Source organism: Staphylococcus argenteus, assembly GCF_000236925.1.
GTDB lineage: Bacteria > Bacillota > Bacilli > Staphylococcales > Staphylococcaceae > Staphylococcus > Staphylococcus argenteus.
In genome coordinates this window covers 807400-1038085 of sequence record NC_016941.1, presented here as the reverse complement: position 1 = coordinate 1038085, position 230686 = coordinate 807400, and the positions used below count along the sequence as shown (strand labels likewise).

General features: G+C 31.7%; 218 protein-coding genes, 2 tRNA genes, 1 other RNA gene, 3 pseudogenes and 3 riboswitches (2 of these 227 running past the window's edge). Of the genes and pseudogenes, 69 read left to right on the top strand and 155 right to left on the bottom strand.

Features of this window, described 5'->3' with window-relative positions; all coding sequences use genetic code 11:
• Together SAMSHR1132_RS04860 and auxA are read right to left on the bottom strand one after the other, a co-directional pair.
• Window positions 1–1012 carry the 5' portion of a class I SAM-dependent rRNA methyltransferase gene (locus SAMSHR1132_RS04860; RefSeq protein WP_000762014.1) on the bottom strand. 161 nt of this gene lie to the left of the window's left edge, so only the first 1012 of its 1173 coding nucleotides appear in the window; its start codon is at window positions 1010–1012; its stop codon lies off the left edge, out of view.
• 396 nt (window positions 1013–1408) lie between these two features.
• Window positions 1409–2704: a lipoteichoic acid stability factor AuxA gene (auxA, locus tag SAMSHR1132_RS04855; protein ID WP_000009065.1), complete on the bottom strand. Its 1296-nt coding sequence runs from the start codon at window positions 2702–2704 to the stop codon at window positions 1409–1411.
• Window positions 2705–2856: 152 nt separating this feature from the next.
• On the opposite strand from auxA, the gene graF reads away from it, so the two are divergent.
• The 4 genes from graF to SAMSHR1132_RS04835 all read left to right on the top strand — a co-directional run bounded on the left by graF (window position 2857) and on the right by SAMSHR1132_RS04835 (window position 6391).
• On the top strand, window positions 2857–2991 hold the full coding sequence (gene graF, locus SAMSHR1132_RS04850; protein WP_001262610.1) for a glycopeptide resistance-associated protein GraF: 135 nt from the start codon (window positions 2857–2859) through the stop codon (window positions 2989–2991).
• A gap of 433 nt (window positions 2992–3424) precedes the next feature.
• Window positions 3425–3525, top strand: a riboswitch (TPP riboswitch).
• A 76-nt stretch (window positions 3526–3601) separates the two neighbouring features.
• Window positions 3602–4177, top strand: coding sequence for an ECF transporter S component (locus SAMSHR1132_RS04845; RefSeq protein WP_000033479.1), 576 nt, complete (start codon window positions 3602–3604; stop codon window positions 4175–4177).
• Window positions 4178–4191: 14 nt separating this feature from the next.
• The gene (locus tag SAMSHR1132_RS04840) at window positions 4192–5592 is read left to right on the top strand and encodes an ABC transporter ATP-binding protein (protein ID WP_000921964.1); all 1401 of its coding nucleotides are present in this window, start codon (window positions 4192–4194) and stop codon (window positions 5590–5592) included.
• Window positions 5585–6391: an energy-coupling factor transporter transmembrane component T family protein gene (locus SAMSHR1132_RS04835; protein ID WP_000273244.1), complete on the top strand. Its 807-nt coding sequence runs from the start codon at window positions 5585–5587 to the stop codon at window positions 6389–6391. Before SAMSHR1132_RS04840 ends, SAMSHR1132_RS04835 begins: the two co-directional genes overlap by 8 nt.
• Before the next feature lie 221 nt (window positions 6392–6612).
• Here the strand turns inward: SAMSHR1132_RS04835 and purD are convergent, their stop codons facing one another.
• The 11 genes from purD to purE are packed head-to-tail and all read right to left on the bottom strand — an operon-like array spanning window position 6613 to window position 17836.
• Window positions 6613–7851, bottom strand: a complete 1239-nt coding sequence (gene purD / locus SAMSHR1132_RS04830; protein ID WP_001101898.1) for a phosphoribosylamine--glycine ligase — start codon at window positions 7849–7851, stop codon at window positions 6613–6615.
• A gap of 22 nt (window positions 7852–7873) precedes the next feature.
• Window positions 7874–9352: a bifunctional phosphoribosylaminoimidazolecarboxamide formyltransferase/IMP cyclohydrolase gene (purH, locus tag SAMSHR1132_RS04825; protein WP_000709270.1), complete on the bottom strand. Its 1479-nt coding sequence runs from the start codon at window positions 9350–9352 to the stop codon at window positions 7874–7876.
• Between the two features lie 14 nt (window positions 9353–9366).
• Window positions 9367–9933, bottom strand: a complete 567-nt coding sequence (purN, locus tag SAMSHR1132_RS04820; protein WP_000238661.1) for a phosphoribosylglycinamide formyltransferase — start codon at window positions 9931–9933, stop codon at window positions 9367–9369.
• Between the two features lie 2 nt (window positions 9934–9935).
• Window positions 9936–10964, bottom strand: a complete 1029-nt coding sequence (gene purM / locus SAMSHR1132_RS04815) for a phosphoribosylformylglycinamidine cyclo-ligase (protein ID WP_000030804.1) — start codon at window positions 10962–10964, stop codon at window positions 9936–9938.
• Window positions 10957–12441, bottom strand: a complete 1485-nt coding sequence (gene purF, locus SAMSHR1132_RS04810) for an amidophosphoribosyltransferase (RefSeq protein ID WP_000483724.1) — start codon at window positions 12439–12441, stop codon at window positions 10957–10959. Before purF ends, purM begins: the two co-directional genes overlap by 8 nt.
• Window positions 12420–14609, bottom strand: coding sequence for a phosphoribosylformylglycinamidine synthase subunit PurL (gene purL, locus SAMSHR1132_RS04805; protein ID WP_000032756.1), 2190 nt, complete (start codon window positions 14607–14609; stop codon window positions 12420–12422). The genes purF and purL overlap by 22 nt, the downstream gene beginning before the upstream one ends.
• Window positions 14602–15273 (bottom strand): phosphoribosylformylglycinamidine synthase I, encoded by a 672-nt coding sequence (purQ, locus tag SAMSHR1132_RS04800; RefSeq protein ID WP_000666811.1) that lies wholly within the window; start codon window positions 15271–15273, stop codon window positions 14602–14604. The genes purL and purQ overlap by 8 nt, the downstream gene beginning before the upstream one ends.
• Before the next feature lies 1 nt (window position 15274).
• Entirely contained in the window at window positions 15275–15535 is a 261-nt protein-coding gene (gene purS / locus SAMSHR1132_RS04795) for a phosphoribosylformylglycinamidine synthase subunit PurS (protein ID WP_000848349.1), read from the bottom strand.
• Entirely contained in the window at window positions 15535–16239 is a 705-nt protein-coding gene (gene purC, locus SAMSHR1132_RS04790; RefSeq protein ID WP_000174040.1) for a phosphoribosylaminoimidazolesuccinocarboxamide synthase, read from the bottom strand. The genes purS and purC overlap by 1 nt, the downstream gene beginning before the upstream one ends.
• Before the next feature lie 3 nt (window positions 16240–16242).
• Window positions 16243–17367, bottom strand: coding sequence for a 5-(carboxyamino)imidazole ribonucleotide synthase (purK, locus tag SAMSHR1132_RS04785; RefSeq protein ID WP_000576983.1), 1125 nt, complete (start codon window positions 17365–17367; stop codon window positions 16243–16245).
• The gene (gene purE / locus SAMSHR1132_RS04780) at window positions 17354–17836 is read right to left on the bottom strand and encodes a 5-(carboxyamino)imidazole ribonucleotide mutase (protein ID WP_000861575.1); all 483 of its coding nucleotides are present in this window, start codon (window positions 17834–17836) and stop codon (window positions 17354–17356) included. The genes purK and purE overlap by 14 nt, the downstream gene beginning before the upstream one ends.
• A 199-nt stretch (window positions 17837–18035) precedes the next feature.
• Between purE and folD the strand changes: the two genes are divergently transcribed.
• From folD to qoxD, 6 genes are all read left to right on the top strand, one after another.
• Complete coding sequence (gene folD / locus SAMSHR1132_RS04775; RefSeq protein WP_000225839.1) at window positions 18036–18896, top strand: bifunctional methylenetetrahydrofolate dehydrogenase/methenyltetrahydrofolate cyclohydrolase FolD; 861 nt, start codon at window positions 18036–18038, stop codon at window positions 18894–18896.
• 402 nt (window positions 18897–19298) lie between these two features.
• Window positions 19299–19616: a DUF5011 domain-containing protein gene (locus SAMSHR1132_RS04770; protein WP_001037833.1), complete on the top strand. Its 318-nt coding sequence runs from the start codon at window positions 19299–19301 to the stop codon at window positions 19614–19616.
• Between the two features lie 609 nt (window positions 19617–20225).
• Window positions 20226–21326, top strand: a complete 1101-nt coding sequence (qoxA, locus tag SAMSHR1132_RS04765; RefSeq protein WP_000032832.1) for a cytochrome aa3 quinol oxidase subunit II — start codon at window positions 20226–20228, stop codon at window positions 21324–21326.
• Window positions 21326–23314: a cytochrome aa3 quinol oxidase subunit I gene (gene qoxB / locus SAMSHR1132_RS04760; protein ID WP_001010769.1), complete on the top strand. Its 1989-nt coding sequence runs from the start codon at window positions 21326–21328 to the stop codon at window positions 23312–23314. The genes qoxA and qoxB overlap by 1 nt, the downstream gene beginning before the upstream one ends.
• Window positions 23304–23909, top strand: coding sequence for a cytochrome aa3 quinol oxidase subunit III (gene qoxC / locus SAMSHR1132_RS04755; RefSeq protein WP_000017736.1), 606 nt, complete (start codon window positions 23304–23306; stop codon window positions 23907–23909). Before qoxB ends, qoxC begins: the two co-directional genes overlap by 11 nt.
• 8 nt (window positions 23910–23917) lie before the next feature.
• Window positions 23918–24196: a cytochrome aa3 quinol oxidase subunit IV gene (gene qoxD / locus SAMSHR1132_RS04750; protein ID WP_014373812.1), complete on the top strand. Its 279-nt coding sequence runs from the start codon at window positions 23918–23920 to the stop codon at window positions 24194–24196.
• 458 nt (window positions 24197–24654) lie between these two features.
• Here qoxD and fmtA read toward each other — a convergent pair whose 3' ends face one another.
• Complete coding sequence (gene fmtA, locus SAMSHR1132_RS04745) at window positions 24655–25848, bottom strand: teichoic acid D-Ala esterase FmtA (protein ID WP_000671259.1); 1194 nt, start codon at window positions 25846–25848, stop codon at window positions 24655–24657.
• 444 nt (window positions 25849–26292) lie between these two features.
• Here fmtA and SAMSHR1132_RS04740 point away from each other — a divergent pair, with 444 nt between their 5' ends.
• The 4 genes from SAMSHR1132_RS04740 (at window position 26293) to atl (ending at window position 32637) form a co-directional block, all read left to right on the top strand.
• On the top strand, window positions 26293–27510 hold the full coding sequence (locus SAMSHR1132_RS04740; protein ID WP_001031986.1) for a polyisoprenyl-teichoic acid--peptidoglycan teichoic acid transferase: 1218 nt from the start codon (window positions 26293–26295) through the stop codon (window positions 27508–27510).
• 54 nt (window positions 27511–27564) lie between these two features.
• Entirely contained in the window at window positions 27565–28035 is a 471-nt protein-coding gene (locus SAMSHR1132_RS04735; RefSeq protein ID WP_000088438.1) for an osmotic stress response protein, read from the top strand.
• A gap of 152 nt (window positions 28036–28187) precedes the next feature.
• Window positions 28188–28625 carry a GNAT family N-acetyltransferase gene (locus SAMSHR1132_RS04730; protein ID WP_000475238.1) on the top strand — a complete coding sequence of 146 codons (438 nt, stop codon included), beginning with the start codon at window positions 28188–28190 and terminating at the stop codon, window positions 28623–28625.
• A gap of 226 nt (window positions 28626–28851) precedes the next feature.
• Window positions 28852–32637, top strand: coding sequence for a bifunctional autolysin (gene atl / locus SAMSHR1132_RS04725; RefSeq protein ID WP_001074507.1), 3786 nt, complete (start codon window positions 28852–28854; stop codon window positions 32635–32637).
• A gap of 428 nt (window positions 32638–33065) precedes the next feature.
• Here atl and SAMSHR1132_RS04720 read toward each other — a convergent pair whose 3' ends face one another.
• The gene (locus tag SAMSHR1132_RS04720) at window positions 33066–33485 is read right to left on the bottom strand and encodes a MarR family transcriptional regulator (protein ID WP_000278018.1); all 420 of its coding nucleotides are present in this window, start codon (window positions 33483–33485) and stop codon (window positions 33066–33068) included.
• A gap of 152 nt (window positions 33486–33637) precedes the next feature.
• Here SAMSHR1132_RS04720 and SAMSHR1132_RS04715 point away from each other — a divergent pair, with 152 nt between their 5' ends.
• The 5 genes from SAMSHR1132_RS04715 to SAMSHR1132_RS04695 all read left to right on the top strand — a co-directional run bounded on the left by SAMSHR1132_RS04715 (window position 33638) and on the right by SAMSHR1132_RS04695 (window position 39754).
• Window positions 33638–34648 (top strand): acyltransferase family protein, encoded by a 1011-nt coding sequence (locus tag SAMSHR1132_RS04715; protein ID WP_000202430.1) that lies wholly within the window; start codon window positions 33638–33640, stop codon window positions 34646–34648.
• 754 nt (window positions 34649–35402) lie between these two features.
• Window positions 35403–36557, top strand: a complete 1155-nt coding sequence (locus SAMSHR1132_RS04710) for an aminotransferase class I/II-fold pyridoxal phosphate-dependent enzyme (RefSeq protein WP_000777563.1) — start codon at window positions 35403–35405, stop codon at window positions 36555–36557.
• A gap of 534 nt (window positions 36558–37091) precedes the next feature.
• The gene (gene sspA, locus SAMSHR1132_RS04705) at window positions 37092–38117 is read left to right on the top strand and encodes a Glu-specific serine endopeptidase SspA (RefSeq protein ID WP_000676579.1); all 1026 of its coding nucleotides are present in this window, start codon (window positions 37092–37094) and stop codon (window positions 38115–38117) included.
• A gap of 82 nt (window positions 38118–38199) precedes the next feature.
• The gene (locus SAMSHR1132_RS04700; protein ID WP_001065540.1) at window positions 38200–39387 is read left to right on the top strand and encodes a C47 family peptidase; all 1188 of its coding nucleotides are present in this window, start codon (window positions 38200–38202) and stop codon (window positions 39385–39387) included.
• Window positions 39388–39424: 37 nt separating this feature from the next.
• On the top strand, window positions 39425–39754 hold the full coding sequence (locus SAMSHR1132_RS04695) for a cysteine protease inhibitor staphostatin B (RefSeq protein WP_000284453.1): 330 nt from the start codon (window positions 39425–39427) through the stop codon (window positions 39752–39754).
• Between the two features lie 699 nt (window positions 39755–40453).
• On the opposite strand, the gene menB is transcribed toward SAMSHR1132_RS04695, so the two are convergent.
• The 5 genes from menB to SAMSHR1132_RS14215 are packed head-to-tail and all read right to left on the bottom strand — an operon-like array spanning window position 40454 to window position 45110.
• Entirely contained in the window at window positions 40454–41275 is an 822-nt protein-coding gene (gene menB, locus SAMSHR1132_RS04685; protein WP_000184946.1) for a 1,4-dihydroxy-2-naphthoyl-CoA synthase, read from the bottom strand.
• Entirely contained in the window at window positions 41268–42071 is an 804-nt protein-coding gene (gene menH, locus SAMSHR1132_RS04680; RefSeq protein WP_000903504.1) for a 2-succinyl-6-hydroxy-2,4-cyclohexadiene-1-carboxylate synthase, read from the bottom strand. The genes menB and menH overlap by 8 nt, the downstream gene beginning before the upstream one ends.
• Window positions 42058–43731, bottom strand: a complete 1674-nt coding sequence (menD, locus tag SAMSHR1132_RS04675) for a 2-succinyl-5-enolpyruvyl-6-hydroxy-3-cyclohexene-1-carboxylic-acid synthase (RefSeq protein ID WP_000526700.1) — start codon at window positions 43729–43731, stop codon at window positions 42058–42060. Before menD ends, menH begins: the two co-directional genes overlap by 14 nt.
• Window positions 43718–45040 (bottom strand): isochorismate synthase, encoded by a 1323-nt coding sequence (locus SAMSHR1132_RS04670; RefSeq protein WP_223804883.1) that lies wholly within the window; start codon window positions 45038–45040, stop codon window positions 43718–43720. Before SAMSHR1132_RS04670 ends, menD begins: the two co-directional genes overlap by 14 nt.
• Window positions 45033–45110 (bottom strand): hypothetical protein, encoded by a 78-nt coding sequence (locus SAMSHR1132_RS14215; RefSeq protein WP_072292049.1) that lies wholly within the window; start codon window positions 45108–45110, stop codon window positions 45033–45035. Before SAMSHR1132_RS14215 ends, SAMSHR1132_RS04670 begins: the two co-directional genes overlap by 8 nt.
• Window positions 45111–45260: 150 nt before the next feature.
• On the opposite strand from SAMSHR1132_RS14215, the gene SAMSHR1132_RS04665 reads away from it, so the two are divergent.
• Window positions 45261–46199 (top strand): 1,4-dihydroxy-2-naphthoate polyprenyltransferase, encoded by a 939-nt coding sequence (locus SAMSHR1132_RS04665; protein WP_000070975.1) that lies wholly within the window; start codon window positions 45261–45263, stop codon window positions 46197–46199.
• 51 nt (window positions 46200–46250) lie between these two features.
• On the opposite strand, the pseudogene SAMSHR1132_RS04660 reads toward SAMSHR1132_RS04665, so the two are convergent.
• Window positions 46251–46803, bottom strand: a pseudogene (locus tag SAMSHR1132_RS04660) (GNAT family N-acetyltransferase).
• 164 nt (window positions 46804–46967) lie between these two features.
• Here SAMSHR1132_RS04660 and SAMSHR1132_RS04655 point away from each other — a divergent pair.
• Both SAMSHR1132_RS04655 and SAMSHR1132_RS04650 read left to right on the top strand, forming a co-directional pair.
• Window positions 46968–47180, top strand: a complete 213-nt coding sequence (locus tag SAMSHR1132_RS04655; RefSeq protein WP_000867361.1) for a TM2 domain-containing protein — start codon at window positions 46968–46970, stop codon at window positions 47178–47180.
• A gap of 80 nt (window positions 47181–47260) precedes the next feature.
• On the top strand, window positions 47261–47377 hold the full coding sequence (locus tag SAMSHR1132_RS04650; RefSeq protein ID WP_001248711.1) for an SAR1012 family small protein: 117 nt from the start codon (window positions 47261–47263) through the stop codon (window positions 47375–47377).
• Window positions 47378–47425: 48 nt separating this feature from the next.
• On the opposite strand, the gene SAMSHR1132_RS04645 is transcribed toward SAMSHR1132_RS04650, so the two are convergent.
• Window positions 47426–48385, bottom strand: coding sequence for an ABC transporter substrate-binding protein (locus tag SAMSHR1132_RS04645; protein ID WP_000039585.1), 960 nt, complete (start codon window positions 48383–48385; stop codon window positions 47426–47428).
• A 463-nt stretch (window positions 48386–48848) separates the two neighbouring features.
• On the opposite strand from SAMSHR1132_RS04645, the gene SAMSHR1132_RS04640 reads away from it, so the two are divergent.
• Window positions 48849–49205 carry a DoxX family protein gene (locus SAMSHR1132_RS04640; RefSeq protein WP_000766007.1) on the top strand — a complete coding sequence of 119 codons (357 nt, stop codon included), beginning with the start codon at window positions 48849–48851 and terminating at the stop codon, window positions 49203–49205.
• A gap of 360 nt (window positions 49206–49565) precedes the next feature.
• Here the strand turns inward: SAMSHR1132_RS04640 and SAMSHR1132_RS04635 are convergent, their stop codons facing one another.
• Window positions 49566–51047: a glycosyltransferase gene (locus tag SAMSHR1132_RS04635; RefSeq protein WP_000755267.1), complete on the bottom strand. Its 1482-nt coding sequence runs from the start codon at window positions 51045–51047 to the stop codon at window positions 49566–49568.
• Window positions 51048–51052: 5 nt separating this feature from the next.
• Window positions 51053–51340 (bottom strand): hypothetical protein, encoded by a 288-nt coding sequence (locus SAMSHR1132_RS04630; protein ID WP_000410715.1) that lies wholly within the window; start codon window positions 51338–51340, stop codon window positions 51053–51055.
• A 322-nt stretch (window positions 51341–51662) separates the two neighbouring features.
• Here SAMSHR1132_RS04630 and SAMSHR1132_RS04625 point away from each other — a divergent pair, with 322 nt between their 5' ends.
• Entirely contained in the window at window positions 51663–51923 is a 261-nt protein-coding gene (locus SAMSHR1132_RS04625; RefSeq protein ID WP_169929182.1) for a hypothetical protein, read from the top strand.
• Between the two features lie 87 nt (window positions 51924–52010).
• Here the strand turns inward: SAMSHR1132_RS04625 and SAMSHR1132_RS04620 are convergent, their stop codons facing one another.
• From SAMSHR1132_RS04620 to SAMSHR1132_RS04590, 7 genes are all read right to left on the bottom strand, one after another.
• Window positions 52011–52652: an ABC transporter ATP-binding protein gene (locus SAMSHR1132_RS04620; protein WP_000571193.1), complete on the bottom strand. Its 642-nt coding sequence runs from the start codon at window positions 52650–52652 to the stop codon at window positions 52011–52013.
• Window positions 52649–52969: a YxeA family protein gene (locus SAMSHR1132_RS04615; RefSeq protein ID WP_000668624.1), complete on the bottom strand. Its 321-nt coding sequence runs from the start codon at window positions 52967–52969 to the stop codon at window positions 52649–52651. The genes SAMSHR1132_RS04620 and SAMSHR1132_RS04615 overlap by 4 nt, the downstream gene beginning before the upstream one ends.
• Before the next feature lie 2 nt (window positions 52970–52971).
• On the bottom strand, window positions 52972–54936 hold the full coding sequence (locus tag SAMSHR1132_RS04610; protein ID WP_000870810.1) for a bacteriocin-associated integral membrane family protein: 1965 nt from the start codon (window positions 54934–54936) through the stop codon (window positions 52972–52974).
• Between the two features lie 43 nt (window positions 54937–54979).
• Window positions 54980–55264 (bottom strand): lactococcin 972 family bacteriocin, encoded by a 285-nt coding sequence (locus tag SAMSHR1132_RS04605; RefSeq protein WP_000790904.1) that lies wholly within the window; start codon window positions 55262–55264, stop codon window positions 54980–54982.
• Between the two features lie 637 nt (window positions 55265–55901).
• A complete protein-coding gene (locus SAMSHR1132_RS14415; protein WP_231561937.1) occupies window positions 55902–55964 on the bottom strand; it encodes a putative holin-like toxin in 63 nt (20 codons plus the stop codon).
• A 313-nt stretch (window positions 55965–56277) separates the two neighbouring features.
• Window positions 56278–56880 (bottom strand): CPBP family glutamic-type intramembrane protease, encoded by a 603-nt coding sequence (locus SAMSHR1132_RS04595; protein ID WP_001033872.1) that lies wholly within the window; start codon window positions 56878–56880, stop codon window positions 56278–56280.
• Window positions 56881–56894: 14 nt separating this feature from the next.
• Complete coding sequence (locus tag SAMSHR1132_RS04590) at window positions 56895–57071, bottom strand: YkvS family protein (RefSeq protein WP_000214898.1); 177 nt, start codon at window positions 57069–57071, stop codon at window positions 56895–56897.
• Window positions 57072–57265: 194 nt separating this feature from the next.
• Between SAMSHR1132_RS04590 and SAMSHR1132_RS04585 the strand changes: the two genes are divergently transcribed.
• On the top strand, window positions 57266–58252 hold the full coding sequence (locus SAMSHR1132_RS04585; protein ID WP_000668810.1) for a lipoate--protein ligase: 987 nt from the start codon (window positions 57266–57268) through the stop codon (window positions 58250–58252).
• Between the two features lie 80 nt (window positions 58253–58332).
• On the opposite strand, the gene SAMSHR1132_RS04580 is transcribed toward SAMSHR1132_RS04585, so the two are convergent.
• A complete protein-coding gene (locus SAMSHR1132_RS04580) occupies window positions 58333–58551 on the bottom strand; it encodes an IDEAL domain-containing protein (protein ID WP_000876831.1) in 219 nt (72 codons plus the stop codon).
• 209 nt (window positions 58552–58760) lie between these two features.
• Between SAMSHR1132_RS04580 and SAMSHR1132_RS04575 the strand changes: the two genes are divergently transcribed.
• From SAMSHR1132_RS04575 to SAMSHR1132_RS04565, 3 genes are all read left to right on the top strand, one after another.
• A complete protein-coding gene (locus SAMSHR1132_RS04575; protein WP_000287261.1) occupies window positions 58761–59330 on the top strand; it encodes a competence protein ComK in 570 nt (189 codons plus the stop codon).
• Between the two features lie 141 nt (window positions 59331–59471).
• Window positions 59472–59546 (top strand) — tRNA-Asn (locus SAMSHR1132_RS04570).
• Window positions 59547–59548: 2 nt separating this feature from the next.
• Window positions 59549–59637, top strand: a tRNA-Ser gene (locus tag SAMSHR1132_RS04565).
• Window positions 59638–59822: 185 nt separating this feature from the next.
• Here SAMSHR1132_RS04565 and SAMSHR1132_RS04560 read toward each other — a convergent pair.
• From SAMSHR1132_RS04560 to SAMSHR1132_RS04530, 7 genes are all read right to left on the bottom strand, one after another.
• Window positions 59823–61331 (bottom strand): bifunctional metallophosphatase/5'-nucleotidase, encoded by a 1509-nt coding sequence (locus tag SAMSHR1132_RS04560; protein ID WP_000425704.1) that lies wholly within the window; start codon window positions 61329–61331, stop codon window positions 59823–59825.
• Between the two features lie 138 nt (window positions 61332–61469).
• The gene (locus tag SAMSHR1132_RS04555; protein WP_000021861.1) at window positions 61470–62828 is read right to left on the bottom strand and encodes a TrkH family potassium uptake protein; all 1359 of its coding nucleotides are present in this window, start codon (window positions 62826–62828) and stop codon (window positions 61470–61472) included.
• A gap of 15 nt (window positions 62829–62843) precedes the next feature.
• The gene (locus tag SAMSHR1132_RS04550; protein ID WP_103205735.1) at window positions 62844–65165 is read right to left on the bottom strand and encodes a S1C family serine protease; all 2322 of its coding nucleotides are present in this window, start codon (window positions 65163–65165) and stop codon (window positions 62844–62846) included.
• Between the two features lie 217 nt (window positions 65166–65382).
• On the bottom strand, window positions 65383–66186 hold the full coding sequence (locus SAMSHR1132_RS04545; protein ID WP_000480656.1) for a TerC family protein: 804 nt from the start codon (window positions 66184–66186) through the stop codon (window positions 65383–65385).
• A 74-nt stretch (window positions 66187–66260) separates the two neighbouring features.
• Window positions 66261–66368: riboswitch (yybP-ykoY riboswitch) on the bottom strand.
• A 126-nt stretch (window positions 66369–66494) separates the two neighbouring features.
• Entirely contained in the window at window positions 66495–68057 is a 1563-nt protein-coding gene (locus SAMSHR1132_RS04540) for a peptide chain release factor 3 (protein ID WP_001049948.1), read from the bottom strand.
• Entirely contained in the window at window positions 68057–68314 is a 258-nt protein-coding gene (locus SAMSHR1132_RS04535; RefSeq protein WP_000608863.1) for a YueH family protein, read from the bottom strand. Before SAMSHR1132_RS04535 ends, SAMSHR1132_RS04540 begins: the two co-directional genes overlap by 1 nt.
• Window positions 68304–69788 carry a UDP-N-acetylmuramoyl-L-alanyl-D-glutamate--L-lysine ligase gene (locus SAMSHR1132_RS04530; protein ID WP_000340113.1) on the bottom strand — a complete coding sequence of 495 codons (1485 nt, stop codon included), beginning with the start codon at window positions 69786–69788 and terminating at the stop codon, window positions 68304–68306. Before SAMSHR1132_RS04530 ends, SAMSHR1132_RS04535 begins: the two co-directional genes overlap by 11 nt.
• A 433-nt stretch (window positions 69789–70221) precedes the next feature.
• Here SAMSHR1132_RS04530 and SAMSHR1132_RS04525 point away from each other — a divergent pair, with 433 nt between their 5' ends.
• Entirely contained in the window at window positions 70222–71397 is a 1176-nt protein-coding gene (locus SAMSHR1132_RS04525) for a diglucosyl diacylglycerol synthase (RefSeq protein WP_000258637.1), read from the top strand.
• The gene (gene ltaA / locus SAMSHR1132_RS04520) at window positions 71375–72565 is read left to right on the top strand and encodes a lipoteichoic acid biosynthesis MFS flippase LtaA (RefSeq protein ID WP_001154216.1); all 1191 of its coding nucleotides are present in this window, start codon (window positions 71375–71377) and stop codon (window positions 72563–72565) included. The genes SAMSHR1132_RS04525 and ltaA overlap by 23 nt, the downstream gene beginning before the upstream one ends.
• 150 nt (window positions 72566–72715) lie before the next feature.
• Here ltaA and SAMSHR1132_RS04515 read toward each other — a convergent pair whose 3' ends face one another.
• The 3 genes from SAMSHR1132_RS04515 to SAMSHR1132_RS04505 form a co-directional block, all read right to left on the bottom strand.
• Complete coding sequence (locus SAMSHR1132_RS04515) at window positions 72716–73225, bottom strand: YjcG family protein (RefSeq protein WP_000600387.1); 510 nt, start codon at window positions 73223–73225, stop codon at window positions 72716–72718.
• 206 nt (window positions 73226–73431) lie between these two features.
• Window positions 73432–74190 (bottom strand): esterase family protein, encoded by a 759-nt coding sequence (locus SAMSHR1132_RS04510; protein WP_001288598.1) that lies wholly within the window; start codon window positions 74188–74190, stop codon window positions 73432–73434.
• A 146-nt stretch (window positions 74191–74336) separates the two neighbouring features.
• On the bottom strand, window positions 74337–75905 hold the full coding sequence (locus tag SAMSHR1132_RS04505) for an alanine/glycine:cation symporter family protein (RefSeq protein WP_000570685.1): 1569 nt from the start codon (window positions 75903–75905) through the stop codon (window positions 74337–74339).
• Window positions 75906–76269: 364 nt separating this feature from the next.
• On the opposite strand from SAMSHR1132_RS04505, the gene cozEa reads away from it, so the two are divergent.
• Window positions 76270–77355, top strand: coding sequence for a lipoteichoic acid biosynthesis protein CozEa (gene cozEa, locus SAMSHR1132_RS04500; protein WP_000933106.1), 1086 nt, complete (start codon window positions 76270–76272; stop codon window positions 77353–77355).
• A 140-nt stretch (window positions 77356–77495) separates the two neighbouring features.
• Here the strand turns inward: cozEa and fabI are convergent, their stop codons facing one another.
• The 7 genes from fabI to SAMSHR1132_RS04465 form a co-directional block, all read right to left on the bottom strand.
• Window positions 77496–78266, bottom strand: coding sequence for an enoyl-ACP reductase FabI (fabI, locus tag SAMSHR1132_RS04495; protein ID WP_000933190.1), 771 nt, complete (start codon window positions 78264–78266; stop codon window positions 77496–77498).
• Between the two features lie 236 nt (window positions 78267–78502).
• Window positions 78503–80347, bottom strand: a complete 1845-nt coding sequence (locus SAMSHR1132_RS04490) for a monovalent cation:proton antiporter family protein (RefSeq protein ID WP_000395165.1) — start codon at window positions 80345–80347, stop codon at window positions 78503–78505.
• A gap of 9 nt (window positions 80348–80356) precedes the next feature.
• The gene (mgtE, locus tag SAMSHR1132_RS04485) at window positions 80357–81742 is read right to left on the bottom strand and encodes a magnesium transporter (protein WP_000062401.1); all 1386 of its coding nucleotides are present in this window, start codon (window positions 81740–81742) and stop codon (window positions 80357–80359) included.
• A 20-nt stretch (window positions 81743–81762) separates the two neighbouring features.
• On the bottom strand, window positions 81763–82617 hold the full coding sequence (locus SAMSHR1132_RS04480) for an RluA family pseudouridine synthase (protein WP_000673497.1): 855 nt from the start codon (window positions 82615–82617) through the stop codon (window positions 81763–81765).
• Entirely contained in the window at window positions 82614–83423 is an 810-nt protein-coding gene (locus SAMSHR1132_RS04475; RefSeq protein WP_001270835.1) for an NAD kinase, read from the bottom strand. Before SAMSHR1132_RS04475 ends, SAMSHR1132_RS04480 begins: the two co-directional genes overlap by 4 nt.
• 16 nt (window positions 83424–83439) lie before the next feature.
• Window positions 83440–84075: a GTP pyrophosphokinase gene (locus SAMSHR1132_RS04470; RefSeq protein ID WP_001077681.1), complete on the bottom strand. Its 636-nt coding sequence runs from the start codon at window positions 84073–84075 to the stop codon at window positions 83440–83442.
• A gap of 16 nt (window positions 84076–84091) precedes the next feature.
• On the bottom strand, window positions 84092–84439 hold the full coding sequence (locus SAMSHR1132_RS04465; RefSeq protein ID WP_001242105.1) for a UPF0738 family protein: 348 nt from the start codon (window positions 84437–84439) through the stop codon (window positions 84092–84094).
• A 183-nt stretch (window positions 84440–84622) separates the two neighbouring features.
• Between SAMSHR1132_RS04465 and SAMSHR1132_RS04460 the strand changes: the two genes are divergently transcribed.
• The 3 genes from SAMSHR1132_RS04460 to yjbH all read left to right on the top strand — a co-directional run bounded on the left by SAMSHR1132_RS04460 (window position 84623) and on the right by yjbH (window position 86532).
• The gene (locus SAMSHR1132_RS04460; RefSeq protein WP_000224609.1) at window positions 84623–85216 is read left to right on the top strand and encodes a CYTH domain-containing protein; all 594 of its coding nucleotides are present in this window, start codon (window positions 84623–84625) and stop codon (window positions 85214–85216) included.
• A gap of 121 nt (window positions 85217–85337) precedes the next feature.
• Window positions 85338–85703 (top strand): truncated hemoglobin YjbI, encoded by a 366-nt coding sequence (locus tag SAMSHR1132_RS04455; protein WP_000214076.1) that lies wholly within the window; start codon window positions 85338–85340, stop codon window positions 85701–85703.
• A gap of 22 nt (window positions 85704–85725) precedes the next feature.
• Complete coding sequence (yjbH, locus tag SAMSHR1132_RS04450) at window positions 85726–86532, top strand: protease adaptor protein YjbH (RefSeq protein ID WP_000896688.1); 807 nt, start codon at window positions 85726–85728, stop codon at window positions 86530–86532.
• Window positions 86533–87103: 571 nt separating this feature from the next.
• Here the strand turns inward: yjbH and pepF are convergent.
• The 4 genes from pepF to spxA all read right to left on the bottom strand — a co-directional run bounded on the left by pepF (window position 87104) and on the right by spxA (window position 91568).
• Window positions 87104–88912 carry an oligoendopeptidase F gene (gene pepF / locus SAMSHR1132_RS04445; protein WP_000082720.1) on the bottom strand — a complete coding sequence of 603 codons (1809 nt, stop codon included), beginning with the start codon at window positions 88910–88912 and terminating at the stop codon, window positions 87104–87106.
• Between the two features lie 47 nt (window positions 88913–88959).
• The gene (locus tag SAMSHR1132_RS04440; RefSeq protein WP_000903687.1) at window positions 88960–89946 is read right to left on the bottom strand and encodes a competence protein CoiA; all 987 of its coding nucleotides are present in this window, start codon (window positions 89944–89946) and stop codon (window positions 88960–88962) included.
• A 135-nt stretch (window positions 89947–90081) separates the two neighbouring features.
• On the bottom strand, window positions 90082–90801 hold the full coding sequence (gene mecA / locus SAMSHR1132_RS04435) for an adaptor protein MecA (RefSeq protein WP_001217738.1): 720 nt from the start codon (window positions 90799–90801) through the stop codon (window positions 90082–90084).
• A gap of 371 nt (window positions 90802–91172) precedes the next feature.
• Window positions 91173–91568, bottom strand: coding sequence for a transcriptional regulator SpxA (spxA, locus tag SAMSHR1132_RS04430; RefSeq protein WP_000258003.1), 396 nt, complete (start codon window positions 91566–91568; stop codon window positions 91173–91175).
• Window positions 91569–91861: 293 nt separating this feature from the next.
• Here spxA and trpS point away from each other — a divergent pair, with 293 nt between their 5' ends.
• Window positions 91862–92851, top strand: a complete 990-nt coding sequence (gene trpS / locus SAMSHR1132_RS04425; RefSeq protein ID WP_000448942.1) for a tryptophan--tRNA ligase — start codon at window positions 91862–91864, stop codon at window positions 92849–92851.
• Window positions 92852–92910: 59 nt separating this feature from the next.
• Here trpS and opp4C read toward each other — a convergent pair whose 3' ends face one another.
• The 10 genes from opp4C to opp3b all read right to left on the bottom strand — a co-directional run bounded on the left by opp4C (window position 92911) and on the right by opp3b (window position 104399).
• Window positions 92911–93792 (bottom strand): oligopeptide ABC transporter permease, encoded by an 882-nt coding sequence (opp4C, locus tag SAMSHR1132_RS04420; RefSeq protein ID WP_001180303.1) that lies wholly within the window; start codon window positions 93790–93792, stop codon window positions 92911–92913.
• A 10-nt stretch (window positions 93793–93802) separates the two neighbouring features.
• Window positions 93803–94765 carry an oligopeptide ABC transporter permease gene (gene opp4B / locus SAMSHR1132_RS04415; RefSeq protein ID WP_000239821.1) on the bottom strand — a complete coding sequence of 321 codons (963 nt, stop codon included), beginning with the start codon at window positions 94763–94765 and terminating at the stop codon, window positions 93803–93805.
• Window positions 94758–95738 carry an ABC transporter ATP-binding protein gene (locus SAMSHR1132_RS04410; RefSeq protein ID WP_000427762.1) on the bottom strand — a complete coding sequence of 327 codons (981 nt, stop codon included), beginning with the start codon at window positions 95736–95738 and terminating at the stop codon, window positions 94758–94760. The genes opp4B and SAMSHR1132_RS04410 overlap by 8 nt, the downstream gene beginning before the upstream one ends.
• 3 nt (window positions 95739–95741) lie before the next feature.
• Window positions 95742–96728, bottom strand: a complete 987-nt coding sequence (locus tag SAMSHR1132_RS04405; protein ID WP_001045302.1) for an ABC transporter ATP-binding protein — start codon at window positions 96726–96728, stop codon at window positions 95742–95744.
• A gap of 50 nt (window positions 96729–96778) precedes the next feature.
• Window positions 96779–98494, bottom strand: coding sequence for an oligopeptide ABC transporter substrate-binding protein (gene opp4A / locus SAMSHR1132_RS04400; RefSeq protein ID WP_000516218.1), 1716 nt, complete (start codon window positions 98492–98494; stop codon window positions 96779–96781).
• Window positions 98495–98699: 205 nt separating this feature from the next.
• Window positions 98700–100355: a peptide ABC transporter substrate-binding protein gene (locus SAMSHR1132_RS04395; protein WP_000197105.1), complete on the bottom strand. Its 1656-nt coding sequence runs from the start codon at window positions 100353–100355 to the stop codon at window positions 98700–98702.
• An 18-nt stretch (window positions 100356–100373) separates the two neighbouring features.
• Entirely contained in the window at window positions 100374–101315 is a 942-nt protein-coding gene (locus SAMSHR1132_RS04390) for an ABC transporter ATP-binding protein (RefSeq protein WP_000845231.1), read from the bottom strand.
• On the bottom strand, window positions 101305–102387 hold the full coding sequence (locus SAMSHR1132_RS04385) for an ABC transporter ATP-binding protein (protein ID WP_000230228.1): 1083 nt from the start codon (window positions 102385–102387) through the stop codon (window positions 101305–101307). Before SAMSHR1132_RS04385 ends, SAMSHR1132_RS04390 begins: the two co-directional genes overlap by 11 nt.
• A 15-nt stretch (window positions 102388–102402) precedes the next feature.
• Window positions 102403–103473, bottom strand: a complete 1071-nt coding sequence (opp3C, locus tag SAMSHR1132_RS04380; protein ID WP_001113175.1) for an oligopeptide ABC transporter permease — start codon at window positions 103471–103473, stop codon at window positions 102403–102405.
• Window positions 103473–104399 carry an oligopeptide ABC transporter permease gene (gene opp3b, locus SAMSHR1132_RS04375; RefSeq protein WP_000521537.1) on the bottom strand — a complete coding sequence of 309 codons (927 nt, stop codon included), beginning with the start codon at window positions 104397–104399 and terminating at the stop codon, window positions 103473–103475. Before opp3b ends, opp3C begins: the two co-directional genes overlap by 1 nt.
• A gap of 244 nt (window positions 104400–104643) precedes the next feature.
• Here opp3b and SAMSHR1132_RS04370 point away from each other — a divergent pair, with 244 nt between their 5' ends.
• Complete coding sequence (locus SAMSHR1132_RS04370; RefSeq protein ID WP_000976763.1) at window positions 104644–105015, top strand: DUF3899 domain-containing protein; 372 nt, start codon at window positions 104644–104646, stop codon at window positions 105013–105015.
• A gap of 55 nt (window positions 105016–105070) precedes the next feature.
• Here SAMSHR1132_RS04370 and fabF read toward each other — a convergent pair whose 3' ends face one another.
• Together fabF and SAMSHR1132_RS04360 are read right to left on the bottom strand one after the other, a co-directional pair.
• On the bottom strand, window positions 105071–106315 hold the full coding sequence (gene fabF / locus SAMSHR1132_RS04365; RefSeq protein WP_001293649.1) for a beta-ketoacyl-ACP synthase II: 1245 nt from the start codon (window positions 106313–106315) through the stop codon (window positions 105071–105073).
• An 11-nt stretch (window positions 106316–106326) separates the two neighbouring features.
• Window positions 106327–107268, bottom strand: coding sequence for a beta-ketoacyl-ACP synthase III (locus SAMSHR1132_RS04360; protein WP_001100530.1), 942 nt, complete (start codon window positions 107266–107268; stop codon window positions 106327–106329).
• Between the two features lie 277 nt (window positions 107269–107545).
• Here SAMSHR1132_RS04360 and SAMSHR1132_RS04355 point away from each other — a divergent pair, with 277 nt between their 5' ends.
• Window positions 107546–107731: a YjzD family protein gene (locus SAMSHR1132_RS04355; protein ID WP_000682087.1), complete on the top strand. Its 186-nt coding sequence runs from the start codon at window positions 107546–107548 to the stop codon at window positions 107729–107731.
• Window positions 107732–107957: 226 nt separating this feature from the next.
• On the opposite strand, the gene SAMSHR1132_RS04350 is transcribed toward SAMSHR1132_RS04355, so the two are convergent.
• Window positions 107958–108392: an MAP domain-containing protein gene (locus SAMSHR1132_RS04350; RefSeq protein ID WP_000769699.1), complete on the bottom strand. Its 435-nt coding sequence runs from the start codon at window positions 108390–108392 to the stop codon at window positions 107958–107960.
• A 307-nt stretch (window positions 108393–108699) separates the two neighbouring features.
• Window positions 108700–109215: a YbhB/YbcL family Raf kinase inhibitor-like protein gene (locus SAMSHR1132_RS04345; protein ID WP_000700884.1), complete on the bottom strand. Its 516-nt coding sequence runs from the start codon at window positions 109213–109215 to the stop codon at window positions 108700–108702.
• Between the two features lie 131 nt (window positions 109216–109346).
• Here SAMSHR1132_RS04345 and SAMSHR1132_RS04340 point away from each other — a divergent pair, with 131 nt between their 5' ends.
• A complete protein-coding gene (locus tag SAMSHR1132_RS04340; protein ID WP_001047054.1) occupies window positions 109347–110219 on the top strand; it encodes a LysR family transcriptional regulator in 873 nt (290 codons plus the stop codon).
• Window positions 110220–110280: 61 nt separating this feature from the next.
• Here SAMSHR1132_RS04340 and clpB read toward each other — a convergent pair whose 3' ends face one another.
• From clpB to SAMSHR1132_RS04325, 3 genes are all read right to left on the bottom strand, one after another.
• Window positions 110281–112890, bottom strand: a complete 2610-nt coding sequence (clpB, locus tag SAMSHR1132_RS04335; protein WP_000353972.1) for an ATP-dependent chaperone ClpB — start codon at window positions 112888–112890, stop codon at window positions 110281–110283.
• A 206-nt stretch (window positions 112891–113096) separates the two neighbouring features.
• Entirely contained in the window at window positions 113097–114911 is a 1815-nt protein-coding gene (locus SAMSHR1132_RS04330) for an acyltransferase family protein (protein WP_014373806.1), read from the bottom strand.
• Between the two features lie 551 nt (window positions 114912–115462).
• Complete coding sequence (locus SAMSHR1132_RS04325; RefSeq protein ID WP_000390574.1) at window positions 115463–115771, bottom strand: metal-sulfur cluster assembly factor; 309 nt, start codon at window positions 115769–115771, stop codon at window positions 115463–115465.
• Window positions 115772–115884: 113 nt separating this feature from the next.
• Between SAMSHR1132_RS04325 and SAMSHR1132_RS04320 the strand changes: the two genes are divergently transcribed.
• The gene (locus SAMSHR1132_RS04320; RefSeq protein WP_001182440.1) at window positions 115885–116709 is read left to right on the top strand and encodes a Cof-type HAD-IIB family hydrolase; all 825 of its coding nucleotides are present in this window, start codon (window positions 115885–115887) and stop codon (window positions 116707–116709) included.
• A gap of 51 nt (window positions 116710–116760) precedes the next feature.
• Window positions 116761–118077 carry a CoA-disulfide reductase gene (locus tag SAMSHR1132_RS04315; RefSeq protein ID WP_001124518.1) on the top strand — a complete coding sequence of 439 codons (1317 nt, stop codon included), beginning with the start codon at window positions 116761–116763 and terminating at the stop codon, window positions 118075–118077.
• 134 nt (window positions 118078–118211) lie between these two features.
• On the opposite strand, the gene SAMSHR1132_RS04310 is transcribed toward SAMSHR1132_RS04315, so the two are convergent.
• From SAMSHR1132_RS04310 to SAMSHR1132_RS04275, 8 genes are all read right to left on the bottom strand, one after another.
• The gene (locus SAMSHR1132_RS04310) at window positions 118212–118601 is read right to left on the bottom strand and encodes a YisL family protein (protein ID WP_000902810.1); all 390 of its coding nucleotides are present in this window, start codon (window positions 118599–118601) and stop codon (window positions 118212–118214) included.
• Window positions 118602–119028: 427 nt separating this feature from the next.
• On the bottom strand, window positions 119029–119931 hold the full coding sequence (locus SAMSHR1132_RS04305) for a fumarylacetoacetate hydrolase family protein (protein WP_000670758.1): 903 nt from the start codon (window positions 119929–119931) through the stop codon (window positions 119029–119031).
• Window positions 119932–120095: 164 nt separating this feature from the next.
• Window positions 120096–123749 carry a helicase-exonuclease AddAB subunit AddA gene (addA, locus tag SAMSHR1132_RS04300; protein ID WP_000154904.1) on the bottom strand — a complete coding sequence of 1218 codons (3654 nt, stop codon included), beginning with the start codon at window positions 123747–123749 and terminating at the stop codon, window positions 120096–120098.
• Window positions 123750–127223 (bottom strand): helicase-exonuclease AddAB subunit AddB, encoded by a 3474-nt coding sequence (gene addB / locus SAMSHR1132_RS04295; protein WP_000172335.1) that lies wholly within the window; start codon window positions 127221–127223, stop codon window positions 123750–123752.
• Between the two features lie 164 nt (window positions 127224–127387).
• Complete coding sequence (gene lepB / locus SAMSHR1132_RS04290; RefSeq protein ID WP_000711487.1) at window positions 127388–127963, bottom strand: signal peptidase I; 576 nt, start codon at window positions 127961–127963, stop codon at window positions 127388–127390.
• Window positions 127964–127978: 15 nt separating this feature from the next.
• Window positions 127979–128503 carry a signal peptidase I gene (gene lepB, locus SAMSHR1132_RS04285; protein WP_000758219.1) on the bottom strand — a complete coding sequence of 175 codons (525 nt, stop codon included), beginning with the start codon at window positions 128501–128503 and terminating at the stop codon, window positions 127979–127981.
• Between the two features lie 4 nt (window positions 128504–128507).
• Window positions 128508–129083 (bottom strand): TVP38/TMEM64 family protein, encoded by a 576-nt coding sequence (locus SAMSHR1132_RS04280; RefSeq protein ID WP_000007957.1) that lies wholly within the window; start codon window positions 129081–129083, stop codon window positions 128508–128510.
• 474 nt (window positions 129084–129557) lie between these two features.
• The gene (locus SAMSHR1132_RS04275) at window positions 129558–130889 is read right to left on the bottom strand and encodes a glucose-6-phosphate isomerase (RefSeq protein ID WP_000148857.1); all 1332 of its coding nucleotides are present in this window, start codon (window positions 130887–130889) and stop codon (window positions 129558–129560) included.
• Between the two features lie 350 nt (window positions 130890–131239).
• Here SAMSHR1132_RS04275 and SAMSHR1132_RS04270 point away from each other — a divergent pair, with 350 nt between their 5' ends.
• The 3 genes from SAMSHR1132_RS04270 (at window position 131240) to SAMSHR1132_RS04260 (ending at window position 134986) form a co-directional block, all read left to right on the top strand.
• Window positions 131240–132445, top strand: coding sequence for an argininosuccinate synthase (locus tag SAMSHR1132_RS04270; RefSeq protein WP_000660053.1), 1206 nt, complete (start codon window positions 131240–131242; stop codon window positions 132443–132445).
• Window positions 132435–133814 (top strand): argininosuccinate lyase, encoded by a 1380-nt coding sequence (gene argH / locus SAMSHR1132_RS04265; protein WP_000066046.1) that lies wholly within the window; start codon window positions 132435–132437, stop codon window positions 133812–133814. The genes SAMSHR1132_RS04270 and argH overlap by 11 nt, the downstream gene beginning before the upstream one ends.
• A gap of 242 nt (window positions 133815–134056) precedes the next feature.
• Entirely contained in the window at window positions 134057–134986 is a 930-nt protein-coding gene (locus SAMSHR1132_RS04260; protein WP_014373805.1) for a glycerophosphodiester phosphodiesterase, read from the top strand.
• A 318-nt stretch (window positions 134987–135304) separates the two neighbouring features.
• On the opposite strand, the gene SAMSHR1132_RS04255 is transcribed toward SAMSHR1132_RS04260, so the two are convergent.
• The 5 genes from SAMSHR1132_RS04255 to SAMSHR1132_RS04235 all read right to left on the bottom strand — a co-directional run bounded on the left by SAMSHR1132_RS04255 (window position 135305) and on the right by SAMSHR1132_RS04235 (window position 140991).
• Window positions 135305–136549 carry a Glu/Leu/Phe/Val family dehydrogenase gene (locus SAMSHR1132_RS04255; RefSeq protein WP_000138487.1) on the bottom strand — a complete coding sequence of 415 codons (1245 nt, stop codon included), beginning with the start codon at window positions 136547–136549 and terminating at the stop codon, window positions 135305–135307.
• Between the two features lie 108 nt (window positions 136550–136657).
• A complete protein-coding gene (locus SAMSHR1132_RS04250) occupies window positions 136658–137848 on the bottom strand; it encodes an ornithine--oxo-acid transaminase (RefSeq protein WP_000167323.1) in 1191 nt (396 codons plus the stop codon).
• A gap of 307 nt (window positions 137849–138155) precedes the next feature.
• A complete protein-coding gene (locus SAMSHR1132_RS04245) occupies window positions 138156–139283 on the bottom strand; it encodes an NADH-dependent flavin oxidoreductase (RefSeq protein ID WP_000838044.1) in 1128 nt (375 codons plus the stop codon).
• 353 nt (window positions 139284–139636) lie between these two features.
• Window positions 139637–140014: a S1 domain-containing post-transcriptional regulator Ygs gene (ygs, locus tag SAMSHR1132_RS04240; RefSeq protein WP_001067295.1), complete on the bottom strand. Its 378-nt coding sequence runs from the start codon at window positions 140012–140014 to the stop codon at window positions 139637–139639.
• Window positions 140015–140397: 383 nt separating this feature from the next.
• Window positions 140398–140991 (bottom strand): peptidylprolyl isomerase, encoded by a 594-nt coding sequence (locus SAMSHR1132_RS04235; protein ID WP_000186341.1) that lies wholly within the window; start codon window positions 140989–140991, stop codon window positions 140398–140400.
• Window positions 140992–141054: 63 nt separating this feature from the next.
• Between SAMSHR1132_RS04235 and SAMSHR1132_RS04230 the strand changes: the two genes are divergently transcribed.
• The 9 genes from SAMSHR1132_RS04230 to SAMSHR1132_RS04190 all read left to right on the top strand — a co-directional run bounded on the left by SAMSHR1132_RS04230 (window position 141055) and on the right by SAMSHR1132_RS04190 (window position 148765).
• Entirely contained in the window at window positions 141055–141438 is a 384-nt protein-coding gene (locus SAMSHR1132_RS04230) for a kinase-associated lipoprotein B (protein ID WP_000781158.1), read from the top strand.
• 130 nt (window positions 141439–141568) lie between these two features.
• Window positions 141569–143974, top strand: coding sequence for a Na+/H+ antiporter Mnh1 subunit A (gene mnhA1 / locus SAMSHR1132_RS04225; protein WP_000054621.1), 2406 nt, complete (start codon window positions 141569–141571; stop codon window positions 143972–143974).
• Window positions 143967–144395 (top strand): Na+/H+ antiporter Mnh1 subunit B, encoded by a 429-nt coding sequence (gene mnhB1, locus SAMSHR1132_RS04220; RefSeq protein ID WP_001081626.1) that lies wholly within the window; start codon window positions 143967–143969, stop codon window positions 144393–144395. The genes mnhA1 and mnhB1 overlap by 8 nt, the downstream gene beginning before the upstream one ends.
• Window positions 144395–144736, top strand: coding sequence for a Na+/H+ antiporter Mnh1 subunit C (gene mnhC1, locus SAMSHR1132_RS04215; RefSeq protein ID WP_000402803.1), 342 nt, complete (start codon window positions 144395–144397; stop codon window positions 144734–144736). The genes mnhB1 and mnhC1 overlap by 1 nt, the downstream gene beginning before the upstream one ends.
• The gene (gene mnhD1 / locus SAMSHR1132_RS04210; protein WP_000573091.1) at window positions 144729–146225 is read left to right on the top strand and encodes a Na+/H+ antiporter Mnh1 subunit D; all 1497 of its coding nucleotides are present in this window, start codon (window positions 144729–144731) and stop codon (window positions 146223–146225) included. Before mnhC1 ends, mnhD1 begins: the two co-directional genes overlap by 8 nt.
• Before the next feature lies 1 nt (window position 146226).
• A complete protein-coding gene (mnhE1, locus tag SAMSHR1132_RS04205; RefSeq protein ID WP_000290671.1) occupies window positions 146227–146706 on the top strand; it encodes a Na+/H+ antiporter Mnh1 subunit E in 480 nt (159 codons plus the stop codon).
• The gene (gene mnhF1 / locus SAMSHR1132_RS04200) at window positions 146706–146999 is read left to right on the top strand and encodes a Na+/H+ antiporter Mnh1 subunit F (protein ID WP_001016282.1); all 294 of its coding nucleotides are present in this window, start codon (window positions 146706–146708) and stop codon (window positions 146997–146999) included. The genes mnhE1 and mnhF1 overlap by 1 nt, the downstream gene beginning before the upstream one ends.
• Window positions 146977–147333: a Na+/H+ antiporter Mnh1 subunit G gene (gene mnhG1, locus SAMSHR1132_RS04195; RefSeq protein ID WP_000590450.1), complete on the top strand. Its 357-nt coding sequence runs from the start codon at window positions 146977–146979 to the stop codon at window positions 147331–147333. Before mnhF1 ends, mnhG1 begins: the two co-directional genes overlap by 23 nt.
• Window positions 147334–147610: 277 nt before the next feature.
• The gene (locus SAMSHR1132_RS04190; RefSeq protein ID WP_000558754.1) at window positions 147611–148765 is read left to right on the top strand and encodes an FAD/NAD(P)-binding protein; all 1155 of its coding nucleotides are present in this window, start codon (window positions 147611–147613) and stop codon (window positions 148763–148765) included.
• A gap of 189 nt (window positions 148766–148954) precedes the next feature.
• Here SAMSHR1132_RS04190 and SAMSHR1132_RS04185 read toward each other — a convergent pair whose 3' ends face one another.
• The 6 genes from SAMSHR1132_RS04185 to SAMSHR1132_RS04155 form a co-directional block, all read right to left on the bottom strand.
• Window positions 148955–149329, bottom strand: a complete 375-nt coding sequence (locus tag SAMSHR1132_RS04185; protein WP_000149302.1) for a PaaI family thioesterase — start codon at window positions 149327–149329, stop codon at window positions 148955–148957.
• Between the two features lie 18 nt (window positions 149330–149347).
• Window positions 149348–150664, bottom strand: coding sequence for a Na+/H+ antiporter family protein (locus tag SAMSHR1132_RS04180; protein ID WP_000606333.1), 1317 nt, complete (start codon window positions 150662–150664; stop codon window positions 149348–149350).
• Between the two features lie 367 nt (window positions 150665–151031).
• On the bottom strand, window positions 151032–152507 hold the full coding sequence (locus SAMSHR1132_RS04175; RefSeq protein ID WP_001009681.1) for a M17 family metallopeptidase: 1476 nt from the start codon (window positions 152505–152507) through the stop codon (window positions 151032–151034).
• A 130-nt stretch (window positions 152508–152637) separates the two neighbouring features.
• A complete protein-coding gene (locus SAMSHR1132_RS04170) occupies window positions 152638–153846 on the bottom strand; it encodes an NAD(P)/FAD-dependent oxidoreductase (protein ID WP_000046071.1) in 1209 nt (402 codons plus the stop codon).
• A gap of 809 nt (window positions 153847–154655) precedes the next feature.
• Window positions 154656–155015, bottom strand: coding sequence for a HesB/IscA family protein (locus SAMSHR1132_RS04160; protein ID WP_001143492.1), 360 nt, complete (start codon window positions 155013–155015; stop codon window positions 154656–154658).
• 12 nt (window positions 155016–155027) lie between these two features.
• Window positions 155028–155264: a YuzB family protein gene (locus SAMSHR1132_RS04155; protein ID WP_001068335.1), complete on the bottom strand. Its 237-nt coding sequence runs from the start codon at window positions 155262–155264 to the stop codon at window positions 155028–155030.
• Between the two features lie 300 nt (window positions 155265–155564).
• Here SAMSHR1132_RS04155 and SAMSHR1132_RS04150 point away from each other — a divergent pair, with 300 nt between their 5' ends.
• Window positions 155565–156629, top strand: a complete 1065-nt coding sequence (locus SAMSHR1132_RS04150) for an NAD(P)/FAD-dependent oxidoreductase (RefSeq protein WP_000794016.1) — start codon at window positions 155565–155567, stop codon at window positions 156627–156629.
• Between the two features lie 74 nt (window positions 156630–156703).
• On the opposite strand, the gene SAMSHR1132_RS04145 is transcribed toward SAMSHR1132_RS04150, so the two are convergent.
• Window positions 156704–157024, bottom strand: a complete 321-nt coding sequence (locus tag SAMSHR1132_RS04145) for a YuzD family protein (protein WP_000401416.1) — start codon at window positions 157022–157024, stop codon at window positions 156704–156706.
• A 100-nt stretch (window positions 157025–157124) separates the two neighbouring features.
• Here SAMSHR1132_RS04145 and SAMSHR1132_RS04140 point away from each other — a divergent pair, with 100 nt between their 5' ends.
• Window positions 157125–157367 carry a NifU family protein gene (locus SAMSHR1132_RS04140; protein WP_001141883.1) on the top strand — a complete coding sequence of 81 codons (243 nt, stop codon included), beginning with the start codon at window positions 157125–157127 and terminating at the stop codon, window positions 157365–157367.
• A 291-nt stretch (window positions 157368–157658) separates the two neighbouring features.
• Here SAMSHR1132_RS04140 and dltD read toward each other — a convergent pair whose 3' ends face one another.
• The 9 genes from dltD to SAMSHR1132_RS04095 form a co-directional block, all read right to left on the bottom strand.
• Window positions 157659–158834: a D-alanyl-lipoteichoic acid biosynthesis protein DltD gene (gene dltD / locus SAMSHR1132_RS04135; RefSeq protein ID WP_000769406.1), complete on the bottom strand. Its 1176-nt coding sequence runs from the start codon at window positions 158832–158834 to the stop codon at window positions 157659–157661.
• Window positions 158831–159067 (bottom strand): D-alanine--poly(phosphoribitol) ligase subunit 2, encoded by a 237-nt coding sequence (gene dltC / locus SAMSHR1132_RS04130; RefSeq protein ID WP_000395692.1) that lies wholly within the window; start codon window positions 159065–159067, stop codon window positions 158831–158833. Before dltC ends, dltD begins: the two co-directional genes overlap by 4 nt.
• A 17-nt stretch (window positions 159068–159084) precedes the next feature.
• Window positions 159085–160299: a PG:teichoic acid D-alanyltransferase DltB gene (gene dltB / locus SAMSHR1132_RS04125; RefSeq protein WP_000613536.1), complete on the bottom strand. Its 1215-nt coding sequence runs from the start codon at window positions 160297–160299 to the stop codon at window positions 159085–159087.
• The gene (gene dltA / locus SAMSHR1132_RS04120; RefSeq protein ID WP_000129663.1) at window positions 160296–161753 is read right to left on the bottom strand and encodes a D-alanine--poly(phosphoribitol) ligase subunit DltA; all 1458 of its coding nucleotides are present in this window, start codon (window positions 161751–161753) and stop codon (window positions 160296–160298) included. Before dltA ends, dltB begins: the two co-directional genes overlap by 4 nt.
• A 15-nt stretch (window positions 161754–161768) precedes the next feature.
• Window positions 161769–161921, bottom strand: a complete 153-nt coding sequence (locus tag SAMSHR1132_RS04115) for a teichoic acid D-Ala incorporation-associated protein DltX (RefSeq protein WP_000837751.1) — start codon at window positions 161919–161921, stop codon at window positions 161769–161771.
• 34 nt (window positions 161922–161955) lie between these two features.
• A complete protein-coding gene (locus SAMSHR1132_RS04110; RefSeq protein ID WP_031788123.1) occupies window positions 161956–162078 on the bottom strand; it encodes a hypothetical protein in 123 nt (40 codons plus the stop codon).
• Between the two features lie 420 nt (window positions 162079–162498).
• Window positions 162499–163458 (bottom strand): 2-hydroxyacid dehydrogenase, encoded by a 960-nt coding sequence (locus SAMSHR1132_RS04105; RefSeq protein ID WP_000239145.1) that lies wholly within the window; start codon window positions 163456–163458, stop codon window positions 162499–162501.
• A 33-nt stretch (window positions 163459–163491) separates the two neighbouring features.
• Complete coding sequence (locus tag SAMSHR1132_RS04100) at window positions 163492–164271, bottom strand: TIGR01457 family HAD-type hydrolase (RefSeq protein WP_000816174.1); 780 nt, start codon at window positions 164269–164271, stop codon at window positions 163492–163494.
• The gene (locus SAMSHR1132_RS04095) at window positions 164271–164705 is read right to left on the bottom strand and encodes a DUF86 domain-containing protein (RefSeq protein WP_000273987.1); all 435 of its coding nucleotides are present in this window, start codon (window positions 164703–164705) and stop codon (window positions 164271–164273) included. The genes SAMSHR1132_RS04100 and SAMSHR1132_RS04095 overlap by 1 nt, the downstream gene beginning before the upstream one ends.
• 97 nt (window positions 164706–164802) lie before the next feature.
• Here SAMSHR1132_RS04095 and SAMSHR1132_RS04090 point away from each other — a divergent pair, with 97 nt between their 5' ends.
• Window positions 164803–165069, top strand: a complete 267-nt coding sequence (locus tag SAMSHR1132_RS04090) for a DUF3055 domain-containing protein (RefSeq protein ID WP_000566652.1) — start codon at window positions 164803–164805, stop codon at window positions 165067–165069.
• A 78-nt stretch (window positions 165070–165147) separates the two neighbouring features.
• Here the strand turns inward: SAMSHR1132_RS04090 and SAMSHR1132_RS04085 are convergent, their stop codons facing one another.
• The 7 genes from SAMSHR1132_RS04085 to SAMSHR1132_RS04055 all read right to left on the bottom strand — a co-directional run bounded on the left by SAMSHR1132_RS04085 (window position 165148) and on the right by SAMSHR1132_RS04055 (window position 172116).
• On the bottom strand, window positions 165148–165531 hold the full coding sequence (locus tag SAMSHR1132_RS04085) for a YutD family protein (RefSeq protein ID WP_000598446.1): 384 nt from the start codon (window positions 165529–165531) through the stop codon (window positions 165148–165150).
• A gap of 129 nt (window positions 165532–165660) precedes the next feature.
• The gene (lipA, locus tag SAMSHR1132_RS04080; RefSeq protein ID WP_000201875.1) at window positions 165661–166578 is read right to left on the bottom strand and encodes a lipoyl synthase; all 918 of its coding nucleotides are present in this window, start codon (window positions 166576–166578) and stop codon (window positions 165661–165663) included.
• A gap of 83 nt (window positions 166579–166661) precedes the next feature.
• Entirely contained in the window at window positions 166662–167981 is a 1320-nt protein-coding gene (locus SAMSHR1132_RS04075) for a bifunctional metallophosphatase/5'-nucleotidase (RefSeq protein WP_001177563.1), read from the bottom strand.
• Between the two features lie 26 nt (window positions 167982–168007).
• A complete protein-coding gene (locus tag SAMSHR1132_RS04070; RefSeq protein ID WP_000927622.1) occupies window positions 168008–168835 on the bottom strand; it encodes a sulfite exporter TauE/SafE family protein in 828 nt (275 codons plus the stop codon).
• 12 nt (window positions 168836–168847) lie between these two features.
• Entirely contained in the window at window positions 168848–169696 is an 849-nt protein-coding gene (locus SAMSHR1132_RS04065; protein ID WP_000608121.1) for a DUF72 domain-containing protein, read from the bottom strand.
• 298 nt (window positions 169697–169994) lie between these two features.
• The gene (locus tag SAMSHR1132_RS04060; protein WP_000267311.1) at window positions 169995–171062 is read right to left on the bottom strand and encodes an NAD(P)H-dependent flavin oxidoreductase; all 1068 of its coding nucleotides are present in this window, start codon (window positions 171060–171062) and stop codon (window positions 169995–169997) included.
• A gap of 13 nt (window positions 171063–171075) precedes the next feature.
• Window positions 171076–172116: a hemolysin family protein gene (locus SAMSHR1132_RS04055; RefSeq protein WP_000582343.1), complete on the bottom strand. Its 1041-nt coding sequence runs from the start codon at window positions 172114–172116 to the stop codon at window positions 171076–171078.
• Window positions 172117–172443: 327 nt separating this feature from the next.
• On the opposite strand from SAMSHR1132_RS04055, the gene SAMSHR1132_RS04050 reads away from it, so the two are divergent.
• Window positions 172444–172758, top strand: coding sequence for a hypothetical protein (locus SAMSHR1132_RS04050; RefSeq protein WP_000274037.1), 315 nt, complete (start codon window positions 172444–172446; stop codon window positions 172756–172758).
• A gap of 5 nt (window positions 172759–172763) precedes the next feature.
• Here SAMSHR1132_RS04050 and SAMSHR1132_RS04045 read toward each other — a convergent pair.
• The 6 genes and pseudogenes from SAMSHR1132_RS04045 to sufC all read right to left on the bottom strand — a co-directional run bounded on the left by SAMSHR1132_RS04045 (window position 172764) and on the right by sufC (window position 178599).
• Window positions 172764–172903 (bottom strand): annotated as a pseudogene (locus SAMSHR1132_RS04045) (hypothetical protein).
• A gap of 182 nt (window positions 172904–173085) precedes the next feature.
• Window positions 173086–174483: a Fe-S cluster assembly protein SufB gene (gene sufB, locus SAMSHR1132_RS04040; protein ID WP_001074400.1), complete on the bottom strand. Its 1398-nt coding sequence runs from the start codon at window positions 174481–174483 to the stop codon at window positions 173086–173088.
• A gap of 151 nt (window positions 174484–174634) precedes the next feature.
• Window positions 174635–175099 carry a Fe-S cluster assembly sulfur transfer protein SufU gene (gene sufU, locus SAMSHR1132_RS04035; RefSeq protein ID WP_001010511.1) on the bottom strand — a complete coding sequence of 155 codons (465 nt, stop codon included), beginning with the start codon at window positions 175097–175099 and terminating at the stop codon, window positions 174635–174637.
• Window positions 175089–176339 (bottom strand): cysteine desulfurase, encoded by a 1251-nt coding sequence (locus SAMSHR1132_RS04030; RefSeq protein WP_072291984.1) that lies wholly within the window; start codon window positions 176337–176339, stop codon window positions 175089–175091. Before SAMSHR1132_RS04030 ends, sufU begins: the two co-directional genes overlap by 11 nt.
• Before the next feature lie 92 nt (window positions 176340–176431).
• Window positions 176432–177739, bottom strand: a complete 1308-nt coding sequence (gene sufD, locus SAMSHR1132_RS04025; protein ID WP_000205565.1) for a Fe-S cluster assembly protein SufD — start codon at window positions 177737–177739, stop codon at window positions 176432–176434.
• Window positions 177740–177837: 98 nt separating this feature from the next.
• Window positions 177838–178599, bottom strand: a complete 762-nt coding sequence (gene sufC / locus SAMSHR1132_RS04020; protein WP_000168845.1) for a Fe-S cluster assembly ATPase SufC — start codon at window positions 178597–178599, stop codon at window positions 177838–177840.
• Window positions 178600–178925: 326 nt separating this feature from the next.
• On the opposite strand from sufC, the gene SAMSHR1132_RS04015 reads away from it, so the two are divergent.
• The gene (locus SAMSHR1132_RS04015) at window positions 178926–179777 is read left to right on the top strand and encodes a DUF368 domain-containing protein (RefSeq protein ID WP_001183842.1); all 852 of its coding nucleotides are present in this window, start codon (window positions 178926–178928) and stop codon (window positions 179775–179777) included.
• Window positions 179778–180019: 242 nt separating this feature from the next.
• Here the strand turns inward: SAMSHR1132_RS04015 and SAMSHR1132_RS04010 are convergent, their stop codons facing one another.
• The 9 genes from SAMSHR1132_RS04010 to SAMSHR1132_RS03970 all read right to left on the bottom strand — a co-directional run bounded on the left by SAMSHR1132_RS04010 (window position 180020) and on the right by SAMSHR1132_RS03970 (window position 186139).
• Window positions 180020–180214: a CsbD family protein gene (locus SAMSHR1132_RS04010; protein ID WP_000752915.1), complete on the bottom strand. Its 195-nt coding sequence runs from the start codon at window positions 180212–180214 to the stop codon at window positions 180020–180022.
• Window positions 180215–180481: 267 nt separating this feature from the next.
• Window positions 180482–181303, bottom strand: coding sequence for a MetQ/NlpA family ABC transporter substrate-binding protein (locus tag SAMSHR1132_RS04005; protein ID WP_000732321.1), 822 nt, complete (start codon window positions 181301–181303; stop codon window positions 180482–180484).
• Between the two features lie 17 nt (window positions 181304–181320).
• Entirely contained in the window at window positions 181321–182016 is a 696-nt protein-coding gene (locus SAMSHR1132_RS04000; RefSeq protein WP_000520228.1) for a methionine ABC transporter permease, read from the bottom strand.
• Complete coding sequence (locus SAMSHR1132_RS03995) at window positions 182009–183034, bottom strand: methionine ABC transporter ATP-binding protein (RefSeq protein WP_000571224.1); 1026 nt, start codon at window positions 183032–183034, stop codon at window positions 182009–182011. The genes SAMSHR1132_RS04000 and SAMSHR1132_RS03995 overlap by 8 nt, the downstream gene beginning before the upstream one ends.
• Before the next feature lie 89 nt (window positions 183035–183123).
• Window positions 183124–183227: riboswitch (SAM riboswitch) on the bottom strand.
• 57 nt (window positions 183228–183284) lie between these two features.
• Entirely contained in the window at window positions 183285–183581 is a 297-nt protein-coding gene (locus SAMSHR1132_RS03990; protein ID WP_001065631.1) for a thioredoxin family protein, read from the bottom strand.
• Window positions 183574–183960: a toprim domain-containing protein gene (locus SAMSHR1132_RS03985; RefSeq protein ID WP_001018958.1), complete on the bottom strand. Its 387-nt coding sequence runs from the start codon at window positions 183958–183960 to the stop codon at window positions 183574–183576. The genes SAMSHR1132_RS03990 and SAMSHR1132_RS03985 overlap by 8 nt, the downstream gene beginning before the upstream one ends.
• A 228-nt stretch (window positions 183961–184188) precedes the next feature.
• Window positions 184189–185067, bottom strand: coding sequence for a YwqG family protein (locus SAMSHR1132_RS03980; RefSeq protein ID WP_000932203.1), 879 nt, complete (start codon window positions 185065–185067; stop codon window positions 184189–184191).
• Between the two features lie 177 nt (window positions 185068–185244).
• Window positions 185245–185625 (bottom strand): glycine cleavage system protein GcvH, encoded by a 381-nt coding sequence (gcvH, locus tag SAMSHR1132_RS03975; protein WP_000290488.1) that lies wholly within the window; start codon window positions 185623–185625, stop codon window positions 185245–185247.
• A gap of 157 nt (window positions 185626–185782) precedes the next feature.
• Window positions 185783–186139, bottom strand: a complete 357-nt coding sequence (locus SAMSHR1132_RS03970) for an arsenate reductase family protein (protein WP_000589547.1) — start codon at window positions 186137–186139, stop codon at window positions 185783–185785.
• A 142-nt stretch (window positions 186140–186281) separates the two neighbouring features.
• Here SAMSHR1132_RS03970 and SAMSHR1132_RS03965 point away from each other — a divergent pair, with 142 nt between their 5' ends.
• A complete protein-coding gene (locus SAMSHR1132_RS03965; RefSeq protein WP_001147950.1) occupies window positions 186282–186602 on the top strand; it encodes a thioredoxin family protein in 321 nt (106 codons plus the stop codon).
• Window positions 186603–186738: 136 nt separating this feature from the next.
• Here the strand turns inward: SAMSHR1132_RS03965 and SAMSHR1132_RS03960 are convergent, their stop codons facing one another.
• Both SAMSHR1132_RS03960 and aroD read right to left on the bottom strand, forming a co-directional pair.
• Window positions 186739–187278 (bottom strand): nitroreductase family protein, encoded by a 540-nt coding sequence (locus SAMSHR1132_RS03960; protein ID WP_000422916.1) that lies wholly within the window; start codon window positions 187276–187278, stop codon window positions 186739–186741.
• A gap of 81 nt (window positions 187279–187359) precedes the next feature.
• A complete protein-coding gene (gene aroD, locus SAMSHR1132_RS03955; RefSeq protein ID WP_000648667.1) occupies window positions 187360–188079 on the bottom strand; it encodes a type I 3-dehydroquinate dehydratase in 720 nt (239 codons plus the stop codon).
• 148 nt (window positions 188080–188227) lie between these two features.
• On the opposite strand from aroD, the gene SAMSHR1132_RS03950 reads away from it, so the two are divergent.
• The 3 genes from SAMSHR1132_RS03950 (at window position 188228) to SAMSHR1132_RS03940 (ending at window position 190331) form a co-directional block, all read left to right on the top strand.
• Window positions 188228–188650 (top strand): organic hydroperoxide resistance protein, encoded by a 423-nt coding sequence (locus tag SAMSHR1132_RS03950; protein WP_001007646.1) that lies wholly within the window; start codon window positions 188228–188230, stop codon window positions 188648–188650.
• Between the two features lie 406 nt (window positions 188651–189056).
• Window positions 189057–189548 (top strand): GNAT family N-acetyltransferase, encoded by a 492-nt coding sequence (locus SAMSHR1132_RS03945; protein ID WP_000695603.1) that lies wholly within the window; start codon window positions 189057–189059, stop codon window positions 189546–189548.
• Between the two features lie 165 nt (window positions 189549–189713).
• Complete coding sequence (locus tag SAMSHR1132_RS03940; RefSeq protein WP_000947286.1) at window positions 189714–190331, top strand: LysE/ArgO family amino acid transporter; 618 nt, start codon at window positions 189714–189716, stop codon at window positions 190329–190331.
• Between the two features lie 66 nt (window positions 190332–190397).
• Here SAMSHR1132_RS03940 and SAMSHR1132_RS03935 read toward each other — a convergent pair whose 3' ends face one another.
• Entirely contained in the window at window positions 190398–190979 is a 582-nt protein-coding gene (locus SAMSHR1132_RS03935; RefSeq protein ID WP_001140698.1) for a histidine phosphatase family protein, read from the bottom strand.
• A 224-nt stretch (window positions 190980–191203) separates the two neighbouring features.
• Between SAMSHR1132_RS03935 and SAMSHR1132_RS03930 the strand changes: the two genes are divergently transcribed.
• Window positions 191204–191440, top strand: a complete 237-nt coding sequence (locus SAMSHR1132_RS03930) for a hypothetical protein (protein WP_000368686.1) — start codon at window positions 191204–191206, stop codon at window positions 191438–191440.
• Here the strand turns inward: SAMSHR1132_RS03930 and SAMSHR1132_RS03925 are convergent.
• Window positions 191437–191640 (bottom strand): sterile alpha motif-like domain-containing protein, encoded by a 204-nt coding sequence (locus SAMSHR1132_RS03925; RefSeq protein WP_000145167.1) that lies wholly within the window; start codon window positions 191638–191640, stop codon window positions 191437–191439. The genes SAMSHR1132_RS03930 and SAMSHR1132_RS03925 overlap by 4 nt on opposite strands.
• Before the next feature lie 339 nt (window positions 191641–191979).
• On the opposite strand from SAMSHR1132_RS03925, the gene tsaA reads away from it, so the two are divergent.
• From tsaA to SAMSHR1132_RS03895, 5 genes are all read left to right on the top strand, one after another.
• The gene (tsaA, locus tag SAMSHR1132_RS03920; RefSeq protein ID WP_000790107.1) at window positions 191980–192240 is read left to right on the top strand and encodes a type II toxin-antitoxin system antitoxin TsaA; all 261 of its coding nucleotides are present in this window, start codon (window positions 191980–191982) and stop codon (window positions 192238–192240) included.
• A gap of 28 nt (window positions 192241–192268) precedes the next feature.
• Window positions 192269–192457: a type II toxin-antitoxin system toxin TsaT gene (gene tsaT / locus SAMSHR1132_RS03915; protein WP_000172413.1), complete on the top strand. Its 189-nt coding sequence runs from the start codon at window positions 192269–192271 to the stop codon at window positions 192455–192457.
• Window positions 192458–192932: 475 nt separating this feature from the next.
• Window positions 192933–193502 carry a lipoprotein N-acylation protein LnsA gene (lnsA, locus tag SAMSHR1132_RS03905; RefSeq protein WP_000668727.1) on the top strand — a complete coding sequence of 190 codons (570 nt, stop codon included), beginning with the start codon at window positions 192933–192935 and terminating at the stop codon, window positions 193500–193502.
• A gap of 88 nt (window positions 193503–193590) precedes the next feature.
• Window positions 193591–193875, top strand: coding sequence for a hypothetical protein (locus SAMSHR1132_RS03900; RefSeq protein WP_001004396.1), 285 nt, complete (start codon window positions 193591–193593; stop codon window positions 193873–193875).
• A 60-nt stretch (window positions 193876–193935) separates the two neighbouring features.
• Entirely contained in the window at window positions 193936–194148 is a 213-nt protein-coding gene (locus SAMSHR1132_RS03895) for a hypothetical protein (protein WP_001007088.1), read from the top strand.
• Between the two features lie 612 nt (window positions 194149–194760).
• Here the strand turns inward: SAMSHR1132_RS03895 and SAMSHR1132_RS03890 are convergent.
• From SAMSHR1132_RS03890 to SAMSHR1132_RS03850, 9 genes are all read right to left on the bottom strand, one after another.
• Window positions 194761–194961, bottom strand: coding sequence for a cold-shock protein (locus tag SAMSHR1132_RS03890; protein WP_001059082.1), 201 nt, complete (start codon window positions 194959–194961; stop codon window positions 194761–194763).
• 363 nt (window positions 194962–195324) lie between these two features.
• Complete coding sequence (locus SAMSHR1132_RS03885; RefSeq protein WP_000141443.1) at window positions 195325–195993, bottom strand: thermonuclease family protein; 669 nt, start codon at window positions 195991–195993, stop codon at window positions 195325–195327.
• Window positions 195994–196335: 342 nt separating this feature from the next.
• Window positions 196336–196845 carry a hypothetical protein gene (locus SAMSHR1132_RS03880; RefSeq protein WP_000727672.1) on the bottom strand — a complete coding sequence of 170 codons (510 nt, stop codon included), beginning with the start codon at window positions 196843–196845 and terminating at the stop codon, window positions 196336–196338.
• A 329-nt stretch (window positions 196846–197174) separates the two neighbouring features.
• Window positions 197175–198209 (bottom strand): extracellular matrix protein-binding adhesin Emp, encoded by a 1035-nt coding sequence (gene emp / locus SAMSHR1132_RS03875; protein ID WP_000728050.1) that lies wholly within the window; start codon window positions 198207–198209, stop codon window positions 197175–197177.
• 356 nt (window positions 198210–198565) lie between these two features.
• Entirely contained in the window at window positions 198566–200092 is a 1527-nt protein-coding gene (gene vwb / locus SAMSHR1132_RS03870) for a von Willebrand factor binding protein Vwb (RefSeq protein ID WP_000728049.1), read from the bottom strand.
• A gap of 221 nt (window positions 200093–200313) precedes the next feature.
• On the bottom strand, window positions 200314–203544 hold the full coding sequence (clfA, locus tag SAMSHR1132_RS03865; protein WP_001056246.1) for an MSCRAMM family adhesin clumping factor ClfA: 3231 nt from the start codon (window positions 203542–203544) through the stop codon (window positions 200314–200316).
• Between the two features lie 277 nt (window positions 203545–203821).
• On the bottom strand, window positions 203822–204346 hold the full coding sequence (locus SAMSHR1132_RS03860; RefSeq protein WP_000702255.1) for a GNAT family N-acetyltransferase: 525 nt from the start codon (window positions 204344–204346) through the stop codon (window positions 203822–203824).
• Between the two features lie 234 nt (window positions 204347–204580).
• The gene (locus tag SAMSHR1132_RS03855) at window positions 204581–205405 is read right to left on the bottom strand and encodes an N-acyl homoserine lactonase family protein (RefSeq protein ID WP_000998212.1); all 825 of its coding nucleotides are present in this window, start codon (window positions 205403–205405) and stop codon (window positions 204581–204583) included.
• Complete coding sequence (locus tag SAMSHR1132_RS03850; protein ID WP_000368757.1) at window positions 205406–205840, bottom strand: MarR family winged helix-turn-helix transcriptional regulator; 435 nt, start codon at window positions 205838–205840, stop codon at window positions 205406–205408.
• A gap of 524 nt (window positions 205841–206364) precedes the next feature.
• On the opposite strand from SAMSHR1132_RS03850, the gene SAMSHR1132_RS03845 reads away from it, so the two are divergent.
• Complete coding sequence (locus SAMSHR1132_RS03845; RefSeq protein WP_014373804.1) at window positions 206365–207099, top strand: DUF5067 domain-containing protein; 735 nt, start codon at window positions 206365–206367, stop codon at window positions 207097–207099.
• Window positions 207100–207264: 165 nt separating this feature from the next.
• Here the strand turns inward: SAMSHR1132_RS03845 and SAMSHR1132_RS03840 are convergent, their stop codons facing one another.
• The 17 genes and pseudogenes from SAMSHR1132_RS03840 to SAMSHR1132_RS03770 form a co-directional block, all read right to left on the bottom strand.
• Window positions 207265–208203, bottom strand: a complete 939-nt coding sequence (locus tag SAMSHR1132_RS03840; RefSeq protein ID WP_000790826.1) for a hypothetical protein — start codon at window positions 208201–208203, stop codon at window positions 207265–207267.
• Window positions 208204–208811: 608 nt separating this feature from the next.
• On the bottom strand, window positions 208812–209357 hold the full coding sequence (locus SAMSHR1132_RS03835; protein ID WP_000280152.1) for a hypothetical protein: 546 nt from the start codon (window positions 209355–209357) through the stop codon (window positions 208812–208814).
• 235 nt (window positions 209358–209592) lie between these two features.
• A pseudogene (locus SAMSHR1132_RS14375) lies at window positions 209593–209698 on the bottom strand (terminase small subunit); the annotation flags it as partial.
• Complete coding sequence (locus SAMSHR1132_RS14090) at window positions 209685–209834, bottom strand: hypothetical protein (RefSeq protein ID WP_169929179.1); 150 nt, start codon at window positions 209832–209834, stop codon at window positions 209685–209687. The gene SAMSHR1132_RS14090 and the pseudogene SAMSHR1132_RS14375, both read right to left, overlap by 14 nt.
• Window positions 209835–210445: 611 nt before the next feature.
• Window positions 210446–210807, bottom strand: a transfer-messenger RNA (tmRNA) gene (ssrA, locus tag SAMSHR1132_RS13750).
• A 90-nt stretch (window positions 210808–210897) separates the two neighbouring features.
• Entirely contained in the window at window positions 210898–211362 is a 465-nt protein-coding gene (gene smpB, locus SAMSHR1132_RS03825) for an SsrA-binding protein SmpB (protein WP_001085181.1), read from the bottom strand.
• A 21-nt stretch (window positions 211363–211383) separates the two neighbouring features.
• On the bottom strand, window positions 211384–213756 hold the full coding sequence (rnr, locus tag SAMSHR1132_RS03820) for a ribonuclease R (protein ID WP_001050022.1): 2373 nt from the start codon (window positions 213754–213756) through the stop codon (window positions 211384–211386).
• Between the two features lie 33 nt (window positions 213757–213789).
• Entirely contained in the window at window positions 213790–214530 is a 741-nt protein-coding gene (locus SAMSHR1132_RS03815; RefSeq protein ID WP_001165963.1) for an alpha/beta hydrolase, read from the bottom strand.
• Window positions 214531–214645: 115 nt separating this feature from the next.
• Window positions 214646–214879 carry a preprotein translocase subunit SecG gene (gene secG / locus SAMSHR1132_RS03810; RefSeq protein ID WP_000556760.1) on the bottom strand — a complete coding sequence of 78 codons (234 nt, stop codon included), beginning with the start codon at window positions 214877–214879 and terminating at the stop codon, window positions 214646–214648.
• A 66-nt stretch (window positions 214880–214945) separates the two neighbouring features.
• On the bottom strand, window positions 214946–215404 hold the full coding sequence (locus SAMSHR1132_RS03805; RefSeq protein WP_000763764.1) for a hypothetical protein: 459 nt from the start codon (window positions 215402–215404) through the stop codon (window positions 214946–214948).
• 346 nt (window positions 215405–215750) lie between these two features.
• A complete protein-coding gene (eno, locus tag SAMSHR1132_RS03800) occupies window positions 215751–217055 on the bottom strand; it encodes a surface-displayed alpha-enolase (RefSeq protein ID WP_001121757.1) in 1305 nt (434 codons plus the stop codon).
• 129 nt (window positions 217056–217184) lie between these two features.
• Window positions 217185–218702 (bottom strand): 2,3-bisphosphoglycerate-independent phosphoglycerate mutase, encoded by a 1518-nt coding sequence (gene gpmI, locus SAMSHR1132_RS03795; protein WP_001085494.1) that lies wholly within the window; start codon window positions 218700–218702, stop codon window positions 217185–217187.
• A 2-nt stretch (window positions 218703–218704) separates the two neighbouring features.
• Window positions 218705–219466, bottom strand: a complete 762-nt coding sequence (gene tpiA, locus SAMSHR1132_RS03790) for a triose-phosphate isomerase (protein ID WP_001260084.1) — start codon at window positions 219464–219466, stop codon at window positions 218705–218707.
• Between the two features lie 123 nt (window positions 219467–219589).
• The gene (locus SAMSHR1132_RS03785; protein ID WP_001074740.1) at window positions 219590–220780 is read right to left on the bottom strand and encodes a phosphoglycerate kinase; all 1191 of its coding nucleotides are present in this window, start codon (window positions 220778–220780) and stop codon (window positions 219590–219592) included.
• 138 nt (window positions 220781–220918) lie between these two features.
• On the bottom strand, window positions 220919–221929 hold the full coding sequence (gene gap, locus SAMSHR1132_RS03780) for a type I glyceraldehyde-3-phosphate dehydrogenase (RefSeq protein WP_000279412.1): 1011 nt from the start codon (window positions 221927–221929) through the stop codon (window positions 220919–220921).
• 52 nt (window positions 221930–221981) lie between these two features.
• A complete protein-coding gene (locus SAMSHR1132_RS03775; RefSeq protein WP_000654033.1) occupies window positions 221982–222995 on the bottom strand; it encodes a sugar-binding domain-containing protein in 1014 nt (337 codons plus the stop codon).
• A 450-nt stretch (window positions 222996–223445) separates the two neighbouring features.
• The gene (locus tag SAMSHR1132_RS03770) at window positions 223446–224081 is read right to left on the bottom strand and encodes a DUF4887 domain-containing protein (protein WP_000071229.1); all 636 of its coding nucleotides are present in this window, start codon (window positions 224079–224081) and stop codon (window positions 223446–223448) included.
• A 724-nt stretch (window positions 224082–224805) separates the two neighbouring features.
• Here SAMSHR1132_RS03770 and SAMSHR1132_RS03765 point away from each other — a divergent pair.
• Complete coding sequence (locus SAMSHR1132_RS03765) at window positions 224806–225708, top strand: TIGR01777 family oxidoreductase (protein WP_000816291.1); 903 nt, start codon at window positions 224806–224808, stop codon at window positions 225706–225708.
• A 205-nt stretch (window positions 225709–225913) separates the two neighbouring features.
• On the opposite strand, the gene SAMSHR1132_RS03760 is transcribed toward SAMSHR1132_RS03765, so the two are convergent.
• The 4 genes from SAMSHR1132_RS03760 to SAMSHR1132_RS03740 all read right to left on the bottom strand — a co-directional run.
• On the bottom strand, window positions 225914–227548 hold the full coding sequence (locus SAMSHR1132_RS03760) for a malolactic enzyme (protein WP_000675902.1): 1635 nt from the start codon (window positions 227546–227548) through the stop codon (window positions 225914–225916).
• Between the two features lie 179 nt (window positions 227549–227727).
• On the bottom strand, window positions 227728–228315 hold the full coding sequence (gene clpP / locus SAMSHR1132_RS03755) for an ATP-dependent Clp endopeptidase proteolytic subunit ClpP (RefSeq protein WP_001049165.1): 588 nt from the start codon (window positions 228313–228315) through the stop codon (window positions 227728–227730).
• A 564-nt stretch (window positions 228316–228879) separates the two neighbouring features.
• Window positions 228880–229824: a DNA-binding protein WhiA gene (gene whiA, locus SAMSHR1132_RS03745; protein ID WP_000006553.1), complete on the bottom strand. Its 945-nt coding sequence runs from the start codon at window positions 229822–229824 to the stop codon at window positions 228880–228882.
• A 111-nt stretch (window positions 229825–229935) separates the two neighbouring features.
• On the bottom strand, window positions 229936–230686 hold the 3' portion of the coding sequence (locus SAMSHR1132_RS03740; RefSeq protein WP_001248944.1) for a YvcK family protein. 245 nt of this gene lie beyond the right edge of the window; only the last 751 of its 996 coding nucleotides appear in the window; its start codon lies off the right edge, out of view; its stop codon occupies window positions 229936–229938.

Sequence of the window (230686 nt, the reverse complement as noted above, 5' to 3'; positions counted from 1 at the left end):
GATATACACTTGCATTTGTACATAGCAATAATGTCCCTTCGGAAGATAAAATATTTAATGCGCCATTAATTAATTTGTCGTAATCTTTTTGCACTGAAAATGTACGCTTTTTACTACGTGCAAAACTAGGTGGATCAATTACAATCGTGTCATAGCTGTGTCCATGACGCGCTGCGTATTTAAAGAAATCGAAAGTATCCATCACATAAATATATTGTGATTTAGGATCAATAGCATTTAAGCCAAAATTTTCTTCAGTTAAACTTCGAGAACGGTTTGCCAAATCTACACTTGTAGTTGATGTTGCTTCACTTGCTGCGATTACAGAAAAAGCACCGGTATAACTAAATAAATTTAGTACCTGTCGTTCTGAAGCATATTGATCTCGTAATTTTTTACGTACTTCTTTTTGATCTAAAAAGATACCCGTCATTAATCCATCTTCAAGGTCAACATTATAGAACGTAAAGTTTTCTTCAATGACAATTGGAAAATCAGGTGCATCACCTTCAACAAATCCACCACTATATTCACTATCTTTAAATCTTACTTTTTCATAAATAGATTTATAATTAAACACTTTTCTAATTGCTTCAAGAATTGCATATTTAAATTTATAAATACCTTTGGAATACCATTGAATTAATAGATGTCCATCATAATTATCAATTGTTAATCCACCAACACCATCACCTTCAGCATTAAATAATCTAAAAGCATTCGTACCATCAATATTAAAGTAATATTGACGTTCTTCTATTGCGTCATTAAATAATTTAGTGAAAAATGCAATGTTAATTTCTTGAGACTTATCATATGAAAGTACCCAACCCAATCCTTTGTGCTGGCGTCCAACATAGGCAGTTGCAACATATTGTGATTTATCTGTCACAATTTGGAAAATGTCTCCTTCTTTCAAATGGTCATGTGAATAAATATCCTCTTCATCTATCAATGGATACCCATTGAAATATTTTGTTTCTTTACCTTTATTCAAAGTTGCTAACTTCATCTGACAACTTCCTTTCTATTTTTCGTTGTAGTTTTTATATTTATAAAACATTTAATGTTATTGAACTTCATCGTCTTTAATTACTATACTCAATATTAATTTTAACAAATTAATAATTTGAATGATATATAGCAGAATAATTGACATGAACAGATTACAAATAATTTAAATTTTATAATCATTTGCTTTCAAGTAATTGGCATTTAGACACTCGAAGAGCCTTTTATATAATGCAAAATGTATCATTTCCTTTTTAAAATGACACATTTCAATTAATAAAAAAGCACTATCTATAAACTTCATTGAAATGTAACGAATTTAGTTAGTTTTATTTCTAACTAATAGCGTACACATCATAACGTTTAATAGATAGTACTTTTAAATTCATGTCATTATTTATGGGCGTTCTCGCAATTGTAATGAATAAGAAATAATAATTGCTAATAACATTAAAAGTAATGTTGGTGTAATGAAAACTGAAAGAAGTAATCCATGAATCATTATATTAATAAATTCAGTTAACAACTTGAAGAACAAAATACTTCCCATAAACAGTTGTAAATAATAAAACTTACCTTTCAAATGGAATGTTAATGTTGTAGCGATATACGCGATAATAATGAATAACAATATTAATAAAGTAACCCATTCGATGACATATTGTGTTTGAGACAGCTTCCAGTCACCAGACACAAACAATGCATTACGGTTATTAAATTCTAAAAACGTAAATAAGAAAATAACAGCACCGCAAAATAGTTCAACGTACATTGGTTTTACCCATTTTGGTTTTCTCATCCAATTAGGAATATCATCTTCCTGAATATCGATAATATCATTAACTTTCGCTTTGAATTTATCTCTTTTAGCTCTAATTTTATCTAAATCGACACTTCTTCTTGTCTTACGTGCATATTCTGTAGTCTTATCTTGGAGTTGTTTCAAGTGAATTTTAGTTTGATTCGTAACATTTCCTTTACTCGTTCTTGATAATTCTGGTTCCTCTTCGCCTAATTCTTGTTTCGTTAATGGTAAAGCACGACGCAAGAATAAGAAGTTCCAAATTGCCATTTGACCAAGTAACCACATAATAATAAAGAATGCATTGACACTTAAAATATCAATTGATTCTATCTCATTAGCATCTATTCTGCCATACAATGCAATTTGTGTAATTAAATAACTTATACCATAACTTATGATAATCCACATGTAATGATTTTTAACATTTTCTTGATTCAATTCATCTTTATAGACGATATAGCCAATATGAATTGTAAAAGGAATCATAAAAATTACTGCAAAAAATCCATAAACTTGTGTCATTAATATAAGTGTAATAATAAAGTACATGATACCGATAACTAAGAAAAAGATAGAAATATCATAGTCATACTTAATTGTTCTAAATAGTGTATGACCAATCAACATAACTAAAATACCGAATATAATTATCACAATTGCACTAACTATAGGGAAATTACCTATAAATCGACTCATTACTTTAATAATTTCACTGAAAAATGCATTCAGAAATTCCCACACGTTATGAACATGCGTATCAACTTTTTTACCACCATTTAACTGTTTAATTAATGGCAAGTTGATTAAAATAATGAGACCAGTGAAGAGTGAAACGATACCGATTAAATAGCTAAAAATAATTTCGGCGTGTTTCCTAAGAAAAGACATTATGTTCACCTCAAAATCATTATATATTAATCTAATGTTATTGTCTTTATATAAATGAATAAATAGTGCTATAGACTTAGAAAAGTTTATAAATAGCATAACTGGGTAAAAACCATATGTAAATCATTATCCAATTTTGGGAGGAATTAATCATGGCAAATGAAGATCAAAACAAAAAAGCTGCAGAAAAGGCTAAAGAAGTAGAAGAAAAATTAAAAGATAAAAAAGAAGAAAAAACAGACGATATTAATCAAACAAAACAAGATATACAAGATACACTAAATTAGTTATAAAGCCCCTAACACCACAGATTGTTAGGGGCTGTTACACATGCATCTATCGCAGGTGTTCAACTAATTCCTTGCAACTTTTTCGTTAGTGGCTAATATGCTATGGGACGTAGCAAACGACTGCACCCCTCTCCTCTTTTTATTTTTAAAATTTCAAGAGGCTATTATGCAGTTAAACATCATACACGTTTTAATTCTTCCCTATTGCTTCATTAGTGGCTCTATTATGCGCTTCTAATACAAGCATTTCCTACTCTCAATAACAACTTTTCGTAATTTACGCTTTTATGCAATTATTTTCACACATTATATTTCAAAGTACTTCCAAAACAAATATTATTATTTTAAAAATAAATTTAACTATATTCAATTCAACAGAAGTATTGACATTATATTGCAAACGTCTTACAGTATAATTAATTAAATAAATCGCACACACTAGGGGTGTTTTATACTGAGATGAGGCTTGCCCTCAAACCCTTCGAACCTGATCTAGTTTGAACTAGCGTAGGAAAGTGTTACTATACATATACTTTAATGATATATATTGTGAACGCACAACTTTCCTATGGATGGTTGTGCGTTTTTTTATTAGGAGGATGTAAAAATGTCAAAAGGTTTAAAGCTATCTGAAATTCTAGTAACCGTACTTATTTCAGTAGTATTCGCAGTTATTTACAATTTATGGTGGTTTGTATACAATGGCGTACAAGCTACAGGACTTCACCTAGAACAACTCACAAACGGGGTTTGGTTCATGGCAGCCATTGTCTGCTATTTAATCATTCCTAAACCCGGTATTGCACTTTTAGCTGAATTTGCTGCTGGTGCAGGCGAAACAATCATTATGGGACGCTTCGATATTCCGACTATTGTTTACGCTTTTATACAAGGTTTAGCTTGTGAAGTTGTCTTTGCAATTTTTAAATACCAATCTCGTTCAGTTATGGTAGCTATGTTAGCAGGATTTTGTACTGCAATTGCAGCTTTCCCTATTGATTATTACTATGGCTACTTAAATGAAGTTGCAGGTTGGAATTTAACTTTATTCATCGTATTTAGATTAATTAGTGGCGCAGTTGTCGCGGGTGTCTTCTCTTATCTTTTAGTAAAAGCATTAGATAAGACGGGTGTTACAAGATTATTCAGACCTGCTTCTAAAGAAGACTACGACAACTTATAAAAGGAGCATGCAAAGTGTTAAAGGTTAGTGATTTACGACTAAAATATCCTAATGGTCAGCGAAAGATTTTCGATCATCTTAACATCACTATTCAGGATAAAGAAAAAGTACTTTTATTAGGACCTTCTGGATGTGGTAAAAGCACCCTTCTCAATGTATTGAGTGGTATTGTTCCTAATTTAATCGAACTACCTATGAAATATGATGAATTAATTATCGATCCATTAAGTGGCGTCATTTTTCAAGATCCAGATAGTCAATTTTGTATGCCAAAAGTTTATGAAGAATTAGCTTTCGTTTTAGAAAATAGACAAGTACCGCGTCAAGATATGGACCAGTTAATTATTGATGCTTTAAATATGGTTAACTTGAATGTTTCATCAGCAACGTACGTTAAAGATTTAAGCGGTGGAATGAAGCAAAAACTTGCAATTGTTGAAACCATTCTTCAGCAATCAAAAACATTATTTTTAGATGAACCAACTGCAATGCTAGATGTCCAAGCAACAAAAGACTTATGGTCCAAGTTAATTGAATTATGGGAAGATCAAACAGTTGTTATAGTTGAACACAAAGTGAATCATATATGGCAACATGTCGATCGCGTAATTCTAATGGATTATGCTGGTAATATTATTGCTGATGCAAACCCTGATACAATACTAAATGAATACGATAGTTTATTAACTGAGTATGGTGTCTGGCATCCTAAAGCTTGGGAATATGCACCAAAACATATCCCCTTCCCAGCATCAAAAGATAATTTATTACACTTTAACGAAGGACATATCATTCGAGGCAAATCTACATTATTTAAATTTTCAGATTTAAAAATAGATAAAGGTGAATGGATTACGATTACAGGAGCAAATGGTAGTGGGAAAACTACATTACTCGAATCAATTATGCAATTGATTAAGTATCAAGGTAGTGTGCATTTTCAAAATCACCGTTTAACTAAAATTAAACATGCTGCCAAAAATATGTATCTTGTTTATCAAAATCCTGAATTACAGTTCATTACAAATTCAGTTTATGAAGAAATTAATATTCACTTTAATCATCTATCTAAAAATGAAAGTGAAAATGAAACGATGCATCTTTTAAAATTATTGAATTTAGAAGATGTCAAAGATCAACATCCATTTGAATTATCTATTGGACAAAAGCGACGTCTTAGTGTCGCTACAGCATTAAGTTCAAAAGCTGATATCATTTTTTTAGATGAGCCCACTTTTGGACTTGATAGTCATAATACATTCGAATTGATCAAACTTTTCCAACAACGCATTCAAATTGGCCAAAGTATAGTGATGGTGACACATGATGACGAAATAATTGCACGCTATCCATCAAAAAGACTTAAAATTTCGGATGGTAAATTGCTAGATTGTGATGGTGATATTAATGTATGAACAATGGAAAATAAGACATTCATTCGTTGATGATGTCAATATTATAACGAAGCTTTTTCTAGGCATCTTACTATTTTTCTTCATTATATTTGTGCATAATTTTGATTTTATGCTTTATACCACCATCTTATTATTAGTATTTTTACTTCTATTTAATGGTACTCAGTTTAAAATCACAGCAATATTTATTGCCATAAGTGTTGGCTTTGCATTACTATCTTCCCTTTTCATGATTTTATATGGGAATGGGAGCCATACCATATTGAAATTTGGTTTTATCCATATTACGACAGAAAGTTTAATACGTGGTTTACATGTCTCATTAAGAACGATTGCTATGTCTTTCTTCGGAATATTAATTGCATTAACATCACAAGTTGTTATGATTTTTTACAGCTTAATGCAACATTTAAAAGTTAAATCAAAAGTTGCATATGCATTTATGGCTGCCATAAGAATGTTACCTTTAATGATAACTTCTTTGATACAATTACGCAGATCCTTAAAAATGCGCTATCAAATGATAGACGCATCAAACTATAGAGGTCTTAATAGGTTCAAACATTTAATCATACCTTTGTTAAGCCAAAACATTAGAAAGGCACATCAATTATCAGTAGCAATGGAGTCTAAAGGATTCAAAGATGGTCCTCGAACTTATTATTACAATGTACCTTTCTCATATAAAGACATTGTCTTTATCATAGTTTTAATTGCCATTATTACATTGGCATATTATTGTTCAATGACATTTCCTATTACGGGTATTGATGATGTTCGTCTAGGTCGTGTCGGTTAAATTTTATCCATAATTGTATAGATATAAAGTTAGAAATTCATTTGTATAAAAAAGAAACCATTTATTCCATAATACTTCAAAGAGAGGGCCACAAACATGTTATATTGTTCATCCAAACATGTTGTGGCCCCTCTTCGAAATTGTATATTTAAAATACCGCCACACATTGTAGCATTACGCATTATACAATGTGTGGCGGTATTGGTATGGTGTTATTTACATTACAATGCTTTATTCGCAATGTCGTGACGATAGAATAAATGGTCACTTTTAATTTGTGATACTTTATCATATGCATCTCGTTGTGCTTTTGCAACATTGTCACCTTTTCCTACGGCAAGTATGACTCTACCACCCGATGTCACGAATGTATCACCTTGCTTTCGCAATCCACTGATAAAATAGTTTTCATTTAAATCAAAACCACTTACTTCATGGCCTTTTTCATACGTATCTGGATATCCATTTGAAGCTAACATTACTCCAACAATTGTTTCATTTTTCCATTTAAAATGAATTTCTTTACCTTCATATAAATCAATAATATGTTGCATTAAGTCGCTTTCCATACGACTTAATAATACTTGTGCCTCAGGATCTCCAAAACGAGCATTAAACTCAATTACTTTCGGTCCATCCTTAGTTAAAATAGCACCAATATATAAGACACCAAAGAAATGATAACCTTCATTTAACATTGCTTTAGCAATCGGTTGAGCAATCGTTTCATTAGTTATTTGCAATACATCATCACTAATATGTGGAACTGGACAATAAGCACCCATGCCACCTGTATTTGGTCCTTCATCGTTATCATATGCACGCTTATGATCTTGAGCAATACAATCAAACGGCACTGCTAAATCTCCATTCACAAACGTCATTAATGAAAATTCTTCACCTTCTAAGAAAGTTTCGAATACAACGGTGCCATCTTCTTCGTCACCATACATGACTTCAATCGCACTTCTTGCTGCTTCTATTGTATCTGCAATGATAACACCTTTGCCGGCTGCTAAACCGTCTTTTTTAATGACAACTGGTAATTCACAGTTTTCAATATATATTAATGCGTCTTTTTTGTAATCAACTTCTTTATAATCTGCTGTCGGAATATCATATTTCTCCATTAATTTTTTAGCAAATAATTTCGAGCCTTCAATTTGTGCCGCATGTTTGTTTGGACCAAATACTTTGAAACCATGTTCACGTAAAACATCTGCCAATCCATCAATTAATGGCTGTTCTGGACCAATTACAACCCAATCAATATTGTGATTTTTTGCAAATTTAAGTATCGCTTGGTGATCTGATTCAGCAATTTCAGTATGTACTTCAGCAACAGTTGACATTGCTTCATTACCAGGAATTACATAAACTTGTTTTACACTGTCTGATTGATTAAGTTTATATGCTAGTGCATGCTCACGACCACCAGCACCTATTACTAATACATTCATCTAATGTTACGCCCCTTTAAAATTAATGTTTAAAATGTCGAGTGCCTGTAATAACCATTGTAATACCATGTTTATTTGCCATATCAATTGATTCTTGGTCTTTAATTGAACCACCTGGTTGAATAATTGCCTTAATACCATGTTGAGCTGCAAGTTCAACTGTATCACCCATAGGGAAAAAACCATCCGATACTAATGCAACGCTATCATTAATTTCAATTGCTCTTTCTAACGCGATTTTTGCTGCACCAACACGATTCATTTGACCTGCACCAATACCAACAGTTTGTTTGTTGTTACTTAAAATAATTGCATTACTTTTTACTGATGGTACGACTTTCCATCCAAGTAACATTGCTTCCCATTGTTCATCCGTTGGCTCAACATCTGTTACAATTTTCATTTCTTCTTTTGGTACAATATAGTTATCTTTATCTTGAACTAAATATCCACCAGATACAGAGACAAACTCCTCTTCATTACTATCCAATGTCATGTCGATTTCTAACAATCTTACATTTTTCTTTTGAGTCAAAATATTTAAAGCTTCGTCTGAAAATTTAGGTGCAATAATCACTTCTAGAAAGATACTATGCAATTGCTCTGCTAATTCAGATGTTACAGTTCTATTTAATGCAACAATCCCACCAAAAATTGATTGACTATCCGCTTCGTAAGCATGTTGAAAAGCTTGCTCAATAGTATCGCTGATACCAACACCGCAAGGATTCATATGCTTAACTGCAACTGCTGCTGGAGTATCAAATTTTTTAACTAAGGCTAACGTAGCATCTGCATCTTTAATATTGTTATAACTTAATTGTTTCCCATGTAATTGTTTAGCGCCAGCAATCGTGTGCTTTGCATTTGAAGTTCTTACAAAATATGCTGATTGTTGAGGGTTCTCACCATATCTTAACGTTTCTTGGTCCCCTTTAAAGAAACGTACAATCGCTGCATCATATTCTGCAGTATGTTCATAAACTTTAATCATTAATGATTTTCTAAACGCTTCATCTAATGAATCATTGTTTAAGCGTTCCAACACTTCGTTATAATCAGAAGGATGCACAATTGTAGTCACATATTTATAGTTTTTAGCTGCTGCACGCAACATAGTTGGTCCACCAATATCTATATTTTCAATAGCTTCATCCGTTGTTACGTCAGGATTAGCAACAGTTTGTTGGAATGGATATAAATTAACAACAACCATATCTATTAAATCAATTTGTTGTTCTGATATTTCATTCAAATGCTGTTGTTTATTTCTATCGGCTAAAATACCGCCGTGAACAGCTGGATGTAATGTCTTCACACGTCCATCCATGATTTCGGGAAAATGCGTTAATTCTGAAACAGAATGAACGGGTATATTTGCTTCATCTAATATACGTTTCGTTCCTCCAGTAGAATATAATTCATAATCTAATTGAGTTAACGCTTTAGCAAATTCTACAATACCTGTTTTATTTGATACGCTTAAAATAGCTTTTTTCATCACAAATATACTCCTTATTTTACAATTTTAGCTATAACACTTGGATATAATTCATATTCCAATCGCTTAACTTTCTCTTCTAATTGTTCTTTCGTTTCACCCGGTCTAATATCACATTGTCTTTGTTCAATAATTTCTCCCGTATCCATGCCACTATCAACATAATGAACTGTTGAACCTGTGATTGAATCACCACTTTGATAAGCTTGTCCTATTGCGTCAATCCCCTTATATTTCGGCAATAGTGATGGATGTATATTTAAAATTTTCCCTTCATATGAAGTTAATAAGTCTGGACCAATTAATCTCATATAACCAGCTAAAATAATCCACTCCACATCATCTTTGTTTAATAATGTTACTAAATGTTGCTCGTAATGCGCCTTTGAACTGAATTGTTTTGGTTCATTTACATAGACAGGAATTTGATGTCTCTTTGCTCTATCAATACAAAAGGCATCATGATGATCCGTATATAAAGCTGTAATTTCGATGTTTTCTAATTTGCCTGATTCAACATGTTCAACGATATTTTCAAAGTTACTTCCTGAACCTGATGCAAAAATTGCAATCTTAACCATTGTTATACCCCCAACAGCTCAATTGCTGTATCTTCGTTCTTTACAATTTGACCAATTTGATATGCTTCAATACCTTCCTCTTTTAAAATATCTATAGCATGTGCCGCGTCGTTTTCATCTACAATGACTGTATAACCGATACCCATATTGAATATGTTATACATTTCTGTTGTTTCAATTTCACCTTGTTGTTGTAACCAATCAAATATTTTTGGCGTTGGGAATGATGTTACATCAATTTGTGCAGCATAACCTTCAGGTAACGCACGTGGTATATTTTCAAAAAAACCACCACCAGTAATATGGTTCATCGCTTTTATAGAGATGTGCTTTTTCAAAGCAAGTACAGGTCTAACATATAATCTTGTCGGTTCCAAAAATACATCGATAAATGGTCTATTATCAAATTCAGTAGATAAATCAATACCTGACTTTTGAATTAATTTGCGTACTAAACTGTAACCATTTGAGTGAATACCACTGGAAGCAAGACCAATAATCACTTGTCCTTCTTCGACTTGTGAACCATCGATATAGTCAGCTTTTTCGACTGCACCAACTGCAAATCCTGCTACATCGTACTCGCCTTCATGATACATTTCTCCCATTTCAGCAGTTTCTCCACCGATTAACGCGGTATTCGTTTCTACACATGCATCACTAATTCCTTTAACTATTTGTTCAATTATTTCTGGTACAACTTTGTTCGTAGCAATGTAATCTAAAAAGTATAACGGTTCAGCACCCGTTGTTAAAATATCATTAACACACATCGCAACTGCATCGATACCGATTGAATCATGTTTTCCATGATCTATTGCTAATTTCAATTTCGTACCAACGCCGTCGGTACCTGAAACTAATACTGGTGCTGTCATATTTAATTCTGACAAATCAAAAGTAGCACCAAATCCTCCTAAACCACCAATAACTTCTTTACGCATCGTACGTTTAACATGACTCGACATTCTTTCTACCGCTTCATAACCAGCATGGATATTTACACCAGATTGTTCATATGCTTTAGACATTTAAATTTCCCTCGCTATCAAAATAGTGTTTATTTTTAGAAATATATTGTTTCTGTCTCTCACTTAAATGTGTTTTATAATTCGCTTCATAATCATATAGTCCTGCTGGGTAATCACCTGTAAAACTTTCTACACATAAGCCGCTATATGGTGCATCATAATCTAAACCGATTGATTCGATTAATCCATCTACTGTTAGATACGCTAGAGAATCAGCACCTATATAATCCTTTATTTCTTCAGGTGATTTACTTGCAGAAATTAATTCAGCTGTCGTTGAAACATCGATACCATAAAAACTTGGAAACATAAATTCTGGAGATGCTATTCGAACGTGAACTTTATTCGCACCGGAATCCTTTAACATTTTCACAATACGACGAATTGTCGTTCCTCTTACAATCGAATCATCAACAAGTATAATATTTTTACCGTCTACAATATCTTTCACTGCAGATAACTTCACTCTTACACCTTGTTCACGTAATTCTTGAGTCGGTTGAATAAATGTTCTGGCAACATATTGATTTTTCACAAGACCCATTTCATATGGCAAACCAATTTCTTCTGCATATCCACTTGCAGCTGATAATGAAGAATTCGGTACACCAATTACCATATCTGCATCAACCGGACTTTCTTGCGCCAACTTTTTACCTGACGCTTTTCGAACTGCATGTACATTTTTGCCAGCAATAGTTGAATCTGGTCTTGCAAAATAAATGTATTCCATAGCAGAGATAGCCGTTGTCGTATGATGTGTATAAGATTTAACAGTAATACCTTCATCATTAATAACAACATATTCACCTGCATGAATATCTTGGACAAATTCCGCTCCTAATACATCAATCGCGCATGTTTCACTAGCAAGAATATACGTATTATCTTTCATCTTACCTACAACAAGCGGTCTAATCGCATTTGGATCAACAGCACCATATAATGCATCCTTCGTTAAAATAGCAAAAGTAAAACCACCTTTAACTTTGCGAAGGCTTTCTTTCAATGCTTCTTCAAAAGTTGGTGCCTTACTACGACGAATCAAATGCATGATTACTTCTGTATCTGAAGATGAATGGAAAATGGCACCTTGCTTTTCTAAATTTCGACGTAACGATTGAGCATTAATAAGGTTTCCATTATGACAAATACCTACACTCATATCGTAAAAGTGATACAGAAATGGTTGAATATTTTCAATACCTTTATTACCTGATGTTGCGTAACGAACATGGCCAATTGCATGATCATATCCTTTTAACTGTTCCATTTGATGATCTTTAATTGCTTCGGTCAACAATCCAAGCCCACGTTCACCTTTTAATTCCTCTTGATTAGAAACAACAATACCTGCGCCTTCTTGTCCGCGATGTTGTAAACTGTGAAGTCCCATATATGTTAATTGTGCTGCTTCAGGATGATTCCAAATACCAAATACGCCACATTCTTCGTTTAATCCTGAGTAGTTAAACATTGAGCAATAGCTCCTTCCCATATTTCTTTAATATCTGAAACATTTTCGCTAACTTCAGTAAATGGCGTTGTTACTTTGAAATTGTCACTATCAGTTAATCGACCAATTTCAACTGCTTGATCAATATTTAATGTTTCACCTGCTTTAACAGATACAACATAACGCCCTTGTGTTTCACTAAATAATTGCGCATTTGTTAAATCGATAGACGTATTAAGCCCAATTCCATAGTGAGCACTTATTTTGGCTAACGTTAACAATAAGCCACCTTTACCAACTGTTTGTACATGAGAAAGTTTACCTTCACGAATTGCTGTTTTAATTGCCTCACCTTTGGCAACTTCAGAACTTAAATCTAGAGCTTCGAATTCGTGATTTACTTTACCGTAAATTAGCTTTTCAAGTTGGCTACCACCAAAATCATCCTTAGTATCACCAATTAAATATAATTTATCTCCAACCTGTGGCTCGAAGTCATTTAAATAATCTACATTTTCAATTAGACCAACCATTCCAACAACTGGCGTTGGGAAAATAGAAGTTCCTTTTGTTTCGTTATATAATGAAACATTTCCAGAAACAACCGGTGTTTTAAGTATGTCGCAAGCTTCTGCCATACCTTTAGTTGAATCGATTAGTTGTTGATAAATTTCTTTCTTTTCAGGGGAACCATAATTTAAACAGTCAGTCATTGCTAATGGTGTTGCTCCTACGGCAATTAAATTACGATATGCTTCTGCTACAACCATCTTTCCACCTTCATATGGATTGTTATAGACGTATCGTGCTTCTCCATCAATTGTTGAAGCAATAGCTTTATTAGTACCTTCTACACGTACAACAGATGCTTGAAGTCCCGGTTTAATAATTGTATTTGCACCAACTTGTTGATCGTATTGATCATATAAATAGTGTTTTGATGCAAGTGTTGGATGTTGCAACAACTTAAAGAACGTGTCTTTAACATCGATTTGACTATAAACATTTTTCGAAGTATTGTAGTCTTTTTCTTCTCCTTCTAAAATGTATACAGGCGCTTCATCTGCAAGTGGTTCTACAGGAATATCAGCAAAAATTTCATCTTCATAAGTTAAAACAAAACGATTTGTATCTGTAACTTCACCAATTACAGCACTATCTAGTTCATGTTTATCAAATAAATCTAAAAACTTTTGTTCCGTTCCTTTTTCAACGACTAGTAACATACGTTCTTGTGTTTCAGATAACATCATTTCATATGGTGAGATACCTGGTTCACGAGTTGGGACTTGATCCAATCGTAAATGTAATCCGCTGCCACCTTTTGCGGCCATTTCAGATGATGATGATGTTAAGCCTGCTGCACCCATATCTTGAATACCGACTAATTCATCAAACGTAATAGCTTCAAGTGTAGCTTCCATTAATTTTTTCCCTACAAATGGGTCTCCAATTTGGACAGAAGGACGTTTACTTTCACTTTCTTCAGTTAATTCTTCAGAAGCAAACGTAGCTCCATGAATACCATCACGACCTGTTTTCAAACCAACATAGATAACTGAATTGCCGATACCTTTTGCTGTTCCTTTTTGAATCATGTCATGATCTATAACACCGACGCACATTGCATTAACTAGTGGATTACCATCGTATCGTTCATCAAATTCAATTTCACCAGCTGTTGTTGGTATGCCAATACAGTTACCATAGCCACCAATCCCTTTAACAACACCTTTAAGTAATCGTTGGTTTTGCTTATTATCTAATTCTCCAAATCTAAGACTGTTTAATAAGTTGATTGGTCTCGCACCAATTGACACGATATCACGAATAATTCCACCCACACCTGTAGCCGCACCTTGGTATGGTTCGATTGCAGATGGATGATTATGGGATTCGACTTTAAATACCACTGCCTGATTGTCACCAATATCGACAACTCCAGCACCTTCACCTGGTCCCATTAATACATGTTCACCTGTCGTAGGAAATTGCTTTAAAAATGGTTTAGAATGTTTATATGAACAGTGTTCACTCCACATTACAGAAAAGATACCTGTTTCTGTAAAATTGGGTTGTCTGCCTAAAATATCACAAACCTTTTCATATTCTTGATCACTTAATCCCATATCTTGATATACTTTTTCAAGTTTAATTTCCTCTACACTTGGCTCGATAAATTTAGACATGTTGTTCCCTCCAACTTTTTACCATTGCTTCAAATAATTTAACGCCACTGTCAGTACCTAATAACCTTTCTAATGCTCTTTCAGGATGTGGCATCATACCACATACATTTCCTTCTTTATTTATAATTCCAGCAATATCAGCATAAGAACCATTCGGATTATTCACATATTTCAGAATAATTTGATTGTTATCGATTAATTGTTGATACATTTCATCTGTACAATAATAATGTCCTTCTCCATGGGCAACGGGATAAATTACTTTTTCACCTTGTTCATATAAATTTGTAAATGACGTTTGATTATTTACAATTTCTAACTCTTCATTTCTACTAATAAATAAATGAGAATCGTTGTGCAGCAAAGCACCAGGTAATAAACCAATCTCTGTTAAAATCTGAAACCCATTACAAACACCTAATACAGGCTTGCCTTCTTTTGCTAAGCGTTTAACTTCAGAAATAATTGGCGCTACACTAGCCATTGCTCCAGATCTTAAATAATCTCCAAACGAGAACCCACCAGGAATTAAAACACCGTCAAATCCTTTTAATGACGTTTCTCTATAATCTACATAATCCGCTTCAACACCACTTTTAATAGCAGCATTATACATATCTCTATCGCAATTTGAACCTGGAAAAACAAGAACTGCAAACTTCATTTTATGCATTCTCCTTTTCATCAATCACTTTGTAGCTATATTCTTCGATTACTGTATTAGCAAATAATTTTTCACTTAGAGTAGTAATGATATTATGTACTTTTTCATCACTTGCCTCATCAACCGTCATATATAATACTTTTCCAACACGAATATCATTTACTTGCGAATAACCTAGATCGTGTACTGCTCTATTAAGCGTTTGGCCTTGTGTATCTAATACTTGTGGCTGTAATGTGATATGTAGTTCAATTGTTTTCATTATTTTAAATCCTCCAATTTATTTAAAAATATTTGATATGTTTCTATTAATGAGCCAGTATTATTTCTATATACATCTTTATCAAAATTTACATTTGTATCTTTATCCCAAATACGACATGTATCAGGAGATATTTCATCTGCTAATAAAATTTTACCTGCGTCAGTTTTTCCAAATTCAATCTTAAAATCTACTAGTTTTAAATTCATTTCATCCATTAATTGTTTCAACACATCATTAATTGCTAATGCTTTCGTCTTGAGTATTTTAATATCTTCATCATTTGCAATATTTAATAATTTGATATGATCATCAGTAATCAATGGATCATTTAAATCATCGTTTTTATAGAAAAATTCTACAAGTGGTTCTTTAAATACTTGTCCGTTTTCAAAGCCTAAACGCTTAGTAATAGATCCACTAGCAATATTACGAACAACAACTTCTAAAGGAATGATTTTAACCGGTTCTACGAGTTGCTCTGTATCGGATAACTGCTTTATAAAATGGCTTTCAATACCTTTTTCATGCAAATGTTTAAATATAATTGATGTAATTTGATTATTTAGTCGTCCTTTACCAACCATGGTATCTTTTTTGGCACCATTGCCTGCGGTTACTTCATCTTTATATTCAACTCTCAATTCATGATTATTATTCGTTGAGAAAATACGTTTTGCTTTTCCTTCATATAAAAGTGTCATGATTTAATTTCTCCCCTCAAATTTAGCGTACATATCTTTTTCAGTTTGATTAATATCATTAGTTAAAACCGTCATATGACCCATTTTCCTATTATCTTTACGTTCATTTTTACCATAAATGTGTAAATGCCATTCTGGGTGTTTTGTAAATTCTTCTTCTAACAAATTTAAATCTTTGCCTAACAGGTTCATCATTACTGCTGGTTTTAACAATTCAACCTCTTTTGGTAATGATTGACCAGTAACCGCTAAAATATGTGTATCAAACTGTGAATAGTCACACGCTTCAATCGAATAATGTCCGGAATTATGTGGTCTCGGCGCAATTTCATTTACATAAAGTTGGTTATTTTTATCTATAAAGAACTCTACAGTAAACGTGCCAATAAAATGAATTGCATTTATAATTTTTTCAACTTGTTCTTTTGCTTCTTTGTTCTTATCAATGCGTGATGGAACAATAGTTTTAAATAATATTTGATTTCTATGTTCATTTTCTTGTAAAGGGAAATAAGTAATTTGATTGTTGATTCCTCTTGTAACAGTGAGAGATACTTCTTTTTGAATATCAAGATATTTTTCAGCGACACATTCATTTTTATCAATTAATGCATAAACATCTTGTAAACCTTCTTCATTTTCTACTAAGATTTGACCTTTGCCATCGTAACCACCAAATCTTGTTTTTACTATAAATGGATAACCTAATGTTGCAATTGCTTTTTTAATATCATCAGGTTTTTTAATTGATACAAAAGGAACTACTTGAGTACCTGCTTTTAATAATGTTACTTTTTCAGTTAAGCGGTCTTGTAATAACTGTATGGCTTGGTACCCTTGTGGAATATTAAATTTTTCAGTCATTAATTTTAATTTTTGGGCTGAAATATTTTCGAATTCATAAGTTATAACATCACAATTGTTACCTAATTGATTAAGTGCTTCTTCATCATCATAACTCGCGTGTATAAATGAATGTGCAACATATCTACACGGGCAATCTTCATTCGGATCTAACACAATCACTTTATATCCCATTTTCTGAGCTGATTGTGCCATCATCTTGCCAAGTTGACCTCCACCGATAATTCCAATGGTCGCGCCAAATTTTAATTTATTGAAGATCATTTTGCATATCCTCCACTTTCTGAATTAAAGCTTCTTCATATTGATCAAGTTTTTTAACTAGCTTTTCATTTTGGATACTTAACATTCTCGCTGCAAGTATCCCAGCATTTTTAGCACCAGCCTTACCTATTGCCGTTGTAGCAACCGGAATACCTCCAGGCATTTGTACAATTGATAGTAAAGAATCTAAACCTTTTAAACTTTTAGTCTCAATTGGAACGCCAATGACTGGTAACGTTGTTAAAGATGCAACCATTCCTGGTAAATGAGCTGCACCACCAGCACCTGCAATGATAATATCAATACCTTTTTGTCTAGCTTCGGAAGCAAATCGCACCATCATTTTTGGCGTACGATGTGCTGACACAACTTGTTTTTCGTACGGAATTTCAAAATAATCCAACATGTTACAGCTTTCTTGCATAATTTTCCAATCGGAAGAACTGCCCATAATGACTGCTACTTTCACTTTGTACACCCTTTCAAAAGTTTGAATTGTGAATTACTTTAGTTGTATATTATAGATATAGCATAACAAGCAATTTCTGCTTTTTCAATCAAAAATCGAACTTTATTTTAAATTTTTGTTTGAATTTACGTCTTTTGCTATGTAAATTAGAAATATGACAATACAAAGTTAGGATATTTTATTAGGAGGAGAAATTTTTATGGTTGCTAAAATTTTAGATGGTAAACAAATTGCCAAAGACTACAGACAAGGGTTACAAGATCAAGTTGAAGCGCTAAAAGAAAAAGGTTTTACACCTAAATTATCAGTTATACTTGTGGGTAATGATGGCGCTAGTCAAAGTTATGTGCGATCAAAAAAGAAAGCAGCTGAAAAAATTGGAATGATTTCAGAAATCGTACATTTAGAAGAAACAGCTACTGAAGAAGAAGTATTAAACGAACTAAATAGATTAAACAACGATGACTCTGTAAGTGGAATCTTGGTACAAGTGCCACTTCCAAAACAAGTTAGCGAACAAAAAGTATTAGAAGCAATTAATCCAGACAAAGACGTAGATGGGTTCCACCCAATTAATATTGGAAAATTATATATCGATGAGCAAACTTTCGTTCCATGTACACCTTTAGGAATTATGGAAATATTAAAACACGCTGATATGGATTTAGAAGGCAAAAATGCTGTTGTAATTGGTCGTAGTCATATAGTGGGACAACCAGTTTCTAAGTTATTGCTTCAAAAAAATGCATCTGTTACTATCTTACATTCGCGTTCAAAAGATATGGCTTCATATTTAAAAGATGCGGACGTTATTGTCAGTGCAGTGGGTAAACCTGGTTTAGTAACAAAAGATGTCGTAAAAGAAGGCGCCGTTATTATAGATGTAGGTAATACACCTGATGAAAATGGCAAATTAAAAGGCGATGTTGATTACGAAGCAGTTAAAGAAATTGCGGGTGCCATCACACCGGTTCCTGGCGGAGTTGGACCCTTAACTATCACAATGGTTTTAAATAATACATTACTTGCTGAAAAGATGCGTAGAGGCATTGATGCATAATATGATTTTTAAAAACGAATGAGAACATATATTTTTATATGTTCTCATTCGTTTTTTTGATGAATTTGAGACAAAATGAATAGGATAAATATTAAGCAAACCTTTCAACAGTTAGCAAATGGAACTTGTTATCGGTCATATTTTTATAACAAATTGGCTACAAAATATTAATGTTAGTACTCCGAATTAAGTTAACTTTATTTTCAAATTATACTTTGTATATAGTTTTTACAATTGTGACAGATTTTCAAAACAATAATTATTTCTTCATTAATTATAAATTTATATTTAAATTTCATTCTTTATAAGGTAAGATTAGGACTATAGTATGATGTGTAAATAATAAAATTTAAGGTATAGTAAAGTTAACTCAGAAATGACTTATCATTCGGAGGTTACATTATGAATAAACTATTACAGTCATTATCAGCCCTTGGTGTTTCTGCTACGCTAGTAACACCAAATTTAAGTGCAGAAGCAACTACGAACACTACACCGCAAATTAAAGGCGCAAATGATATCGTTATTAAGAAAGGTCAAGATTATAACCTTCTAAACGGCATAAGTGCATTTGATAAAGAAGATGGAGATTTAACTGACAAAATCAAAGTTGATGGTCAAATTGATACAACTAAATCTGGCAAGTACCAAATTAAATATCACGTCACTGACTCAGATGGCGCCATTGAGACTTCCACAAGAAGTATCGAAGTTAAATAATTCTATATAAAAGGTAGCAAATTAAATATTTTGCTACCTTTTTATTTTTAAGATTGTTAATCATAAACCCATTTCAAAGCATTTTTTAATCATGCAACTTTTTATAATTCATAATGCAGTAAATAAATGAACATTTTTCTTAATAACTTATCACAATTTCATTTTAGTAGTTTTTACAATTTATAACCCCATTCAAAGTTGTCAAATGTTTTTTATATACAATCCCCTTTCGCTTTGCTCAATTTCAAATTTGTGAATGATAATTTTGTTATTACTACAAAAATAAACATTCTAAAATTAGTACATGACTGCCTAATTAAAAAGTACTTATTTGATAATTCTTAACTTTTTTTATTTTCTTTTAATCCCCCTATAAATGACACTCATTCTCAGATTCCCTTTTAAATATGAAGCTTTTTTTCAAAAATCCTGTTAGTCACAAAATGTACACATAATTTTAACAAATGTGTGAACCCCCGTCATACCTTGATTTCTCTACATTTTGGATACAATTTTATTAATTTTTTTTCCATAAGCCCTTGTAAATATTGTGTAATAACTTAAAATTGATGTTAAGCCCTACATTTGTAGTATTAGGAGGTCAAAAAAGTGTCAAAATTTAAGTCTTTGCTTCTATTATTTGGCACACTAATTTTACTTAGTGGTTGTTCAAATATAGAAATTTTCAACGCAAAAGGGCCAGTAGCAAGTAGCCAGAAGTTCTTGATCATTTATTCAATTATCTTCATGCTTGTTATTTGTTTCGTTGTACTTGGCATGTTCGCCATTTTTATTTACAAGTATAGTTATAATAAGAATGCCGAATCTGGTAAGATGCACCATAATGCCATCATTGAAACAATATGGTTTGTAATACCTATCTTAATCGTAGCTGCTTTAGCTATTCCTACAGTTAAAACATTATACGATTACGAAAAACCACCGAAGAGTGAGAAAGATCCAATGGTTGTATACGCGGTTAGTGCCGGGTACAAATGGTTCTTTGCTTATCCAGATGAACATATAGAGACTGTTAATACTTTAACAATCCCTAAAGATCGTCCAGTTGTATTTAAGCTTCAAGCAATGGATACAATGACTAGTTTCTGGATTCCACAATTAGGTGGTCAAAAATATGCCATGACTGGCATGACAATGAATTGGACGTTAGAAGCATCTCAAACTGGTACGTTCAGAGGTCGTAACTCTAACTTCAATGGTGAAGGTTTCTCACGCCAAACATTTAAAGTAAATGCCGTTAGTCAAAAAGACTACGACAAATGGGTGAAAAAAGTTAAAGGTAAGAAAACGTTAGATCAAGATACATTTGATAAACAATTATTACCTAGCACTGCCAACAAAGCTTTAGAATTTAATGGTACACATATGGCGTTTGTAGATCCTGCAGCCGACCCAGAATACATCTTCTATGCATATAAACGTTTCAATTTCAAATTGAAAGATCCAAACTTCACTAGTGAAGAGGATATGTACAAAGATGTATCAGACAAACCATTAATACCTGCTCGTAAAGCTCAAATTACAAATGCGAACTATAAACGACATGGTATGAAATTGATGATTCTTGGAAATGACGAACCATATAACAATGAGTTCAAGAAAGATGAATCGAAAAATGCGAAAGAAATGAAGAAAATTTCTAAAGATGCGCAAGATCAAGACAATGATGATCATGGAGGTGGACATTAATGAATTTTCCATGGGATCAATTACTAGTTAAAGGTAACTGGATGATTACAATGGCACAAATTGGTGCCCCATTCTTAGTTATTGGTTTAATTGCAGTAATTACTTACTTTAAATTATGGAAATATCTTTACAGAGAATGGTTCACGTCTGTAGACCATAAGAAAATCGGTGTTATGTATTTAATCTGTGCCGTGTTAATGTTCGTCCGTGGTGGTATTGATGCGTTACTTATTCGTGCGCAATTAACAGTACCAGATAACAAGTTTTTAGAATCAAACCACTATAACGAAATCTTTAGTACGCATGGTGTAATCATGATTATCTTCATGGCGATGCCATTTATCTTTGGTTTATGGAATATCGTAGTTCCATTACAAATTGGAGCACGTGATGTTGCATTCCCAGTTTTAAACAACGTAAGTTTCTGGCTATTCTTTGCAGGTATGATTTTATTCAACCTGTCATTTATTATTGGTGGTTCACCAGCAGCTGGTTGGACAAACTATGCGCCACTAGCAGGTGAATTCAGTCCTGGTCCGGGTGTTAACTATTACTTAATAGCTATACAAATTTCAGGGCTTGGTACCCTAGCTACCGGTATCAACTTCTTTGTAACAATTTTAAGATGTAAAACACCAACAATGAAGTTTATGCAAATGCCAATGTTCACAGTAACAACATTTATTACTACATTAATTGTTATTCTTGCTTTCCCTCCTTTAACAGTAGCGTTAGCATTAATGACAACTGATAGAATATTTGACACTGCATTCTTCACAGTTGCAAATGGCGGTATGCCAATGCTTTGGGCTAACTTCTTCTGGGTATGGGGGCACCCTGAAGTTTATATCGTTATCCTACCAGCATTTGGTATTTACTCAGAAATTATTCCGACATTCGCTCGTAAGCGTTTATTCGGACATCAAAGTATGGTATGGGCAACTGCCGGTATCGCGTTCCTTAGTTTCTTAGTTTGGGTTCACCATTTCTTCACAATGGGTAATGGTGCGTTAATCAACTCATTCTTCTCAATTTCAACTATGCTGATTGGTATTCCAACCGGTGTGAAATTGTTTAACTGGTTATTAACATTATATAAAGGTCGAATTACATTTGAGTCACCAATGCTGTTCTCATTAGCATTTATACCAAACTTCCTATTAGGTGGTGTTACTGGTGTAATGTTAGCGATGGCATCAGCTGACTATCAATATCACAATACGTATTTCTTAGTAGCTCACTTCCACTATACATTGGTTACTGGTGTTGTATTTGCCTGCCTAGCTGGTTTAATCTTCTGGTATCCTAAGATGATGGGTTACAAATTAAACGAAACATTAAACAAATGGTGCTTCTGGTTCTTCATGATTGGATTTAACGTTTGTTTCTTACCACAATTCATTCTTGGATTAGATGGTATGCCACGTCGTTTATACACTTACATGCCATCAGATGGTTGGTTCTTATTGAACTTTATTTCAACTATCGGTGCATTACTAATGGCAATCGGATTCTTATTCCTTGTAGTTAGTATCGTTTACAGTCATATCAAATCTCCACGTGAAGCTACTGGAGATAACTGGGATGGACTTGGTCGTACTTTAGAATGGACTACTGCTTCTGCAATTCCACCTAAATACAACTTCGCTATTACACCAGATTGGAATGACTACGACACATTTGTTGATATGAAAGAACATGGTCGTCATTACTTAGACAACCATAATTACAAAGACATTCATATGCCAAACAATACACCTGTTGGTTTCTGGATCGGTATCTTTATGACTATCGGCGGTTTCTTCTTAATTTTCGAAACTGTTATTCCAGCGTTATTATGCTTATTCGGTATTTTTGGTACTATGATTTATCGCAGTTTCCAAATCGATCATGGATACCACATCCCTGCTGCTGAAGTTGCTGAAACTGAAGCTCGATTAAGAGAAGCGCGTATTAAAGAAAGGGAGGCTGTAAGTCATGAGTCATGATACAAACACTATTGATTCACGCACACATGAAGGCGAATTAAATAAGCTTGGCTTTTGGATTTTCATTACAGCCGAATTTGCGTTATTCGGTACCCTATTTGCAACTCTATTAACTTTGCAACACGGTGGCGATTATGCAGGTAAAATGACTACTGAGTTATTTGAATTGCCTCTTGTTTTAATAATGACGTTTGCATTATTATTCAGTTCTTACACTTGTGGTATTGCAATTTACTACATGCGTCAAGAGAAGCAAAAGTTAATGATGTTCTGGATGATCATTACGTTACTTTTAGGTTTAGTCTTTGTTGGATTCGAAATTTACGAATTCGCACACTATGCATCAGAGGGCGTTAACCCAACAATCGGCTCATACTGGTCTAGTTTCTTCATCCTATTAGGAACACATGGTTGTCACGTATCGTTAGGTATCGTTTGGGCCATTTGTTTATTAATCCAAATCCAACGACGCGGGTTAGATAAATACAATGCGCCAAAATTATTTATCGTAAGTTTATACTGGCACTTTTTAGATGTTGTTTGGGTATTCATCTTTACTGCCGTATATATGATAGGGATGGTGTATAGCGGATGAGTACAATAATGAAACATACAGTCGGATTTATCGCATCTATCGTATTAACGCTTTTAGCAGTTTACGTAACACTATACACATCATTAACATTCCATGCGAAGTTGACAATTATCTTTGGCTTTGCATTCGTTCAAGCAGGCCTTCAATTATTAATGTTCATGCATTTAACTGAAGGTAAAGATGGACGTTTACAAACTTTCAAAGTTATCTTTGCTCTTGTCATTACACTTTGTTTCGTAATCGGAACATACTGGGTTATGCAAGGCGGTCACTCTTCACACTTATAAACGACATTTAAATAATGTAAAGTTTAACCAGCTAACACACAGTTAGCTGGTTTTTTATATTTCTATTTAGTTTAGTGAAAATCTCAACGTGATTTAAAATAGCTTCTACATCACGCTATCTATTTAAATTATTACATTCATTAAACTTCCTTTTATATTCGGTTTTATAATGTATATTCATTTACACATGATTTTTACCTTTGTAAAAATATAAATGAGGACATAGACCATTTTATGTTTAACCACGACTTACATTTCTCTATTATTAAACAGCTATCCAAACTTATATAATCAAAATTGTACACTTTAAAAAAATCATTTTAATCTGAGCACTATTAATTTAACCCCCCCTTTTCTATTTTCAAATCAAAAAAGAAGATATAATATGCACTATGATCATTTCAGGTTTAACTTCCCTTATTGTCATTTTGATTTTGCATATTATATCTTCCATCGTTTTATTGAACAATAACGCCCTTCATATTGTAAGGTTTATTTTGTTTTAAAATATTATTATATATGTGCTTGATTTGAACTTCATTATTACCCTTAACATTTCGAGCAAGTACTACAACATATTTATCATTATAATACACTGTGAACACTTGACCGAAGAATCCACCATTTAGACGATTTAATGTTGGTTTAACATAAAAACCATAGCGATATTCATCTGGATATTGTTTTGTACCAAACTCATGCAATAATGGATTAGTTATTTTAGGATTAAATAGTTTATTTTGTTGTATTTGTGTAATTAGTTTACCCATATCTGCTGGAGTCATATATAAATTCCCTGCACCATAGTATTGCTGTAAAATATTAGGCTTTAAAAAAGCTAAGCCTGTAGTTTTATACGAATAACCTTTAGCTAAGTATTGTTTAAACGGTTTTTCATCATAAAATGCTGTATGTTCTAACTTTAATGGGTCACCTATTTTGGTATAGTAGTTTTCTGCATAAGATTTGCCAGTAACTTCCTCAATTACTTTAGCAAGTACTAAATAATTTCCATCATTGTACATATGCTTTTTGTATTTCTTGGGATCAATACCACGTTTTTGAATCGCTCTAACTGCTTGATCTAAGTTCTTATAGTCTTTTGAAGATTTATATTTGTATAATCCACTTTGATGTAGCATCAAATCTTTCAAAGGAATTGGTTTTGATGTTTTGAACCATGGAATGTATTTACTAACAGGATCATTAATGTTTATTTTATGTTCTTCTTCTAATTGTTTTAACAATAACCCCGTTGTAAATTTTTGAGCAGAACCTATTAAAAACATCGTATTTGGTGTGTTTTTAATACCTTTTTCAAAATCTTGGTAGCCATAACCTTTACTCATTTTTAATTTACCGTTTTCATAAATGGCTACTGACCCATTGAACAATGAACTTTGTAAATACTTATCAATTTTCTTATATTTAGGATCTTTACTATTGTATATAGTCTTTAACTTCGAAGGTGCAGCCTTATCTTTATCTCGATCTACCAAATATTTTTCATTATCAGATAACTTTGTTTCTTTATGAATTGGCTCAAGTGAGCTCGTTTTAGTCTCCCAATGATGGAAAACTAATGCCAAACTAATAATGATGAATAATAGTACACACGCATGTATAACTAGTTTTACTTTATTAAATTTCATTTGATAATTGCCTCACAATGTTTTCGTTTTATATTTGTAAATAGTTTCCATATAAACTAGCTATGTTATATCAAAGCATTATAATGAAAAACTGTCGTTTACACCTTAAACTATTTAGGAATATTTTTTTCAATTAAGTTCTTATTACAACAAAATTAATTATACCTTATCGCATTGTATAAATCACTTGAATTTATATTACGCCTTTAATTTTTTTTAGACATCATACTAAAGTCGCATTATATTTTTAAAAATGCTTTTTGTTTTAACAAAACATTCAAATTACAAGAAACATTGGCATAATATTTGTAATTTTTACTATAAAGTACTACAATTTAAGGCTATAATGTACTAGTAATGATGTTGTATTTTTAACGTTCAACTAATTATATTTTAAAATAATGATTATGATTTAACAAAAAATTTAATATAGGAGCATCAATCATGAATAAATTTTTAAAATACTTTTTGATCCTTCTAGCATTAGTTCTAATTGTTGTTCCAATAGTCTATGCTACGTTACTTTTTAAAACGTCTCAAGACGCATTCGAATCTTCTCAAGATAGTAAAAATGCTAATCGACAATCCAATTTACGTGACAAAAAAGTAAATCCTGAAGAACAGCCTATCTCGATTCTATTTTTAGGTATTGATGATAATGATGGCCGAAGAAAGAAAGGACAAGATGCTGAACACTCAAGATCGGATGCTATGATTTTAACTACTTTTAATCAATCTAAACATCAGATTAGAATGCTTAGTATTCCTCGTGATACTATTAGCTACATTCCAAAAGTTGGATACTATGACAAAATCACGCATGCACATGCTTATGGTGGGCCAATTGCTGCAATGGACTCTGTTGAAGCAACAATGAATGTTCCTGTTGACTACTATGTCAGAGTTAATATGAAAGCATTTGTTGAAGCTGTTAACGAACTTGGCGGTATATATTATGATGTGCCATATGATTTAAATGAACCAAACACGGATGATACTGGTAAAATCAAAATTAAAAAAGGTTATCAAAAACTGAATGGTGATGAAGCTTTAGCTGTTGCTAGAACGAGACACCATGATTCAGATTTAAAACGTGGTCAACGACAAATGGAATTAATTAAGATTTTATTCCAAAAAGCACAAGAAGTTGATTCGATCGACAAATTAGATAATGTAATTCAAATTGTTGGTAAAAATGCTAAACATAATTTAACAAACTCTGAAATTAAAGCTTTAGCAAAAATGTATTTAACAAACGATGTTAAAATCAAAACTGCACAATTAAAAGGTAAAGATGATATGCTGAATGGTATTTACTACTATCATCCTAGCGTTGAAAGTATTCAAAAATATGCAAACTTACTTCGTGAAGATTTAGAACTATCACCTATTAATGATAAAAATGATTTCTTAGATCAACGTGTTATTAACCATTATGGCTCTTTAATTCCATTAACACCTTTAGATAGTAGTTTATTGAGAAAAGAACAAAATGATACGACTGATAAAGAAAAGGATAAGTCTTCTGACGATAATAGTGACGCTAATAGCCAACAACAATCTGGAACAGATCAAAACACAAATCAAAACACAAATCAAAACCAAAATAATGCGCAACAAACACCTCAGTCTTCAAATAACCAAACTGGTGTAACTAATTAACTTTAATTAGTAATTAATCTTTAACATAAACTATATATGAAAGGAGCATCATATATGAGTCGAAAAACATATGAAAAAATCGCCAATATAAATGGCATGTTTAATGTGTTAGAACAACAAATTATTCATAGTCAAGATATGGCTCATTTTAGAAGTGAATTTTTTTACGTCAATCATGAGCATCGCGAAAATTATGAAGCACTCTTAATATATTATAAAGATAGTATTGAGAACCCTATTGTAGATGGTGCATGTTATATATTGGCGCTGCCTGAAATTTTTAATAGTGTCGATGTTTTCGAATCAGAATTACCATTTTCATGGGTTTATGATGAAAATGGCATTACTGAAACAATGAAGTCACTAAGTATTCCATTACAATATTTAGTTGCAGCAGCTTTAGAAGTGACAGATGTAAATATATTTAGACCATCAGGATTTACTATGGGAATGAATAACTGGAATATTGCCCAAATGCGAATTTTTTGGCAGTACACAGCTATCATTAGAAAAGAAGCAATGTAATCAATTATTTTCATAAGCTATAAAGATGATTAACTTGAATCATTTTTATAGCTTTTTTTATTTGTTTTTAAAAAGAAATATCGTTTCCTTCTAGATATGTTATGATATATAAATTAATTTAAATGTTTGCTTTATAAATTTGGAGGGATTAGATGTTTAAAAAAGTTATTAATCAGCAAATGTTAGAAGACTGTTTTTCGATTAGAAAAAAAGTTTTTGTTGAAGAACAAGGTGTACCTGAAGAGAACGAAATAGATGATTATGAATCAATTTCCGTACATTTAATTGGATATGATCAACATAATCAACCTATTGCAACAGCACGTATTCGCCCTATTAATGAAACGCTAGTAAAAATAGAGAGCGTTGCGGTAGTTAAATCTTATCGTGGTACAGGTATTGGTAGAAAACTTATGCAAGCTGTTGATTCTTTGGCAAAGGATGAAGGTTATGAGAATGCAACAATGCATGCACAATGTCATGCTATTCCATTTTATGAAAGTTTAAACTTTAAAAAGCGAGGTAATATATTTCTTGAGGAAGGTATTGAACATGTCGAAATGATGAAAAAATTAACCTCACATAATTAAAAAAAGTTGTATCTATTTTAGAAACATTTGTAATAAACCAATTCTTAAATTGACATCAATTTTATTTATACTATCACGTCACCATTGAGATTCTTAAATTATTTCTTGTTTTTAAAGGAAAAATGTAAATTAAAAGTATATTACAAATTGGTTAAATACGCACAGGTCTATAAAACAGGTACTATAATGTTATTAAAATTAATAAATGTTAGGAGTAATAAATAGAATGGCGAAAAAATTCAATTACAAACTACCATCAATGGTTGCATTAACACTTGTTGGTTCAGCAGTCACTGCGCATCAAGTACAAGCAGCTGAAACAACTCAAGATCAAACTGCTAATAAAAATGTCTTAGATAGTAATAAAGTTAAAGCAACAACAGAACAAGCAAAAGCTGAGGTAAAAAATCCAACGCAAAACATCTCAGGCACACAAGTATATCAAGACCCTGCAATTGTCCAACCGAAAGCAGCAAGCAAAACAACAAATACACAAGTAAATACAAAAGTTGATACTACACAAGTAAATGGTGACACAAGTGCAACTAAATCAACTACGACAAATAAAGTACAACCTGTTGCTAAATCAACAAGTACTACAACGCCTAAAGCTAATACGAATGTTACAAGTGCTGGTTATAGTTTAGTTGATGATGAAGATGATACAACTACAAATACAAATGCTGAAATTAACCCAGAATTAATTAAATCTGCAGCAAAACCAGCTGCTCTAAATACGCAATATAAAGCAGCTGCACCAAAAGCAACAACTACATCAGCACCAAAAACTGCGGCTACTACAACACCTAAAGTAACGACATTTAGTGCTACTGCACAACCTAGAACAGCTGCTGCTGCACCAAAAACGAGCTTACCTAAATATAAACCACAAGTAAACTCATCTATTAACGACTACATTCGTAAAAATAACTTAAAAGCACCTAAGATTGAAGAAGATTACACATCTTACTTCCCTAAATATGCTTATCGTAATGGTGTTGGTCGTCCAGAAGGTATCGTTGTACACGATACAGCGAATGATAACTCTACAATCAATGGTGAAATCAGTTATATGAAAAACAATTATCAAAATGCATTTGTTCATGCATTTGTTGATGGTAATCGTATTGTCGAAACTGCACCAACAGATTATTTATCTTGGGGTGTAGGTGCTGTTGGTAACCCTAGATTTATCAATGTTGAAATCGTGCATACGCATGACTACGCTTCATTCGCACGTTCAATGAACAACTATGCAGATTATGCGGCAACACAATTACAATACTACGGTTTAAAACCAGATAGTGCGGAATATGATGGAAAAGGTACAGTGTGGACACACTATGCTGTAAGTAAATATTTAGGTGGTACTGACCACGCTGACCCACATGGTTATTTAAGAAGTCACAACTATAGTTACGATCAATTATATGACCTAATTAATGAAAAGTACTTAATTAAAATGGGCAAAGTAGCGCCTTGGGGTACACAATCAACAACTACCCCTACTACACCAACTAAGCCATCTACACCGTCAACACCTACAACAGGTAAATTGACAGTAGCTGCAAATAATGGTGTTGCTCAAATTAAACCAACAAATAGTGGTTTATATACTACTGTTTACGACAAAACAGGTAAAGCAACTAGTGAAGTTCAAAAAACATTTGCTGTTTCAAAAACAGCTACATTAGGAAACCAAAAATTCTATCTTGTTCAAGATTATAATTCTGGTAACAAATTTGGTTGGGTAAAAGAAGGCGACGTTGTTTACAATACAGCTAAAACACCTGTAAATGTTAATCAATCATATTCAATCAAACCTGGCACTAAGTTATACACAGTACCTTGGGGTACATCTAAACAAGTTGCTGGTAGTGTGTCTGGTACTGGAAACCAAACATTTAAAGCTTCTAAGCAACAACAAATTGATAAATCAATTTATTTATATGGCTCTGTGAATGGTAAATCTGGTTGGGTAAGTAAAGCATATTTAGTTGATATTGCTAAACCTACGCCTGCACCAACACCTAAACCTACTACGCCTACAACTAATAATAAATTAACAGTTTCAGCTTTAAATGGTGTTGCTCAAATTAATTCTAAAAATAATGGTTTATTCACAACTGTTTATGATAAAACTGGCAAGCCAACTAAAGAAGTACAAAAAACATTTGCTGTAACTAAAGAAGCTAGTCTAGGTGGAAACAAATTCTACTTAGTTAAAGATTATAATAGTCCAACATTAATTGGTTGGGTTAAACAAGGCGATGTCGTTTATAACAATGCAAAATCACCTGAAAGTGTAATGCAAACATATACAGTTAAACCTGGTACTAAGTTATATTCAGTGCCTTGGGGTACTTATAAACAAGAAGCAGGCTCAGTAACTGGTTCTGGAAACCAAACTTTCAAAGCTACAAAGCAACAACAAATTGATAAATCTATCTATTTATATGGAACTGTCAATGGTAAATCTGGTTGGGTAAGTAAAGCATATTTAGCTGTACCTGCTGCACCTAAAAAAGCAGTAGCACAACCAAAAACAGCTGTAAAAGCTTATTCTGTTGTTAAACCACAAGCAACGCAAACAACTCAAACGGTTAGCAAGATTGCTCAAGTTAAAGCAAACAATACAGGTATTCGTGCTTCTGTTTATGAAAAAACAGCTAAAAGTGGCGCTAAATACGCAGACCGTACATTCTATGTAACAAAACAACGTGCGCATGGTAATGAAACGTATGTACTTTTAAATAATTCAAGTCATAACATCCCATTAGGTTGGTTCAATGTAAAAGACTTAAATATGCAAAACTTAGGTACAGAAGTTAAAACTTCTCAAAAATACACTGTAAATAAATCAAATAGTGGCTTATCAATGGTACCTTGGGGTACTAAAAACCAAGTCATTTTACCAGGCAATAATATTGCACAAGGTACATTTAATGCAGCGAAACAAGTATCTGTAGGAAACGATGTTTATTTATACGGTACAATCAACAACCGTACTGGTTGGGTAAATGTTAAAGATTTAACAGCCCCTACTGCTGTTAAACCTACAAATTCTAAAGCAACAGATTACAATTACACATATGTAATTAAAAATGGTAATGGATACTATTATGTAACGCCAAATGCGGATAATGCAAAATACTCATTAAAAGCATTCAACGAGCAACCATTTGCTGTTGTTAAACAACAAGTCATTAATGGGCAAACTTGGTACTATGGTAAATTAGCTAACGGTAAGCTAGCATGGATTAAATCAACTGATTTAGCTAAAGAATTGATTAAATATAACCAAACAGGCATGACATTAAACCAAGTAGCTCAATTACAAGCTGGTTTACAATATAAACCACAAGTACAACGTGTTCCTGGTAAATGGACAGATGCTAATTTTAACGATGTAAAACATGCTATGGATACAAAACGTTTAGCTCAAGATCCTGCACTTAAATATCAATTTTTACGCTTAGACCAACCACAAAATATTTCTGTTGATAAAATCAATCAGTTCTTAAAAGGTAAAGGCGTATTAGAAAATCAAGGTGCTGCGTTCAATAAAGCAGCTCAAATGTATGGTATTAATGAAGTTTACCTAATTTCACACGCACTATTAGAAACTGGTAATGGTACTTCTCAATTAGCAAAAGGCGCAGATGTAGTTAACAATAAAGTTGTAACTAATACTGCAACAAAATTCCATAATGTATTTGGTATCGCAGCGTATGATAACGATCCATTACGTGAAGGTATCAAATATGCAAAACAATCTGGTTGGGACACAGTTTCTAAAGCAATCATTGGTGGTGCTAAGTTCATTGGCAACTCATATGTAAAAGCTGGTCAAAATACCCTTTACAAAATGAGATGGAATCCTGCACATCCAGGTACACACCAATATGCTACAGATGTAGATTGGGCAAACATTAACGCTAAAATCATCAAAGGTTACTACGATAAAATCGGCGAAGTCGGCAAATACTTCGACATCCCACAATATAAATAAACCACAACAAATTTAGGATCAAAAGTCATCCCCACCCCGCTTACTAATGTGAGCAGAGGGCGGATGACCTTTGATCCTTTTTTATACTTTGAATATAGACACAATAGTACAAATGGTCACAAAACGGTTGTGAAATTGCCGACAATTAAACATGACATCAAGCAGACACATTTTATCCTCATAAACATATAAAAATAAGTCAAAATTTATATCATTTACAAATGATACACAAAAATATCGACATTAGCCTCTACACCAATGTCAATAACCACACACTAGCATCCTCATACATTACATACACAAGCAAAAAAGGCGGCGATTGTTTATCATCCATCAATTTTAACAACCGCCGCCATTTTTGCTCGTAATACCTTATTCAATTGATTATGTTTTCCTGTCTACTTGATTATGTAAATGTCTTTGTCATATTACAATGAAATACGTCGCTGATTTAACTTATCAAGAAGTTGATTCAAGTTATCTAATTCGCCTTCTGATAAACATTGACATCTTGCTTCTATCAATTCACAGCGTGCTTTATTTATTTGAGAAATTAAATCTCGTGCCTGATTTGTTAAGATTAATTCCTTGCATCTAAGATCTTCACTTGATTGTTGACTCGTAATGTACCCTTTCAACACTAATTTCTTAATCCATCTTGAAACTATAGATTGTTCTCTGCTAATCTTCATCGTCAAATCATACTGTGATAAGCGGTCGAAGTTGTATAATATACGGAGAAGTTCTAATTGTTCTGATGTAATATCCGTACGTTGCCCAAATCGTCTATTCACTAGGTTTAAGTCGTTATTCGTCAGTGTAATAAGTTTTTCAAGTTGTTTATACATGTTGTTCTACTCCACTACATTTTATTTATAATATTATATGCTTTTTTTATAAATTTTACAATACTAATCGACACAATAGACAAATTTGTTGCATAACTAATACAAAATATAATAAATTAGTAAGAGTCTCATTGACATAAAGGAGAAAAAATATGACTTCATTAAAAGAGAGAGATTACTTTTTTGACAACGCAAGAGCAATTTTAATACTATTAGTCGTATTTGGACATATGTTACAACCTTATACTAGCGGAGATAAATTTTTATCTGCTCTATATTTAGTTATCTACAGTTTCCATATGCCAACATTTCTATTTATATCTGGTTATTTTGCTAAAAATATTGATAAACCCTATTATTTAGAAAAAATTGCAAAACGATTACTTGTACCTTATATGATATTCTTTGCATTCTTTTCAATATACTATTTTCTAACAGGTAAGAGCGATGAGTTACAACTCGATCCATTCAATCCAGTATTTGCACTATGGTTTTTAATTACTTTATTTTTCTTCCATGTTATTTTAGTTATCGTAAGAAGATTTAGTCCATATAAAGTATTAACTGTTTCAATTATAATTTCTATTGCCGCTGGATTTTCAGAAAACATAGATAGTTACTTAAGCATTTCACGAACAATTGTGTTCTTTCCAATATTTTATATTGGCTTTATTTTCACTAGAAAACAAACAAATATATTCAAAAGTAAGAAACTTATACCAGTATCTATCATTACGTTTATCATATTTTATGTGATTTATGTGATTCATCCTATTAATGCCGATTGGTTACTAGGAAGTTCACCATATACTTCCCTTGAACATGAAGGACAAAGTATTTTTAGTCCTTTTAAAAGGCTGATATTATACGCTATTATTTTAATTGCAATGACTGCATTTTTAAATTTAATTCCTGAAAAGAAACAATTTTACACATATATTGGTAGTCGTACGCTTTATATTTATTTATTGCACGGTCTAATAATTGGTATTGTCAGAGGATTTGAATGGTATCCATTTGATAAGCCTATATCCATGATGACTTATATATTTTTAATTAGTATTTCTGTTGTGATTGTATATGTCTTGTCGACAAACTTTATTTGTAAATGGACGAATCCAATCATTAACCTACAAAAACCATCTCAATTCAAGAGTTCTTAATTCGTAAATTCCAAAAAGCAGTGGAGTCTGGGACATAAATCAATGTCCTAGACTCTAAAATGTTAAATTGGAAGTATGTTGACTTATTAACGATGCGCTTCCATTTCAAAAAAGCTGATTTCTAACAAACAATTAATAGAAATCAGCTTTTTTACTTTGCCTAAGAACTTTATGTTCCAGGATCAAGAACCACAATATAATAAATTATTAGTAGTTCTTTACCATTTCTATCCCACACCCTGCAGTTTTATTTTTTCAACACTTTATTTTATGATGCTTTTCGATTATTGTTCATCAATTAAACGTATCATTTTCTTTAATAGAATATTTGATGATATATCATCTTGAATAAGGTCACATCAGTTAATTCAACTGTTAAAACTAATGTAAGCTGACTTATTTTCAGTTCTGGTGATGGGGTATTTTACTACTTTAAGCTCCTCTCTATATAATACCTATTCCACTTGCACGAAAATATAATTCTATGTTGAATTACGCGCAAACAATTAAAGGTATAACGTTTGCCTATTTCAAAAGCATATTTTACCTTAAAAGAACATTAGTTATTTCAATTAGAATAACGCTCCTCTCATGCACAACAAAATTAAAATATCAAAGATAAATATGACTTTTAACTCCTTACTTATTTTAAAATCGACAATGTAATTTAATCTCTTCCCTTTAAAAAATATGTTATGATATTATTAATTTCTAAATTTTTAGACAATATATGATTTATATTTGAGGTGTCATGATGAAACTTTCTCTAAATTCAAATTCTAAATATTTAAGAGCGCCAAGCATACGTCAGTTTTCAAATCGTATGAAAGACCTTGATGACTGTATTAATTTAACTATTGGCCAACCTGATTTCCCTATGCCAGACGTGGTTAAACAAGCATATATTAATGCAATTGAAAATAATAAGACAACGTATTCACACAATAAAGGCTTGCTAGAAACACGAGAAGCAATTAGTCAATACTTTAAAAATCGATATCAATTTTATTATGATCCGGAAGAAGTTATTGTTACGAACGGTGCAAGTGAGGCATTAGATACAGCTTTACGTTCAATCATTGAACCTGGCGATGAAATTCTAATACCTGGTCCAATTTATGCTGGCTATATTCCATTGATTGAAGTGCTAGGTGGAATACCTATTTATATTGATACAACAACAACACAATTCAAAATTACACCTGATGCCATAGAAAGACATATAACACCTAGGACAAAAGCCATTTTATTAAACTATCCTACAAATCCAACCGGTGTTGTATTGAGACGAAATGAAGTAGAAGATCTAGTAAATCTTTTAAAACATTATCCAATATTCATCATTAGTGATGAAATTTATGCGGAAAATACTTTTAGTGGAAAGCATGTATCATTTGCCGAATTTGAAGATATTCGTGACCAATTGTTACTAATTGGAGGGCTAAGTAAGTCTCACTCAGCTACTGGTATACGTATTGGCTTTTTATTAGGTCCTGAATATTTAATAGAAAAATTAACATTTATGCATGCGTATAATTGTATTTGTGCAAACGTACCTGCTCAAATAGCCTGTATAGCTGCACTTAAGGAAGGATTAGAATCACCTAAATACATGAACGAAGCTTATATTGAACGTAGAAATTATTTAGTCTCTGAATTAACAAAATTAGGTTTTAACATTACTGCACAACCTGAAGGTGCCTTTTATATTTTTCCAAGTATTAAACATATAACAGATGATGATTTCAAATTCTGCGTTGATTTATTAGAAAGTGTACATTTAGCTATTGTTCCTGGTTCTGCATTTACAGATGCTGGTAAAGGATTTGTAAGAATTTCTTATGCTTATGAAATGGATGTTTTAAGAGAAGGTATAAACAGACTCTCACAATTTTTGAATACTAAATAAATTAATTATAGGAACTGGACGTTATGTTATTGAATTTAAAAATGTTACGTTCAGTTTTCATTTTTTCATTTCACCATATATCTCCCCTTTTTTATACTTTAACATCTACTGCTTTTTTTCAGTGATATATTTTCAATCATAAAAGACTTAATTCAGTCTTTAAAAATGATGTTACTTTCAAAAGTTGAACTAAAAATCTGACTTTATGCAGAGTACATAACTTCAAAATCAGACATTCCATTTCACTTTATAAATTTTAAAGTATTTAAAATTAACATTCCTCTTTCCTACTATTACTTTGTTTTTTATACAACTCCATTCATATTTTTTTGATTGGGGAAATGCAAACAATTAATCACCCTACTAATTTCACTCAACCAAATAAAGTATAATACAATTCAATTATAATTACTTTAAAGTTTTTGTAAACACTAATCTTTACAAAAACTTTTTAATTTTTTTATATATTCTTATTGACTTAAAAACTTTTAGTGTTATATTTATCTTGTAAATAATTTTTTTGGAGGTTTTTAAATGAAAGGTAAATTTTTGAAAGTTAGTTCTTTATTAGTTGCAACTTTGACAACATTGACTCTTGTTAATTCCCCATCAGCAAATGCGTTATCTTCTAATTCCCTAGATTCTCATGCAAAACAGACGCAATCAGATAAGCAACAATCACCTAAGATTCAAAAAGGTAATAATTTGAAACCAATTGAACAACGCGAACATGCAAATGTTATCTTACCAAATAATGACCGTCATCAAATTGAAGATACGACTAACGGACATTATGCACCTGTTACTTTTATTCAAGTTGAATCAGCTACTGGAACATTTATTGCCTCAGGTGTAGTAGTAGGTAAAGATACACTTTTAACAAATAAACACGTTGTAGACGCTACACATGGTAACCCTCAAGCTTTAACAGCTTTCCCTTCTGCAAAAAGCCAAGATAATTATCCAAACGGTGGTTTCAGAGCTGAACAAATAACTAAATATACTGGTGAAGGCGATTTAGCTATTGTTAAATTCTCTCCAAATGACAAGAACCAACATATCGGCGAAGTAGTTAAACCAGCGACAATGAGCAATAATGCAGAAACACAAGTTAACCAACCAATTACTGTAACTGGTTATCCTGGAGACAAACCTGTAGCGACTATGTGGGAAAGTAAAGGAAAAATCACTTACTTAAAAGGCGAAGCAATGCAATATGACTTAAGTACTACTGGCGGTAACTCTGGTTCACCAGTATTCAACGACAAAAATGAAGTTATTGGAATTCATTGGGGTGGCGTGCCAAATGAATTTAACGGCGCAGTATTTATTAATGAAAATGTACGTAACTTCTTAAAAGAAAATATTCAAGATATTCACTTTGCAGATAGTGATAACAATAATCCTGACCAACCAAATAACCCAGACAATCCAAATAATCCAGATCAACCTAACAACCCTGATCAACCTAACAACCCAGACAATCCTAACAACCCTGACCAACCTAATAACCCTGATAATGGCGATAACAATAACTCAGATAATCCAGATGCAGCATAAATTAAATCTTGATTAGTACTGATAATAATAGAAGTAAAGACTTTCCAACGCATAAAATTTTGACTCTAAAGGAGGTTATTATATGAATAATTCATGTAAAACTAGAATATTCAATATTATAAGCATTGCTCTTATTTCCTTGCTTATTTTATCACTAGGCGCATTTGCCAATAACAATAATGCAAAAGCTGATTCACAATCTAAGCAATTAGAAATCAAAGTTAAAAGTGATAAAGTACCACAAAAAGTTGACGATTTAGCACATCAACAATTTTCTGGTTATGCAAAAGCTTTAGATAAACAAAACAATACACAATCTAGTAAATACGAACTTGGTGAAGCTTTTAAAATATATAAATTTAATGGCGAGGAAGATAATAGTTATTATTATCCAGTCATAAAAGATGGCAAAATTGTCTACATTTTAACATTAAGCCCTAAAAACAAAGATGATTTAAACAAATCAAAAGATGATAGAAATTATAGCGTAAAAATTTCAAACTTTATTGCTAAAGAATTAAACGAAATTAAAGATAAAGACACTAATATCACAGTTCTTACTGATGAAAAAGGTTTTTACTTTGAGGAAGATGGCAAAGTTAGATTAGTAAAAGCAACGCCTTTAGTTAATAATATAAAAGAAAAAGAAAGTAGTAAAACTGTTTCACCACAATTGAAACAAGATTTGAAAGCAACAGTTACTCCTTCTAAAATTGAAGAAAGTGAAACTATCCAAAATGAAGAGGATCAAGTTCAATATGAAAACACTTTAAAAAACTTCAAAATTAGAGAGCAACAATTCGATAATACTTGGTGTGCTGGTTTCAGTATGGCAGCATTATTAAATGCAACTAAAAACACAGACACTTATAATGCACATGATATTATGCGCACATTATATCCAAATGTGAGTGAAGAAGAACTTGTAAATTGTTCAACTTTCCCTAATCAAATGATTGAATTTGGAAAATCACAAGGTAGAGATATTCACTATCAAGAAGGTGTCCCATCATATAATCAAGTTGACCAACTTACTAAAGATAATGTAGGTATTATGATTCTTGCACAAAGCGTATCTCAAAATCCTAATGATCCGCATTTAGGTCATGCTCTTGCAGTTGTAGGTAACGCTAAAATTAATGACCAAGAAAAAATCATCTATTGGAATCCTTGGGATACTGAAGTGTCAATTCAAGATGCTGACTCTAGTCTATTACACTTATCATTCAACCGCGATTACAACTGGTATGGTTCAATGATCGGTTATTAAAAAATGTTACTGATATTGGTTAAAGGTAGGTAAAACGATGTATCAATTACAATTTATAAATTTCATTTATGACAAATCGAATTTGACTCACCTTGAACAAAATAATATAAATTTATTCATTGGTAATTGGAGTAATCATCAATTACAAAAAACAATTTGTATTAGACATGGTGATAATACAAGTCAAAATCAATATCGTATACTTTTTATTGATACTGCCCATCAAAGAATTAAGTTTTCACCCTTACACCATGATCAAATCATTTATATTCTAGATTATGATGATTCACAACATATATTAATGCAAACTTCATCTGAAGATGGCATTGGGACTTCAAGACCAATATTATATGAAAGATTAATTTAAAATAAATGATTTAATATATACATTAGCGGGTTGGAGAGAATTAAATTTCTCACCAGCCCGTTTTTATTTATCAAAACTCTCTGTTGTGACTAAACTGTTGCTAATGATAAAGGGAGTAGGATAATAAAGAACAACTAGTGATTTATTATTTAGTGATTCTTACACATTAGCCACAGCTAATGTGTACTTAAAAATAGGAATACATGAGTAAAACTCATGTATAAGAAATACTAATGTCTAAAGAACAAGTATTTCATTCTTGCTGTCCTACCCCAACTTGCACATTAATGTAAGCTGACTTTCCGTCACCTTCTGTGTTGGGGCCCCAACCCCAACCCCAACTTGCATTGCCTGTAGAATTTCTTTCTGAAATTCTCTATGTTGGCGCCCCAACCCCAACTTGCATTGCCTGTAGAATTTAGGGTCCCAATTTCTCTGTGTTGGCGCCCCGCCAACTTGCACTTTAATGTCAGCTGACTTTCCGGCATCTTCTATGTTGAGCCCCGCCAATTTGCATTGTCTGTAGAATTTGGGGTTCCAATTTCTCTGTGTTGGCGCCCCGCTAAAATACATTGTAGTGCCTAGAACATTGATTTCTGTCACACTCTCTACTCATACTATCCTTCAAATAATATTAAAAAAGCCACTTGATGTCGCCAATTAGCAACTCAAGTGACTTAAATTTAATTTCAAAATAACTTATGGGAATTTAGGGAATTGATCAAAGTCAGGATCGCGTTTTTCTTTAAACGCATCGCGACCTTCTTTAGCTTCATCAGTTGTGTAATAAAGTAAAGTTGCATCCCCTGCCATTTGTTGTAATCCAGCTAAACCATCAGTATCAGCATTCATAGCTGCTTTAAGGAAACGTAAAGCTGTTGGTGAATGTTTCATAATTTCTTTACACCACTGAACTGTTTCGTCTTCAACTTGATCTAAAGGTACAACTGTATTAACTAAGCCCATATCCAATGCTTCTTGTGCATTATATTGACGACATAAGTACCAGATTTCACGTGCTTTTTTATGTCCAACGATTCTAGCTAAATATCCTGAACCATAACCTGCATCAAATGAGCCTACTTTAGGTCCAGTTTGGCCGAAGATTGCATTATCAGCAGCTATTGTTAAATCACATACGACATTAAGTACATTTCCGCCACCTACTGCATAACCTTTTACCATTGCAATAACCGGTTTTGGAATGATACGAATTAAGCGTTGTAAATCTAATACATTTAAGCGAGGAATTTGGTCTTCTCCTACATAACCACCATGGCCACGTTTTTTCTGATCTCCACCAGAACAGAATGCTAAATCACCTTCACCTGTTAATACGATAACTGAAACATTTTGATCATCACGTGCACGTGAAAATGCATCAATCATTTCAGCAACTGTTTTTGGCGTAAATGCATTGCGTACCTCAGGACGATTTATCGTCACTTTAGCAATCCCTTCGTAAAATTCATATTTAATTTCATCATATTCTCTAAGTGTTTCCCATTGTCTGTTAGTCATTTTGCTCCTCCTTTAAAAATCCTAATATCATTGTATCAAATTCAACATTATCTTCCACATGAATTGTATGTCCTACTGCAGAAAATAATTTACATTTACTATTCGAAATTAAATTTGCCATTTTTTCAGCTATTTGTACAAACTTTTCATCATACTCACCTGCTAAGATTAATACTGGCATTTTTAATTCAGTTATTTGTGACCATAAATTAGGCATTTGACCTGTACCATAATCCCTTAATGCTTTTGCCATTTTAATTGGTGATTGAGATAGCCGTTGTTCTCTAATTTGAAGTTGTTTATCCTCAGATAATTGATATTGTGTTTGAAATAACGGTAATTTTTTCCAATCATTTACAAAGACTTCTATACCTGCGATTTCTAATACTTTTGCTCGTGCTTCATCTATAAGACGTCGCTCTATTTGATCCGCTTCTAACTTAATTCCAGGTGATGTACTCTCTAAAATAAGTTTCGATAATTTAATTCGACCATGTAATGCATAATACAATGCAACACGTCCCCCCATAGAATAACCAAGCATTGAAATCGATTTATCTTTAAATTGTTCTAAAATTTGATCTAATGATGCTGTAATATAATCAAAGCTCCAATCAACATCAGTGGGTGATTTATCTTCACCATGCCCAGGTAAATCTATAGTCACAACATGACAAGCATTAGTGAAAGTTTCTATATGGTCACGATAAGTACGACTATCACTTAGAAATCCATGTAACAATATTAATATTTGAGACGTATCGACTTTCGCTTCGTAAAATTTATAATGTAGCATGAATCATTTCACTCAATTTCTTATATAAAATTTGATGCTGCTCATAATTAACTTCTCTATTTGTAATCATTTCATAAATTGTCGAATCTTCATTTGATAATTTTTCATTTTTAAATTCTGAAATATGTTTAAATCGCTTAAAGCCAAAATCATATAACTTCGCAGCATACTCAAAATCTAAACCTGTAGGCGTGCCAAATAAGCGTTCAAAATAATCTGAAGCACTATCTTTTTGTGGTAAATATGAGAAAATACCACCACCATCATTATTCAACAATACAATATTCATGTTAATATGATTTAATTTGGACATTAATAGTCCATTCATATCATGATAGAAAGATAAATCACCAATTAATAATGTTATACGTTTGTGTACTGCCATTCCAAGAGCAGTTGAAATAATACCGTCAATGCCATTTGCACCACGATTAGCATAAATATCAATATTTTTATTTAACAATAAATTGTCAATATCTCTAATCGGCATACTATTACTTATAAACAAAGCTTCTGCATCTGACGTCTTATTAATCAGTTCCCCAACAAAAGCACTTTCATCGGTAGCATGTTCAAGGTACTGGTTAATCTCAACACGCGCTTTCCTCTCAAGATGTCGCCATAATTCCAACCAATCTTTTCGGTCAACTATTGTATCATCCATTAAAGATCTAAAGAAATCATTCGCAGAAATCTCATAAGAAATATTTGGTGCTATAGGAAATACATCGATTTTATCGTTATTTTGGACTAAAATCTGAAATGCTTCCGTTTTCTTTAACCATTGATTCAGCTTCTTAGAAATGACCGGTTTACCTACACGTATAACAAAGTCGACATTTAATTCTAAACCGCTTCTATACAATAAATCATACGTACTGATTACATTTGGATGATCAAATTTTCTTAAATGACTTAGTGGATCCGCTAAAATCGGCAAATCATACATTTTTGAATATGATAAAATCTGATCAACTTCTTGATGTTGCATATCGCCTACAATAATTAGACCTTTTGGCTTACTTAAAATATTTTTTAATGCTGTTGCATTTATACATTTTTGGTAATGTGGCAAAATCTTTATTTCTGACTTTAGTAAATCCGTCGTCGTTAAGTCTGGTGTCAATGGATCTCTAAATGGTAAATTGAAATGAATTGGTCCTTTATGTGGTCCATACAAATACTGACTAGCAATTTGCATTTGATAATAAATTGCATCAATTGTTTCTTTAGAATCATCGGCTAGTGGCATATCAAATTCATAGCTCACATAATTATTAAACATATTAACCTGATTAATTGCTTGAGGTGCGCCAACGCTTCTTAATTCATGTGGTCGATCACTCGTCAATACAATTAATGGTATTCTACTAATTTGGCTTTCAGCAATGGCTGGTGTATAGTTAGCTGCTGCCGTGCCTGAAGTACATAAAATAGCAACAGGTCTTTCACTACCTTTGATTAATCCTACTGCAAAAAATGCTGCGCTTCTTTCATCAGGATGAATCCACGTTTTAATATTTGGATGTGCTTCAAATGCAAGTGCAAGCGGTGTTGAACGTGACCCCGGACTGATGACTACTTCCCTTACTCCATAAGCATAAAGTTCAGATGCAAATGTATATACTTGCTTAGTTAATGCTTCTTTATGATTTCCCATTCATATCGACTCCTAATGCATTCATCATAGGTGAGAATTTAAGATTCGTCTCTGCTAATTCACTGTCTGGATCAGAATCCTTAACAATACCGCACCCAGCAAATAATGTTGCTTGTGTTTTTTTTATGAGCATCGAACGTATAGCTACAATAAACTCACAATCATCATATATATCTATATAACCAACCGGTGCACCGTATAACCCTCTTGTCCCAAATTCTTTTTGCTCAATAAAATCAATTGCAAAGGCTTTAGGATAACCACCTAAAGCTGGTGTTGGATGTAAATTGTCTATTAAACCGATATATGAATCGTCTTTTAAAGGTGCCTTTATTTCAGTATACAAATGATATAAGTGATCATTTTTAAGAATTTTAGGTGTCTTATCATAATCTAATTCTGTGATATATGGTTCAATATCATGTAAGATGCTCTCTACAACAAATCGATGTTCTACTAAGTTTTTATTATCTTTTAAAAAGGCTTCAACATGTTTTTTATCTTCTTCTTCGTTATGTGATCGTTTAATTGTACCTGCAACTGCTTTTGTCGATAAAATTCGATTATTAACTTTAAGCAATTGTTCTGGTGTTTGTGAAAAGAAAATTGAATCTTGTGATTCTAATAAAAATATATAACTATTTTTTTCTTTAGAAAAAGCCTGTTTTAATATATACGGAATACTAATATCTTTATCAAACTTAATTAATCGTCTACGAGCAAGCACAATTTTTTCTTCTTTATTAATAGACTCAATTGCTTCTTCAACAAGTTGACGCCAGTCATCTTTATAAATATCTTCGTTACGAATAATTTCCCCATTTTGATCTTCGACATCTATTTCAATTGCATTATTAAAAAATTCAACTAACGCTTTGAATGAATCCATGTCAAAATTTTCACGTTGTACTGTATATGTTAAAAATGTACCCTCGTCCTCTGTAGTAATGAGTACTTCTGGTAAAACGAAATGATTTAATCCAAATTCACGCCATTCATCATCAGACTTATGACTTGAAAATTGAAATCCTCCAACAATTCGAAGATGATGTCTTCCCGATTGTGGATGAATAAATGCAATTTCGTGCTTTAATTTTTCCCATTCTCTAAAAATAGATTGTTTATTTTTAAAATTATTTTTAAATAATTGAATTGCTTTATAACCAAAATATGACGTTTGATTATCATTCAAACGCATATAAAAGCGATCTCCTGCCTCATTGTCAGTGAGATGAAATAATGTGCTCGGGTCTAGCGACTGTGATAATTTCACTTCAACTGAAACCCATTCCTTAGAGCTGTCATATATCTCTTTGACAATATCGTCCTCTGTTACGCCCGTAGCCATCCATTTCACTTCTTTCTTCGTCTTTTTTCACTCATTATTATATTGTATCATTTTTGGATAATTGTGTTACAAGAATTGCTTAAACTTATCTTGCAATTTTTCACGTCAATTGACCTTTGTGCTACTTTCTATTAAAATATCTTTGTTATAAAAAATATGATTTAAAGAGGTTTTGTATTCAATGAGTAATCAATATCAGCAATATTCTACAGTTAAGAAATATTGGCATTTAATGCGTCCTCATACATTAACTGCTTCAGTCGTACCCGTTCTTGTTGGTACCGCAGCATCTAAAATATATTTTCTTGGTAGCGAAGATCATATCAAAATTACTTTGTTTGTTGCCATGTTACTTGCATGCTTACTTATTCAAGCTGCAACAAATATGTTTAACGAATATTATGATTATAAAAAGGGCCTTGATGATCATGAATCCGTAGGCATTGGTGGTGCAATAGTACGTAATGGAATGAGCCCACAACTTGTATTACGCCTAGCCATTGCATTTTATATCGTTGCAGCTTTATTAGGAATCTTTTTAGCTGTTAACACTTCGTTTTGGTTGTTACCTGTTGGATTAGTATGTATGGCAGTTGGTTACCTATATACAGGTGGACCTTTCCCAATTTCTTGGACGCCTTTTGGTGAGCTATTCTCAGGCGTATTTATGGGTATGTTTATAATTGTTATTGCATTCTTTATTCAAACTGGTAATATCCAAAATTATGCTATTTGGTTAAGTATTCCAATTGTTATAACAATCGGTTTAATCAATATGGCTAACAATATTCGTGACCGTGTTAAAGATAAAGCCAGCGGTCGTAAAACTTTACCAATATTACTAGGTAAAAAAGCATCTTTAGCCTTTATGGCAATTATGTATTTTATCGCTTATGCTTTTATAGTTCTAACTATTATTGTTAAGCCTGGAGGCTCACTATTTTACTTACTTGCGTTATTATCATTCCCAATGCCTGTAAAGGTTATCAGACGTTTCAAGAAGAATGATACACCAGCAACAATGATGCCTGCAATGGCTGCTGCCGGTAAAACAAACACATTTTTTGGCGTGCTATATGCATTAGGAATATATATTAGTGCTATATTTGCTGGAATTTAAATGAAAGATTTTACGCGACATATCGATTTTAAATTCGATATGTCGATTTTTTTATTTAACAATTAAATGATGGTACTTATGTTTGTAAAGCTCTATATATCCATCAGATGTAAACCCTACTTTTTTATATAATTTTAATGCTGCCTCATTATTAACATCACAGTTCAAACTCCATTTCACATTTGTGTTTGACTCAAGTAGATTTGTTAATAATTTCGTAGCTATACCTCTTCCTCTATAATTCTCAAATGTTGCAATTGTTTCAATATAACATTCATCATCTTTTGCTTCTTTTACAGGTAGTGGTGTCCCATATTGTTGAAACTCTTCAGGTAAATTAAGCTGCTCCCATGTTTTTTCATATTCCAATTCATATTTACCATTATAACTAATGATACAACCAGCTATTTTGCCATCAACTTCATAAACATATATATGCTCATAATATGTACGATATCTTACATCAACACAGCTTTTTTTCTATTGCAGTTAATATTTTATCTTTGGGCACTGCTTTTACCATATCCAATTCCATATCTTCCCAAACCATATAAACTAATTTTGCAATTTCAAATCGGTCTCCTGGACGTGCTTGCCGAATCATTTTCATATCATCCCTTTAAATGTTATTAATATTTATTATATAGAAATTACAGCTTATTTAAAAAAGATATACTTATAATTCCAGAAATTTTGAATTGCCCAATGATAGAAAGATTGGTTTTTAAAGTGAGATTAAGTAAAATAATAAATAAGGAGGATTTGCGTATGAAAGTTAATAAAGCTATTTATGTTATAGTTGCGTTATTTCTTGGAGGTTTAGGGATTCATAAATTCTATGCTGACAAATTTGGTCAAGGTTTGTTACATTTATTATTTTTCTGGACAGGAATTCCTACAATTATATCAATCATTCACGCCATTATTATTATTTTTACTAAAAAGGCTGATAAAGATGGCTATATTGTTTTCCCAAAATAACTTATTAAGATAATTGGTTTAAAAATGATTTATAAATGGGTATATAGAAATAAACATTAAGGGAAATGAGGTATTGAACTATGCGTCAATTCATCAAAAAAATTGCAAAAGCAATTCTAATTGGATATGTCATTAAATTTATTCGACAAAAATTGTCAGGTAAATCATCACATTCTTCAGATAATCAACATAAATAAAACATAGTGTCGCTTGTTATTTTAGCGACACTATGTTTTTATAATTTTCTATTTTATTTTATCAACGATTTTTTCTAAATCATCTGCCATACTTTCACTCGCAATAATCCCTCTTGATTGCATCCACTTGTTTCTATCCACATCATAAACTTTATGATCTTTAACTGCTTGTAACGAATTCCACACACTAGGTTCAATAAATTTAGATCGATTTTTATCAGTTTTACCATTAGTTGCAAGTATCATAACTTTAGGATTTAAATTTGCTAGTTCTTCATTATTTAAAAAGATGTATGGACCACCTTTACGCTCACCTATATGAGCAGTTTTATCTTTCGTAACTTCAGGTTTAATACCCATTTTAATTAAAAATTGCCCCATAAATGTATCTTCATTGTTTATAAACATCCCAGTGTTTGAAATACCAAAGGCAAAAGCAGATTTCAATGAACTATGTTCGATTTTCTTTCTTACTGCCGCCAAAATTTCTTCATGCTTTTCAAGTCTTTTTTCGCCCTCTTTTTCTTTACCTATTGCCTTTGCTACCGTTTTAAATGAATCTATATTTTCATTGTAATCACCAGTACCACTAACTAACATAATTGTCGGTGCTATTTTATTTAATTCTGACTTGATTTTTTTGTGTCTACTAACATCTGCAATGATTAAATCAGGCTTCAATTTGCTTATAATTTCCAGGTTTGGTTGTGGTCTAGAGCCAACTGATTCATATTTTCCAATTTTATCTCGAACTGTTTTAGTAATATTTTTAGCATTCCCATCATCGGCAATGCCCACTGGTTTTACATTTAATGAAGCTAAATAATCTGCAAAACTATACTCTAACACGACAATACGTTTAGGATTTTTCGTAATTTTTTCTGTCCCCAATGCATCTTTAATTGTTAACATTTCCTTTTCATTTTTATCTGTATCTTTCCCGCATCCTGCAGCAATGATTACTATAACAATTAAAGTAACTATCAATCTAATAACTTTCTTACTCACACATTAACCTCCACCATATTATATAGCGCGCTATATATAAATTTTATCATTCAATACAAAAATAAGTTAATGAAATGGTAATCATTTTTACTTATAAAACATTATAATTAATTCTTCTATATAACTGCATTGCACTTAATTCTATATAAAAATAGTTGATATGATTTAAATATGTATCAATTTTTAATGTTGTTGATAATATTAAGTGTTGTTGTAATCTGTCGTTCATTCTCATTGTTAAATTGTTTAAGTTTTAAAGTTCTGACTATAATGTATAAATTTTTATTTATAAGCACAAAAAGTCATTGCTTACTTAAACACCTTTTTACAACAATTGCTCTACACAAAAGAAGATTTAATAAATATTTAATAATTATTTTTATAAAAAATCTTTACTTTCGAGTTGTTTACAAATATAATTTTGACTATGTTTTAAGTACAAAATAAAATTGGAGGTGAAAATATGAAATTAGGAATGCTTTTAATTAGATGGATGTTAGCAACATCATTCTTAGTACACGGAACTTTGAAATTTGTAGATTTAGATGGAACAATTCATTTCTTAGGTTCATTAGGTTTACCACCTGCCATTGCAGTATTAATGTCAATTGGTGAAGTTGTTGGAGGTTTAGCACTTATTATCGGCTTTTTAACGCCTTATGTTAATGTATTTTATATTTGTGTTATGTTAGGCTCAATCTTCACACTTAAACTTACAAGAGGATATGTAAGTGGTTATGAATTCGAAATCATACATATCGTAATGAACTTAGCTTGTATCAGTAGTTATAGTTGGAAGAAATGGTTACAGTTTTATTAAAGACTATATGAGAGGCTTATCCTCTCTTTTTTTGTGTGATTAATTCGCTAAATTTGTTGAATTTCTTTTTGAAATTCTCTTTGTTGGGGCCCACCCCAACTCGCATTGCCTGTTGAAATTGGAACCCAATTTCTCTGTGTTGGGGCCCCACCCCAACTTGCATTGCTTGTTGAAATTGGAACCCAATTTCTCTATGTTGGGGCCCCTGACTTTATTTTTAATAAGTTTGTTGCATGTGTGTTTTTATTCTGTCTATTGCTGTCAATTTAACTTTGTTGTGGCTTGAACATGTGAAATGCTCTCTTCAATTTCTATTTTGAAGGGAGCATTTCATTATTTTATCTCTCAAACTTTTTTCATTTAGCGATTGAAAAGGTTTAACCACTTTTCTAATATAGTTTCTGTTGAATATTTTTCAATGATAGACGCTCTAGCCTTCGTTCCAAATTCTGCTGCTAACGCATCGTCATTGACAAGTTTTAAAATTTTATCGGCCATGTCATTGATATTATGGTTTTCAATCAAGTATCCATTTACATTGTTTCCTATAAAATCACTAGGACCATATTTTATATCAAATGCAATAACAGGCCTTTTAGAAATCATTGCTTCTATCATACTTAAACCTTGGCCTTCATATTGAGATGTAGAAACGACTAATTTAAAATCTTCCAAGCATTTTTGCGGAGTCGTTGTATAGCCTTTAAGGAAAACATTGTTTTCTAAATTTTTGTCTACAATCATTTTAGCTATTTTATCTTTGACAGATCCTTCCCCATATATATAAAATTTAACACCATTATCTTTTTTTACGACTAACTCAGCTACTTCAATAAGTAAATCAATTCGTTTCGTTGGTACCATTCTAGAAATATGACCAACGATTTTTTCGGTCTGAAAATGTTTTGGAGCATTATGTATTTTAACAAAATTGCTAATAGTGAAAATATTTTCTACATCAAATTGCTTAAGAATATCCAATCGTTGTGCCTCTGTTAATACAATTACACCATTAATTTTATCCGCATTTTCAATAATATATTTTTCACTTTTTTTAAATGCACCAGTATTATCGAAGTTTTCATGATGATTAACATGAATAACACCATATTTCTGAGCGTTTTTATGCTTTGTATTAAACATTTTTGGAAAACTACCTGGTCCATCACAAATCATAATACTATCTTTAGTGTCTTTTATTAGTTTTTCTAAATAGTAAACACATAGTGCTAGATTGTTTTTAAATTCTTTTTTATTAACTAACACATAAGTTTTACCTACAGCGCCATTATTAGCGTTAATATTTCTAGAAATATATGGGTATCCCTTTTCATCGTAAAACACTTGATAACAAACCTTATTATCTACATTAAATGTTTCCTTCATATGCACTTTATTACCTATAAAACTAAATCGTTCTATTCGTTTATTATCTTTAAAGAAATCAATCACTTTTTCAGATTTACTTTTTCTTATGTAGGCAATATATGTTCCTGTCGTCATATCAAAAAATCTTGAAATGCCTTTACTCTCTTCAATTTCAATCGTATTTTTCAATCTTTCTGAAATATGTTTATATAACAATTTATTTGACTTAAAATGTTTGTTATTCGATATTTGCTTAAAATATTCAAATACATTATACATTTTTGTTCTTCGATCCATTTTCCCTTGTTTTTTCAATGTTTTTATAATGTCATCATAGTTGCCTTTATAATCGAAAGTAACTATATCAGCAGGAATGTCCGCATCATAAAACTCTTTACTTCTATTGAACATCGAAGAGGTCATACCGCCTTTGTTGACATCTAACTCATGCACCATCATAAATACTTTTTTCATCATAATTATTCCTTTACCTCAGTATATTTAACAATTAATTCGTTATATGTATGATAAAAATCTTCATCAACATATAAATTATTAAGTTTATTTACATTTAATGGTCCTATAATTGACGCAATAAAATGTCCATTTAATTTTAAAACTGACTTCCCATTTTCAATTTCTATAGTTGGCTCTAACTGTTCATAATTTTTAAATACATCATCAATGACTTTTATATTTTCATTTAATTGGTTTGTATCTAATTTTAATACTTTCGCATTATCGTAATTGAAAATCCCCTTTTCCATAGCGCACCTCTTAATAAAAAATTGTTTTACAAAATAATTTTATACTTCGTAACGCTATTAATCAACTACAAATACAATAATTAAATATTGTTATTATATTTATTTGCATAATAAAAACAATAATATTACGCAAAATTTTAAAGAACAAAAATTATCTGAACTTGCTACATTTTTCTTCGTGGTATAAAAATACACTTTAGGGTAAATCACATTTTCACCAAAGACAATTCAATTTAATTTCAAATTCTTCTATCGCACAATTTAATTTTATTGTATGATGTATTTAAAATGAGTGTTTTAGGCATATCATTTTAAATATAAAATTGGAGGTGTAATTTTGACTAGAACATATAATATTATTGGTATCATTTCCTGTCTTTTATCTTTTATTATTATGGCGTTGCCAATAATTTGGTACACTGCTTCAGCATTATGGTTCTTCCCTGGCGCAATCATCATTTTGCTGTTATCACTTGTTATTGTTTTTTGTTACATTAAAACGAAAAATCAATTACATTTAATATTGCTTGTCTTAAATATTATTATTTTACTTTTTTTCAGTTTGCCGTTGTTACTTTCATAACTTAACAACGCATAACAAAAAGCCAATCAACTGGGCATGTTCATTTCAACATTCCTTTTGATTGGCTTTAAATATAACTTTATTGCATCACATAGATACTACATTTTTAAACTGTTCCAAATCAATTACTACATCACATCGATTTGCAATAGCCATATCATGTGTCGCTAAAATTAGTACTTTATTTTCATCGACTAAATTAAATAATGTTTGAATGATCAACTGTCCAGTTTTCGGATCTAATGCACCTGTTGGTTCATCTGCTAAAATAATAGTTGGATCTTTTAATATCATTCTTATTAGGGCAACGCGTTGTTGTTCTCCACCACTTAACGTATGAACTTTTCTCTTTAAACTATCATATAGTCCAAACTGTTCTAAATAACGTATTTTTAATTGTTCTTTTTCTTTCTTACTTATTTTTTTATATGCTAATCCAATCTCTAGATTTTCATTTACAGTCATATTATCGATTAGTCCATAATTTTGGAATAAATAACCTAACTTATCCCTATAAAAATTAGATTTGAATCGTTCTTCTTGACCATTAAAATAAATATGCTGTTTCCCCATTTTTTCAAGTCCAGCAATTGCATTTAATAAAGTAGATTTTCCACAACCACTTTTACCAATAAGTGCATATGATTTTCCACATTGAAATTTCAAGTTAAGTTTCTTTAAAATACTTGTATTACCTTTTTGTATAGTTAAATCTTTTAATTCTATCATTCTTGTCTTACCTCTTTTGGCGTTTCCTCTCTTTCAACATATGTTATCGATATAACATATTGGCCTTTATGCTTTATTTCGACATATGTTCTACTTGGAGAGAATCCATTAAATGTTAATTTATAATCAAGTTTTTCCCCTTTTTCACTATAAGCCGTAATATTCACATATTGTTGCGTACCTTTTGGTACTTTGGCAAAGCTGTACTCCGTTTTTAAGAAAGGATTAAAACGATCAAGTATTGGATGGTGTATAATTGTGAACGCAATAGTAATAGCCATAATTAATCCTAATAATATTGCAATGATAAATTTCATAGTTAAAACTCCTTGATAACTTCATTAAAACGTCTATCTAAATAATATAAGCTACAAAACTGTAACAGTATTTGAACTACGAGAATTGTCGCAAATATCATCACTAAATAATGAGAATTTATAAATACATTCGTTAATATTCCAATAAAAACAACAAAAATATTATTTATTAATAAATATTGATAATTTGCTCTTAATGTTGAATAGCCATATAGTTTTTTGATTACGAGTAATTTTCGATGCTGTTCAAAATAATATTTCACATCAAATAAAATAATAATTACTAAAATGATTGCAATAATGATTTGTGAAAATATGAGTACTGTTAACTTCAGATTGTTTTCATGATAGATTTCCATTACGCTATCTTTATAATTAGTTATTCCACTGATTTCCCCATCAAGATGATACTTTTCAATATTTTTTACTAACGCGTCATAATTTTTGAATAAATATCCGCCTTGACTTATCATGGCATAATAAAAATCATTGGATAAATCTGAGGCTTGAACATTCACAATGATTGGAGAATCTATAAATGACAAATGACGACTATCTCGTGCATCAAATGTAAAAATTCGGTAATCATTTGTGTTTATAAACTGCATGGATAACTTATTTTCTTTATTATTTTTATTTTGCACAAATTCAAACCATGAATGATACGTTTGATTGATTTCATTACGCATTGCATGAAACTTTTGTGGAATAATTACTTCGACATTATTTTTTTGATTTTTTATCGGAATATCAGGTTGAAACTGCTTGTGATAAATCGACCAAAACTGATTATTTACTAATATTACATTCCCCTCATCAGGCGAAAAGTTGTCACTGTCAGCGGAGTCACTCTTTGGTTTGAATAAAATCGCATTATTTTCTGCTTCACTAGCCTTTACTAATTGCTCTGATCGGACCATATTATCAATCAAACTTTGTTTCGTTTCGTGATAAGGTGCAAATTCAATCGTGTAATAATCATCTAATACATTCCAATATTTCTCAGTTTCTTTTATTTTATTCAAATCTTTAATTACGCTAGCATTTTCTATAATTACGGTAGATATTAGTACTAAAAGAATACTTTTACAAACTGTATTAATAAAACGTATCGTTTTAAAGTGCTGCTTACCTTTAATCATGTTGGCAATATTTAAATTTAATAACATTAAAAAAGTCCATAAATTAATACCACTAATCGTTAAAATAAAAAGACTTGAAAGAAGAACTAATCTTAATATGAATAAATCTAAATTACCTGTGTAGTTTAATATCCAAAGTATGCATGTAGTTAAAATAATTTGAGTTATCATTAACGTTAACCAATACGTACATTTCATTGAAAACTTCTCGAAAATTATTTTTCTTAATGTAAAACCATTTAAATACTTAATCGCATAACCTTTAAAGTTAATGTTTTTTTCGAAAATATAATATATAAAATAAACGATTAAAAGTGCGGATAACGGCACTACTAAATTCATTTGTTTAATGACACCTACCGCAATCATCATATGATTTACTTTGTATGATTCAGCAGAAACACCATATTGTTTTAAAAAATTTATAAATTTAGACACATCAAAATTTGTGTCTTTGACAAAATAACTCCCTTTGATATCCTTTTTTAATAATTCATTGTCATTTATATAGTGAATGTTATATTTAGAGTTAAACGGTGTTATAGGTGTCGCTTTCGATTTATTAAATACATATATATCTTTATCTACTTTTTTATTTGTATAATTTGAAGTTGATTTATAGATTGCTACATTCTCATTTTTAGCGAATTGATTTATACGTTTATAAATCTCATTTTTACTATATTTTTTATTCCAGTCAGTTACCGCTATAGGATATTTAGTATCAGGCAATATTTCTTCGTTTTCTTTATATGTATAAACAAATAACAATATAGCAATTAGAATGAAGATTGTAACATCAAGTATTAATTTGAACCATTTCATGTTGTACCTCTTGCGTTGTTTGTTTTGTATGATTATTTAGTATTTAATAAATGTTATAATATGCTCTATTGACCCACCAATTATTTTTAGTAGCTGATGCTTTTGCTTTTACACCAGCTCTCGTATAACCACTAAATGATCTGTATTTTCCAATAGCTGTTGCACCATGTCCTTTATGACCATGATAATAATAAGACCAAACATACTTACTGCCGACACCGTGACTCCAAGTGCCTCCTTCTGCGTATTCTTTAGATGCATAAGCTGCTGTTGATAATCCAAGTGCTAAAGATAAATATAATATAGCGCCAAAAATTTTGTTCTTCATTTAAAAAACACCTCTTTATATTTAATCTATATCTCTTTATTTAAACTATACAGAATTTTCTGAATATTTTCAAGCTGAATTTACTTTTCAACATTTCCACTACTTTATGTTAAATGTACATCGAAGTTTAATTGTATTATTATTATATTGTGCAGTGCGTAAATAGATGAGATACAACAGCATGTCGCCTATTGAGCCCGTTAAAAAGACGGTGACTAAATGAGATTTTCTTTAACCATTATTCGTTGTCAAAGTTTTGAAATGATAGTTATTTTTTATTGTTTATATTAATTATTGCGACTACTATACCAATGAAAGTTATATTAATATATGAACTTCATTACATATTCAATAGAAATCACTTATGTATAAGTACTACCATAGAATCATAAGTGGTTTCTATCATAGTATGATTTTCCATACAAATATGGCATGTTTAGCAAGCAATATACGAAAACTACTTCAAAATTTTGTTACACATCTAATAAAAATAGACAATTAAATAAAAGATATGTTACTATAAAAATGTAAAAAGACGACATGCAGGAACATGTCGCCTATTGAGCCCGTTAAAAAGACGGTGACTAAATGAGTTTTTCTTTAACCATCATTCTTTGTCAAAGTTTTGAAATGATGGTTATTTTTTATTGTTTAAATTAATTATTGCGACTACTATACCAATGAAAGTTACGATAAACATACCGAAACTTAACATTAAATGTAATGCGTTTGCAATAGATATCACAATAGGCTTTTCCTTTCAAAAGTGTTAAGTAATGCCATAGGCACCACCCCCTTTACTCAGATAGCCACCATCAATTCAACTTGCTCACAAAATATTATACTATTTTTATAAAAAAATTAATAATAAAAACTGGCTAAAATGTAAACTCGATAATAACCAATTGCTGTTAAAAATGTATACACTATAATGAAGCATGCCTTGAATCTTCGTATTGCTATTCTAAAGCAAAAAGCTTTTCTTAGAACAAAAACGTCTAAGAAAAGCTTATTTAAGCATTGAAAATTAATAACAATATAATAGCTACAATTTGTGCAACAGATGTTGTTGCTATACGTCGAGTATATTCATAACTTAACGATAATATCACTTGAGCAGCAAATATAAATGTCACTATCCACCAATTATCTAAATAGATGAATAATGAACTAGAACAAACTGCAGTTATTATAATAACAGCCCATTTTGGTAATGAAAAATGTGTTAATTCTTTTTGTAAAACAGTTCTCATATATAACTCGTGGCACGGAATGACAAAAAGCAATGTTACTAACATTTGCCATTTCCAATTGACACCCGTTCTCGCTATTTCTTTAATTAATGAACTATAACTTAAATTAGAAGTTATAAGTGAGAATAAAAGTTGAAGCATAATTAGAATAATTGCTGTAATAATACCAATACCAATTGATGTAAGCAGCCGCTTAGATTCAATATCTCTTTGATAAAATACATAACTTATACCAGCAATTAACATTATACCTGTATATAAATACCAGTATTCTTGGTGTTCGCCCCACATGATAAATAATATGAGATGAAATATAACGAAACTTATAATAAACCAAGTTAAAGCCTTCGAGATTTTATTCATTATAACTTACCTTCTTATTCAACGATCTTATATCGCTTATGATTAATAACAGTTTTTTCTGGTAAATCAAGGTCATTAAAATTTTCCATAATTGTTAAGTCAACAATAACAGAGTTATCGTTGATTTTTTCAACACGACCTCTTAATCCATCCATAAACTCAACAATGTTACCCACTTCTGCAACAGTCATTTTAAGTCCTCCTTAAATCATAACTAAATTATATTGTACTAAAATTCACTTAACAAATAAACTATTAACAATCAAAAATAATAAAATGTAACTTTAAGCCAATATTTAGAATGATTTATGAGTAAATAATTGGCATTTTAAGCAAACTTAGGGCATAAATAAGAAGAGAATATAGAAATAAGGGAGAGATTGTAATGAAATTTATTAGTAACAACAATATTACAGATCCAACTTTAAATTTAGCTATGGAAGAGTATGTTTTAAAAAATCTACCAGCTGAAGAAAGTTACTTTTTGTTTTACATAAATAGACCATCTATCATTGTTGGGAAGAATCAAAATACAATTGAAGAAGTAAATCAGCCATATATTGATTCACATAACATCGATGTAGTTAGAAGAATTTCAGGTGGTGGCGCTGTTTATCATGATACCGGCAATTTAAACTTTAGTTTTATTACTGATGATGATGGTAACAGTTTCCACAACTTCCAGAAATTCACAGAACCAATTGTTCAAGCGCTACAATCTTTAGGTGTTAATGCCGAATTAACTGGGCGCAATGATATTCAAGTAGGACAAGCAAAAATCTCAGGTAACGCAATGGTAAAAGTTAAAAATAGAATGTTTAGTCATGGTACATTAATGTTAAACAGTGATTTAGATGAAGTTCAAAACGCTCTAAAAGTTAATCCAGCTAAAATTAAGTCTAAAGGTATTAAGTCGGTACGTAAACGCGTAGCAAACATTCAAGAATTTTTAAATGAACCATTAGAGATTGAAGAATTTAAGAAAATTATCTTGAAAACAATCTTTGGAGAAACTGAAGTAGAAACGTATCATTTAACGGATGAAGATTGGAAAAATATTGAAAAATTAAGCAATGACAAATATAGAACTTGGGAATGGAATTATGGTAGAAACCCTAAATATAACTTTGAACGCGAGGAAAAATTTGAAAAAGGATTTGTACAAATCAAATTTGATGTTAAGCGTGGTAAAATCGAACATGCAAAAATTTTCGGAGATTTCTTTGGTGTTGGAGATGTAACTGACCTTGAAAATGCATTAGTTGGTTGTCTACACGACTTTGAGCATATAGAAGAAGCTCTATCAGAATATGATTTATATCATTATTTTGGTGATATTGATAAATACGAATTAATTCGATTAATGTCGTAAATGATAAAAGGACTATTCTTACATGTATGAAATGTTAAGAATAGTCCTTTTATGATTGCGTTATGGAATTCGAATCAATATTATTCACCGAGAAATGCCTCCAAATTTTTGTATTCTGTCGTATATTGATTAAATGCTGCTTCATCTTTATTGACGAGTGCGTCATCTATGAGTTCTACGAGCTGTCGTTTTCTTACCTCTCGGAGTGCTTCATTGATAATTAATTCAATACCTAAATCATTGACGGTTGTGACAAATGCTTCTAAAGTTGTATGTTTAACATTAGTATTGTATTTCATAGAAATCACTACCTTTCTTTAATTTATAATAAGTATACATTTTTCTAATTTTGAAATCAATGAATATTCTGACTATTAAGCAAAAATTATTGTAGTTTTTCACCAAAACAATAACTTGACAACTTGAAATTTTATTATAAAATATCTTTATATCATTAATTGTATTTTTATATTAATGGTTTAAAACTTAATAAAGCGAGGTTTTGCTTATGTATTCTCAAAATATTTATGTGATACGCAAAGGAGACATGGTTATTCGACCAGCATTTGATGATGATGATCAAAGAAATGGTAGTGAAATTATCCGGTTTGATAAAACGCGTATACAAAATCCATTTAAAGTCCAGAAAATCATAGAACGCTCTTGCAAATTTTATGGTAATACATACCTTGGCAAGAAAGCAGAAACAAACCGCATTACTGGCATTTCTAGTAAACCACCTATTTTACTAACACCCTTATTTCCAACTTATTTTTTCCCAACTCATTCTGACAGACAACACGAAAACATTTGGCTAAATATGCATTATATAGAAAATATTAAAGAATTAAAAAATCGTAAATGTAAAGTAACTTTTATTAATAACGAATCAATTATTCTTCATGTTTCATACCACAGTTTATGGCATCAATATAACAATTCCATTTTTTACTACTATATGGTAGATAAACAATCTCGTATGGTTTCTAAAAATCCCGATCAACCTATAGATTATAATAAAGCCACATTAAACGTATTTGAAGCATTAACACGTTATTCCCTATTCGAAGATAAATAAATTGTTTATTTTTAAAATATGCGGAATGTTTTATAAATATAGTGTAAATGTTCTGCATATTTTTTTATGGTATCTATTGCAAATTAACTTAATCTTGTTATAATAATATTTGTGCTTGATATTCAAACACATACAAATTAATCCACAGTAGCTCAGTGGTAGAGCTATCGGCTGTTAACCGATCGGTCGTAGGTTCGAGTCCTACCTGTGGAGCCATTGGAAACGTACTCAAGTTGGCTGAAGAGGCGCCCCTGCTAAGGGTGTAGGTCGCGAAAGCGGCGCGAGGGTTCGAATCCCTCCGTTTCCGTTACATGCTTAAATGGTATAAACCATTTAAGCTTTTTTATTTATTTTTTAAAGTAGATTTTAAATGCTTGTCAATCAGCTATAATGCATATTCTAAAACTTAAAAACCTTTCTTAGCTGAAATTCTCTAAGAAAGGTTTTTAAGTTTAGTTAATCTTGTCTATTTTGTTATGATGCAACGGTTCACTATTTTCGAACTATAAAGTTCTCTTTACATTTAATGCTATAATCTGGATCTTTTAACTTTTCTGCAATCAACGTACTCATTGTATCCTCATAAGACTCATGAACGATTGCATCTTTCAAATAATTTTTGTAATTTCTAAAACAATAATCTGTCATTGTAATTCTATAAGTCTTTTCTAAATTAATATTTTCTAATTCAACACGGTGCCCCGGATCTCGGCTCATATCAATCGCATAGTTAAACCCCTGCCACATTGTACATAACGTTTCATCAATGATTGTTAAACTTAATTGTTCATCAACAAAATCTAGATGAGAATAACTATATTCCAACATATCTTTAATATTTTGACCATTCACCGTCATATCCATCGGTTTGTCAGGATACGGATACGCATGATATAAATCTTCATTTCTAATCTGACCATGTAACCCTTTCTCACCATTCATAGGTACATGAACACATGTAATATCATTATTAAATGCAAGTTTAATAGCATCATGTAGCAACTGTGAAAACGGATGATTTTGACAAACTAAATCTTGCAAACCATTAACTGTTAAGTTTAATTCATTATTATTTATCACTTCTTGAGACCAAAATGCCACAGCTTTTCGATCATAAAATGTTAAATCTAGCAATTCTTGATTTTCTTCATACTCATTCAAGTCTATTACCTTAGAATCAATACACTCAACTTCATAAGTTGTTGTACGCTTTTTAAAATTAATTGAAAGGTGTACAAGTTCTTTTGCATCTTGTCCTGCTTGGACGTAATACGTTTCATGGTCTTGACCTACAATTGTTTGATGCTGATGTGCCGTTATCATTAAATCTATAACACCAATTTCTTCCATTAATTTTTCCGCTTCATTTGAATTTGCCTTTTTATTTTTTGTTTTATTACTAATTTTATTCAGCCCACCATGATAAATAACTATTAAAAAATCAGGCTCCTCAACCTCATGTATATATCTAATCCAACGTTTAGATGCTAATAAAGTTTTTTCAATAGTAACATCTTGCTCCATTTCAGAATACTCATTTTCCATTAGACCATCAGCAGTGACGCCTACGATTGCGATTTTTAAATCACCGAAATTCTTAATACAGTATGGTGTTGAAAAATAAGGTTCCTTAGTAACATTATATTCTATATTAGCTGATAACCACGGAAAGCGCGCTAGTGCAATTGATCGTGTTAAAAATGATAATCCAAATTTAAATTCACTTGGACTTACACCACTTGCATCATAATGCATTCGATTCATTAACTTAATCATAGGGTGACGTTTGTAAGGTGCAACAATTGCATAGTAATATGCTGCTAGAGAACCAGCTAAACTACCTCCACTATCTAACAAAATTACACGATGGTTTTGTGATTTAACTTGGTTAACATAAGTACCTGCTCTATAAATATTGGAACCATAATCTCCATTTAAAAAATGACTATGCATATCTGACGTAGTTAAGATTTCTATATTAATATTCTCGTTCATTTCCATCTCGTTACACCTCTCATTGTTACTAGTTTACCATGTTCAATACTAATCGTCTTATATAATAAGTTAAAAATACAAACTAAAAAAGCAATCTAAGTTCAAGTTAAAATCAACATTAACTAAACTTAAATTGCTTTTATATTATCCTATTTGTATACGCTCTTTTGGATAATGGAATTTATCTGGTTCTCTTCGTCCTGCAATCATTATAATGAATGATATCAATCCGACACGTCCGATAAACATTAATACCATAAGAACAACCTTTGAAACGTCACTGATATCACTCGTGACACCAAGTGAAAGCCCACAAGTTCCAAATGCAGACATGACTTCAAAAAATACTTGTAAAAATGTTAACTTACCATTTTCAGTAGCTGAGATAATAAGCATACCTAAGAATGTTAAGATTGTTGCCATAGTAAACACAGCAAATGAACGTTGAATATCCATAATGTGTACTTCTCTATTGAATGCTTTAATTGATGTTTTATCAGCATTATTACTAAAGTTAATTAAAAATAAAATTAAAATCGCAAATGTCGTGGTACGTATTCCACCACCAACTGAACTTGGTGAAGACCCAATAAACATTAAAATCCCCATAATGATGTTTGTAGGGTCACTTAACGTTGTTACATCAATAGTTTGTAAACCCGCGCTTCTCGTTGTCGCTGATTGAAATAACGAATAGAATAATGATTGATGCCAACTCAAACCTTTAAACGCATGGTTATGTTCAAATAACAATATGGCTAAAACGCCTATAATAAATAAGAAAAAATATGTTGATGTCGTAATTTTAGTAAATAAAGAAAATCTAAAATTCGTAACTCTATTTTGTATATAAGCTTTTACTTCCAATAATACCGGAAAACCGATAGATCCTAATATAATTAAAAAGATTACAATACCTTGCACAAAGTAGTCATGCGCATATGGTATTAATGATTTACCTGTAATATCTAATCCTCCATTTGTTGTTGCAGAAATGGAGACAAAAACCCCTTGCATGATTGCATACTTTAAATCTGGATTATCCCGATAAAAGTAAAAGGCCAATAGCATTGCACCTACAAGTTCGATTACAAATATTGATTTTACAATATCGATAATTAACTTTACTGTCCCACTCATCGTATTTTTATTATTATCTAACATAATTAACTGGCGTTCTCTAATTCCAATGTGTTTCCCTAATACAACCCATAACATCGTACCAATTGCCATTACACCAATCCCACCAATATTTAAAATAACGAGAATGATTAATTGACCAAATGTAGAGTATGTATCAACAATACTTATTGGAGACAACCCAGTAACGCTTATACCAGAAACAGCAACAAACAAAGTGTCAATAGGATTTACTTCTACACCAGGTTTATGAACATACGGTAAGTTTAATAATAAAAATGCAACGACAATGGCAACAATGTAATACAACACAATACCTTGTTGAGGACTAGATCTTTTTATAAACTGGCTAAAAATTGACACGTTATCACCTCAACATTATTTAAGTTTAATATTTATTTCTTTTTCTTTACCATCTCTATAAATTTTAGCTGTAACTGATTTCAAATCATCTTTATGGCTAAATATAATTTGTCTAAAGCGCAAATCATCTTCTAAAAGTTTACCATCTACTTCAACGATGACATCTCCACGTTTTAGACCTGATCGTTCTGCTAAACCTTTATTGTCAACCTGATCAACAACAACACCATTTTTAATACTACCTGGTATTTTTGTTGCTTGTCTTTCATAACTATTTAGATTAGCAATATTCTTCATTTTAACACCTACATCTGGATAGTCAATTTTACCCTTTTGCTCTAAATCTTTCGTAATCTTTTGAACTTCATTAACTGGAATTGCAAATGCCATATTTTCAACATTTTGCATACTAATTTTAGCCGCTACAACACCAATTAACTTACCTTCTCTATTCACAACAGCACCACCAGAGTTCCCTGGATTTACTGATGCATCGACTTGAAATGCCTTCATTAACATGTCGTATTTATTGTCTTTATCAAAATCAATTGGCACATTTCTGTTTAGTCCTGAAATGATGCCTTCAGTTACTGTTCCTTTAAAATCAATACCTAAAGGATTTCCAACAACTAATATTGGCTCTCCTAAAACTAAATTATTTGAGTCGCCAATCGCTATTTCTTTTACCGAACTATCTGAAGAAGTCGCTTTTACTACCGCTAAATCTGACCATTTGTCTTTTCCTAATACTTTTCCGACAACACTCTTATTATTAGCAAATGTAATTTTTTGATTTTCTTTATTACCAACAACATGTGCATTCGTAACTATATACAATGTATCTCCAGATTTTTTATAGACAACACCTGAACCAACTTCATCTTGTGATGCTTTATCTTTAGGTAATGAAGAATCCTTTGATGTTTCATTTTCTACAGTAACAACTGACTTAACGGTATTATTAGCATTTTTCATAGTGTTAGTATATTTTTGAGCATCTATATCACTACTATCATTCATTCGATCATTTTTATTCACGTTATTAAATATTGCATTTAAAATGATAATCAAAATGATAATTCCAATTAAAATGATTATTTTAGGCCAATACATCAGCCAAAACTTTTTCACTAAGCTACCAAATTCATTACCTGATTTATTTTTATTTTCTGAATTAGATGCATGATGTTTCGATGTTTTGTGGTGTTTAGATGATGCATGTTTTTCAGTTTTTTTATTACTAGATGACACATTGTCAGTATGCTGATTTTTATTATTTTTAAAATGATTCTTAGCAGTGTTTTTTTGATTATCATTTTGTGCTTTAGGCTTTACTTCTTTATTCTTATCATTTTTATTTAAAAACACTTCAGGCTGATTAATACTGTCAGCATTATTGTCAGCTTGTTCGATTTCATTTCTATTTTTATCAAGGTCGTCAGTTGTGTCATGTACTCGCTTTTGATTTAAAGGTTTATCTTCTTGAACATTAGTTACTTCATCTTTATCTTTTGAACCAGCTTCATTAACACTTTCTGTTTTAAAATCACTTAGTTGATTAACATTTGTTTGATTGTCCTGATTTTGTTGCCTTTTTAACTTTTGCTCTTCTGGTAATGTTAACGGTTTTTGATTATCTTTATCATTTTCCTGTTCTAACTTATTCGATTCTTTGTTTGATGCTTCTGATGTAGATTCAAAATGCGAATTACGCTGTTCGACATCTTTAGCTGATAATGAATCTTCAGTATGATCAGCATTATTTTTGGTAAATTTAGTTGAATCTACATGAGTAAAGTCTTTATCATCATCTTTTGATGTACTTAAATCCAGTTGTTGCTGTTTTTGTTCTACATCATTTTTAATTAAATCAGTATGTAATGATTCACTTATAATTTGTGAATCATCCTTTGATTCATTGACGACTTTGTCATCTTTTTCATGTAATTTCTCATTTTCAAAAGTTTTACCTTTAGAATTATCCGAATCACTTCTCTGATTTAAATCATCTTTTATATCTTTAAATTCTTTATCATTAGGATACTTAATAGTCGTTGCTTGATCCTTAGTAACTTCTTGTAATTTACTGTCATCATGTTTTTGCTTTTCTAAATGCGATGATAAACTATTTTTAAATCTTTCGTGTTTATCTTTAGTATTTTTATGTAATTGCTTATCTACTTGATGAGAAATTCCATCATCAATTTTATGTGTATTGTCTTGTTGCTTATTTTTTTCTTCTCTGTCTTCGTTGTGGAAGAATTCACGACGCTTACGTCGGTACTGACTTTTGGGGATTACATGTTTTTTACCAATATCCACTAATGTCCACTCCATTCAATAAAATCACTTTTCATTATGACACATTAGCACTTAATTTGCTTTAAAATCTATACAATTTCTAAGGAAAAATATGCTGTATATGAATTACTTAATTTATGATATTTAGCGTTATTGTTATATTTAATAAACGTTCATTACGAAATATTAAATTGAAATTATCACTAAAAAAGAACAACCCTAAAATAAATTAAGATTGTTCTCTTCAAAAATATTATTTATGTGATTTTTTATTTTTAACGACTGAACCTAACCAACCGATAACAACTAAACCAATTAATACAGTCCAGAAGATTGATTGCCATAGTACGCCGTGTGGGAAATGTTCAGGTAATACTGCAATATCAGGATGAGCAAGTACCATAACAACTAATTTAATACCTACCCAACCAACAATTGCGAATGCAGCACCTTCTAATCCAGGATATTTGTTTAATAGTTCAACAAACCACGTTGCAGCATAACGCATTAGAATAACACCAATCATACCACCTAAGAACATTACTACGAATTGACCTAAATCCATACCACCAAAGTGAATACCAACTTTTGGAAGTGTAACTGCGATTGCTAAGGCAGCCAACATAGAATCAATCGCAAAGGCGATATCTGCAAATTCTATTTTAAATACAGTTCCCCAGAATGATTTGTTGCTGGCTTTAATCTCTTTACCAGATTCATCATAGTGATGATCGTCTCCAGTTTCTGGACTTTCAATTTCTGGATGTTTAAAGAACTGCCACAGATTTTTAACAGACATATAAATTAAGTAAATCGCTCCTGCTGCTTGAATAAACCAGAAATTGGCGATAATACTAATTAAGAATAAAGCTAAAAATCTAAATACAAACGCACCTAACAATCCGTAAAATAAAGCTTTTTTTCGTTGCTCTGGTGGTAAGTGTTTTACCATAACAGCCATCACGATCGCGTTATCGGCTGCTAATAATCCTTCTAAAAATACTAAAACAACAAGAACCCATAAATAAGGTAAAATCAAACTTGGATCCATAAACATGTACAACTCCTTTAAATAAATAAGTTAAGTACAAACAAAAAGACCTATGCTAAATAAATAGCAAAGGTCTCACTAAGCAAAATTAATTGCCCACTTTACCGGAAGATATCTTCGTAATGACGATAAAGTGTCGAATCATTTACACGTACATGATTCTTAAGTTACTCCCCTCTGACAGGATGTCATAGGTTATTCATTTGATACATCATAGTATACCGTTTTCTATTAAAATATACAATTTATTTTTCTTAAATATTCCAATGTATTTTAAATTTTTTCACGCAAATTTTTGTATTAAAAACACAAAGTTAAAGCAAGCTATACAATTTAATTTCCGGGAATTTCTCTTCGAACCAACGTGTCGCAAATTCATTTTCAAATAAGAAGACTAATTCATCATATCTATCTTTCACTAAAATTGATCTCGAAGTGTTCATCTTATCAGTAATTTTATCTTCGTTTTCAATCCATCGTGCAATTTTACGGCCAACCGGTTCCATAACAACATCAACGTTGTATTCATTCTTCATTCGATGCTCGAACACTTCAAACTGCAATTGGCCTACTGCACCTAGAATGATTTGATTGGTATGCAATGTTTTATAGTACTGAATCGCACCTTCTTGTACTAATTGTTCAATACCTTTATGGAAATGCTTCTGTTTCATGACGTTTTTAGCAGAAACTTTCATAAAAATTTCTGGCGTAAATTGTGGTAAATCTTGGAAGCTATATGTTTGCTTTCCGCCAACTAAAGTGTCACCAATTTGATAATTACCTGTATCATATAATCCAATGATATCGCCGGCTACAGCGTGATTCACAGTTTCTTTATCGTCTGCCATAAATGATGTTGAACGTGTAATTTTTTGCTTTTTATTAGTACGTTGTAAAGTGACATCCATACCACGTTCAAATGCACCACTTACAACACGCATGAAGGCAATTCTATCACGGTGTTTAGGGTCCATGTTGGCTTGAATTTTAAAGATAAATCCTGAAAATGCATCATCGAAAGGACTTACTTCAACGTCTTCTTCTGTTTGTCTTGCATTTGGCATTGGCGCAAAATCAACATATGCATTTAAGAAGTTTTGTACTCCAAAATTTGCTAAAGCTGAACCAAAGAATACAGGTGTTAAATCACCATTCAATAATGCATCGTTATCAAATGCTTCTCCAGCTTCTTCAACTAACATTAATTCTTCGATTGCTTGCTCAAAAGCACTATCATTTGTAATGGCATGATCTTCTTCCAATTCATATTCGTCATTTAAATGTAAAATATTTTCTTCGTCTCTAAATGGTTCAATTGTTTTTGATTTTCTATCAATAATGCCGAAGAAGTTTTGTCCCATACCTATCGGCCAGTTCATAGGATAAGTTTCAATATTTAACGTTTCTTCGATTTCATCTAATAATTCAAACGGTTCTTTACCAACTCTGTCTAATTTATTAATGAATGTAAAAATTGGAATTCCACGCATTTTACAAACTTTAAATAGTTTTAATGTTTGGGGCTCAATACCTTTTGCACAGTCAATAACCATTACAGCGCTGTCAACTGCCATTAACGTACGATACGTATCTTCTGAAAAGTCTTCATGCCCCGGTGTATCTAAAATATTTATTTTGTAGTCATCATAATCAAATTGCATAACTGAACTTGTTACTGAGATACCACGTTCTTGTTCAACTTTCATCCAGTCACTCGTTGCAAATTTTCCAGTCTTTTTACCTTTAACTGTCCCTGCTTCACGAATTGCACCACTAAAATATAATAATTTTTCAGTTAATGTTGTTTTACCAGCATCGGGATGTGAAATAATCGCAAAAGTCTTTCTAGACTCAACTTCTTGCTTTAAATTCATTATTCTTTCTCCTTTTTATATGTTTCTAACCAATCTGTCATTTGTGTTGCAATCATTTCAGCTTCTTCTTCCTCTTTAAAAACAAATAATTGCATGAGCAATGTTTCAATACATGTATCACGATTAATTATTTCTGATACTTCTATTTGATAAGACCATAACCAATCAGGTACAGCAATGACCATTTGGTTATTGATTGACTCAAATATATAAACATCAATTAATTTACCTTCATCAATGAGTCTTTTATTGATCAACAGGGCCACCACCGAACTTTTTATATGCCGCTTCAAGTCCTATTAAATCATCTCTATGTGGCACCTTAATATGCCCTGGCATGATTTGATATGGTTCTCTTCCTTTTGATGCTAAAACGACAGTATCACCAGGCTCAGCTATGTCAATTGCATGTTTTATACCTTCGGCGCGATCATCAAACTCAATATAATTTTGATGGGTTGCACCTTTTGCTAATTCAGCGGTTAGCATTTTTGGATCATCATTTACCGGATTATCTGGTGTGAAAATGACATAATCTGCACGACAAGCAACTCGACCCATTTCAGGTGTTTTAGTTAAATCACGTTCACCTGCCATACCAACTAAAAATATTAACTTTTGCTTTACAAAAGGCTGTACTGCATCGATTAGTTTGTTCATACCATCAGCTGTATGGGCATAGTCAATAATTAAATCAATAGGTAACGAAGGATCTAAAACTTCTAATCGCCCTTCAACAGGTTCTAAATTTTCAACAGCTTTAATAATCGACTCTAACGATGTACCTTTACTCCATACAGCTATAATCGCAGCCATAATATTAGAAATATTAAACTTACCAACATAAGGCGATTTTACTGGGTACGATCCAAATGGGGTTACAAAATCAAAGCTGACGCCTTGTAATGATTCTTGAATATTTTTAGCCATGAATTGTGCTTCATTATCAATTCCATAACTAAATACTTCATAAGGTGTCACTGTTCTTAAATACTCAGAAAATGAATCGTCATTATTTAACACAACGTACTTTTCTTTCGACAAATCCTCACCTAATTGACTAAATAATAAAGATTTGGCGTGACCATACGCTTCCATTGTTCCATGAAAATCTAAATGATCTTGGGTTAAATTTGAAAATATTGCAACGTCAAATTCAACGCCTCGTAGTCGTCCTAATACTAATCCATGGCTTGATACTTCTAATGTCATGGATTCAGCACCTGCATCAACAGCTTCTTTAATTTTCTTAGTTAAAGAAACAGTTTCTGGTGTCGTATTTGCACCTTTTGTCTTTGTTTCATTGATTTGGAAACCATTCGTTCCTAAATATGCACTATTTTTTTGTAACTTTCTTTGAATTAAATGAATCATCGTAGCAATAGATGTTTTACCATTTGTACCTGTTACACCAAATGTCACAAGCTGATGACTAGGATATTCAAATAATGTATGCGCTAGAATACTAGCTGCTCTTAATGTATCCGGTACAACCACTTGTGTAACATTAGCTGGAAGAGGTTGTTCTTTATTAACTACTACTAATGTGCAACCTTGCTCAGCTACATTTTGACAAAATTTATGACTGTCAACTGTATATCCAACTGATGCAACAAAGACACTTCCTTCTCTCGCTGTACGTGAATCAGTTGTGATATCGTCTATCTGTTGTTCTAAAGAACCCAAAACACGTTTTACTTTAATTTTTTCAAACAACGTACTTGCATCCAAACTGAACCGCTCCTTTTTTTACAATATGTTTATTATACACGTTTTGTTGATGTTAATAAATTTATAATTTTCTACATATAAGATTCATCAATCAATATTTTCTACTTTCTTCTATTATATAATGAATTTCAATAGTTCTAATTGTTTATTCAATGTTTTAAAATGATGAAACATCATTCATATATGGCATATTATCAAGCATTTACATAATTGTTTCAAAAAATATGCTATAATTGTTTACTGGATAATTTTAAATATACAAATAAAACACAGAACAATATATTTCTTTATGATATAAGGTTTTATTCTGTATGATATCATCCTATGATAAAATACTATAGTTATAACGCGTTTGTATCTTTATTTCTTTTATAATGCAATAAAATAAGTTACACTTAAATAAAATTTTCAAACTAACGGAGGGTGGCTATTGATGGTTACTCAAAATAAAAAGATATTGATTATTACTGGCTCGTTCGGTAACGGTCACATGCAAGTTACTCAAAGTATCGTTAATCAACTTAATGATATGAATTTAGACCATTTAAGCGTCATCGAGCATGATTTATTTATGGAAGCTCATCCAATCTTGACTTCTATTTGCAAAAAATGGTATATCAATAGCTTTAAATATTTTAGAAATATGTATAAAGGGTTTTATTACAGCCGCCCAGATAAATTAGATAAATGTTTTTACAAATATTATGGCCTTAACAAACTAATTAATTTATTGATAAAAGAAAAGCCAGATTTAATTTTGTTGACGTTCCCTACGCCAGTCATGTCTGTCTTGACTGAACAATTTAATATCAATATTCCAGTCGCAACAGTAATGACAGATTATCGCTTACATAAAAACTGGATTACGCCACATTCAACAAGATATTATGTTGCAACTGAAGAAACGAAACAAGACTTTATAAATGTAGGTATAGATTCTGAAACTATTAAAGTAACTGGTATCCCAATTGATAACAAATTTGAAATGCCTATTGATCAAAATCAGTGGTTAATAGACAATAACTTAGATCCAGATAAGCAGACTATTTTAATGTCAGCTGGCGCATTTGGTGTATCTAAAGGTTTTGACACGATGATTACTGATATATTAGCGAAAAGTGCGAATGCTCAAGTTGTAATGATTTGTGGTAAAAGTAAGGAATTGAAGCGTACACTTTCAGCTAAATTTAAATCAAATAAAAATGTATTAATTCTTGGCTATACCAAACATATGAATGAATGGATGGCGTCAAGTCAACTTATGATTACGAAGCCGGGAGGAATCACAATAACTGAAGGTTTCGCGCGTTGCATTCCAATGATTTTCCTTAATCCTGCACCGGGTCAAGAGCTTGAAAACGCCCTTTATTTTGAAGAAAAAGGTTTCGGTAAAATCGCTGACACCCCGGAAGAAGCAATAAAAATTGTAGCAAGTTTAACGAATGGTAATGAGCAACTTAACAACATGATTAACACAATGGAACAAGATAAAATTGGGTATGCTACACAGAAAATTTGTAGAGACTTACTTGATTTAATTGGTCATTCATCACAACCACAAGAGATTTACGGAAAGGTTCCTTTATATGCAAGATTCTTCGTTAAATAATTACGCTAATCATAAAAATTTCATTTTAATGCTTATTATCTTATTTTTAATGGAATTTGCGAGAGGCATGTATATCCTAAGCTATATTAATTTCTTGCCAACAGTTACATCCATTGCTGTAGCAATAACGTCTCTAGCATTTTCAATACATTTTATTGCTGATGCATCTACAAACTTTGTTATAGGCTTTTTACTGAAAAAATTCGGTACAAAAATTGTCTTAACGTCTGGCTTTGTCTTAGCATTTACTAGTTTATTTTTAGTTATTTGGTTCCCTGCATCACCATTTGTAATTATATTTAGTGCAATGATGCTAGGTGTTGCAGTTAGCCCTATTTGGGTAATCATGTTATCGAGCGTTGAAGAAGATAAACGTGGTAAGCAAATGGGTTATGTATACTTTTCATGGTTGTTGGGTCTTTTGGTAGGTATGGTGTTTATGAATTTACTCATTAAACTACACCCTACACGCTTTGCCTTTATGATGGCGTTAGTTGTTTTAATAGCTTGGATATTATATTATTTTGTCAACGTGAAGTTAACAAATTATAATACCCGTCCAGTAAAAGCACAATTGAGACAAATTGTTGATGTGACTAAGCGCCATTTATTGTTGTTCCCTGGTATTCTTTTACAAGGTGCTGCAATTGCTGCCCTAGTTCCAATATTACCTACTTACGCTACAAAGGTTATTAACGTAAGCACAATTGAATATACTGTTGCAATCATTATTGGTGGTATCGGCTGTGCAATATCGATGCTATTTTTATCGAAACTAATAGATAACCGTAGTAGAAACTTTATGTATGGAGTTATTCTAAGCGGATTTATTTTATACATGATATTAATTTTTACTCTATCTATGATTGTTAATATTCATATTGTGTGGATTATCGCTTTAGCTATCGGTCTAATGTATGGCATCTTATTACCAGCATGGAATACCTTTATGGCACGCTTTATCAAATCAGATGAACAAGAAGAAACTTGGGGTGTTTTTAATAGCATTCAAGGATTCGGCTCAATGATTGGGCCATTATTTGGCGGATTGATTACACAATTTACCAACAATTTAAACAATACATTTTATTTCTCGGCTTTAATCTTTTTAGTCTTAGCTATATTTTATGGTAGTTACTTTATAGCAAATAGAGAAAAAGCAAAGTAAGGTTAAAACATATTTTAAAATAAAGAAAATGGTCATTTTTATTACATTCAATAAAAATGACCATTTTCTTATTAGGGAGTGGGACAGAAATGATATTTTAAAAAAATTTATTTCTTTGTCCCAGACTCATAAGCAATACCATTATATTACTTAAGCTAATTTAAACGTTTCAATAACTTTCCATTTATCTTCGTCATCGTCAAAACGTAACAAAGTTAATTCATCGATAATTTCTTTATGGTCTACCCCAGCTAATGCTACTTGGCCAAAAATATCTTCGAATTCTTGGCTAGATAGTCCTTGTGCTATTGTAAAGTGTGGCACAAAAACATGTTCAGCTTCACCATAGAAATCTTCTCCATTAAAGCGATTAAACAATTCTTCTAAGTCGTCCGTTTTCGCAACTTTAAAGTAAATCACATTGTTCGTTGGTTTGAAGCTAGAAGCTTTTGTAGCATGTACTTCTACTGCTGGAATACCATTAATACGAGCTCTAACCTGTTCAATGACAGAATCTAAATCACCATCTTCAATTTCAAATGGCGCTTTAATTGTCACATGTGGTTTAATTCGTGAATACTGTTTATCATATCTTTTACGGTAAGAATCCACCGCTTCTTGAAATGACTTTGATGGAATTAATGCTAATCCTAAAATCATCTGAATCCCTCCTTTGTTTAACCTATTGCTATTATATCAAATTTCTTTGAAAACCGTTACATTAAAAATAAATCATTATACATCTTTTGCAAATTCGACAAATTTAAATTTAATTAAACAGTAAAATCTTTTATAAATAATATAAAACTATAGCATTTAGTTAATACCCTAAATAACATTTACATCAAAAATGAGTAGCACAGTTATTATTCATATAATTGATCCTCTGACTGCTTACTTAAAAAATACAATAAAATATCTGACAGCATCGGTTTCCAATCTTTCCATTGGTGTCCACCTTCAAATTCATCATAATAATACGTTATATTATATTTCTTAATTAGTTCAGCTAATTCTCTATTTGGTGTTAAAAAATCAGCACGTTTACCATTTGTTGGTAAAGTGAAATCTTTTTCATCCTGACCAATGACATGCCAAATTGTCAATTGCTCTTTATTAGCACATTGATTTAGTTTATCCAATACTTTTTTATCTGAATGTGGACTTAACATTGCTACACGGCTAAAAATCGTTGGATAAGTCAAAGCCGTTAAAAAGGCAATACTACCCGCTAAACTATCCCCTATTAATAGTCGTGCATTTCCAACTTTGAGTGTTGAAAATGTTGAATCTATATAAGGCAACACTTCTTTGCCTACAGATTGTATCGTTAGGTGTGAACGACTTCCTTGTGGATGAAATTCCTCTCTACGCTTATCAACGTCTTCGTAGTGAAATCCAACAATGATAGCATCCTCTATACGTTGCTCTTTATTTAATGATTCATACGTACGTTGTATTCTCCCAAAACGTAAAAAATCTAACCCATCAAAACAAATAATCACGTTATATTTTACAAGCTGATTATATGTTTCAGGTAAGTAAATACTTAATGTAATATCTCTATTTAAAATGTCACTATACATAACATGTTTATTAATCTTTCCAGCTTTAAATTCTGACATAAAAAAGTGCCCCCTAGTAGTTGTAATGTTATTGTACCAAGAGACACTTTAATTTTAAAATTCCAATTCCTGAAAATATATATTTTCGAATGATTTATCCAGTTATATCCTAATCATACGTACATGTGCTGTCACAAAAATATGTACTACTTTTTAGCACGTGCTTGTTTTAAACGTTCAGGATAAGTCTTCAACCAAAAGATAGCATTAGGCAATTTCTTCGGATCAGGTTGATAGACTGCATTATAACCACTACCCAAACGTTTCTTTTGAATTTCATAATCTTTTAATGCATTCACGGCAGGTTTATGCAAAATCCAAATCGCAATGATATTTAACCAAGCCATTAGACCTACACCTAAATCACCGAATGCCCATGCTACATCAGCTGTTTTAACTGCACCGTAGAATGTAGCGAACAAAATAATCAAACGAGCAATATTAATAAATACCGATGAAACTTGGTTATTTTGATTACGCGTTAAATATGCAACATTTGTTTCCGTAATGTAGTAGTATGACAAAATTGTAGTAAATGCAAAGAAAAATAAAGCAAATGCAATAAAGTATGAACCTATGCCAGAGAAAGAAGGATCAAATTGATAACCACTGCCATGGAACGCTTTATCAATGCCTGCTTGTGCATACATCGCAGTACCTGAATAATCTTTACCAGTTGCATTTTCAACAAAAATACCGCCGTCTTTAATTAAATGTGGCGTTCCGTTTGCATTAACCGTACCATCTGTCACATTATATGTACCAGAAATAAGTATAATTAATGCCGTTGCAGTACATACAAATAATGTATCAATATAAACTGAAAATGCTTGTACTAGACCTTGTTTACTTGGATGTGAGACTTCTGCTGCCGCTGCTGCGTGTGGACCTGTACCTTGACCAGCCTCATTTGAGTATAATCCACGTTTAACACCAATCTCTATCATTGCGCCAACGATACCACCAAAAGCAGATTGTAATCCAAATGCTGATTTGAAAATTAATGCAAATAACGCGGGTACTTCTTGTATATTGATACAAATAATAATGACAGCCATTAGTATGTAAATAATTGCCATAAATGGTACAACGGCTGTTGCAACATTAGCAATACTACGTACACCACCAAAAATAATTAATCCCAGAATGACAACTACTATCGCACCCATAATCCATTGTGGCACGTGAATTGCATTATGCATTGAACTTGCTATAGCGTTAGATTGCACACCAGGAAGCAATAGACCTACTGAGATAATCGTCACAATAGCAAAGATAATGCCATAAATTTTCCCAAATTTACCACCAATACCATATTCAATATAATACGCGGGTCCACCACGGTATTCATTATTTTCAACTCGCTTGAATATTTGACCAAGTGTAGATTCAATAAAAGCACTACTTGCACCTAAAAACGCAGTAATCCACATCCAAAATACTGCACCAGGTCCTCCTATAAATATTGCAGTAGATACACCTACAATATTACCAGTACCAACTCTACCAGCTAATGACATGGCTATCGCTTGAAAACTTGAGATGCCATTAGGAGACTTCTCCCCTTGAAACATTAATCGTATCATTTCTTTAAAATGCCTAACTTGAAAAAATCGCATTCTTAACGTAAATAACACACCAGTTATTAATAGACCATAAACTAATGGCTTACTCCAAACAACCTCATTTAAAAAGGTTACTAATTTTTCAATCATAAGATTCCCCCTATTGTTTAAACATAAAAATATTATACGATTAAGCACGATTCACTTCAATATATTTTCAGAATATTCTTATAAATAAAATTGCAGTCATGCTGATATTCTCTGACTATTTTCAGCCATGTTATAAGATTTAAACAACATAAATTCACTCAATTATACTTGAACAAATATTTTCATATCACTTTAGTATTGCTTAACCTAGTAAAGTCATACGAGTAATTCACTTAAATAATTAAATTGACAATATCTAATCATTCACATTTTTATACTTGATAAATATTGTTCTTTTTAACCTCTCGTATTTAGGATATACTAAATAGTAACTAAGTTTAGAAAAATAGGAGGAACATCGTTTATGTTAAACAAAGTTTGGTTTCGAACTGGCATAGCTTTAATCATGCTGTTCATTCTCATCAAACTATTTATGGAAGTGCACGAAGTATTTACTCCAATTGCTACAATCATCGGTTCTGTATTTCTTCCATTTTTAATTAGTGGTTTTTTATTTTATATCTGTCTACCTTTTCAAAATTTACTTGAAAAAGTCGGCTTCCCAAGATGGGCTAGTATTACAACAATCATGTTAGCTTTGTTTGCTATTATCGGCTTAATTGTTGCGTTTGTTGCACCAATCATTATTTCAAACATCAACAATTTAATTAGTCAAACACCTGCCCTACAAAAAGAAGCAGAGCAAATTATTAAATTCGCCCTAGCTCAAATGGATAAATTACCTGAAGATGTAACAAGTAGAATTACTAATATGGTTAAATCAATGGGTGATGGTGTAACTAATATTTTATCTAATTCATTACAATATATTACATCATTAATTTCAACTATCTTCTTATTGATTATGGTGCCATTCTTCTTAATTTATATGTTAAAAGACCATGAAAAATTTATCCCAGCGGTTGCTAAATTTTTCAAAGGTGAGCGTAAAGTCTTTTTTGTAGATTTATTAACTGACTTAAACTTTACATTAAAATCTTACATTCAAGGTCAAGTAACTGTAAGTGTCATCTTAGGTATATTCTTATATATCGGTTATTCAATTATAGACTTACCATATATTCCGTTATTAGTTCTATTTGCTGGTGTCGCAAATTTAATTCCATTTTTAGGTTCATGGTTATCTTTTGCGCCTGCTGCTATACTTGGTATTATTGATAGTCCAACTACGTTTATATGGGTTTGTATTATCACATTAATCGCTCATCAACTTGAAGGAAATGTCATAACACCAAGTGTTATGGGTAAATCTTTAAGTATTCATCCATTAACTATAATCGTTGTGATTTTAGCAGCTGGTGATTTAGGTGGCTTCACATTAATTCTAATTGCAGTTCCATTATATGCTGTATTAAAAACGGTTGTTAGTAATATTTTCAAATATAGACAACGTATTATGGATAAAGCAAACAGCGATGTTAAAGACTAATTCTTTGTACGTTTTTTCATAAAACAACACACTATCGCCTTAAAAGTTGAAACTACAACTTTTAAGGCGATTTTTATATTCATAATAAAAAGCTTTGATCACCCAAAAAATAAAGTGAACAAAGCTTTTTAATTTACATATTATTTAATTGCGTGGAATCCGCTATCTACATGAATATTTTCACCAGTAACGCCACTTGATAAGTCACTTAATAGGTAGGCTGCTGTTTTACCTACTTCTACTTGATCAACGTTTCGTTTTAATGGTGCACGTTCTTCAATTTCTTTAAGGATTGTATTGAATCCACCCACACCTTTTGCACTTAATGTACGAATAGGACCTGCTGAAATGGCATTCACACGAATGTTATCTGGACCTAAATCTAAAGCTAAATATTTAACATTTGCTTCTAAGCTTGCTTTAGCAACACCCATAACATTGTAATTTTGAACCGCAAATTCGCCACCTAAATAAGTTGTAGCAACAATGCTACCACCTTCAGGCATTAATTTTTTAGCTTCATGAGCAACAATCGTTAATGAATACGAACTAATGTCTTGCGCTAATAAGAAACCTTCGCGAGATGTTTCAGAAAAACGTCCACGTAAATCTTCCATATTGGCAAATGCGATTGAGTGGTATACACCATCAATATTACCTACATCTTTTCCAATTTGTGCAAAACCATTAATCACTTCTTCATCACTTTGAACATCTATTTGATATAAATGTGCTTCAGGTTGATTTAATTGTTCTAATAACTTTTCAAGCTCTTTGCGACTACGTTCTTTACGATAAGTAAATACTAATTTCGCACCTAATTCGTCTAAGACTTTTGCTACGCCAAAAGCAATACTACGCTTATTAGCAATTCCCATAATCACATATGTTTTGTTTTCAAGATTTAACATGTAAGATAACTCCTTATTTTAATCAATTTAATGGATAGAATAACATATCCCTGTTTTTAATAACTTTTTATTCGTCATTACATTTTAACACTATTATGACTTTTTAATAAAGTTATTTAAACGTTTTGGCAGTATAAATATTAGATTTGAAGTAATCTAAATTTAATTTTTCCAATTATAGTAATCATTTCATATCACCGAATTACTATATTTAGAAATGATGCGTATATTATACTTTAAAAATAAAATTCTAATTCTTGTTTCAGCTCATCAACGTATTCTTTAGCACCAGTAACAATTAGTCGATCACCATAACGTAATTGCGTATCACCATGAGGCACAATCGATTCATTATTTCTAATAATACGAACGAAGATAATATCGCCACCAAATGGGAAATTACGTAATTGAATATTTTCATATTTATAATTTAACATTTGAATTTCATATAACGACGTTTCAACATTACTTAATAAGTTCAACATGTTTGGTGTCTCAATTAAACCTTTTAATAATATTTTGTTACTTAAATAACTACTGAAAATTTCTATACCTGCTTCTACTAATTCCGTATCATCAGATGTACTTTCTAATCTACAAATGACGCGTTGAACTTGATGTTTTTTAGCTAACATAGCAACTTTCCGGTTAATATCATCATCATTGGTTGCGCAAACCACTATATCGCGATCAAATAAGCCTAATCTTTCTAAAACATCTTGCTCATAGTCCGCTATTTCAATCATTGTAATATCATCAGATAATTGGCGGCGATCGCTTAAATCCTTTCGATAATATAAAGTTACATCGTATAGTTGAGATGTTAAATTTTGTGCAATCGGAATTGTTAGCTGGTTCTTACCTATTAAACTAACTTCAATTTTACGATTAAATTCATCTGGAATTGGAAATAGCTTTTTGAAAATAATCGGAACGAATACACATGTAATAACAGCACTTAGTATTAAAATACCTGAAGTTTCAGATGAAATGGCATTTAATCTTTCCGAAATTTTAGCTGCAGCAATTACAAGTGACAACGTTGACGTTAATAAAAATGCTGATGCAATCGTCGTTCTCATATCAAACCATCGTCTTATGAACATGACTGGTATTAATTTGGAAACAATAAATGCCATAATTAAAATCGGTATAATTATTAATAATTTAGGCTCTTTAATTAACGAAGGTATGTTTAAGTCTACGCCAACCATTATGAAGAATATAGGTATAAAAAATCCATAACCGAATGAATCTAGCTTTTCCACCATTTCTTCATCTGGATTTAATAGTGATACAACAACGCCGGCTAAAAATGCACCTAATATATTTTCAGCTCCAACACCTTCTGCTAATGCTACTAACAAAATAATTAAGGCAAATACTGCACGAATGCCAATTTGTGTTGTACCATCCATCAGTTTTTGTAAAAATGACATACGCTTAAATTGAACCCCTAAAATATATGAGATTGCTGTGAAAACGACAAGTATGCCAATTAACCAAATTGTACTTCCACCTTGGCCATTAATTGCACCATACACTGTCAACAAAATCATTGTTACTAAATCTGCTAGTACAGCTACTAAAAGTATGAATTGGCCAATTGTAGTTCTCATAATATTCATTTCTTTCAAAGTCGGAACGACAACACCTAATGAAATTGTCGAAATTATAATGACCATTAATAATACATCATCAACTAAGCCCAACCATTTAAAAACATAAGCTAAGAAAATTGAAATAATCATAATTAAAGCAAATACTGTAAGAGCTAAGTTCAAGTGACCTGGAATTGATGTTTCTTCATCATTATGCCCTTGACGACCGCGTTTATCTTTTTTAAATGCTTTAAAATCTATTTCTAACCCACTTAAAAACATTAAAAAGATAAAACCTAACGTCGATAAAATATTTAAAATAGAATCCCTTTCTACAATATTTAAAAAGGAATTTCCTATGACAATCCCCATTAATATTTCTGCAACAACAACTGGCAAGAAATTAATATTTAATCGATTGACAATTATTGGAGTTAAAAACGCTGCTAAAACGACAATAACTAAAGATAAAAACTCCATAACTCCTCCTTAAATTAAGTAAGCCATAAATGATGTAGCTAAACCAAAATAAATTAACATACTTATAATATCATTAATTGTTGTAATAAATGGTCCGCTTGCTACAGCTGGATCGATATTTAATTTATTCATTAATAATGGAATCATCGAACCAACAAAAGTCCCCACAGTCATTGCACAAGTTAAACTTCCTGCAACAATTAACGCTAATAGTGGCTGATGATAAATGGCTACAATTATTGTAAATAAAATCGTAGCACAAACAACACCTGATAATACGCCACTACCCGCTTCTCGTATAGCAATTTTAAACTTACTTTGTTCATTAATTTCTCCGGTAGATATATTACGAACTGAAACGGCTAACGATTGCGTACCTGAATTCCCTGACATCCCACTAATAATCGGAATAAATGCTGCAAGTAGTGCAACATTTTCTAATGTTTTTTCAAAACGACCTAAAATTGTAGCTGTAATCATACCTAAAAATGTTAAAATAATAAGCCACGGCAAACGTTTCAAAGCAGTTTTTACAATTGAATCATTTGTAGAGTCAATATCAGAAACCCCTGCTAATCTTGAATAGTCTTCACTCGCTTCTTCATCCATTACATCTAAAATATCATCAATCGTAATAATACCTAATAAATGATCTTGATAATCTATAACAGGCACTGCCATGAAATCATAGTCTCTCATCACTTGAGCCACATCTTCTTGGTCGTCTGCTACATTCACACTGATGACACGCTCATTCATAATATCTTCAATATAAGCATCATTTTCAGCAACAATTAAATCTCTTAATGATAAAACTCCTACTAATTTACCGTCATCATCAACGACAAAGATAACATAAATTGTTTCTGCATCAGGTGCTTGTGCTTTAACTAATAATAAGGCTTCTTTAACAGGCGTATGCGCTTTAAGCGATAAATACTCGGTCGTCATAATACCGCCCGCAGTATCCTCATCATAGTGTAGTAACGCTTTGATTTCGTTTGCATCATCTTTATTCATTAATGTTAAAAGGCTAGCAACTTTAGGTTTAGTCAATTCATTTAAAATGTCTACCGCATTATCATAGGACATATCTTCTAAAATATGACTGGCATAAGTTGCATTCATCTTATCAAATAATGTTTCATATTCGTCATCATCAATGTCTAATTGGTCAAAGAAACTTGCAACTTCTTCTGGAGACAAATATTGGAAAATCTTTTGTCTATTTTCATCCGTAGTATCTTCAAAATACTCACTTTGTTCATAAGTGTGCAACGATAGAAATTCAACTCTAAATTGATCAATATCATCATTTTCTAAGAATTGATCTAATAATGTTTTATTGTAAATCTCTTCTTGAACACGCTCTCTATCATCTGTGTTCATAGACATATTTACACCCCCTGTGTCATTCATAGTTCATTAAATAAATTTAGCAATTGTTTATAATCAATTGTAATTGCAATGTCATTTTTAGTAATTGGGTGGACAAAATTCACTTGCGTACATCGTAACGTCTGACCTTGAACCCGTTCATGGCTTCCACCATACAATGAATCCCCAACTAAAGAATGACCGATATATTGAAAATGTACGCGTATTTGATGTGTTCGTCCTGTATGCAAATACACTTTGCATAAACTATATTTATCATTTTGAGTTAATACTTCGTATGATGTTTTGGCATATTTGCCATCTTCTGCAACCTCTCGCGTTATAATACTATCACTTGAACGTCTAATATTCGCTTCAATAACGTCATTTAATTTTGTTTTACCGTATGCAAGACAAGTATACACTTTTTCTAATTTCACTTTAGAAAATAAATGATGGATATGTCCATATTTTGCAAAAATCACTATACCTGTTGTATCCCGATCTAAACGTGTAACAATATGGGGATTTATATTCTCCCCTTTATCTTGACAATAATGTAATACTTGTTCGATTAAACTTTCATGTGGATGCTCTCTAGATGGCGTACAATTTTGATTTTTCGGCTTTGTGACTAAAATAATATACGCATCTTCGTAAATTACTTCCAGTGGTCGATCAAATGGAATCATATTAGAACTATGAATTTCTTTTGGTAAATGAATGACCAGTGTATCTTCTGGCATTAATACTTTTCTAACAGTTACATGCTGACCATTAACAATTAAAGCGCCATTATGTTTAATGGCGCTCACTGTTTTCTTAGAAAAGTCATGTCGTGCTAAAAATGTTTTAACTGTTTCCTGCTGCGTTATCTGATACGTAAATTTCATCGTGCTTCATCACTTGAAATAAATGAATCATGAACACGTTTCCAAAATGGGAACGGTCTGAAGCGTGCGAATCTTACTTTTTCATTCGCAACACGATACTGTATTGAATTAACATTTTTATGTTTGATACTAACATGGTCAATCGTCATTCGAATCGTATCATGATTAACTGGTGATATTAAACATGTATGATGCTTAGGTAAAACTAAAGGTGAACCTACTGTTCTAAACACTCTATTATTAATAGAAGCAATTTCTGTAATTTGCATTGCTTCAAGTGATGGATGAATCAAAGCACCACCTAAAGCTTTATTGTAAGCTGTTGAACCTGATGGTGTTGATACACATAAACCGTCACCTCTAAAACGTTCAAAATGTTTACCTCTCAAATTCACATCAACAACGAGCGTTGAGCCATTTTCAGTTTTCATCGTTGCTTCATTTAAAGCCAAGTATCTAGTCTCATAGCCATTGTCATTATACCTCACAATGATTTCAAGTAGAGGATATTCAATCACTTGAAACTCCGAATTATTAATTTCGATAATTAATTTTTCCACTTCATGAGGTAACCAGTCAGCATAAAATCCTAAATGTCCTGTATGTACCCCAACAAATGCTACTTTAGATAACATATGGCTGTATTGATGAAAAGCTTGCAATAACGTACCATCTCCACCAACTGATATAACAATTTCAGGATTTTCACTATCTTCAATCATGCGAAAATCTTTCATATAATTCATCATTTTATGCTTTAAAGCATTGGACTTAGAATCACCTTTAGTTAAAATTGTATAACGCATGATTTACTACACCTCGTTAATCATTTTCATGTTTTTTCGAACGCTTCTGAGTATAATATTTCTGTGCTTCTTGAATCTCATCTTTAATTTCAGACATTTCTTCATCGAGTAAATAAGCTGCTTCTGCCGCTCTTTCTAAACGATGTTGGATTTCATCTGGATAAGCACCATCATATTTATATCGTAATGTGTGTTCAATTGTTGCCCAAAAATTCATTGCCAACGTACGAATCTGAATCTCAGCTAATATAAATTTTTGCCCATGTAATGTCTCGATTGGGTATTCGATAATGACATGATAAGAGCGATAGCCACTTTCTTTAGTGTTACGAATATAATCACGTTCTTCAATCACTTTAAAATCTTTTCTTTGTTTTAAAATATTAACAACTACATCAATATCTTCAACAAATTGGCACATCATTCTTAGGCCTGCGATATCATACATTTCTTCTCTCAACCTATCAAATGGTATTTGCCGTTTATTCGCCTTATCTATAATGCTAGAGATTGGCTTAACACGTCCAGTTACAAACTCAATTGGAGATGCTTGTTCTCCTATTTCATATTGTTTGCGCATACCTTTAAGCTTTACCTTTAATTCATCAACTGCTTGCTTATAAGGTGTTAAGAACTGATCCCATTGATTCATAGTGCTCCACCCCGCTTTATTCTATGTCAAAAGTATCTTCAACGGTTGCTACAAATTCTTTACCGTAGTTATTATTTCCTTTAATATTCTCTAAAATATATGACAGCTCTTGGTGAAATTCTGTTAATTCTAATTTATCATTGATAATGATTTTTTTAGTCATATTTTCGTGTAACATCGTCCATGTTTCTTGAACGAAAATGAGATAAGCATACGCTTTACCATCATCCAATGTATATGCAAAAGCATAATTATCACTATCAACAAGCATTTGTCCTACTTCAGTTAGACCTTCAATAGAATCATCTGTATAACAATAAAGTGTATCATCTTTGATTTTTATTTCATTAATATATAAACGCATGCTTGCTCCTCCTTATTCCATAACATTTTAACATAATTCAAGAACACAAAACACTTACGAACTCTATTTTTAATAGGCAAATTAACTTTGATATCGGATAAATGAAATTACTTTTAAAATTCAACGTTGTCATTCATAATATAGTTAAGATAAATTGAATTTGATACGAGGTGTATATATAAAGTGGCAACTAATCATGAAATAGAATTCAAACAAATTATTACTGCCTCACTATACGAGACATTACAAGAAAAATATTTTAAAAATTGCGTATTGTTTAAACAAGTCAATTATTATATTGATACACCTGATTTCAAATTAAAACAACATCGTTCTGCACTAAGAATTCGAGTTAAAGACAAACAATTTGAAATGACATTAAAGACACCTGCAGAAGTAGGATTAATGGAATACAACCATATTATCTCTATAAATCCAGAGATAGATATGATTATTCCAAACGATTCCCTTCCAGATGACATTCGTCAAATTTTAGTTAAACAATTTGGTGTTAACGATCAGTCATTATCAATTCTCGGCGCATTGACAACATATCGCCAAGAAACACAATATCAAGGTGATTTACTTGTTTTAGATAAAAGCGAGTATTTAGACACTACAGATTATGAATTAGAATTTGAAGTTAAAGATTACGACCAAGGTTTACAAAAATTTCAAAGCTTATTAAATGAATGGAACCTTGAACATAAACAACCTTTAAATAAAGTTCAACGTTTTTTTAAGAAAAAAGAAACTCTTTCAAACAATATAAATTAAATTGGCAAATATGCATATTTCTTTCAAATGTTTCAAATCATGTTATATTAGATATATATTAAGTTAAGTTCGTAACGATAAATATTTTTGTTACTAAATTTTTTTGAAAATGGGTGATGAAATGACAACAACACCATATGACATCATTGGTAAAAACGCATTATATGATATGATTGATTATTTTTACACCCTTGTAGAAAAAGACGACAGACTTAATCACCTATTTCCAGGAGATTTTGAAGAAACAAGTCGTAAACAAAAACAATTTTTAACACAATTTTTGGGTGGTCCTGATTTGTATACATCAGAACATGGACACCCAATGCTAAGAAAAAGACATATGGAATTTACAATTACAGAATTCGAGAAAGATGCATGGTTAGAAAATATGCATATCGCAATTAATCGAGCAGCCTTCCCACACGGTGTGGGCGATTATTTGTATGAACGCTTAAGATTAACTGCTAATCATATGGTAAATTCCTAAAATTAATTGTAGGTGAATAAACATGGCTGGAGAATTACGAATAATGGAAAATAAGAGTCGTGAAGATTTTAATCTATCACCTGTAAGTAAAATCGAGATTTATTCATTTTTCGATCCATTTAGCTCCGATTGCTTTAAACTATCAGCAATCTTATCAAAATTAAGAATTGAATATAATCAATATATACGTATTAGACATATATTAAACCCTTCATTAAAGGTATTAACTAAATGTCAGGCTCAAAGTACATCAAACTTTGACAATATTGCTCTAGCATATAAAGCTGCTGAGTTACAAGGTCGTGTGCGTGCCGAACGTTTCATACATTTAATGCAAAATGAAATCATACCAAAACGTGATATCATAACAGAATCAATGATTTGTGACTGTATTCAAAATGCAGGTATTGATTTAGAAGTATTTAAAGATGACTTACAAAAAAGTAAATTAACAGAGAGCTTGAAAATCGATTTGCATATAGCAAGAGAAATGGAAATCGAACAAGCCCCTTCCCTAGTATTCTTTAGTGAAGATGTTCATGAAGAAGGCTTAAAAGTTGAAGGTTTATATCACTATCATATTTATACTTACATTATTAACGAATTGATGGGAAAACCAATCGAAAAGAATCTTCCACCTAAATTAGAGACATATATACAACAACAACAGCTTGTAACGATGGAAGAATTACTTACTATTTATGAATGGCCTGAAAAATTATTAAACAAAGAGTTAAAGAAACTAGCTATACAACAAAAAATCGAAAAACTCAAATATCCAGATGGTGATTTCTGGAAATCTAAAATGCCTAAAATTAAATCTAAATAAATGAAAAGAAGACTTCGATATACACATCATCATGTATCGAGGTCTTCTTTTAATTTGTTATATACTAAATTGGACTGTCAGATAAGCTTTTAATTATTTCATCTGTTGCCCTTATTTGATTTGTTACTTTTATAAACCTTTTTTCAAAAATACAAATGCACATTTCATTTACCTTTATACATAAATCTAAATGAAGTGTGACACTGATTTATCAAGACTTATTTCCACTACTACAACTTTTTCAATATCGAAACTATACTGCATTATTTTTTGATTAGCATAACGAAAGAACATAGTAATTAAAAATGAATATAAACTGCATATTTTACACATTTTTATACGATTTTATATACACCAATTAAAAAAGCGCACAAAAAAACGTCGTGTCTGAATACACGACGCTAAACAAAGGGGATGGGAGAAATTTTTCACTTCAAACAAAGGGGTATGTTTGTTATGTGATTAATTTCATGTTCATAATATAACACGCTATCTCTCCCATTTCAACCTTTAAATAGTAGTTATTTTAAACTGTCACAATATGTTCATAATGTAAGCGAATTCAATGACACTAAGCTTTCATTAATTTTTCAAAAGCGTTCAATTTTTGTTCAAAAACTTCACAAGCTTGTTCAATTGGTTCCGGCGTTGTCATATCGACACCAGCATTTTTCAATATTTCAATCGGATAATTTGAGCTACCTTTTTTCAAGAATTCATTAATATATCTATCAACCGCTGGCTTACCTTCTGTTAAAATTTGATGACTTAAACTTTGAGCTGCACTATAACCTGTAGCGTATTGATATACATAATAATTCATATAGAAGTGTGGAATACGTGACCATTCTTTGCTTATATCATCATCTGTTTCAACTGCATCACCAAAATACAATTTATTTAATTTGGCATATTCTTCGTTCATTCTTGTTGGCGTTAAAGGTTCGCCCGCTTCTTCAATTGCATGAATCTTATGCTCAAATTCTGCAAACATTGTTTGACGGAATAAAGTTGCTCTGAAACGTTCTAACTCTTGATTTAATAACAATAGACGTTTTTCATCATCTAAGTGTTTGTCCATGTAATCACTTAGCAATGCTTCATTACAAGTAGATGCTACTTCTGCAACAAAGATAGTGTAGTCACTTGAATTTGAAGGCTGGAACTTTCTACTGAAGTAACTATGTGCTGAATGACCAAATTCATGAACTAAAGTATAAAGATCTGAAATTGTATTAGACCAATTAAGCAAGATAAATGGATTTGTTAAATGTGCACCTGATGAATATCCACCTGAGCGTTTACCTTTATTTTCATAAACATCGACCCATCTATTATCCAAGCCTTCTTTTACAACAGCTAGATATTCTTCGCCCATCGGTTCTAGCGCTTTAAGCATCCAATCAACAGCTTCTTCATAAGGCATTTCAAATTTAATATCTTTAATTAATGGTGTATATAAATCATACATTTTCAAATCTTCTAAACCTAACAATTCTTTACGTAGTTCAGTATAACGATGAAGTAATGGTAAGTATTTATGAACAGTCTTTACAAGATTGTCATATACATTTTCTGGGATATGATTGTTACTTAAAGCTTTTTCCCTCGCAGTTTTATAATTATGTGTTCGTGCATTAAATACATTCTTTTTCACTTCACCAGCTAACGTAGCTCCAAGTGTATTATTATGTGCACCATAAGCTTTATATACATTTCTAAATGCACTTTCTCTTAATTTACGATCATCAGATTCTAAATATTTAATAAATGTACCTTGAGTTAATGGATGTGAATTTCCATCTTTATCTATAGCATCCTCAAAGACTAAATCAGCATTACTAAACATACCGTATACATTTGAAGGCGTAGATAATGCGTCCTGAGCTTCTGTTAACAACTTTTCAGTTTCTGCATCTAAAATATGCGGACGTTTTTCGTTTATTAATTTCAAATCAAATGCAAATTTTTGTAATTTATCATATGAATTTACGAATGATTCAATTTTATCCTCATCAATTTGCAAAATTTCTGGTACTAAGAAACTCCATGCAGAACTAAATTTAATGATAAGCTGGTGTGCTCTTGATTCCATACCAGTATATTTATCGTTCGTAGTATCTTGGTCTTGTTTTAAATGTGCGTATACATACACTTTTTCTAATTTAGTACCTAATGTATCTTCTAACTCAAGTGCATTATAAAGTGTTTCAGCACTATCACCAATATGTCCTTTAAATTGTTCCTCTTTACCTAATTCATTTTCAACTTCTTTAAATGCAGCTTCAAACGCTTCATCATCTTTAAAGATTGTTGTTAAGTCCCATGTATATTCAGGATATTTACGTTCCTGTTCTTCTCTTGATAATTGTTGACTCATATGTAGTAAACCTCCTAATAAAATATAATTGATATAATTTTCTCATTTTACAACAAAATTTGCACGTCATTACCTCTTTTTGAATTAAGATTTAAATAATTGTTAATAAGTTTTTTCACAATTACTAACTTTGATTCTAATGGTATTAAAAAATTCCTTATTTTGAAGTAATCTAAAAAATCATAAATAGTAAGATCATCCTTACTAATTAACATTAAATCAACGTGTAATTGCCATTCTATCGGATGATTTTCGATATATATTTGTTCTGGGAAAATATAGCCATAATTAATCACTACAGCTTCATCTGTTAACCGCAATTGATACATAGCACTTAATGTTGGTTGTAATACCGAGTTTTGCCAGCGACAATATTTGATATATTGATTAATAGAGGATTTAGATAATTTAATAATTGATTTAACATTGTGTGGTATCTCAATAAATAATTCTTTAATATGTGCTTCCATTTTAGTCGCCAAAAAATTGTTGCCACCTAAACTTTGTAATTGTTTAAATTCAAAAATCTGTTGTTTCTCTAAATTAAATGTATAAAATCTTCGTGTAATTGGATTGATAAAAATACTTTGAAAATGACTTAATTTCACCTTACTTTGAAATATATGTATATCATCAAGCAACCAAACAACTTTATAGCCTAATTTATTCAAACCTTCTGTACGTTGTAAAACTTGTCTATACGGTATAGGTGATAATTGTAGTTCAAATGCATATTTATTGTTAATTATTAAATCAGGAATCTGTCTAATTTCTTTTAAAAATGGCTCTATTTCAACTTGATATCCTTGCTGCATTAACATTTGTGCTAATGTTAATTTGCTTTTGTAATGTTTAATCGTCTCATTATTAAAACATTTTTGTTCTGTTAAATGCTTATGTGCAAAATGACTTACTACTTTATGTCCCCTTTTTAAAATAACCGGATTTCCACATGCTGGACAAAAATATTGCAACGCTCTTTCAGCAGATGTTGCTGACACTCGTTGTCTTTCTTTATTTAAAGCTATTAACATCACTTCACCTCAAAATATTACACGTTTTATATTTGAAGTTTACTTTTTACGTTTCAATATTATTAAATAAACCATGAGTAAAAAAAAGAGACTCCGAAGAGTCTCTTTTATGTTAAATATTTAAATAATGCTTGGTTATTCTGTTGTATCAGGAAAATAACGTCGAACTTGAGCTGTAACGTTATGACTCATAATAATTTTAGCATAGTCATTTAAATACACTTCTGTTCTATCAGTTGGGTATGCAAACTCTAACAATTGACTATAGCTATCATTAATAACCTCTTGATCAACATGACTATCAAAGTGAATCGCATAATAATAAGTACTATCAACCATATATAACAAATCTTCAAAATCAGTTGTGATTAGGTTATTATGATATGCATAATTAATAACATCTTCTAAATCATTAAATTTCACAATAATTGTTCTTGTATTTTTTCGTGTAGCATTTCGTTGACGTTTAGATCCTTGTGCTTCTTTTTCTTTAGTTCTTTGTTCAAATAATTCTTCTAGTTGATCTTCGCCTTCTAATGTTTGAGCTAACAATTCTTGAACTTGTTCATCAAATTGATCAGTTGTATCATCATCAGACATATTCATCATATCTTCATTTTTAGATTTAGAAATTGTAACTTCGACGCCTTTTTCAAAAGCATGTACTTGAATCCATAATGGACCCTCTACCACAAAATCCTCTTCTTCATTAATTTCATCCATCATTGACCAAAAGAATTCTTCACCACGTTTACGATTTGTCCATAAATCTTCTCGACTAAATCCACGTGCCTCGATATCACTATATGTTATAAACAATTTTACAGTTGTATCATCTACTCGTTCTATTCTCATATCATCTCACTCCTTACAGTCGATGAATAGTATTCATATTGTATTAGAGCATCAAACAAATTACAATTTATTTGTCTGATTTCTATCGCTAAAATATTTTGGTAATTTATAATAACACATTCATTGTAGTAAAACTATATAAATGATTTATACAGTTAAAGCATTAAAGCACTTTCTTAATTTAATTTTACCCTATCATACAAAATGTTTCATCCAAAACACATTTATACATAGTTATATTAATAAATGAGGCATACATACAAATAAATATGTACGCTCCCATTCTTTAAAAAGCCAAAAAAGCAACACTATATAAATAGCGTTGCTTGACATATCTTTTAGTAAAGTAATGACACATAGTTAAATGGTTATTAGTCAACCATACGTTGTGCTTCTTGTAATTGGAACGTACGAACTTTTCTAGGTAAGAAACGTCGAATCTCGTCCTCATTATAACCAACTTGTAGTCGTTTATTATCTAAAATAATTGGACGACGTAATAAGCCAGGATTATCTTGAATGATTGAATATAAATCTTGTAATGGTAGTGAATCAATATCAACATTTAATTTTTGGTATGTTTTAGAACGTGTAGAAATGATTTCATCAGTACCGTCTTCAGTCATTTTTAATATTTGCTTAATTTCATCAATTGTTAAATGTTCAGAAAAAATATTACGCTCCGTATACGGAATGTCATGTTCTTGTAACCATGCTTTCGCTTTACGGCAAGATGTGCAACTTGGTGAAGTAAATAATGTTACCATACATCTCACTCTCCTATTTGAATGAATAAAATTCATTGCTTAAAATTTAGTTATAGATCAAGAAAAAACATTTTTTTCTAAAATTCTTAATCGTTACTATTTATTATAACTATCTAACATTAAAATTAAATGAGAAAAACCTAATTTTTCAGATAAGTTTCTACACTTAATAAAAAGTTAAGAATCCCTCTGTTAGTAGCAAGTTATACATATATTCTAACACATCTTACATTTTTAAGAAATACTGTTATAATGATAATTATTAAATTATTATTGAGAAAGTAGGCATTTAAATGGAGACATTATTTTCAGGCATTCAACCTAGTGGAATTCCTACTATTGGAAATTATATTGGTGCATTAAAACAATTTGTTGACGTACAAAATGACTATGATTGTTATTTCTGTATCGTTGATCAACATGCAATTACAATGCCACAAGATCGTTTAAAATTACGTAAACAAACAAGACAATTAGCAGCTATATATCTAGCTTCAGGTATTGATCCAAACAAAGCAACACTATTTATTCAATCTGAAGTTCCTGCACACGTTCAAGCTGGATGGATGTTAACAACTATAGCTTCTGTTGGGGAATTAGAGCGTATGACACAATATAAAGATAAATCTCAAAAGTCAGTGGAAGGCATTCCAGCTGGATTATTAACATATCCCCCATTAATGGCAGCAGATATAGTTTTATATAACACCAATATTGTTCCTGTTGGTGATGATCAAAAACAACATATGGAATTAACGCGTAATCTTGTTGATCGATTTAACAGTCGTTATAACGACATCCTTGTTAAACCTGAAATTCGTATGCCTAAAGTTGGTGGAAGAGTTATGAGTTTACAAGATCCAACAAGAAAAATGAGTAAGAGTGATGACAACACTAAAAACTTTATTTCGTTACTAGACGAACCTAACGTTGCCGCTAAAAAAATTAAAAGTGCCGTAACTGATTCAGATGGAATTATCAAATTCGATCGCGAAAACAAACCAGGTATTACGAATTTAATTTCAATATATGCTGGATTAACCGACATGTCTATCAATGACATTGAAGCAAAATACGAAGGTGAAGGTTATGGCAAATTCAAAGGTGATTTGGCTGAGATTGTAAAAGCCTTTTTAGTAGAATTCCAAGAAAAATACGCAAGCTTCTATAACTCAGATACACTTGATGATATTTTAGATCAAGGCAGAGACAAAGCGCACAAAGTATCTTTTAAAACTGTTAAAAAAATGGAAAAAGCTATGGGCATAGGACGCAAGAGATAAACTATCAAAATAAAGAGGCACTAGAATTCCCTAGTGTCTCTTTATTTTCGTATCAATTTTTAATGTCTACCTCGTGGATTAAAAGCATCTTTTAGACCTTCACCAACAAAATTAATACTTAATATCGTTAAAGTAATCATAACCGCTGGCGGCATCCAAATCCATGGTTTCCCACTGATTACATCACCTTCTTGTGCATCACTCAGCATATTCCCCCACGAAGGAATTGCCTTACTAATACCAAAACCTAAAAAGCTTAATCCTGATTCAACAACTATCATACCAGCAAATAATAAAGTCGCTTGAACTATTACAACGCTTAATATATTGGGAAGCAAATGTTTCAATATAATTTTATAAGTAGGTGTACCTATGGATTTAGCTGCTAAAAAATATTCATTTTCTTTTTCTTGTAGAACTTTACCTCGAACTAATCGAGCGATACCTCCCCAACTTAAAGCAATAATAACTAGTACTAAAATAATCGCTGATCCATATGGATTTTTAATTTTATCTCCAAGTGCTGCATTTAAAACAATTGCAAAAATCAAAAATGGAAATAACATTACAAATTCAGTTATTCTCATAAGCAACGTATCAACTAAGCCACCAAAATATCCAGATACGACCCCTACGGTTATACCTATCAATAACATGCCAATTGTAGACGTAATTCCAATTGATAAAGAAATACGTCCGGCAAACAATAAGCGACTAAAATTATCTCTACCACCTGAATCTGTCCCAAGTAAATTATGAGATGTCATGTCACCTTTTATATTCAAAAGATCTTGTTGATTCACAGGATATGGTGCAATTAGTGGTGCAATAACTGATACTATAATTATGATTAATAAATACGAAATTGAAAGCATAGCAATTTTATTATGAATAAATTTAGTAAATGCTATTTTTAACGGTGAACGTGACTTATTCTGCATTGTGCCCCTCCTAGTTACTTCTAATTCTTGGATCCACAAATCCATATGTAATATCAGAAATCAAGTTGCCCAGTAAACCTAAAAATGAAAAGAATAAAGTCAAAGCCATCATTAATGGATAATCTTGTCCAGTTACTGATTCTAAAAATAATTTACCAATACCATTGTATGAAAAAATGGTTTCTGTAATTACAGCTCCACCTAATATACTTACAATATCAGCACCTAAAAATGTGATGATTGGTATTAGAGAATTTCTCAAAATATGCTTATTATAAATTCTATTCATAGATAATCCTTTTGATCTAGCTGTCAAAACATAGTCTTTTTTAGAATTTTCAATAATATCATTACGTAAATATTGAATATAACCCGCCGTAGATAATAACCCCAATGTTAATGCCGGTAAAAATGTATGATATATTTTACTTAAATAATAATTAAAAGTACCTTCTTGTAAATTTATATCCACTGAACCTTGGAAAGGAAACCACTGTAATTCAAAAGAAAATATAAAAATTGCAAAAACACCTGCAATAAATGATGGAATGGCTAACATCAAATAATTAAATATTTGCACTGTATAATCTGTAATGCCATAGGCAAATCTCCCAGACGTTATTCCTAAAATAAAAGAAATAACATACGTAATAATCAGTGACATAACGCCAAGTAAAATTGTATTAGGAAGTCTTTCTTCTATTACATCTATTACAGGTCTTTTATATTTAATTGATTCTCCCAAATTACCATGAGCTATGTTTTGTACCCATCTAATATATTGTTTAGGAATCGAATCATTGAGACCTAATCTTTCCCTTTGAGCATTTATTGCCTCTTGTTTTATTTTCCCATTTTGTAAGTCTGAAAAAGGATCCCCCGGTTGAATAATTGCTAATGAAAACACAACAATTGATATTAATATTAAAAGTGGAATCATTAATCCTAATCGTTTTAAAATCAATTTAACCATTTATTTCACCTACTTTATCTACATAAAAACATGCAACTTTATGATTATCGCTAACATATTCTAAATTCGGTAAGTTTGTTTTACATTTCTCTGTTGCTATAGGACATCTAGTATGGAATGGACATCCTTTTGGTGGATTACTAGGTGAAGGTAATTCCCCTTGTAATATAATTCTTTCACTATTTTGTTTATCAAACTGTGGGATTGAAGAAATTAATGCTTTCGTATATGGATGTTTAGGATTTTCATAAATTTCTTTATCCGAAGCTATTTCGACTATATGACCTAAATACATAACTCCTATTACATCACTAATATGTTTTACAACACTTAAATCATGTGCGATAAATAGATAACTTAAGTTAAATTGTTCTTGCAGATCCTTCAATAAATTGAGTACTTGAGATTGTACGGATACATCTAATGCACTTACAGGCTCATCAGCGACAATTAGACTAGGACGTAAAGCTAATGCTCTTGCTATCCCAACTCTTTGTCGTTGCCCACCTGAAAATTCATGTGCATATTTATAGTATGCTTCTTCACTTAATCCAACACATTTTAATAAATATAGTACTTCTTTTTTAACTTCATCTTTCGACATTTTTTTATAGTTTAAAATTGGCTCTGCAATTATATCTCCTACCATCTGCATTGGGTTTAAAGAAGCATATGGGTCTTGAAAAATCATTTGATATTTTTGTCGTGACTCTCTTAATTTCTTACCTCTCAAATGCGTTATATCCTCACCATCAATAATAATCGAGCCTGATGTTGCATCTTCTAATCTAATAATAACTTTACCAATTGTGGACTTTCCACAACCAGATTCACCAACCAATCCAAATGTTTGACCTTTTTTTATTGAAAAGGAAACCTCATCAACTGCTTTGACAAATTGGCTTTTTTGCAATAATCCAGTTTTAATTTTGTAGTACTTTTTCACTTGATGTACTTCTAAGATGTTTTCCATCGCTTATATCTCCCCATTTTCTTTACTATATAAATGACACCTTACTAATACGTCTTCGTTTACATGCATTATTGGAGATTGATGATTGCATATATCAATTTTTTGCCTACATCTATTTGCAAATCTGCACTTATTTACTTGAAATTCTTTTATAGACGGTACAATCCCTTCAATTGTTTCAAGTCGCTTTTGAACTTCATTCAATTTAGGTACAGTAGATAATAACTTTTTAGTATATGGATGCTTAGGTTTATGTAATATATCTTGAATATTTCCAAACTCCACTATTTGCCCTGCATACATAACCATTACCTTATCGCAAAATTCAGCCACTACGCTTAAGTCATGTGTAATCATCATGATTGCCATCTTTGTTTCTTTTTGTAATTCTTTTAATAAATCCAAAATTTGAGCTTGAATGGTTACATCTAATGCAGTGGTTGGTTCGTCAGCAATTAATAATTTCGGAGAGCACGATATAGCCATAGCTATCATTACCCTTTGCCTCATACCACCAGATAGTTGATGAGGGTAACTTTTCAGTATTTCTTCTTGTCTCGAGATACCAACTTTTTTTAATAAATCCACAGCTGCTTTATGTGCTTCTTTTTTTGATAATTTTTTATGTAATTTTATTGATTCTACCAATTGATTTTTGATTGTATAAACTGGATTCAATGCAGTCATAGGTTCTTGAAAAATCATTGCAATGTCATTACCTCTAATATTTAGAAGCTGCTTTTCTTTTAATTTATCAATTCTTTTTCCGTCAAAAATAACCTCTCCTTTACTTAGTTTTGATATTTTTTCGGGCAATAACTTAATAATTGATTTACTTAAAATTGATTTACCACAACCTGACTCACCAACAATTCCTAGAACTTCACCCTTAGATAGTTCAAATGATATATTTTCAACAGTAGCTAACCACTGCTTATCTATCTTTAAGGAAGTTTCTAAATCTTTCACTTCAAGCAATACTTTATTCATAACATCCCCCAGTATAAGTAAACCTCGACAATAAAGTCGAGGTTACAATGCTAATCTTCTTTAGTTAAGTTATATAAACTTTGATCTGTCCCAATTTCAACATCTACATTTCGTACTTTGTCATTAACAATAGTTATTGATTTCCCTTGGAACATCGGCAAACCTGGCAATTCATCATTCATATACTTTTGCCATTTTACATATATATCTTTACGTTTCTTTTCATCCGTACCTACTTTATCAAAATCTAAAGCTTCATCCAGATATTGGTCTGATTTTGGTAAAATAGTTCTCATTTCATTTTGAGGTCTATCAGTATGATATAAATCTGATGGATCAGGATCGGTACCTCCAGCCCACGTTCTAAAATACACTTCCATACTTTTTGATGCGTTGGCTAAATCTTCATTATATTTATTAAATTCAATTAACTTCACATTTGTTTTTAAGCCCACTTTTTCCCAGAAATCTTTAATAGCAGCAGTTCTAGGTTCAAAAGTTGGATTTGAGCCAGTATAATGTTTAAAATTAATTTCAAATTTGTTACCTTTAGGATCTTCTCTAAAGCCATCCCCATCCTTATCTTTATAACCAAGTTTATCTAAAATCTTTTTAGCTTTTTCAGGATCATATTTATAATCGTTCAATTCCTTAGGATCAGCAGCAATCCAATGCATTGTAGGTACAAAACTGTTAATTTCACTCGCGTATCCATTGAAAAATGCATCTATCCATTTTTTTCTATCAATTGCATAAATCATAGCTTTCCTTAATTCTTTATCTTCATATTTTGGTCTCACTTTACCTGTTTTATTTGTATTTTTATCGTAATCATGAGATACAAAACCAATTAAACCATAATCCAAACTTGGTGTAGATAAAACTTTCAAACCAGCTTTTGAAGATTTTGCATCTTTGGCCATTGCACCAGTTGCATCATTAACAATATCTATATCGCCTTTTTCCATTGCTTTAATAATTTGAGCTTGGTCAATAACTTTTAAATTGATTTTGTCTAATGAAGGTTTACCTTGCCAATAATCATCAAATTTAACTAGTTGTACGGCTTCTCCAGGTACTATTTTTTTAACTTTATAAGGTCCAATACCAATCGGATATTTACGAATTTTCTCTGATTTCGCTAAATCTTTAACTGGCACGTCTGATAAATACTTTTTGCTTAATAACGGACCACTTACAAATCCAGTTAAGTAATTTTCTTGCTTTTTGTCAAAAGTAACTTGCATAGTATAGTCATCTATTTTTTTCAATCCACTTATGTGATCCGTTTTACCCTCGTGATAATCCTTTGCGCCTTGAATATTTTCTACACTTGGATAATATGCACCTTCATAATCTTTATTAGCTAATACTTCTATTGAGTAAATCCAATCATCAATTTTTAGTTCATTACCATCATGCCACTTAACGCCTTTTTTGATTTTAAATTCTATTTTTTTCGCTGGATCAATATCTTTCCAAGATGCGATATATGATTTTGGTCGGATTTTTTTATCAATAGAAATTAGACTTTCATTAAAGTAACCTTCCACTACAGCATCTGAATGAGAACTACTTAATAATGAAGAATAAACGCCACTTGGTGGTGCAGTTAATGCAACATTTAATGTCCCCCCTTTATGCTTGGACGTTTCTGTTTTTGAAATATCTTTCACACCTTCATCTTTGCCACTATTTTTTCCACAAGCGCTCAATACTAAAACGACAATAAGAATAATTGAAAAATATTTAATTATCTTCCCCATGTAAAAACTCCCTACTTTTAAACTAAGATATTTCTTTTTAGTTTACTCATAGAAAAAATTTTTACAAGTTAGTTTTTAGAATATTCAGTCATTATCATTTTTATTAAATTTCAGTAATTTAATTAGCTATATTTTTTTATTTCCCTAAATTTTCTTCAACACAAAAAAGCCGGAGAAAGTTCTCCAGCCTATTTTACAAAGCATTTTATTTTTTCTTTTTACCCGTTTCTTTATCAATTGATTTATCTATATACACATTTTTAAGTGAGTTATTCGGTCCGAATTTATGATAAATTAGTCCTTTAACTTGAGGGTTGGTTAAATGTGCGGTACCTTTTTGATAAATCGGTGCAACTGGTGCATCATTTAGGAATATCTCCTCTGCTTTTTTCAAGCTTTCATATCGTTCTGTCGGTTGAAGCGCCAATTCGTTTCTTGCAATTTTTAGTAGTTGATCGTACTCTTTATTACTCCAGTCCGTATTATTTTGTGCATTGCCTTTTGTCATCGTTTCTAAATAAGCCATTGGATCTGGATAATCTGCTGACCATCCACTTAGTGACGCTTGATAATTACCACTTAACTCTAATGAAACTCTTTGCTTAAATGGCAATTGCTTAATTTTTAAAGTAACACCTGGTAAATTTTTCTCTACTTGTGATTTGATATATTCTGCTGAAATTTTAGCATCTGGTGTATCTTCAGTGTTCATAGAAAATGTCACTTCATTTTTACCTAATTCTTTTTTAGCTTTTTCCCAATGCGCTCTTGCTTCTTTAGGATTGTATTTTAACGGTGAATTGATTGTACTTGCATAATCTTTACCATTCGGCGCTTTAGCAATTCCTTTTGCTGTAAATGTATCAGATGGTATTGATCCATTATTTTTCACTGAATCAACATATCCTTTTTTATCTATTGCTTGTGCGATAGCCAGTCTTAATTCTTTATTTTTAAACTCAGGAAATTCTTTCTCATTCATTTTCACAAAAAATGTTCCAGTCGTTAATACAAAGTTTAATCCTTTATTTTGTTTATACTTATTCACTTGATCGGCAGTAATGAGTGCGTCGTCTACTGACTCAGTATCATACAATGATGCACCTGCCTGCAAGTCTTTGATAACCTTATAATTCACTTTATCCAACTTTACATTCTTTTTATCCCAATAATACTGATTTTTAGATAATAATGTTTTATCTTCTTGTTTCCAATCGTCAACTTTAAATGGACCATTGTATACCGCTCTATCTGCTGCCGTACCATAATTTTCACCATATTTTTTGGCAACTTTTTCATTTTGAGGTGCAAACGTATTGAGTGCTAACAATTGATTAATATATGGAACCGGCTTTTCTAATTCAATTTGTAATGTTTCATCATCTAACGCTTTGATACCTAATTGTTCAACAGGTTTCTTACCAGTATTAATATCACTTGCATTTTTAATGTCACCCATAATGTATGCAAATTCAGAACCTGTTTTAGGATTAACTGTTTTTCTCCAAGCATAAACAAAGTCTTGTGCAGTTACTTTGTCACCATTGCTCCATTTAGCATCGCTTCTTAATTTAACTTTCAAAGTCTTTCCATCTTTACTTTTTTCTGGAAAAGCTTTCGCAACACCTAACACAGGCTTGTCACCTTTACCTAATGTGAATAACCCCTCAAAAGTTTGCGCTGTCACCTCTGAAGATATTTCATCAGTTATTAACGATGTATCAAGGGATGTTAAATCTTGTGGTAAAATTTTTCTGAATACTTGACCTTTATCCGAATAAATTCCACCATCATTAGCACAACCACTTAATGCGATTGTGGCAACCAGTATTAAAATCAGTGCTCTCAATTTTCTCGTCATTGCATTTCCCCCTTCCCCTTAATTTTGTGTCACCAATATATTTTCTCGGAGTAGTGCCGCTTCTTCTTCAGTACTAAAGACAAAGTGATTCGGTCTTATTTCATGTAATTGTCTTAAATGATTATTTTTTTCATCATCAATGTAACTAAATCGTTTGCGACTACGTTCTGATTCAGGATCAGGTTGAGGAATGGCTGATAATAATGACTTGGTATAATCGTGTAATGGATTTTGATAAATTTCTTCAGCCGGTCCAATCTCAACTATTTTCCCAAAATGCATCACTGCAATACGATTTGAAATATACTTCACCATTGATAGGTCATGCGCTATAAATAGGAAAGTGATCCCTCTTTCACGTTGTAATTTTAATAACAAATTAACTACTTGAGCTTGAATTGAAACATCCAATGCCGATATTGGTTCGTCCGCGATAATGAATTCTGGTTCCACCGCTAATGCACGGGCAATCCCAATACGTTGTCGTTGTCCGCCTGAAAATTCATGTGGATAACGATTAGCATGCTCTTTACTTAGCCCTACAGTTTCAAGTAAATCATACACGCGTTTCTTGCGGTCACGTTTATCACTTGCCAGATGATGTATATCAATACCTTCAGCAACAATATCCATCACTTTTAATCTAGGATTTAGTGACGCATATGGATCTTGGAAAATCATTTGAATTTTTTTATTAAATTTAAGTAAGTCTTTACGTTTCTTAATCTTTTGTATATCAATACCCTCATACAAAATTTCTCCGCTTGTAATATCATTAAGCTTAATAATTGATTTACCTGTCGTAGATTTACCACAACCAGATTCACCAACTAAACCTAATGTTTCCCCTTTGTATATATCAAACGTAATGTTATCAATCGCTCTTACTTCATTTTTCTTTCCTGCATTAAAATATTGCTTTAAATTTTTAATCGATAGTAATATTTCATCAGTTTTCATTGAACGACACCCTTTCTACCATTAGTGGTTTTTCATAATTATTAGGCATCGGTTTCAAGCGTTGTTTTACCAATTCAGGTAATTCAACTTTTGGTGCACGTGCATCTAATAACCAAGATTTCACAAAATGCGTAGGTGAAACTTTAAACCAAGGTGGCTCTACTTTAAAATCAATATCTAATGCATATTGACTACGTCTAGCAAATGCATCACCTTGAGGTGGATGTAATAAATCAGGTGGCGAACCCGGAATTGCTAATAATGGTGTGTCGTTTGTTGTTGATAAATCTGGCATTGACGATAATAGTCCCCATGTATATGGATGTTTGGGGTCATAAAATATCTCATTAACATCTCCTGTTTCAACCATTTGACCGCCATACATCACTGCAACTCTATCAGCGATATTCGCAACAACCCCTAAATCATGCGTAATAAAGATAATCGCTGTATCAATTTTTTGCTGCAGCTCTTTCATTAAATCTAAAATTTGTGCCTGCATCGTAACATCAAGTGCTGTTGTAGGTTCATCTGCAATAAGTACTTTCGGTTCACATGCTAAAGCTGTAGCGATAACAATTCTTTGTCTTTGCCCACCTGAAAACTGATGAGGATATGCTTTAAATCGTTTTTCAGCATTTGGTAAACCTACAAGATTTAAAATTTCTAATGCGCGCTTTTTTGCTTCTGATTTACTATAGTTTTTATGTTTCATGAGTGGTTCCATTACTTGCTTACCAATTTGCATTGTTGGGTTTAAAGATGTCATTGGATCTTGAAAGATCATAGAAATATCTTTTCCACGTAATTTAATTAGATCGTTTTCAGGTTTTTTCGCTAAGTCTTCCCCTAAAAATAAAATTTCTCCCTTTTTAATTCTTCCTGTGTCCCCTTGGAATAGTTTAGTAATTGCTTTTGTTGTCACTGATTTTCCGGAACCGGATTCACCAACAATAGCTAATGTTTCCCCTTTGTTTAAGTAAAAATCTACCCCTCTTACTGCCTGCACTTCCCCTGCTGTAATATCAAAGGAAACATGCAAATCATTTACTTCTAATATTCTTTCAACCATATGCTATGCCTCCTTTTATTTACGCATTTTCGGATCAAATGCATCTCGTAATCCATCACTAAATAAGTAAAAGAATAAAATTAATAAGCTTAAAACCATTGCTGGTATGAATAATTCATGTGGATAAATTAATAACATTGCACGTCCGTCATTGACTAACGAACCAAGTGATGTTTGTGGTGCTGGTACACCAATACCAATAAAACTTAAAAAAGCTTCGAAGAAAATAGCACTTGGTACAGTAAACATCGAAGTAACGACAATAGCCCCTAACGTATTTGGTAAAATATGTTTAAAAATTAATTTGAATTTTGAAGCACCTAATGTTTTTGAAGCCATAACAAATTCTTGGCTTTTTAATTTTAAAAATTCACCACGTACTACCCTACTCATTCCAAGCCAACCTGTAATCGACATTGCTAATATGATTGTCCAAATAGATGGTTCAAAAATTAATACGAACAAAATAACTACAATTAAATTCGGAATCGAAGCTACTACTTCAAGTATACGTTGCATAATTGTGTCTACACGTCCACCAAAGAATCCTGAAATTGCTCCATATGCAACACCAATAAAGATATCTAATAATGCTGCAATAACACCGATAAATAACGAAATTTGGGTACCTTTCCATGTTCTCGTCCATAAATCTCGTCCTAATTGATCTGTACCAAACCAATAATTTTCTTTTACATTGGCAGCTTTATAAGCGTCTTTACCATCTGTATCTTTGCCATCAAATGGTAAAAATGGTACTTTGTCTAACACTGGAATTTTCGCAGGTAAGTTTCTATGTTGCACATTTTGTTCAGCATAATCATGTTTATTTATAACAGGACCTAGAAAGGCAAATATTACGATGATAATTAAACCGATCATACCTACTACTGCTAATTTGTTACGTTTTAACTGTGCCCATGCATCTTGCCAAAAGTTTTTACTTTCTCGTTGCATTTCTGGTTCAGTATTTAAATCTAATTCTCTAATGATAAAATCAGATGATGCGATGCCCTCAGAGGTATGTGTCATAATTGCATTTGAATGGTCATCATTAAGTGACAATTTATTTTTGTTATCAGGCATTATTTTTTACCTCCTTGAACACGAATTCTCGGGTCAATTATTCCATATAAAATATCAACAACAAATATCGATACGATAAACAATGTACTAAACAATAATGTGATTGCCATGATTACCGAGAAATCGTTAGTTGTAATTGAACGTACAAATTGATCCCCTAAACCAGGAACACCGAAAATGTTTTCAATTGTTAAAGTTCCCGTTAATATACTTGCTAACATTGGAACAATGATTGTAATAATTGGTATTAGAGCATTTCTAAGTGCGTGCCCAAAAAGTACACGTAAAGTTGAATTACCTTTCGCTCTTGCTAGTAAAATATAGTCTGAACTTAATACCTCTATCATCTCTGCTCTTATGTATCTGGCGACTGTTGCTAAAACGGCTGCAGATAATGCTAGTGAAGGTAGAATAGCAGTTGAAAACCCTTCCCATCCAGCTACTGGGAACCATCTCAATTTAACTGCAAATACATATTGTAAAAGAACTGCAAGTACAAAAGATGGCACAGATACTGCGATTACTGAAATTACTGTAGTTGTATAGTCTACCCACGTGTTTTGCTTGGTAGCTGCTGCAACTCCTAAAATAGGACCTAGTAACACACCAATCACCATTGCTGTTAATCCCATTTCGAATGAAGGTAATAACCTTGGTTTAATTAAATCCCAAACAGGTTGATTATGATATTGGAAAGAATTTCCAAAGTCCCCAGTAACAACATTTTTCAAATAATGTAAATACTGCGTAGCAACAGGATCATTTAACCCATACTTTTCATTTAAAATTTCTTTTTGTTCAGCATTTAATTTTGCATCATTAAACGGAGAACCTGGCATTAATTTCATTAAGAAAAATGTAATTGTGATAATGATAAATAAAGAAATAAGCATATAAATAAATCGCTTAAAAATATATTTCCCCATCTAGTCCCCTCCTCTAACAAATTTTCCGATTTCTAAATTTCCATTCCCTTCAAAATTTTCTGAAATCTTAATTAATATTATATATACAATATTTACTATATATCAATATTTTTTTGCTTTAAACTAATGAAGAATGATTGATTTTAGTTATTCAATAAAGTTGAATACATTAAATAATTATTCCGCATCTCAGTATTTTAATGTAAACTATGTGTAAGTAATTTATAAAGGTTGGAGTGATGAAATGATGAAGAAATGGCTTATAATGGCAATATTTACCCCACTACTATCACTATTAATTTGGCTTTTTAATAATCATACTGTCATCACATATTTAAATATTTTATTTTATGTGTCATTAATTATTTTTATTTGTAACTTTGTGATTTTACTTGTTCAAGAAGGAATTTTTGATGCGACAAGTTATGGTTTTAGAAGGTTAAAATATCAGATGTCATCTACTAAAAGGAAAAAGTCTATATCAGATGATCCATTTTTCAACCCAAAAGAGGTAAAAAAAGAACAATATTTTGTTTCTATGTGGATTTTCCCTATGCTCTTAATTAATATTTTGTATTTTATTTTGACAATCGTGCTATCGCTCATTTTAATATAATGAAACAGAAAAAATCTTCAGTAACAAGTCTGCGTTACTGAAGATTTTTATATAATTATGCTTCGAATTTTTTGAATACTAATACTGCGTTATGTCCACCGAATCCTAAACTATTACTCATTGCATACGTAATATCAAGGTCTTGGGCTTCATTAGGAACAATATCCAAATCACACTCTGGATCTGGTGTTATCGCATGAATTGTCGGTGCGACTTTTGAATCTTTAATTGATAACGCTGAGAAGATTGCTTCAATACCACCTGTTGCGCCAAGTAAATGACCAGTCATTGATTTAGTTGAACTTACTTTTAATTGTTTAGCAGCTTCACCAAATGTATTTTTGATGGCTTTAACTTCATTTAAATCACCAACTGGTGTACTAGTACCATGTGCATTTAAGTATTGAACATCTTTTGGTTCGATGCCAGCATCATCCATTGCTGCTTGCATTGCTCTAGAACCACCTTCGCCTTCTGGAGCTGGTGCTGTAATATGATATGCATCACCTGTTGTACCATAACCAACAATTTCGGCATAGATGTCCGCACCACGCGCTTGCGCTGATTCTAATGATTCAATCACTAATATACCAGCACCTTCACCCATGACAAACCCATCTCTACCTTCTTGGAAAGGACGACATGCCGTTTCTTTATCATCATTTGTAGATAATGCTCTACTTGCACTAAATCCTGCAATTGCCATATGTGTAATAGGCGCTTCAGTTCCACCTGTAATCATTGCATCGGCGTCGCCACGTTGAACAATTTTAAATGCTTCACCGATTGAATTTGTACCTGTCGCACATGCTGTAACTGTTGCACCATTAGGACCTTTAGCACCTAAATCAATAGATACTTGTCCAGTTGCCATATCAGGGATTAACATAGGTACGAAGAATGGACTAACACGTCTTGGTCCTTTTTCCATTAATTGTTTATGTGCAATTTCAAATGTTTCCATACCACCGATACCTGAACCAATCCATACACCGATTCGATCTGCAGTTTTTTCATTAATTTCTAATTGTGCATCTTTCACAGCTTCTCTAGCTGCTACAATTGCATATTGTGTAAATCTATCCATACGACGTGCTTCTTTTTTGTCGATATGATCTTCTATATTAAAGTTTTTAAGTTCTCCTGCTAAGTGAACGCTATAAGGTTCAGTATCAATTCTTGTAATTTTATCAATACCATTTACACCTTTTAAAGCATTCTCCCATGTTGTTTTAACATCATTACCGATTGGAGAAAGGGCTCCCATACCTGTAATAACTACTCTTTTATTTTCACTCATTCGTTATCCTCCTATTTTCCCCATTTTATAGTCATTGCGCCCCAAGTTAGGCCGCCACCGAATCCGACAAGAACAATTGTATCATCGTCTTTTAGTTTACCATTTTTTAATTCTTGATCGATACTTAAAGGTATTGAAGCTGCTGACGTATTGCCGTATTTATCTACTGAAACACTCATTTTATCTTTAGAAATACCAAGTCGTTCTCTAGCAGATTCCATAATTCTAATGTTAGCTTGATGAGGAATAAATAAATCTATATCGTCTGAAGTTAAGTTCGCTTTTTCAACTACACGTGTTGATGCATCACCCATTATTCTGACTGCAAATTTAAATACTTCACGACCATTCATTTTTAATTTTCCAGTTTCTTTATCTAAATATAAATGTTTTCCACCTGTTCCATCAGAACCCATTTCATAACTAATAATACCGCGTCCTTCAGAAACTTCACCTATGATGACAGCACCCGCACCGTCGCCAAATAATACCGCTGTCGAACGGTCAGTTAAATCTGTAATCTTAGACAGTTTATCTGCACCGACAACTAAAATATTATGATAATCTCCTGATTGTACATATTGTTTAGCGGTAATCATTGAATACATAAATCCAGAACATGCAGCAAGTTGGTCCATTGATGGTACTTTGCCAATACCTAGACGTTCTTGTAACATATTTGCCACGGTTGGAAATGGCATATCTCCTGTTGCAGTAGCAACAATTATCATATCTATATCTTCGGGTTGTATACCAGCGTCTTCTATTGCTTTTACACTTGCTTCATATGCTAAGTCTGAAGTATCTTGATTGTCATCTGCCCAATGTCTTTCTTTAATTCCAGTCATTTTAGAAATCCATTCATCAGATGTTTCTAAAAATTGCTCAAAATAGGCATTGTCAATAATCTTTTCTGGTGCATATGCACCAAAACCTTTAATACCCACGTTCATAGTTGAACACCTTCTTAATAAAATTTTTAATACCAGGTATTAATTTAACATAGATAGCTTTTTAAACTCAAGTCAGAGACTGAAATATTGCGTAATTAATAAAGTTTTAATTATTTGAAAAACTACCAATCTTCAATTACAGTAACACCCCGTAATATCACTTTATAATACCTGCTCATTATTTTTTAAATTTTAAAATGTATAAGATGTTACTATACAAATTTATATGTATCACTTAAAATAATACTATAGATTAATAAAGTGGAGGTAAAATGACATGAAACACCTCGTAACATTCTTTTGGGCATTATTATTAATGCAAATGGTTAACTTTGTACTTAATAGCCTAATAGGTGGAAATAGCCTAAATGTAGTCAATCCAATCATTATGGCTGTATTATTTACAATATTTACAGCTGTTTTTGCAGCTGTTATTAAACCGCCAAAAGATTCATCACAATAACTGAATAGTATAAGTGAATTTTGTCTTTCTTATCATTTAAGCCACCTTATTGAAGGTGGTTTTTTATTTTTTTAAATCATTGGTCAATGTGAATCATTGGTCAAGCATAATTAAAAAAGCCTTAACACATAGTCAACATTACTTTTGTGAACTAAGTATCAAGGCTTTAATTGTATTTTTTAATGTTAAATCAAACAACTTAAAGATTTATAATTATCAAAATGAGTTACTTAGTTTTAACATTAATGTCAATTTGTTTAATCGAGCTTGCATCGAATAAGTTTGCTGGATAACTATCTTTCATTAAATCTACTTCTTTCTTACTACCATCTTTCCAAGTAATTGTATAAACGGCAGATTTAGCATTTCTAATATTTTTAGATGTAACACCACGTTCATCATTTAATGCTGCTTTAATTTTATTTCCAAGATCTAAATAAGATAATTGACTATTTTTTTTGAACTTAAAATGTGACTGATTGAAAGCAATCGTGCCATCAACAGTAATTGTATATGGTACATTATCAAAATCTTCAACTTTTTGTGTTGCTGGTTGATTGTCCTTTTGTGCTGCAGATACCTCATTACTTGCTATCGCTACTCCGCCAGTTGCTAATACACCTATTGCCAAAGTTGCTGTCATAAATGATTTTAATTTCATATAATCTCTCTCCTTTGTGAGTTAAAGTATCTTACAAAGTTAATATAACACAAATTGAATAATTTCAAAAATTATAAATGTATAAACGGTTTACATTATTTTTAAAATACATTTTAGTTAATTAAAAAATAATAACGATTAAAACATTGTTTTTCTGATATAAATTCCAATTGAAAACACATTTAGATTTCAATTATATGAAAGCATCTAGCTATTTTATCTAACTAATCAACTCTTAGACACAAATACATTTAGCTAAATCAAACTACACTTTAGAAGATGACCTAATTTTTTATATTCTCTAATTTTATATTTTTCTTCCTATTAAATTGATACTTGCTTGATCGAGTTTATGTTTATTTACCTCTTTTAAAAACGCATTCAAATAGAAACCATTTTTTAATTCTAATAATTGGTCTAATGCATACACAGTCAACTCATATTGATGATCTTGATCAGGTGGTGTTGGTCCTACATAGTGATTTTCTATTTCAGAAAAGTCTTCAGCTAACAGACCGCTAGTAAAACTATTTTTACCTTGTACATAATCACCCTTTGTTCTTGATAAATCAGGTTTAATTGAAATTGAATCACCAGCAACACTTACATTAGCAACGCTCCAATGAATCCATGCAAAGCCACATACTGGAATGGCATCATAGTCTATCAAGCTCCAAGCTATATATTTAGTACCTTTTGGAAGTTCTGTAATATCAAATGGAAATGATTTTATTGGATTACCATTAATTGTATCACTTATATCTGCCCCTGCTGCATATTCATATGGTATATTATTTCCTTTAAATTCTGTGTTGATTTTCATGTTGATCTCTCCTTAAATAAAATAATTATGATTTGAACCAGTACCTTTGCTATAATATTAATACTATTTTTATAGAATAAAAATTATATATTTTCTAATAGACCATTAACTTTTTTGAAAGAGGGAAATTCATGAATTTAGATTGGTATTATACATTTATCATTTTAGCGAAGACATTAAACTATCGATTAGCCAGTGAAGAAATTAATCTCACTATTCCGTCTATACATAAACAAATTAAAAATTTAGAACAGCATCTAAATGTGAAATTATTTGAGACATATAAAAACCAAATTATTCTTACCGAAAATGGACAAACTTTTCTACCAATTGCACAAAGTTTTATTGAACAATACGAAAGCGGCATCAAGCATATTCAACTTCAAAAGACAATGTTCAAATCGAAATTGAATGTTGTTGTATCTTCTTATATCGCAACATTTATCATGCCTAAATTTTTAAATTTATACTTTAATGACCATCCAAATGTCGATATTTCTATTCATATTAAAAATGAAAATATTGAAAAAGACATAAATAAGCATTTATATGATATTGGAATTTGCAGAAATCAACCTAAGCTAAGAGAAGTAAAATCTGAAAAAGTGTGTGAAGGTAAAATCGTAATGGTTGTTCCTAATGAAGAACAAAATCATGCATTAAGTGAAAAAGCTTTATTTTCAAAATATAAAATTATTAGTAACAATCACCCTGAATATTGGCCATCATTAAAAAATAATATTTTAAACATTTATGAAAAAGCACAATTTTTATCTATCAATGATGTTCATACTTCTATAAAATTAATCGAAATGAATCAAGGCATATCATTCCTGCCTATTTATATAACAACAAATAGCGATTATCATATATCCGTTATTAACACGAATGTTTTACAAGCGCCTATTTCATTTACATATATTTATAGTAAAAAAGATAGTCCCGAAATCGCAGCATTTATTAAATTATTTAAAAGGTTCATTGCTGATGAACAATCGTTATAAATAAAATCATCACATTAAAAAAACCAAGAATGCGAAAAATGATCACATCCTTGGTTTATTATTATTCAGCTATTTTTTCAACATTAAATGTTAGGTTATTATCCTCATCTAAATCTACTTTAATAGTAGTACCTTCAGGGAATCCTTCTTTAATCATCATACGTGCTAAAGGCGTTTCAATTTGTCTTTGTACAAAACGTTTTAATGGTCTTGCACCGAATTGTGGTTCATAAGCTTCTTTACCTAACCATGCTTTAGCTTGATCTGAGACTTCAATTGAAATACGTTGTTCTAATAATCTAATGTTTAATTGAGTTAATATTTTATCTACAATCATACTCATATCATTAATAGACAATGGTCTGAATAGAACAATATCGTCCATACGATTCAATATTTCAGGTTTAAAATATGCATTCAAACTTGTCATAACAGCTTTTTCAGTTGATTCAGTAATTTCGCCAGTTTCTTTAACATTTTCTAATAAAATTTGCGATCCAATATTACTAGTCATAATAATAATCGTATTTTTAAAATCAACACTACGTCCTTTGGAATCAGTTAAACGACCTTCATCTAAAATTTGTAATAATACATTAAAGACATCCGTATGGGCTTTTTCAACTTCATCGAGTAATATAACTGAATACGGATTACGTCTTACAGCTTCTGTTAATTGTCCACCTTCATCATGTCCAACGTAACCTGGAGGTGCACCAATCAAACGTGATACTGCATGTTTTTCCATATATTCGCTCATATCAATACGAATCATATGTTTTTCAGAATCAAATAATGAAGCAGCTAATGATTTAGCTAATTCGGTTTTACCTACACCAGTTGGCCCTAAGAATAAGAAACTACCAATTGGTCTATTGGGATCTTTAATTCCAGCTCTTGCTCTTACAACTGCATCTGAAACAAGATCTACTGCTTTATCTTGACCAACAACTCTTTTATGCAAGATGTCACTTAAGTGAAGTAATTTTTCACGTTCTGTTTCAACTAATTTTGATACAGGTATGCCCGTCCATTGACTTACAATATCACCAATTTCTTCGTCAGTAACAACTTCACGAATCATTCTGTCTGTGTCTTCACCTTGTTCATCTTGGAAATTATCCTCTAATTCTCTAAGCTCTTTTTCTAATTGAGGTATTGTGCCATATTGTAATTCAGCAGCTTTTTCTAAGTTATTATTAGTTTGTGCATCTTCTAATGATTGTCTGCTTTCATCTAATTGCGCACGTTTTTCTTGTAATTTAGCAATTTTTTCTTTTTCAGATTCTACACGTGATTGCAGTGCAGATTGTTTTTCTTTTTCATTTGCAAGCTCTTCTTGTAATTCTTGTAATCGTTGTTTACTTGCATTATCAGATTCATTTTTAAGTGCACTTTCTTCAATTTCAAGTTGCATTACACGTCTATTTACTTGGTCGAGTTCAGTAGGATTTGAACCCATTTCTGTACGAATTGTCGCACATGCTTGGTCTACTAAATCAATCGCTTTATCTGGTAAGAAACGATCAGTAATATAACGATCAGATAATTCAGCTGCAGCAACTAAGGCTCTGTCTTGGATTCTTACACCATGATAAACTTCATAACGTTCTTTTAAACCACGTAAAATAGAAATTGTATCCTCTACATCAGGTTCACTGACTGCTACTTTTTGGAAACGACGTTCTAATGCAGAATCTTTTTCAATATATTCTCTATATTCATTCAATGTTGTTGCTCCAATACAATGCAACTCACCTCTTGCTAACATTGGTTTCAACATATTTCCAGCATCCATTGCACCATCTGTTTTACCTGCGCCAACTAGCATATGAATTTCATCTATAAATAAAATAATTCTACCGTCAGAATCTTTAACTTCTTTAAGTACTGCTTTTAGGCGTTCTTCAAATTCACCACGATATTTTGCACCTGCAACTAATGCGCTCAAATCTAATTCAAAAACAGTTTTATCTAATAATGATTCTGGCACATCTTTCTTAACGATACGTTGTGCTAACCCTTCAACAATTGCAGTTTTACCTACACCTGGTTCTCCGATTAACACAGGATTATTTTTGGTTTTACGACTCAATATACGTATAGTATTGCGGATCTCTTCATCTCTACCAATAACAGGATCCATTTTACCTTGTCGTACCTCTTCTACTAAGTCACGACCATATTTTGCTAATGCTTCATAATTCACTTCTGGATTTTGTGATGTCACGTGATTTCCCCCTCTTACTTTCTTGATAATTTCTTTAATAACTTCTGCTTTATTATTTATAAAATGTTTTGTTGTTTGATCAATATCCATTGCAGCACGTAAAATATGCTCCATAGAAATAAATTCATCTTGATATTCTTTCATATACGACTCAGCTTTGGTCAATAATTGGTTCGCTTGATTACTAATGTATTGACCATATTGTATATTGTCGCCTTCTACAGATGCATAAGAGTTTAATTTTTCTTCATAAGCTTGGTTTAATTGATCAACATCAATGTTAGCGCGTTCTAATATGCTTTTATATAAACTTTCATTTTCATTTAATGCACTGCTTAAAATTGCTTCGATTTCTATATTTTGTAATTTATATCTCTGACACTGTTCAATAGCTTGTTGTAACGCATTTTGTACAGTATATGTCATTTTATTTATGTCCATATTTTTCACCTCTAAATTGTAGAGTTGGTCAAATTATTATATTTTGACTTTGACTTTCTTTGACCTTAAATCTATTATAGTCCCTATTTAATAATTTATCAACATTTTTACTTCGGATTATTCGAAATTTCGTAAATAATTTTTCATCTGCAAAAAAATCTAGCTAATGTAAAATTTATACATTAACTAGACTTTTTAAACCTATATTATTTCTTTTTAAGAGCTTTTAAAATTTCATCTTTTAAAGCTAGAACACCTTTATATTCTAAATGAACGCCATCTGGCGCAAAGTATTCGCTATGCCCTTGTGAACGTTTATGCCAATCAATTAAAGTGACATTTCTTTTTCTTTTTGCGGCATCAGCTAATAACCGATTCACATTCGCCTCATATATACGTGGCACTCGAGTATTAACTAAATAAATTTTTGCTTTACCGAATTGATTAAGTAAATCATCAAGCTGTTGAACAGTGAAATCTCCATTTGTCCCTAATTCTAATACGACCTGATCGGATGATTTCGTGTATTGTGAGTAATTCGCTTTAACTAAAGGTAGCGTTTGATACAATTGACGCCCTACCTTTCCATCAATTCTAGATTTCGGTACAGAGTCTTTAAATGATTCACCAATATCTACCATAACTGAATCACCAATTAAAAGTGGCTTAATGTTGTGATATATATCTTTTGATGTCTTTTTCTTTTGATCAACTAATCCATCAATATGAATATTTTCGACAGGTGCTATTCTAGCTTGATAATTATCTTCTAAAGAGGTATCAAAACTATTCGCTTTTTCACCAATGATATCTTTACCATATTGATTAAAAGCACCAACTAATATAAGCATAAAAGGAATCAGTAAAGTAACAATAAGAACTGTTCTCAAAAACTGTGGTATAAATGTTGGACGCCAATTCAATGAATGGAATCCATCCTTTCTAAATGGCGTTTCAATATAACGATAAGAAAGTTCTGCAAAAGTTATCGTTAATATGATGTCTAAAATATAAACATATTTCGGTATTTGTCCATCTACATAATAACTATGAATAAAACTAATTACTGGATAATGCCATAAATATAAGCTATATGATCTTTTGCCAATATATACTAAAACCGGATTTGAAAATGCTTTTGCCACCCATGTTGCTGGATGTACGACACTAGCAATAGCAAATAATGTTACTGTTGATATTAAATAGAAACCACCATCGTATATCCAATTGCTCTCATCATTTACAATGACAAATAAACACATTAATGTTATAAATGCCAAAATACCAATAGCGTCTATTACATATTTTACAGATTTAGGTGGATTATTTTTCAACTTAAATGGCGGCCATAAAAATGCTAAGATTACACCTAATAATAATGTTTGTAATCTTGTGTCTGTACCAAAATAAACTCGTGAATGATTAATATTAAAGCTTGCAATATAAATCATTAATCCCAAAGATAACAAAGAGACAAACCAGAAAATAAACCCAATTTTATAACGTTTTTTTATCAATAATAATAGTATGATTAATACTACAGGAAAAAATATGTAAAACTGTTCTTCTATTGCAAGTGACCATAAATGCTTTAATGGCATAAATGAAAATTGTTCAAAATAATTGACATCTTTTGCAATATACCACCAATTTGATACATAAAAAATGGCAGCAATTATGTCGTGTTTGACCCTAATAATATTGTCTGATTTTAATAGTAAAGTAGCTGTTTCTACAACCATTAATAGTACAATCACTGCAGGTAATAATCGTTTTAAGCGTCGAATCCAAAAGCTTTTCAGTTTTATAATTCCAGTATCTTCAAATTCTTTGAGTAATAAGCTTGTTATTAAATAACCTGATATTACAAAAAATGTATCGACACCTAAAAATCCACCCGTTAACCATTGTTTGTTTAAATGATAAATAATAATTCCTAATACTGCGATAGCTCTTAAACCATCTAATCCAGGCATGTACCTTATCTTCTTATGCTGTGTATAATCCTTTGTTTTATTCATTTTGCATTCTTCCCTTTTAAAACTGTTATTCTTAGATGCTTTATAAAAATGTTATGTGTTGTTTAAAAGAATAGTGAAATGCATATTTAAATTATCGAAACCCGTATAAATAATTGTTTAGTTCTCGTTTATCAAACTTAAAAAGCCTGATTACTTTCTTTACACATTTAATTTCGATTTTGTAATGCAACTCGTCACTTAAAAACTATGAAGTATTATGTATTGTAATATAACTGTAATATAAATTCAATTTATTATCAGTTTTTTTTACCAACATTTATAAATACAAAAGAATTGTGTTGCATGAAATGATTCATGACCTACTCCTACCTAAAATTTTACTATCAAACATTTTAAATTAAGTATATTCGATTAATAATAAACCTCTATTTTTTCTCTAAGGTCAAAGATATGTATAGTACTTTTAGATTCAACTAATTCTTAAATTACACAATTAGAGATTACCAACATATTCGTCTAGATTATATTTTCAATTACAAAAAGCAGTTAAATGCATTTTCAACATCTAACTGCTCAGATAAATTTAATTATTAACTTACGCCTAATGCAATTTTAGCATAGCGTGACATCATATCCTTTGTCCAAGGTGGACTCCAGACGATGTTAACTTCTGTATCTTGAATTTCTGGAAGTTCTGCTAATACAGTCTTAACTTGGTCGATAATTTGAGGTCCCATTGGGCATCCCATCGATGTTAATGTCATATCAACTGTACAGATACCTTCATCATCAACATTTACTTTGTATACTAAACCTAAATTAACAATATCAATACCTAATTCAGGATCTATTACCATTTCTAATGCACCTAAAATGCTATCTTTTAATGCCTCTTCCATCCATATCACCTCTTTAATGTCATATTATCCCTAATATATCAAATATCCGACAAAACGCCAATAAAATGCTATGATGTATCTATATGAACAAAGCAACTTATGAGGAGAGAGATATGCAACCACATTTAATATGTCTAGATTTAGACGGAACATTATTAAACGATAACAAAGAAATTTCATCATATACTAAACAAGTATTAAATGAATTACAACAACGTGGACACCAAATTATGATTGCGACTGGAAGACCATACCGTGCAAGTCAAATGTATTATCATGAATTAAATTTAACAACACCTATCGTTAACTTTAATGGTGCTTACGTGCATCACCCAAAAGATAAAAACTTTAAAACTGTCCATGAAATTTTAGATTTAGGTGTTGCTCAAAACATCATTCAAGGGTTACAGCAATATCAAGTATCTAATATCATTGCAGAAGTTAAAGATTATGTTTTTATAAACAATCATGATCCAAGATTATTTGAAGGTTTTTCAATGGGTAATCCTAAAATCCAAACTGGTAATCTTCTTGTCCATTTGAAAGAATCCCCTACCTCAATTTTAATTGAAGCAGAGGAATGTAAAATTCCTGAAATCAAAAATATGCTCACACATTTTTATGCAGACCATATTGAACATCGTCGTTGGGGCGCTCCATTCCCAGTCATTGAAATTGTTAAGCTTGGTATTAATAAAGCTAGGGGCATTGAACAAGTCAGACAGTTTCTAGATATAGATCGCAATAATATTATTGCTTTCGGTGATGAAGATAATGATATAGAGATGATTGAATATGCTCGTCATGGGGTCGCAATGGAAAATGGTTTACAAGAACTTAAAGATGTGGCAAACAATATTACTTTCAATAACAATGAAGATGGAATCGGCAGATATTTAAATGATTTCTTTAACTTAAATATTAGATATTACTGTTAATTTATGTCTAAACATTTTATAATATTTTTAAAAAACAGGAGGTCATTAACAATGCCCAAAATCGTTGTTGTCGGAGCAGTTGCCGGTGGTGCAACATGTGCCAGTCAAATTCGACGTTTAGATAAAGAGAGTGACATTATTATTTTTGAAAAAGATAGAGATATGAGTTTTGCAAATTGTGCTTTACCATATGTGATAGGTGAAGTTGTAGAAGATAGACGTTTAGCATTAGCTTATACTCCTGAAAAATTTTATGATCGTAAGCAAATTACAGTTAAAACATATCATGAAGTCGTTGCAATCAATGACGAAAACCAATCTGTAACTGTTTTGAATCGTAAAACGAATGAACAATTTGAAGAACCATATGATAAATTAATTCTTAGTCCTGGTACTAGTGCAAATCATCTTGGTTTTAATAGTAACATAACTTTTACACTTAGAAATTTAGAAGATACTGATGCTATTGATCAGTTCATTAAAGCCAATCAAGTAGATAAAGTATTAGTTGTTGGTGCTGGGTATGTTTCATTAGAAGTTCTAGAGAATCTTTATGAACGTGGCTTACACCCTACATTAATTCATCGCTCTGATAAAATAAACAAACTAATGGATTCAGATATGAATCAACCTATTCTGGATGAATTAGACAAACGTGAGATTCCTTACCGCTTGAATGAAGAAATTGAAGCTATCAATGGTAACGAAATTACATTTAAATCCGGTAAAGTTGAACACTACGATATGATTATTGAAGGCGTCGGCACCCACCCTAATTCAAAATTTATCGAAAGTTCAAATATAGAACTTGATCAAAAAGGTTTCATACCGGTAAACGATAAATTTGAAACAAATGTTCCAAACATTTATGCAATAGGTGATATTGCGACATCACGTTATCGTCATGTTAATTTATCAGCTAATGTACCGCTTGCATGGGGCGCTCATCGTGCTGCAAGTATTGTGGCCGAACAAATTGCTGGAAACGACACTATTGAATTCAAAGGTTTCTTAGGCAATAACATTGTGAAATTCTTTGATTATACATTTGCGAGTGTCGGCGTTAAACCAAACGAACTAAAGCAATTTAACTATAAAATGGTCGAAGTCACTCAAGGTGCACACGCGAATTATTACCCAGGAAATTCCCCTTTACACTTAAGGGTATATTATGACACTGAAAATCGTCAGATTTTAAGAGCTGCTGCAGTTGGAAAAGAAGGTGCCGATAAACGTATTGATGTATTATCAATGGCAATGATGAATCAATTAACTGTTGATGAATTAACTGAATTTGAAGTGGCTTATGCACCGCCATATAGTCATCCTAAAGATTTAATCAACATGATTGGTTATAAAGCTAAATAAAATATTCTTAAATTTCAACATAACATTAAAAATTAAAATAATTTGGGCTGGCATTTGCCGGTCCATTTTTCGGTAAAAATAAAAGACATAAAATATTAGGCTGAATTGAGTCCAATATTTTATGTCTTTATTTTTTAGCTAATGCCAAACATTTTTGAAAGAGGTCCTAACGGTAATATAATACCTAACGCCATAGTAATAACGATTAATCCAATTGTGATCCAAAACATTGTGTGACTTTGCTCATGTCTCTTTCTTTTAGCAATTGATACTTCCATTAATCCGATGACTGCAACACCACATAGCATTTTTAATGTTAAAAGCATATGGTTTGCACCGCCACTCATAAATGACTGAATTAATACCCAAAATCCTGAGATTAAAGTTAAAAGCATAAATAAGCGTAAAACCATGTGCAATGGTTTGAAAAATGGCGTACCACCTTGATTTTTTGAAATATTTAAGTATGTAGCGATAAATAAAATGATTGCTAATACCCAACTTAAAATATGTAAATGTAACATATTCATTCCCCCCACTTTAATAATTTATGTTATTAAATTATAGTTTCGTGGGATAAATACCCACTTTCTTATAATTTAATCACTATTCGTTCATACACAAATACATATTTTACCACACTTCTATATATGAGAGGAAGAACATGGTATTTTATTACTTATTAGAATATTGTGCATCTGCTGTAAAATAATCAACTACTTCTTAATATAAGTATTTCACTTTCATCTCAAATTGGTAACATTATAAACAATTATCTTTAACACCTTTTTAGAAAAGTATGAGATTAAAAACAAATAACTTAATTAGTCATTTATAATTCGAAGTAATTCATAATTATTATAACTTCTATTTCTTTTCTTAATAATCAAAATGCTCCATAAAAAAACTAACCAGTCCTAATTAGGACTGATTAGCTTTGTTCAAATATATTTATTTAGCAATATATGTTGTTAAAGTTCCGATGTTATCGATAGTTACTTTAACTTCGTCACCTGGTTGTAAAAATTTAGGTGGTTGCATACCAGCACCAACGCCAGCTGGAGTACCAGTCGCAATGATATCTCCTGGATGTAATGCAACATATTTTGAAATTTCTTCAATTAATTCATCAATTTTAAGAATCATTTCACTTGTATTACCATCTTGACGAATTTCATTGTTCACTTTAGTAACGATATTTACATTTTCAGGTAATGGTAATTCATCTTTAGTCACAATATATGGACCCATTGGACAACCACCAGTCAAACTTTTTGATAAAAATGCTTGATCCTGTTCATTTTGTGCCTTACGGTCAGTGATATCATTGATAATTGTATAACCATATACATAGTCTAAAGCAAGCGCTTTTGGAATCTTTTCACCAGACTTACCAATTACAATGCCTAATTCGCCTTCATAATCTAATTGATCTGTAATATCTTTATGATTTGGAATTGTCGCATTATCACCTGTTAATGATGATGCCGCTTTTGTAAATACATATAATCGTTCTACTTCATGGTTTAATTCATTTGCATGATCTTTATAATTTCTTCCAAAAGCAATCACGTTATTTGGCGGTGTTACTGGTGGTAAAAACTCTATGTCATTAAATGAAATTTTATAATCTTCAGCTCTGCCACTATCTTCTGCTGCTACAACTGCTTTTCGTACTTGTTCTTGAAAATCTAAAGTATGATTTTGTTGTAAACCAGCTAACAATGTTTTAGGATGAAAATCTCCTTCTGCAAAGTCAGCAAATACTAGTGTTAAATCCCAAACAGCATCTTCGCGTTTTACTTTAACGCCATATGAAGTTCTGTAATTATACTTGAATGATAAGAATTTCATTCATTCTCAACTCCTCATCTTTATCTTAATTCACATTATAACTTTTTTCGTTATCAAATAACAAATAAATGAGTAAGACAATTTTGAAAATGACCTGAGATGGTTCTAGCTAAAGGATTTTATACATCATCCAAAAAATTTTTTATTGTTTTTAAAAATAAAAATTATAGCTGTAAAGTTCCAAATTTAAAGAAATATAAATATCCTTTAACATCTGTATTTAAAATCGTTTGCAATGTATTTTGGTAATATTTCATTTGGATTTTATATTTATTTTTCAGTTGTGCACCAATTTCTTCATCTGTCATACCGCGGCGACGATTAAATGCATCTGTTTTATAGTCTACAAAGTAATGTACACCATTTTTAACAAATATTAAGTCAATCATTCCTTGAATAATAGATGCATCTTCATCTGTCGGAGGCAATTGATCTACTAATGCTTGATTAACAACAAATGGTAACTCTCTGTATACTTGATCAGCCTGAGCAATAGATAAATACAAGTCACTATTAATAAATGACATAATTTCATTCACACGTATATCTTTTTTCGCATCTTGTTCGATAATATGCTTATCGATTAAATCGTCAATGTACAAATTCAACTCAACTTCTGATAAACGTTCCATTTTAAATGGTAAATGTTGCATTACAGTGTGCATTAAAGTTCCTATTTCATTTGCTTTTCTTTTACCTTGTTCACTTAAAAATTTAGGACGTTCATATGTAGAAAAGCCTATGCGATATTGCCTTACTCGTTCATAACTTGTTCCACTTTCTTCTGTTTCCAATTGTCGTTTTAATTCAGATACAGATTGCTTTGAAGGCTTTAATGTATCTTGTTCATATGGATATTGATAAGACAGCTGATATTTAATTTTAGCTTTAGTGTCTTCATTTCCTTTTGTCATTTCTTTTAACTGATTTACAGAATGATATTCATCGTTTTCTAAAACCGCTTCAGTAGATATGTCTTCAAAATATTCAACAGCAATTTTTACATTTGGTCGACTACTATCTTCAACTTGCATAATATCTTTTTCAAACTTTAAATCATCAGGAAGTGAAGTAGATTGATGTTTCGCTAGAATACCATATATAAGTTGAAACGGATTTGGAGATGTTAGTCGCTCATTTACAGCAATATGTTCACCAGATATAGATAGTTGCTCTAACTCTTGTAAAGACTTGTCATTTTTCACTCTACCAATTAAATAAAGCTGCTCTTTAGCACGAGTCAATGCTACATAAATTAAACGCATTTCTTCTGACACAAGTTCTTTTTCGGCAACTGCTTTATATGCAACTGATGCTAATGACGGATATGCCATTTCTTTTTCAACATCAAAATAATCCATTCCAAGACCATATTGTTGATTTAAAATTACTGGTTGTTTCAAATCACGTTTATTAAAATCTTTGGAAAGTCCAGAATAAATAACAAATGGAAATTCTAGACCTTTACTACTATGAATAGTCATCATTCGAACAACATTGTCATTTGGACCTACAACATTTTCCTCACCAAAATCTTTACCTCTATCGATGAGTTCGTCAATAAATCGAATAAACTGATACAAACCTCTAAAACTAGAATTTTCAAATTCAATTGCTTTATTAAAAAGTCCATATAAATTAGCACGACGTCCTCGACCACCAATTAATCCACTAAAATATTGAATAACATAATGATCGTTATAAAATTGATCGATTAACTGATATACAGGATGATCTTGACTATATTGCTGATAACGCTTAATGTCTTTTAAAAATAATTTTAATTTTTCAACCAAGGCTGTATCTGCTTCTTCATCCTTAATATAATTCACTATCGATTGATAGAAATAATCATCATTGGGACTTAAAATTCTAATTTGTGCTAATTCATCTTCTTTAAATTGATAAATAACGGAACGCATTAAACCTACTAAATAAATATCTTGTAATGGGTTATCTACCGCTCTTAAAAACGACAATACTAATCGTACTTCAGTTTGCTCAAAGTAACCTTCACGACTATTTACATGAAATGGAATATCTTCATTTTTAAAAGCTTGTTGTAAATTTCTAGCTTGTCCAAAACTTCGTTCTAAGATGACGATATCTTTATAAGTCGCACTTCGATAACTTTGAGATTTCATATCATAAACCTTTTGATGCTCTAAAATATCTTTAACTTGTTCTACAATAAAGTGCGCTTCTTGTTCACTTCCAGTTAAGTCACTATGTTCTTGATTCGCTTCAACTAATACTTTTAAGTTAACTGGATAGTTTGTTTCATCAAATGGAGCACCATAGTATAATTGCGCTGCTGCATCATAATTCACTTCGCCTACCTGTTCATCCATCATATGCTTGAACAAATAGTTTGTTGTTGCTAATACTTCTTTTCTAGAGCGGAAATTTTGCGATAAATCAATTCGACGTCCACTACCTGCTCCATCTAAGGTAAATCGCTGATATTTTTCAATAAATAGACTTGGATCAGCTTGTCTAAATTTATAAATGGATTGCTTAACATCTCCCACCATAAATAAATTACCGTTTTGTTCATCTCCAATTTTAATACAAGATAATATTTTCTCCTGAACTCTATTTGTATCTTGGTATTCATCAACTAAGATTTCATGAAAATGTTGACGATATGATTCTGCGATTTCTGATGGCGTTCCATCTTCATTTGTTAAAATTTGTAATGCAAAATGTTCATAATCAGAAAAGTCTAAAATATTTTTACTACGTTTTTTACGGTTAAATTCTGACATCACATCTTTAACAATACGCGCAAGATATTTTACACGTGGTGCCAATAGTTGCATATCTTCTTTTAAATCATTAGCTTCTCTTGAAAAGTAATCATTTTTAACTTTATCAATTAACGATTTGTATTTTTTATATTGAAGTTTAGCATCCTCTAAAGCATCTACCATCATTTCATTCGCTTCTTTAATCTTCGCTGTTACATTAGGTAAACGCGCACCGAATTCATGCCCCGTTAAAAAAGATATATCAATAATTCCATCTTCAAGAACACGCGCCATTAAACGTCTCTCATCTTCTATGATTGCTAAGTGCTTTTCAACCCCATCCATCATACTAAATAAGTCATATGATTTATTTAAAGCGTCATTTGCCGCTGTTAAGAATACTTTCGATAAATTTGTTAATAATTGGATTAATTGTTCTTGTTGCGCTTCATCTTGATATGGAAGTACTAATTGGTCTAACCATTGTGAAGGATTGGGGTTCGCTATACTAAAGAAATACAACTGCTTGATGATTGCACGAAATTGATCATCGCTTCTATCCGAAGATAACTGTTCTGTTAATTCTATAAATGCAGGGTCAAGGATATCATAGTGTTGCTCAATTACTTCATCAATTGTTTGTTCCAACAGCAATATATTTTCCGCTTCGCTACTAGTTCTAAAATTCGGATCAATATTCAATACATCATAATGTTGTTGAATTAATTTTAAACAAAAACTATGTAACGTAGATATTTGCGCTTGATGAATTTTAATGCGTTGATTTTTCAAATGCGTGTTCATAGGATCAGCAATTGAAGCCTCTTGAATACGTTGATCAACACGATGTTTCATTTCACGTGCACTTAAGTTTGTAAAAGTTACCACTAACAGTCGATCAACATCTATACCATCGCGTAAAATCTTTTGTATAATTCGTTCAACTAATACAGCAGTTTTACCTGATCCAGCGGCTGCTGCAACAAGCACATCTTGTCCTGAAGCATATATGCTTTGCCACTGAGCATCTGTCCATATCACACCTTGTGGCTTCTCTGGAATCGTCATTTATTGCTCACCCCCAAAATCATCAATGTTTATATTTTGAATCGCTTCTATTGGATTTATCGTTTCATCAACTGAACGGTATCGTTTACTATCTATCATGCCATCAACATGACATACCGATTGATAACTACAAAATGCACATGGCAATTTTTGTTTATATTTCAAAGGCGCAACTTCAGTATGCCCATCCATTATATTTGAAGCAGTTTCTATAAAATTCTCTTTATTGTGCTGGATAAATTTATAGATAGTCTCTTCATCTGCTACTTGACTACCCCTTTTACTTAACGAGCCATCTTTATTCAAACCAACCGGCACTATATCTGATGTAAATTTAGGTTCTAAACGAATATCTAATGCATCGATAACAGCTTGGTCTGCATTCACTAAACCACTAAGCTTAAACTTTTTAATTAAGTCTTGTTCTAATTTATCTTCATCAATATCTGCCCATGATTTAAATTTAATTCTAGGTTCATGTACATGGAAATATAATAATCCCCCTGGTTTCACAATATCTGTTAATCCAAGACGCTGTTTATTTTGTAAAACGATATCCATATATGTCATCATTTGCATTTGCATTCCATAATATACTTTCGTTAAATCGAGTGTCGCACTTCCCTCAGATGATTTATAGTCAATAATATTAACAAAACTTGTGTCATCTTTTGTATACGTATCGATACGGTCAATTTGTCCTCTAATATTGATTGGTATACCTTGTGACGTCGTTAATGTTTGTGCTATTAACTCATCGTTTGCTCTTGGCTTCCTTCTAAAACTCGTTTCAAAATATTTTGGCATAAATTTAGAATATGTGCCTTGATATTTTAAAGCACTAAGCGTTGTTTCAACAATTGCACCTATGCGTCGAGATAAATAACGATAATATGCCGAAGAATTTAACAAATTAAACTGAACTTTAGGTAAAATTTCTTCCAATGCTTCATTCGTTAATTGTCTAATTTTTTTAAGATCTAGCTGTTTAAAATCACCGTTGATGCGCTCAGAAATATATTTTAAAACAGAGTGGAAAATGTCACCTAAATCAAAGTTTTGAAGTTCATATTTTGTTCGTTCATTTAATTTCAAACCATGCGAAGCATAATGTTTAAATGGACATTGTTGGTAGCCCTCAAAACGGGAGACACTGGCATTGATTTCTTTACCGTATAAATCTTTTGAAAGTGTTTCGCCTAATTGTACAGTTTCATTATCAAAAGTTAATGCTGACATTAAATAATCTAGTCCTTGATTTAAATCATCACTATCGCGAATCACTTGGTATGCATCTAACCAACTATCGGCGACAATTTCATCATCTAACCATGATCGTAATGCTTCAAATAATGCAATTTTTGTTTGCTTAACATGTTGCATAAGTGATAACGGTGCTACTTCGTGATAACGTGGAATATTTGTAATTTCAAGTTGATGATATAAATTTTGAATTTGCTTTAAAAATGGACTAATTTCTTTGTCATCACCACTTGATCCCATTAAACTATATGAAAATGTTACGTCTTGTCTCGCTCTTGTCATAGCTATATAACAAACAAAAGCTTCATCCATTTGCAATATATCTGATGTTGGACTTAGCTCAACATTTGCTTGTTGTTCAAAGTATTTCTTTTCTTCATCTGTAATCAAGCTTGACGCAGTTACTGGCTGTGGCAAGGTACCGTCGTTCATACCTACTAAATAAACATGTTGTTTATTGTCTACTTTAGCCAAATCCATCGTACCAATACTAACTTGGTCCAATGTTTGCGGTATCATAACAAATTCTAATTGTTCTAAACCAATATCAAATACTTCTAAAAAACGTTCCATAGACATCGGTTCATCTCCAAATACTAGAACTAAGTCGTCAAGGATTTGAATTAAGCCATTCCAAATTTGATCTATTTCTTCTGCCTTCTCATGCTTACCATTCAAATCAAGCTCGTCTCTCTCTGTCATTAATTGATTTGGTAATTCAAAATATTCCATACTCTCATAAAACGCAGTTGCGAATGTTCTTACAGTATTTGCTTTTGACATTTGATTTTCAAAATGCAAAATTTTATCGATTACATCTTTTTTCAATTTAACAACTTGTTCAAATGTGTTACGTTCGTCCTCTGTCAATTTATGTGCTTTTCGCCCCATTTTACTAAAATGTTCAACATTAAATAAATCATCATCTAACCAACGCTTGCCATATATACCTCTTTCCAATACAAAATTTTCAAGTAAATCTACTAAGTAAACACTATTTTTAATTTGAGAAGTTAATATATCCGTTTTAAGCAAGCGTAACATTGGATTAACATGCCAATTTGATTGAATAACTTCAATAAGTGAACGAATCATTTCCATAACTGGATGGTGCGTCATCGAGCGCTTCGTATCAATGTTAAATGGAATATCATAAAGCGGTAAAATTGACTCAAATAAATAAGCATATGCTTCGTCACGATATAAAATAGCGATATCTTGATATCTTAAGTGCTTATCTCGTATATCTACAATGATTCGCCTCGCAATTTCATTTATTTCTTCTCTCATTGTGGCAGATTCTAAAATATCAATATGCCCTTCGCATGACTCTTGATTAATTTGTAGTGCATCGAATTGCTGCTCAAGATGTTTTAAATCTTGATTCGTAAATCGATATTGTTGATTAAAATATTGACGATCTATTGTAATATTTAATTCATTGGCAATTTCCTCAATATGTCTCAATACTTCTGAAGGCTTTCTAAACAAACTGAATTGATCTTGATTACCGTCCGTTGTCAATATAATGGTTACACTTTTCGCGTTCTCTATTAATCCTTTTATAATTAAATATTCAATTGTTGAAAAGTTATGAAAGCCATCAATGTATATATCTGCCTTTTTAAGCCATTCCGACTTTGACATACAATCAATAAATTTTTGCAATGCATCTTCACCGGTAATAAATTCATTTTGAATGCGTTGCTCAAAATCACGATATATTAAAGCAATATCTTCTAATTTATGTTTCGTTCGAGTCTGTACATGATTGTCAGTTATAAACTGATTTAAATGATCAGGTGTTACTGCATATTTTTTAAAGTCTTGAATTTGTTCAGCTAATTTTTCACTGAACCCATAATATTTCGCTTGTGATTGGTATAACTTTAAATGCTGTTGCTGTTCTTGAACAATATTATAAATCATCATTTCCATTGCAGCTTTAGATAGTTTTTGTTCACTATAACTACCAACTTCTTGGAAAATACGGTGACTTAAGCGCTCAAAATGCAGCACTTCTGTTCTTAGGCTACCATTTAATTCTGAATCGTTAACAAAGGCTTGTTCTAATTGAAATGTACTTTGTGTTGGTGCAATTAAAATGATTGGATCTCCGAGTGGATCTTGTTTCATTTTTTGTTTTATTTCAGATAACATTTTCGTAGACTTACCTGTTCCAGCTCTTCCTAAATAAGCATGTAATGTCATGACAAACCCTCACTTCCTTTGACACATATTTTAACATAAAGTGATTGTGTTTGATTTATTAATTGTTTCGTTACGTGGAGCATTTCATTTTAAAATTTTCCTCAAAAAATAAAACATCGTTTATCAGATTTGAAACCGATAAACGATGTTTTAATTACTCAGTATTAATTTTTAGTGTTTTCAGGATTAAAATTATATTTAAATTCGCTGAATGGCCAGAATCTAAATGAAACTTTACCAACGATTTGATCTTCGTCAATAAGACCAAATGCACGACTATCTTTACTTACTTCTCTATTATCTCCTAAAACTAAATACTTACCTTTTGGAATAACATTTGATTTAGGATTTGCATTTGGTAAATTTTTCACTTGGAACGTTCCAGTTATATAATCACCTTGTTTATGTTTTAAATTGTAGTTTAAATAAGGTTCATCTTGTTTTTTTCCATTGACATATAAAGTATCATTTTTATATTCAACTTTATCGCCAGGAACACCGATGACACGTTTTACATAATCATCTTGTTTATTTGCATGGAAAACAATGACATTACCTTTTTCCAAGCCACCAGTTTTATATCCGATGATATTTACAGCAACACGTTCGCCATCTTTCAATGTTGGATCCATCGACTCACCTTTAATCGTATATGGTGTAGCGATGAATTTACTAACTATAAATAAAATAACCAAGGCTACTGCAATAGAAATAATCCATTCCAATATTTCTTTTTTCAATTTTGACACCTCTTTTTATGATTTGAACTGAACAGTCCATTTTGAAAAAGGATAATATCGTAAACTAATATTACCAATAATATCCTTTTTATCGATTAAACCAAATTGTCTAGAATCGTGTTTGTTATGATCCTGATCATTTAACACAACAAAATTATTTGGCGGAATAATATCACCATCTAATTCTTTAAAATTGCGCAAACTAAAGTCTTTTATTTTTCTGTTTTTGGCATAAGATGCATCTACTGGTCGATCATCACGGTATAATTGGCCATTACGAAATGCCATCGATTGACCAGGTTTGGCAATTATTCGACTTGTATATATCGTGTTACCACGCCTATATGTAATGATATCACCATTATTTAATTGATTAAATGTGACTTTAATTTTATTTACGATAACACGATCCCCTTTGTCAAGGGTTGGTGACATATCATTATTCGGAATGACATGACCCACTATTACAAATGTTTGAATGAACAGTACAATAATAATAGCAAGTATAACTGAAATCAAATATTTAACAACTTTTTTCACCTTGTCACTCCTTTTTTGAACCCATAAAATGCTGTTCTAGCTTTTTGCCAACAATCCAAAATACAACTAATATGGCTAACATTAGTAATCCTCGTAAAGGGTGGGTAAAGATTGTAGTAATTTCTTTTCCTAAATAACCTAAAATAATAGTCGAAATTAATTTAGATGATGCTAAAACAATAAAATAATATTTAGGTCTAATATGGGACAAACTCGCTACAAAATTAATTAATGTATTTGGTGTAAAAGGGAAACAAAGTAAAATAAATAATGGTATTAATCCTTGTCGATCAATAAAACTAATTAACCGTTGGACAGCAGTTCTTTGTTTAATATGCTGCATCTTTTCAGTGTTTACTAATCGTTTACATATTAAATAGACCGTGAATGTTCCAGCAATTAACCCAAGCCAACTAATTATTATGCCTAAAATAGAACCATAGACTTTAATATTAATTAAAATATAAAGTGCTAGTGGAAATACTGGGATAATCGCTCTAATATATAGCAAAATAAATCCTGGTAAATAGCCAAACTGTCGAAATATCTCAAACCATTCTTCTATTTGATGAAATGACAAATCATCAATCCCTTTCTTTGGCTAAAGATAATTATTCTTTCATTATAAAGTTATTTACAAAGTAAAGAAACATTAACATGTAGTCATGTTAATAAATCAGTCTCTAGTAGTATAACAATATTGTTGTATGACAGATGTTATTTTTTCTTTAATTTTCTCTTAACATCTTGTCACATTAGCTAGTTAAATAGTTTTTGCATAAAAATATAAGCGAGGTTGCCGATACTTCTAAAATGACAACCTCGGTAACATTATCTTACTGACGCTCTATACTTACACTTCACATTTAATACTCAATACATGTAACTCAATTCTATACCAAACAAGGTTTTAATAATAAAAAAAGACAACTTCTATTTGAATAACTCTAATAGAAATTGCCTTTTCATTTTTATCGATAAACTTAATACTCAGCTCGAAATATATACCATTTTATACATCACTAATCATTGAGGTAATGTATTGTTCATATAATTATAAACGCTCTTCTAATTCTTTTTTCAAGTCTTCAAATCCAGGTTTACCTAATAATGCGAACATATTTTGTTTATACGCTTCTACGCCTGGTTGGTTAAATGGATTCACGCCTAATTGGTATCCACTCATAGCACATGCTAATTCGAAGAAGTATACAACGTAACCGAAAGTTTCCTCATCCAATTGTGGAATGTTTACTACCATGTTAGGAACCCCACCATCAGTATGCGCTAATAAAGTACCTTCAAATGCTTTAGTGTTTACATCGTCAATTGTTTTACCTGCTAAATAATTTAACCCATCTAAATCATCGCTGTCGCTTTCAATTGTAATATCATACTTAGGATGATTTACTTTGACCACAGTTTCGAATAAGAAGCGACGACCTTCTTGTACATATTGACCTAATGAATGTAAGTCAGTTGTGTAATTGGCACTTGAAGGATAAATACCTTTGAAGTCTTTACCTTCAGATTCACCAAATAATTGTTTCCACCATTCATTGAAGTATTGCATAGACGGTTCATAATTGATCAACATTTCTGTTGTATATCCTTTTGCGTATAAAATGTTTCGAATTGTCGCATATTGATATGCAATATTTTCTTCTAATTTATCTGAAGATAATTCTTCACGTGCTTTTGCAGCACCAATCATCATAGCTTCAATATTAATTCCAGCTGTCGCTATTGGTAATAAACCTACTGCTGTTAAAACAGAATATCTTCCACCAACATCATCAGGTACGATAAATGTTTCATAGCCTTCATTTGTAGCTAATTGTTTTAAAGCACCTTTTTCTTTATCTGTCGTTGCAAAAATACGTTTCTTCGCTTCTTCTTTACCGTATTTTTCTTCAACTAATTGCTTGAACAATCTAAATGCAACTGCTGGTTCTGTTGTTGTACCAGATTTAGAAATAACGTTAACTGAGAAATCTTTATCTGATAAATAATCAACTAATTCTTTAGTGTATGTTGATGATAAGTGATTACCAACAAATACAATTTCAGGGTATTCATTGCTGTTTCTAAATGATGACGTTAACATTTCGATTGCTGCACGTGCACCTAAATATGAACCACCAATACCGATGACTACTAAAACATCAGAATTTTCTTTAATGCGTTTTGATGCTTCAACAATTCTTGAAAATTCTTCTTTATCGTAATCAACTGGTAAATCAACCCAGCCTAAGAAGTCGCTTCCAGCACCAGTACCTTCATGAATTGTTTTGTGAATTGACTTTACAATTTCTTGTTGTTGTTTTAATTCGTGTTCACCGAAAAATTCTAAAGTTTTACTAAAATCTAATTGAATATGAGTCATCTATAAAAGCCTCCTGTTTTATTTAATAACTTAATTTTACTAAGTTTACGTTTGCGATTCAATTCACAAGTTTGTACTTAAGCAATAAAATTGATATTTATGTGACGTTTCACACATAATTTTTAATTAACTTTAAAAATCATCCATTATCACATAAACATTTTTTATACAAATTACATATATTCAAACACTCTTTTAAATATTGATATATCAGCATTTTAAGAAACTAAACCAAACACTCACACATCTATAAATGAATAAATATGTAAAATAATGGTTTTATTTTCATAAAAAGTCTGCTATTATGTGTTCATACGAAATATTCAGATAACTACAATGAGGTGAATTTTATGAAAGAGAAAATTGTTTTAGCATATTCAGGAGGACTAGATACAAGTGTCGCCGTTCAATGGCTCATCGACAAAGGTTACGATGTAGTTGCGTGTTGCCTAGATGTTGGTGAAGGTAAAGATTTAGATATCGTGTATAAAAAAGCTTTAGATATGGGAGCTGTTGAATGTCATATTATTGATGCGACAAAAGAATTTAGTGACGAGTATGTAAGTTATGCAATCAAAGGAAATTTAATGTATGAAAATGCATATCCATTAGTTTCTGCTTTATCTAGACCGTTAATCGCTAAAAAATTAGTAGAAATTGCTGAGAAAACAAATTCAGTAGGTATTGCACATGGTTGTACTGGTAAAGGGAATGACCAAGTACGTTTTGAAGTTGCAATCAAAGCTTTAAATCCATCATTGAAAGCATCCGCACCTGTACGTGAGTGGGCATGGAGTCGTGAAGAAGAAATTGATTATGCAATTAAACATAATATTCCGGTATCAATTAATCATGATTCACCTTATTCTATCGATCAAAATTTATGGGGTAGAGCGAATGAATGTGGTATTTTAGAAGATCCTTATGCTGCACCACCAGAGGATGCATTCGATCTAACAAATGCTTTAGAAGAAACACCAGATACTGCTGATGAAATCATTTTAACGTTTGAAAAAGGTATCCCTGTACAAATTGACGGCAAACCATATCAGTTAGATGATTTGATTTTAACGTTGAATGCATTAGCTGGTAAGCATGGTATCGGAAGAATTGACCATGTAGAAAATAGACTTGTAGGTATCAAATCAAGAGAAATTTATGAAGCACCTGCTGCAGAAGTTATTTTAAAAGCGCATAAAGCATTAGAAACTATTACGTTAACGAAAGATGTCGCACACTTTAAACCTATCATTGAGAAGCAATTTGCTGAACAACTATACAATGGACTTTGGTTCTCACCTTTAACTGATAGCTTAAAATTATTTATTGATAGTACGCAGCAATACGTAAGTGGTGATGTCAGAATTAAATTATTCAAAGGTAATGCCATCGTGAATGGTAGAAAATCACCTTATACATTGTATGATGAAAAATTAGCAACTTATACAAAAGAAGATGCATTTAATCAAGACGCTGCTGTTGGCTTTATCGATATCTATGGTTTACCTACTCAAGTAAATGCGATGCTACATGGAGGCTATAGCAATGAGCAATAAAGCATGGGGCGGTAGATTTGAAGTACAACCAGAAGAATGGGTTGATGACTTTAATGCTTCCATTACCTTCGACCAAACGCTCATAGATCAAGATATCGAAGGTAGCATTGCACATGCAACAATGCTTGCGAATCAAGGCATTATTAGCCAACATGACAGCGAACAGATTATCAAAGGATTACAGTCTATTCAAAATGATTATCATAAAGACAAAATTCAATTTAGTGCATCATTAGAAGACATTCATTTAAATATTGAACATGAATTAATTAAACGTGTTGGTGATGCTGGTGGTAAGTTGCATACTGGACGTAGTAGAAATGATCAAGTCGCAACAGACATGCACTTATACACTAAGAAACAAGTTCAGGATATCATTGCATTAATTAAGTCATTACAAGGTGTTATAGTCGACATCGCTTCTAATAATATCGACACAATTATGCCAGGTTACACGCATTTGCAACGTGCACAGCCGATTTCGTTCGCACATCATATTATGACTTATTTTTGGATGTTACAACGAGATCAACAACGTTTTGAAGATAGTTTAAAACGAATCGATATGAATCCTTTAGGTGCAGCAGCTTTAAGTGGTACCACATACCCTATCGATAGACATGAAACAACAACATTGTTGAACTTTGGCAGTCTATACGAAAACAGTTTAGATGCAGTCAGTGATAGAGACTATATTATTGAAACATTGCACAATATCTCTTTAACAATGGTTCACTTATCACGCTTTGCAGAAGAAATTATTTTCTGGTCTACAGATGAAGCTAAATTTATTACATTATCAGATGCTTTTTCTACTGGCTCATCAATTATGCCACAAAAGAAAAATCCTGATATGGCCGAATTAATCAGAGGTAAAGTTGGACGTACTACTGGACATTTAATGAGTATGCTTATGACTTTAAAAGGCTTACCTTTAGCATATAATAAAGATATGCAAGAAGATAAAGAAGGTTTATTTGATGCAGTTCATACCATAAAAGGTTCTTTACGTATCTTTGAAGGTATGATTGAAACAATGACGATTAATAAAGATCGATTAAATCAAACTGTTAAAGAAGATTTTTCAAACGCAACGGAACTTGCAGACTATTTAGTGACTAAAAATATTCCATTTAGAACTGCACATGAAATTGTTGGAAAAATCGTTTTAGAATGTATACAACAAGGTCATTATTTATTAGATGTACCATTAGAAACATACCAACAACATCATTCAAGTATTGATGCAGATATTTATGACTATTTACAGCCTGAAAATTGTTTAAAACGTCGTCAAAGCTACGGTTCAACTGGTCAAGATGCTGTAAAACAACAAATTGAGGTTGCCAAACAATTATTAAAAGATTAATTACGGTTTTAAATATATTTACCCACTTCGTCATCTCAAATGGCAAGTGGGTATTTTTCTGCATTGATTTATGAATTGTGAATTATTTTTTAAAATACCTAAAATATTTGATAATTCTTTTAAATTTATATTACAGTCATGTTATAAATTGTAAAATAAATGTGTAAAGCGTTTTCATAAAGAAAGTTTTATAGTATTTTTAAATTGTCATACTAAAAAATAGAGATGAAAGGACAATGACTATGACAAACTCTTCGAAAAGCTTCACTAAATTTATGGCTGCTTCCGCTGTTTTTACTATGGGATTTTTATCAGTACCTACTGCTGGTGCTGAACAAATGAATCATATTGCAAACAAACCACAGGCAATAAAATGGCAAACCAACCTAACGAACGAACGTTTGACAACAATTGCACATCGTGGAGCTAGTGGCTATGCACCTGAACATACCTTCCAATCGTATGATAAGAGTCATAATGAATTAAAAGCTTCTTACATTGAAATTGACTTACAACGTACAAAGGATGGGCACTTAGTTGCCATGCATGATGAAACTGTTAATCGAACGACTAACGGTCATGGTAGAGTTGAGGACTATACACTTGATGAATTAAAACAATTAGATGCTGGTAGCTGGTTCAATAAAAAGTATCCGAAATATGCAAAGGCAAGTTATAAAAATGCCAAAGTGCCAACTTTAGATGAAATTTTAGAACGTTATGGTCCGAATGCAAATTACTATATTGAAACAAAATCACCTGAAGTATACCCTGGTATGGAAGAACAATTATTGGAGTCATTGAAAAAACATCACCTTTTAAATAATAATAAACTAAAAAAAGGACATGTCATGATCCAATCTTTTTCTGATGCAAGTCTGAAGAAAATTCATAAACAAAATAAGCACGTGCCACTTGTAAAGTTAGTTGATAAAGGTGAACTACAACAATTTAACGAACAGCGTTTGAAAGAAATACGTTCTTATGCTATTGGCATAGGTCCTGACTTTACTGATTTAAATGAACAAAATACACATCATTTAAAAGATTTAGGCTTTTTAGTACATCCATATACTGTAAACGAAAAAGCTGATATGCAACGATTAAATGAATATGGTGTCGATGGTGTATTTACAAATTTTGCTGATAAATATAAAGAAGTCATTAAGTAAGATTTATTTATTTTCAATAAGAAAATTAAACTTAAAAATTAGAAAAGCTCTTTGTTATTTTTACAGAAAAACAGCAGTAAGATATTTTTCAATTAGAAGATATCTTACTGCTGCTTATATATGTCACCATGTATATGAATGTACAACTAATTAGCAACTGCATTTTTTTTGAAGTCCCTTTACCATTGTAATACTACAATGTTTTAAACTATATTGAGTTCCCACACAAACATGTTTATCTAATAAAGTAAAACTAAAAAGGTTATTTCTATCTTTACCAAATAGAAATAACCTTTTTAAATCTCACTAAATATTTAATTACGCCCAGCCACGATATCTTGCCGCTTCTGCTGTACGCTTAATACCTATAATATATGCTGCCAATCTCATATCAATTTTTCTATTTTGAGACAATTCATAAATTGTGTCGAATGCAGCCTCTAGTTTTTCACGTAATTTTTCGTTAACTTCTTCCTCTGACCAATAATAACCTTGGTTATTTTGTACCCATTCGAAGTAAGAAACTGTTACACCACCAGCACTCGCCAATACATCAGGAACTAATAATATACCGCGTTCCGTTAAAATGCGTGTCGCTTCTGGTGTTGTTGGACCATTAGCTGCCTCAACAACGATACTCGCTTTAATATCATGCGCGTTATCTTCTGTAATTTGGTTTGAAATAGCTGCTGGTACTAAAATATCGCAATCTAATTCAAACAATTCTTTATTTGATATTGTTTCTTCAAATAGATTTGTTACTGTACCAAAACTATCACGACGATCTAATAAATAATCTATGTCTAAGCCGTTTGGATCGTGTAATGCACCGTATGCATCAGAGATACCTACAATTTTTGCACCTAAATCATATAAGAATTTAGCTAAGAAACTTCCGGCATTACCGAAACCTTGAATGACAACTTTGGCACCTTCAATTTGCATATTACGACGCTTTGCAGCCTGTTCAATCGCAATAACTACACCAAGTGCTGTAGATCTATCACGTCCGTGAGAACCACCTAAAACAATTGGTTTACCTGTAATGAAACCTGGAGAATTAAATTTATCTAATGCACTATATTCGTCCATCATCCAAGCCATAATTTGTGAGTTTGTAAATACGTCTGGTGCTGGAATATCTTTGTTTGGACCAACGAATTGTGAAATTGCTCTAACATATCCTCGAGATAAGCGTTCAACTTCATGAATACTCATTTGACGTGGATCACAAACGATGCCACCTTTACCACCACCGTATGGTAAGTTTACAATACCGCACTTCAATGTCATCCACATTGATAATGCTTTTACTTCTTCTTCATCTACGTCAGGGTGGAAACGTACGCCACCTTTTGTTGGTCCGACTGCATCATTATGTTGTGCACGGTAACCAGTAAATGTTTTAACAGTACCATCATCCATACGAACTGGAATACGTACTTGCAACATTCTTAATGGTTCTTTAATCAAATCATACATACCTTCGTCAAATCCCAATTTATGCAATGCTTCTTTAATAATTCCTTGAGTAGAAGTTACTAAATTATTGTTCTCAGTCATGATCCTTTTCGCCTCTTCTTTACCTAATGATTTCGCTTTCAAACATATTGTAACATAACGTATTTCTTTTTAAAGCCCTTACAAACTGATTGTTACAACTTTTTGACATTATTGAAATACATGTCTAATTTTTTCAAGTGCAAGGTCCAATTCTTCTTTAGTAATAATTAATGGTGGTGCAAAACGAATAACTGTATCATGTGTCTCTTTACATAATAAACCTGCTTCTTTTAATGCTTCACAGTAAGGTCTAGCACTTTCATTCAGTTCAACACCAATGAATAATCCACGTCCACGAACTTCTTTAATTGAAGGATGTTCAATTTGTTTTAATTGTTCTTTAAAATACTCACCTAATTCTAATGAGCGTCCTGGTAAATCTTCATCGACAATAACATCCAATGCAGCAATAGATGCCGCACAAGCAAGAGGATTACCACCAAATGTAGACCCATGTGAACCTGGAGTAAAGACATCTAATACTTCTTTATCAGCTAATACAACTGATATTGGGAATACTCCACCGCCAAGAGCTTTACCTAAAATGTATACATCTGGTTTCACATTGTCCCAATCCGTGGCAAACAATTTTCCTGAACGTCCCAATCCTGCTTGGATTTCATCAGCAATAAATAACACATTATGTTCATCACATAATTCTCTTATTGCTTTTAAATAACCTTCTGGTGGTATATTAATACCTGCTTCACCTTGAATTGGTTCAACTAAAATCGCTGCAGTATTTTCATTTATCGCTGCTTTTAGTGCTTCTACATCACCGAAATCTACTTTTCTAAATCCATCTAATAACGGACCGTAACCACGTTGATATTCTGCTTCTGAAGATAACGACACAGGTGCCATCGTACGACCATGGAAGTTACCATTAAATGCTATAATTTCTGCCTTATTTGGTTCAATACCCTTAACATCATATGCCCAACGACGTGCTGCTTTTAAAGCTGTTTCTACTGCTTCAGCGCCTGTATTCATTGGTAATGCTTTATCTTTACCTGCTAATTTACAAATTTTTTCGTACCATTCACCTAAATTATCACTGTGAAAAGCACGTGAAACTAAAGTAACTTTATCAGCTTGATCTTTTAATGCTTGAATAATTTTCGGATGTCTATGACCTTGGTTAACAGCAGAATATGCAGATAGCATATCCATATATTTATTGCCTTCAGGATCTTTAACCCATACCCCTTCAGCTTCTGAAATGACAATTGGCAATGGTAAATAATTATGTGCCCCGTAATGATTTGTTAACTCAATAATTTTTTCAGATTTAGTCATCATATCTCCCCTTTTCATCATTTATAACTATTATACATGAAACATTATCCAAATAATTACATTAGTTTTCAAAGCAGATACTTTTTCACCACAAAAGATGAATCATTAACTTTATTTCATTAAATTTGTCTATTTTGAAAACCCTTACATTAATAATGACATAATTACTTTAATGATTACAAGCAAAAGAATTGAAAATTTTACACTTAGCCAAAAGTATAATTTCTTATGATAATTTTAATTAATAAAAATTAAAAACCACTAACATATTGCATGTACAATTGTGTTAGTGGTATGTTTTAAACGCCTATTTATCTTTTTGTGGTAATGGGTAAAATCCCTGATTAAATTGTTTCCATAAATTAGGTGTCAAATGATGATTATCTTCTCTTTCTGGATCAAAATAATTTATAATTTCATCTTCGCGTCCATCTTTAATTTTCTCAATAAATTGATAATCTAAAAGTAATTCACGACCAATTGCTACTAATTCTATGCCAACATTTTCAACTGCATCTAAAGCTTCATCAGCAGTGAAAATAGACCCAATGCCAATAAGAGGCATTTGTCCATTTATCCATTTATGAATTAGTGGTAAGCGTTCTTGGCCAGCATATTTACCTTCTCGTGTCGTTGCATGAGTATCCATCATCGATACATGAATATAGTCGATGGGCATTTGGCTAATTGTTGTAACTAATTCTTCAGTAATTTCCATTGTGATTCCTGGAGATTCCGCTTCTTCTGGAGACAATCTATATCCTACAATAAAGTCTTTATTACCATATTGTTCTTTCGCTTTAAGCACTTCTTCAATAACAGCAACTGGGAATTTATATTGGTTAGCCCAGACATCATTTCTTCTATTGTAATAAGGAGATACGAATTGATGAATTAAGTAATGATTTGCACCGTGAATTTCAACGCCATCAAATCCAGCTTCAATTGCTCGTCGTGTAGCATCTCCAAAGTCTTTGATTGCTTGTTCAATCTCTTCATTCGTCATTTCTCTAGCACTATGTTCTTGTTTTTGACCGAAACTTTTTAAAGAAATTGGACTTGGTGCTATGACGTCTCCATCAGGTGTTAATTCAGGCAATGCTTGGGCACCGCCATGATGTATTTGTACGAGTGCTTTAGCGCCATTTTTCTTCATTACTGATGCTAATCTTTTAAGTCCTTCAATATCACTATCATGTGCAATTGATGGCTGTCCTGGAAATGCTTTTCCAACATCACTCACATTACTTGCTGCATTAATAGATAAGCCAACGTCTTGTGAACGTTTTTCAATATAAGGAAGTTCTACATCTGAAATTGTACCGTCATCATTTGAAGAAATATGTGTTAAAGGGGCTAACACGAAACGATTTTTTAACACTACGCCATTTGGTAATTCTACTTTATCAAACAATGGTTCATATTTACTTTTCATTACTTAATTCCTCCTTAAAAATATTGAATTGACTATAACATGATTTTTTATCATTCACCAATTATCTGTTTATAAATTAAATCATTGAGGTTTTGTTCTTTTTAATTATCATGCTCATTTTTAAAATCTGTTAAAACATTAAATGTATACTTTGTTTTAGAGGTAACAACAATATAGAGGTTCTCACTTGTTAGTATATAAAAATCACATTTTAACAATAGAATTATTTTAAGTTGATACAACAAAAAAGATTAGTACCCATTTAATAACAATAGATACTAACCTTTTTCATTAGTCTTAGAAACTTTCATTTCAGACCCTTTGTATGATTTCGGTACGATTTATCTGTTCATTTAGTCGTTTCGAATTGATCGCTTTGACTGTTTAATCCAGATTGGTAAGCGTTCTTTAAGTGTTTGAAACCCATATTTTTCTGTTTCTCTGATTTCATCTAATACTGATTGTTTTTCCTTCTTACGCTCATAATTTTTGAAGTAATCATTATCTTTTAATGATAGATTGAGCTTTCCTTCATCATCTATAGACAAAATTTTAGCTTTAACAATTTGGCCTTCTGATAGAAATTTCTTCAAATTATGAACGTAGTCATCCATAATTTCTGATATATGAATCAGTCCTTCAGTATGATTAGGGGTCTCAACAAACGCACCATAAGGTTGAATACCAGTTACACGCACCTTGATATGTTGGCCAATTTTGTAGTTATTCAACTTAATAACCCCTTATTTCGTTTACTTAACACTATTATCATAGCATAAATAGAAATGGTGGACTAATTAAAACATCAAATCATTCGAATATTATTTTATAAATGAATTAGATACTAGCTGTCTTGTAATTAAAAAACAAATAAAAACAAATTTAAAAGACGTATTCAATGGGTTTACTCTTAAAAATGAAACTATTACTTAAAATAAAAAGCAACCTCAATTATGTTATCACCCAAGCATATTTACATTAGACATCTATGCTTGGTTAGATAAATTTTCGAGGTTACTTCATATGTTAGATTATAAATTTAGATTGATTATTACTAATTCGATTGTAATAATTTAAACAAAAAATACAAATACTTTATTGTTAAATAATCATTTTATTCTTCAACATCGATTGATTCAATTACAACATCATGAAGTGGTTTATCTTGTGGCCCCACTTTTGTATTTGCAATATCTTCAAGCGTTGATTCTCCATCAATCAATTGCCCAAATACTGTATGTTTTTGATCCAACCAAGGCGTACCACCTTTTTCACCATATGCATCAACAATTGGTTGTGGCCATCCACCATCAGCAAGTTGGCTTAACATATTTTGTGGTACTTCTTTCATTTGTACAATGAAAAACTGTGAACCATTTGTATTTGGACCTGAATTTGCCATTGATAAAGCACCATATAAATTAAAGGCATTTAATGAAAATTCATCTTCAAATGAACCACCATAAATACTTTCTCCACCCATACCAGTTGCAGTTGGGTCGCCACCTTGAATCATAAAATCATTAATGACACGGTGGAAAGTTATACCATCATAATAACCATTTTTCGCATGCGTCACAAAATTTTCAACTGTCTTTGGTGCAATATTTGGAAAGAGTTTAAATGTCATGTCACCTTTATTTGTGTGCATCACAACTTTGATTTCACCTTGTTGTACTTCTTTATTTAACTGTGGATAGTTAGTCATTTATATTCTCCATTCATGTTATGATACATATATATTAACATACTTTTAAGGGAGGAAAATAGCATGAAGCTGTATCGATTTTCACACAAAACTGGAAGTTATGGTGTCACAATTGTTGAGGAAAATGGAGACGATGTTCTTGTTAAAGTTGAACAAGTTATTAAACATCCAAAACAAGGTGATTTGCATAATCCTACAGAAACTGAAGGTGTATTCTTCCATGAGCGTAAAGCACTAAGTCATTTCGAAAAACGCTATGCAAAACGATCACAACTAAGAGAATTTAATGTTGAACAATTACGTTATGAAGATTCGCTTCAACAAGCAATCACAAATTTAGAAACTAAATTAAAAGCGCAACAAACAAAACATGCTGAAATGTCATTAGCAAGTTTAGCACGTCTAAAAGAAGATTATTCCATTCAATATAAAGAAAATTTTAAATAAAAATTGACGCGTTTCTTCTTATTTAAATACTTCTGAAAATAAAGCGTAACAAGGAGTGTGGACGTTTTTCAGATGTATATCAATCATGTATAATGGATAACATAAATATTTTTTAAAGGAGGACAACATAGTGAGTTTGTTACATATTGCGGTGGTATTACCGTTAATATTCGCACTCATTATTCCTATCCTGTATAAATTTTTCAAACGTATACACTTAGGATGGTTCGTGTTACCTGTACCTATCGTTATCTTTATCTATATGCTAACGCTAATTCAAACGACGATGTCAGGTAATACTGTAATGAAAACCTTAAATTGGATGCCTCATTTCGGTATGAACTTTGATTTATACCTTGATGGCTTAGGTTTACTCTTTAGTTTGCTTATTTCTGGAATCGGCAGTTTAGTCGTATTATATTCAATCGGCTACTTAAGTAAGTCAGAACAACTAGGGAATTTTTATTGTTATTTATTACTATTTATGGGTGCGATGTTAGGTGTCGTACTTTCAGATAATGTCATTATTTTGTATTTATTCTGGGAGTTAACATCATTTTCTAGTTTTTTACTTATTTCATTTTGGCGCGAACGACAAGCATCTATATATGGTGCTCAAAAATCGCTCATTATTACAGTGTTTGGTGGCTTATCATTATTAGGTGGTATTATCTTACTCGCTATACCAACACAATCATTTAGTATTCAATATATGATTAAACATGCTGCTGAAATTCAAGATAGTCCATTCTTTATTTTCGCGATGATTTTAATTATGATTGGTGCTTTTACAAAGTCAGCACAATTTCCATTTTATATTTGGTTACCAGATGCAATGGAAGCTCCTACACCAGTCAGTGCTTATCTTCACTCAGCGACAATGGTTAAAGCTGGGCTATATTTAATTGCTCGAATGACACCAATCTTCGCAGCATCACAAGGTTGGATTTGGACTGTCACTCTTGTCGGTCTAATCACTTTATTCTGGGCTTCGCTAAATGCAACGAAGCAACAAGACTTAAAAGGTATTCTTGCATTCTCAACAGTATCACAGTTGGGTATGATTATGGCAATGCTTGGAATCGGTGCCATTAGTTATCACTATCAAGGCGATGACAGTAAAATATATGCTGCTGCATTTACAGCTGCAATATTCCATTTAATTAACCATGCGACTTTTAAAGGTGCCCTATTTATGATTACTGGTGCAGTTGATCATTCTACTGGTACACGTGATGTAAAAAAATTAGGCGGCTTGCTTACAATTATGCCTATCTCATTTACAATAACAGTCATTACAGCACTTAGTATGGCTGGAGTGCCACCGTTCAATGGCTTCTTATCAAAAGAATCATTTTTAGAGACAACGTTTACAGCGAGTCAAGCAAATTTATTTAGTGTTGATGCTTTAGGCTATTTATTCCCAATCATTGGTATCGTAGGTAGTATCTTCACATTTGTATATTCAATTAAATTTATAATGCATATATTTTTCGGACAATATAAACCTGAGCAATTACCTAAAAAAGCACACGAAGTTTCTATTTTAATGCTTTTATCACCAGCTATTTTAGCTACATTAGTGATTGTATTCGGATTATTCCCAGGTTTATTAACAAATTCAATCATAGAACCAGCAACTTCAGCAATTAACCATACAGTAATAGATGATGTTGAATTCCATATGTTCCACGGTTTAACGCCAGCATTTTTATCAACACTATTGATTTACATTTTAGGAATATTACTTATTGTAACGTTTAGTTACTGGGTAAAATTATTACAACGTCAACCTGGTAAATTAACGTTCAATTATTGGTACAACAGAAGTGCTCAAACTATTCCTGGTTACTCTGAAAAAATGACAAATAGTTATGTTACAGATTATTCACGTAATAATTTAGTTATCATTTTCGGCACTTTAATCTTATTAACATTTATCACTGTATTTTCTGTACCGTTCTATATTAATTTTAAAGATGTAAGCCCTATTAGAATTTTTGAAGTTTGCATTGTTGTGCTATTACTTAGTGCTGCATTTTTAATTCTATTTGCTAAATCTAGACTATTTAGCATTATTATGTTAAGTGCAGTTGGTTATGCTGTTTCAGTATTGTTTATATTCTTTAAAGCACCTGATTTAGCATTAACACAATTTGTAGTTGAATCGATTTCAACAGCATTATTCTTATTGTGTTTCTATCACTTACCAAATTTAAATCGCTATAATGAAAAACGATCATTCCAATTAACTAATGCCTTAATTGCTACAGGTGTTGGATTATCTGTCATTATTATCGGTTTAATTGCATATGGAAATAGACACTTTGAATCAATCTCTAAATTCTATCAAGAGCATGTATATGATTTAGCTCAAGGTAAAAATATGGTTAACGTTATTCTAGTTGATTTCCGTGGTATGGATACATTATTCGAATCATCTGTTCTTGGTATCGCAGGTTTAGCTGTGTATACAATGATTAAATTACGTAAAAAGCGTCCAACTCAAGATAAAGAGGTGAAAAATCATGAATAGACAACAAAATGATTTAATTTTGCAATTTGCAGCAGTTATCATCTTTTTCATGGTAATGGTCTTTGGTTTTTCACTTTTCTTAGCAGGACATTATACACCTGGTGGAGGTTTCGTTGGCGGATTATTATTTGCAAGTTCACTTGTTATCATTACGATTGCATTTGATATTGAAACAATGCGTAAAATTTTTCCATTAGATTTCAAAATATTAATTGGTATTGGATTAGTATTTTGTATAGCAACTCCTATAGCAAGTTGGTTTTTAGGTAAAAATTTCTTTACACATGTTACCTTTGATATACCACTATTTATTTTAGAACCCGTCCATATGACAACAGCAGTTTTCTTTGATTTCGGAGTTCTATGTGCAGTAGTTGGTACAGTCATGACAATTATTATTTCGATTGGAGAGAACGAATAGTGGAAATTATTATGATTTTTGTTAGTGGTATTCTCACAGCAATTAGTGTCTATCTCGTTTTGTCTAAAAGTCTGATACGAATTGTTATGGGAACAACACTACTCACACATGCAGCAAATTTATTTTTAATAACAATGGGCGGATTAAAACATGGCACAGTTCCAATTTATGAAGCGAATGTAAAAAGCTATGTTGATCCAATCCCTCAAGCACTGATATTAACAGCAATCGTAATTGCCTTTGCGACAACAGCCTTTTTCTTAGTTTTAGCTTTTAGAACATACAAAGAATTAGGAACTGATAACGTTGAAAGTATGAAAGGAGTTCCAGAAGATGATTGAAAGTAATATGCTTGTGTTAACGCTTGTTATTCCAGTAATTACAGCTATATTACTTGTCTTTATTGGAAAACGTCCTATTATAAAGCGTTATGTCGCACTTAGCGGAACATTATTAACTCTAATTGTGGCGATTATAAATTTAACTAACGTAGTAAAACATGGACCTCTACGCGTAGAGCTAGGTTCTTGGAAAGCACCTTATAGTATAGTCTTTGTTTTAGACATATTTAGTGCGCTACTTATTATTACTAGTATTTTGATTACAGCAATTGTTATATTATATTCTTTTAAAACAATAGGTATAGAACGCGAAAGATTTTATTATTATTTTTCTGTTCTATTTATGCTAATAGGAATCATTGGTGCATTTACGACTGGTGATATTTTCAACTTATTCGTATTCTTTGAAGTATTCTTAATGTCATCTTATTTCTTATTAGTTATCGGATCTACAAAAATCCAATTACAAGAAACGATTAAATATGTTCTTGTTAACGTCGTTTCATCATCATTTTTCGTTATGGGTGTGGCGATTTTATATTCAGTAGTAGGAACATTGAATCTAGCAGACATAAGCAATAAATTAGCTAATCTTTCGGCTCATGATAGTGGTTTAGTAAATATTGTATTCATATTATTTATCTTTGTTTTTGCTACTAAAGCTGGTGCTTTTCCAATGTTTGTTTGGTTACCAAGTGCATATTATGCGCCCCCTATTCCAATCATTGCGTTCTTTGGAGCATTGCTGACTAAAGTTGGCGTATATGCGATTGCAAGAACATTGAGTTTATTCTTTAGTGATAATGTCAGTTTCTCACATTACGTCATTTTATTCTTAGCACTATTAACAATTATTTTTGGTTGTGTCGGTGCGATTGCGTATACTGACATTAAAAAAATCATTCTATATAATGTCATGATTGCAGTCGGTGTGATTTTAGTTGGCGTAGCAATGATGACAGAATCAGGCATGATTGGCGCCATTTACTATACACTACATGACATGTTAGTGAAGCTTGCCTTATTCTTACTAATCGGTACCATAATTAAAATTACAGGCACACCTGACTTAAAACAATTTGGTGGCTTAATAAAACAATACCCAATACTTGGTTGGTCATTCTTTATCGCAGCATTAAGTTTAGCTGGTATCCCACCATTAAGTGGATTTTATGGTAAATTTTATATTGTACAATCGACATTTGAAAGAGGCTTTTATTTAAGTGGTGTGATTGTCTTGTTATCTAGTTTAGTTGTTTTATATTCTGTTATCCGCATTTTCCTACAAGGATTTTTCGGTCAACCTAGAGGCTATGACCTTAATAAAAAAGACAACGTCAAATATATAACAACGATTGCGATTATAGCGGTTGCTATAACAGTATTATATGGTTTATCCGCAGATTATTTATATCCAATGATAAAATCCGGCGCAGAAACATTCTATAATCCATCAACATACGTCAAAGCTGTATTAGGAGGTAAATAACATGGCTGTACAATTAGTTTTAAACTTTATAATTGCAGTATTTTGGTTATTTGTGACAAATAGTTACACAACGAATAACTTTGTATTAGGTTTTATCTTTGGCCTAATTCTTGTTTACCTCTTACACAGAGTATTACCTGGTAGATTTTACGTCATAACTTTGTATCGTATCGTAAAATTAATCATTATTTTCTTAATCGAATTAATTAAAGCGAATTTTGATGTTTTAAAAATTATTATTAAACCTTCGATTAAAAATGAACCCGGCTTCTTTGTATATCACACAGATTTGAAAAAAGATTGGCAAATTGTCTTATTGTCTAATTTAATTACATTGACTCCAGGTACAGTCGTTCTTGGTGTAAGTGATGATCGTACAAAGATATACATTCATGCCATCGATTTTTCAACTAAGGAAGAAGAAGTTGAAAGTATAAAATCATCATTAGAAAAAATTGTTAGCGAGGTGGGCGAAATATAATGAATCATAATATTATTATAGTCATTGCACTTATTATTGTTGTTATGTCAATGTTAGCTATGCTTATTCGAGTTGTATTAGGCCCATCACTCGCAGATCGTGTTGTTGCACTTGATGCTATTGGTCTTCAATTAATGGCCGTTATCGCATTATTTAGTATTTTATTAAATATTAAATACATGATTGTCGTAATAATGATGATTGGTATTTTAGCATTTTTAGGTACTGCAGTATTTTCAAAATTTATGGACAAAGGTAAGGTGATTGAACATGATCAAAATCATACTGATTAGTCTTGCACTTATCTTTGTTATCATTGGTGCTTTAATAAGTGCCCTAGCAGCAATAGGTTTACTAAGACTAGAAGATGTTTATTCACGTGCACATGCTGCTGGAAAAGCATCTACACTAGGTGCTATGTCATTACTATTTGGAACGTTTCTATATTTTATAGCTACACAAGGCTTTGTAAACATGCAGTTAATTATTGCAATTATTTTTGTATTAATTACAGGGCCACTTTCAAGCCATATGATTATGAAAGCGGCATATAATATTAAAACGCCTTACACTAAAAAGACAAAAGTTGATGAAATTTCAGAAGACTTAAAAGACACTAAACTTTAATTAATAGTATATATAAAAGTTTAAATTATTGTAATTCACAGCAGTAAGATCATTCCTTATTAGGAGTCATCTTGCTGCTGTTTTTATTTATATTGATAGCACGATCACCATATTTTACTAGTTCATTTACAGATTTCTAGTTGTTTTTATTTGATTTAAATACTGGTTCCCCTATTCACATTTATCTTTTTATTTAATTGCCAATCATCTCGTTATGTATTATGATTATATTAACAAATCGTAACGATTACGTTTTAAAATAGAAAGAGGTTTTACTATGCATTGGACAATTATCGGCGGTGGCATTCAAGGTACTGCAATCGCACAAAAACTAATATCAAGTGGACTTACAACAGACCGATTAACAATCATTGACCCACACGAAACATTCTGTCAAAGATTTAAATCATATACTAATCGTATTGAAATGCCTTATTTAAGATCGCCTATTGTACATCATGTACACCCACAACCTTTTCATCTAAAACAATTCGCTAAACAGCACCAATACACAAATGCATTTTATGGTCCTTATCAAAGACCAGAATTATCAATGTTTATGGATCATATCGCACATGCATCTAAACAATATCGATTACATGACTGTCTAATTCAGGGTTATGTTCAATCATTAACTAAACAAGATGACAAGTGGCATGTTACCTTAAAAGATGGTCAAGTAATCAATACCGATTGCGTTGTCATTGCTATAGGTAGCACGAATATACCGTTCATCCCTGACACATTGAAAAACAAACAAAGTGTAAATCATATATTCGAAAAAGAACATGAACAACAGGTGTACGATAAAACTGATCATATCGTCGGCAGTGGTATTACTGCTGCCCACCTTGCGCTTAAACTATTAAATCGTGATAATCATAAACATCTTCATTTATGGCTTAATAAAGACATTGAAATTCATGACTTTGACGCTGATCCAGGCTGGTTAGGTCCCAAAAATATGTCATCGTTTTTAAGTACCGAATGTATGGTAACTCGTAACAATATTGTTAAACGCGAACGTCATAAAGGATCTATGTCTCATGAATTATATTTACGACTGAAAAAGCATATTAAAAACGGTCGTATTACAGTGCATAAATCACCTATTAATAATGTTAAAGATGGTTTTGTTACTACTGAAAATGAATCTATTCCATATCAACAAATTCTCGTTGCTACTGGTTTTGAACAAGATTTCATGTCACAACCACTTATCCAACAACTAATTCAAAACTACAATGCACCACTCAATGAATGTCACTACCCTGTAATCTCTGAAAAATTAGAATGGTTACCTAACTTATTTGTTGCAGGCTGTTTTGCAGATTTAGAATTAGGACCATTTGGTAGAAATGTCATGGGCGGTCGCAAAGCTTCTGAACGCATCGAACAAGCATTTATTAAACTTCAACAATATAGCGCATAAAAAAACTGCTAGCGAGGGTGCGACATAAAGATTTTGTGCTCTGGGAAACCGATTAACGGCGTCCCAAAAGCAGGATTTTCGGCAGAAACTATCACGATTCGACAAAATTTGGAAAACCATTTTGCTCATCGTTCGGTTCTGCTCAAATCCTAAACGCTTTTGTCCCGACCTCTTGCTAGCAGTTCTTTTTTATTTTAACGGTTTAATGGCAATCGTACCTCTCATAACCGTTATTAATTGTCCTTTATCATTTTTAATTTTAATATCCCACACATGCGTCGTTTTGCCTTGGTGAATGATTTCAGCTGTCGCTGTAACGCGACCATCTTTTGCCGAATGAATATGGTTAGCATTCATTTCCAAGCCTAATGGAACAAACTGAGTCGTATCTATCAAATTTGCTGAACCTAACGAACATGCTGTTTCACCTAATGCAATTGAAGCACCACCGTGTAAATATCCAAATGGTTGTTTTACTTTATCTGTAACCGGCATTGAAATAACTACATAACCATCTTCTTGATGATCAATCACCATTTCAAATGTCTCTAATAAATGCGTCATTCTTTCACCTCTTTATGATTATAGTATCATAGCAGCTATTGTACCGAAAATCATCAACGGTATATTATAAAACAAGAAGTTCGGAATGCATGTATCTCGAATATGATCATGTTGACCATCTACATTTAATCCAGCTGTTGGTCCTAGTGTTGAATCACTTGCAGGAGAACCAGAGTCACCTAAAGCACTCGCAGTCCCTATTAAAGCAATTAATGCCATGGTATCTAATCCAATCGAAGCACCAAATGGGATAAATAATGATGCGATAATTGGAATGGTAGCAAATGATGAACCTATACCTAATGTCACAATTAAACCTATGACATACATTACAATAATACTTAATAATTTGTTATCGCCGGTAATACTTGTTAATGCTTTAACTAATTCATCTATATCACCAGTTGCATTCATCACGCCAGCAAAACCATTAGCTGTTAAAATAACTACACCAATATAAGCCATAATTTTGATACCTTCAACAAACTTAGCATCTAATTCGTACCAATTATATGCACGAGAGATGAAGAATACAAGCACACCTGCTAAGGCTCCAAATATCATTGAATCTGTAAATGTTTGTACTAAAAATGTAGCTAATATCGCTACAATTGTAACAATTAAAATATATGGTTTTAATTCAGTTACTGGTTCATTATCGGAAATATTACGTGTTTCATATTCGCGTGGTTTTCGATACACAAATAAACCAATTATTAAACCAACAATATAGCCCATTGAAGGAATAAGCATAGCTTTCCAAATCATATTAAATTCTATTGGATGATTCGCCTTTGCAAAACCACTTTGAATGATTTGTTGGAATATTTGACCAAATCCATAAGGTAATAAAACATATGGAAAACATAAACCAAATCCTATAATCAAACCGATTAAACGTCTGTCAATTTTCAACTCATTAAAAAGACTTAATAATGGTGGAATAACGATTGGAATAAATGCAATATGTACAGGAATTAAGTTCTGACTCATTATACTCATTGCCAATAGCGCTATGATAATTGTCACCTTTACTTTAACTCTTGACCATCGACTATTTTCAGCGTGAATAGCATTTATAATCTTTCCTACTAAATAGTCTGTAATACCGCTGTAGGAAATCAATGCTGCAAATCCACCTAATAAAGCATAGCTTAATGCAACCTCTGCACCATCGACAATATTTTTTCCAAATACATTTATTACTTTTTCAATGCTCATGCCTGAAATAACGCCACCTACAAGTGCACTGATAAACAAGCTTATAACTACATTTAAACGACATAAACATAGTACTATCATTAAAATTACTGCTATCACTACTGCATTTATCATACGACAACCATCCTTTATCACTCTATCGAACTAAAGTGTTTATAGACTTCATAGTATCAATAGCTTCACTTTCTGTCAATAGCAACTGATTAAATTATCTATTTTTATATTTATTTGCATTTTACAAAATAATTTCCGATTCAATAAAACATATAAGTACTACTTAATATTAGCTTCTCATTCATTGTTAATGACTTAAATATTGTTTATCTTAATTTCAATATATCATTTAAATGTGTTCAGATACTTTATTGTGGTGTTAAGCATCCTCTACGCTTCAATAAAATGCCTGATACAAGCTCTCATCGTAAGTTATAATGCATATCTCAGTTCTTATAACAGTATGAGTTGTATCAGGCTTCTATTATTATTGTTTTCTTAACCAATCGACTATTGTTGGAATCATAAATCCAGTTGGACCTTTAGGCCCATTGAACGACACCTTATTAGTAGTTGCTGGTCCTGCAATATCAAAATGAATATGAGGCGTTTGACCGCTAAAATGTGTTACAAAACTTGCAGCAAATAATGCTTTACCCTGTCCATTTGTATGATTGACTAAATCAGCAACATCACTTTGTTTAATTTTTGTACGTTCAGTTTCAGTAATTGGTAATTCGAATACCATTTCATCCAATGACGTACTTATTTTTAATATATCATTTAAAAATGACTTACTATTTGATTGAAACGCAGCAGCTTTATCTTCACCTAGTGCAACAATCGCAGCACCTGTTAAAGTTGCAAAATCCATAATCACACTTGGTTGATATTGATTTGCATAATAAACTGCGTCTCCTAATACAAGTCTACCCTCCGCATCTGTATTCATCACTTCAACTGTTTCACCACTCAATGCTGTAAATACATCATCAGGCTTCATCGACGCTTCATTTATCATATTTTCAGCACAAGCAAGCACACCGATAATATTGACTGGTAATCGAAGGCGACTAGCCGCTTCTATAATTCCAACGACATTCGCAGCACCACACATGTCGAATTTCATTGTTGCCATGCCATTCTTCGTTTTAATACTATAACCACCTGAGTCATACGTAATACCTTTACCTACTAATGCAATTGGTGCTTCATTATCATTTTTACCATTGTATGTGATAGTTACTAATCGTGGTTTATGTTTACTACCTTTACCAACTGCATGTATAAGACCAAAGCCTTCAGAAACTAATGTATCATCATCTTTAATATCGACTTTAACAGCTGTATTTTTAAAATGATTAATAATATCTTCTGCAAATGTTTGCGGCGTTAAAACATTCGGTGGCATATTACTAAAGTCTCTAGCTAAATTAATAGCTTGACCAATAACAACCCCCTCATTGATTGTATCAATGTCGTTTAATTTATCACTGATTAGATATATATTCGGATTAAACGGCGTCTTTTTATTCGATTTATAATGATCGAACTGATATGTTGCACGTTCACTTTGAAGGCCACATGATGCTAACACATTTGTTAACTGACCGTATTTGGAAATAAAAGTATCCATCAGTAAATACGTATCATTTATATGTTCCTGTTTTATGTATTGAAAAAGCTGTCCCCAAATCTTCAACAAATCACGATAGTGTTGATTTTTTAAGTTTCCTAATCCAACTGCAATTAGTCGATAGCTTTCGTTTCGTACGGCGAATGCAGTTGTGTAAATCTTCCCAACTGTACTCCCTATAATATGTTGATGCTTAAGTGATTCTAATATTTCTGTTATATCAATATCATTAAAAATAATACTATCTAATTGATTTAAATGCTCCGGAATCCCAACGATTAACGTATTGATTTTCTTACCTGTTTCTTTATTAAGTTTAAAATTCATATTGTACCTCCTTAAATTTGATATGTTACTCACTTCAAATTGTACAACAATAAAGCCCTTCAGTAATACTGAAGGACTCTATAAAATGATAATTTAATTTTATGTGTTTGTCTTTAATTTAATTTAAAGCCTAGAATTTACCTTTTTTAAATGCTAAACCGATACCACCGATTTTGAATACGGCACGTGTATCTATTACTTTTTTCATGAATGCTGCTTTTTTACCAGCGATTGGTTTACCAAATACCATACCAACACCATCATGTGAACCTAAAGAACATACAGTTCCACGATCAACATAAACAAACTCTTCAGTTGATTCACCATTTAAGATGCGTTTAATATTTTTAGCAACGTTTTCACCTTGTTGCATAGCAATTTGTGCTGTAGTTGGTAACGGACGTTCTTCACCAGCAGGGATAAACGCTGAACAATCACCAATAACAAAGATATCATCGTAACCTTTGATTGTTAAATCTTGGTTTGTAACGATACGTCCACGTTTAACACCTTCAAATGATTCTTCCATTAATTTACTTCCACGTACACCAGCTGCCCATACTGAAGTACCTGCGTGTAATTGTTGTTTTTCACCGTCAACTTCTACTACAAAACCTTTTTCGTTACAAGCAACGATTGGTGTAGCAATTTTGAATTCAACACCACGGTCTTCTAAATAGCTAACAGCGTGATTTACTAATTCTTCTGAGAACATAGGTAACATTTTAGGCGCTGCTTCAACACATGTAATTTTAACTTTGTTTTGATCTACACCATATTTGCTACATAATTCAGGTATTCTATCTGTTAATTCACCTAAGAATTCTACTCCAGTGAATCCAGCTCCACCTACTAAGATAGATAAATCATTATCATCTTTTTCTTTTGAAGCTGCGTAGTTTGCAAATTTGTCTTCGATATGACGTGATAATTCACGTGCAGTGATAACATTTTCGATTTGGAAAGCATGTTCTTTCATACCTTCAATACCAAATGTTTCGCTAATGAAACCTAATGCTACTACTAAAATATCAAAGTCATAAATACCTTGATTTGTTTCTACTTTTTTAGCATCACGGTCAATTTTTGTTACTTCTGCTTGAACAAAGTTTACTTTATCTTTCTTCAAGACGCTTTCCACAGGATATAATACATCTTCATAGTTTAGTGTACCTGCTGATGCTTCATGTAACCATGTCGCTTCATAGTGATATTCATTTTTATTAATAAGCGTAATTTCTGCTTCTTCTGAAGATATCGCTTTTTGCAATTTAGTTACAGTTTGTAAACCTGCGTAACCAGCACCAAGTACAAGTACCTTTTTACGATCTTGAGCCATTTAATTCACCTAAGCTTTCATATTTTTTTAACCAAATGCTGATAAATGTTAGTAACAACTGGTCATTACTTTCTTTACCACAATGTATACTAGTTTATCATCATTTTGTTATTTAAGTCTTTTAAATTATGTAAAAACCTGTGATGTTCACAAAAAAGACATTTTTAATCCAATACTAATTCTATAGCTTTTAAGTCATATTTTCAAGCGAGATTCAATCAGATTGTGAAAAAATTAATTAATTTTACTGTACAAAGATTTTAAATTCTGATGTAACCGTTATCACCAAAAATACTATATTTGCACAACTCACTAATGCCATCGTTATAAAAGCAATCAATAAAACAAATAAAAAAAGCCAGAAACATAAGATTTATGTCCTAGCAAATACAATATTATATTGTCAGTCATAGACCAAAATAGAAATCCACTAAAAACAAGCATTTTCCAATTATGGTCAGGGGCCCCAACAAAGAAGCTGACGGAAAGTTAGGTTACAAAAATGTGCAAGTTGGGGTGGGGCCCCAACAAAGAGAAATTGGACCTCCAATTTCTACAGACAATGCAAGTTGGGGATACATCGATAAATAAATACTTTTTCTTTAGAAATTAGTATTTCTTATGCTTGAGTTTTACTCTTATATCCTTATTTTTAAGTACACATTACCTTTGGCTAACATGTAAGAACCACTACACTACTTAATAAATCATTAGTGATTCTTTATCATTTCTGCCCCACTCCCCATACTATCGTTTATATTCAAGTATGATATCCTTTGTAAGTACGTGTGTCTCGCTAATCTTAATAACTAGCAATTTTCAGGGTTACCAGCTACTTTTGCTGTTCTAAATGAACTTCCACATCCACAAGAAGCAATTGCATTAGGATTATCGATTTGGAAGCCACCACCCATTAATGATTGTTTAAAATCAATTGTCGTACCATTTAGTACAGGTGCGTCCTTTTTATCTACAAGTACTTTTAAGCCAAAGTACTCTAAAACTTCATCATTTTCACCTGGTGCTTCTTCTGCACCCATACCGTATGTTAACCCAGTACAACCACCACCATTAACTTTAATCTTCAAATATCCGTTCGGCATATCATTTGCTTTTAACATATCTTTTACTTCATAAGCAGCAGCTTCTGTTAATATAACTGTTGGCATGTTAATTCCTCCTTAAAAAATCCATGTTTCTTTTATATGCGCATAAATGTTTTGTAGTAATTCCTCAGGCGAATCACCTTCAACAATATCACCATTCACTAAAGCGTACAACCCGGCTGAACATATACCACAATGTGTTAGACATCCATATTCTAACACGTCAACATCTGGGTCGTTTTCAAGTTGATTAAAAACATAATCTCCACCTTTAGCCATGTTAGAGATACAAAATTCTACAATCGGATTCATACTTCACCTTCTTATTTCATTTGTTTCAATATTATAGCATTTTACTTCACGTAATTTAACATGATGTGCTCAATTAAATTGATTGTTTCATCTTAACTCAAAGTTTTAAACTTAACTTACAGTATTAAGTACAAATATATATTTGTAGTCATTTTCAAAAAAATATATAATAAGTATATAAATACATATTTACTTTTTTTAGGGGTTAATGATAAATCAAAGGCTTTCATAACTATGTTGTTGCACTTTGATCTTTTCAAAATTAAAGTAAATATTAACATATAAAAGGGGTACTTCATTATGAAAAATTTAGTTTTGCTAGGCGGCGGATATGGTAATATGCGTATTATGTCACGTATTTTAACATCATCTTTACCACAAAATTATACAGTTACATTAGTTGATCGAATGCCATTTCATGGATTAAAACCTGAATTTTATGCATTAGCTGCTGGTACAAAATCCGATAAAGATGTTCGTATGAAATTTCCTAATCACCCACAAGTGAATACGGTATATGGTGAAATTAACGACATTGATTTGGATGCTCAAATTGTCTCAGTTGGTAATTCTAAAATTGATTATGATGAATTAATAATTGGTTTAGGATGTGAAGATAAATATCATAATGTTCCTGGTGCAGAAGCATATACACATAGTATTCAAACATTATCAAAGGCTCGTGATACATTTCATAGTATTAGTGAGTTACCTGAAGGTGCTAAAGTTGGTATCGTTGGTGCGGGGTTAAGTGGAATCGAACTTGCAAGTGAGTTGAGAGAAAGTCGTTCAGATTTGGAAATTTACCTTTACGATCGCGGACCAAGAATTTTAAGAAATTTTCCAGAAAAATTAAGTAAGTACGTCGCAAAATGGTTTGCTAAAAATAATGTAACCGTTGTACCGAATTCAAATATTAATAAAGTTGAACCGGGTAAAATTTACAATTGTGATGAACCAAAAGATATTGATTTAGTTGTTTGGACTGCTGGTATTCAACCTGTTGAAGTTGTTCGTAACTTGCCAATTGATATTAATAGTAATGGTCGTGTTATCGTCAATCAATATCACCAAGTTCCTACATATCGAAATGTTTATGTTGTGGGTGATTGCGCGGACTTACCACATGCACCAAGTGCACAATTAGCTGAAGTTCAAGGCGATCAAATTGCTGATGTGCTTAAGAAGCAATGGCAAAATGAACCATTGCCTGATAAAATGCCAGAATTAAAAGTACAAGGTATCGTTGGTTCATTAGGTGATAAGCAAGGCTTTGCATACATTATGGATCGTACTGTTACAGGTCGACTTGCTTCAATCTTAAAGTCTGGCGTGCTTTGGTTATATAAATATCATAACGGCTAAAATATAAAATTCATTAAAAATGCAATGTCAGTTTTTCTATTCCGACATTGCATTTTTTATTTTTGCATAAACTATTAATTTATATAATGACTTTCAATAAATCTTGTTATTTGCTTCGTTTGAATATAACCATCCACAACATATTCATCGTTCATTGTAATTAATGGATAAAATAGCTCATTCTGTTCTATCCTTTCAATAAATTGTATATCGTGATCAGTTAAATTATCGTTATTTTTGTTAATATCAATATACGTATATTTAAATGTTATATTAGGATACTTCCTTTTTAATAATGGTTGTAACCAATCGTATATATCTTTCGACGTTGGTGCATTCACACAACTTGCACATATAACGTCAGCCCCATAAACTACCACACTAACGTGTTCCATTTATTTATCCCCCATTGGTTTGATAGATTTTTAATTCACTATCTATTATAATATACTAATAAAGATTATCAAATTCATCTCTCGAAAGGAGACTTGCCTGATGCCTACTGAGGATACAACAATGTTTGATCAAGTAGCAGAAGTAATCGAACGTCTTCGTCCATTTTTATTACGTGATGGTGGCGACTGCTCATTGATTGACGTAGAAGATGGTATTGTTAAATTACAATTACATGGCGCATGTGGTACATGCCCAAGTTCTACTATTACACTTAAAGCTGGAATTGAACGTGCATTACACGAAGAAGTTCCTGGAGTAATTGAAGTAGAACAAGTATTCTAATATAGAGATAACACTTTAAAGAAACATATTATGAATATCAATAAAGACAGGAATAACGATTTGATTGGAATCAGTTATCTCCTGTCTTTCTTTTTGTGATATAAATTATAAGCTAACTAATAATTAGGTAGGAAGTAAATACTTCTGCTTTTTTCGTTCTCTTGTAAATAAGACTAATGGATAAGTTTTTAACTTTTCATAAATTCAATTTGATGATTTTTAAACATAAAAATAGCACATACACTCTAGACGGATAAATAGTCTATCATCGAGTTATGTGCTATTTGTATTTTATTCTTTTGGTTTGTCTACTTCAGGTTGTGGTTCACCTTTCATATGTTTCGCAATTTGCTCATCCATATAAACCCAACCTTTCCAACCAATGTGTACTGCATCGCTGATAACGTATTTTTCATAATCTTTATCAGTCATATCGTAAATCTTACCACCATTATCTACAACAGTAGAATGGATTTTTTTGTAAACTGCTTGACGACGTTCTTGGTCAATACCGATATGATCATACCAAACACCATTTGATGGGATACTTACATATTGAACATCTGCACCAGCAGCACGCATTGTTTTGACTAGTAATTCTAAATCTTGGAACTCTGGAGAATTAACATTAAACTCATAGTCACGTCTAACTTTACGTTTACTTTCTTGAATTAATTTCCAGTATTGATCTCTAATACCGAATTTATTTGTAGTAGTATCAGCTTTACCAATTTCTACTGCTTTTTGTTTCATCTCATCCCATGAAGCATCTGGCTTTGTAGCAGGTTTCACATGTTCTAATGGAGATTTATCCATTGCAAACAATGACTTAATTGCTTCAATTTTAATCAATTGATTTTCTTTAAAAGCAGAGATGTAATTATCTTTAGTTTCTTTAGGGTCTTTGGCATAAGACTTCAAGTAACCTTTGTTGTGAACATGCGGGAATTGTAATAAACGTTGTGCATAACGTCTTTTTAATTCTGTTGGCATATTCTTCTGCTGGAACATTTGATTAATTTGAGTTTGAGACATACGAGCATCAAAGTTTTGATTTGTTAAACCATGGTTTGTAAACCACTGTGGTGAAATAATAAACGTTAATTTCTTACCTTTTAATTTATCATACTGTGATGCAAGCTCAACTGCATTAATTAAATCTGTAGAACCACCAGCACCTAATAAAAATGCTTTTTTGTTCGAATTATGTTTATTTAATGCAATTGCTGGGTTAAATGGGTCATCTTTACCTAATTCACTAGAGCCGTATATAGGATAATACTTATTTGATTCATATAACTTATTTTGAATGAGTGTGCCTTTTAGTACTTGATCTGTCAATGACGTTCTATTATCATCTACAGTTTTTTCAGTTACAAGACCTGTAAACCATCTTGCTGGCAATAATAGAAAGACAATGAATACTGCTCCACTAATTAAAATGGGTAAAAAAGGTTTTAATTTCATCGTAACTCTTCTAATGCTTCAACGATTTTATTTGGTGTTGCCCACTCATCTCTATCAAAGTCCATTATAGATACTTCGATATCAAGTTTATTTTGAATCTCTAATAATAATCCAACTGTTTGGAAAGAATCAATAATACCTTCTTCAAAGATTTCTACGTCTGGATTTTCTTTTACAATATCATTTTCTGCTACTTCTGCTAATAAATTTAATACTTGTTCTCTAAATTCCATAATTAATTTCTCCTTTATTATATAAGTTTACCTGAGAAGATTAAAAAGCCAAATGTTATAAAATGGAATGTAATCACAATGCTAAGCGCGTTTGTGAAACCATTTTGCCAACGTGGCGGATGTTTCTTGCGCCAACGTTCATAAAAGCCATAACCTATAAATAATGCTGCATGGTATAAACCATAGACAATGTAATACACTTCAATACCATGCCAAATTCCCATTATGAAGAAGTTGATTAAAAATGCCACATTAGACATTGCGAATTGACTCTTCAATAATTTCTTACGAGACATGTAGAATAAAGATCTCATGTAAATACAATCTCTGAACCAGAATGATAATGTCATATGCCATCTATTCCAGAAATCTTTAATGTTTTTAGCTTTGAAAGGTTTATCAAAGTTTGGTGGTGTCTTAATACCGAATAAATAACTAAATGCAATTGCAAATAAACTGTAACCTGCAAAATCAAAGAATAAATATAAGCTGTATGCATACATATATAGCCACATATGTGTGAAGCCATGTAAATCTAATTGTAATGGCATAATTGCATATGTGTTAATAAAGTAAGCAATGATATATTTATACAAGAAACCAAGCATAATCATATGAATTGCTTTAAGTACTAATTCACGGTATTCATTACCAGTTGGTACTTTTTTATCATCTTTAACAAAACGTTTGTAACGATCGATAGGCCCTGATGAAATCGTCGGGAAGAATGAAATGAATTGAATCAATTTCCATACTTTGATTTCTTTAATAGAACCATCACGGATTTCCATAATTAGTTGCACACTTTTGAAAGTAACATACGAAATACCAAGGAATCCTACGAATTCGATTAATTTACTTTCATGGAAATGAATTTGATGTCCACCTAACCATGTGCTTTGTAAAACTTTAACTAATGCTAATGGCAATATTGATAAAACCATTACAATAACAAATTTTGAAAATGAGTTATTTTTCGGTCTTGAATGATAATAAAACATAATCAACAATACTTGCCATACAATGTAAATAATGAAACTAATTAATTGAACACTTAAATACTTTTGGTCAAACAGATTATGTCTATCTGAAGAAAAGATTAACACAATCATAAATGCTGTCACTAAACCATTATAAATGTAACTTCGCTTACCTAAAAATCCAAGTATAATGACTGGTAATAGTGCAATTAAAGCAATTAAGAAGAATGTAAAATCGCCATATGGAATCATCCGTTGATTACCTCTGCAATTTTCTTACGATCAATTTTACCATTTGAAGTTAATGGTAATTGTTCCATCCATTCAAATTTTCTAGGAATCATATACTCTGGTAAGCGTGATTTTAAATCATGTTTAATATTTTTAGTCATTTCTAAGTTATCAGTAACTTCAGTTGTTGGTACAATTGCTCCGATTAAATGAATTACTTTATCATTTTTGTATACAGGTACAACAATTGCTTCTTTTACAAACTCAGATTGACGTAATTGTGTTTCAATTTCTTCTAATTCCATTCTGTAACCATTTAATTTGATTTGGAAATCAATACGTCCTTGAATGAACCATTGCCCATTTTCAAATTTAGCTTTATCACCTGTATGGTATGTGCGAATACCATTATCAAAGTTGAATACTTCAGCTGTTTTTTGGTCATTTTTTAAGTAACCTAAACTTACGCTTTGACCTTCAATAACAAGTTCACCTTCATCCGTTGTAGATAACCTTGCACCCGGACGTTCTACCCCTACTGGCAATGTCGGATATTGGTCTAAAACTTCTTGAGTAATTTGAATACTTGTTACTGCAACTGTTGCTTCAGTTGGACCATACGTGTTATAAATCGTAGCACTTGGGAAACGACTTACTAACGCTTTAGCAGCTCTGTGAGGTAAAATTTCGCCACAGAAGAAGAATTCATTTAAACTTCCATACTGTTCTTCATTAAGCGTAGGTAACAACAAGCACATTTCCATAAATGATGGTGTTGAAACCCAAATATTTATCGGTGTTGCAGTTAACATTTCATTTAATAATTTCGGTTTATTAATCATGTTTTTATCTACAAGGTTTAATGTACCTCCAGAAGCTAAACATGGATAAATAGCCATTACAGATAAATCGAATGAAAATGGTGCTTGGTTTAGCCATTGTTGTTCATTTCCAGATTTATTTAATTCTAGCATCCAGTCAGTAAATTGAACTAAACTTGCATATTCAATTTGAACGCCTTTTGGTTCACCAGTTGAACCAGATGTAAAGATAGTATATACCGTATCATTATCTTTAATTTGGCTATCGAAAATTACTGGGTCTTGAGATGTTTTAATATCTTCTATTGTAAATACGTCACCTACTACGCTATCAAATGATTCACCTGTTGTATTGAATACAAATTCAGGTTGTACCTTTTCAATAATCATTTTTATACGGTCTTCAGGAATTGAAGTATCAACTGGTACATAACCACATCCCGCTTTAATAGCACCAATCATCCCAACAATCATATATGGTGACATGTGACCGAATAAAATCATCGGCTTTTTACTACCTTGTAATCGATGTGCTAATTTACTAGACTCATCCATTAACTGTTGATAAGTTAATTCATCAGTTGTGTGTCTTACTGCAATACTTTCTGGATTTGCATCCGTAAATGACTGCAGTTTATTAATAATATCTGTCATATTAAGTCTCCCTCATTAGAACTCATTATAAATGAAGTTATTGTGTGTATCGCCACTGCCATAGATTAAATATAAAGTAATAAATATTGCTAAGTACAATATTGTTAATAAATATGGTTTAAATGCTTCTACATATTTATTAGGTGGCTGTTTACTTTTAGATTTCATAATGCACCTCTTAAAATTCTTAATAAAAACGATTTTATAAAGTCCAACAATATAAAATACGTTTAATAATTTGTTTTTTACAATTCATTATATCGATATTCATAATGAAATTCAATTTTAAATTTATAGGTTCAACAAAGTATATGGTTGTTATCAGTCAATAATTGTAAAACGTAAACTTTGTTGAGAACATCATTCATTTTAAAGGTTATTTAAGCATTAGACAATTACAGTCTATATAACAATTTTGTTATATGTGTCACAAATTTAAAACTCACAATCTACACAAGCTAGTTATATGGTGAGTTTATTGTTTATGTTGTTGATATTGGTGAAATAATTCTCACCATTATTTTCATTTTTGAAATGGTATTGGACTGATATTACGCCGGATTTGTAACAATTAATAACGGCGGCATGAAATTAAATTACCACTTAACTAATAAAGTATTAACCAAGCTTTGCCACGAATATAATTATTGTTACAGCATTAATATAATATTAACCGAACATTAATCGGTATCATTACATATGATTATGCTGCGGCATTCATTAATTTTATCATAACCAATACGTTTTAATTAATTGGCGTTCGTGGTGATAAATGATTAAGTACCGCTTTAATATTATCAACGCATAATTGAATCATATTATCACGAGTCATCACAGATGCACTTCCAATGTGTGGTGTTATGATGACATTATCACGACCCATTAATGGATGCAAATGGTTAATAGGTTCGGTTGCTAATACATCTAAACCACAAGCTAATATTTCTTTATTGTCTAATGCTTCTATTAAAGCAGTTTCATCAACAATCAAACCTCTTCCTATGTTAATGAATATTGCATCGTTTTTCATTTGCTTAAATGCATCTGCATTAAATTTATATTTAGTTTCTTTTGTTAGCGGTGCTGTGCATATTATAAAATCACTTTCTGCTAACAGTTTTTCAAAAGAAACATATGTCGCATCATATTGTATCTCTGCATTTTTATTTCTCGAACGGTTATGATATAAGATTTTCGTATTAAATCCTTTTAACCTTTTTGCAAATGCTTTTCCAATATCACCCATTCCAAAAATACCAACATTTGAATTATAAACATCTTTCCCTGACAACAAATAAGGTCCCCAGCTTTGCCATGCATCTGCTTCGATATATTTTTCAGCTTCCACTATACGTCTCGCTGTAGCAAGCATTAACGTGAAACCTAATTCTGCTGTCGTTTCAGTTAATACATCTGGCGTATTGGTAACAATAACATTGTGCGCTGTTGCGCTCTCAACATCAATGTTGTCATAACCCACAGCCATATTTGCAATAACTTTTAACTTAGGCGCCTTTGCTAAAGTTTGTGCGCTAATATGTTCACTTAATGTAATAAAGCAAGCATCTGCATCATGTAGAGCTGTTTCAAATTGTTGTCGTGGCATGGGCACCAAAGATTCATGCCACATTTCAACATTACCTAATTCACATAATTGCTGATAGAATTTATCCGGTACCTTTCTAGAAACAACTATTTTAACCATATTCACTCACCTACTTTGTAACATGATTTTGAATTATTTTTCTAACTCTGCAATTGTTTCATTTAAATCTTTAAATGAATATGTTGGTGGTACATTTTTATTTTGTACATCTTCTAAAGAAGACACGCCTGTTTGTACATGAATCGTATCCATACCAACATTGATACCTGACATAATGTCTGTATCATATAAATCTCCAACCATAGCTACTTCTGATTTATCTAATCCGAGAATCTCTAAAGCTTTAATCATAATAATTGGTTCTGGTTTACCAATAAACTGCGGTTGAATGCCTGTCGAGACACTGACAACGCTAGTTATTGCTCCATTACCAGGTAATAGACCACGTTCTTTTGGTATTGATACATCAGGATTTGTAGAAATAAATGTTGCACCATTTCTTACACCTAACGTTGCAATTGCTAATTTTTCATATGTTACTTTCTCATCAAGACCAATGACTACATAATCAACATGTTCATCATCTTTAATTTCAAGTCCTGCTTCTGTTAAAGCAGTATTCAAACCACTTCCACCTAACATATAAACAGATGCACCGGGTGATTGTTCCGAAATATATTCAGCGGTTGCCAATGCTGACGTCACAACTTCTTCAGGTTTTGCGTCAATATTCATTTCACGCAATTTTTCAGTTACTTGTTCTGGCGTTTTCGTTGAATTATTAGTGACGTATAAATGTGGGATATCTTTGTTATTTAAATAATCAATGAATTGTTTTGCACCATCAATTTCATCTGTTCCCATATACATTGTTCCATCTAAATCGATTAAATAAGCTTTATATTGTTTCATTATTGATTTTCTCCTTTGCCAAAAGCTGTTACTGGTACATTTTCTTGTTGCAAAAATGTAGTTACTTCTAAAATAAATTGTTTATAGTAAGGTAATGCTTCATCAAACATTGGCACTATCGTCTCAATATCTAACGTAGTGTAGTCATAAGTAAATTGTTTACGGATATCGACCGTTTTATTAATCGCTTGTTGCGTTTCTTTAGTAATAACATTTTCTAATTCTAAAATATCTATTACATCTTTGTAGTTTCCGGGATCTCTTAAAATAAACGCATCAATAATCATGTTTCCAATATCTACTGATGATTCAATTAACATTTGGGCAATGCGTTCAAATGCATATTGATTGTTTTTACTTTCCTGATAATCGTCAGTTAATGTTTGTAAATAGGTTAATTTCTGAGTTAGTTTATCTTTGTCTACAAAATACATTCCTTGTCACCTCTTAGCTCTATATTATCATAACTTTGCAGTATACTTCATTTGTCGTTATACTAACTTTACTACTTTTAAAAGGAGCCGCTACAAAATGATAGATATGTATTTATATGATGATAATGAAGAAAGTCAAGTTCAATTTGTCGGTTTTGTCGGCGAACACAGTCGATATGATTTAATGCTAGTTCATACGAATAGACATTATGGCAAAACACTTGTACTCAATATGCAGACAAATAAATTTGGAATCATTGGTACTGATGATTTGAATGAAGAAGGATATATCGCACATATTTTAGGTGTAAGTCATGATGAAGGTGAAGAAATTACTGAGTATTTAAACGAAGTTATACATTAAAATTAAAAACCCCTAACTAGATTAAAAGAACATGGCATCATGGATTGCTCCACTTGTTCAATCTAGTTAAGGGTTTTGTTAATGTTCAGCATCTTGAATAGTTGGTTTAATTTTTACATCTTGAAGTTTATTTTCTTCATCAATAACATCTGGTTGATCATATTCCTCGATTAACTTTTTAACTTCTTGTTTAGATAAATGTCTCAATACAAAATAAGGACAGCCAAAGTTACAATACTCAAAGATATAATCTTGAATATTTGAAAAACGTTTACTCATCTCAGCTTTCTTATTTGAATCTTTATAAAAACCTTTTAATCTCAATTGATCATAGCCATAATCACCAACAATATAATCATATTTATCTAAGATATCTGAATATCTAGCGATAAATTGTTCTTCATTAAAACATTCTCGATAATTTTCAATTAATTCAAAGTAATGTTGATCTACTTTTATCAAATTCTTCACCTATCTATGACAATGAAAGGCTCAGTTTATACTCTATGTGTTACATAAAAATAGAAAATACTTCTATGACACGTTCGATATGTACAAACTAAGCCTTTATGTCCTGTTAATGGTTAAATATTAACTATTTAACTGTGCCTCACCTTGGCGTTGCTTTTCTTTAGCCGCTTCATTTACTTGTTCATCTGCATGATATGAACTACGTACTAAAGGACCAGCTTGGCAATGTTTGAAACCTTTATCCATTGCCACCTTTCTTAATTTACCAAACTCTAAAGGCGTATAATATTTTTGAACTTTTAAATGCTTACGTGATGGTTGTAAATATTGACCAATTGTTAAAATATCAACATCATTCGCACGTAAATCATCCATCGTTTCATAAATTTCTTCTATAGTTTCACCTAAGCCAACCATAATACTTGATTTTGTTGGGATATCTGGTTGTAATTCTTTTGAGCGACGTAAAAACTCTAATGTTCTATCGTAAGTCGCACGTGCACGCACTCTTGGTGTTAATCGACGAACAGTTTCAATATTATGGTTTAAAATGTCGGGTCTAGATGCCATTAAAGTTTCTAATGCATCGTAGTCTCCACCCATATCTGACGGTAAAATTTCAATCGTAGTAAATGGATTTCTTTCTCTAACTTTACGTACTGTCTCAGCATAAACATTAGAACCAGCATCTCTTAAGTCATCACGTGCAACAGCAGTAATAACAACATGCTTCAAGTTCATTAATTCAACTGATTCAGCTACACGTTCAGGCTCATTTAAATCAAGTTCATTAGGTAAACCTGTCTTAACCGCACAAAAACGACAAGCTCTTGTACAAACGGCACCTAAAATCATAAATGTCGCAGTACGACGTGCACCCCAACATTCATGAATATTAGGACATTTAGCTTCTTCACATACAGTATTAAGATTCTTTTCCCTCATCATCTTCTTAAGTCCTGTATAGTTTTCATTGGTATTTAATTTTATCTTTAACCAATCCGGTTTACGTAATATTTCCTCGTTTTTTGTCGCCATAACAACACATACCCTCCTGTTAAGTGTATCTTTAAACATTATATCGAAATTCATGACAAATGAAAATCCAATAATCTTACTTTTTAATATTCCAATAATTTTTCTTTAAAAATGTCTCTTAAAAACTCTGGCATTAAATATTCTTTTGGTAACTCTTTTAATGAAGGGAAATAACGGCCAAATGTGTACATATCGATGGTACCTAAAACATAAAGTTGGTCATCTTCAATTTCTTGCCCATTCATATAATATTTCCCTGTAGAGTTAATGTACCCTAAATTATATAGTATATAGCCCCCAAATATATTGCCTCTAAATCCTAAACCTTGAGCATGTTCATACATATATTCTTGTTTATTACTTTTCTCAATAATTTCTTTTAATTTTAAACCTGAAAGTCTAACTCTCACCATATTAATCGGATGTGGTAACATTTGATGAATGTCATACTCTGTCACTAAATCTTTTTCAATATCGGTTACGAGTAATCCAGCGTTGATAATTGCACATTGAGCATGTGTATACTCACAAACACTTTGCGCTAGTAAATATGCAGCTTCAGTTATATGATTTATACCTCGTTTCAATATGACTGGATGTTCAATAACTGGTGTCGACATTAAAGCTTTCCCGTCTTCATCAAATGATGTTTCAACTTGTGGAAGATCCTCTAAAGGAATGATTGTTGCAGATTTGCTAACCACTTTGTTTTCCTCAATGATTAAATTAACTTCTCCAATATAATTTCCATATTTTCCAGCAGCTGCCATCAGTACCCCATTATTCAACTCTCCATGTTCAAAATAATGATGTGTATGACTGCCGAATATTACATCAATCTCCGGCAATTCTTGACATAACGTCTCATCAAAGAAAATTCCACAATGACTTAATATAATTAACACATCGTATTTGCCACGTTGACGTTCAACTTCTTCTTTTATAGCTTCTAAAGGGTCAGTAACAATCCAATCAAGTGCTCGGTAAAATGGTGTAAATGGTGCTGTTGCTGCGACGAATAAAATTTTTGTATCTGCTATCTCTTTAATATAGGAAGAGACAATATTATTAGGTAAGTGTCCTGATTCATCTATCACATTACTGCATGTCACTTTAAAATTAGCATCATCATATAAATGGTTTAATGCTTCATGAGAAATAGTCATACCTTCATTGTTACCAATAGTTGCCACATCACAATGTGCTTCATTTAATAATGAAACATTCTTTTTACCTACAGTAGCTTCAGTAATAGGAACAGATAAATCTACATGATCGCCTAAATCAACATATAAAGAAGGATGATTGAGTTGTGGCCGGTGTTCTGCCATATATGCTTTAATTCGCTCATATTCATGCAGATGACTATGAATATCGTTCGTATGATAAATTGTTAACTGCATGTTGATGTCCTCCTTTTAAAATGATGTTATATTAACGCTCGAATAATTAGATAAATTCCTAGTAGTAACATTACAGTTCTCAATAGAGTTACTACTGTATCTGATTTAATGGATTGATTTACTTTTACGCCAATTTTTGCACCAAAGTAACTTGAAATAATTAAAATAATTGCATACCCCCAAGCAACATGGCCTTGAGCAATATGTCCAATAGAACTCATCACACTAGAAAAGAAAATCATCATCATACTTGTTCCAACTGCAACATGCGGTGGAAATCTAAATACAATAAGCATAAGCGGTGTCATTAGTGCGCCACCACCAATTCCAAATAATCCTGTTAGTATACCAATTAAAAACGTCGTAATAAAAGCAAACAAAGGCGGGACGCTGTAATGATATGTTTTACCTTTAGCATCTACATATGTCTTTTGATATTTTGGTTTATCAAATATTTTAAATGGTTTAATCTTATTTCTAATCATTAACAAAATAGCAACAAATATTAAAAAGATACCAAAGTATAAATTAAATGATTCGAACGTTAAATACCTACTAATAAAAGATCCTAGTAATGATCCAGGTAATAGTCCAAATAAAAATATCGAACCATTTTTTATATCTACTTGTTTCGTTTTCAAATAACCAAGTGATGAAGAAAGTCCTGTAACAATTAGAATGACTGATGATGTCCCAATAGCTACTTGCGTTGTAATACCGTGAAGTAATCCATGTTCAACGCCTAAATAAACCATTGTTGGCACGATAATTATACCGCCACCGATGCCAACAATTGATCCGATAATCGCTGATAATCCACCGATTAAAACTAATAATGTAATTGTTAATAACATAGTCGTCGCCTCTTAAAATAATTTTAATTGTTGTGGTGCTAATCCTTCATAATCTATATTTAATAATTGCTGGTAAGTTTTAGCATTATTCGCTGCGTGTCCACCAGAATTATTGTTAAATATGACATAAACTTTCTTAGCTTTCTGTTCCAAAATTTGTGCCTTTTGTGCTAAGTCTGTTAATTCTTGCTCATTATAATCATATAAATAGCGAACATCTCGCCATTCTTGGTCTGACATGTCTTTTTTTGTCCAACCATATTGGTTTCGTCCATGATAACGAACAAATGCAATTTCATTTGTAATTCGATTCACCAACGGGATACTACCTTCTTTTACTTGTGGCTCATCAACTACTGCATGTATAATTTCATTTTCAGTTAAAAATGCCAATGTTTGTTCTTTAAATGCATCACTAAACCAAGATTGATGTCTAAATTCAACACACATTGGAAATGATTGTAATTGTTGTCTTACATACAAAATGTATTTGATATTTTGTGCATTGCAATCAAACCAAGGCGGAAATTGAACCAGTACCATCGCTAATTTATGATGTGTTTGTAATGGTTCTAACATTTTCTTGAATTGCTCAAATAACTCTTGCCTCGTGTCTGCAAATGCTTTGTAATCAGCATGCAAAGTGAGTGCTTGATGAATTTTTACAACAAATTCAAATGTATCAGGTGTCTCTTTTATCCATTTCAATATATTTCTTTCTGGTTGTATCGCATAATATGTAGCATCTAATTCAACAACCGGAAAGTGTCCAGCATATGTTTTAAGTTTATCAGTTTGGCGTTCTAAATCTTCATATAATGAATAGTGATCACCCCAACCTGTTAATCCGATGTTTATCATTTATATCACCACTGTCATCATACCATATAACTTTTATCATAATCATTTCAACGAACTTCGGTTTGCTAATTGTGATTCTGCATATTCATACCAACAAATTTTAATCTGATGCTTTTGTTTCTTCTTGCTCATACCAACGAATTTCACCTTGATGCTTTTGTTTCTTTTTACTTTTATAAATGAACTGCAGCAACATGCTTTTGTTTCTTTTGATTTGTAAAATTAAAACGCAATCAACGAAATTGACAAGCGCTAAAATTGTAAGTCAGGCGCTTGTGGTTTTGTGGATTGCGATCGTTTATTTGTGTTGCATAATTTGATTTATTTGATTGATTAAGTTAGACATGATGGTGTTGGCGGGATGTGTAGTTGCTAGTCGTGGGCTTTGGCCGCTCCACATATGCGTTAACTCTTTGTCAGCAAGGTTTGCTGCGGCTTTTCTTATGCTACTTGTTAGTTCATTTTGTATTGGGTAGTCAGGGATGTCACCTTCGAATTGAGACATTTCTTCGATAAATCTATTGTTGATGCCACGTGCAAATTTTCCACTGAATGCTTTAGTTACAACAGTATCTGTTTCTTTACTATTTATTATTGCATCTCGCAAAAGTTTTGATGCTTTACTATCTTGTGATGTTAAAAATGCAGTTCCCATTTGTACACCTTCAGCACCTAAAATAATACTTGCAAGAATTCCTCTACCATCCATAATACCGCCTGCAGCGATGACTGGTATAGTCACAGCATCTACAATTTGAGGCACAAGTGATATCGTTCCAATCATAGGTACTTGTTTTTGAGTTTTTAAAAATGAACCTCGATGTCCACCGGCTTCACTTCCTTGTGCAACGATAGCATCCATACCTGCTTTTTCATTCGCGATAGCCTCGTCAACACATGTTGCTGTCCCGACAAGTTTAATATTCGCTTCTTTCAATCTATTAATAATTTTTTCACTAGGAATCCCAAAAGTAAAACAACAAACAGGTACTTGTTTTTCTATAATTGTATCTATATGACATTTAAATTGCTGTTCTTCCGTAATTTTTACAACGGGTTCTTCTAAATGTAATGCACGTCTATAAGGTTTTAACCATGCATTCATGTTATCGATTTGCGAACTTGTATATGATTGATGACTTGGTACAAAAATATTCACACCAAAAACATTTTTAGTTAATTCTCTTACTCGGTCTATTTCTTCGTCTAACTGTTTCGTATTAAAATAACCTGCGCCAATGGTTCCTAATCCACCACTATTACTTACAGATGCTACTAGTTGTGGCGTAGTGCTTCCCGCCATACCTGCTTGTATAATTGGATATTTAATATTTAACATTTGAGTAAGTCGGTTCATATTCCACATAGTTGTTCGCCCCTTAGATTGAAATGTTACGTTTTTTTCGCTGTTGGTATTGAATTTGTTGTCTAGAAAGTTTTTCTTTTTCTTTTTTATCCATCTCGTCCTCAATTTCCATACCTAACAATTCTTCAATTAAATCCTCATGTGACACAATCGCTTCAGTTCCACCAAATTCGTCTAATACAATAGCTAAATGTTTTCTAGAAATTGTCATCTTACGTAATACCCACTCCGCTTTGTTATGTTCATTCACAAATAATGGTTTAGCTGAATAGTTTGTAATTTGATTTTCTTTATTATTACTCCAAGCTAATAAATATTTAGAATGAAACACGCCAATGATGTTATCTATATCACCTTCATACACCGGATATCTTGTGTAAGGTTTATTCATAACCGTTTCATAAACTTCTTCATATGTCGCATTTGATGCAAATGCAGTCACATTAACTCTTGGTGTTGTGTCGACATCTTTAACTTTTAAATTTTCAAAATTAATAACACCTTTTAGTCTATTTGTCTCAATTTCATTTAAAGCACCCTCGTGCCCTGCAATTGCTAACATCGTTTTAAACTCTTCTTTAGAGAATTGATGCTCTTGTGGTTGTCCTTTTGATAAACTTCGATTAATACTGTCTGTTAATTTATTTAAAAGTAGTGTAATTGGACGAAATACAAACACACAAATATTGATAACCGGATATACAAGCCTCGTTATTTTGTCCGGAAATGTTGCTGCTACAGACTTTGGAATCACTTCAGAAATCAAAATGATAACAACAGTTAAGACAGCTGATGCAATTCCAACACTGATGCCCCAGCGTAATGCCATAATAGTTACAAGTGTTGGTAGCAATATATTTGCGACATTATTCCCTATTAAAATTGTTGTAATGAACTCACTTGGTTTCTCTAGTAACCTTACAATGCCTTTCGCTTTTTTATCACCTTTGTCAGCTTCTGTTTTAAATTTAGTTTTATTTGCAGCTGTTAATGCAGTCTCACTTCCTGAAAAGAAAAACGAAATAAATATCAATATAATTATGGCAATGATCACGTGTGTCGTCTCCTTATTGTCATATCTTATTTTTGTTGTAGTTACTTAATTCCCGACGTTCTAGTTTAATAAACCATATAAAATTCATTATATATAATACTTTTATTAATAGTAACTAAAATGCCTTTTACGAAAGATTCTAATATGACGAGGTTTAGTGCTTTAATCTGAATGTAGTATAAATATTTGTGGAATTATTTAAACAGAATTCACATGATAGTCATTAACTTTGAATAAAGTTATACTAGAGATGATTATTGAAGACAGTAGGAATTTTACTTTTAAGTAAACTTATTTAAAATTCTCGCTAAAGAAAGAAGGATTAACATGTATTTTGTTTTAGCAATATTTACAATCATTAGTGCCAGTGTAAGTTTAGGTTATTCAATTCGAGCATGTGCATCTAGCCATAATATAAATGCTTATTATGCACTTAGTCGAAGCTTACCTTTATTTTTATTAGCTGTTTTTTCTTTAGTCATTCATAGTGCTATATTTTTGATAACTATATCCATTGCAATGATTTTAGTTCAATTTTTAGATGCGATTGTTGGTTATAAAAGTAAAGATGTCTTTAAAACTTACGGTCCATTAGCAACATCTGTAGTGAACTTAATATTATTAATAGTTTTCTTATTTTAACTCACTTATACATCGAAACTTAATCGAACTATTATCGAATTATCTTTAAAGAATATTTGATGTAGTTTTCAATTAATTTAATAAAGACCATCACTCTAATGCCACAATCATGTTGTATTTGTGTTGTCGCTTTATCCACCATCAATGATTTTTTTACATCAATCAAAAAATCGAACTGATAAATAAGTACAAAGCTTATCTATCAATCCGATTTAGTTATAAAACCAAAAAAGCCACATAAATGTGGCTTTTTGTTATATTCAGTATCAAAATGGTATCAATAACCATTTTCGGTAGTTAAGAATAGCTTAACAACGCGGTTTAAAGCTATCCAATACTACCTTCCATTTCGAATTTGATTAAACGGTTCATTTCTACCGCATATTCCATTGGAAGTTCTTTTGTAAATGGTTCGATGAATCCCATAACAATCATTTCTGTCGCTTCTTCTTCAGAGATACCACGACTCATTAAATAGAATAATTGTTCTTCAGAAACTTTTGACACTTTAGCTTCATGCTCTAATGAGATTTGATCGTTGAATACTTCATTATATGGAATTGTATCTGAAGTTGATTCATTATCTAAGATTAACGTATCGCATTCAATGTTAGAACGCGCACCTTTTGCTTTACGTCCAAAATGTACAATACCACGGTAAATAACTTTACCACCATTTTTAGAAATAGATTTAGAAACAATTGTAGAAGATGTATTAGGTGCTTTATGAATCATTTTAGCACCGGCATCTTGAACTTGTCCTTTACCAGCGAATGCAATTGATAATGTACTACCTTTCGCACCTTCTCCTAATAGAACACAGTTTGGATATTTCATCGTTAACTTAGAACCTAAGTTACCATCTACCCATTCCATATTTCCATTTTCATAAACAAAAGTACGTTTCGTAACTAAGTTATATACATTGTTTGCCCAGTTTTGAATAGTTGTATAACGTACATGTGCATCCTTGTGCACGATAATTTCAACAACAGCTGAGTGTAATGAACTTGTTGTATATACTGGTGCGGTACAACCTTCTACATAATGTACAGAAGCACCTTCATCAGCAATAATTAGTGTACGTTCAAATTGCCCCATATTTTCAGAATTTATACGGAAATATGCTTGTAATGGCGTATCTAATTTAACATTTTTAGGTACGTAAATGAATGAACCACCTGACCATACTGCTGAGTTCAACGCTGCAAATTTATTATCTGCTGCAGGAATAACTGACGCAAAGTATTTTTTAAATAGTTCTTCGTTTTCTTGTAAAGCACTATCTGTATCTTTGAAAATGATACCTTTTTCTTCAAGTTCTTTTTCCATGTTATGGTAAACAACTTCTGATTCATATTGTGCAGAAACACCGGCTAAATATTTTTGTTCAGCCTCAGGAATCCCTAATTTATCAAAAGTTCGTTTAATTTCTTCTGGCACTTCATCCCATGAACGCTCAGCTTGTTCTGACGGTTTAACATAGTACGTAATGTCATCGAAATTCAATTCCGATAAGTCGCCACCCCATTGAGGCATTGGCATTTTATAAAATAATTTTAATGATTTAAGACGGAAATCTAACATCCATTCCGGCTCATTTTTCATGTTAGAAATTTCTCTAACAATATTCTCAGTTAAACCACGTTCTGATCTGAAAATGGAAACATCATCGTCGTGGAATCCATATTTATAATCCCCAACATCAGGTGCTTTTTTAGCCATTTCAATCACTCCTTAAAAATATATTTACAACGGCGTGCGTAAGTTTTTAATTCATGATGTAAATCATATTATAACAATGACATACTATCTTATAAAAGCGTCTAAACTTATTTTATGTCTTATGTCATTTTATCTTATGATTAACAGCATATTATTCTTCTTCAGTTGTACCTTCTGCTTTACCTTCTTTAGCAACAGTACCTTTTTCCAATGCTTTCCAAGCTAATGTGGCACATTTTATACGAGCAGGGAATTGTGAAACACCTTGTAATGCTTCAATATCTCCCATTTCTTCTGTAATCACATAATCTTCACCAAGCATCATTTTTGTAAATTCTTGGCTCATTTGCATTGCTTCACCAAGTGAATGACCTTTAACAGCTTGCGTCATCATTGATGCGCTTGCCATTGAAATTGAACAACCTTCACCTTCAAACTTAGCATCTTTAATCATGCCGTCTTCTATATCAAATGTTAGTCGAATTCGGTCACCGCATGTCGGGTTATTCATATCAACTGTCATAGACCCGTTATCTAATACACCTTTATTTCTAGGGTTTTTATAATGATCCATAATGACAGATCTATATAATTGATCTAGATTATTAAAATTCATAAGAGAAAAACTCCTTTGTTTGTTTCAAGGCATTTATTAACTGATCAATGTCTTCTTTCGTGTTGTATATATAAAAACTCGCTCTTGCTGTTGAAGACACATTTAACCATTTCATCAGTGGTTGTGCACAATGGTGTCCAGCCCGAACTGCGACGCCTTCTGTATCAACCGCTGTAGCTAAATCATGTGGATGAACATCTTGTAAATTAAATGTTATCACACCTGCGCGGCGATCTTTTGGTGGACCATAGATTTCAATTCCGTCAATCGCCGACATTTGTTCATATGCATATGTTGTTAATTCTTGTTCATATTGATGAATGGCATCAAAACCTAAACGTTCTAGGTAGCGAATGGCTTCTGCAAGTCCAATCGCTTGTGCAATTAATGGTGTACCCGCCTCAAATTTTGTAGGTAAATCTGCCCATGTCGCATCATATTTACTTACAAAATCAATCATGTCACCACCAAACTCAATTGGCTCCATTTTTTGAAGTAACTCACGTTTTCCAAATAATACACCAATACCAGTTGGGCCTAGCATTTTATGACCACTAAAACTATAAAAATCAGCATCCATATCTTGCATATCAAGTTTCATATGTGGCGCCGCTTGTGCACCATCAACACTTATGATTGCACCATGTTGATGGGCAACTTCAGCAATTGTTTTAACATCATTAATTGTACCAAGTACGTTAGATACATGTGCAATTGCAACGATTTTCGTTTTATCATTAATCGTTTGCTTTATATCTTCGATGTTTAATTCACCTTCAGCAGTCATTGGTATAAATTTCAATGTCGCATTTTTACGCTTTGCTAATTGTTGCCAAGGAACGATATTCGCATGATGCTCCATTTCTGTAACAACAATTTCGTCGCCCTCTTCAACATTTGCATCGCCATAACTATGGGCTACTAAGTTAATTGCTGCAGTTGTCCCTCTAGTAAAAATAATTTCTTCAAAGTACTTTGCATTAATAAAACGTCTTACTGTTTCTCTCGCATTTTCATATCCATCAGTTGCTAACGAACCTAAAGTATGAACACCACGATGGACATTAGAATTGTAGCGTCTATAGTAATCATCTAGAACATTTAACACTTGAACAGGTGTTTGACTTGTCGCTGTTGAATCAAGATATGCTAAACGTTTGCCATTGACTTTTTGATCTAAAATCGGAAAATCTTTGATTACTTCATTAACGTCAAATGAGTGTTCGGCCACTTCATTCACGACCTTTCTTAAATAAAAATCCTGCTTGTTTAAATACTACGTTGTAAAAGTTTCTCACCAATATCAACAGTTTAAATTTAATTTACAATAACTTATTTAGATACTTTACGTTCAATTACTTCTCTTAATTGACGTTTAACATCTTCGATAGGTAACTCACGTACTACTGGATCTAAGAAACCATGAATAACAAGTCGTTCTGCTTCTCTTTGAGAAATACCACGACTCATTAAGTAATAAAGTTGATCCGGATCAACACGACCTACTGAAGCCGCGTGGCCTGCTTGAACATCATCTTCATCAATTAATAAAATTGGATTTGCGTCTCCTCGTGCGTGTTCTGATAACATTAATACACGTGATTCTTGGTTTGCAATTGATTTTGTACCACCATGCTTGATATATCCAATACCATTAAACACAGACGATGCATGTTCTTTCATTACACCATGTTTTAGGATATAACCATCCGTTTCTTTACCATATTGAACAATTTTAGATGTTAAATTGATTTTTTGTTCGCCTGTTCCAACTACAACTGATTTAAGTGAACTTGTTGAACGATCACCATATAAATTAGTTGTATTATCAATAATTTGGCTTCCTTCATTCATTAAACCTAACGCCCAGTTAATTAAAGCATCCGCTTCTGTAATACCACGACGAATGATATGACCTGTAAAGCCTTTGTCCATGTAATCTACTGAACCATAAGTAATATTTGAATTTGCACCAGCAATGACTTCAGAAACAATATTCAATTGATTTCCTTCACCAGATGCATTTGATAAATAGTTTTCAACATATGTCACTTCAGCACTTTCTTCAGTAACAATAATGACATGATTATAGAAACTTGCGTTCTCATCATCATGTAAAACAACATATTGTACTGGATGTTCTACAACTACATTTTTAGGAACATAAACAAATACGCCACCATTAACTAATGCTGTATGTAGCGCTGTAATTCGATGTTCATCTATAGTTACTGCATCTTTCATAAAGTACTTTTGTACTAAATCACTATGATTTACAAGTGCATCAGCTAAACCTTCAATAATAACACCATCATTTGATGCATTATTATCAACTTGTGTAAATGCAATCGTATTGTTATGTTGAATTACTAAATTTTTTGATTGATCTACATCAATAATTTCTCTTACTGACTCAGGTAATTGTGATAAAGATTGATAAACATCACCTTTAACATCGTGTTCTTTAAAAGAATCAAAATCCCATTTTCTTAATTTTGTTTTATCAGGTTTTGGCATTTCTAAAGTTTCTGTTAATTTCAAAGCTTTTTTACGTAATTCTGTCATCCAAGAAGGTTCATTGTGGGCTTTAGAATAATCAACAAGTTGTTCTTCAGAAATGTTCAAAATATCAGTTGTCATAACTTTTTTCCTCCTACTTGATGAAATTTACTATTTCGAATAAATGTTCATTTTCATCATATATAGATGAACATCTCGTGGATATTGTATTAATAAGATTATTCAGCTGAACCGAACTCTTCTTTAACCCATTCATATCCTTCTTCTTCAAGACGTTTTGCTAATTCTGGACCGCCAGACTTAACGACTTTACCAGCATACATTACATGTACTTTATCTGGTGTAATATAGTTTAATAAACGTTGATAGTGTGTAATCATTAATGCACCAAAGTTTTCCCCACGCATTTGGTTAATGCCTTTTGATACAACTTTTAATGCATCGATGTCTAAACCTGAATCGATTTCATCTAAGATTGCAAATTTAGGTTCTAACATCATTAATTGTAAGATTTCGTTACGTTTCTTCTCTCCACCTGAGAAACCTTCATTTAAATAACGTTGAGCCATGTCTTTATCGATATCTAAAAAGTCCATGTTCTTATCTAATTTCTTAATAAATTGCATTAAGTTAATCTCTTGTCCTTCTTCACGTTTCGCATTAATTGCAGAACGCATGAAATCAGCATTTGTTACACCTGTAATTTCAGATGGATATTGCATTGCTAAGAACAACCCTGCTTTTGCTCTTTCATCAACTTCTAATTCTAAAATATTAACACCGTCTAAAAGTACTTCTCCTTTAGTTACTTCATAGCTTGGGTGTCCCATAATTGCAGATGATAAAGTTGATTTACCTGTCCCGTTTGGTCCCATAATCGCATGTATTTCATCAGTGTTAATTGTCAAGTTAACACCTTTTAAGATTTCTTTATCCTCAATAGACACATGTAGGTCTTTGATTTCTAATGTTGATGCCATTTTATATTCCCTCCGTAAAATATAAAGTTTTCTTAACTAGTTTATAATAATTTTAATTTGTAGTCAAAAAGACTTTGTAATAATGCGTTCAGTTAATTATAACTTACTTATACCTTAATATAAATAACTTAAACCCTTTTTATTATTTTTAGTAACTCTAAAGTACATCTCTAATTGACTCAGTTCAGAAGTATAAATGATAATCAGTACTCATAATTTCTCAATGGATTTTATGTTTTTAAAATATGTTATCATTTCACTAAAACATTTATGATATGGTATGATGCTATTTATGTTTTATTCCAATCGATAGAAAGGAGTTATTCATGCAACAGTTTAAATGGATTAATATTTTTAAAGGATTTGCTATGGGCACGAGTGATTTAGTACCTGGCGTTAGTGGCGGCACAATCGCTTTATTGCTAGGTATATACAACCAATTTATCGCTTCCATAAGCGGGATCTTTTCACGACGCTTTTGGCCAAGTTTCACATTTTTACTTCCTATTATAATTGGTATGTTATTAGCAATGGGATCACTAAGTAATCTTTTCAATTACTTATTAAGCCAGCATCACATACCTACTATGTTTTTCTTTGGTGGTTTAATTATAGGAATTGTCCCTTACTTATTGAAAATATCTAACTATAAGTCATCATTTACAGCAAAACATTATATGATGGTAATAACTGGTATCGTCATTTTAATTATTATTACTTTATTGAATAGTGGGGATAAGCACGCTGGTGAAACGCTGACGCTATCAACTGGTCTTATTTTTAAATATTTTATTGCGGGCATGTGTGCATCCAGCGCAATGTTACTTCCAGGTATTTCAGGTTCGTTTATGTTATTGGTATTTGGTGTTTATGGTACTGTCATGTTAGCTATTTCTGAAGTAGTTAAGCTTAATTTTGCCGGTATTCCTATATTACTTGCAGTCGGTTTTGGTGTACTTGCTGGTTTCATTTTTTCCAGTAAAATCATTCAGTATTTTTTATCACACCATACTTTGATGACTTTTGCGCTAATTATAGGTTTTGTTATCGGATCACTCCTTGCAGTATTTCCAGGCTTACCAACTAATATCACGATGTGGTTTGTTTCGATTGTCGTATTTATCATCGGTTTAATCGTAAGTTTGACTTTAGGTCGTATTACCGCTGAAAATGAATAACCATTCGCGAACAATTTTTGATTCACTTTTTCTCGTTAATTACTTTCAATGTAGGATTAAATTTTTATTGCTTACCATTGAAATTAGTTAACGAGTTTTTTAATTTAGACTCTTTCTTTCATTAAAATTAATATTAACTAAGTCATGGATGACAAAATTTCGTACACACACAGCAAAACCACCTAGCCGATATTTATACCGACTAAGTGGCATGCGTAGTGTATTAGGATTTAAAAGTAAAATTACTCGCCTTTGTTACCTTTTACTTTATCTATAAAATCAGTTGCTTTTTCTTTTGCATTTTCAACGAATTCTTTAGCTTTACCAGAAGCTTTATCTTCTTTACCTTCGTTTTCTAAATCTTTATTATCAGTAACGTTTCCTACTGTTTCTTTAACGTTACCTTTTGCTTGTTCAAATTTACTTTCGTCTGCCATAATGAATGCCTCCTTGAAATAAATGTTGTAATTTAAATTTACCCAATTAAAAAACGTCTAAACATTTAACTCAAATAATTTTGTGAAAATATTTAGCTTCATTATATAACGAGTGAAAAAAATTCAATGTAAAGTAAGCTAAATTACCGGTTATTACTTTACTGTTTAATAAATAATATACTTTATATTGAATATTGTTTAATTTTCATTGGAAATGTATAGCTCACAAAAAGCCCAGCAACTTGACGTTACTGAGCTTGTAATAAATTATTTAGCAGGAATGACTGCACCATTGTATTTTTCATTAATGAAGTTTTGAATATCTTTAGATTGTAACACTTCAATTAACGCTTTAATTTTCTTATCATCTTGATGACCTTCTTTAACTGCAATTAAGTTAGCATATGGATTATCTTTTGCACTTTCGACAGCAATTGAATCTTTTTTAGGATTTAGTTTTTGTTCGATTGCAAAGTTTGAGTTAATGATAACCGCATCAGCATCTTCGTTTTGATAAATTTTAGGTAAGAATTCTGCTGATTGTTTGTTATTGAATTTGATATCTTTTTTATTTTCAGTAATATCGCTGAATTTCGCGTCTTCAATTTTTACGCCTTTTTTAATTTTAATTAATCCTGCATCAACAAAGAATTTCAAGAAACGTCCTTCTTCAGCTGGATTGTTTGAAACATATACTGTAGCACCTTTTGGTAATTCTTTTAAGCTTTTATACTTTTTAGAATATACAGCCATTGGTTCTAAATGAACGTCTCCAGCACTTACTATTTTGTATCCTTTATCTTTTTTCTCAGTATTTAAATAAAGTGTATGTTGGAAATAGTTTGCATCGATTTCGCCTTTATCTAACAATTTATTAGGTGTCGTGTAATCGTTGATTGTTTTAATTTCAAGATCATAACCTTTTTTCTTTAATAATGGTTTCGCTTTTTCTAAAATTTCAGCATGCGGTGCTGGTGAAGCACCAACCGTAATTTTCTTGTCATCGCTACCGCCTTTATTTCCATTACCGCAAGCCGTTAATACAACTGCAAATGTTAATACTAATAAAAATCCAAATAATTTTTTCATAAAATGAAACCCCCAATTTATCGTTTATCAAGTTTATTTGTAAGCCAATCCCCAAAGAATTGGATTATAAATACAATAATTAAAATAAAAACTGTTGATACTAAAATGACATCATTTTGATTTCGAGTGAAACCAGTTAAGTATGCTAAATTACCTAAGCCACCTGCGCCTATAACGCCAGCAACTGCTGTCGAACCAACTAATGCAATCGCTGTAACTGTAATACCAGAAACTAATGCCGGCATTGCTTCGGGTAATAGAACCTTACGAATGACTGTCCAAGTGTTTGCTCCCATTGACCAAGCCGCTTCAATAACACCTTTATCAATTTCTTTAAAAGCAATTTCAACGAGCCTAGCATAAAATGGTGCCGCGCCTATAATTAAAGCCGGTAATGCACCTGTTGGACCACTAATTGTTCCAAGCACTAAACTAGTAAAAGGAATTAATAAAAGGATTAAGATAATGAATGGTATAGCTCTAAATAGGTTTACGATAAAAGATACAATTGTATAAAAAATTCTAGCACCTTTAGACTTACCTTTTGCAGATAAGAACAAAAGAACACCTAAGATGAGACCTAAAATAAAAGCAAATATAGTTGAAACGACAGTCATATATAGTGTCTCGACAATTGCAGTCCATACATCTGGCCACTGTACATTAGGCATTGTTATCATTTCATTAATAATATCGCTAAATGATTTACCCATGTCTTAACACCTCCACTTTAACTTGTCGCTCAATTAACTCTTTTTCGAATTTTCCAAAATCTTCATTTGTAATAAACGGAATTTGTAAAATTAAAAAGCCAACTGTTCCATCTTTTGTATTTTTTATATTAGCTTCTAAAATATTGATTTTGATATTAAATGCGCTGGATAAGCTTGAAACGATTGGTTCCGTAGTTGTTGAACCTGCAAAATTTAATCTAACAATATATGCGTCTTTGTCTAAGGGTTCTAAATCTGTTAGAGATGCTTCAAAATCATCATTTAAATCTTCTCTCACAAACCTCTTTGTTACTGCATGTTGAGGATTTTCAAATACATGTGTAACCGGTCCATGTTCAATCACTTTACCATTTTCCATAACAGCTACTTCATCACAAATACGACGAATAACGTGCATTTCATGTGTAATTAAGACTATTGTTAAGTTTTGTTGTTCTCTAATTTTTAATAATAGATCTAAAATTTCATCTGTCGTTTGAGGATCAAGTGCGCTTGTTGCCTCATCACAAAGTAAAACTGTCGGATCATTAGCTAATGCGCGTGCAATACCTACACGTTGTTTTTGTCCACCAGACAACTCCGAAGGATAAGCTTTTTCTTTCCCTTTCAAACCAACTAGCTCAATAAGTTCTAATGCTTTTCGTTTCGCTTTCCTTCTACGTACACCAGCAATTTCAAGCGGAAACATAATATTTTTAAGTACTGTTCTTGACCACAATAAATTAAAATGTTGGAAGATCATACTCACTTTTTGTCTTTTTTTCCTAAGTCCATTTTTAGATAATTGACCAATGTGATCTCCGTCAATAATGACTTCACCTGATGTAGGCGATTCTAAATGGTTAAACATACGTATCAAAGTACTTTTTCCTGCTCCAGAAAATCCAATGACGCCATATATCGATCCCGATTTAATCGATAAATTAACGTGATCTACAGCAAGTACTTGTTTATTTTTAGTCCGATATTCTTTGACGACTTCTTTTAACTCAATCACGTTTATTCCTCCCTGTGTTGCTATATAAAAATAAAAAATGCTTTCTCAAAATCGATAGAAAAATTGAGAAAGCAATAGAAGTATTGTTTCTCTCATCTTCAAAAGTCATAACTTTATGTGAATTGGCACCATTTCTATATAAGACGGTTGCCGGGCTTCGTAGGGCACATCCCTCCACCACTCTCGATAAGAGTATACGCATTATTTAATTTGTATTAATCCTAACACCTTAGTAAAATTTCGTCAATAACTATTTTAAATTTTCTAACAAATCAGTCACCGATTGAAATGCATAAATTCGTTTTACTTCTTTATCCTTATTCATTAATAATAAAATCGGCACTGACATAATTTGCATATCTTCACAAAATTGAGGATGAAAGTTTAAATCTATTTTAATTAGTGGTAACTTTAGTATTTCATTAGCAATATCTAACATTCTTTCTGAAACCTTACAGGTACCACATGTTGGTGTATAACCAAAGATTAAATGTTTTTCTTCCTCATAATGCGTCGTTACATCTGTGATGTCAATTGAATTATTCATTCGCTAAAACTAACCTTTCAGTATTTAAATTAGGTATGAGAGTTGATTCTTTCTTACAATTGAAACCATGTCTAGTAAGTACATTCGCCAAATATTTTTTAGGACAGTTAGCAACTTGACAATAGGTTTTATCTATAAATATATGTTCACTTTCGCTTAAATAGCGTTTAAACCATTTCCTTATGCGTTCTCCCTCATCATCAGAATCTGCTAACACATAAACTTGTTTCCCATAAAGCGATTCTATCATATCATCAATTTTATCTATACTCATCGTGCCATGCGTACAAATAATATTTACTGGTTCTGCAATGACTTGTTGAACTCTTTTTTTATCTGATTTTCCTTCAACAATTATTACCTTATTTACAATAGCCATAATCATCACCCTTTAAAAATCAATAAAAAACCTGTCACTGTATCATTTCACATTATTACCTTGAATAAAACATAAATCATAACAAATTTAAGCAAGCTTAATGTAATGATTACAAAATTAACACTTTTGGCTTTCAAGGACAATTTGCATAAGTAAAAACCTCACTTTTCAACAAGTAAGGTTTATTACTACATCTTATTAAAGTTAATCATTTTATTTACGACTGAGTTAACTGCAATCCCATGAATACATGTAATCATCAAACTTCATAGCCTCAAGATCGGTAGACTTAACTAAGATATTAGCAATACCTAGGTCACCCCACATAATCGAAGAACTACCATCTCTTGTGGAGTCAATTTGCAATAATACTCTATCATACATTTTCAGTTCTTGATCATTCGTTCTTGGATCTCTTTGATCAAAGTAAGGAAAACCACCAAGCTGATTAAATGGTTCTTTAGCAGTAAATGTGTTGCACACAGGTTCCATTAATTCATCATAATCACCAAACATTGATTCTAACTTAAAGGCTGGATTGACTTTATTCCACAATTCAAGGACGTCCTCATCGAACTTATAATCAGCACATGTAATTGTTTGATTCGTCAGCTTAAATTCTATAGAAAATGCCCCACTAAACGGTATATCTTCATTTTTTGAATCTATTGACTTCATATGTGATTGAATTTCTTCCAATGATAAATCGGTGATTGGCTCTTTGATATATACAAGTCTCGAGTTGATATTATTTTCCTTTAAATTCTCCGACATACCATACATCGGATCTTCTGAACTAATCCAAAACTGCAATATTCCTTCTTTTACAGGAAATAATTTTTGTTGTTCTGGAAGTTCACTCAAATTAATCTGCGCTAACAATATCATTGGCACTTCATTTTCATCCAATGGTATATCTTTAAAAGATTTTAAAAATGGCATTCCACCAATCTTACTCTGATTCAATGTTTCTTCTTTCATCTCTTTTAGATTCATTTCAATACATGGTAATACTGGTAAATTACCGTTTTCTACAGATTCTACGAAACGGTTATATGCTTCTTGCTCTTTTTTAGAAAGATGACTAACGTCTTGAATGTTTAGCATTTTAATTTCCCCAAATTTATATTTATAAAATAGCTTAATACATTATTTTCGTCATTCTTTAATAATAAAATGTAGCATTGTTTCAAATCATAGTACCTATTAAATTTATTTCGTATTATTTACTAACTCAGACCAAAAATTAACTCCTCAATATTAAATTAAGGAGTTACGTAGTGATTATTCACCAATCATTTCTGCATATTTTTCAGCTGTTAATAATGCTTCAAGCTGACTTTCATCACTAATTTCTACTTTTACCATCCATGCTTTTTCGTATGGAGATTCATTCACAAATTCGGGACTATCTTCTAGTTCTTCGTTAACTTCAACTACTTTACCAGAGATTGGCGCATATAATTCTGATACAGTTTTAACTGATTCTACGCTACCAAACGTATCCCCTTCATTAATTTCATCATCAGTTTCAGGTAATTCAACAAATACAATATCACCTAACTCGCCTTGCGCATATTCTGTGATTCCGATTGTTGCAACGTTTCCTTCAACTTTAACCCATTCATGCTCTTTTGAATATTTCAATTCATTTGGTACTGCCAAGAGAATCCCCTCCTAATTGTTCTTTACAACATTAATGATGCCATAAGGCTAGATGCTATTCAACTATATTTATAAAAATTAACAATTGCATAGCTTCTTTCATTTTACATGTAATGTTTCTAAATATCGAGACATTTAGTAAACGATTACATTATTATTACGCTAACCAAGTCTCTTTATATTGATCTTCTTTAAATCCTAACGTAATTTTATCACCTAAAATAGCTAATGGACGTTTTACTAACATACCGTCTGATGATAACAATTCTAATTTTTCATCGTCAGATAACGTTTGTAATTTATTTTTTAAGTCTAGTTCACGATATTTTGCACCATGTGTGTTAAATAATTTATTAATCTCAACACCTGTTTCAGCAATAATTGTTTTAAATTCATTTATTGTAGGTGTATGTTGAACAATATCAATTGGTTCATAACTTACGCCATATTCAGCTAAAAACTTTGCTGCCTTTTTACAAGTTGTACAATTTTTATATTGATAAAATTTAATCATGCGACTGTTACCTCCTTTATATATTTAACATAAATATATCATTTTCCATGGCAAAAGGCTTTTATTTTGAGGCTAAAATTTTTTAATAAACAAGAAGTTTAGCTATAATAAAATTATCAAACTAACAAGAGGAGCTGTAACTATGCAAGCAATTAAAAGTAATGAAGAATTCAAATCTGTAATTAACAGTGATAACCCAGTGATTATTAAATTTGAGGCAGGCTGGTGCCCTGACTGTCGTGCAATGGATATGTGGATTGATCCAATTGTAGAAAAATATAATGACTACGAATGGTATACCGTTAATCGCGATGAATTAGAAGATGTAGTAGTTGAAAACGAAGTCATGGGTATCCCTAGTTTATTAGTATTTAAAAATGGTGATAAAATTGCACATTTACATTCAGCTAATGCAAAATCTCCTGAACAAGTGGAATCATTTTTAGCTGAAACATTTAAGTAGTAATATTGCTGAATACAGACAGTATTTACAAAATAATAAAAAGCTGAGACAACTGTGTAATGAAGCCCTAATTAGTATGAATTCTAACATTTAGGCGCACATTACCGCGTCTCAGCTTTTTCTATATCTTACCTTATTAATATAAAGTAATTAAATTTCTGTTTTTACGAGGTGCTTTAGGCATATGGTCTTCTAAATCTGTTAAATACAAGAATCCGGCTAAAACCTCATCTTTTTTAATTCCTAATGTTTTTCTTACTTTCGGATCATAAATATATAATGGTGATTTCCAACATGTACCAATTCCCGCTTCATAAAGTAATAACATTAAATTTTGAGTATACGCACCAAATGCAAAATAGTTTTCATCATTTTGGCGTTGTCTTGGGTCAGTTTTTAAAATAAGTAGTAACATGCCACCAAGGTTCGTTACTGCCTCGTAATGAGATTGTTGTTTATCTAATTCATTGGGAAATGCAAATTTAGATATATCTTTACTCATTTCCCCTAATCGATCCTTTGGAACATGCACAACTCTCCAAGGTTCCCTCATTCCGTGATTTGGAGCATCAGCAGCCTTTTCGATTGCTTGGTATAGCAATGCATCATCTATGTGCATATCTCTTTTAAACTTTTTCACACTTCTTCTATTAGCTATTGCTTGTTGTAATTCCATTATAAAATCGCTCCTCCACGAACAATGATAATACTTCTCAATTATAAAGCAGCCTATCTTTAAAAGCAAACGACTTACATCTTATAAATAGAATGATACTTGTTCTTTTAAATCAACCACATCAACTTGACCTGGTGCTTGAGGCTCTCCTATGCACCCATATGTCAACGCACCACCAAAGATTCCCTGAGATGTTCTGCTTATTAACCCGAGTTTAGACATAGATATGCCTACTACTTTACAATTCATCGTATCTGAAAAAGTAACCATAGCTTGTAATAAATTTAAGACGTCGTTTTTATTATGTGGCATAACTGCTAACTTTACATACTCTGGATTAAACTTTTGCATTTTAAAATAAATGAATTGTAGTTCATCTAAGGTCGGTGTCTCATCAAAATTATGATGTGAAATTATCACTTCTTTATTCTGACCTTGCAACTTTTTAATGACTTGCTGAAAACGTTCAATCTCAATTTCCTTTTCCCATTCAATATCAACCATATCTATCTCTTTGACATTAGCCAGTGATGACAATAAATTCATATATGACTCGCTTGTAATTTCGCCGCTTCCACCTTGTTTTGTCGTACGATATGTAACTAAAACTTTATTTATTTTTGGTAATGTTTTTAGTTTTATAACTAATTTTGAGACGTCATCAACTGAAATATTTTCAAGTTGGTCAATCCGAAGTTCAATAATGTCAATTGCATCACTGCGTTTATTTATTTGTTTTTGTAAATTCTCATCAATTTGAATTTGCGGTGCGATAGTAGCAACCACTTCCACTGCCTTCATGGTAAATCCCTCTTTTCAGTCGCTCATTATATTTCATTGTAAACAACTACTTTTCATCATTCAATAATACGTTACTAAAATCAATGAAGATTACCTAATATTAATTTGGGTATAGCATAAACGTAATTTATTTTAGGAGGTCATAGCGATGGCAATACAATATGAAACAAAAGCTACCAATATCGGTGGTCGTAAAGGTCATGTTTATACAGATGATTATGCATTAGATATTGATATCATTCCACCAGCACAAGCAGATGGAAAAGCAACAAATCCTGAACAATTATTTGCTGCAGGATATGCATCTTGTTTCAATGGTGCGTTTGACCTAATTTTAAAACAACACAAAATTCGTGATGCAAAACCAGAAGTAACAATAACTGTGAGATTAGAAGATGATTCCAATTCCGAAAGTCCTAAATTAAGCGTTGCAATAGAAGCTACAGTTAAAAATGTATTATCTCAAGATGAAGCTAAAAAATACTTACAAATGGCACATGAGTTTTGTCCATATTCAAAAGCTATTCACGGAAATGTAAATGTAGATTTAAATGTAAGTATAGTAGATTAATAAATTTAGACTTAATAGATACAAATGTAATATTTCACATAATTTTCACATTTACCAACCAAATTTTTTCGGAAATTTTTGGTTGGTTTTTTCGTTAAGATTAGCATAGTAAATTCATATTAATTTTAATAAAAAACAAAGCATTATTGATGGTTTTATAATGGTACCGGTTCCAATAGTGGCATGGGTTTTGCCAATTTTATATTACTTCGAAGATGAAAATTCTAATCGCTGGAGTATTCATTTTAAGCAAAGACTTAAGCAGAATTTAAATTAAATTAATTCTCAATTTACAAGAATGTGCATTTAAATCAGTGATTGCAAAATTTTAATAAACATTTTAATATGTAATTAAGAAATTTTTTTAGCACAAAATCTTTCTTAATAATGATTAAGGAGGTCAGTAATGAAAATTAAAACATTAACAAATGATGATTTTAATGAGTATAAACGACTCGTTTCGACAGTCAAAGAAGAATTCACTCAAGATTCACATTATAGTCAAACTATGACTGACACCTTAATACATGACATTTTAGATGAAACTTTACCGACATGTATCGTCTTTGGCTGTTATGACCGTAACACACTCGTTGCTACGGCTACGCTAGAACAAATTCGATATGTAGGAAAAGAGCACAAATCATTAATTAAATACAACTTTGTTAACAATAACGATAAATCGATTAATAGCGAGCTCATTAATTACATCATTAGCTATGCACGACAGAATAACTTTGAATCTGTACTTACATCAATTGTATCAAACAATATAGGTGCAAAAGTTTTTTATAGTGCTCTTGGATTCGACATTCTCGGTTTTGAAAAAAATGCAATTAAAATAGGCAATTCTTATTTTGATGAACATTGGCTTTTTTATGATTTGATTAATAAGTAATTCAGTTTTATATTTATATATTTCTTCATTTCTAATAAATTCAAATCATAAAAACAAAACCAATCCATTCTAAACTGCTCTTATATTGAGCAGTTTTATTTTATTTGATATGCTTTGATTATATATATTTTCAGAATTTTCAATACTTTAAAGGGGATTATTCTTATGCTTTCTGCAATTCTTCATGGTTTTATCTTATCGATTGGACTTATCTTGCCATTAGGAGCACAAAATGTGTTTATATTTAACCAAGGTGCAAACCAATCGAAATATAGATATGCATTACCAGCAATACTTACAGCTGGTCTGTCTGATAGCTTATTAATTAGTATTGCTGTTATTGGTGTATCTATCATAATTATGTCGATGCCCATTCTACAAGCTATTATTTATGTAATTGGTTTAATATTTTTACTGTATATGGCTTGGACAATTTGGAACGAAAAACCTTCTATGAACAACCAAGTAAAAGCGATGTCACCAATGAAGCAAGTTAGCTTTGCCTTGTCCGTATCACTACTAAATCCTCATGCGATATTAGATACGATTGGTGTCATTGGTAGTAGCGCCGCTCTTTACAATGGCATTGAAAAAATTGCATTTACTACCACGTGTATAAGTGTTTCATGGCTTTGGTTCTTTTTACTTGCAATATTAGGTAAATTCGTCGGTTCTATCGACAAAACTGGTAAATTATTATTAATTATCAACAAAATTTCAAGTGTCATCATTATAATTGTGGCTCTCATCATTTTACAAAAATTGCTGCAACTAGTATTTTAAATTTCAGTCTCATTAAAAAGCGTTACATCAAAGACTCGAACTTGTCTATGTGTAACGCTTTACTTATTATAAATTTGGATCAATCAACTCTTCAAAGCTAAAAGTTCCATTGTCATATTTAAATTTTAAAATATTACAATTACCTATATTATGTTTCAATGCCTCATTTTTATCTAGGCAATATCTTAGAAACACCCCAATAATTGTTCCATGACTCACTACCAATGCATTATCCTTTGTTTGAGACATCAGCTCATGCAAAGCTTTAACTATACGATCCTCAACATCTTGCTTTGATTCACCTTTAAAAGGAACGATGCGATCTCCGAATAAATCCTCAGGTTTGTATAAATTATCAAATAGATATACAGACTCACCTTCAAATAATCCAAAATGCCATTCTTTTAGCCCTTTTAATCGTTGATATGATTGATTAGGAGCGACATTTTCAAGTGTGTCACTTGCACGTTCTTGTGTTGATGATGCATATAAATCGAAGTTTATCCCCTTGCTTTCAAAATAACTACGTGCTTTTTCAGCTTGCAAAATCCCCAATTCTGTTAATGGGGAATCTCCAAATCCTTGTATTAGTCCCTTAAAATTAAACAAAGTTTGACCATGGCGCATTAAATATAACGTTTTAGCCAACAATAACACCTCTTCAATAAAAAGTATTGATAGCTCAAAATATATTATCTTTTTATTAAAATGAGTACCAAATATATTAAACCATTATTTAAACTTTTTTTACAGTGAAAAGCATAGGATTTTAATATACATATTTTGAAAAGTGACTATGATTTTGGTTTGAAAGATTATTATAATGGGTAAAATGCAATGGAGAATACAGAATCTTAAAGGAGTGAGTATTTATGGATAATCATAATCAATGTAATTATGTGAATCCAAAAAATGTTTCACTTGACTGGGAATGTTTTATAATTAGCAAAAGTGAAATGTTGTTAGATGGTGTACCAAATGAGCTTATCAACACTTGGTTAGATAAAGACATTATTACACCATTTTCGATAAGAAATGATGAAATAAACTTTAAAACAAAAGATATTTGGGATGCACTAATTCATCATAATTGGTATTATTCAAATTAATTTATCATATATAAGCTTATAGCTCTGTTTGTAATTTCAATTAATTGATGGTCTTTGTAGTGAGACAAAACATAAGTTCTAATGACTTGATGACTTTCTTCTAAGCGTGGGAATGCTTTATCCTCATAAACATAATTGGCTAACATACCAAAAGGTGTATTATCGTTTTGAAAGCTCATAATGAAATTGTAAAATGTCATAAGAATTGCCCCCTTCATTTATTGCGTGCTTTTTAAAGCGTTGTTATTAATCTTATCAGAAAACTCATATTTGTAAATGTGCAAAAGTCATTTTGCACATTTTTTATTGTTCAATTTTAGAAAAATTTAACGTAATATACAAAAGTCCTAGCATTTGAATGCTTTTTCAACCTAAAATGATTGGTTATTCCCTATTTTATTTAATAAGTACGCTCAATTAACCAACTTTAAAATTGAGCAAATAATATTTTAAAAATAACTTTACTTTTTATTTACCTTTTGCAAAATAGTGTTATGATATTCAATAAGAAGCTATATTTATATTAGTAGGTGTCAATCATGAAAAACATTCAATTAAATGCTATAAATTTAGTTATAACAATCATATTTGCTATCTTTAACATTATGATTACATATAACAAAGATTTAGATGATTTATGTTGGCTCCTGCCTGGCATTATCATTTGCGGTTCGATACTCATTGTATCGTTTACCATTGCAATGATTACTAAATTCTGGTTAAGTGAAATATTATTTTTTATTAACATCGTGCTCGTTCTTTATTATATTTATCCAATTTTTTATGATTTCATTAATTAACGATTACGACTTATAAGGAGGGTTTCACATGACTTTACATTTTGCAATTTTATTTTGGCTAGCATTAATTTTTATCGTTGCTGGTACATTTATATTTGTCTTAATGAAAAAAACTGCTAAAGAATCTAAAAAAGAATCTTATTTAAGCTTCGCTGTTATTTTCTATATTTTTGGATTCGCAATGCTAATTTATACATTAATATTTGGAATTCTTTAAATGAATGTATAATATGAACAGCCAAGGACATTCACTATTGATGTCTTTGGCTGTTTTTATATTCTTAATAGACTTTTTATAGCATCTTACTTTAATATATGTATTAAACATATTTAGGCAGTGGAAAGGAAATGATAAAAAGACACTAATGATTTATTATGTATTCCCTTCTCGCACATTATTGTAAGCTGACTTTCCGTCAGCTTCTGTGTTGGGGCCACCCCAACTCGCATTGCCTGTAGAATTTCTTCTTGAAATTCTCTGTGTTGGGGCCCCACCCCAACTCGCATTGCCTGTTGAAATTGGGGGCCAATTTCTCTATGTTGGGGCCCCTGTAATTGAAATAAGCTTGTTGCAAGTGTATTTTCATTCGGTCAACTGCTGCGAATATTATATTGTATAGCCTAGGGCATTGATTTATGTCTCATGCTCGTTTCGATTAATTACATACATTTTTTCAACAAGGAGCTTTTAAGTGAAATTTATAAAACATACAATTATTTTCCTCTTATTATTCATTGTTATATCCCCTATTGATGCACCTTCAACTATTGCAGATAATAAATATAAAGAAATAAAAGATGATCATTTTAAATTACAACCTGGTGACATAATTATCACTAAAGGTCCTGTTATGTGGGGATTCTTTGGTCATAGTAGCATAGCCATTGATGATAAGACCATTTTACAGATTGAGGGTCCAGGTGATAAACCTACAACACAATCCTTTGAATCATTTAAATATATATATGCTAGCGGTAAAAACGACTGGATGAAAGTCTATCGCTGTACTTATCCTGGAGCTGGTAAAAAAGCAGCTGACTGGGTTAAGAAAAACTATGAAAATACAAATCATCGCTATCTCGTTACATTAAATTTAAATAGCAAGAACTTCACGTATTGTACGAAAATAATTTATCAAGGTTATAAATTTGGCGTTAGTGAAAAATCTGTTAAAAGTCATGGATTATTAATAATTTCTCCGTACGCTATAAAAGATAATTTTACAGAACCATATCGCTTAAAACTTGTAAAAACATATTAAAACAATTTGCAGAACATGGTTAATTTAGTTTGTATTTTTCAATAAATTGGGTATAACATATAAACGATATTTCAGGAGGCCCAAGATTTTGAATGAACTTACAAAAGAACAAAAATATACGATAGCTAAATTTTATAAATTATATATTGAGCGCTCAAATAACGGTGATACAGAGTCTAAGGCTAACTATTTTGGTGATGCTAAAAATACAAGGGAAGATTATTTTTGTGATAGGGACTATAAAGACTTTTATGCTAATTGCATAGTTTTAATTGAACAAGACTACCTGCATGGAGATATTGAAGAAGATAATATTTTCAACCTATCAATATTAACTAAAACATTTATCGAAATTGAGCAAAGTTTTGGTTGATAACTAATACGTTCGTTAAAATCAATATACAATCACTAATGAACAGGAGAAATTACTAAAATGAATGAGTGGCATATCAATAACAAATCAACCCAACCATTTTTAATTCAACAAAACGAAGCGCAATTGTCGATAGTTAAACCATTGTCTAATGGTAGCTTCAAAATACTAGCGGAAATTGATTTAACAAATGGTCAAATAAATAATAATGATGAAACCTTAGTTATATCAGTAGATATCAAATCTCTAGAGTTGAATATATTCGACAGATAAATATAAACACAATATTTTTATTTAATTATTTTAATGTTTCGCTTTTTAAATAGAAATAAGATTACTGAATTATTATGAGATTTTAAAAACATTAAATTTTCTCAATAATTAATCACTCTTAATAAAAAATTAACAAAAAGTTGATTAGTTAAATTATTAATTAAGTAGTAAGATATAATCCGATGTGGTATCCTATTATTGTTAAACACTTTGAGTGTTTAACATTACTTCTTGTTATCGCCATATACAGACTTTAATTCTCGTCATTATTAAAGATCTGTATTGGCGTTTTTTTATCCAGAATTTAAAATTTTCTTATGTTTGTTAAGTAATACTACAAGTAATTTCTAAAAAAATAGCAAATACTGTTATTTATTGGTTAAATAAATTCATTCAAGTGCTGATTTATTGTGTGGACTATTCTTCTGGCGGTATTATGCAGTTAATTTTTCACTAATGAAATATGTTTTTTTAGAAATTAGTTTTTCTTATGCATGAGTTTTCCTCATATATTTCTATTTTTAAGTTGGAATGGGACTGTAAAGAACCACTCTCTCAAAAATGGTATAAAAAAAACAGCCCTTTAATTAGGACTGTTTGAATTAGTTAAAATTACATTTTAACTACGTTAGCAGCTTGCTCGCCACGGTCGCCTTCAACGATGTCGAATTCAACTTTTTGGCCTTCTTCTAATGATTTGTATCCATCTTCAGCGATTGCTGAGAAGTGTACGAATACGTCGCTACCATCTTCTCTTTCGATGAAACCAAAACCTTTTTCTGCATTAAACCATTTAACTGTACCGTTATTCATATCGAATACCTCCATCGTGCTTTTGCACTAAATATTTGTAACAAATTCATAAATGAAAAGGAGAATATTCTGTAAAAATAACTCACAATTTTCTTCACGCTCTTTATTACTTACCTACCATTATACACTTCTAAATATAGAAGTAAAGCATTAATTTATTTTCTGTGAAAATACATATTGTAATATATAGTAATATTCCATTTTAATATTAAATCTAAAATTTTTATATTCTGATATTAAATACACTTTAATTTGATACAATTTATTTTTCTAATTCTGATTCGATAATAAAACATAACGTGATCTAAAAATTATAAAAGTGCCACTAGCAGCAGTGGCACTTTATGTTAAATGTCAGTAACTTTATTCTGCGTTACCTTCACTCCAAATATTTAAATGTTCTTTTTTTGCTTGTGCTTCACTTTTTCTTAATAGTTGTTCATGTGTGTTATTAGGTTTATAAACATACGCAACTTTTGCTAGACCTTGACGCACTAAAGCTTGGTTAACCATCTTACCATCAGCATAGATATAAGCTAAGCCACGTCCATATTTATCTGTCTTTTGACCTTTGTCAAATTCCACTTCTATTTTCTTAGCATTCTCTACCATATTCTTCGTAAATGCACTTGCTTCTGGGCCATATTTTTCAACGCCTTTTTTAGGATGTTTCGTTTCAGGCGTATCAATTAATAACAATCTAAATGTCATTGGCTTTCCTTTATACATTAACTTAACCGTATCACCATCGATCGCTTTAATTAATGTCGCAGGTTCTTTATGTAATTTAGTCGTTGCTGATTTACTGTATTCAGTTGCATTGCTATTTCCCTCTTCATCAGTTAGTTGGGATGCTCCTGCAGATTGATTAAAATTAGAAACTACAACTAATGTTAACACTAAGCAACTAATAGAGAAAAATAAAAATCTTTTCGCTGTTTGCTTTTTAGAAAATTTACTTATAGCCATCACTACAAGTACTAATGAAACAATTGTCGTAAATATGCCAGCACTTAAAAAGTATTCTGTCATAACTAACACCTCTTTCTTTTTTAGTTAATTTTCATATTAAACGTTAATAAAATTTTTATCTACACTTTTACAATTATTTAATAGAAAATTAATAATTTAAAGAATATAAACACAGATATTTATATATTTTTTGTATATTTTAGGTGCATAAATTAATGTTTTTTATCTTTAAACAATTTAAAAAGCCTACAACTATAAGCGTTGTAGACTTAGTTAGCGAGACAATGTAAATTTATAATGCCTCAAAATCTATATTAAAATTGATAATCTATCAATGGAATTGTCATTATTTATATGATGTCGATTAAACACGAGATATGTAACTTTTAAATTTAATTTGATTTAGCGTTGCAAACCATTATAAACTTTATCAATTTGTTTATTGAAATATTTTTGATGTGGTTTGCTTAATGTATCCACTTTTTGCTTAGCTTTAACTCTGTCTTGCGCAGTTTGGGTATCTTTATAGTTTTCTACTAAACTTTGTGCTTCTTTAACATGTTCACGTCTAATCACACGTTTGTCGCGATCAGTAAAATGTGATGAGTCAATTTCACTGTAGCCATAGAACATTCCTGATTTGCCTCCTGTTTGATTAGTATGTAAATCATATTCAATAATGTTATCACTTGAAAGTGATTTTAATTTATTTATTTGTGTATGTTCTTTCAGTAAAATTTGCTGTTCAGTTATTATTTCAGTTTGTGTTTGTAATGTTCTGTTAATATCTTGATCTTTAACAACAAAATTTGTTTCTACATTTTCAGTTATCATCGCTTTCGCATTATTAGAATGCATTAATTGTGTCGCACATAGTACACCCAATGATATTATAAATAATTTCTTTTTCATTTTTTTTGCTCCCTTAATTTCCACTATTTTTATAACCGATTTATTTACCCTGTTTTCTTCGCCATCGAAAATTATATATCAACATTTTAGGAAAAATAATTAACTTGTGATAAACAAACTATTAACAATTATCTTGAGTCTTACTTTTATCTTAATTATAAAAAGTTCTTTTTATGATTAGTTAACATAGTGTCTATTAATGTGTAATAATAACCTTATCCACTGATTGATGTGAACAAATTAAAAAATACAGCCTACAACCACATAGATTGCAGACTATATTTTAAATAATAGGTATTTATCATATCTCGTAAACTAAGAGTCAATTGTTATACTCGTGGTGCTGGTAATATCCCATTAAATTCGGGAACACTGTGGGTAGGGCTAGTGCTTGGAACAGCATATTGATAATTTACATTTTTAATGTTTAATGCTGGTTTAACATTTTTACGCTCATTTGATTTTGAAAATGAAAAATAGCTGTTTAAATTTTTGACAATTTTATAAGTATAAAAATATTTGTAGCTATATGTTTTATTTACCGAGTGATGATTGTTAATTGATGATGTTGATGTGTGGAAATTAGGCACATGTACGCGCTGTGAACTTTGACTCAGCGACGGAATAACTTTAATGCTATTGCTTGGTGGTACAACACAAAAATGATTTACTTTAATACTTGCATGGCCTGGTGTTACAAATTTATGAGCATTTGATCCAGGTACTACAAAATGTTGGTTTACTGTTGAAGTAATTGAAGTTGAAGGATGTGTATATTTAGGTGCTTCTGATGGTTTAACAACAAAATGTCTATTTACAGTAGTTGTATGATGTGTAATTGGCGTATAAACACGTGTTGTTTTGTATGAAGTAGTAACTTTTTTGAAGTGTGTTTGCGTCGTGATAAAACGTTGGTTTACTATATTTTGTGTAATAAATCTATTTACCTCTGGGCCTTTAACAACAAAATTACTATCAACTTTTTGAGGTGCTGTTATAGTTGCTGGTACATTCACGCGTTTATCTTTGTCTTTATATGAAGGTACAATTTTGTCGATTTTTGATTCAGGCACTACAAAATTCTTGTCTACTAGTCGACTAGCATTTGAAGGTGTAGTAATTTTTTTAAATTGATCTTCTGAAGCTACAAAATTTTTATTTTCAGCTAAACTTTTAGCTTTTAATTCTGGTACATTCACATGTTTATTTCTTTCACTATATCCAGGCAAAATCTTATTAATACCTGATCCAGGAACAACAAAGTTTTTGTCTACACTTTCTGTTGAAGCTTTAGCGTGATTTGAATTTATAATTTGTGTGGCAAATAGCGTACCCATAGTTAAAACTAATAATTTCTTTTTCATGTGTCATTTCTCCTTTATATAGACTCAATATTTTTAACCAATTAAATTTTCCTGTTAAATTCACTAACAGAATTATATACCAGAATTTTATGTATAATAATTAACTTGACGTAAACGTTGTCTTAACATTTTTATTGATTTTCATATTAAAATTAATTAATGATATTGATAGTTAAGCATAATAAATTTTCTCGTAATATAAAGTGAAAAAAGTAATAGCCCACACTCTATAGTGAATGTGGACTATGTATGAGATATACATTATTTTTCAAATGGATTATCTTCGATATATTATTGCTAGTTTAAATGTGTTACTCTTCGGCAAAATGATTTACTACTTCGCAGCCAAGTATTTATTATTTGCCATTATAAACTTTATTTATTTGTTTATTAAAACGTTTTTGATGACCTTCACTTAAAGTATTCACTTTTTGTTGTGCATTTAATCGGTCTTTATAACTATGTGTATCTTTATAGTTTTCAACTAATTTTTGTGCTTCTCTAACATGATCACGCTTAATCACACGCTTTTCACGCTCAGTTAAATGAGATGAATCAATCTGACTCAAACCAACCAACGAACCTGATTTTCTGCCAGGTAAAGCAGACGTTTCATCAAATTCTACAACATTACTATACGTGTCATTTGAAGTTGTTGGAGATTGATGCGTTGTTGAAAAGTCATGACTTTCACCATTTAATCCTGCCAATTGTTTCGGTGCTTTATAAACAATTTGTTCTTGAGTTTGACGCTCTACTGTAGGCATTGGAACTTGTTGTGTTGTTTCAGTATATGTAGTTGGTGGTGTTGGTCTTTTGATTGGACTAGAAACAATGAGTTGTTTGTCGTTTTCGTTATTAACACGTTGCTTATGTTCAAAATCGTATTCTAACGAGACAACCGGTTCATTTTTACTTTTCTGTTTATCTAAAAATCTTACTTTTCTTTCCTCTGATTTTCTTTCATATGCAGCCTTTTGTTCTGCAGTTACTTCTTGAGTTGTAGCTTTATATTTTTGAGATTCTAAACTTCTTTTACTTCTCTTACTTCTTTTTGACTCGTCGTTTTTAGCAGCTTCAATATTAGCTTTTAATTCAGATATATTTCTACGATTTTTTTCTTCTTGCTTTTCATCTTCTAAAACCGGAATATTACTTGGTCTTGTTTTATCAATATTACTAAAAAACTCATCAATAGTAATTTCTAAGTCTTCTTTTTTATTTTCAAACATCCTTTTATTAACTGGTTTTCTATTTGCTCTTTCTTCATCTTTATATCCCATGATTAAATCTAATTTGCTATACAAATTTTCAACATCATCTTTATAATTTTGATAGAATGTTCTACCTAACATTAATATTTGATTCTCTAAAGTATTTAATTCTAAGTCATGTTTTAATTGTTCTTCTTCACTAAAGTCTTTCAATTCCGGTTTATCTTTCTTTATTTCTTCAATTTCTTTCAAAAACTCTTCATTTTGCTTTTTCAAAGTACTGAATATATTTTCATATCTTTCATGACTTAAACCAATTAAATTTCCGTCTCGGTGATTACCATTGTTAATATTTTTCTCTTCTTCAAAGATTTTTTTCAAAGCCTCATCTTCAGCCATAAATTTTTGTTGATATTTTTTTATAATTTCTTTATATTCAGGTTCATCAAATTTCTCATTATCTAAGTTTGGAAAGGACCAAATTAAATCTTCCAAACTTTTCTTATATTCTTCTATTGATCTAGACTTATTTTTATTAGTCGTTAAAGTAAGTGACTCAGATTCATATGGATTCTTCTCCCCAGAAACCACTGCACTCGCGTGATTGTGTTCCCAAATTTGTGATACACATAATGCTCCCAATGTTAAAACTAGCAATTTTTTCTTCAACTGTATTTTCTCCTTAATTTTTCCCTAATTAACAACCTACCTTTTACCCTATTTTTTCGCCAAGCCAAATTATATAACATCAACCTTTTTAAAATAATTAACTATAGATGAATTAATTATTAATTATATTCGAACAATATTTTTGCAAAATCCAAGTAAAAAAGCCACCTGTAAAGGTAGCTTCTTCGTTAATCTTTATATTAATTTAATATAATCATTACTTATTTCTTATCTTTATTTTCTTTTTTTCTTCTGAAAAGTAGTAATGAACCTAATGATGCAAGGAATCCCCAAATTAATGACGTATTCGTTGAATCATCTGAACCAGTATCTGGTAATGGTTCCTTACTATTTTTATCTTCTTTTTTATCAGTAGCATTGACATCATTTTGAGAAGTATTTGGTGGAACTACATTACCTTTTGATTCAGTGTCTTTTGCTGGATCAAATGCATTATTAGAATCTGAGTCACTATCTGAATCCGAATCACTATCTGAGTCTGAGTCGCTACCTGAATCGGAATCGTTACCTGAGTCGGAGTCGCTGTCAGAATCTGAGTCGCTATCTGATCCTGAATCACTTCCTGAATCCGAATCACTATCTGAGTCTGAGTCGCTACCTGAATCGGAATCGTTACCTGAGTCGGAGTCGCTGTCAGAATCTGAGTCGCTATCTGATCCTGAATCACTTCCTGAATCCGAATCACTTCCTGAATCTGAATCACTGCCTGAATCGGAATCACTATCTGAGTCTGAGTCGCTATCTGAGTCGGAGTCGCTATCTGATCCTGAATCACTTCCTGAATCCGAATCACTTCCTGAATCCGAATCGCTACCTGAGTCGGAGTCGCTGTCTGAATCCGAGTCACTGCCTGAATCTGAGTCGCTATCTGATCCTGAATCACTTTCTGAATCTGAGTCGCTGTCTGAATCTGAATCACTGTCTGAGTCAGAGTCACTATCTGAATCTGAGTCACTGTCTGAATCGGAGTCGCTGTCTGAATCTGAGTCGCTATCTGAATCGCTATCTGAATCTGAGTCGCTATCTGAATCGGAATCGCTATCTGAGTCGGAATCGCTTGCTGAATCTGAGTCACTGTCTGAATCGGAATCGCTATCTGAGTCTGAGTCACTGTCTGAATCGGAATCGCTATCTGAGTCTGAGTCGCTATCTGAGTCGGAATCGCTATCTGAGTCTGAGTCGCTATCTGAGTCGGAATCGCTATCTGAGTCTGAGTCACTGTCTGAATCGGAATCGCTATCTGAATCTGAGTCACTGTCTGAGTCTGAGTCACTGTCTGAGTCCGAGTCACTATCTGAATCTGAGTCACTGTCTGAATCGGAATCGCTATCTGAGTCTGAATCACTATCTGAATCGGAATCGCTATCTGAATCTGAGTCACTGTCTGAGTCAGAGTCACTATCTGAATCGGAATCGCTATCTGAATCTGAATCACTGTCTGAATCCGAATCGCTCGCTGAATCTGAATCGCTCGCTGAATCGGAATCGCTTGCTGAATCCGAATCGCTCGCTGAATCTGAATCGCTCGCTGAGTCTGAATCACTTGCTGAATCTGAATCGCTCGCTGAATCCGAATCACTTGCTGAATCGGAATCGCTCGCTGAGTCTGAATCGCTCGTTGAATCTGAACCACTATCTGATCCTGAATCACTTGTTGAATCCGATGTGCTATCAGAACCTGAACCACTATCTGACCCTGAATCACTTGTTGAATCTGAATCGGAGTCTTCAGGAATTGGTTCAATTTCACCTGGTTCATCCGGCTGTTCTGGAACAACTGGTTTATCAATTCCATCACCTGAACCTGAACCATTATTAAATGCAACTTCATTATCCCAAGACATTGAGCGCCATACAAAATTTGAATTATAGCCATATAAAGTTGAACGTAATGCCAAATCTCCAGTACTATTAGGATCAATATGTCCATTTACAACAACAATATATGGTGTTGTAATTTGATCGTCAGGCGTATTAAACTCTACTTTGTATTGATTTGGATTAGGGAACGTAATATTTACACTACTTGTTACATCTTCAAAATTATCAGGATTAACGTAATAGCTTTCAGATAAGTCCGCAGTATTATCTACTTTGTATACTTTAATGTCTGTATTATTTTTATCAATTAAAGCGTTACTATTTGTATTAGGCTTCAAGTTACCTGTTAACACTGGGGCAATTACATTATCACCACTCGGATTAACATAAATTGTTTGACGATACGTATTATTAGTTTTATCAATTTGGTCAATCGTACCTTTAATCGATAAATTATAAAATTTACCATACTTCTCATAATCAACTAACACTGTCTTACTAGCAGTATTACTACCAATACCTGTTGTTAATGTTACATTACCTGTATGTGTTACATTTTCAGGATCTATATATGCAGGCATGTTAATACTTGCCGTTACATTTTCTTTATTGTCAACATAATCTGTAAATGTATAAATAACATTACCGTCACTATCAATAACTCCATTTGCTAACACTTGATCTCCAGCCATAATTGGAGGTACTTTTGCAGTTGATGTTACACCATTTAAATTCAACTCTTTAGGTACTGTGATTTTGAATGTGTCACCTTTAACAGCAGAATTTGGCACTGAAAATGCATAATTTAAATTAACATATCCTGCTTGGTGAGGATAAACAGTATCACCTGAATTGATAGCTACTTTTACATCAGTTAATTGATCTGTAATATCGCTACCACTAGCTGCATCTGCTGCTACTGCCGCTAAACTAAATGCTCTCATTCTTGGCGTACTTGTATTAACTGCGTTATTTACTACATCTTTGTTCTGGATAGTTGATTCGTTGTTTGAAGGTGTTGTTTCAGTTGAAGTATCTTGCGTTGATGAAACATTATCTGTATTTGTAGAATTTTGAGGTGAATTTACAGATGATACATCGTTCGTATCATTAGAAGCCGTTGTATTACTTGGTTGATTCACTAATTCTTCTTTATTAGTTGGTTGTTCTCCAGTCGTACTATTAGATTGTGTTGTTTCTGGTGTAGTGTTTTGATTTGTTGTAGTCGATTGTGCATCGTTTGAAGCTGAAGTTTCATTTACTGTCGTAGTTGTTTGTTCAGCTGTTGTAGGCGTCACTTCCGTAGCCGTTGCCGTATTTGTTTGTTGTGTCGTTTCCTGCTGCGCCGTGCTTTGCGCTACTTCTGATCCACTATCGTTTGCATTTGTCGCTGTATTTGTGTTGTCCGTTTGAGGTGATGCATTTACATTGCTTGACTCTTTACTTTTGTCTTCGCTACTCGAACTGTCTGATTGTGTTACACTATTTTCACTTGCATCCGCTTCTTTACTACTGAGCAGTCCAAAGCCTATTAGTGTTCCTAAAAGAACTGAAGCCACGCCAAGTGAATTTTTCCGAATTGCGTGTTTTTCTTTTTTCTTCATATTCATTATATTCCCTCTTTTAACATTTCATTTTATATTAGGTGTATACCCATTTAAGATATATTTAATCTATATTATTGCAATTATACACCATAATTGTACATTAGCAATTATTTTGTTTATTACTTTAATTACAATTAAATGTTTTATTCATTACGCTAAAATTGACTGATTGAATATTTATGAATATATTTTCTTCTTAAAAATAAAAACAACAACACATCATTGTATTGTACGTAATATACAACGCTGTATTGTTCCTTTTTATCAATTCAATTTCACATTATTCAAATGCCGATGAATAATGAATGATGCCATTCTTTCCTTCTAACCCGTTAATTTTCAGTTCTTTAATTAAAAATGCTTCATCCGGAACGCCTTCAAATGGCGGATAAATATTAAATAGACTTGCACGTTTATATCCAAGATTTGAGTAATATGTTGGCCATCCTAATACACTTATAAAATCATAACCTTTCATTATCGCTATCTCTTCTAATGACGCTATTAATTGTTTTCCAATACCTTTGTTTTGATAATTAATATCAACTGCTACTGGCGCTAAAACTAAACCGATTTCTCGACTGTCTTCTGTATCAAGATAAACATCACTTAATAATCCATGGCCAACTACTTTGTCATTTATAATTGCAACCAATTCTAAATTCGGATCATATTCATCACTTTGTCGAATTTTATCTACTAATTCTGCTTCATTTCCATAACCATGTTCAGTATTTTCAAAAGCTTTCCTAATTAATTGATCTACTTGAGAAAAATCCTGTTTGTTAATTTTTCTTATCTTCATTTACATACCTCCTACTTTTTCTATTTTATAGAAACTATCCTACCATTTTCTTAAAATATATTCCTAATTACTTTGTTTCAAAAATCATTTTGGTTGTTAAAATCACAATAATATTTTCTACTTTAATATAATCTAAATCTTAGGTTTCATCATAGAAGTCTTACTAACTATATACACCGCTATGTCAGCTCATTCAATAAATACTATATATCATTTTCAGTAATGCTTTATTTATTATAATTCAACAACATGTGGCTTTACATTTACATTATGATTTGCGATTGCTTCTATACAATTTGGATTATTTGCCATCATTTTAATCCAATTTAGTGACTTTTGAGCTTCATTTTTATCAACTAAAACCCCAGGTAAAATATTTTCTTCCCATGATTTAGCGGCATAACCTACATCTGAAGCGAGTAAAAGATACTTGTCACTGTTTTCGTTTTTTATAATCGTTGAAGAAAGTCCTTTACTGTGCCCTGGTACCCAAACCATTGTAATCGTGCCATCACCAAATAAATCAAATGATTTCTTTTTCGGTCCTATGTCACTGTCAGTAAATTTAAATGTTTCAAGGTTTACACCTTTCCATTCATGAGGCAAGTAATGTAATTTATCATTTAAAATAGCTGTATGTTCTTCCTCACTTAGAATAATTTTCTTAGCATGCTTTACTAATCTTAAAACATCAGCATGGTCACAATGCATATGACTCATTACTACATAATCTATATCACTCGGTTTATAACATAGTTTAATTAATTGTTCATGTATAGCTTGTCCTTCAGGTAGTTCAGCTTTATTAACTGGATATTGGAATAACAAATTTTTAAGCTGGTGTTTTCGATTATCTGTATGCCATCCTGTATCAATTAATATTAACCCTTTAGGATGTTCAATCAAATATGCAGAAACTGGTAATTTAACTTGATGCTTTTTCGATCTAAACATACCTGTCCAAGCTAATGGAGGATTATTTTTATAACCAAATGGTAATGCCTCATCAACAATCACTTTACCTGTGTGTAATACGTGTACTTTTATTTTGTCATTCATTTACTTGTCATCCTTTACTAAAATTTTTTTAATTTCATTTATGTGTGTAATTAAAACCTCAGTATCTGAATTAGACAATTTGAGTTTTTTCTCTAATCCTTTATAGAGCAGTAGCTGCCTGTTTTTATAAAATGAAATTCCAAATTCTGTTAACACTACTACTTTTTCCCTTTTATCTTTTGAACTTATTTTTTTTACAAAGCCCTTTTCTTCCATCTTTTTTATTCGCTTAGAAATGGCAGTTTTAAAAACACCTTGCCTTTCAGCAATTTCTTTCATTGTCATCTGCTTATTTTCAAAGAGTAATTTAAATACACCCATCTGTTCTCTAGAAATTTCAATATTCTGTTCTTCTATCACTTCATTAATAACTTTACTTAATTCAATAAACCCTAAATGTAGTTCATTAAATTGCTCAAATTTTATATTGTCCATAAATACCTCCTTCGAAATAATTGTACTGACTCATTCAAATAGTACACCTAGGTGTACTATAATGCAACGAAAGAGATTGAAAAATAAACATAAATAGCAATAGTGCTTGTTTGATAATCCTTTTTAGAATAAAAATTAATTACCATCATACCTTACATCTTTAAAATTAAAAATTATCCATATTACTACTCATTTTATTTATCAAATATTAAGACCCACGCAATAAGTTAAATTAATTTATTTTAATAAGCGCAAATTTCCAATAAATCAAACTTCTACAATTAAATTTTTCGATAATTCACCATTTTTTATAAATAGTAATATATTTTTATCAATAAAAGATATATAATATTAGTAATTATAGTTGTATTAATTTATTGCAACAATACATAGAATTATTATTACACAAATTATTTAATATCATCTTAGAAACCCACAAATACTAATTTTGTTTAATTACTCAAAATGATAAGTCATTTAGAGTTTTTAAAATAAATCTTTGCGAAATAAAGGAGACATGTTAAATGAAAAAGGTAATGGGGATATTATTAGCAAGTACACTTATATTAGGTGCTTGTGGACATCATCATGATAGTGCAAAAAAAGAGAGCACTAGTCACAAAAAGAAAGAAAGTGACAATGAAGAATTAAATGAAGAGCTTAAAGAATTTAAAAGTAAAAAAAATATGGATATAAAAATTAAAGGCGATACAATTGTTAGTGATAAATTTGAAGCTAAAATAAAAGAACCATTTATCATTAACGAAAAAGATGAGAAAAAGAAATATATCGCTTTTAAAATGGAAATAACTGCTAAAAAAGACGATTCAGATAATAATCCATCTTCGATTTCTCATGACTATATTAATATCACTCAAGATGATAAAAATACAGTAAATAAATTAAGAGATGGTTATCTTTTAAGTGATAAAAAATATAAAGATTGGACAGAACATAACCAAGATCAAATTAAAAAAGGCAAAACTGCACAAGCCATGTTTATTTATGAGTTAAGAGGCGATGGTAATATTAATTTAAATGTCCATAAATACTCAGAAGACAAAACCGTTGATTCTAAAACATTCAAATTTAGTAAACTTAAAACCGAAGATTTTTCTCATAGAGCGGAAACAAGAGAAGAAGTAGAAAAGAAAGAAAAAGAATTTGAAGAAGAGTACAAAAAAGAACAAGAACGAGAGAAAGAGAAAGAAAAAGAAAAGGAAAAAGATGACGACCACAGTGCTTTAGATGAAGTATAAATTTATGAATGCTCGCATTCAGCGTTATAATCATTGTTGTTATTATAAATTAGCTTACTTACACTCATAATGACACACCAATTTAATTGTTAAATATAATAAAAAAGAGTAGCTCGCCTACTCTTTTTTGTTGTTTTATACTCCCCTTACTAAATAATATCTAATCTATTTGAGTAACTCTTCATAAGAAAGTTCATTATTCACACATTTATAAAATAGTTTTTCTTCTTTTAGTAACATTAAATTATATAATTCATATAAAGTATAATCAGTTTTGACTACTGGATCACTAAATATATCTAACACCGGTTTCAACTTATCTAAATTATTAATACTTTTTACTTTTGAATTAAATCCTTTAGGTCTATTTTTCTCATCTATATACTTTATTAAATCTACAATTATTTTATGTGTTTTATATAATTTTTCCTGATTTCTACTCAATTCCAAGTTACAACTAGGTTTAATATTATTAAATACGGTTTTTAAAATTTCATTTAATTCGCTTCCATTTTCTCTTTTTTTCAGAATTGAATTTAAATAGTATTCTGAAATATTCAACCTGCCTTCCTTATAATCATCTACTGACATTTCAATATAATTATTAATTATATAGTCTTCTAATATTTCATTCATAACGTCTTCATTTGTTGATCTTATCAACTTATTTATTATCGTTAATTTATATTTTCGAATATACGAAGATAAATTAGATCCCTTTTCATCTTCAACCAATTTATATGTATCTTCTTTAACTCTTAATAATTCAAAGTACCTAGATTGTATAATTGTTTCTTTCATCATTTCATTACTTTTAATCATTTGGTCCTTTTGTTTTTCTTGTACTTCTTTTGTTCCTTTTAATTCTTCTCTAGTCATCTCCAGTTCTTTTCTAGTTAATTTTAAGTCTTTATTTTGAAGATATGAAGTATATATTAGCATAGTAAATGCAGCCAATGAAAAAACACTTTCATCAAGCAATGTTTCGCCATTTTTACACAAATTAAAAACTATACTACCTGTTATTATTAAAACCAATGAGATACTTAAAAAGATGGAAAATGATCTTTCGCTTTTCAAAAATTGACTAAATTTATTTTTCATATTTTCACCTATTTCAATTTAATTGTATTATTGTAATTTCACAAAATTATCTCTAGATTTTAAAAAACTATATATACATAAAAAATCAAAAGTGTACATTATTAAATTATCATTTCCACATTATTTTATCTTTATAATCAATTTCGTGTTTCATAGCAACAAAAATGCAAAAACCTAATATTATTAAGCAGCTTAATGTAATAATGATTCTATTTATTTTTTCATTATATAACTTAGTCTCTTTCATGTATTTTATATATAATATTACGCAAATTCACCCCTCACTGCAACACAGTGCGTTTCTCAGATAAAAACGCCACTCGAAAGTGACGTTTGAAACGATATAATTAACTTGAAGATGGACTAATAAGTGGATTGACAGATTTCAACTCATTTTTCAAACAATAATTAATTTGTTACTATTTCACTTCTTTTTATTATTAGATGAAAACAAAAATGCTCCAAAAAAGAGCAAGGGAAAAATAACAAACAAACGAGCATCAAACGTATTTTTCCCAAGAATAACAGGTAAAGATATATAAATAATAAAAGTTATTATTAAAAATAACAAATAAACTTTTTTATTGGTACTCATCACAAACACACACCTATAATACAATAGCAATGAAAGCTCTTGCTACAATATAAGCAAATTGTTTATTGAAACCAAAATTATTTGTCAATCCTGTAGCTATACCGTCAGCTAAATCACCCTCAAAACCTGTTAAAATATCGCAAAACTTATTAATACTTTGATAATGGAACATAACTAGCTTTGTGCCAGTAGTATTTTCAATTTTAGCAACTAATTTATCCCAAGCTTTCTCTCCAACCTTATTTACAGTAGCTCGTATAGCTTTAGCTCCAACTTTTGCCGTTATGGTAGCTTTACCTTTCTCTGCTACACCATTTTTATAATCTCTAACTTGCCCTTTTAATTTTTCAGTTACACTTGGGTCTTTAAAATCTTCTTTACTATTATCTATCTCTTCTAACAAAGCATTTGCAATTTTTTCTCTTTGCTTCATTTCCTTATCAACCGCTTTAGCAGTTTCAGCATTAGCTTTGCCTGATTCTATCGTAAAATAAACAGGCCCCACCAATACAAAAGACGCAATAGTAGCAACGGAAATTTTTCTTAAGTATTTGTACATTGTAAAAACTCCTTATTAGAACTTAAACAATCCCTTAAAAAACATCCCTTTTCAGCATATCATATAATAATTTTCTTTCAATCACTTTTGGACATCAAGATTCTCCCCCATATTCAGGCAGTCTTTATTAGCCACTTCAAATCATATTTAAAACATAAAACAGTTTCACATTTACGATTATCCTGAAAATTTCAATTGTATGTACATTTCGTAACTAAACATTGATATCACTTCTTCAATCCTCTAACGGAATATCATCCACAATCACAGGATGGCTAGCTAGGATTAGCGTTAGATACCTCTTTTACAGTTTTGTCTAATTGATCATCAGCTCTGTCCCATGATTAGCGCTACTTGCTTTAAAATATTGTTCTCCATTTTTAAATGTTGAAATTCTTTGCGTAATTTAATCAGCTCTTTTTCTTCATCTGATAAATTATCTTGGTGATTGAATGTACTCGTGTTTTGATGTTGCATTATCCATTTCCCTAACGCCAAAGGTATTAAATCGTACTCGCGTATAATTTCATTCCTAGACTTACCATTTCATATAATCTAACAATTTGTAACTTAAACTCTGAACTAAATGTTCTTCTTTCTTTTGTCAAAATAAAATCGCCTACTTTCTTAAACTAACAATATGTATTCTCATAAAATTTGTCCGATTATGTGTAGACGATTCATTCAAGCGTAGCTAAAATCACAGATAAGTCGTATAGGTTAAAAAATCTTTCATCTAAGAAGGAAATCACTTAGCAATCAATTTTGTACATTCCTATACAATCATTTATGTACATTTTTATATTGACATATATAACATGGAGAATTTTTTGCGTATAAAGAAGTTTCTTCATGAAAAATGTTGAATGCAAAACTCAGAATCCAACTTTTTTGACACTTATTTGACACACATCCCTGTCCCCTTATATCTCAAAAACTAATTCATAATCACTTATTACTTTTTCCTCCATAAAATAAACAGCTATACAAACACTGCTATATCAATATTCACAACAATTTCTGCAATGCTTTATCCCCTGAAAATTCATAATAAAAAAGCCCACAACCACAAAGGCTGCAGGCTATCTAAATGGAGACGGCGGGATTTGAACCCGCGTCCAAAGGTCCTGATACACATCTTTCTACGTGTGTAGTTTATCAATAGGTTTCGCATCATGAAAAGTGATAAACAACCAACATGATGCTAGCTTGATTAAGTTTCTTCTAAACAGACTTCAAACGGCAGTGTTTAGCATATCCTATTAAGGTTGAATCGCGTTAACAGCACATAGGAAATGCTGTTAGGCGATGCAGAGTGCGATTAGGCAGCTACTGCGAAATTATTGTTTGATTTGCCAGTTATTATAAACTGTGTGTGTTGATGACGAAGCCAACCCTCCGACACGCTTAATGAGCTCGGGGGACCCCTGTCGAATCCATAAACGTCCCCTCAATAATAAATCAAACAAGTTTTGCATTTGTAATTTACAAAAGCACATATAACTATATCAAATATAGCCCGATTAAGCAACCAAATCGCTTAATAACGGGCTTTCATATCGCGCGCAACATCTCGTTTGACTGCTTTCTCCTTCAAAGCTTGACGTTTATCATATTTTTTCTTACCTCGTGCAACACCAAGTAATACTTTACAATGTCCATGCTTCAAATAAAGCTTTAGTGGCACAATCGAATAACCAATCTCACGTGTTTGATCACCCAATTTAATGATTTCACGTTTATGCAATAATAATTTTCGAGAACGAAGAGGATCGTGATTAAAACGATTCCCTTCTTCGTATGGTGCTATATGCATATTATTCAAATACATTTCACCGTTTTTAACTTGCGCATAACTATCTTTAAGGTTAGCGCTACCTCGGCGAATAGATTTTATTTCTGTTCCTTTTAATACAATTCCCGCTTCAATCGTATCTTCAATATTATAATCATGTCTTGCTTTACGATTTTCCGCTAATGTACCTGGTGATTTCTTCTTAGCCATTCATACTCACCTCATTGTTGCTTATTTTTTCTTACGACGTGCTTTCTTTTTTACACTTTTATCTTTATAAAATGGCTTATGCTTACTATTACCTGATTTATCATTATTTCGTTGATTTTTACCTTTACGTTGCTTACCTTTTTTCTTACGACCCTTATCATCAGATTTCGATTTATCTAAAGATTTTCCACGCGTTTTAGCTTGAATCGTTTTACCTCTTGCTGGTCGCTGTGAGCGGTCATTTTTAGGTAATGGCATTCCAACGATTTGAAAATCAATTAAACGTTCATCTACATCAACATGTGTCACTTTAACCTTAACAGTGTCACCAATTCTAAATACTTTCGCGTGACGTTCTCCAATTAAAGCCATTTGACGGTCTTCAAAACGATAATAATCATCGGTCATATTTGCAATATGAACCATTCCTTCAATTGTGTTAGGCAATTCAATGAACATACCAAAGTTTGCAACTGAGCTGACTATACCTTCAAACTCATCGCCAATATGTTGAATCATATATTCTGCTTTTTTCAATTCATCAGTATCACGTTCTGCCTCAATAGCACGACGCTCACGTTTAGAAGTATGTTCAGCTAACTCAGGCAATTTGTCTTCCCAACGTTTCACTTCTTTATTATCCATTGATTTCTCAATTAAATACTTTCGGATCAATCGATGAACCGTCAAGTCAGGATAACGTCTAATTGGTGATGTAAAATGCGTATAATATTCAGCTGATAAGCCGAAATGACCTAAATTGACATCATCATAATGCGCTTGCTGCATTGAACGTAACATCATTGTTGAAATAACCATCTGTTCTGGGCGACCTTCTACTTCTTCTTGAACCTTTTGAAGTGTTGTAGGATGAATATCTTCGCCTGTTCCTTTAATCATAATGCCAAAGTTAGTAATAAAATCAAAGAATTGTCTTAAGCGATCTGATTTAGGTTGCTCATGGACACGGTATATAAATGGTACGTCTAGCTTACTAAAATGTTCAGCAACTGTTTCATTTGCAATTAGCATAAATGATTCAATCAAACGTTCGCCTTCACCACGTTGTCTTAATTGAACATCTGTAGGTATACCATCTTCGTTAACTAATACTTTTGCTTCACTAATATCAAAATCGATTTCACCACGTCGTTTTCTCATTTGAATCAAACGATTAGATAAATCTTGCGCTAAATCTAACATAGGCGTAATTTCTTTATACTTTTCACGAATGTTAGGATCCTTTTCAGTAATAATCTGATTTACCGCATCATATGTCATTCGATAATCAGAATGAATGACACTATCAAAGATTTCATGTTTTACAACGCGACCACTATCATCGATTTCCATGCGACAGCTTAACGTTAAACGATCGACATGAGGATTCAATGAACAAATACCATTACTTAATCGATGTGGAATCATCGGAATTACACGGTCAACAAGATATACACTTGTCGCTCTATCATATGCTTCTTTATCTAAAGCTGAATCTTCAGTTACATAATAGCTGACATCAGCAATACTTACTGTCAACTGCGTATGACCATTTGGCAACTTTTTAACACTAATTGCATCATCTAAGTCTTTAGCATCCGCACCATCAATAGTGATTGTCAATTCATCACGTAAGTCATGACGCCCTTCAATTTCGCTATTTTCTATATGATCTGGTACTGCTTCAGCTTCTTGTAATACATCATCAGGAAACTCAATTTCAATACCGTGTTGATAAATGATAGATAAAATATCTACGCCTGGATCATTTTTATGTCCTAAAATTGCTGAAATATGCCCTTCTGGATTATCTGAACCATCAGCATACTTAGTAATTTGAACAAGCACCTTATGTCCATCGACTGCTCCTAAACTTTGTCCTTTAGGAATAAAAATATCTTGCATAATACGTTTGTCATCTGGAATCACAAAGCCGAAATGTCTAGCTTCACTATACGTACCAACAACTTGTGTCACCGAATGCTTTTCAATTGATTTGACTTCCCCTTCAATTTTACCTTTATGCTCACCTTTAGATTGATGTATTTCTACAATTACAGTATCTCCATCTAAGGCACGATTAATTTTTGTTGGGGGAATAAAGATATCTTCCATATCCTCATCTTCAGGTCTTAAGAATGCAAAGCCTTTTTTATTTTGACTTAACGTTCCCTTTATCAATTTTGAATGACCTTTTGAACTATGCTTTTTTTGGTATCTATCTGTTTTTGTACGTTCAATTAATCCTGATTGTTCTAATTCTACGAGCACCTTAATTAAATCTCTAAATGAGTCGGCACTGCTTAAACCTAATGCATCTTGAAAATCTGATACCGACATTGGTTCATATTCAGGTTTATTAATAATTTCTTCTATAGATTGCTTTAAATTCATTATGCCCCTCCTTTCTAATTTTAAAATCTCTTTTTATTCTGACCAATCTAATGACTCTAAAAATTGATAAATATCTTCAAATACTTGTTCTTTCTCTTTATCAATTGTAATAACATGTCCAGATTCACTATACCACTTGATAGTTTTATCATCCGAATCTACATGGTCATATATATAATTTGCGGATTGTGGATCAATCATTTTGTCGTTTTCTGCTTGAATCACTAAAATAGGATCCAACACTTCATCAACTTGACCTTTAATCGTATCTAATGCTTCACTAAGTTCTTTTAAAGTTTCAGTTGGTTTAAAATGATTCATTTCATTATCAATAGTCTCTTGATCTTTACCTTCATACTTTTTAAAATTACGTGCATACTCTAAAAAGCCTTCATAAATGGTACCTTCAGTTTTACCACCCATTGGTGCACACATCGTTACAATACCCTTTACATCACGATTTAAGCTTAATTTTAAAGCAAAATCCCCACCTAATGATAGACCAGCTACAACAATTTCATCATAACCTTGTTCAACAAGATAATCATAACCATCTAACGCATCTTTAAACCAAACGAAAGGACTTGATTTCAATATTTCCTCGGGTGGTGCTGCGTGACCTTCATATTGTGGTGCATACGAAGTATACCCCTTTTTTTGTAAAAATCGACCTAATTGACGTACATCAGACGAATTGCCTGTAAATCCATGTAATAATAACACGGCACGTTTGCCTTCTTCAAAAAAGAAAGGTTTTGGTAATTTAATTTGCATAAATCTAACGCTCCCTTTGCATACTTAACTAGGCTATAAATTTTTCATAGCTTATTGTCAAACTATTACATTCTTAATTATAAATAAAAAAGCCCGACATTTACATCGCCGGACCTTACATACCAAGATAACTTATGCAAATCATAAGTACAAAAAATAATATTGATAAAATAATTGTTAATCTATTTAAGAATAAATCGACGCCACGTTGTTTTTGTTTACCGAATAACTGCTCAGCACCACCACTGATGGCACCTGAAAGTCCACTGCTTTTACCTTCTTGGAGTAGTACAACAGTTATTAATGCAATACAATCAATGATTAATAATACGATTAAAAATGTATGCATAAATTGTCCTCCGTTCCTTATATACGACAAGTAGTATATCATATTTTTATTGTTAAAATCAATTTTCTAGCGATTAAATGTACTTTTACGCTTGATTGAAACAACAAGCATATAAATTGCAAGTGCAATTGATCCAATAATAACGATTAATATTGGTAATGTTAAATATGCACCATGTGCTGCTTTTATAGCCTGAACTGTAATTGATAAATTTATAACTGTGAATAAACTATTTGAAACATACACTGCAAACATAAACCACCATACGTATGTATGACGATTCCAAATTGTGATAAAGCCTGCTAAATAAGCCAATATGTACATAATACCTGTAAATCTAAAACTATTTAAAATATAGTCAACAGCTTTGTCTGATGTATTTTGATTTGTAAGACTGAGCAATGCTTTAGCCGTCGCATTATCTAGTGATACAAAATAATGAATGATTAATAGTATCGAGAATACAATTGAAGCTACTGCTATGAAACGTCCTGTTTTAATTTCTTTATTTGTTATATCAGCCATCCGTTTACTCCTCATCTATATAAATATCGTCTTTAAAAAGACAGTCGTTTAATTAAAACCTTTAAAAATGATTAAAGTCCTCTTTTGCACCTATTTCATCTAAACTTAATTATACCAGTTTCATAATACAAGTTAAATATGTGTTATAGGCTATCTCTAGATTTATCAAGACCCTATTGGCTGCTATTTGATTACAAATTAAAAAACCTGCCACAGTCTCAACTCTGTGGCAGGCTATAAATTTAAGCGTGAACTTTTTTAAGCGTGAACTCAAAATCTTTATTCAATTTATACCGTCATAATAATCCTCAACTAAAATTATGTCAGCATTTATTTATAAAGAATATTATTTATCTAAGTTGTAGAATGATTTGATACCATCATATTTAGCAGTTTCAAATAATTCATCTTCGATACGTAATAATTGATTGTATTTAGCAATACGGTCAGTACGTGATAATGAACCAGTTTTAATTTGACCAGCGTTTGTTGCAACAGCGATATCAGCAATTGTTGTATCTTCTGTTTCACCTGAACGGTGAGAAACTACTGCTGTGTAACCAGCTTTTTGAGCCATTTCGATTGCATCAAATGTTTCAGTTAATGTACCGATTTGGTTAACTTTGATTAAGATTGAGTTACCAATTCCATTTTCAATGCCTTTAGCTAAAATTTCAGTGTTTGTTACGAATAAATCGTCACCTACTAATTGTACACGGTCACCGATACGCTCTGTAAGTTGTTTCCAACCATCCCAGTCGTTTTCGTCCATACCGTCTTCAATTGTAATAATAGGATATTTGTCTACTAATTGTTCTAAATAGTCAACTTGTTCTGCAGCTGTACGTTTTGCACCGTGTTCGCCTTCGAACTTGCTGTAGTCATATACACCATTTTCATAGAATTCTGATGAAGCACAGTCAAATCCTAAGAATACTTCTTCACCTGGTTTGTAACCAGCTGCTTCAATAGCTTGGATAATTGTTTCAACTGCATCTTCAGTACCTTCGAATTTAGGAGCGAAACCACCTTCGTCACCTACTGCAGTTTCTAAACCACGTTTGCTTAAAATTGATTTTAAGTTGTGGAAGATTTCAGTACCCCAACGTAATGATTCTTTAAACGTTTTAGCACCAACAGGTAAAATCATGAATTCTTGGAAAGCGATTGGTGCATCTGAGTGAGAACCACCATTTACGATATTCATCATTGGTACTGGTAATTGTTTACCATTAAATCCACCTAAATATTTGTAAAGTGGTTGACCTAATAAGTCAGCTGCTGCACGTGCTACTGCAATAGAAACACCTAAAATAGCGTTAGCACCTAATTTACCTTTGTTTGGTGTACCGTCTAATGCGATCATCATTTTATCGATAGATACTTGATCTAATACTGAGAATTCACCTTCAATAATTTCTGGTGCGATGATTTCATTAACGTTTTCAACGGCTTTAGTAACACCTTTACCTAAGTAACGTGATTTGTCACCGTCACGTAATTCAACGGCTTCATGTTCACCAGTTGAAGCACCTGATGGTACTAAGGCACGTCCAAATGCGCCACTTTCAGTTAATACTTCTACTTCAACAGTTGGGTTACCACGAGAGTCTAAGACTTCGCGAGCGTAAACATCTGTAATAATTGGCATGTTTATAATCTCCTTTAAATAGATATTCTATAATTATTATAGCTTTATTCTTTCATTTAACAAAATGATATTACTATTAATTTCAAAAAATAAGTGTCATTAAGCGTTTACTTAACATCTTTTACAACATTAGTGTTTAATTAATGATTCACCAGTCATATCTTCTGGTTGTTCGACATTTAATAAATCAAGTAATGTTGGTGCTAAGTCACCCAAACGTCCAGTTTCACGTAATGTAACGCCTTCTTTTGTTACAATTACTGGTACCGGATTAGTCGTATGCGTAGTCATAGGTTGGTCATCATCAGTTAATACTTGATCTGAGTTACCATGGTCAGCAGTAATAATTGCATAGCCATCCATTTCTAAAATCTTATCAACTACTTCACCTAAACATTCATCAACCGCTTCAATCGCTTTGATAGTAGGTTCAAGCATACCACTATGACCAACCATATCTGGGTTAGCAAAGTTTAAAATAATTAAGTCCAAGTCACCTTTGTTTAACTCTTCTAATAATGCATCTTTAACTTCATAAGCACTCATCTCTGGTTTCAAATCATATGTTGCAACTTTAGGTGAATCGATTAAACGACGGCGTTCACCTTCAAATTCCTCATTACGTCCACCACTCATAAAGTATGTTACGTGAGGATATTTTTCAGTTTCAGCAATACGTAATTGTGTCAAATTATTATTTTGCGCAATTTCACCAATTGTATTATTTAAATCGACTTTTTCGAAAACGATAGCCGCATCGATATTGTCATTATACTTAGTGAATGTTGCATAGAATAAGTCTTTAACTTGTTCAACTTTAAAACCTTCAAATGCTCTGTTTGCAAATATTTCCGATAATTGAGCTGCTCTATCAGGACGGAAATTATAGAAGATTACTGCATCTCCATCATTAACACCGTTATTTTGATTTTCAACGATGAATGGTACTACGAATTCGTCTGTTAAACCTTCATTATAACTTGCTTCTACACCTTCTTTTGCAGTTGCAAATTTTGGCGCCTGAAAGTTACGAATTGCATTGTAAGCTTTTTCTTCACGTTCCCAACGTTTGTCACGGTCCATCGCGTAATAACGACCAGACACAGATGCAAATTGACCAATACCTAATTCATTGAATTTAGCTTCAGTCTCTTCGATATATTTTAAGGCTGATTTTTGGTCTACGTCACGACCATCTAAAAATGCGTGAACATAAACTTTTTCTACACCTTGTTTTTTAGCAAGTTCTAATAAAGCAAACAAATGTTTGTAATGGCTGTGTACACCACCATCAGACAATAAGCCAAAAATGTGTAGTGCAGAGTCATGTGATTTCACATGTGCAATCGCATTATTCAAGACATCATTTTCAAAGAAGTCCCCGTCCTCAATTGATTTGTTGATTCGAGTTAAACTTTGATAAACGATACGTCCTGCACCGATATTCATATGACCTACTTCAGAGTTACCCATTTGTCCTTCAGGTAGTCCAACATCTAAGCCACTCGCTTCGATTTGCGTTGTTGGATATTTATTGTAATAACGATCAAAATTAGGTTTATTTGCTAACTTAACCGCATTACCATGTTCGCTTTCGCGGTTCGCAAAACCATCTAAAATAATTAACGCAGTTGGTTTCTTAGCCATGATTATTTTGCACCTTCTAACAATTGTACGAAATCTTCAACTTTAAGTGATGCGCCACCTACTAATGCACCATCGATATCAGTTTGTGCCATATATTCTTTAATGTTGTTAGGTTTTACACTACCACCATATTGAATACGTGTAGCTTCTGATACTTCTTTGCTTGATAGGTCAGCAATTGTTTGACGTACAAATGCACACATTTCATTCGCATCTTCAGATGTTGATGATTTACCAGTTCCTATTGCCCAGATTGGCTCATAAGCAATCACAGTTGCTTTAAGTTGATCTTCAGATAAACCTGCAACAGCTTTCTTAACTTGTTCACCTACAACATTGTTAGCTTTGCCACTTTCACGTTCTTCATCAGTTTCACCAACACAAATAATTGGAGTCATACCATGTTTGAAAATCGCGTGCGCTTTTTTGTTGATTTCTTCATCAGTTTCATGGAATAATTCACGACGTTCAGAATGTCCGATAACAACGTACTTCACGCCTAAATCAGCTAATGCAACAGGTGATGTTTCGCCTGTAAATGCACCATTATCTTCGAAATACGTATTTTGAGCACCGATTTCTAAACCTTGTGCTTTTCCTTCTTTAACTGCAGTAGTTAATGCATCTAATTGAATTGCTGGTGCACAAATTACTGATTCTACTTCTTTTGAATCTGGTAATGTTGGCAATGCATTAACGAAGTCTTTAGCTTCTTTTACTGTTTTGTTCATTTTCCAGTTACCAGCTATTATTGGTGTTCTCATTAAAGACACTCCTTATTTTGTAAATATTTTTAGAAAAGTGATGAAACATGTTGTCATCTTATGACAGTTTTCCCGTAACAAAGTTAAACAAACATGTCACATCACCTTGTAACTATCATTTTATTATTTATCGTTAATTGCTTTAATACCTGGTAATTCTTTACCTTCTAGGTATTCTAATGACGCACCGCCACCAGTTGAAATATGAGTAAAGTCATTTTCAAAGCCTAAAGAAATCGCGGCTGCTGCTGAATCACCACCACCGATGATTGTAATCGCGTCTTTAAGGTTAGCAATTGCTTTACATACGCCGATTGTACCTTGAGCAAAGTTACTAAACTCAAATACACCCATTGGTCCATTCCATACAACTGTATGTGCGCCTTCTAATTCATCAGCAAATAATTTAACTGTATTTGGTCCAATATCCATTCCTTCTTGATCTGCAGGAATTGAATCAGATGGTACTACAGTGATTTTTGCATCATTAGAAAATTCTTTAGCAACTTTAGTGTCTACTGGTAATACAATTTTATCACCATGTTTTTCTAATAAATCTTTAGCGAAGTCGATTTTATCTTCTTCCAATAATGAAATACCAATTTCTTTACCTTGTGCTTTTAGGAAAGTATAAGCCATACCGCCGCCAATAATAATTTTATCAGCGATGTTAACTAAGTTTTTGATGACATTAATTTTGTCTGATACTTTCGCTCCACCTAAAATTGCAATAACAGGTTTTTGTGGATCGTTTACTACACCACCGATAAATTTAATTTCTTTATCCATTAAGAAACCAGCTGCAGTTTCTAGGTGTGTAGATATACCTACGTTAGATGCATGCTCACGATGTGCAGTACCAAATGCATCATTTACAAAAACGTCACCTAAAGAAGCCCAGTACTTACCTAGCTCTGGATCATTTTTAGATTCTTTTTTGCCATCTAAATCTTCATAACGTGTATTTTCAACTAATAATACATCGCCTTCTTTAAGGTCTTTAATAGCTGATTCAAGTTTTTCACCACGAGTTTCAGGTACAAAAACAACTTCTTTATCTAATTTTTTTGATAAATCTTCAGCTACTGGACGTAAAGTTAATTTAGCTTTATCACTTTCTTCTTTCACTTTACCTAAATGTGAAAATAGAACGACTTTACCACCTTGTTCAATAATATATTCAATTGTAGGTAAAGCTTGAACAATACGGTTATCATTAGTAATTTCACCGTCTTTTAAAGGTACGTTAAAGTCAGCACGTACTAAGACTGTTTTGCCTTTAAGATCTAAATCAGAAACAATTTTTTTAGCCATGGTGTTTCCTCCTTGTAATTAGGAAATTTTATATAAAAATAAGCGGAGAAGCGTTTGTGCTCCCCGCTTACTCATAAGCTTTATTTAATGCCAAATAGTTCTGAGCACTAGCGTATTTGAATAAAAACTATACTAAAATTATTTAGAAAGTTCAGCTAAGTATGCTAATGTACGAACTAATTGTGCAGTATATGACATTTCGTTATCATACCAAGCTGCAACTTTAACTAATTGACGGTCGCCTACTGACATTACACGAGTTTGTGTAGCATCGAATAATGAACCGTAAGTCATACCAACTACGTCTGAAGAAACGATTTCGTCTTCAGTGTAACCGAATGATTCGTTAGAAGCATTTTTCATTGCTTCGTTAACTTGGTCAACTGTTACGTCTTGTTTTTCTAATACTACTGTTAATTCAGTTAATGAACCTGTAGCTACAGGAACACGTTGTGCACCACCATCTAATTTACCATCGATTTCAGGAATTACTTTACCGATAGCTTTTGCAGCACCTGTAGAGTTAGGGATGATGTTTTCTGCAGCTGCACGAGCACGACGTTTGTCACCTTTTCTGTGAGGTGCGTCTTGTGTATTTTGATCACCTGTGTAAGCGTGAATTGTAGTCATTAAACCTTCAACTAAACCAAAGTCATCGTTTAATACTTTAGCAACTGGTGCTAATGAGTTTGTAGTACATGAAGCACCTGAAACAACTGTTTCAGAACCGTCTAACTCTTGGTGGTTAGTGTTGAATACGATTGTTTTTAAGTCACCAGTAGCTGGTGCTGAGATTAATACTTTTTTAGCTCCTGCTTCGATATGAGCTTGGGCTTTATCTTTATCAGTGTAGAAACCAGTACATTCTAATACTACATCGATGTTTAAGTCTTTCCAAGGTAATTTGCTTGCATCTGGTTCACTGAATGATTTAACTTCTTTACCATTTACGCGGAAACCACCATCAACTACCTCAACTTCACCTGTGAAACGACCTTGCATAGTGTCATATTTTAATAAATGCGCTAACATATCGTCATCTGTTAAGTCGTTTACTGCTACAACTTCAAGACCTTCTACTTCTTGAATTCTTCTGAATGCTAAACGACCAATTCTACCAAAACCATTAATTGCTACTTTTACTGCCATTATAATGGCCTCCTTTAAAATGATATTTAAAAAGTATTAAACTTTTTATCTCTTATTCAAGTATTATTTTTGCTGCTGCTTCATCAGTGATTAACACTGTGTTCTTTGGAGCAATTGTTAAGTAAGCTTTAATTGCTTCGCCTTTCGATTTGCCTCCTGCAACTGCAAAGATAAAGTCTTTTGATTCAAGGTCTTCTAATTGAAGTCCGATTGTCTTAACTTTATGGACTATTTGACCTTGTGTATCAAAATAATAACCAAATGCCTCTCCGACAGCTTGATGATGTTGAAGTTGATCAATGACCTTTTCAGGTGATTGTCGTCGATGCGCCATCTTCAGCGCATCACCAATGCCGTGTATAATAACGTTTGCTTGTTTAATTTTGTCTAGAGTGTTTATGACTGATGGCTCTAATAACAACGTGTTATATGTTGTTTCACTGACATTGTCAGGTACATACATCGTTGTATAATAGCCTCCAGCTTGTTGTGCCATACTTGCTGCAATGGTGTTTGCTTGAAAAACAACATTTTCACCTAATCCACCTCTAGCTGGAACAAAGAACACATTATATGGTAATAAATGTATTGCTTCGCTTACACAAGCCATTGTAGATCCACCTGTTACTGCAACAATTGCATCTTCTTGTAATATGCTTTCAAGTAATTGTCCAGCTTGCCTACCCAATTCTGTTTTAACAGCTTGGTTGTTATCAGCATCTCCAGGAACAACATGTACTTCTTTAATTTGAAATTTCTCTTTAATACCTTCAGATAAACGATTATCATCTGCATAAATATCAAAGTAACCTTTCAATTGTGAAATAAGCTGTTCACCTTCTACTGTTATTTCCATACCAGTAGGCTTTACTTTTATCAAATCTTGTTTCTTAAGCATATCAGTTTCAGATCGAAGCACACGCTCAGTCATATCCAAATGTTCGCTTAAACTCCGACGTCCGACAGGCTGATTTTTTGAGATAGTAGTAAGAATAGAAAAACGTTTATACATTTTATCTATAAGATCTGGTATAAGCTTTTGCTGTACTTGCAATAAGTCTTTCACTACTACCTCCTCCTTATAGTTTTAATGTAAATAAGGATCAATCACAACCAGTGGTTGCCTTTTTAAGTCCCACCTGGGACAAAAATTAACCTCTTTACACTTGCAATAGTACTATTCTATTTCGAAAATTGCAAGCATAAAACTTAAATTTTCTAAATAATTTGATAAAGCGCTTGCAATATAAAATTCTATACTAAGTAAAAATATACCTTACTTTATCTACCGTAATAAATTGTATACCCTTAAATACGTCAATTAATCATTAAATATCGTGCTACTTATGTAACTATTGCGGTGGATTAATTTTTATCACCTAATTATTGCTAATAAGAATCTATCAATTCCTTTTGTTTCTCTTTCTCATCCAAAAAATAAAAACCAATATTCAAGACAACTAAATTTAATTAGATGTCCATCATATTGGTTAATTACAAAGCTATTTTATCAAACTTATTGTTTGTCATTAGCATTATTTTGCTTATTTGCAGATGATTGATTATTTTGTTGTGTTGGCGCTTGTGGCTTGGATTGCTGGTTCGATTGATTATTTGATTGATTATTGTTATTTGGCTTTGTTGCTGGTTGCTGTGGTTTTGGTTGTGCTTGTTGCTTATTATCATCCGTCTTATTTTTGTTATCGTCTGTTTTATCTTGAGTTGATTTATCTTTATCATCATTAGAATCATCTTTCGATTCTTTATCGTCGTCTTTTTCTTCCTTAGCTGGGGTTTGTTTCGTTGGCGCTTGCTGTTGAGGCTGCACATTTTGATATTGATTTTGTTGGGGTACTTGCTGATATTGACTTGCTTGTGAATCTAATTCATTTTGTTCTCTTTCCTCTTGCTCTTTTTTCTTCTTCTCTTTTTCCGCATTTTCTTTTTGACGTTTTTCTTTTTGTTCTTGCTTTTGCTCATTTAACATACGTTCTTTTGCTTTATTTGAATGATCTACAAATGCAAAAATAGCAAATACTAGACCTCCAAGTAATAACAATACCGTTACGATACTTACTACCTTTGCTGTTGTGCTCATTTTTTTCTTATTACCATCTTCACTATTATTGTAGTCGTAATTACGATTCGACATACTCTCCCTCACTTCAAACTATTTTAAATATAAAAATTATTACTCACTTACTGCTACGTTTGCAATTAATTTGCCTATTTATTTTGATAAAGTTCCAAATAATATAAACCATTACCTTACTTCGTTACGTTATGCCAAAATCAAAAAATATGCTTTTTTACTATTTTCATAATTGTAAATTGAATTCACTTATACAAAGAAATAGTAGTCTTATATATCTTAACATTTAATAACTGAATGAAACATATTTTGCCTATTTTTTTTAAAATTAAACATTCAATCATTCTTTATCGGTGATCAAAACTATTCAACGCCACGAGAGTATTTCAATACTTAAGACATGGTTTTTAAATATTAGAATGTATTCACTTATTTGATATTGTTAAATTTTAAAATTTTAAATCAAATGAATTGCTTTAACTTAATGTATAATGGGAATATATATAGTATAAAAAAATGACCCGCACGATACTCGCACGGGTCCACTACTAAAGGGAGTCAAATTTTTACCTTCGTTTGTATCATGCAGCGTTTTACACATACTTTTAAGAGATGTTTATTCGTTATCGAAGGTACACCTTTATTATAACTTATATGATTTTTATTAAAATACAATTCAAAAAAAGTTATTGACATATTATTGTCTAAATAATGTATAACCTTTGAACAACAATAATAATTCTTAAATAGTGACTTAATTCAAAATTACATGGGGTGAAGGATAATGAAGCAATATTTAATTACTGGTGGAACAGGTATGGTAGGTTCTCACATAGTTGATGCAATTAAAGAAACACATTCACACATCACAATTCTAACTCGACACGATCAAATCTCTAATGATTCCAAAATATCATACGTAAACTGGGCCAAGTCTGGTTGGGAAAATAAAGTGCCTCAAAATATTGATGTTGTTATTAATTTGGCAGGAGCAACTTTGAATAAACGATGGACGCCTGAATATAAACAAACATTAATGCTAAGCCGAATCCAATCTACACAAGCGCTATTCGAATTATTTAAATCACGAAACAAAGGACCTAAGGTTTTATTTAATGCTAGTGCTACTGGTTACTATCCACCTGATTTATTTACGAGTTATACAGAAGTTTATAAAACTTTACCTTTTGATTTCTTATCCGACATCGTGTATCAATGGGAACGTTTTGCAAAACAATTTGAACAATTAGGGACACGGGTTGTTATAGGTCGTTTCGGCATCATATTATCAAATGACGGTGGTGCCCTACAAACAATGAAATTACCATATGAATTCTATATTGGTGGTAAATTAGGTTCCGGTCGACAATGGTATTCATGGATTCATATTGATGATTTAATTGAAGCTATTTTATTTTTAATCAATAATGATTCTGCATCTGGACCATTTAACTTAACTGCACCTATTCCTGAACGTCAGAATTTATTTGGCTATACATTGGCTAGAGCTATGCATAAACCTCATGAAACATGGGCGCCTAGTCTTGCCATGCGACTTATCCTCGGTCAAATGTCGACAGTTGTTTTAGATACTCAAAAAGTCCTACCAAATAAAATTCAAGCATTAGGTTTCCAGTTTAAATATAAGAATTTAAAAAATGCTCTTGAAAATTTAATTAATGAATAGCTAGATATATTAACTTATCATCAAATTCATACTGTAAAAAATAAAGTCTAGGTGATTATTTTAAATAACCCCTAGACTTTTTTAATATCAGCGTAGTAAAAATATCAATAAGATTAATGACATTTATAAAAAGTGCGTCATATATCATTTATATAAACGACAAAAGGTCAATAAACATTCATACTGTTTAACTTGCCTTATCTCATTAAATATATGACTGATATTTTGGTTCCCAAATTACTTCTTCAATAGCCCTTTCAATATCATTGATTGGTTCTGCATTTAACCCTTGATCAATGACACTTTGAGCAACAGCTTTCGCGATAGCATGAGAACATTGATGTATTTTTTCAACTGGAGGTAATACAGCAGCTCCAGGTTCTTCTGGATTAACCATTCCTCCAAGAGCATGACTCGCTTCTGAAAGGATACGTTGATTTACTTTTGTCGCTTTAGAAGCAATAAGACCTAATCCCAAACCAGGATACATTAATGCATTATTAGCTTGACCAATGCTATAACTTATTCCATTATATTCAATGTCTTTATAAGGAATTCCTGTTCCAATTAATGCTTTACCGTTTGTCCATTTCAACAAATCTTGTGCCTTTGCTTCTGCTAGTTTTGTTGGATTAGATAACGGAAAAATCATCGGACGTTCTTCGTATTTCAGCATTGCTTTAACTACGTCTTCTGTAAACGCCCCTGCTTGTGTTGATGTACCGATTAATACTGTCGGTTCAATTTGTTCGACTACTTCGTGTAAATCTTTCCAATCTACTGAATTTGAAAAATCATCTCTATTTTTAGCAAAATCTTTTTGCGCGTCAGTTAAGTCATTCATATCATCAAACAATAAGCCTTGCTTATCCATAATATAGAAACGTTGATGTGCCTCCACTTCTGTGGCTCCTTGTTTAATCATTTCATTTTTTAAAATATTAGTAATACCCATACCAGCTGTGCCGCCACCATATACTAAAAATTTCTGTTTCGTATAGTCTTCTTTAGTAATGTTTAATGCACCTAACACACCTGCTAATACAACAATTCCTGTTCCTTGAATGTCGTCATTAAATGTTGGTAGCATATTCTCATATTTATCTAAAATATTTTTAGCATGACCTCTTCCAAAATCTTCCCAATGTAATAATGCATTAGGATATTCCTTGCGCACCGCACTTACAAACTTCTCTACAAAATCGTAATACGTTTCATCATCTACACGTTTATGGCGATTACCTAAATAAAGTTCATCATTTAGCAATTGTTCATTATTTGTACCGACATCTAAAGAAACTGGTAAAACTTGAGATGGATTAATTCCTGCAGCAGCAGTATAGACCATTAATTTTCCAATAGCAATGTCTACGCCATCTACACCCCAATCTCCAATACCTAAAATACCTTCTGCATCTGTCACAACGATCAAACGAATATCTCTACCATTGGATACGTTCTTTAATTCTTGTTCAATATTATTTGGTCGATCTACAGATAAAAACGCTGCATCTTGAGGTCTACTGAAATTTTCATTATATTGTTCAATTGATTGTGCTATAACAGGATCATAAATAATTGGCATAAATTCAACTAAATGCTCTGATGTTAATTTATAAAACAATGTGCGGTTACGATTGAAAATTGCCATTAAAAACAATCGTTTCTCAAAATCAGTTTGTTTTGCTTTAAATTGTTCATAACATTGTTCAGTTTGTTCTTCTAATGTACGCACATTAGCCGGAAGCAAACCTTCTAAACCTAATTGTTTTCTTTCTTCATTTGTAAAAGCTGTTCCTTTGTTTAAAAATGGATTATTTAATAATTCAATGCCTTTCATGGAATCATCCTTTTTCTTTTTTTAGATTGTGAAAATATGTGTTCATCTTTATTGAACCTATACTTATATGTTTTACCCATGTTATTTCAAAATCATACAATAGATTAAGATCAATCAATTAAATTTTTAAAATGATAAAAATAAAAAAGTAGGCCATTCAGCCTACTTCTAATAATAAATTATTTTGTTTCTGGCACCATAACTTCATCAATTAGGCCATATTCTTTAGCTTCTTCTGCAGTTAAGAAGTTATCACGATCAGTATCTTTTTGAATTTTTTCGATACTTTGACCAGTACGTTCTGATAAAATGCGGTTTAATTTTTCACGTGTTTTTAAAATATGGTTTGCAGCAATTTCGATTTCAGTTGCTTGCCCTTGTGCACCACCTAATGGTTGGTGAATCATTACTTCAGCATTTGGTAATGCAAAACGTTTACCTTTAGCACCAGCTGCTAATAAGAATGAACCCATAGATGCAGCCATACCAATACAAATTGTTTGTACATCTGGTTTAATATGTTGGATTGTATCATAAATTGCAAAACCAGCTGTTACACTTCCACCAGGTGAATTAATGTATAAATAAATATCTTTCTCTGAATCTTGTGCTTGTAAAAATAATAACTGTGATACGATTGAATTTGCTACGTTGTCATCAATTTGTGAACCTAACATAATGATACGGTCTTTTAATAAACGTGAGTAAATATCATATGCACGTTCACCGCGATTTGTTGTTTCAATAACTGTAGGAATTAAATTCATCTATATTTCCTCCTTGTAATAACTGTTACTCATTATTTTACATATTAAGTCAAATTTGGTCAAACACTTTGATTTTAAATTAACACATTGTTTGACGCTTTAGTCTTTCCTTTGTAAACTGATATTATCTATTTTAGATTGTACTTATTTTACTTCTTATAGTACAGAAATATGATTAACTAAATTACTCCTTGTGGTGTAATGGATAACACGTAAGATTCCGGTTCTTAAGATAGGGGTTCGATTCCCTTCAAGGAGGCATTTTAATAAAATACAATACTTTTCAATACAAAGAATCCTGCATTGCCAGGATTCTTTTTTATGTAGCATTTTGATTTTGTAGGTCATAGGAACCTTTCAGGGACTCAAATAATTATTACATTGATATTTTTAATGACCGAACTATTACATATGATGTCACCTAATCTTGATTATTTATTTTCCTTTATCTTCTATAAACGCATCTGTCCAATTTGATAGGTAATCGATATATTGTTCATTATACCCGTAAAAAACATCAAAAAAGGCATTTTTGATAGTTACTACCAAAAACACCTGACTTACTTATAATTCTATTTGATCGCCATTTCTAATTTTATCAGCTAAATCGTTTAATTTTCTTAATCTATGATTCACACCTGACTTTGAAATCGGCCCCGTTGAAACCATTTCTCCCAGTTCTTTCAATGATATCTCTTGATGTTCGACTCTAAGTCTAGCTATCTCTCTAAGTCTATCTGGTAAATTTTCAATACCGATTTCTTTGTCAATTAATTTAATACTTTCAACCTGTTTCATAGCTGCACTAACCGTTTTATTTAAATTTGCTGTTTCGCAATTAACAAGTCGATTAACAGAATTACGCATATCTCTAACAATACGTACATCTTCAAATTTTAGTAAAGCTTGATAGCCTCCAATTAAACTAAGAAAATCCGAAATTTTTTCAGCTTCTTTTAAATACGTTATACTTCCCTTTTTTCGTTCTAAATGTTTGGCATTGAGTTCATAACTATTCATAAGTTTCGTTAAACCTTCAGCGTGACTTTCATTTTGAGAGTAAATTTCCAAATGATATGATGAAGTTTCAGGGTTATTAACTGACCCCCCCGCTAAAAAAGCACCACGCAAATAGCTACGTCTCATTTCATCATCTTGTATCATTGATTGATCAATTTCATGCGTAAAAATGCCATTCTTTAAAATACCTAACTCATCAAGAATTTCTTTCGCTTTCATTTTTGTACGACAAATATAAATATTATTCTTTTTAAGTTTCATCTTTTTACGAACTAAAATTTCTACTTCAACATTGAAGACTCGTTTGATTAAAGAGTAAATCCGTCTTGCAGTCGTTGCATTTTCAGTTTGTACGTTAATGACAAATTGTTGATTTGAAAGACTAAGCGCACCATTCATTCGAATTAATGCACTGAGCTCTGCTTTTGCATTCATTTCATCGACGTCTATTCTCGTTAATTCATTTTTCATTTCTGATGCAAAGCTCATCTTACAGTCATTCCTTTCTAATTTATAACATGATTCTTATTCAAACCATCGTCATTGTTCATTTAATAAACACAGCCCTATTATCATATCATAATATGCACGTGTTCAATATTATTTACGTTTATCACGTGGCACGAAAGGAATTGTACTTATTAATTCTAAAGCTATGTCATAAATCATTGTCGATAAAACTCTAGTATTATGCCTAACTAAATGATCATCTGAAATTTCAACTAAATTTGAAGAAGTTTTAACATTAATGTTTTGATTTTCAAGTTCTAATGTATCCACTACTACTGGTTTAGAATGTTTTTCATCATATTTTTTTAACACTTGTTTGTTAAATGTTTGCGTACTACATATGACATAATCAATAAATGATTGTCCCGCTTGTCTATGAATGGCATCGATATGGTCTTTGACACTATAACCATCAGTTTCTCCTGGTTGCGTCATAACATTTGAAACATATAATTTAGGTGCATCAGAATGAATTAACGCATCTGAGATACCATTGACACATAGGTTAGAAATCACACTTGTATATAATGAACCTGGTCCTAGAACGATTAAATCCGCTTCTCTTAAAGCATCGATTGCTTCTTCCATAGGTTGCACGTCACTAGGTTCTAAAAATACACGTTCTATCTTTTTATGTTTTTTTGGAATATTCGTTTCACCATATACAATTTCGCCATCCTCCATGACAGCATTTAATTGTACACTTGTATTTGTTGAAGGTATCACTCTACCTTTAATATTCAAAATTTTACTTAACGCTTTAATTGCATGACCAAAATCATTCGTAATATTTGTCATACCAGCAATTAAAAGATTACCTAATGAATGCCCACTAATTTGA

Coding starts and splice junctions, on each gene's coding strand:
- auxA (WP_000009065.1), bottom strand. CDS start 2,704: ATGTCTTTTCTTAGGAAACACGCCGAAATTATTTTTAGCTATTTAATC.
- graF (WP_001262610.1), top strand. CDS start 2,857: ATGGCAAATGAAGATCAAAACAAAAAAGCTGCAGAAAAGGCTAAAGAA.
- SAMSHR1132_RS04845 (WP_000033479.1), top strand. CDS start 3,602: ATGTCAAAAGGTTTAAAGCTATCTGAAATTCTAGTAACCGTACTTATT.
- SAMSHR1132_RS04835 (WP_000273244.1), top strand. CDS start 5,585: ATGTATGAACAATGGAAAATAAGACATTCATTCGTTGATGATGTCAAT.
- purD (WP_001101898.1), bottom strand. CDS start 7,851: ATGAATGTATTAGTAATAGGTGCTGGTGGTCGTGAGCATGCACTAGCA.
- purH (WP_000709270.1), bottom strand. CDS start 9,352: ATGAAAAAAGCTATTTTAAGCGTATCAAATAAAACAGGTATTGTAGAA.
- purN (WP_000238661.1), bottom strand. CDS start 9,933: ATGGTTAAGATTGCAATTTTTGCATCAGGTTCAGGAAGTAACTTTGAA.
- purM (WP_000030804.1), bottom strand. CDS start 10,964: ATGTCTAAAGCATATGAACAATCTGGTGTAAATATCCATGCTGGTTAT.
- purF (WP_000483724.1), bottom strand. CDS start 12,441: ATGTTTAACTACTCAGGATTAAACGAAGAATGTGGCGTATTTGGTATT.
- purL (WP_000032756.1), bottom strand. CDS start 14,609: ATGTCTAAATTTATCGAGCCAAGTGTAGAGGAAATTAAACTTGAAAAA.
- purQ (WP_000666811.1), bottom strand. CDS start 15,273: ATGAAGTTTGCAGTTCTTGTTTTTCCAGGTTCAAATTGCGATAGAGAT.
- purS (WP_000848349.1), bottom strand. CDS start 15,535: ATGAAAACAATTGAACTACATATCACATTACAGCCACAAGTATTAGAT.
- purC (WP_000174040.1), bottom strand. CDS start 16,239: ATGACACTTTTATATGAAGGAAAAGCAAAACGTATTTTCTCAACGAAT.
- purK (WP_000576983.1), bottom strand. CDS start 17,367: ATGATCTTCAATAAATTAAAATTTGGCGCGACCATTGGAATTATCGGT.
- folD (WP_000225839.1), top strand. CDS start 18,036: ATGGTTGCTAAAATTTTAGATGGTAAACAAATTGCCAAAGACTACAGA.
- SAMSHR1132_RS04770 (WP_001037833.1), top strand. CDS start 19,299: ATGAATAAACTATTACAGTCATTATCAGCCCTTGGTGTTTCTGCTACG.
- qoxB (WP_001010769.1), top strand. CDS start 21,326: ATGAATTTTCCATGGGATCAATTACTAGTTAAAGGTAACTGGATGATT.
- qoxC (WP_000017736.1), top strand. CDS start 23,304: ATGAGTCATGATACAAACACTATTGATTCACGCACACATGAAGGCGAA.
- qoxD (WP_014373812.1), top strand. CDS start 23,918: ATGAAACATACAGTCGGATTTATCGCATCTATCGTATTAACGCTTTTA.
- fmtA (WP_000671259.1), bottom strand. CDS start 25,848: ATGAAATTTAATAAAGTAAAACTAGTTATACATGCGTGTGTACTATTA.
- SAMSHR1132_RS04740 (WP_001031986.1), top strand. CDS start 26,293: ATGAATAAATTTTTAAAATACTTTTTGATCCTTCTAGCATTAGTTCTA.
- SAMSHR1132_RS04735 (WP_000088438.1), top strand. CDS start 27,565: ATGAGTCGAAAAACATATGAAAAAATCGCCAATATAAATGGCATGTTT.
- SAMSHR1132_RS04730 (WP_000475238.1), top strand. CDS start 28,188: ATGTTTAAAAAAGTTATTAATCAGCAAATGTTAGAAGACTGTTTTTCG.
- atl (WP_001074507.1), top strand. CDS start 28,852: ATGGCGAAAAAATTCAATTACAAACTACCATCAATGGTTGCATTAACA.
- SAMSHR1132_RS04720 (WP_000278018.1), bottom strand. CDS start 33,485: ATGTATAAACAACTTGAAAAACTTATTACACTGACGAATAACGACTTA.
- SAMSHR1132_RS04715 (WP_000202430.1), top strand. CDS start 33,638: ATGACTTCATTAAAAGAGAGAGATTACTTTTTTGACAACGCAAGAGCA.
- SAMSHR1132_RS04710 (WP_000777563.1), top strand. CDS start 35,403: ATGAAACTTTCTCTAAATTCAAATTCTAAATATTTAAGAGCGCCAAGC.
- sspA (WP_000676579.1), top strand. CDS start 37,092: ATGAAAGGTAAATTTTTGAAAGTTAGTTCTTTATTAGTTGCAACTTTG.
- SAMSHR1132_RS04700 (WP_001065540.1), top strand. CDS start 38,200: ATGAATAATTCATGTAAAACTAGAATATTCAATATTATAAGCATTGCT.
- SAMSHR1132_RS04695 (WP_000284453.1), top strand. CDS start 39,425: ATGTATCAATTACAATTTATAAATTTCATTTATGACAAATCGAATTTG.
- menB (WP_000184946.1), bottom strand. CDS start 41,275: ATGACTAACAGACAATGGGAAACACTTAGAGAATATGATGAAATTAAA.
- menH (WP_000903504.1), bottom strand. CDS start 42,071: ATGCTACATTATAAATTTTACGAAGCGAAAGTCGATACGTCTCAAATA.
- menD (WP_000526700.1), bottom strand. CDS start 43,731: ATGGGAAATCATAAAGAAGCATTAACTAAGCAAGTATATACATTTGCA.
- SAMSHR1132_RS04665 (WP_000070975.1), top strand. CDS start 45,261: ATGAGTAATCAATATCAGCAATATTCTACAGTTAAGAAATATTGGCAT.
- SAMSHR1132_RS04655 (WP_000867361.1), top strand. CDS start 46,968: ATGAAAGTTAATAAAGCTATTTATGTTATAGTTGCGTTATTTCTTGGA.
- SAMSHR1132_RS04650 (WP_001248711.1), top strand. CDS start 47,261: ATGCGTCAATTCATCAAAAAAATTGCAAAAGCAATTCTAATTGGATAT.
- SAMSHR1132_RS04640 (WP_000766007.1), top strand. CDS start 48,849: ATGAAATTAGGAATGCTTTTAATTAGATGGATGTTAGCAACATCATTC.
- SAMSHR1132_RS04635 (WP_000755267.1), bottom strand. CDS start 51,047: ATGAAAAAAGTATTTATGATGGTGCATGAGTTAGATGTCAACAAAGGC.
- SAMSHR1132_RS04630 (WP_000410715.1), bottom strand. CDS start 51,340: ATGGAAAAGGGGATTTTCAATTACGATAATGCGAAAGTATTAAAATTA.
- SAMSHR1132_RS04620 (WP_000571193.1), bottom strand. CDS start 52,652: ATGATAGAATTAAAAGATTTAACTATACAAAAAGGTAATACAAGTATT.
- SAMSHR1132_RS04615 (WP_000668624.1), bottom strand. CDS start 52,969: ATGAAATTTATCATTGCAATATTATTAGGATTAATTATGGCTATTACT.
- SAMSHR1132_RS04610 (WP_000870810.1), bottom strand. CDS start 54,936: ATGAAATGGTTCAAATTAATACTTGATGTTACAATCTTCATTCTAATT.
- SAMSHR1132_RS04605 (WP_000790904.1), bottom strand. CDS start 55,264: ATGAAGAACAAAATTTTTGGCGCTATATTATATTTATCTTTAGCACTT.
- SAMSHR1132_RS04595 (WP_001033872.1), bottom strand. CDS start 56,880: ATGAATAAAATCTCGAAGGCTTTAACTTGGTTTATTATAAGTTTCGTT.
- SAMSHR1132_RS04590 (WP_000214898.1), bottom strand. CDS start 57,071: ATGACTGTTGCAGAAGTGGGTAACATTGTTGAGTTTATGGATGGATTA.
- SAMSHR1132_RS04585 (WP_000668810.1), top strand. CDS start 57,266: ATGAAATTTATTAGTAACAACAATATTACAGATCCAACTTTAAATTTA.
- SAMSHR1132_RS04580 (WP_000876831.1), bottom strand. CDS start 58,551: ATGAAATACAATACTAATGTTAAACATACAACTTTAGAAGCATTTGTC.
- SAMSHR1132_RS04575 (WP_000287261.1), top strand. CDS start 58,761: ATGTATTCTCAAAATATTTATGTGATACGCAAAGGAGACATGGTTATT.
- SAMSHR1132_RS04560 (WP_000425704.1), bottom strand. CDS start 61,331: ATGGAAATGAACGAGAATATTAATATAGAAATCTTAACTACGTCAGAT.
- SAMSHR1132_RS04550 (WP_103205735.1), bottom strand. CDS start 65,165: ATGGAGTGGACATTAGTGGATATTGGTAAAAAACATGTAATCCCCAAA.
- SAMSHR1132_RS04545 (WP_000480656.1), bottom strand. CDS start 66,186: ATGTTTATGGATCCAAGTTTGATTTTACCTTATTTATGGGTTCTTGTT.
- SAMSHR1132_RS04540 (WP_001049948.1), bottom strand. CDS start 68,057: ATGAATTTAAAGCAAGAAGTTGAGTCTAGAAAGACTTTTGCGATTATT.
- SAMSHR1132_RS04525 (WP_000258637.1), top strand. CDS start 70,222: ATGGTTACTCAAAATAAAAAGATATTGATTATTACTGGCTCGTTCGGT.
- ltaA (WP_001154216.1), top strand. CDS start 71,375: ATGCAAGATTCTTCGTTAAATAATTACGCTAATCATAAAAATTTCATT.
- SAMSHR1132_RS04515 (WP_000600387.1), bottom strand. CDS start 73,225: ATGATTTTAGGATTAGCATTAATTCCATCAAAGTCATTTCAAGAAGCG.
- SAMSHR1132_RS04510 (WP_001288598.1), bottom strand. CDS start 74,190: ATGTCAGAATTTAAAGCTGGAAAGATTAATAAACATGTTATGTATAGT.
- SAMSHR1132_RS04505 (WP_000570685.1), bottom strand. CDS start 75,905: ATGATTGAAAAATTAGTAACCTTTTTAAATGAGGTTGTTTGGAGTAAG.
- cozEa (WP_000933106.1), top strand. CDS start 76,270: ATGTTAAACAAAGTTTGGTTTCGAACTGGCATAGCTTTAATCATGCTG.
- fabI (WP_000933190.1), bottom strand. CDS start 78,266: ATGTTAAATCTTGAAAACAAAACATATGTGATTATGGGAATTGCTAAT.
- SAMSHR1132_RS04490 (WP_000395165.1), bottom strand. CDS start 80,347: ATGGAGTTTTTATCTTTAGTTATTGTCGTTTTAGCAGCGTTTTTAACT.
- mgtE (WP_000062401.1), bottom strand. CDS start 81,742: ATGTCTATGAACACAGATGATAGAGAGCGTGTTCAAGAAGAGATTTAC.
- SAMSHR1132_RS04480 (WP_000673497.1), bottom strand. CDS start 82,617: ATGAAATTTACGTATCAGATAACGCAGCAGGAAACAGTTAAAACATTT.
- SAMSHR1132_RS04475 (WP_001270835.1), bottom strand. CDS start 83,423: ATGCGTTATACAATTTTAACTAAAGGTGATTCTAAGTCCAATGCTTTA.
- SAMSHR1132_RS04470 (WP_001077681.1), bottom strand. CDS start 84,075: ATGAATCAATGGGATCAGTTCTTAACACCTTATAAGCAAGCAGTTGAT.
- SAMSHR1132_RS04465 (WP_001242105.1), bottom strand. CDS start 84,439: ATGCGTTTATATATTAATGAAATAAAAATCAAAGATGATACACTTTAT.
- SAMSHR1132_RS04455 (WP_000214076.1), top strand. CDS start 85,338: ATGACAACAACACCATATGACATCATTGGTAAAAACGCATTATATGAT.
- yjbH (WP_000896688.1), top strand. CDS start 85,726: ATGGCTGGAGAATTACGAATAATGGAAAATAAGAGTCGTGAAGATTTT.
- pepF (WP_000082720.1), bottom strand. CDS start 88,912: ATGAGTCAACAATTATCAAGAGAAGAACAGGAACGTAAATATCCTGAA.
- SAMSHR1132_RS04440 (WP_000903687.1), bottom strand. CDS start 89,946: ATGTTAATAGCTTTAAATAAAGAAAGACAACGAGTGTCAGCAACATCT.
- mecA (WP_001217738.1), bottom strand. CDS start 90,801: ATGAGAATAGAACGAGTAGATGATACAACTGTAAAATTGTTTATAACA.
- spxA (WP_000258003.1), bottom strand. CDS start 91,568: ATGGTAACATTATTTACTTCACCAAGTTGCACATCTTGCCGTAAAGCG.
- trpS (WP_000448942.1), top strand. CDS start 91,862: ATGGAGACATTATTTTCAGGCATTCAACCTAGTGGAATTCCTACTATT.
- opp4C (WP_001180303.1), bottom strand. CDS start 93,792: ATGCAGAATAAGTCACGTTCACCGTTAAAAATAGCATTTACTAAATTT.
- opp4B (WP_000239821.1), bottom strand. CDS start 94,765: ATGGTTAAATTGATTTTAAAACGATTAGGATTAATGATTCCACTTTTA.
- SAMSHR1132_RS04410 (WP_000427762.1), bottom strand. CDS start 95,738: ATGGAAAACATCTTAGAAGTACATCAAGTGAAAAAGTACTACAAAATT.
- SAMSHR1132_RS04405 (WP_001045302.1), bottom strand. CDS start 96,728: ATGAATAAAGTATTGCTTGAAGTGAAAGATTTAGAAACTTCCTTAAAG.
- opp4A (WP_000516218.1), bottom strand. CDS start 98,494: ATGGGGAAGATAATTAAATATTTTTCAATTATTCTTATTGTCGTTTTA.
- SAMSHR1132_RS04395 (WP_000197105.1), bottom strand. CDS start 100,355: ATGACGAGAAAATTGAGAGCACTGATTTTAATACTGGTTGCCACAATC.
- SAMSHR1132_RS04390 (WP_000845231.1), bottom strand. CDS start 101,315: ATGAAAACTGATGAAATATTACTATCGATTAAAAATTTAAAGCAATAT.
- SAMSHR1132_RS04385 (WP_000230228.1), bottom strand. CDS start 102,387: ATGGTTGAAAGAATATTAGAAGTAAATGATTTGCATGTTTCCTTTGAT.
- opp3C (WP_001113175.1), bottom strand. CDS start 103,473: ATGCCTGATAACAAAAATAAATTGTCACTTAATGATGACCATTCAAAT.
- opp3b (WP_000521537.1), bottom strand. CDS start 104,399: ATGGGGAAATATATTTTTAAGCGATTTATTTATATGCTTATTTCTTTA.
- SAMSHR1132_RS04370 (WP_000976763.1), top strand. CDS start 104,644: ATGATGAAGAAATGGCTTATAATGGCAATATTTACCCCACTACTATCA.
- fabF (WP_001293649.1), bottom strand. CDS start 106,315: ATGAGTGAAAATAAAAGAGTAGTTATTACAGGTATGGGAGCCCTTTCT.
- SAMSHR1132_RS04360 (WP_001100530.1), bottom strand. CDS start 107,268: ATGAACGTGGGTATTAAAGGTTTTGGTGCATATGCACCAGAAAAGATT.
- SAMSHR1132_RS04355 (WP_000682087.1), top strand. CDS start 107,546: ATGAAACACCTCGTAACATTCTTTTGGGCATTATTATTAATGCAAATG.
- SAMSHR1132_RS04350 (WP_000769699.1), bottom strand. CDS start 108,392: ATGAAATTAAAATCATTTATGACAGCAACTTTGGCAATAGGTGTATTA.
- SAMSHR1132_RS04345 (WP_000700884.1), bottom strand. CDS start 109,215: ATGAAAATCAACACAGAATTTAAAGGAAATAATATACCATATGAATAT.
- SAMSHR1132_RS04340 (WP_001047054.1), top strand. CDS start 109,347: ATGAATTTAGATTGGTATTATACATTTATCATTTTAGCGAAGACATTA.
- clpB (WP_000353972.1), bottom strand. CDS start 112,890: ATGGACATAAATAAAATGACATATACTGTACAAAATGCGTTACAACAA.
- SAMSHR1132_RS04330 (WP_014373806.1), bottom strand. CDS start 114,911: ATGAATAAAACAAAGGATTATACACAGCATAAGAAGATAAGGTACATG.
- SAMSHR1132_RS04325 (WP_000390574.1), bottom strand. CDS start 115,771: ATGGAAGAGGCATTAAAAGATAGCATTTTAGGTGCATTAGAAATGGTA.
- SAMSHR1132_RS04320 (WP_001182440.1), top strand. CDS start 115,885: ATGCAACCACATTTAATATGTCTAGATTTAGACGGAACATTATTAAAC.
- SAMSHR1132_RS04315 (WP_001124518.1), top strand. CDS start 116,761: ATGCCCAAAATCGTTGTTGTCGGAGCAGTTGCCGGTGGTGCAACATGT.
- SAMSHR1132_RS04310 (WP_000902810.1), bottom strand. CDS start 118,601: ATGTTACATTTACATATTTTAAGTTGGGTATTAGCAATCATTTTATTT.
- SAMSHR1132_RS04305 (WP_000670758.1), bottom strand. CDS start 119,931: ATGAAATTCTTATCATTCAAGTATAATTACAGAACTTCATATGGCGTT.
- addA (WP_000154904.1), bottom strand. CDS start 123,749: ATGACGATTCCAGAGAAGCCACAAGGTGTGATATGGACAGATGCTCAG.
- addB (WP_000172335.1), bottom strand. CDS start 127,223: ATGACATTACATGCTTATTTAGGAAGAGCTGGAACAGGTAAGTCTACG.
- SAMSHR1132_RS04275 (WP_000148857.1), bottom strand. CDS start 130,889: ATGACTCATATTCAATTAGATTTTAGTAAAACTTTAGAATTTTTCGGT.
- SAMSHR1132_RS04270 (WP_000660053.1), top strand. CDS start 131,240: ATGAAAGAGAAAATTGTTTTAGCATATTCAGGAGGACTAGATACAAGT.
- argH (WP_000066046.1), top strand. CDS start 132,435: ATGAGCAATAAAGCATGGGGCGGTAGATTTGAAGTACAACCAGAAGAA.
- SAMSHR1132_RS04260 (WP_014373805.1), top strand. CDS start 134,057: ATGACAAACTCTTCGAAAAGCTTCACTAAATTTATGGCTGCTTCCGCT.
- SAMSHR1132_RS04255 (WP_000138487.1), bottom strand. CDS start 136,549: ATGACTGAGAACAATAATTTAGTAACTTCTACTCAAGGAATTATTAAA.
- SAMSHR1132_RS04250 (WP_000167323.1), bottom strand. CDS start 137,848: ATGACTAAATCTGAAAAAATTATTGAGTTAACAAATCATTACGGGGCA.
- SAMSHR1132_RS04245 (WP_000838044.1), bottom strand. CDS start 139,283: ATGAAAAGTAAATATGAACCATTGTTTGATAAAGTAGAATTACCAAAT.
- SAMSHR1132_RS04235 (WP_000186341.1), bottom strand. CDS start 140,991: ATGACTAACTATCCACAGTTAAATAAAGAAGTACAACAAGGTGAAATC.
- SAMSHR1132_RS04230 (WP_000781158.1), top strand. CDS start 141,055: ATGAAGCTGTATCGATTTTCACACAAAACTGGAAGTTATGGTGTCACA.
- mnhB1 (WP_001081626.1), top strand. CDS start 143,967: ATGAATAGACAACAAAATGATTTAATTTTGCAATTTGCAGCAGTTATC.
- mnhD1 (WP_000573091.1), top strand. CDS start 144,729: ATGATTGAAAGTAATATGCTTGTGTTAACGCTTGTTATTCCAGTAATT.
- mnhE1 (WP_000290671.1), top strand. CDS start 146,227: ATGGCTGTACAATTAGTTTTAAACTTTATAATTGCAGTATTTTGGTTA.
- mnhF1 (WP_001016282.1), top strand. CDS start 146,706: ATGAATCATAATATTATTATAGTCATTGCACTTATTATTGTTGTTATG.
- mnhG1 (WP_000590450.1), top strand. CDS start 146,977: ATGATCAAAATCATACTGATTAGTCTTGCACTTATCTTTGTTATCATT.
- SAMSHR1132_RS04190 (WP_000558754.1), top strand. CDS start 147,611: ATGCATTGGACAATTATCGGCGGTGGCATTCAAGGTACTGCAATCGCA.
- SAMSHR1132_RS04185 (WP_000149302.1), bottom strand. CDS start 149,329: ATGACGCATTTATTAGAGACATTTGAAATGGTGATTGATCATCAAGAA.
- SAMSHR1132_RS04180 (WP_000606333.1), bottom strand. CDS start 150,664: ATGATAAATGCAGTAGTGATAGCAGTAATTTTAATGATAGTACTATGT.
- SAMSHR1132_RS04175 (WP_001009681.1), bottom strand. CDS start 152,507: ATGAATTTTAAACTTAATAAAGAAACAGGTAAGAAAATCAATACGTTA.
- SAMSHR1132_RS04170 (WP_000046071.1), bottom strand. CDS start 153,846: ATGGCTCAAGATCGTAAAAAGGTACTTGTACTTGGTGCTGGTTACGCA.
- SAMSHR1132_RS04160 (WP_001143492.1), bottom strand. CDS start 155,015: ATGCCAACAGTTATATTAACAGAAGCTGCTGCTTATGAAGTAAAAGAT.
- SAMSHR1132_RS04155 (WP_001068335.1), bottom strand. CDS start 155,264: ATGAATCCGATTGTAGAATTTTGTATCTCTAACATGGCTAAAGGTGGA.
- SAMSHR1132_RS04150 (WP_000794016.1), top strand. CDS start 155,565: ATGAAAAATTTAGTTTTGCTAGGCGGCGGATATGGTAATATGCGTATT.
- SAMSHR1132_RS04145 (WP_000401416.1), bottom strand. CDS start 157,024: ATGGAACACGTTAGTGTGGTAGTTTATGGGGCTGACGTTATATGTGCA.
- SAMSHR1132_RS04140 (WP_001141883.1), top strand. CDS start 157,125: ATGCCTACTGAGGATACAACAATGTTTGATCAAGTAGCAGAAGTAATC.
- dltD (WP_000769406.1), bottom strand. CDS start 158,834: ATGAAATTAAAACCTTTTTTACCCATTTTAATTAGTGGAGCAGTATTC.
- dltC (WP_000395692.1), bottom strand. CDS start 159,067: ATGGAATTTAGAGAACAAGTATTAAATTTATTAGCAGAAGTAGCAGAA.
- dltB (WP_000613536.1), bottom strand. CDS start 160,299: ATGATTCCATATGGCGATTTTACATTCTTCTTAATTGCTTTAATTGCA.
- dltA (WP_000129663.1), bottom strand. CDS start 161,753: ATGACAGATATTATTAATAAACTGCAGTCATTTACGGATGCAAATCCA.
- SAMSHR1132_RS04115 (WP_000837751.1), bottom strand. CDS start 161,921: ATGAAATCTAAAAGTAAACAGCCACCTAATAAATATGTAGAAGCATTT.
- SAMSHR1132_RS04105 (WP_000239145.1), bottom strand. CDS start 163,458: ATGGTTAAAATAGTTGTTTCTAGAAAGGTACCGGATAAATTCTATCAG.
- SAMSHR1132_RS04100 (WP_000816174.1), bottom strand. CDS start 164,271: ATGAAACAATATAAAGCTTATTTAATCGATTTAGATGGAACAATGTAT.
- SAMSHR1132_RS04095 (WP_000273987.1), bottom strand. CDS start 164,705: ATGTATTTTGTAGACAAAGATAAACTAACTCAGAAATTAACCTATTTA.
- SAMSHR1132_RS04090 (WP_000566652.1), top strand. CDS start 164,803: ATGATAGATATGTATTTATATGATGATAATGAAGAAAGTCAAGTTCAA.
- lipA (WP_000201875.1), bottom strand. CDS start 166,578: ATGGCGACAAAAAACGAGGAAATATTACGTAAACCGGATTGGTTAAAG.
- SAMSHR1132_RS04075 (WP_001177563.1), bottom strand. CDS start 167,981: ATGCAGTTAACAATTTATCATACGAACGATATTCATAGTCATCTGCAT.
- SAMSHR1132_RS04070 (WP_000927622.1), bottom strand. CDS start 168,835: ATGTTATTAACAATTACATTATTAGTTTTAATCGGTGGATTATCAGCG.
- SAMSHR1132_RS04065 (WP_000608121.1), bottom strand. CDS start 169,696: ATGATAAACATCGGATTAACAGGTTGGGGTGATCACTATTCATTATAT.
- SAMSHR1132_RS04060 (WP_000267311.1), bottom strand. CDS start 171,062: ATGTGGAATATGAACCGACTTACTCAAATGTTAAATATTAAATATCCA.
- SAMSHR1132_RS04050 (WP_000274037.1), top strand. CDS start 172,444: ATGTATTTTGTTTTAGCAATATTTACAATCATTAGTGCCAGTGTAAGT.
- sufB (WP_001074400.1), bottom strand. CDS start 174,483: ATGGCTAAAAAAGCACCTGATGTTGGGGATTATAAATATGGATTCCAC.
- sufU (WP_001010511.1), bottom strand. CDS start 175,099: ATGAATTTTAATAATCTAGATCAATTATATAGATCTGTCATTATGGAT.
- sufD (WP_000205565.1), bottom strand. CDS start 177,739: ATGACAACTGATATTTTGAACATTTCTGAAGAACAACTTGTTGATTAT.
- sufC (WP_000168845.1), bottom strand. CDS start 178,599: ATGGCATCAACATTAGAAATCAAAGACCTACATGTGTCTATTGAGGAT.
- SAMSHR1132_RS04015 (WP_001183842.1), top strand. CDS start 178,926: ATGCAACAGTTTAAATGGATTAATATTTTTAAAGGATTTGCTATGGGC.
- SAMSHR1132_RS04010 (WP_000752915.1), bottom strand. CDS start 180,214: ATGGCAGACGAAAGTAAATTTGAACAAGCAAAAGGTAACGTTAAAGAA.
- SAMSHR1132_RS04005 (WP_000732321.1), bottom strand. CDS start 181,303: ATGAAAAAATTATTTGGATTTTTATTAGTATTAACATTTGCAGTTGTA.
- SAMSHR1132_RS04000 (WP_000520228.1), bottom strand. CDS start 182,016: ATGGGTAAATCATTTAGCGATATTATTAATGAAATGATAACAATGCCT.
- SAMSHR1132_RS03990 (WP_001065631.1), bottom strand. CDS start 183,581: ATGAATAATTCAATTGACATCACAGATGTAACGACGCATTATGAGGAA.
- SAMSHR1132_RS03985 (WP_001018958.1), bottom strand. CDS start 183,960: ATGGCTATTGTAAATAAGGTAATAATTGTTGAAGGAAAATCAGATAAA.
- SAMSHR1132_RS03980 (WP_000932203.1), bottom strand. CDS start 185,067: ATGCTAAACATTCAAGACGTTAGTCATCTTTCTAAAAAAGAGCAAGAA.
- SAMSHR1132_RS03970 (WP_000589547.1), bottom strand. CDS start 186,139: ATGATTAAATTTTATCAATATAAAAATTGTACAACTTGTAAAAAGGCA.
- SAMSHR1132_RS03965 (WP_001147950.1), top strand. CDS start 186,282: ATGCAAGCAATTAAAAGTAATGAAGAATTCAAATCTGTAATTAACAGT.
- SAMSHR1132_RS03960 (WP_000422916.1), bottom strand. CDS start 187,278: ATGGAATTACAACAAGCAATAGCTAATAGAAGAAGTGTGAAAAAGTTT.
- aroD (WP_000648667.1), bottom strand. CDS start 188,079: ATGAAGGCAGTGGAAGTGGTTGCTACTATCGCACCGCAAATTCAAATT.
- SAMSHR1132_RS03950 (WP_001007646.1), top strand. CDS start 188,228: ATGGCAATACAATATGAAACAAAAGCTACCAATATCGGTGGTCGTAAA.
- SAMSHR1132_RS03945 (WP_000695603.1), top strand. CDS start 189,057: ATGAAAATTAAAACATTAACAAATGATGATTTTAATGAGTATAAACGA.
- SAMSHR1132_RS03940 (WP_000947286.1), top strand. CDS start 189,714: ATGCTTTCTGCAATTCTTCATGGTTTTATCTTATCGATTGGACTTATC.
- SAMSHR1132_RS03930 (WP_000368686.1), top strand. CDS start 191,204: ATGGATAATCATAATCAATGTAATTATGTGAATCCAAAAAATGTTTCA.
- SAMSHR1132_RS03925 (WP_000145167.1), bottom strand. CDS start 191,640: ATGACATTTTACAATTTCATTATGAGCTTTCAAAACGATAATACACCT.
- tsaA (WP_000790107.1), top strand. CDS start 191,980: ATGAAAAACATTCAATTAAATGCTATAAATTTAGTTATAACAATCATA.
- tsaT (WP_000172413.1), top strand. CDS start 192,269: ATGACTTTACATTTTGCAATTTTATTTTGGCTAGCATTAATTTTTATC.
- SAMSHR1132_RS03895 (WP_001007088.1), top strand. CDS start 193,936: ATGAATGAGTGGCATATCAATAACAAATCAACCCAACCATTTTTAATT.
- SAMSHR1132_RS03890 (WP_001059082.1), bottom strand. CDS start 194,961: ATGAATAACGGTACAGTTAAATGGTTTAATGCAGAAAAAGGTTTTGGT.
- SAMSHR1132_RS03885 (WP_000141443.1), bottom strand. CDS start 195,993: ATGACAGAATACTTTTTAAGTGCTGGCATATTTACGACAATTGTTTCA.
- SAMSHR1132_RS03880 (WP_000727672.1), bottom strand. CDS start 196,845: ATGAAAAAGAAATTATTTATAATATCATTGGGTGTACTATGTGCGACA.
- emp (WP_000728050.1), bottom strand. CDS start 198,209: ATGAAAAAGAAATTATTAGTTTTAACTATGGGTACGCTATTTGCCACA.
- clfA (WP_001056246.1), bottom strand. CDS start 203,544: ATGAATATGAAGAAAAAAGAAAAACACGCAATTCGGAAAAATTCACTT.
- SAMSHR1132_RS03860 (WP_000702255.1), bottom strand. CDS start 204,346: ATGAAGATAAGAAAAATTAACAAACAGGATTTTTCTCAAGTAGATCAA.
- SAMSHR1132_RS03855 (WP_000998212.1), bottom strand. CDS start 205,405: ATGAATGACAAAATAAAAGTACACGTATTACACACAGGTAAAGTGATT.
- SAMSHR1132_RS03850 (WP_000368757.1), bottom strand. CDS start 205,840: ATGGACAATATAAAATTTGAGCAATTTAATGAACTACATTTAGGGTTT.
- SAMSHR1132_RS03845 (WP_014373804.1), top strand. CDS start 206,365: ATGAAAAAGGTAATGGGGATATTATTAGCAAGTACACTTATATTAGGT.
- SAMSHR1132_RS03840 (WP_000790826.1), bottom strand. CDS start 208,203: ATGAAAAATAAATTTAGTCAATTTTTGAAAAGCGAAAGATCATTTTCC.
- SAMSHR1132_RS03835 (WP_000280152.1), bottom strand. CDS start 209,357: ATGTACAAATACTTAAGAAAAATTTCCGTTGCTACTATTGCGTCTTTT.
- SAMSHR1132_RS14090 (WP_169929179.1), bottom strand. CDS start 209,834: ATGCAACATCAAAACACGAGTACATTCAATCACCAAGATAATTTATCA.
- smpB (WP_001085181.1), bottom strand. CDS start 211,362: ATGGCTAAGAAGAAATCACCAGGTACATTAGCGGAAAATCGTAAAGCA.
- rnr (WP_001050022.1), bottom strand. CDS start 213,756: ATGAATTTAAAGCAATCTATAGAAGAAATTATTAATAAACCTGAATAT.
- SAMSHR1132_RS03815 (WP_001165963.1), bottom strand. CDS start 214,530: ATGCAAATTAAATTACCAAAACCTTTCTTTTTTGAAGAAGGCAAACGT.
- secG (WP_000556760.1), bottom strand. CDS start 214,879: ATGCATACATTTTTAATCGTATTATTAATCATTGATTGTATTGCATTA.
- SAMSHR1132_RS03805 (WP_000763764.1), bottom strand. CDS start 215,404: ATGGCTGATATAACAAATAAAGAAATTAAAACAGGACGTTTCATAGCA.
- eno (WP_001121757.1), bottom strand. CDS start 217,055: ATGCCAATTATTACAGATGTTTACGCTCGCGAAGTCTTAGACTCTCGT.
- gpmI (WP_001085494.1), bottom strand. CDS start 218,702: ATGGCTAAGAAACCAACTGCGTTAATTATTTTAGATGGTTTTGCGAAC.
- tpiA (WP_001260084.1), bottom strand. CDS start 219,466: ATGAGAACACCAATAATAGCTGGTAACTGGAAAATGAACAAAACAGTA.
- SAMSHR1132_RS03785 (WP_001074740.1), bottom strand. CDS start 220,780: ATGGCTAAAAAAATTGTTTCTGATTTAGATCTTAAAGGCAAAACAGTC.
- gap (WP_000279412.1), bottom strand. CDS start 221,929: ATGGCAGTAAAAGTAGCAATTAATGGTTTTGGTAGAATTGGTCGTTTA.
- SAMSHR1132_RS03770 (WP_000071229.1), bottom strand. CDS start 224,081: ATGTCGAATCGTAATTACGACTACAATAATAGTGAAGATGGTAATAAG.
- SAMSHR1132_RS03765 (WP_000816291.1), top strand. CDS start 224,806: ATGAAGCAATATTTAATTACTGGTGGAACAGGTATGGTAGGTTCTCAC.
- SAMSHR1132_RS03760 (WP_000675902.1), bottom strand. CDS start 227,548: ATGAAAGGCATTGAATTATTAAATAATCCATTTTTAAACAAAGGAACA.
- clpP (WP_001049165.1), bottom strand. CDS start 228,315: ATGAATTTAATTCCTACAGTTATTGAAACAACAAATCGCGGTGAACGT.
- whiA (WP_000006553.1), bottom strand. CDS start 229,824: ATGAGCTTTGCATCAGAAATGAAAAATGAATTAACGAGAATAGACGTC.